187 protein-coding genes, 3 tRNA genes and 4 rRNA genes (2 of these 194 only partly in view) are annotated in these 230,686 nt (G+C 61.2%); 86 read left to right on the top strand and 108 right to left on the bottom strand.

From position 1 onward, the window contains the following. Together NE357_RS01225 and NE357_RS01220 are read right to left on the bottom strand one after the other, a co-directional pair. Nucleotides 1–917, bottom strand: the 5' portion of a protein-coding gene (locus NE357_RS01225) for an LLM class flavin-dependent oxidoreductase (RefSeq protein ID WP_169428391.1). Its footprint begins 403 nt before the window's first position; only the first 917 of its 1,320 coding nucleotides appear in the window; its start codon is at nucleotides 915–917; the stop codon falls past the left edge of the window. Between the two features lies 1 nt (nucleotide 918). Next, nucleotides 919–3,144 carry a TonB-dependent receptor gene (locus tag NE357_RS01220; protein ID WP_169428390.1) on the bottom strand — a complete coding sequence of 742 codons (2,226 nt, stop codon included), beginning with the start codon at nucleotides 3,142–3,144 and terminating at the stop codon, nucleotides 919–921. A 206-nt stretch (nucleotides 3,145–3,350) separates the two neighbouring features. On the opposite strand from NE357_RS01220, the gene NE357_RS01215 reads away from it, so the two are divergent. Together NE357_RS01215 and NE357_RS01210 are read left to right on the top strand one after the other, a co-directional pair. Next, a complete protein-coding gene (locus NE357_RS01215; RefSeq protein WP_169428389.1) occupies nucleotides 3,351–4,388 on the top strand; it encodes a LacI family DNA-binding transcriptional regulator in 1,038 nt (345 codons plus the stop codon). A gap of 64 nt (nucleotides 4,389–4,452) precedes the next feature. Next, nucleotides 4,453–4,713: a hypothetical protein gene (locus tag NE357_RS01210; RefSeq protein ID WP_169428388.1), complete on the top strand. Its 261-nt coding sequence runs from the start codon at nucleotides 4,453–4,455 to the stop codon at nucleotides 4,711–4,713. 24 nt (nucleotides 4,714–4,737) lie between these two features. Here NE357_RS01210 and betT read toward each other — a convergent pair whose 3' ends face one another. Continuing rightward, nucleotides 4,738–6,699 carry a choline transporter BetT gene (gene betT / locus NE357_RS01205; RefSeq protein ID WP_169432581.1) on the bottom strand — a complete coding sequence of 654 codons (1,962 nt, stop codon included), beginning with the start codon at nucleotides 6,697–6,699 and terminating at the stop codon, nucleotides 4,738–4,740. Nucleotides 6,700–6,987: 288 nt separating this feature from the next. Next, a complete protein-coding gene (epsC, locus tag NE357_RS01200; protein WP_169428387.1) occupies nucleotides 6,988–7,914 on the bottom strand; it encodes a serine O-acetyltransferase EpsC in 927 nt (308 codons plus the stop codon). 191 nt (nucleotides 7,915–8,105) lie between these two features. Here epsC and NE357_RS01195 point away from each other — a divergent pair, with 191 nt between their 5' ends. From NE357_RS01195 to NE357_RS01140, 12 genes are all read left to right on the top strand, one after another. Then, the gene (locus NE357_RS01195) at nucleotides 8,106–9,110 is read left to right on the top strand and encodes a D-cysteine desulfhydrase (protein WP_169428386.1); all 1,005 of its coding nucleotides are present in this window, start codon (nucleotides 8,106–8,108) and stop codon (nucleotides 9,108–9,110) included. Between the two features lie 297 nt (nucleotides 9,111–9,407). Beyond that, on the top strand, nucleotides 9,408–10,208 hold the full coding sequence (gene tcyJ / locus NE357_RS01190) for a cystine ABC transporter substrate-binding protein (RefSeq protein ID WP_169428385.1): 801 nt from the start codon (nucleotides 9,408–9,410) through the stop codon (nucleotides 10,206–10,208). Next, nucleotides 10,208–10,873, top strand: a complete 666-nt coding sequence (gene tcyL, locus NE357_RS01185) for a cystine ABC transporter permease (RefSeq protein ID WP_169428384.1) — start codon at nucleotides 10,208–10,210, stop codon at nucleotides 10,871–10,873. Before tcyJ ends, tcyL begins: the two co-directional genes overlap by 1 nt. 4 nt (nucleotides 10,874–10,877) lie before the next feature. After that, nucleotides 10,878–11,627 carry an L-cystine ABC transporter ATP-binding protein TcyN gene (tcyN, locus tag NE357_RS01180; RefSeq protein ID WP_169428383.1) on the top strand — a complete coding sequence of 250 codons (750 nt, stop codon included), beginning with the start codon at nucleotides 10,878–10,880 and terminating at the stop codon, nucleotides 11,625–11,627. Between the two features lie 472 nt (nucleotides 11,628–12,099). Then, nucleotides 12,100–12,864: a hypothetical protein gene (locus NE357_RS01175; protein WP_169428382.1), complete on the top strand. Its 765-nt coding sequence runs from the start codon at nucleotides 12,100–12,102 to the stop codon at nucleotides 12,862–12,864. A 209-nt stretch (nucleotides 12,865–13,073) separates the two neighbouring features. Continuing rightward, on the top strand, nucleotides 13,074–14,315 hold the full coding sequence (locus tag NE357_RS01170) for an SfnB family sulfur acquisition oxidoreductase (RefSeq protein ID WP_169428381.1): 1,242 nt from the start codon (nucleotides 13,074–13,076) through the stop codon (nucleotides 14,313–14,315). A gap of 24 nt (nucleotides 14,316–14,339) precedes the next feature. Next, complete coding sequence (locus NE357_RS01165; protein WP_169428380.1) at nucleotides 14,340–15,533, top strand: SfnB family sulfur acquisition oxidoreductase; 1,194 nt, start codon at nucleotides 14,340–14,342, stop codon at nucleotides 15,531–15,533. Beyond that, on the top strand, nucleotides 15,533–16,897 hold the full coding sequence (locus NE357_RS01160) for an LLM class flavin-dependent oxidoreductase (RefSeq protein ID WP_169428379.1): 1,365 nt from the start codon (nucleotides 15,533–15,535) through the stop codon (nucleotides 16,895–16,897). The genes NE357_RS01165 and NE357_RS01160 overlap by 1 nt, the downstream gene beginning before the upstream one ends. A gap of 13 nt (nucleotides 16,898–16,910) precedes the next feature. Further along, a complete protein-coding gene (locus tag NE357_RS01155) occupies nucleotides 16,911–17,720 on the top strand; it encodes a MetQ/NlpA family ABC transporter substrate-binding protein (protein ID WP_169428378.1) in 810 nt (269 codons plus the stop codon). A gap of 2 nt (nucleotides 17,721–17,722) precedes the next feature. After that, nucleotides 17,723–18,847, top strand: a complete 1,125-nt coding sequence (locus NE357_RS01150) for a methionine ABC transporter ATP-binding protein (protein WP_169428377.1) — start codon at nucleotides 17,723–17,725, stop codon at nucleotides 18,845–18,847. Continuing rightward, nucleotides 18,837–19,481, top strand: a complete 645-nt coding sequence (locus NE357_RS01145) for a methionine ABC transporter permease (RefSeq protein ID WP_065261159.1) — start codon at nucleotides 18,837–18,839, stop codon at nucleotides 19,479–19,481. The genes NE357_RS01150 and NE357_RS01145 overlap by 11 nt, the downstream gene beginning before the upstream one ends. Nucleotides 19,482–19,529: 48 nt before the next feature. Continuing rightward, nucleotides 19,530–20,156 carry a class I SAM-dependent methyltransferase gene (locus tag NE357_RS01140; RefSeq protein ID WP_169428376.1) on the top strand — a complete coding sequence of 209 codons (627 nt, stop codon included), beginning with the start codon at nucleotides 19,530–19,532 and terminating at the stop codon, nucleotides 20,154–20,156. 3 nt (nucleotides 20,157–20,159) lie between these two features. Here the strand turns inward: NE357_RS01140 and NE357_RS01135 are convergent, their stop codons facing one another. The 4 genes from NE357_RS01135 to NE357_RS01120 all read right to left on the bottom strand — a co-directional run bounded on the left by NE357_RS01135 (nucleotide 20,160) and on the right by NE357_RS01120 (nucleotide 27,729). Continuing rightward, entirely contained in the window at nucleotides 20,160–22,412 is a 2,253-nt protein-coding gene (locus NE357_RS01135) for a glycoside hydrolase (RefSeq protein WP_169428375.1), read from the bottom strand. Nucleotides 22,413–22,502: 90 nt separating this feature from the next. Next, a complete protein-coding gene (locus NE357_RS01130; RefSeq protein WP_169428374.1) occupies nucleotides 22,503–25,568 on the bottom strand; it encodes an efflux RND transporter permease subunit in 3,066 nt (1,021 codons plus the stop codon). Then, nucleotides 25,565–26,629, bottom strand: a complete 1,065-nt coding sequence (locus NE357_RS01125) for an efflux RND transporter periplasmic adaptor subunit (protein WP_169428373.1) — start codon at nucleotides 26,627–26,629, stop codon at nucleotides 25,565–25,567. Before NE357_RS01125 ends, NE357_RS01130 begins: the two co-directional genes overlap by 4 nt. Next, nucleotides 26,626–27,729, bottom strand: coding sequence for an efflux RND transporter periplasmic adaptor subunit (locus NE357_RS01120; protein ID WP_169428372.1), 1,104 nt, complete (start codon nucleotides 27,727–27,729; stop codon nucleotides 26,626–26,628). Before NE357_RS01120 ends, NE357_RS01125 begins: the two co-directional genes overlap by 4 nt. A 203-nt stretch (nucleotides 27,730–27,932) precedes the next feature. On the opposite strand from NE357_RS01120, the gene NE357_RS01115 reads away from it, so the two are divergent. Beyond that, nucleotides 27,933–29,093, top strand: coding sequence for an AAA family ATPase (locus NE357_RS01115; protein WP_169428371.1), 1,161 nt, complete (start codon nucleotides 27,933–27,935; stop codon nucleotides 29,091–29,093). 221 nt (nucleotides 29,094–29,314) lie between these two features. Here the strand turns inward: NE357_RS01115 and NE357_RS01110 are convergent, their stop codons facing one another. The 4 genes from NE357_RS01110 to NE357_RS01095 are packed head-to-tail and all read right to left on the bottom strand — an operon-like array spanning nucleotide 29,315 to nucleotide 32,289. After that, entirely contained in the window at nucleotides 29,315–30,193 is an 879-nt protein-coding gene (locus NE357_RS01110; RefSeq protein WP_169428370.1) for a transporter substrate-binding domain-containing protein, read from the bottom strand. After that, on the bottom strand, nucleotides 30,190–30,987 hold the full coding sequence (locus NE357_RS01105) for an amino acid ABC transporter ATP-binding protein (protein ID WP_169428369.1): 798 nt from the start codon (nucleotides 30,985–30,987) through the stop codon (nucleotides 30,190–30,192). Before NE357_RS01105 ends, NE357_RS01110 begins: the two co-directional genes overlap by 4 nt. Next, entirely contained in the window at nucleotides 30,984–31,643 is a 660-nt protein-coding gene (locus tag NE357_RS01100) for an amino acid ABC transporter permease (RefSeq protein ID WP_169428368.1), read from the bottom strand. The genes NE357_RS01105 and NE357_RS01100 overlap by 4 nt, the downstream gene beginning before the upstream one ends. Next, on the bottom strand, nucleotides 31,624–32,289 hold the full coding sequence (locus NE357_RS01095) for an amino acid ABC transporter permease (protein WP_007918712.1): 666 nt from the start codon (nucleotides 32,287–32,289) through the stop codon (nucleotides 31,624–31,626). The genes NE357_RS01100 and NE357_RS01095 overlap by 20 nt, the downstream gene beginning before the upstream one ends. A 652-nt stretch (nucleotides 32,290–32,941) precedes the next feature. Between NE357_RS01095 and NE357_RS01090 the strand changes: the two genes are divergently transcribed. Then, on the top strand, nucleotides 32,942–34,084 hold the full coding sequence (locus NE357_RS01090; RefSeq protein WP_169428712.1) for an IS481 family transposase: 1,143 nt from the start codon (nucleotides 32,942–32,944) through the stop codon (nucleotides 34,082–34,084). A gap of 162 nt (nucleotides 34,085–34,246) precedes the next feature. Here the strand turns inward: NE357_RS01090 and NE357_RS01085 are convergent, their stop codons facing one another. The 8 genes from NE357_RS01085 to NE357_RS01050 form a co-directional block, all read right to left on the bottom strand. After that, nucleotides 34,247–35,044 carry a MetQ/NlpA family ABC transporter substrate-binding protein gene (locus NE357_RS01085; RefSeq protein WP_007952772.1) on the bottom strand — a complete coding sequence of 266 codons (798 nt, stop codon included), beginning with the start codon at nucleotides 35,042–35,044 and terminating at the stop codon, nucleotides 34,247–34,249. A gap of 167 nt (nucleotides 35,045–35,211) precedes the next feature. Further along, nucleotides 35,212–36,144, bottom strand: coding sequence for a sigma 54-interacting transcriptional regulator (locus NE357_RS01080; RefSeq protein ID WP_169428367.1), 933 nt, complete (start codon nucleotides 36,142–36,144; stop codon nucleotides 35,212–35,214). 56 nt (nucleotides 36,145–36,200) lie between these two features. Beyond that, nucleotides 36,201–36,782, bottom strand: a complete 582-nt coding sequence (locus NE357_RS01075) for an alpha/beta hydrolase (protein WP_007952774.1) — start codon at nucleotides 36,780–36,782, stop codon at nucleotides 36,201–36,203. A 168-nt stretch (nucleotides 36,783–36,950) separates the two neighbouring features. Beyond that, nucleotides 36,951–37,352 (bottom strand): ExbD/TolR family protein, encoded by a 402-nt coding sequence (locus NE357_RS01070; RefSeq protein ID WP_003220570.1) that lies wholly within the window; start codon nucleotides 37,350–37,352, stop codon nucleotides 36,951–36,953. 1 nt (nucleotide 37,353) lies between these two features. Next, nucleotides 37,354–38,079 (bottom strand): MotA/TolQ/ExbB proton channel family protein, encoded by a 726-nt coding sequence (locus tag NE357_RS01065; protein ID WP_085608585.1) that lies wholly within the window; start codon nucleotides 38,077–38,079, stop codon nucleotides 37,354–37,356. An 86-nt stretch (nucleotides 38,080–38,165) separates the two neighbouring features. Then, entirely contained in the window at nucleotides 38,166–38,978 is an 813-nt protein-coding gene (locus NE357_RS01060) for an energy transducer TonB (RefSeq protein ID WP_041475106.1), read from the bottom strand. Between the two features lie 388 nt (nucleotides 38,979–39,366). Further along, nucleotides 39,367–39,693, bottom strand: a complete 327-nt coding sequence (locus tag NE357_RS01055) for a hypothetical protein (RefSeq protein ID WP_007952780.1) — start codon at nucleotides 39,691–39,693, stop codon at nucleotides 39,367–39,369. A 295-nt stretch (nucleotides 39,694–39,988) separates the two neighbouring features. Beyond that, complete coding sequence (locus tag NE357_RS01050) at nucleotides 39,989–42,349, bottom strand: TonB-dependent receptor (RefSeq protein ID WP_169428366.1); 2,361 nt, start codon at nucleotides 42,347–42,349, stop codon at nucleotides 39,989–39,991. 165 nt (nucleotides 42,350–42,514) lie between these two features. Here NE357_RS01050 and NE357_RS01045 point away from each other — a divergent pair, with 165 nt between their 5' ends. Further along, on the top strand, nucleotides 42,515–43,459 hold the full coding sequence (locus NE357_RS01045; protein WP_169428365.1) for a LysR family transcriptional regulator: 945 nt from the start codon (nucleotides 42,515–42,517) through the stop codon (nucleotides 43,457–43,459). Between the two features lie 190 nt (nucleotides 43,460–43,649). Continuing rightward, nucleotides 43,650–45,260 (top strand): alkaline phosphatase family protein, encoded by a 1,611-nt coding sequence (locus NE357_RS01040; RefSeq protein WP_169428364.1) that lies wholly within the window; start codon nucleotides 43,650–43,652, stop codon nucleotides 45,258–45,260. A gap of 49 nt (nucleotides 45,261–45,309) precedes the next feature. Here the strand turns inward: NE357_RS01040 and NE357_RS01035 are convergent, their stop codons facing one another. Beyond that, entirely contained in the window at nucleotides 45,310–46,230 is a 921-nt protein-coding gene (locus NE357_RS01035; protein ID WP_169428363.1) for a TauD/TfdA dioxygenase family protein, read from the bottom strand. A 180-nt stretch (nucleotides 46,231–46,410) separates the two neighbouring features. Between NE357_RS01035 and NE357_RS01030 the strand changes: the two genes are divergently transcribed. Next, complete coding sequence (locus NE357_RS01030; RefSeq protein ID WP_169428362.1) at nucleotides 46,411–47,331, top strand: LysR family transcriptional regulator; 921 nt, start codon at nucleotides 46,411–46,413, stop codon at nucleotides 47,329–47,331. A 94-nt stretch (nucleotides 47,332–47,425) separates the two neighbouring features. Here NE357_RS01030 and NE357_RS01025 read toward each other — a convergent pair whose 3' ends face one another. Further along, nucleotides 47,426–48,439 carry an ABC transporter substrate-binding protein gene (locus tag NE357_RS01025; RefSeq protein ID WP_011331920.1) on the bottom strand — a complete coding sequence of 338 codons (1,014 nt, stop codon included), beginning with the start codon at nucleotides 48,437–48,439 and terminating at the stop codon, nucleotides 47,426–47,428. A gap of 304 nt (nucleotides 48,440–48,743) precedes the next feature. Here NE357_RS01025 and NE357_RS01020 point away from each other — a divergent pair, with 304 nt between their 5' ends. The 3 genes from NE357_RS01020 to NE357_RS01010 are packed head-to-tail and all read left to right on the top strand — an operon-like array spanning nucleotide 48,744 to nucleotide 52,779. Continuing rightward, nucleotides 48,744–50,342, top strand: a complete 1,599-nt coding sequence (locus NE357_RS01020) for an ABC transporter permease (protein ID WP_169428361.1) — start codon at nucleotides 48,744–48,746, stop codon at nucleotides 50,340–50,342. Beyond that, nucleotides 50,339–51,154, top strand: a complete 816-nt coding sequence (locus tag NE357_RS01015) for an ABC transporter ATP-binding protein (protein WP_169428360.1) — start codon at nucleotides 50,339–50,341, stop codon at nucleotides 51,152–51,154. Before NE357_RS01020 ends, NE357_RS01015 begins: the two co-directional genes overlap by 4 nt. Before the next feature lie 14 nt (nucleotides 51,155–51,168). Beyond that, nucleotides 51,169–52,779, top strand: coding sequence for an arylsulfatase (locus NE357_RS01010; protein WP_169428359.1), 1,611 nt, complete (start codon nucleotides 51,169–51,171; stop codon nucleotides 52,777–52,779). A 220-nt stretch (nucleotides 52,780–52,999) separates the two neighbouring features. Here NE357_RS01010 and NE357_RS01005 read toward each other — a convergent pair whose 3' ends face one another. After that, on the bottom strand, nucleotides 53,000–54,073 hold the full coding sequence (locus tag NE357_RS01005; protein ID WP_445576626.1) for a fatty acid desaturase: 1,074 nt from the start codon (nucleotides 54,071–54,073) through the stop codon (nucleotides 53,000–53,002). A gap of 100 nt (nucleotides 54,074–54,173) precedes the next feature. Here NE357_RS01005 and NE357_RS01000 point away from each other — a divergent pair, with 100 nt between their 5' ends. Further along, nucleotides 54,174–55,178, top strand: coding sequence for an AraC family transcriptional regulator (locus NE357_RS01000; protein ID WP_169428358.1), 1,005 nt, complete (start codon nucleotides 54,174–54,176; stop codon nucleotides 55,176–55,178). A 131-nt stretch (nucleotides 55,179–55,309) separates the two neighbouring features. Here NE357_RS01000 and NE357_RS00995 read toward each other — a convergent pair whose 3' ends face one another. Then, nucleotides 55,310–56,695 (bottom strand): heavy metal sensor histidine kinase, encoded by a 1,386-nt coding sequence (locus NE357_RS00995; RefSeq protein WP_169428357.1) that lies wholly within the window; start codon nucleotides 56,693–56,695, stop codon nucleotides 55,310–55,312. Continuing rightward, nucleotides 56,685–57,365, bottom strand: coding sequence for a heavy metal response regulator transcription factor (locus tag NE357_RS00990; RefSeq protein WP_039772967.1), 681 nt, complete (start codon nucleotides 57,363–57,365; stop codon nucleotides 56,685–56,687). Before NE357_RS00990 ends, NE357_RS00995 begins: the two co-directional genes overlap by 11 nt. 136 nt (nucleotides 57,366–57,501) lie before the next feature. Here NE357_RS00990 and NE357_RS00985 point away from each other — a divergent pair, with 136 nt between their 5' ends. Both NE357_RS00985 and uraH read left to right on the top strand, forming a co-directional pair. Beyond that, complete coding sequence (locus tag NE357_RS00985) at nucleotides 57,502–57,984, top strand: GlcG/HbpS family heme-binding protein (protein WP_169428356.1); 483 nt, start codon at nucleotides 57,502–57,504, stop codon at nucleotides 57,982–57,984. A 16-nt stretch (nucleotides 57,985–58,000) separates the two neighbouring features. Continuing rightward, the gene (gene uraH, locus NE357_RS00980) at nucleotides 58,001–58,411 is read left to right on the top strand and encodes a hydroxyisourate hydrolase (protein WP_169428355.1); all 411 of its coding nucleotides are present in this window, start codon (nucleotides 58,001–58,003) and stop codon (nucleotides 58,409–58,411) included. A 127-nt stretch (nucleotides 58,412–58,538) separates the two neighbouring features. Here uraH and NE357_RS00975 read toward each other — a convergent pair whose 3' ends face one another. After that, nucleotides 58,539–58,859, bottom strand: a complete 321-nt coding sequence (locus NE357_RS00975; RefSeq protein WP_169428354.1) for a hypothetical protein — start codon at nucleotides 58,857–58,859, stop codon at nucleotides 58,539–58,541. A gap of 70 nt (nucleotides 58,860–58,929) precedes the next feature. Then, nucleotides 58,930–59,613: a Crp/Fnr family transcriptional regulator gene (locus tag NE357_RS00970; protein WP_169428353.1), complete on the bottom strand. Its 684-nt coding sequence runs from the start codon at nucleotides 59,611–59,613 to the stop codon at nucleotides 58,930–58,932. A gap of 85 nt (nucleotides 59,614–59,698) precedes the next feature. Between NE357_RS00970 and NE357_RS00965 the strand changes: the two genes are divergently transcribed. Then, entirely contained in the window at nucleotides 59,699–60,223 is a 525-nt protein-coding gene (locus NE357_RS00965; RefSeq protein ID WP_169428352.1) for an Mpo1 family 2-hydroxy fatty acid dioxygenase, read from the top strand. Between the two features lie 114 nt (nucleotides 60,224–60,337). On the opposite strand, the gene NE357_RS00960 is transcribed toward NE357_RS00965, so the two are convergent. The 6 genes from NE357_RS00960 to dibA all read right to left on the bottom strand — a co-directional run bounded on the left by NE357_RS00960 (nucleotide 60,338) and on the right by dibA (nucleotide 66,637). Next, entirely contained in the window at nucleotides 60,338–61,327 is a 990-nt protein-coding gene (locus NE357_RS00960; RefSeq protein ID WP_169428351.1) for a sulfate/molybdate ABC transporter ATP-binding protein, read from the bottom strand. A 3-nt stretch (nucleotides 61,328–61,330) separates the two neighbouring features. Further along, a complete protein-coding gene (cysW, locus tag NE357_RS00955; RefSeq protein ID WP_064361637.1) occupies nucleotides 61,331–62,203 on the bottom strand; it encodes a sulfate ABC transporter permease subunit CysW in 873 nt (290 codons plus the stop codon). A gap of 13 nt (nucleotides 62,204–62,216) precedes the next feature. Further along, nucleotides 62,217–63,035: a sulfate ABC transporter permease subunit CysT gene (gene cysT / locus NE357_RS00950; protein ID WP_007952818.1), complete on the bottom strand. Its 819-nt coding sequence runs from the start codon at nucleotides 63,033–63,035 to the stop codon at nucleotides 62,217–62,219. 156 nt (nucleotides 63,036–63,191) lie between these two features. After that, the gene (locus tag NE357_RS00945; RefSeq protein ID WP_011331904.1) at nucleotides 63,192–64,205 is read right to left on the bottom strand and encodes a sulfate ABC transporter substrate-binding protein; all 1,014 of its coding nucleotides are present in this window, start codon (nucleotides 64,203–64,205) and stop codon (nucleotides 63,192–63,194) included. A 139-nt stretch (nucleotides 64,206–64,344) separates the two neighbouring features. Beyond that, a complete protein-coding gene (gene oscA / locus NE357_RS00940) occupies nucleotides 64,345–64,527 on the bottom strand; it encodes a sulfur starvation response protein OscA (protein WP_003220508.1) in 183 nt (60 codons plus the stop codon). Between the two features lie 190 nt (nucleotides 64,528–64,717). Continuing rightward, on the bottom strand, nucleotides 64,718–66,637 hold the full coding sequence (dibA, locus tag NE357_RS00935; protein ID WP_169428350.1) for a phosphodiesterase DibA: 1,920 nt from the start codon (nucleotides 66,635–66,637) through the stop codon (nucleotides 64,718–64,720). A gap of 147 nt (nucleotides 66,638–66,784) precedes the next feature. Here dibA and desA point away from each other — a divergent pair, with 147 nt between their 5' ends. Together desA and NE357_RS00925 are read left to right on the top strand one after the other, a co-directional pair. Next, the gene (gene desA / locus NE357_RS00930) at nucleotides 66,785–67,963 is read left to right on the top strand and encodes a delta-9 fatty acid desaturase DesA (RefSeq protein ID WP_169428349.1); all 1,179 of its coding nucleotides are present in this window, start codon (nucleotides 66,785–66,787) and stop codon (nucleotides 67,961–67,963) included. 145 nt (nucleotides 67,964–68,108) lie between these two features. After that, nucleotides 68,109–69,098 (top strand): GGDEF domain-containing protein, encoded by a 990-nt coding sequence (locus NE357_RS00925; protein WP_169428348.1) that lies wholly within the window; start codon nucleotides 68,109–68,111, stop codon nucleotides 69,096–69,098. Between the two features lie 27 nt (nucleotides 69,099–69,125). On the opposite strand, the gene NE357_RS00920 is transcribed toward NE357_RS00925, so the two are convergent. From NE357_RS00920 to gabD, 3 genes are all read right to left on the bottom strand, one after another. After that, the gene (locus NE357_RS00920; protein WP_169428347.1) at nucleotides 69,126–70,337 is read right to left on the bottom strand and encodes a response regulator; all 1,212 of its coding nucleotides are present in this window, start codon (nucleotides 70,335–70,337) and stop codon (nucleotides 69,126–69,128) included. A gap of 140 nt (nucleotides 70,338–70,477) precedes the next feature. Further along, nucleotides 70,478–71,758, bottom strand: a complete 1,281-nt coding sequence (gene gabT, locus NE357_RS00915) for a 4-aminobutyrate--2-oxoglutarate transaminase (protein ID WP_169428346.1) — start codon at nucleotides 71,756–71,758, stop codon at nucleotides 70,478–70,480. Nucleotides 71,759–71,944: 186 nt separating this feature from the next. Then, nucleotides 71,945–73,387 carry an NADP-dependent succinate-semialdehyde dehydrogenase gene (gene gabD, locus NE357_RS00910; protein WP_169428345.1) on the bottom strand — a complete coding sequence of 481 codons (1,443 nt, stop codon included), beginning with the start codon at nucleotides 73,385–73,387 and terminating at the stop codon, nucleotides 71,945–71,947. A gap of 445 nt (nucleotides 73,388–73,832) precedes the next feature. Here gabD and NE357_RS00905 point away from each other — a divergent pair. Further along, nucleotides 73,833–73,909, top strand: a tRNA-Arg gene (locus tag NE357_RS00905). Nucleotides 73,910–73,975: 66 nt separating this feature from the next. Here the strand turns inward: NE357_RS00905 and NE357_RS00900 are convergent. The 5 genes from NE357_RS00900 to NE357_RS00880 all read right to left on the bottom strand — a co-directional run bounded on the left by NE357_RS00900 (nucleotide 73,976) and on the right by NE357_RS00880 (nucleotide 77,838). Next, on the bottom strand, nucleotides 73,976–74,254 hold the full coding sequence (locus tag NE357_RS00900; RefSeq protein WP_249314362.1) for a hypothetical protein: 279 nt from the start codon (nucleotides 74,252–74,254) through the stop codon (nucleotides 73,976–73,978). A 20-nt stretch (nucleotides 74,255–74,274) separates the two neighbouring features. Then, the gene (locus NE357_RS00895) at nucleotides 74,275–74,892 is read right to left on the bottom strand and encodes a hypothetical protein (protein ID WP_169428344.1); all 618 of its coding nucleotides are present in this window, start codon (nucleotides 74,890–74,892) and stop codon (nucleotides 74,275–74,277) included. After that, nucleotides 74,889–75,470, bottom strand: coding sequence for an RNA polymerase sigma factor (locus NE357_RS00890; protein ID WP_243433433.1), 582 nt, complete (start codon nucleotides 75,468–75,470; stop codon nucleotides 74,889–74,891). The genes NE357_RS00895 and NE357_RS00890 overlap by 4 nt, the downstream gene beginning before the upstream one ends. Nucleotides 75,471–75,499: 29 nt before the next feature. Beyond that, nucleotides 75,500–77,191 carry a vWA domain-containing protein gene (locus NE357_RS00885; protein ID WP_169428342.1) on the bottom strand — a complete coding sequence of 564 codons (1,692 nt, stop codon included), beginning with the start codon at nucleotides 77,189–77,191 and terminating at the stop codon, nucleotides 75,500–75,502. A gap of 86 nt (nucleotides 77,192–77,277) precedes the next feature. Beyond that, a complete protein-coding gene (locus tag NE357_RS00880; protein WP_207867071.1) occupies nucleotides 77,278–77,838 on the bottom strand; it encodes a YbhB/YbcL family Raf kinase inhibitor-like protein in 561 nt (186 codons plus the stop codon). Nucleotides 77,839–77,975: 137 nt separating this feature from the next. Between NE357_RS00880 and NE357_RS00875 the strand changes: the two genes are divergently transcribed. Further along, entirely contained in the window at nucleotides 77,976–79,505 is a 1,530-nt protein-coding gene (locus NE357_RS00875; protein WP_169428340.1) for an FAD-dependent oxidoreductase, read from the top strand. Here the strand turns inward: NE357_RS00875 and pgaD are convergent. The 11 genes from pgaD to NE357_RS00820 all read right to left on the bottom strand — a co-directional run bounded on the left by pgaD (nucleotide 79,498) and on the right by NE357_RS00820 (nucleotide 93,589). Beyond that, nucleotides 79,498–80,031 carry a poly-beta-1,6-N-acetyl-D-glucosamine biosynthesis protein PgaD gene (gene pgaD, locus NE357_RS00870; RefSeq protein WP_169428339.1) on the bottom strand — a complete coding sequence of 178 codons (534 nt, stop codon included), beginning with the start codon at nucleotides 80,029–80,031 and terminating at the stop codon, nucleotides 79,498–79,500. The two genes, NE357_RS00875 and pgaD, sit on opposite strands and share 8 nt — an antisense overlap. After that, a complete protein-coding gene (gene pgaC, locus NE357_RS00865; RefSeq protein WP_169428338.1) occupies nucleotides 80,028–81,383 on the bottom strand; it encodes a poly-beta-1,6-N-acetyl-D-glucosamine synthase in 1,356 nt (451 codons plus the stop codon). Before pgaC ends, pgaD begins: the two co-directional genes overlap by 4 nt. A 1-nt stretch (nucleotide 81,384) precedes the next feature. Then, entirely contained in the window at nucleotides 81,385–83,382 is a 1,998-nt protein-coding gene (gene pgaB, locus NE357_RS00860; RefSeq protein WP_169428337.1) for a poly-beta-1,6-N-acetyl-D-glucosamine N-deacetylase PgaB, read from the bottom strand. A 12-nt stretch (nucleotides 83,383–83,394) separates the two neighbouring features. Next, nucleotides 83,395–85,878, bottom strand: a complete 2,484-nt coding sequence (gene pgaA, locus NE357_RS00855; protein ID WP_169428336.1) for a poly-beta-1,6 N-acetyl-D-glucosamine export porin PgaA — start codon at nucleotides 85,876–85,878, stop codon at nucleotides 83,395–83,397. A 255-nt stretch (nucleotides 85,879–86,133) separates the two neighbouring features. Beyond that, on the bottom strand, nucleotides 86,134–87,645 hold the full coding sequence (locus NE357_RS00850; RefSeq protein WP_169428335.1) for a YdgA family protein: 1,512 nt from the start codon (nucleotides 87,643–87,645) through the stop codon (nucleotides 86,134–86,136). 200 nt (nucleotides 87,646–87,845) lie between these two features. Continuing rightward, entirely contained in the window at nucleotides 87,846–88,481 is a 636-nt protein-coding gene (locus tag NE357_RS00845; protein WP_169428334.1) for an NADH:ubiquinone oxidoreductase subunit N, read from the bottom strand. Between the two features lie 93 nt (nucleotides 88,482–88,574). Further along, nucleotides 88,575–90,017, bottom strand: coding sequence for an efflux transporter outer membrane subunit (locus NE357_RS00840; RefSeq protein WP_169428333.1), 1,443 nt, complete (start codon nucleotides 90,015–90,017; stop codon nucleotides 88,575–88,577). After that, on the bottom strand, nucleotides 90,014–90,898 hold the full coding sequence (locus tag NE357_RS00835; RefSeq protein WP_169428332.1) for an efflux RND transporter periplasmic adaptor subunit: 885 nt from the start codon (nucleotides 90,896–90,898) through the stop codon (nucleotides 90,014–90,016). The genes NE357_RS00840 and NE357_RS00835 overlap by 4 nt, the downstream gene beginning before the upstream one ends. Then, on the bottom strand, nucleotides 90,895–91,104 hold the full coding sequence (locus tag NE357_RS00830; protein ID WP_007957657.1) for a DUF1656 domain-containing protein: 210 nt from the start codon (nucleotides 91,102–91,104) through the stop codon (nucleotides 90,895–90,897). The genes NE357_RS00835 and NE357_RS00830 overlap by 4 nt, the downstream gene beginning before the upstream one ends. Beyond that, the gene (locus NE357_RS00825) at nucleotides 91,101–93,164 is read right to left on the bottom strand and encodes an FUSC family protein (protein ID WP_169428331.1); all 2,064 of its coding nucleotides are present in this window, start codon (nucleotides 93,162–93,164) and stop codon (nucleotides 91,101–91,103) included. Before NE357_RS00825 ends, NE357_RS00830 begins: the two co-directional genes overlap by 4 nt. Continuing rightward, on the bottom strand, nucleotides 93,161–93,589 hold the full coding sequence (locus NE357_RS00820) for a MarR family winged helix-turn-helix transcriptional regulator (RefSeq protein ID WP_011331882.1): 429 nt from the start codon (nucleotides 93,587–93,589) through the stop codon (nucleotides 93,161–93,163). Before NE357_RS00820 ends, NE357_RS00825 begins: the two co-directional genes overlap by 4 nt. A 173-nt stretch (nucleotides 93,590–93,762) precedes the next feature. Here NE357_RS00820 and NE357_RS00815 point away from each other — a divergent pair, with 173 nt between their 5' ends. Further along, complete coding sequence (locus NE357_RS00815; protein ID WP_169428330.1) at nucleotides 93,763–93,963, top strand: hypothetical protein; 201 nt, start codon at nucleotides 93,763–93,765, stop codon at nucleotides 93,961–93,963. A 9-nt stretch (nucleotides 93,964–93,972) separates the two neighbouring features. Here NE357_RS00815 and NE357_RS00810 read toward each other — a convergent pair whose 3' ends face one another. Continuing rightward, on the bottom strand, nucleotides 93,973–94,218 hold the full coding sequence (locus tag NE357_RS00810) for a DUF2789 domain-containing protein (RefSeq protein ID WP_169428329.1): 246 nt from the start codon (nucleotides 94,216–94,218) through the stop codon (nucleotides 93,973–93,975). 126 nt (nucleotides 94,219–94,344) lie between these two features. Continuing rightward, the gene (locus NE357_RS00805) at nucleotides 94,345–94,806 is read right to left on the bottom strand and encodes an aminoacyl-tRNA deacylase (RefSeq protein WP_085712631.1); all 462 of its coding nucleotides are present in this window, start codon (nucleotides 94,804–94,806) and stop codon (nucleotides 94,345–94,347) included. Nucleotides 94,807–94,980: 174 nt separating this feature from the next. On the opposite strand from NE357_RS00805, the gene NE357_RS00800 reads away from it, so the two are divergent. Then, nucleotides 94,981–95,529, top strand: coding sequence for an NfeD family protein (locus NE357_RS00800; RefSeq protein WP_169428328.1), 549 nt, complete (start codon nucleotides 94,981–94,983; stop codon nucleotides 95,527–95,529). 2 nt (nucleotides 95,530–95,531) lie between these two features. Continuing rightward, nucleotides 95,532–96,290, top strand: a complete 759-nt coding sequence (locus tag NE357_RS00795; RefSeq protein WP_169428327.1) for a slipin family protein — start codon at nucleotides 95,532–95,534, stop codon at nucleotides 96,288–96,290. Here the strand turns inward: NE357_RS00795 and NE357_RS00790 are convergent. The 6 genes from NE357_RS00790 to NE357_RS00765 all read right to left on the bottom strand — a co-directional run bounded on the left by NE357_RS00790 (nucleotide 96,256) and on the right by NE357_RS00765 (nucleotide 109,499). After that, complete coding sequence (locus NE357_RS00790) at nucleotides 96,256–97,230, bottom strand: sulfotransferase family protein (RefSeq protein WP_169428326.1); 975 nt, start codon at nucleotides 97,228–97,230, stop codon at nucleotides 96,256–96,258. The two genes, NE357_RS00795 and NE357_RS00790, sit on opposite strands and share 35 nt — an antisense overlap. After that, complete coding sequence (locus NE357_RS00785) at nucleotides 97,218–98,003, bottom strand: aspartyl/asparaginyl beta-hydroxylase domain-containing protein (RefSeq protein WP_169428325.1); 786 nt, start codon at nucleotides 98,001–98,003, stop codon at nucleotides 97,218–97,220. Before NE357_RS00785 ends, NE357_RS00790 begins: the two co-directional genes overlap by 13 nt. A 3-nt stretch (nucleotides 98,004–98,006) precedes the next feature. Then, nucleotides 98,007–99,521: a TolC family protein gene (locus tag NE357_RS00780; protein ID WP_169428324.1), complete on the bottom strand. Its 1,515-nt coding sequence runs from the start codon at nucleotides 99,519–99,521 to the stop codon at nucleotides 98,007–98,009. Between the two features lie 48 nt (nucleotides 99,522–99,569). Beyond that, on the bottom strand, nucleotides 99,570–106,865 hold the full coding sequence (locus NE357_RS00775; protein WP_169428323.1) for an Ig-like domain-containing protein: 7,296 nt from the start codon (nucleotides 106,863–106,865) through the stop codon (nucleotides 99,570–99,572). Between the two features lie 53 nt (nucleotides 106,866–106,918). Further along, entirely contained in the window at nucleotides 106,919–107,764 is an 846-nt protein-coding gene (locus tag NE357_RS00770; RefSeq protein WP_169432579.1) for a sulfotransferase family protein, read from the bottom strand. A 139-nt stretch (nucleotides 107,765–107,903) separates the two neighbouring features. After that, nucleotides 107,904–109,499, bottom strand: a complete 1,596-nt coding sequence (locus NE357_RS00765) for a glycosyltransferase family 39 protein (protein WP_169428322.1) — start codon at nucleotides 109,497–109,499, stop codon at nucleotides 107,904–107,906. A 240-nt stretch (nucleotides 109,500–109,739) separates the two neighbouring features. On the opposite strand from NE357_RS00765, the gene NE357_RS00760 reads away from it, so the two are divergent. Together NE357_RS00760 and NE357_RS00755 are read left to right on the top strand one after the other, a co-directional pair. Beyond that, entirely contained in the window at nucleotides 109,740–110,327 is a 588-nt protein-coding gene (locus NE357_RS00760; RefSeq protein ID WP_169428321.1) for a phage tail protein, read from the top strand. Between the two features lie 58 nt (nucleotides 110,328–110,385). Continuing rightward, nucleotides 110,386–110,697, top strand: coding sequence for a DUF6916 family protein (locus NE357_RS00755; RefSeq protein ID WP_169428320.1), 312 nt, complete (start codon nucleotides 110,386–110,388; stop codon nucleotides 110,695–110,697). A 10-nt stretch (nucleotides 110,698–110,707) separates the two neighbouring features. On the opposite strand, the gene NE357_RS00750 is transcribed toward NE357_RS00755, so the two are convergent. From NE357_RS00750 to NE357_RS00680, 15 genes are all read right to left on the bottom strand, one after another. Continuing rightward, the gene (locus tag NE357_RS00750; RefSeq protein WP_169428319.1) at nucleotides 110,708–111,202 is read right to left on the bottom strand and encodes a GNAT family N-acetyltransferase; all 495 of its coding nucleotides are present in this window, start codon (nucleotides 111,200–111,202) and stop codon (nucleotides 110,708–110,710) included. 11 nt (nucleotides 111,203–111,213) lie between these two features. Beyond that, a complete protein-coding gene (locus NE357_RS00745; RefSeq protein WP_169428318.1) occupies nucleotides 111,214–113,310 on the bottom strand; it encodes an HlyD family efflux transporter periplasmic adaptor subunit in 2,097 nt (698 codons plus the stop codon). Next, a complete protein-coding gene (locus NE357_RS00740; protein WP_169428317.1) occupies nucleotides 113,311–114,630 on the bottom strand; it encodes an efflux RND transporter periplasmic adaptor subunit in 1,320 nt (439 codons plus the stop codon). After that, nucleotides 114,627–115,406 carry an efflux RND transporter periplasmic adaptor subunit gene (locus tag NE357_RS00735; RefSeq protein ID WP_169428316.1) on the bottom strand — a complete coding sequence of 260 codons (780 nt, stop codon included), beginning with the start codon at nucleotides 115,404–115,406 and terminating at the stop codon, nucleotides 114,627–114,629. Before NE357_RS00735 ends, NE357_RS00740 begins: the two co-directional genes overlap by 4 nt. A gap of 83 nt (nucleotides 115,407–115,489) precedes the next feature. Next, complete coding sequence (locus tag NE357_RS00730) at nucleotides 115,490–116,941, bottom strand: efflux transporter outer membrane subunit (protein ID WP_169428315.1); 1,452 nt, start codon at nucleotides 116,939–116,941, stop codon at nucleotides 115,490–115,492. Further along, a complete protein-coding gene (locus NE357_RS00725; RefSeq protein WP_169428314.1) occupies nucleotides 116,938–118,008 on the bottom strand; it encodes an HlyD family secretion protein in 1,071 nt (356 codons plus the stop codon). Before NE357_RS00725 ends, NE357_RS00730 begins: the two co-directional genes overlap by 4 nt. 18 nt (nucleotides 118,009–118,026) lie before the next feature. Then, nucleotides 118,027–119,562: an MFS transporter gene (locus NE357_RS00720; protein WP_169428313.1), complete on the bottom strand. Its 1,536-nt coding sequence runs from the start codon at nucleotides 119,560–119,562 to the stop codon at nucleotides 118,027–118,029. Nucleotides 119,563–119,664: 102 nt separating this feature from the next. Then, on the bottom strand, nucleotides 119,665–120,582 hold the full coding sequence (locus NE357_RS00715) for a LysR family transcriptional regulator (RefSeq protein ID WP_127796543.1): 918 nt from the start codon (nucleotides 120,580–120,582) through the stop codon (nucleotides 119,665–119,667). 175 nt (nucleotides 120,583–120,757) lie between these two features. Then, nucleotides 120,758–121,624 carry an ABC transporter permease gene (locus tag NE357_RS00710; RefSeq protein ID WP_169428312.1) on the bottom strand — a complete coding sequence of 289 codons (867 nt, stop codon included), beginning with the start codon at nucleotides 121,622–121,624 and terminating at the stop codon, nucleotides 120,758–120,760. A gap of 20 nt (nucleotides 121,625–121,644) precedes the next feature. Next, entirely contained in the window at nucleotides 121,645–122,505 is an 861-nt protein-coding gene (locus tag NE357_RS00705; RefSeq protein WP_007957720.1) for an ABC transporter ATP-binding protein, read from the bottom strand. Nucleotides 122,506–122,510: 5 nt separating this feature from the next. Continuing rightward, a complete protein-coding gene (locus NE357_RS00700; RefSeq protein ID WP_007957722.1) occupies nucleotides 122,511–123,536 on the bottom strand; it encodes an ABC transporter substrate-binding protein in 1,026 nt (341 codons plus the stop codon). Between the two features lie 18 nt (nucleotides 123,537–123,554). Continuing rightward, complete coding sequence (locus NE357_RS00695) at nucleotides 123,555–124,451, bottom strand: TauD/TfdA dioxygenase family protein (protein WP_085613330.1); 897 nt, start codon at nucleotides 124,449–124,451, stop codon at nucleotides 123,555–123,557. 371 nt (nucleotides 124,452–124,822) lie between these two features. Further along, nucleotides 124,823–126,190: an HlyD family type I secretion periplasmic adaptor subunit gene (locus NE357_RS00690; protein ID WP_169428311.1), complete on the bottom strand. Its 1,368-nt coding sequence runs from the start codon at nucleotides 126,188–126,190 to the stop codon at nucleotides 124,823–124,825. Beyond that, nucleotides 126,180–128,336 carry a type I secretion system permease/ATPase gene (locus NE357_RS00685; RefSeq protein WP_169428310.1) on the bottom strand — a complete coding sequence of 719 codons (2,157 nt, stop codon included), beginning with the start codon at nucleotides 128,334–128,336 and terminating at the stop codon, nucleotides 126,180–126,182. Before NE357_RS00685 ends, NE357_RS00690 begins: the two co-directional genes overlap by 11 nt. Before the next feature lie 34 nt (nucleotides 128,337–128,370). Next, nucleotides 128,371–129,723, bottom strand: a complete 1,353-nt coding sequence (locus NE357_RS00680; RefSeq protein WP_169428309.1) for a TolC family outer membrane protein — start codon at nucleotides 129,721–129,723, stop codon at nucleotides 128,371–128,373. A gap of 360 nt (nucleotides 129,724–130,083) precedes the next feature. On the opposite strand from NE357_RS00680, the gene NE357_RS00675 reads away from it, so the two are divergent. Then, a complete protein-coding gene (locus tag NE357_RS00675) occupies nucleotides 130,084–146,316 on the top strand; it encodes a LapA family giant adhesin (protein WP_169428308.1) in 16,233 nt (5,410 codons plus the stop codon). A 148-nt stretch (nucleotides 146,317–146,464) separates the two neighbouring features. Continuing rightward, nucleotides 146,465–146,803: a tryptophan synthase subunit beta gene (locus NE357_RS00670; protein ID WP_169428307.1), complete on the top strand. Its 339-nt coding sequence runs from the start codon at nucleotides 146,465–146,467 to the stop codon at nucleotides 146,801–146,803. 221 nt (nucleotides 146,804–147,024) lie between these two features. Here the strand turns inward: NE357_RS00670 and lapD are convergent, their stop codons facing one another. Continuing rightward, entirely contained in the window at nucleotides 147,025–148,971 is a 1,947-nt protein-coding gene (gene lapD, locus NE357_RS00665) for a cyclic di-GMP receptor LapD (RefSeq protein ID WP_169428306.1), read from the bottom strand. A gap of 14 nt (nucleotides 148,972–148,985) precedes the next feature. Further along, the gene (gene lapG, locus NE357_RS00660; protein ID WP_119428526.1) at nucleotides 148,986–149,678 is read right to left on the bottom strand and encodes a cysteine protease LapG; all 693 of its coding nucleotides are present in this window, start codon (nucleotides 149,676–149,678) and stop codon (nucleotides 148,986–148,988) included. Between the two features lie 194 nt (nucleotides 149,679–149,872). On the opposite strand from lapG, the gene NE357_RS00655 reads away from it, so the two are divergent. The 5 genes from NE357_RS00655 to NE357_RS00635 all read left to right on the top strand — a co-directional run bounded on the left by NE357_RS00655 (nucleotide 149,873) and on the right by NE357_RS00635 (nucleotide 156,930). Beyond that, the gene (locus tag NE357_RS00655; RefSeq protein ID WP_169428305.1) at nucleotides 149,873–150,583 is read left to right on the top strand and encodes a GntR family transcriptional regulator; all 711 of its coding nucleotides are present in this window, start codon (nucleotides 149,873–149,875) and stop codon (nucleotides 150,581–150,583) included. Nucleotides 150,584–151,336: 753 nt separating this feature from the next. Continuing rightward, nucleotides 151,337–152,110, top strand: coding sequence for a DUF3050 domain-containing protein (locus NE357_RS00650; protein WP_169428304.1), 774 nt, complete (start codon nucleotides 151,337–151,339; stop codon nucleotides 152,108–152,110). Then, entirely contained in the window at nucleotides 152,107–153,036 is a 930-nt protein-coding gene (locus NE357_RS00645; RefSeq protein WP_169428303.1) for a diiron oxygenase, read from the top strand. Before NE357_RS00650 ends, NE357_RS00645 begins: the two co-directional genes overlap by 4 nt. A gap of 13 nt (nucleotides 153,037–153,049) precedes the next feature. Beyond that, nucleotides 153,050–156,439, top strand: coding sequence for an amino acid adenylation domain-containing protein (locus tag NE357_RS00640; protein ID WP_169428302.1), 3,390 nt, complete (start codon nucleotides 153,050–153,052; stop codon nucleotides 156,437–156,439). 23 nt (nucleotides 156,440–156,462) lie between these two features. After that, nucleotides 156,463–156,930, top strand: a complete 468-nt coding sequence (locus tag NE357_RS00635; protein WP_169428301.1) for an SRPBCC family protein — start codon at nucleotides 156,463–156,465, stop codon at nucleotides 156,928–156,930. A 54-nt stretch (nucleotides 156,931–156,984) separates the two neighbouring features. Here the strand turns inward: NE357_RS00635 and NE357_RS00630 are convergent, their stop codons facing one another. Beyond that, nucleotides 156,985–158,865 (bottom strand): methyl-accepting chemotaxis protein, encoded by a 1,881-nt coding sequence (locus NE357_RS00630; protein ID WP_169428300.1) that lies wholly within the window; start codon nucleotides 158,863–158,865, stop codon nucleotides 156,985–156,987. A gap of 311 nt (nucleotides 158,866–159,176) precedes the next feature. Here NE357_RS00630 and NE357_RS00625 point away from each other — a divergent pair, with 311 nt between their 5' ends. The 4 genes from NE357_RS00625 to NE357_RS00610 all read left to right on the top strand — a co-directional run bounded on the left by NE357_RS00625 (nucleotide 159,177) and on the right by NE357_RS00610 (nucleotide 164,522). Beyond that, nucleotides 159,177–159,677: a sigma-70 family RNA polymerase sigma factor gene (locus tag NE357_RS00625; RefSeq protein WP_169428299.1), complete on the top strand. Its 501-nt coding sequence runs from the start codon at nucleotides 159,177–159,179 to the stop codon at nucleotides 159,675–159,677. Beyond that, the gene (locus NE357_RS00620; protein WP_169428298.1) at nucleotides 159,677–160,678 is read left to right on the top strand and encodes a FecR domain-containing protein; all 1,002 of its coding nucleotides are present in this window, start codon (nucleotides 159,677–159,679) and stop codon (nucleotides 160,676–160,678) included. The genes NE357_RS00625 and NE357_RS00620 overlap by 1 nt, the downstream gene beginning before the upstream one ends. Nucleotides 160,679–160,765: 87 nt before the next feature. Continuing rightward, nucleotides 160,766–163,267 carry a TonB-dependent siderophore receptor gene (locus tag NE357_RS00615; protein WP_169428297.1) on the top strand — a complete coding sequence of 834 codons (2,502 nt, stop codon included), beginning with the start codon at nucleotides 160,766–160,768 and terminating at the stop codon, nucleotides 163,265–163,267. A 76-nt stretch (nucleotides 163,268–163,343) separates the two neighbouring features. Further along, complete coding sequence (locus tag NE357_RS00610) at nucleotides 163,344–164,522, top strand: PepSY-associated TM helix domain-containing protein (protein WP_169428296.1); 1,179 nt, start codon at nucleotides 163,344–163,346, stop codon at nucleotides 164,520–164,522. Between the two features lie 73 nt (nucleotides 164,523–164,595). Here the strand turns inward: NE357_RS00610 and rrf (NE357_RS00605) are convergent. From rrf (NE357_RS00605) to NE357_RS00570, 8 genes are all read right to left on the bottom strand, one after another. Next, nucleotides 164,596–164,711, bottom strand: a 5S ribosomal RNA gene (gene rrf, locus NE357_RS00605). A 106-nt stretch (nucleotides 164,712–164,817) separates the two neighbouring features. Then, a 5S ribosomal RNA gene (rrf, locus tag NE357_RS00600) occupies nucleotides 164,818–164,933 on the bottom strand. A gap of 165 nt (nucleotides 164,934–165,098) precedes the next feature. After that, a 23S ribosomal RNA gene (locus NE357_RS00595) occupies nucleotides 165,099–167,990 on the bottom strand. 247 nt (nucleotides 167,991–168,237) lie between these two features. Continuing rightward, nucleotides 168,238–168,313: transfer RNA gene (locus tag NE357_RS00590), tRNA-Ala, on the bottom strand. Nucleotides 168,314–168,343: 30 nt separating this feature from the next. Next, nucleotides 168,344–168,420 (bottom strand) — tRNA-Ile (locus NE357_RS00585). A gap of 81 nt (nucleotides 168,421–168,501) precedes the next feature. Next, nucleotides 168,502–170,038, bottom strand: a 16S ribosomal RNA gene (locus tag NE357_RS00580). Together the 16S, 23S and 5S rRNA genes with 2 tRNA genes alongside form the textbook arrangement of a ribosomal RNA operon. Nucleotides 170,039–170,671: 633 nt before the next feature. Then, the gene (locus tag NE357_RS00575) at nucleotides 170,672–171,892 is read right to left on the bottom strand and encodes a CaiB/BaiF CoA transferase family protein (RefSeq protein ID WP_169428295.1); all 1,221 of its coding nucleotides are present in this window, start codon (nucleotides 171,890–171,892) and stop codon (nucleotides 170,672–170,674) included. 13 nt (nucleotides 171,893–171,905) lie between these two features. Then, nucleotides 171,906–173,087 carry an acyl-CoA dehydrogenase gene (locus NE357_RS00570; RefSeq protein WP_085712999.1) on the bottom strand — a complete coding sequence of 394 codons (1,182 nt, stop codon included), beginning with the start codon at nucleotides 173,085–173,087 and terminating at the stop codon, nucleotides 171,906–171,908. A gap of 158 nt (nucleotides 173,088–173,245) precedes the next feature. On the opposite strand from NE357_RS00570, the gene NE357_RS00565 reads away from it, so the two are divergent. From NE357_RS00565 to NE357_RS00515, 11 genes are all read left to right on the top strand, one after another. Beyond that, the gene (locus NE357_RS00565) at nucleotides 173,246–174,145 is read left to right on the top strand and encodes a LysR family transcriptional regulator (RefSeq protein WP_169428294.1); all 900 of its coding nucleotides are present in this window, start codon (nucleotides 173,246–173,248) and stop codon (nucleotides 174,143–174,145) included. A gap of 434 nt (nucleotides 174,146–174,579) precedes the next feature. Then, nucleotides 174,580–175,701: a Re/Si-specific NAD(P)(+) transhydrogenase subunit alpha gene (locus tag NE357_RS00560; protein ID WP_169428293.1), complete on the top strand. Its 1,122-nt coding sequence runs from the start codon at nucleotides 174,580–174,582 to the stop codon at nucleotides 175,699–175,701. Between the two features lie 15 nt (nucleotides 175,702–175,716). Then, complete coding sequence (locus NE357_RS00555) at nucleotides 175,717–176,037, top strand: NAD(P) transhydrogenase subunit alpha (protein WP_003187417.1); 321 nt, start codon at nucleotides 175,717–175,719, stop codon at nucleotides 176,035–176,037. Beyond that, nucleotides 176,037–177,470, top strand: a complete 1,434-nt coding sequence (locus tag NE357_RS00550) for an NAD(P)(+) transhydrogenase (Re/Si-specific) subunit beta (protein WP_169428292.1) — start codon at nucleotides 176,037–176,039, stop codon at nucleotides 177,468–177,470. Before NE357_RS00555 ends, NE357_RS00550 begins: the two co-directional genes overlap by 1 nt. A 214-nt stretch (nucleotides 177,471–177,684) precedes the next feature. Next, the gene (locus NE357_RS00545; RefSeq protein ID WP_169428291.1) at nucleotides 177,685–179,178 is read left to right on the top strand and encodes an acetyl-CoA hydrolase/transferase family protein; all 1,494 of its coding nucleotides are present in this window, start codon (nucleotides 177,685–177,687) and stop codon (nucleotides 179,176–179,178) included. A gap of 320 nt (nucleotides 179,179–179,498) precedes the next feature. Further along, nucleotides 179,499–179,714, top strand: a complete 216-nt coding sequence (locus NE357_RS00540; RefSeq protein ID WP_003220409.1) for a DUF1127 domain-containing protein — start codon at nucleotides 179,499–179,501, stop codon at nucleotides 179,712–179,714. Between the two features lie 257 nt (nucleotides 179,715–179,971). Further along, nucleotides 179,972–180,181, top strand: coding sequence for a DUF1127 domain-containing protein (locus tag NE357_RS00535; protein ID WP_169428290.1), 210 nt, complete (start codon nucleotides 179,972–179,974; stop codon nucleotides 180,179–180,181). Nucleotides 180,182–180,316: 135 nt separating this feature from the next. After that, nucleotides 180,317–180,634, top strand: a complete 318-nt coding sequence (locus NE357_RS00530; protein WP_169428289.1) for a DUF2388 domain-containing protein — start codon at nucleotides 180,317–180,319, stop codon at nucleotides 180,632–180,634. 107 nt (nucleotides 180,635–180,741) lie between these two features. Then, nucleotides 180,742–181,050, top strand: a complete 309-nt coding sequence (locus NE357_RS00525) for a DUF2388 domain-containing protein (protein ID WP_169428288.1) — start codon at nucleotides 180,742–180,744, stop codon at nucleotides 181,048–181,050. A 28-nt stretch (nucleotides 181,051–181,078) separates the two neighbouring features. Beyond that, nucleotides 181,079–181,399 carry a DUF2388 domain-containing protein gene (locus NE357_RS00520; protein WP_065260625.1) on the top strand — a complete coding sequence of 107 codons (321 nt, stop codon included), beginning with the start codon at nucleotides 181,079–181,081 and terminating at the stop codon, nucleotides 181,397–181,399. After that, the gene (locus NE357_RS00515) at nucleotides 181,396–183,357 is read left to right on the top strand and encodes a DUF7844 domain-containing protein (RefSeq protein WP_169428287.1); all 1,962 of its coding nucleotides are present in this window, start codon (nucleotides 181,396–181,398) and stop codon (nucleotides 183,355–183,357) included. Before NE357_RS00520 ends, NE357_RS00515 begins: the two co-directional genes overlap by 4 nt. Before the next feature lie 68 nt (nucleotides 183,358–183,425). On the opposite strand, the gene NE357_RS00510 is transcribed toward NE357_RS00515, so the two are convergent. The 3 genes from NE357_RS00510 to trpB all read right to left on the bottom strand — a co-directional run bounded on the left by NE357_RS00510 (nucleotide 183,426) and on the right by trpB (nucleotide 185,798). Continuing rightward, nucleotides 183,426–183,629, bottom strand: a complete 204-nt coding sequence (locus NE357_RS00510; RefSeq protein WP_169428286.1) for a hypothetical protein — start codon at nucleotides 183,627–183,629, stop codon at nucleotides 183,426–183,428. A 109-nt stretch (nucleotides 183,630–183,738) separates the two neighbouring features. Continuing rightward, a complete protein-coding gene (trpA, locus tag NE357_RS00505) occupies nucleotides 183,739–184,551 on the bottom strand; it encodes a tryptophan synthase subunit alpha (protein ID WP_007953915.1) in 813 nt (270 codons plus the stop codon). Beyond that, nucleotides 184,551–185,798 (bottom strand): tryptophan synthase subunit beta, encoded by a 1,248-nt coding sequence (gene trpB, locus NE357_RS00500; RefSeq protein WP_064379337.1) that lies wholly within the window; start codon nucleotides 185,796–185,798, stop codon nucleotides 184,551–184,553. The genes trpA and trpB overlap by 1 nt, the downstream gene beginning before the upstream one ends. 112 nt (nucleotides 185,799–185,910) lie before the next feature. Here trpB and NE357_RS00495 point away from each other — a divergent pair, with 112 nt between their 5' ends. Beyond that, nucleotides 185,911–186,828 (top strand): LysR family transcriptional regulator, encoded by a 918-nt coding sequence (locus NE357_RS00495; protein ID WP_169428285.1) that lies wholly within the window; start codon nucleotides 185,911–185,913, stop codon nucleotides 186,826–186,828. On the opposite strand, the gene NE357_RS00490 is transcribed toward NE357_RS00495, so the two are convergent. After that, nucleotides 186,801–187,127, bottom strand: coding sequence for a DUF883 family protein (locus NE357_RS00490; RefSeq protein ID WP_007953918.1), 327 nt, complete (start codon nucleotides 187,125–187,127; stop codon nucleotides 186,801–186,803). The two genes, NE357_RS00495 and NE357_RS00490, sit on opposite strands and share 28 nt — an antisense overlap. 156 nt (nucleotides 187,128–187,283) lie before the next feature. Here NE357_RS00490 and NE357_RS00485 point away from each other — a divergent pair, with 156 nt between their 5' ends. Continuing rightward, nucleotides 187,284–187,499 carry a dodecin gene (locus tag NE357_RS00485; RefSeq protein ID WP_003220389.1) on the top strand — a complete coding sequence of 72 codons (216 nt, stop codon included), beginning with the start codon at nucleotides 187,284–187,286 and terminating at the stop codon, nucleotides 187,497–187,499. A 128-nt stretch (nucleotides 187,500–187,627) separates the two neighbouring features. After that, nucleotides 187,628–187,852 (top strand): DUF1161 domain-containing protein, encoded by a 225-nt coding sequence (locus tag NE357_RS00480; protein WP_169428284.1) that lies wholly within the window; start codon nucleotides 187,628–187,630, stop codon nucleotides 187,850–187,852. A 63-nt stretch (nucleotides 187,853–187,915) separates the two neighbouring features. On the opposite strand, the gene NE357_RS00475 is transcribed toward NE357_RS00480, so the two are convergent. Then, nucleotides 187,916–188,917, bottom strand: a complete 1,002-nt coding sequence (locus tag NE357_RS00475; RefSeq protein ID WP_169428283.1) for an LLM class flavin-dependent oxidoreductase — start codon at nucleotides 188,915–188,917, stop codon at nucleotides 187,916–187,918. 242 nt (nucleotides 188,918–189,159) lie between these two features. On the opposite strand from NE357_RS00475, the gene NE357_RS00470 reads away from it, so the two are divergent. Further along, nucleotides 189,160–189,591, top strand: a complete 432-nt coding sequence (locus tag NE357_RS00470; protein ID WP_007953923.1) for an OsmC family protein — start codon at nucleotides 189,160–189,162, stop codon at nucleotides 189,589–189,591. 103 nt (nucleotides 189,592–189,694) lie between these two features. Next, nucleotides 189,695–189,934 (top strand): DUF1161 domain-containing protein, encoded by a 240-nt coding sequence (locus tag NE357_RS00465; protein WP_074689739.1) that lies wholly within the window; start codon nucleotides 189,695–189,697, stop codon nucleotides 189,932–189,934. A gap of 6 nt (nucleotides 189,935–189,940) precedes the next feature. Here the strand turns inward: NE357_RS00465 and NE357_RS00460 are convergent, their stop codons facing one another. Further along, the gene (locus tag NE357_RS00460; protein ID WP_169428282.1) at nucleotides 189,941–190,360 is read right to left on the bottom strand and encodes a PA0061/PA0062 family lipoprotein; all 420 of its coding nucleotides are present in this window, start codon (nucleotides 190,358–190,360) and stop codon (nucleotides 189,941–189,943) included. Between the two features lie 40 nt (nucleotides 190,361–190,400). Continuing rightward, a complete protein-coding gene (locus NE357_RS00455) occupies nucleotides 190,401–190,823 on the bottom strand; it encodes a PA0061/PA0062 family lipoprotein (protein WP_169428281.1) in 423 nt (140 codons plus the stop codon). A 59-nt stretch (nucleotides 190,824–190,882) separates the two neighbouring features. Between NE357_RS00455 and NE357_RS00450 the strand changes: the two genes are divergently transcribed. Next, nucleotides 190,883–191,968, top strand: coding sequence for an aminopeptidase (locus NE357_RS00450; protein WP_169428280.1), 1,086 nt, complete (start codon nucleotides 190,883–190,885; stop codon nucleotides 191,966–191,968). Between the two features lie 3 nt (nucleotides 191,969–191,971). Here NE357_RS00450 and NE357_RS00445 read toward each other — a convergent pair whose 3' ends face one another. Together NE357_RS00445 and NE357_RS00440 are read right to left on the bottom strand one after the other, a co-directional pair. After that, on the bottom strand, nucleotides 191,972–192,622 hold the full coding sequence (locus NE357_RS00445; RefSeq protein ID WP_169428279.1) for an HAD family hydrolase: 651 nt from the start codon (nucleotides 192,620–192,622) through the stop codon (nucleotides 191,972–191,974). Nucleotides 192,623–192,650: 28 nt separating this feature from the next. Next, on the bottom strand, nucleotides 192,651–193,196 hold the full coding sequence (locus NE357_RS00440; protein WP_169428278.1) for a gamma carbonic anhydrase family protein: 546 nt from the start codon (nucleotides 193,194–193,196) through the stop codon (nucleotides 192,651–192,653). Nucleotides 193,197–193,258: 62 nt separating this feature from the next. On the opposite strand from NE357_RS00440, the gene prlC reads away from it, so the two are divergent. The 3 genes from prlC to NE357_RS00425 all read left to right on the top strand — a co-directional run bounded on the left by prlC (nucleotide 193,259) and on the right by NE357_RS00425 (nucleotide 197,785). Beyond that, entirely contained in the window at nucleotides 193,259–195,337 is a 2,079-nt protein-coding gene (prlC, locus tag NE357_RS00435) for an oligopeptidase A (protein WP_169428277.1), read from the top strand. After that, complete coding sequence (locus NE357_RS00430; RefSeq protein WP_007953955.1) at nucleotides 195,334–195,624, top strand: YheV family putative zinc ribbon protein; 291 nt, start codon at nucleotides 195,334–195,336, stop codon at nucleotides 195,622–195,624. Before prlC ends, NE357_RS00430 begins: the two co-directional genes overlap by 4 nt. A 112-nt stretch (nucleotides 195,625–195,736) precedes the next feature. After that, nucleotides 195,737–197,785 carry a M3 family metallopeptidase gene (locus tag NE357_RS00425; protein ID WP_169428276.1) on the top strand — a complete coding sequence of 683 codons (2,049 nt, stop codon included), beginning with the start codon at nucleotides 195,737–195,739 and terminating at the stop codon, nucleotides 197,783–197,785. Here the strand turns inward: NE357_RS00425 and NE357_RS00420 are convergent. Next, entirely contained in the window at nucleotides 197,772–198,416 is a 645-nt protein-coding gene (locus tag NE357_RS00420; RefSeq protein WP_169428275.1) for a dual specificity protein phosphatase family protein, read from the bottom strand. The genes NE357_RS00425 and NE357_RS00420 overlap by 14 nt on opposite strands. A gap of 297 nt (nucleotides 198,417–198,713) precedes the next feature. Between NE357_RS00420 and NE357_RS00415 the strand changes: the two genes are divergently transcribed. From NE357_RS00415 to NE357_RS00390, 6 genes are all read left to right on the top strand, one after another. After that, a complete protein-coding gene (locus tag NE357_RS00415; protein WP_169428274.1) occupies nucleotides 198,714–199,460 on the top strand; it encodes a gluconate 2-dehydrogenase subunit 3 family protein in 747 nt (248 codons plus the stop codon). 2 nt (nucleotides 199,461–199,462) lie between these two features. Next, entirely contained in the window at nucleotides 199,463–201,247 is a 1,785-nt protein-coding gene (locus NE357_RS00410) for a GMC family oxidoreductase (protein WP_096822445.1), read from the top strand. A 12-nt stretch (nucleotides 201,248–201,259) separates the two neighbouring features. Next, a complete protein-coding gene (locus NE357_RS00405; RefSeq protein WP_169428273.1) occupies nucleotides 201,260–202,561 on the top strand; it encodes a c-type cytochrome in 1,302 nt (433 codons plus the stop codon). Nucleotides 202,562–202,635: 74 nt separating this feature from the next. Further along, nucleotides 202,636–203,694, top strand: coding sequence for a PA0069 family radical SAM protein (locus NE357_RS00400; protein ID WP_169428272.1), 1,059 nt, complete (start codon nucleotides 202,636–202,638; stop codon nucleotides 203,692–203,694). A gap of 238 nt (nucleotides 203,695–203,932) precedes the next feature. Beyond that, on the top strand, nucleotides 203,933–204,664 hold the full coding sequence (locus tag NE357_RS00395; RefSeq protein WP_169428271.1) for a carbonic anhydrase: 732 nt from the start codon (nucleotides 203,933–203,935) through the stop codon (nucleotides 204,662–204,664). A gap of 90 nt (nucleotides 204,665–204,754) precedes the next feature. After that, nucleotides 204,755–206,281 carry a SulP family inorganic anion transporter gene (locus tag NE357_RS00390; RefSeq protein WP_169428270.1) on the top strand — a complete coding sequence of 509 codons (1,527 nt, stop codon included), beginning with the start codon at nucleotides 204,755–204,757 and terminating at the stop codon, nucleotides 206,279–206,281. 137 nt (nucleotides 206,282–206,418) lie between these two features. Here NE357_RS00390 and NE357_RS00385 read toward each other — a convergent pair whose 3' ends face one another. After that, complete coding sequence (locus tag NE357_RS00385; RefSeq protein WP_169428269.1) at nucleotides 206,419–207,051, bottom strand: hypothetical protein; 633 nt, start codon at nucleotides 207,049–207,051, stop codon at nucleotides 206,419–206,421. A gap of 369 nt (nucleotides 207,052–207,420) precedes the next feature. Here NE357_RS00385 and coxB point away from each other — a divergent pair, with 369 nt between their 5' ends. The 4 genes from coxB to NE357_RS00365 all read left to right on the top strand — a co-directional run bounded on the left by coxB (nucleotide 207,421) and on the right by NE357_RS00365 (nucleotide 211,808). After that, a complete protein-coding gene (coxB, locus tag NE357_RS00380; RefSeq protein ID WP_169428268.1) occupies nucleotides 207,421–208,548 on the top strand; it encodes a cytochrome c oxidase subunit II in 1,128 nt (375 codons plus the stop codon). Nucleotides 208,549–208,630: 82 nt separating this feature from the next. Beyond that, on the top strand, nucleotides 208,631–210,217 hold the full coding sequence (ctaD, locus tag NE357_RS00375) for a cytochrome c oxidase subunit I (RefSeq protein WP_169428267.1): 1,587 nt from the start codon (nucleotides 208,631–208,633) through the stop codon (nucleotides 210,215–210,217). Between the two features lie 126 nt (nucleotides 210,218–210,343). Further along, the gene (locus tag NE357_RS00370; protein ID WP_011331799.1) at nucleotides 210,344–210,895 is read left to right on the top strand and encodes a cytochrome c oxidase assembly protein; all 552 of its coding nucleotides are present in this window, start codon (nucleotides 210,344–210,346) and stop codon (nucleotides 210,893–210,895) included. A gap of 25 nt (nucleotides 210,896–210,920) precedes the next feature. Then, complete coding sequence (locus tag NE357_RS00365) at nucleotides 210,921–211,808, top strand: cytochrome c oxidase subunit 3 (RefSeq protein ID WP_169428266.1); 888 nt, start codon at nucleotides 210,921–210,923, stop codon at nucleotides 211,806–211,808. A 9-nt stretch (nucleotides 211,809–211,817) separates the two neighbouring features. Here NE357_RS00365 and NE357_RS00360 read toward each other — a convergent pair whose 3' ends face one another. Next, the gene (locus tag NE357_RS00360; protein WP_065260656.1) at nucleotides 211,818–212,021 is read right to left on the bottom strand and encodes a twin transmembrane helix small protein; all 204 of its coding nucleotides are present in this window, start codon (nucleotides 212,019–212,021) and stop codon (nucleotides 211,818–211,820) included. Nucleotides 212,022–212,093: 72 nt separating this feature from the next. Here NE357_RS00360 and NE357_RS00355 point away from each other — a divergent pair, with 72 nt between their 5' ends. From NE357_RS00355 to NE357_RS00335, 5 genes are read left to right on the top strand one after another with little or no spacing between them, the layout of a single operon-like run. After that, nucleotides 212,094–212,834: an SURF1 family protein gene (locus NE357_RS00355; protein WP_169428265.1), complete on the top strand. Its 741-nt coding sequence runs from the start codon at nucleotides 212,094–212,096 to the stop codon at nucleotides 212,832–212,834. Beyond that, a complete protein-coding gene (locus tag NE357_RS00350) occupies nucleotides 212,800–213,393 on the top strand; it encodes a hypothetical protein (protein WP_169428264.1) in 594 nt (197 codons plus the stop codon). Before NE357_RS00355 ends, NE357_RS00350 begins: the two co-directional genes overlap by 35 nt. A gap of 10 nt (nucleotides 213,394–213,403) precedes the next feature. Next, nucleotides 213,404–214,483 (top strand): COX15/CtaA family protein, encoded by a 1,080-nt coding sequence (locus tag NE357_RS00345; protein ID WP_169428263.1) that lies wholly within the window; start codon nucleotides 213,404–213,406, stop codon nucleotides 214,481–214,483. Continuing rightward, entirely contained in the window at nucleotides 214,471–215,370 is a 900-nt protein-coding gene (gene cyoE, locus NE357_RS00340) for a heme o synthase (RefSeq protein ID WP_169428262.1), read from the top strand. Before NE357_RS00345 ends, cyoE begins: the two co-directional genes overlap by 13 nt. After that, complete coding sequence (locus NE357_RS00335) at nucleotides 215,367–216,002, top strand: SCO family protein (RefSeq protein WP_085647189.1); 636 nt, start codon at nucleotides 215,367–215,369, stop codon at nucleotides 216,000–216,002. Before cyoE ends, NE357_RS00335 begins: the two co-directional genes overlap by 4 nt. Before the next feature lie 173 nt (nucleotides 216,003–216,175). Here the strand turns inward: NE357_RS00335 and NE357_RS00330 are convergent, their stop codons facing one another. The 3 genes from NE357_RS00330 to NE357_RS00320 all read right to left on the bottom strand — a co-directional run bounded on the left by NE357_RS00330 (nucleotide 216,176) and on the right by NE357_RS00320 (nucleotide 218,705). Next, the gene (locus NE357_RS00330) at nucleotides 216,176–216,946 is read right to left on the bottom strand and encodes a MetQ/NlpA family ABC transporter substrate-binding protein (RefSeq protein WP_085713035.1); all 771 of its coding nucleotides are present in this window, start codon (nucleotides 216,944–216,946) and stop codon (nucleotides 216,176–216,178) included. A gap of 77 nt (nucleotides 216,947–217,023) precedes the next feature. Continuing rightward, a complete protein-coding gene (locus NE357_RS00325) occupies nucleotides 217,024–217,698 on the bottom strand; it encodes a methionine ABC transporter permease (protein WP_065260662.1) in 675 nt (224 codons plus the stop codon). Further along, nucleotides 217,698–218,705 (bottom strand): methionine ABC transporter ATP-binding protein, encoded by a 1,008-nt coding sequence (locus NE357_RS00320; protein ID WP_169428261.1) that lies wholly within the window; start codon nucleotides 218,703–218,705, stop codon nucleotides 217,698–217,700. The genes NE357_RS00325 and NE357_RS00320 overlap by 1 nt, the downstream gene beginning before the upstream one ends. 259 nt (nucleotides 218,706–218,964) lie before the next feature. On the opposite strand from NE357_RS00320, the gene katE reads away from it, so the two are divergent. Further along, the gene (katE, locus tag NE357_RS00315; protein ID WP_169428260.1) at nucleotides 218,965–221,106 is read left to right on the top strand and encodes a catalase HPII; all 2,142 of its coding nucleotides are present in this window, start codon (nucleotides 218,965–218,967) and stop codon (nucleotides 221,104–221,106) included. 92 nt (nucleotides 221,107–221,198) lie between these two features. Here the strand turns inward: katE and NE357_RS00310 are convergent, their stop codons facing one another. Genes NE357_RS00310 through zur form a run of 4 tightly spaced genes read right to left on the bottom strand, consistent with a single transcriptional unit; the run spans nucleotide 221,199 to nucleotide 223,998 of the window. Further along, nucleotides 221,199–221,912: a PA5502 family lipoprotein gene (locus NE357_RS00310; RefSeq protein ID WP_169428259.1), complete on the bottom strand. Its 714-nt coding sequence runs from the start codon at nucleotides 221,910–221,912 to the stop codon at nucleotides 221,199–221,201. A 37-nt stretch (nucleotides 221,913–221,949) separates the two neighbouring features. Then, complete coding sequence (znuB, locus tag NE357_RS00305; RefSeq protein WP_065260666.1) at nucleotides 221,950–222,738, bottom strand: zinc ABC transporter permease subunit ZnuB; 789 nt, start codon at nucleotides 222,736–222,738, stop codon at nucleotides 221,950–221,952. Then, complete coding sequence (gene znuC / locus NE357_RS00300; protein ID WP_169428258.1) at nucleotides 222,731–223,516, bottom strand: zinc ABC transporter ATP-binding protein ZnuC; 786 nt, start codon at nucleotides 223,514–223,516, stop codon at nucleotides 222,731–222,733. Before znuC ends, znuB begins: the two co-directional genes overlap by 8 nt. After that, nucleotides 223,516–223,998: a zinc uptake transcriptional repressor Zur gene (gene zur, locus NE357_RS00295; protein ID WP_011331783.1), complete on the bottom strand. Its 483-nt coding sequence runs from the start codon at nucleotides 223,996–223,998 to the stop codon at nucleotides 223,516–223,518. The genes znuC and zur overlap by 1 nt, the downstream gene beginning before the upstream one ends. Before the next feature lie 66 nt (nucleotides 223,999–224,064). On the opposite strand from zur, the gene NE357_RS00290 reads away from it, so the two are divergent. Beyond that, nucleotides 224,065–224,985 carry a zinc ABC transporter substrate-binding protein gene (locus NE357_RS00290; protein WP_169428257.1) on the top strand — a complete coding sequence of 307 codons (921 nt, stop codon included), beginning with the start codon at nucleotides 224,065–224,067 and terminating at the stop codon, nucleotides 224,983–224,985. 41 nt (nucleotides 224,986–225,026) lie between these two features. Here NE357_RS00290 and NE357_RS00285 read toward each other — a convergent pair whose 3' ends face one another. Further along, nucleotides 225,027–225,980 carry a homoserine kinase gene (locus tag NE357_RS00285; RefSeq protein WP_169428256.1) on the bottom strand — a complete coding sequence of 318 codons (954 nt, stop codon included), beginning with the start codon at nucleotides 225,978–225,980 and terminating at the stop codon, nucleotides 225,027–225,029. Nucleotides 225,981–226,040: 60 nt separating this feature from the next. Next, nucleotides 226,041–226,331, bottom strand: a complete 291-nt coding sequence (locus NE357_RS00280) for a DUF2782 domain-containing protein (RefSeq protein WP_065260182.1) — start codon at nucleotides 226,329–226,331, stop codon at nucleotides 226,041–226,043. 74 nt (nucleotides 226,332–226,405) lie between these two features. Between NE357_RS00280 and polA the strand changes: the two genes are divergently transcribed. Continuing rightward, the gene (polA, locus tag NE357_RS00275) at nucleotides 226,406–229,210 is read left to right on the top strand and encodes a DNA polymerase I (protein ID WP_169428255.1); all 2,805 of its coding nucleotides are present in this window, start codon (nucleotides 226,406–226,408) and stop codon (nucleotides 229,208–229,210) included. Between the two features lie 284 nt (nucleotides 229,211–229,494). Here polA and yihA read toward each other — a convergent pair whose 3' ends face one another. Then, nucleotides 229,495–230,139 (bottom strand): ribosome biogenesis GTP-binding protein YihA/YsxC, encoded by a 645-nt coding sequence (yihA, locus tag NE357_RS00270; RefSeq protein ID WP_169428254.1) that lies wholly within the window; start codon nucleotides 230,137–230,139, stop codon nucleotides 229,495–229,497. A gap of 191 nt (nucleotides 230,140–230,330) precedes the next feature. On the opposite strand from yihA, the gene NE357_RS00265 reads away from it, so the two are divergent. Further along, nucleotides 230,331–230,636 (top strand): c-type cytochrome, encoded by a 306-nt coding sequence (locus tag NE357_RS00265; RefSeq protein WP_085713044.1) that lies wholly within the window; start codon nucleotides 230,331–230,333, stop codon nucleotides 230,634–230,636. A gap of 32 nt (nucleotides 230,637–230,668) precedes the next feature. Next, nucleotides 230,669–230,686, top strand: partial view of a c-type cytochrome gene (locus NE357_RS00260; RefSeq protein ID WP_169428253.1) — the 5' portion only. It continues 594 nt past the right edge of the window; only the first 18 of its 612 coding nucleotides appear in the window; its start codon is at nucleotides 230,669–230,671; its stop codon lies off the right edge, out of view.

The raw sequence follows: 230,686 nt of genomic DNA, 5'->3' as shown, positions 1-230,686 counted from the left end.
ATACGCCCAAGCAGGGCGACGCCCACCTCGGGTTCGACCAATTGCTGAAACGTTTCACATTTTTCCTGCGCTTCGGCGTCCGTCTGCCCGACCACGACGAACACGCCGGGCATGATTTTCAGTGAATCGGCGCTGCGTCCGTATTTCGGCAAGCGGCCCTTGAGGTCGGCGTAAAACGCCTGGGCGCTGGCCAGTGAGGTCTGCGCGGTGAATACCACTTCGGCTGTCTGCGCTGCCAGTTCACGTCCGGTTTCCGACGAGCCGGCCTGCACGATCACCGGCTGACCCTGTGGCGAGCGCGCGACATTCAGCGGGCCTTTGACCCGGAAGTGCTCACCGACGTGATCCAGAACGTGCAGTTTTTCCGGGTCGTAATACGCACCGCTGGCCTTGTCGCGAAGGAAGGCATCATCCTGCCAACTGTCCCAAAGCCCGGTGACCACCTGATGAAACTCCCGGGCGCGGCTGTAGCGTTCGGCGTGGCCGATGTGTTCGTCGCGGCCGAAATTCTGCGCTTCGGCGGCGTTGTCCGAGGTCACCAGATTCCACCCCGCTCGCCCGCCCGACAGGTGATCGAGCGAAGCGAACTTGCGCGCCACGTGGTACGGCTCGTTGTAACTGGTGGTAGCGGTGGCGATCAGGCCGATGTGTTCGGTTACCGCGCTCAAGGCCGAGAGCAACGTCAGCGGTTCGAAGTGATCCGAACGGGCCATGCGGCTGGCGATGTCCTGGGTTGGCGCAGCGACGCTATCGGCGACGAACAAGGTGTCGAACTTCGCCGCCTCGGCAATCTGCGCCAGGCGTTTGTAATGGGCGAAATCCAGCCCGGCGTTGGCCGGCACATCCGGATGACGCCACGCGGCGACGTGGTGCCCGGTGGCCATGAGGAACGCGCCGAGTTTCAGCTGTCTGCTCATCTCAGAAGTCCTTGCGCAGTTGCACGCCGAAGTAGCGCTCGTCGTCGCGAGGCACGGCGCGGTAGATGTAGTTGCCACCGCTGGCGAGCAACGGCGAGTAGGACTTGTCGGTAAGGTTTTTGCCGAGCAGCGCCACGCGCCAGCCGTTGTTGTAATCGGCCAGGGCGACGCTGGCGTTCCAGAGGCCGTAGGCGCCCTGCTTGGTGTCGGCGTTCTGGCTGATGTCGTACTGCACTTCGCTCTGCCAGCTGTAGTCGGTGCCGAGTTCGATATCCAGGCCGTTATCCAGCGGGATCGTGTAGTCGGCGCGCACGTAGCTTTTCCAGTCCGGGCTGAACGGCAGCGGCTTGCCGTTGACGTTGCACGACGCCGCCGCACCCGCCGGGCAGGCGAACTGGTCGATGCGGGCGCGGGTGTAGGCCAGTGCGCCGGAAAACTTCAGTTGCTGGGTCGCTTGCAAGGCGTAATCGATTTCCACGCCTTCGGTGCTGACGCTGCCGGCGTTGATCAGGCGCGTTACGACTTGCCCGGCGACGGTGTCGAAAAAGTTCGCTTGGTAGTTGTCGTAGTCGCTGTGGAAAACCGCGAGGTTGGTGGTCAGGCGATTGTTCCAGCTTGAGGCTTTGATCCCCGCCTCCCAGGTGTTGGAGGTTTCCGGTTTCAGCGCTTCGGTGTCGCGTGGCTGCATGTTGAAGAACACGTTGTAGGCCGGGCCTTTGTAGCCGCGCGAGTAGGTCAGATAAGTGGTGACGGCATCGCTCAGGTCGTACTGCAAACCGAGCCGACCGGACCAGCCATCTTCATCCACCGAACCGGAGCTGCGGGTGGCCGGTTGAATACCGCTGACGGTGGTGGCGGAAGTGGAAACGCGACGGTGATCGTATTCCAGATCGTCATGGGTGTAGCGCAGGCCGGCGATGCCACGGAAGTCCGAAGTGAAATTCAACGTGCTCTCACCGAACACCGCGTAGCTGTCGCTGGTGGTGCTGTAATCGGCGACGCCGCGATCAGTTCGTGTGGTGGTGGTCAGCGTGCGTTGATAGGTCTCGTCATCCTTGCCGTGCATGTAGAACAGACCGCCGACGTATTCGAGGAACTCGCCTTTGGGCGAGGCCAGACGCAGCTCCTGCGAGTACTGGTCGAAGGCCAGATCACCCTTGTCCGCCGTGCCGGGGAAAGCGGCCGTCACCGTACCGAGGCGGTCGCCGTCCTGATACTGAGTGTTGTCCCAGCCACGCCACGCGGTGATCGAGGTCAGGGTGTAATCGCCCAGTTGCCAGTCGAGCTGGCCGGACAGGCCCTTGTTGGTGTCCTCGACGTGGGAGCGAGTGTCGGTGTTGATGTCGCGGTTGTGGCGAGTGGCGCTGACCGGGCTTAGCGCATTGGCGAAGGCCGGGGTCAACGATTTGGTGACGACGCCATTGGGGCCGTCATCGTGGGACTGCATGTAGTCGGCGATCAGGGTGAAGGTGACGTCGTCGTTCGGGGTGAATTCCAGTTTGCCGCGCACGCCGCGATGGTTGTAGCCGTTGACCTCCTGGCCGTTGTGCTTGTTGTCGACATTGCCGTCGTAAGTGCCGAAAAGGGTGCTGATCGACCCCTTGAGTGTGTCCGGAATCAGGCTCCCGCCAATGCCGAAACGGGTGCGGCTTTCATTGCCGCTGTAGTACGACTGATCGATGTAGCCGTGGGTCTCGGCGGTCGGCGCCTTGCTGGTGATGTTCAACACGCCGGCCGAGGCGTTCTTGCCGAACAGCGTGCCTTGCGGGCCGCGCAGAATCTCGACGCGTTCCAGGTCCAGCAAATCCAGAGTGGATTGGCCGGGACGCGCATAAACCACGCCATCAATCACCGTGGCCACGGTCGGCTCGACGCCCGGCGAGGTGGAAATCGTCCCTACGCCGCGCACGAACAACGAAGTGTCCTTGTTCGATGCGCCGGTGCGGAAATTCAGCGACGGCACTTGCTGGACGATGCTCGCCACGCTGTTGCGGTTGTCGCGTTCCAGCTGCTCGCCGTCGATCACCGACACCGGCACCGGGACCTTTTGCAGCGACTCTTCGCGGCGGGTGGCGGTGACCGTGACGGACTTGAGTGTCGGCTCCTGATCGGTGCTGTCGGCGGCGAACGCGGCCGGCAGCGGCAGCGCGGCCAGCCCGGTGAGTAGCCAGCCCGCAGCGCGGATCGATTGCGCCAGTTTGTGTGTCGCCCCAGGAATGTTGTGCATGTGTGCCCGCTCGAAAAGTTGCCCTGAACCGCTGCCGTTCTGCGACGACAGCGCCTGTCTCGGTGTCTTGGGCATTCGCTCGAGCGAGTAGCAGACAATGCGCTTTGTTAGCGCTAACATCGCCAGTATTGGCAAGCCGGACATAGACCGTCCAATACTGAAAAATTACTTTTATATGCGTTTTGGTTTTTAAGAAGGATCGAGCCTTGAGCGAAGAAAAGCCCCGCAAGCGCCGTGGCGCCGGTCGCGTGACCCTCAACGCTGTGGCGCGCCAGGCCGGTGTTTCGGCAATCACCGTGTCGCGCTACTTCAACCAGCCGGAACAGGTCTCGCCCGAACGCCGCGAACGGATCGCGGCGGTGGTCGCCGAGCTGGGTTATGTGCCGAATCTGGTGGCCGGCGGCCTCGCCTCGGCACGGGGGAAAATCGTCGGCATGGTGATTCCGAACATCTCCGGGCCGATCTTCGCCAACACCATTCAGGGTTTCAGCGACACCCTCAGCCGTCACGGCTATCAGCTGTTGCTGGCCTCGAGTTACTTCAGCACTGAACAGGAAGAAAACGCCGTGCGGGCGTTCCTCGGCTGGTCGCCGGCGGCGCTGGTGGTCACCAGTCACTTCCACAGTGCGGGCACGGAAAAGATGCTCGCCGAAGCGGATATCCCGGTGATCGAAACCTGGGATTACCAGCCGGATCGCGAGCCGATGCAAATCGGCTTTTCGCACTTCGAGGTGGGGGTCAGCGCCGCTCGTTATTTGCACGGCAAGGGCTATCGGCGGATCGCGTTTGTGCAAAACAGCGCACCCGGCGACTTCAGCGCACTGGAGCGCCGCGACGGTTACGCAGCGACCGTCCGCGAGTTGGGCCTCGAACCGTGGGTATTCGCACCCGACGCCGATCGCGCCCCGTTCGAAGCCGGCAAGCAAGCGATGGAAGCGCTGATGAGCGCCTCACCGCGCCCGGACGCCATCCTCTTCGCCAACGACAACCTCGCCGCCGGCGGCCTGCTCGCCGGACAACGCGCCGGCCTCAAAATCCCCGAAGACTGCGCCGTCCTCGGCTTCGGCGACTACCCGTTCGCCGAGATGCTGCTGCCCAGCCTGAGCACCATCAAACCACCGGCGCTGGAGATCGGCGTACTGGCAGCGACGCGAGTGCTGGAAAGCCTGGGCGTGTTGCCGAGCGATGAGGTGCAGCGGTTGAATCTGCTGCAGTGCACGGTCATAGAGCGGGAAAGTACCTGACAAGTATGGCGTGGGCCGGTTTGGCTATGCTCTAGGTAACACCGCACATTCCACAGGCGCGACCATGCACACCGCAATCATCATCTTCTTCGGCCTGATCCTGCTGGCGCTGATGCTCTATATCGGCGAGCGCATCGGCTTCAGTCGACAGACCATGGCCTACGGTTTCGCAGCGTTGTGGCTGGCGTTGACGGTGATCAATGGCGCGGTCGGCGTGGTGCACGCCGGGCAGCCGCTGGGGGCGGAGATTGCGATTGGCAGTGCCGTGTTTGGCGTGCCGATCGCTGCGATGGTGTTGTTCATGGTGCTGAGCGCCGAGACCTGAAACCGTCCCGGCGCCCTGCTCCGATCAACGCACCAGATGCAGGAACTGCATGTGCCGCTCGTACTGGTCGAGGATGTCGTTGATGATCTGCTCTTTGGTGTAACCGACCAGATCGTAGTCCTGACTGCCCTCGCTCAGATGCACTTCGGCGCGGTAGTAGCGGCGATTATTGAGCTGCTTGGAACCCATGCCGCCACGGGCGAATGACGGCGTGAAGTAGCCGCGCATCTGCACCTGATAGATGAACGGGTGCAGCTCGCCGTGACCGATTTCCAGGCTGACGCTGTCGTGGGCCGGATCGGGTTGCGTCACGACATTCAGCCCCTTTTCGACAAACACCGCCGTCACTTCTTCGATGGCCGGTTTCACCGTGGTGTCCATGAAGCGGTACACCTCGTCCCGCGACGGGAAGTGCACAGCCTGACTCAGGCGCTGTCGCCAACCACCCTTGCCACGCCGGGAGCCGGACACCGGGGCCAGCGAATGCAGTTGCGCGATCTGCTTCTGCGACTCCAGATAGAACGCCTTGTGCAGCCCCCACATCATCAGCAGCAGAATCAGCGAGAACGGCAACGAGGTCAGCACCACCGCCGACTTCAGCGCATCGATGCTGCCGGAGAACAGCAGTGCGCTGGTCACCAGTGCAGTCATCGCACCCCAGAACACCCGCAGCCATTTCGGCCCGTCTTCATCCGGATTGCCGCCCTTGGCCGACAGGGTCGAGAGCACCACGGTGCCGGAGTCGGCGGAGGTGACGAAGAACACGAAGCTGATAAACACCGTCACCGCGATGACGGTCTTGCTCCACGGGTAGGTTTCCAGCAGCAGGTAAAGGGTCATCGACGGATTGTCGAGGGCCGACATGCCCAGTGCCGACATGCCGTGATTGAGCACCTGATCGATGGCGCTGTTGCCGAAGATCGACATCCACGCCAGGGTGAAACCGAGCGGGATCAACAGCACGCCGAAGACGAATTCGCGGATGGTCCGGCCACGGGAAATCCGTGCGATGAACAGGCCCACGAACGGCGACCATGCAATCCACCAGGCCCAGTAGAACACCGTCCAGCCGCCGAGCCAGTCGCTTGGTTTGTCGTAGGCGTAGAGGTCGAAACTCTTCATCGGCAACGCGCCGAGGTAGTCACCGAGGTTCTGGATCAGGGTGTTGAGCAAATGCTGGGTAGGACCGGCGAACAACACGAACAGCAGCAGCGCACAGGCCAGCAGCATGTTGATGTCGGACATGACCCGCACGCCCTTATCTACGCCGGAAACGGCGACGATGATCGCCGCGCCCATCATCAGCGTGATCAGGCCGACCTGAATCCACTGGGTGTGGGCGATGCCGAACAGGTAGTCCAGACCCGAGTTGAGATGAAGCACGCCGAAGCCCATGTCCGCACCGAGGCCGAACACCGTGGCGATGATGCCGAAGCCATCGACCGCGTAGCCGATGGGCCCGTTGATGCGCTTGCCGATCAGCGGATACAGCGCCGAACGCAGGGCCAGCGGCAGGTTGTGCCGATAAGCGAAATACGCCAGTGCCATGCCGACAAAGGCGAACACGCCCCAGCCGTGCAGGCCCCAGTGCAGAAACAGAATCTGCATCGCCTGACGCGCCGCATCCGCCGTGCCGGCCTCGCCTTGCGGCGGCTGGAGCATGTGGGTCAGCGGTTCGGATACACAGAAGAAAAACAGCGTGATGCTGATCCCGGCGGCAAACAGCATGCCGGCCCAGGACAGGTAACTGAATTCGGGTTCGTCGTGGTCGGCACCGAGTTTGATCTTGCCGTAGCCCGATAACGCGGTGACCACCACGAAGACCAGATACAGGGTCATCGCGAGCATGTAGTACCAGCCGACCGTATTGGCCGCCCAGTTTTGCGCTTCAAGAAGCCAGGCACCGGCCTGTTCCGGCACGGCAATGACAACGAGGCCAAAGAGCAGAATCACCGTTGCGGCGAACCAGAACACCGGCGGATTCATGCGTACCAGACCGCTGGCGGGGGTAGACGATGCACTCATGAACGGTGCACCTCAAGGGGTTGGAAAATGGCTGAAATGATCGGACTCAGCAAAGGCAAGCCTCCTGTTGTGAGCGGGCAGCGAGCTACCGGTTTAACTTGAATGAACGTTCAAGTTAAACATGGATAGCACGCTCAGGACTAATCGCAGGGCTCAGCGGTACCTTTCGTACGCTAGCTGAAGAGGGGGTATGACGCTTTAGTGAGAGCGATCGTTCCCGCGTTGCGCAGGAACGATCAGGTGCAAGCGTTACTTCTGCGTCCCGTCATCATGCTGCAGGTTGGCCTGGGTCAGGTTGCACCCCGCCGGCACGCTGCGGGTCAGCCACACATTGCCGCCGATGGTCGAGCCTTTGCCGATGGTGATCCGCCCCAGAATCGTCGCGCCGGCGTAAATCACCACATCGTCCTCGACGATCGGATGGCGTGGGTGACCCTTTTGCAACTGACCGTCCTCGTCCGCCGGGAAGCGTTTGGCGCCGAGGGTCACCGCCTGATAAATCCTGACGCGCTCGCCGATGATCGCGGTCTCGCCGATCACTACTCCGGTCCCGTGGTCGATGAAGAAGCTGCGGCCGATCTGCGCGCCAGGGTGAATATCGATGCCGGTTGCCGAGTGGGCGATTTCCGAACTGATCCGCGCCAGCAGGGGCAGGCCTGCACGATACAAATGGTGCGCCAGGCGATGGTGAATCACCGCCAGAATCCCCGGATAGCACAGCAGCACTTCATCGACGCTGCGCGCCGCCGGATCGCCGTGATACGCGGCCAGCACATCGGTGTCGAGCAGGCTGCGCAGGCCTGGCAGCGCCAGAGCGAAATCCTGAATGATCCTGATGGCCTGTGTCTCGACTTCGCTGTCGTCCCGGGCACTGTGACGGGCGACGTAACGCAGTTCGAGTCGTGCTTGCGCCAGCAATGCATTCAACGCGACATCAAGGGTGTGGCCGACGTAAAAATCCTCGCTCTCTTCACGCAGGTCCACCGGCCCCAGACGCATCGGGAACAACGCGCCGCACAAGGCTTCGAGAATCTGCGCCATCGCATCACGGGACGGCAGCTCGCGTCCGCCCTGCTCGCCGCTGGCGCGGCCATTTTGCGTACGCCATTGATCCCGGGCGGTACGCAGTTGGCTGACGATGGTCTGCAATTGCCAATGGCTGGAACGCTCGCTCACGGTAAAGACTCCTCACGGGCGGCCGGACTGTCTGGCCGCGTCAACGGCCACTACTTTACGGCAACGCATCGGATGCGAATTAAGAACCGATAGTGCTGGCCTAAGCACATTTGGCTATAAGCGAATGACGGTTGCCCCCGGTAAATCGGCGTGCCTATAGTCCTGACATCTCCTTGCATCAGTACGGAACCATGTCCACACAACCGATCAAACAACAGCTGGACCGCTTTAATCGCCTCGACCTGCTCGGCCAACCGACCCCACTGGAAAAGCTCGAGCGCCTGTCCACCTGGCTCGGTCGCGATGTCTACATCAAACGCGATGACCTGACGCCACTGGCCATGGGCGGCAACAAGCTGCGCAAGCTCGAATACCTCGCCGCCGATGCCCTCGCCCAAGGCGCGGACACCCTGATCACCGCCGGCGCACTGCAGTCGAACCACGTTCGCCAGACCGCTGCGCTGGCCGCAAAACTGGGTCTGGGCTGCGTAGCCCTGCTGGAAAACCCGCTGGGCACCGACGACGTCAATTACACCGGCAACGGCAACCGCCTGCTGCTGGATCTGTTCGACACCAAGGTCGAGCTGGTCGACAACCTCGACAACGCCGACGAGCAACTGGCGGCCCTCGCCGTGCGCCTGCGCAGCAACGGCAAGAAGCCGTATCTGGTGCCGATCGGTGGCTCCAACGCCCTCGGCGCGCTGGGTTACGTACGCGCCGGTCTGGAGCTGGCTGAACAGATCAAGGACACCGGCCTGCAATTTTCTGCCGTGGTGCTGGCCTCGGGCAGCGCTGGCACTCACAGCGGCCTGGCCCTGGCCTTGAGCGAAGCGCTGCCGCAACTGCCGGTGATCGGTGTGACGGTTTCGCGCAGCGAAGAAGATCAGCGCCCGAAAGTGCAAGGCCTGGCCGAACGCACCGCCGATCTGCTGGGCGTGGCGCTGCCGGAGAGTTTCAAGGTCGAGTTGTGGGACGAATATTTCGGCCCGCGTTACGGCGAGCCGAATGCCGGGACACTGTCGGCGGTGAAACTGCTGGCCAGCCAGGACGCGGTGCTGCTGGATCCGGTCTACACCGGCAAGGCCATGGCCGGGCTGCTCGACGGCATCGGGCGCGGGCGTTTCGACGACGGCCCGATCATCTTCCTGCACACCGGCGGTGCCCCGGCGTTGTTCGCGTACAAGGACTTTCTGTAGTAGGTCGACGCGCATACTGCAGCGCTCGTTCCCACGCTCTGCGTGGGAATGCAGCCCGGGACGCTCCCACGCAGCGTTTGGGAACGTTCGGAATCTCAAAAACACATATTCAATTTAAGAATAACAAAAAGAAAATTCATTATTTTCCATTCTAAAAAAACCGTCATATAGTCTCGCCGCAGGCGAATTTCGCGAGAGACGCATAAGCTGCTTTAAGGCAGGATAGCGCTGTCGTCCAATTCCCGGATTCGCCAACTTTCCTTAAGCGTCTTCCATAAGAAAACACAGGGGCTTGTCATGATTTTTTCCGCACTACGTCGAAATCTGCTGGTAGGTTCGCTGGGCCTGGCACTGAGCGCCGGCCTGATCAGCAGCGCCGTTGCCGGTGAGCAACTGCAACAGATCAAGGAAAAAGGCGTTATCAACGTCGGCCTGGAAGGCACTTACCCACCGTTCAGCTTCGTCGATGCCGACGGCAAGCTGTCGGGTTTCGAAGTCGAACTGTCCGAAGCCCTGGCCAAGAAGCTGGGCGTCAAGGCCAAGATCCAGCCGACCAAATGGGACGGCATCCTCGCAGCCCTGGAATCCAAGCGTCTGGACGTCGTGGTCAATCAGGTGACCATCTCCGACGAGCGCAAGAAGAAGTATGACTTCTCCGAACCGTACACCGTGTCCGGGATTCAGGCGCTGGTGCTGAAAGACAAGGCAGCCGCGCTGAACATCAAATCCGCGGCCGACCTGTCCGGCAAGAAAGTCGGCGTGGGTCTGGGCACCAACTACGAACAGTGGGTCCGCGCCAACGTGCCGGGTGCCGACGTTCGCACCTACGACGATGATCCGACCAAGTTCGCCGACCTGAACAACGGCCGTACCGACGCAATTCTGATCGACCGTCTCGCTGCGCTGGAATACGCCAAGAAAGCGCCGAAAACCGTGGCTGCCGGTGAAGCCTTCTCGCGTCAGGAAGCCGGTATTGCCCTGCGCAAAGGCGAGCCTGAACTGCTGGCTGCCGTGAACAAGGCCCTCGACGAACTGCGCGCCGACGGCACCCTTGAGAAGCTGTCCACGAAATACTTCAACGCTGACGTCACCCAATAATGGAAGAAGCTTTCCAACTCGCACTGGACTCCGCGCCCTTCCTGTTGAAGGGCGCGTACTACACGGTAATCCTTAGCCTGGGCGGCATGTTCTTCGGCCTGCTGCTGGGCTTTGGCCTGGCGTTGATGCGCCTGTCGCGCTTCAAGTCGGTCAGCTGGCTGGCCCGCATCTACGTGTCGTTCTTTCGCGGCACGCCGTTGCTGGTGCAACTGTTCGTGATCTATTACGGCTTGCCGCAATTGGGCATGGAACTCGACCCGCTGCCGGCGGCGCTGATCGGCTTCTCGCTGAACATGGCCGCCTACGCCTGTGAAATCCTGCGTGCCGCGATCGGTTCGATCGAACGCGGCCAGTGGGAAGCCGCTGCGAGCATCGGCATGACCCGCGCGCAGACCCTGCGCCGGGCCATCCTGCCGCAGGCCATGCGCACGGCGTTGCCGCCGCTGGGCAACAGCTTCATTTCACTGGTCAAGGACACCGCACTGGCCGCCACCATTCAGGTGCCGGAGCTGTTCCGTCAGGCGCAGCTGATTACCGCCCGGACTTTCGAAGTCTTCACCATGTATCTTGCCGCCGCGCTGATCTACTGGATTCTGGCCACGGTGCTGTCGCACTTCCAGAACAAGCTGGAAGCGCGGGTCAATCGGCACGACCAGGAGTCCTGACCCCATGATTGTCGTGGAAAAACTGACGAAGCAGTTCAAGGGTCAAGTCGTGCTCAACGGCATTGATCTGGAAGTGAAAGAAGGCGAGGTCGTGGCAATCATCGGGCCCAGCGGCTCGGGCAAGACCACGTTCCTGCGCTGCCTGAACTTCCTTGAGGAACCCACCAGCGGCCGGATCAAGGTCGGCGAGATCGAGATCGATACCAGCCGCCCGCTGAACCAGCAGCAAAGCTTGGTGCGCAACCTGCGCCAGCATGTGGGTTTTGTGTTCCAGAACTTCAACCTGTTCCCCCACCGCACCGCCCTGGAAAACGTCATCGAAGGCCCGATCGTGGTCAAGAAGACGCCTCGCGACGAAGCCATTGCCCTGGGCAAGAAGCTGCTGGCCAAGGTCGGCCTGGCGGGCAAGGAAGACGCCTACCCACGGCGCCTGTCCGGCGGCCAGCAACAGCGCGTGGCGATTGCCCGGGCGCTGGCGATGGAACCGGAAGTGATCCTGTTCGACGAACCGACTTCGGCCCTCGACCCCGAGTTGGTGGGCGAAGTATTGGCGACCATTCGCGGTCTGGCCGAAGAAAAACGCACCATGGTTATCGTCACCCACGAAATGGCATTTGCCCGTGACGTGGCCAACCGCGTGGTGTTTTTCGATAAAGGCGTGATCGTCGAGCAAGGCGAAGCCAAGGCGTTGTTTGCCAATCCGAAAGAAGAACGCACGCGACAGTTTCTCAGCAAGTTCCGCAACAACGGCTGAGCACTGAAAAGTGCAAACCGCTCACTTCCACGGATGGAAGTGATATTTCGCCAGACATGCAAATCCCCTCAAAACATAAACAACCCCCTCCTGCGACGACAGCAAATATATATGTCCTGCAACAACTTCACCGTGCGTAAAATTCGTCGCTCGTTGATTCCTCGCTTCACAAGAGCACCCGACGAAACACGCTGAAAACCGCCAAAACCTGTAGCCAGGTTCCTTGTCACGCCTAGTCCTATTGCTATAACAACGTAGGACGTTTCTGATTAACTGGTAATTCACGGATTAACTAATCCGCTCGCTTGACACCTCTTCCGGCGAACTCTTATCTAGTCATCAACCGGCAAACGCTAGTTCAACAAGTTCCTTTATAACTTGTACGAGACTCCAAAGTTTTATTGCCGGGTAATACACGCCATTCGTTCTTTCGAAAACGGACTTCGCTGCAAGACTTCAAGGAGAGAAACCGATGACCTGCATTTCAATCATCCCGAAATTGGCACCGCCGGCCCTGGAGCAAACCCATGGCACCGGAATCAACCTCATGGCGGCCGCCAACCTGTCGCTCGAAATCGAACCGTATGACGAGATGGACAGCGGCGACTTGATCGAGCTGTTCTGGGATGGCTGCTACGTCGCTTCCCGCGTGCTGAATGCCGGGGATGTCGGAAGCACAATTTGCCTGCGGGTACCCGAGAGCTTCATTGTCAACGGTTCACCCTGCGTGCATTACCGGGTCATGCAGGTCGGAAGAAACCCGACCTTGTCGCCCAGCGCCCGGTTTGAGGTCAAGCTCGACTGCCCGGGCGGGCAACCTGCGCCGGGATGCGAGGAAGAAAATCAGTATCTGCTGCCGGTCAGCCTTCCAGACGTCATCCGCCGGCGCGGGGTCAACCCGAGTCAGATCAAGCGCGGCGTCCCTCTGACCATCGAGCCTTACCTGAACATGGCCGAAGGCGACGAAATCACTCTGCGCTGGGGTGATGCGCGGATGGATCTGCCCCCTGTCACGCAAGCCGATGTCGGCCAGGGAATCCAGGTCTGGGTGCCGCCGGCAATCATCGTTGAAGCGGGCGAAGACCTGCGACTGGATGTGACTTACTGCGTCATTGATCGAGTGGGCAACAACTCGCGCTGGGCGCCGCCACGCACCCTGAAGATTGGCTGCGTGAATCCTTATCTGAAAGTGCCCTTGAGGCAAATTCCCATGGCCGCGGAGCGCAAAGTCGAGTGAGCTTTCGATCTTCTATGCATATTCCTAAAAGTTAGTTTATTTAAATTTTATACGCGCTTAGGGTATATGAACCGGACCACCGGACATTCTTTCGTTCGCCGCACTTTTGCGGCGTTTTTCATGAGATGTGAGGTAGGTAACATGGTCCGGAACCCAATCACCCCAGTGCGGATCGCCAGGGCATTGCGTGCAGCCAAGGAGTGGCACTGATGTCCAGTCTGGCAGACGCAAACGTCCAGAGTGATCTGGACATCGCCCCGTTGTTGTTGCCCGCACAAGTGCTGCGCAACGACGCTCAAGCCATCCAGGCTGCACATGAACTGGCGCAAGTCGCCCGCGTGCAGGCCGCCAAACGCGACCGTCAGCGCAAGCTGCCGTGGGCAGAAATCGAGCAATTCACCCGCAGCGGCCTGGGCAGTATTGCCATCCCGCGCGAGTACGGCGGGCCGCAGGTTTCCTTCGTCACCCTGGCCGAGGTGTTCGCGATCATTTCCGCGGCCGACCCGGCACTGGGGCAGATCCCGCAGAACCAGTTCGGCATCATCAACCTGATCCTCGGCAGCGCCACAGAAGCGCAGAAACAGCAGCTGTTGCAGAGTGTGCTCGAAGGCTGGCGCATCGGTAACGCCGGGCCGGAACGCGGCACCAAGGACACCCTGGAACTGAAAGCGCGCATCACCGCCGATGGTGATGACTACGTGATCAACGGCCAGAAGTTCTATTCCACCGGCGCACTGTTCGCCCACTGGGTCGCGGTCAAGGCACTCAACGATGACGGCAAGCAAGTGCTGGCCTTCGTCCGCCGTGGCACACCGGGTCTGCGCATCGTCGATGACTGGTCCGGTTTCGGCCAGCGCACCACCGCCAGCGGAACGATCCTGCTGCACAACGTGCGAGTCGACGCTGGCCTTGTGGTGGACAACTGGAAGATCAACGAAAAGCCCAATACCCAAGGCGCGGTGTCGCAGCTGATTCAAGCGGCCATCGACGCCGGCATCGCCCGCGGCGCCATCGATGACGCCATCGAATTCGTCAAGACCCGCGCCCGGCCGTGGATCGATGCCAAGGTCGAACGCGCCAGCGACGATCTCTACGTGATCGCCGACATCGGCAAACTGAAAATCGAACTGCACGCCGCCGAGGCGCTGCTGCGCAAGGCCGGGCAAGTGCTGGATCAGGTGCACGCCGCACCACTCACCGCCGAATCCGCCGCCCGCGCGTCGATTGCCGTCGCCGAAGCCAAGGTGCTGACCACCGAGATCTCGCTGCTGGCCAGCGAAAAGCTTTTCGAACTGGCCGGCAGCCGCGCCACCCTCGCCGAATTCAACCTCGACCGTCACTGGCGCAACGCCCGGGTGCACACCCTGCACGACCCGGTGCGCTGGAAGTACCACGCGGTCGGCGCCTGGCGCCTCAACGGCAAGTTGCCGGCTCGCCATTCCTGGATCTGACGACCAGACATCTGGAGAAAACCTATGACCTTTTCCCATCCCGTCGCGGTCATCACCAGCGACGAGCAAGCCCTGATCGTGGCCAGTGACCTGGCCGAAGACTTCCAGCGCGACAGCAACCTGCGCGACCGCGAACGACGCCTGCCGCTGCCGGAACTCGACGTGTTTTCCCGCTCCGGCCTGTGGGGCATCAGCGTGCCCAAGGAGTACGGCGGCGCCGGCGTGTCCAACGTGACGCTGGCCAAAGTCATCGCCCTGATCGCCCGGGCCGATGGCTCGCTCGGGCAGATTCCACAGAACCATTTCTATGCCCTCGAAGTGCTCCGGGTAAACGGCAGCCACGAGCAGAAACAACGTCTCTACGCTGAAGTCCTCGCTGGTCAGCGCTTCGGCAATGCTCTGGCGGAACTGGGCACCAGGACCGCCCACGACCGTGTCACCAGCCTCAAACGCGACGGCAGCGGCTATCGCATCAACGGCCGCAAGTTCTATGCAACCGGTGCCATTTACGCCCAACGGATTCCAACGTCCGTGGTCGATGAAAACGGCGTGCAGCAACTGGCCTTCGTCCCGCGTGACAGCAAAGGCCTGACCGTGATCGACGACTGGAGCGGCTTCGGTCAGCGCACCACCGGCAGCGGCTCGGTGGTGTTCGAAGACGTGTATGTCGCCGCCGAAGATGTCATCCCGTTCCAGAGTGCTTTCGAACGCCCGACCCCGGTCGGCCCGCTGGCGCAGATCCTCCACGCCGCCATCGACACCGGCATCGCCCGCGCCGCCTTCGAAGATGCGCTGCACTTCGTACGCAGCAAGACCCGTCCATGGATCGATTCGGGGAATGACAAGGCCACCGAAGACCCGCTGACACTCAAAAGCTTCGGCCACCTGAGTATCCGCCTGCACGCCACCGAAGCCCTTCTCGAACGCGCCGGCGAATTCCTCGACGCGGCCCAGGCCGAGACCAACGCCGAGACGGTTGCAGCAGCCTCGATTGCCGTCGCCGAAGCGCGGGCGATCAGCACTGAAATCTCCCTGGCCGCCGGCAGCACGTTGTTCGAACTGGCCGGCAGCCAGGCCACCCTGATCGAGCACGGCCTCGACCGTCACTGGCGCAACGCCCGGGTGCACACCCTGCACGATCCAGTACGCTGGAAGTATCACGCGGTGGGCAATTACTACCTCAACGATGAAAACCCTCCGCTGCGAGGGACCATCTGATGAGCAAGAAAAAGATCCTGCTCAATGCGTTCAACATGAACTGCATCGGCCACATCAACCACGGGTTGTGGACGCATCCCCGCGACACCTCGACCCGATACAAGACCATCGAGTACTGGACCGAACTGGCGCAATTGCTGGAGCGCGGGCTGTTCGATGGGCTGTTCATCGCCGACATCGTCGGCGTGTACGACGTCTACCAGAACTCGGTTGACGTCACGTTGAAAGAGTCGATCCAGCTGCCGGTCAACGATCCGTTGCTGCTGGTATCGGCGATGTCCGCGGTGACCAAAAACCTCGGCTTCGGCCTGACCGCCAACCTCACCTACGAGCCGCCGTATCTGTTCGCCCGACGCATGTCGACCCTCGACCACCTGAGCCGTGGGCGGGTGGGCTGGAACATCGTCACCGGCTATCTGGACAGCGCCGCCAAGGCCATGGGCCTGAGTGAGCAGGTCGAGCATGACCGGCGTTACGACCAGGCCGACGAGTACCTCGAAGTGCTCTACAAACTCTGGGAAGGCAGCTGGGAAAACGGTGCGGTGCTCAACGATCCGCAGCAACGGATCTACGCGCAGCCGGACAAGGTGCACAAGGTCGAGCACAAGGGCGAGTTCTATCAGGTCGAGGGTTATCACCTGTGCGAGCCGTCGCCGCAGCGCACGCCGGTGCTGTTCCAGGCCGGCAGTTCGGATCGGGGTCTGCTGTTCGCCGGACGCCATGCCGAGTGCGTGTTCATCAGTGGCCAGAACAAACCGTCGACCAAAGTGCAGGTGGACAAGGTCCGTGCCAGCGCCGTCGAAGCCGGGCGCAATCCCGAGGACATCAAGGTGTTCATGGGCCTCAACGTGATCGTCGGCGAGACCGAGGAAGCGGCCTGGGCCAAGCACGCCGAATACCTGAGCTACGCCAGCGCCGAAGCGGGCGTGGCGCATTTTTCGGCCTCCACCGGGATCGATTTTTCCCAGTACGAAATCGACGAGCCGATCCAGTACGTGAAGAGCAACGCGATCCAGTCCGCCACCAAGAACTTGCAGAACAACGACTGGACCCGCCGCAAGTTACTCGACCAGCACGCTCTGGGCGGGCGCTACATCACCGTGGTCGGCTCCCCGCAGCAAGTGGCGGATGAGCTGGAATCGTGGATCGCCGAAACCGGTCTCGACGGCTTCAACCTGACCCGCATCGTCACCCCGGAAAGCTATGTGGATTTCATCGATCTGGTGATTCCGGAACTGCAACGGCGCGGCTCGTACAAGACCGCGTACGACACCGGCAGCCTGCGGGAAAAACTGTTTCACGGCGAAGCGCACTTGCCGCAGCAACACACGGGCGCCCACTACCGACACACCTCCTCGCACTGACTGGAAAACCACCATGACCAAGAAGCTCCTGTCCCACCCAGTCAAAGCACTGGCCCTGGCCTTCGGCCTGTTCAGCTCGGCCATTTTCGCCGCCGACGCGCCGTTGAAAATCGGCACCACCGCCGCCTTCGCGATTCCGTTGGAAGCTGCCGTCGAAGAAGCCTCCAAACAAGGCCTGAAAGTCGAACTGGTGGAGTTCACCGACTGGATCGCGCCCAACGTCAGCCTCGCCGCCGGTGACATCGACGTGAACTACTTCCAGCACATCCCGTTCCTGGAAAACGCCAAGGCTGCTTCCGGTTTTGACCTGGTGCCGTTTGCCCCGGGGATCATCAACAACGTCGGCCTGTACTCGAAGAAATACAAAAGCTTCGATGAGTTGCCTGAGGGCGCCAGCGTCGCCATCGCCAACGACCCGATCAACAGCGGACGCGGCCTGCAACTGCTGGCCAAGGCCGGTCTGATCACGTTGAAACCGGGCGTCGGCTACAAGGCCACCGAAGACGATATCGTCGCCAACCCGAAGAAGATCAAGATCCTCCAGGTCGAAGCCGTGCAACTGGTGCGCGCCTACGATGACGCTGATCTGGTCCAGGGCTACCCGGCCTACATCCGATTGGCGAAGACCTTCGACGCAGGTTCCGCGCTGCTGTTCGACGGCCTCGACCACAAGGAATACGTGATCCAGTTCGTGATCCAGCCCAAAAGCAAAACCGATCCGCGCCTGATCAAGTTCGTCGACATCTACCAGCATTCGCCGGCCGTTCGCGCCGCGCTGGACAAGGCCCATGGCAAGCTGTACCAGGCCGGTTGGGAAAGCTGAGGATGACCGCAGCCATTCAACGGCGACTGGATCTTCCAGAGCCACCCGCGCTCGCAGAGCGCACCGAACTGCATCCCGAGCTGAACCGCGCCCATGTGCGTTTCGTCGGGCTCGGCAAAACCTATGACGGCAAGCAAGGCCCGGTCGCAGCCCTGCAAGGCATCGACCTGGCGATCCAGCGCGGTGAAGTGTTCGGCATCATCGGCCGCAGCGGCGCCGGCAAGTCGTCGCTGATCCGCACCATCAACCGCCTCGAACAACCGACCTCGGGTCGGGTGCTGATCGATCAGGTGGACATCGGCGAGTACGACGAGGATCGCCTCGTAGCCCTGCGCCGGCGGATCGGCATGATCTTCCAGCACTTCAATCTGATGTCGGCAAAAACGGTGTGGCAGAACGTCGAGCTGCCGCTGAAAGTCGCCGGTGTCCCGAAGGAGCAACGGGAGAAAAAGGTTCGCGAACTGCTGGAGCTGGTGGGCCTGCAAGCCAAGCACAAGGCCTATCCGGCGCAGCTGTCCGGCGGGCAGAAACAGCGTGTCGGCATCGCCCGCGCGCTGGTGCATGACCCGGACATTCTGCTGTGTGACGAAGCCACTTCGGCGCTGGATCCGGAAACCACCCAGTCGATCCTCGGCCTGCTGCGCGAGATCAACAAACGCCTGGGCCTGACCATCGTGCTGATCACTCACGAGATGGCGGTGATCCGGGAAATCTGCGACCGCGTCGTCGTGCTGGAACATGGCCGCATCGTCGAACAAGGCCCGGTCTGGGAAGTGTTCGGCAACCCGCAACACGAGGTCAGCCAGACCTTGCTCGCGCCGTTGCAACACGCCTTGCCCGAAGAGTTGCAAAGCCGTTTGCAGGCGCAACCGTCGTCGTCCGATGCGGCCGTGGTGCTGCGTTTGCAGTTCACCGGCCGCCAGCAGGATGAACCGGATCTGGCCGCGCTGTTCGCCGCGCTTGGTGGCCGGGTGAAATTGCTCCAGGGCGGTGTGGAACGGATTCAGGGCCACGCGCTAGGGCAACTGTTGCTGGCAGTGGCGGGATCAAAGCTGAACGCCGAGGAATTGCGTCAGCGTGCCGGCCAATGGGCGCAACGCACGGAGGTGCTGGGCTATGTGGTTTGATCGCTTGCTGCAGGGTTTCATCGATACGTTTCTGATGGTCGGCGTGTCGTCGCTGATCGCGTTGCTCGCCGGGATTCCGATGGCGGTGATTCTGGTCACCAGCGACAAGGGCGGGATCTATGAAGCGCCAGTTCTGAACCGCGCTCTGGGTGCATTCGTGAACCTGTTTCGCTCGATTCCGTTCCTGATCCTGATGGTCGCGCTGATCCCGTTCACCCGGCTGATCGTCGGCACCACCTACGGCGTATGGGCCGCCGTTGTGCCGCTGACCATCGCGGCCACGCCGTTTTTTGCGCGGATCGCCGAAGTGAGCCTGCGCGAGGTGGACCACGGTTTGATCGAAGCCGCGCAAGCCATGGGCTGCCGACGCTGGCATATCGTCTGGCACGTGCTGTTGCCCGAAGCGCTGCCGGGCATCGTTGGCGGGTTCACCATTACGCTGGTGACGATGATCAACTCCTCGGCGATGGCTGGAGCGATTGGCGCCGGCGGACTGGGTGACATCGCCTATCGCTATGGTTATCAACGTTTCGACAGTCAGATCATGCTGACCGTGATCGTGCTGCTGGTGGCGCTGGTGGCGGTGATTCAGCTGGGCGGCGATCGTCTGGCGCGTGGGTTGAACAAGCGCTGAACTGCATGGCGTATAGTCGGCAACATCCATTGCCAGCGCAGCCCGACCATGAAACAGACCCCCACCGATCTGGAACAGATCACCTCCACCACCCTCGGCCACTACAACTCAGTGGCCGAGGACTTTCGTGAAGGCACCCGCGATCACGATGTCAGCCAGAACATCGACGCCCTGCTGCGCCACATCCAGGGTGACGCGCCGTTTTCCATCCTCGATTTCGGCTGCGGACCGGGTCGGGATTTGCAGACTTTCACACGGATGGGTCACATAGCCGTCGGCCTCGACGGTGCGGAAAAATTCGCGCAGATGGCTCGGGAGGACAGTGGCTGTGAAGTGTGGTGCCAGGATTTCCTGAAGCTGGATCTGCCGCCAGAACGCTTCGACGGCATCTTCGCCAATGCGGTGCTGTTTCATGTGCCGTTGCAGGAATTGCCACGAGTCTTGAAGCAGTTGCACGGGACATTGAAACCGGGCGGCGTGCTGTTCAGTTCCAACCCGCGCGGGGATAACCGTGAAGGCTGGAACGGGCCGCGTTACGGCTCGTATCACGATCTTGAAGCCTGGCGCGGATTGTTGACCGCTGCCGGGTTCGTCGAGCTGGAGCATTACTACCGGCCGACGGGGCTGCCGCGTGAGCAACAGCCTTGGCTGGCGAGTGTCTGGCGCAAGATCTGAGACTCAGGGCCCTGTCTCAACCTGATACAAGGCAGGTGCACTCTCCGGCGAGCGCACCGTGATGCTCCGCCCGGGAAGGATCTGCCCCTGTACCTCGTGCGCCTGCACATCAAAGTTGGCCAGCAATTGCGTGCCGTCTTCAAAGGCTGTCTGCTGCACCAGCCGATCTTCGCTCATCCATTCGAAACCGGTGAGCGCCTGGGCCGCCAGACGTTCATGCAAAGGCCGGAAGAACGCATCCTGACGGGCAATCTGCGGCAATCGCTGCGCAAGCGTGTCGACACTGAGGTGATACAGCGGCGCAACGTTGTAGAGCAACTGCGCAAGTTCGTTGTCCGCCCGTACATTGGTCAGTTTCAGGCTATCGAACAGCCAATGGTGGGACGTGATCACCGAGCCATGGAACACCGCCTGATACAACGGCAAACGGCTGGCCGGATCAAAGTGAATACGCCGCAACGACTCTTTGATCGGCACAGGTTTGAAGAAAACCTCTGGCTGCTCCGGCGGATACCACTTGCCTGCAAAGTACCTGGATTCGGTTTTCTTGCTCATTTCAACGTCGCCCCAACCGATCACCGGCGTCTGCATGCCATGGGCGAGCAGCACGCCTCGCGCGGTCGTTGCGTTGCCATCCTCCGAGCCGGCGGGCAGCTTCAGCACTTCATTGATCCAGCGTGATGCCCCGATGTTGCCTTCGGCATTCTGTGCCTGGGTCATCGTTGCCCCGGGACGGTAGCTGTCGAACAGCATGCCGGTGGCATAGGCATCGAGAAACCAGCTGTTGAAACCGGCGGCGTCGCGAATGGCCGCGACCCGTTGCTCAAGCAGCTGCCGCACGCAGCGAGGGTCGGTGTAATGCCCCGATTGCTGGAAGCCGCTTTTCAGCGTTCCGTCGCTCTTCACGATTGCACACTCGAGATTTGCCCTGTCCCCCAGATGTGCGGTGGTCCAATCAGGATTCTCACCACGGCTCAGCGCCGTTTCATAGGAATCGTACGGTGCGATCAGATAGCCCGCCGCCACGCCTGCCTTGATCGTCTCGGGGTGCCAGAGTCCGCCCTCCCAGCCCTCACCCAGTCCCAACCACAAACGGGACAGCCCGGCGTTCTGTAATTGCTTGATCGTATCCAGCGAAAACGTGCTGCCCCAGCGCTCGGGTTCGGGGGTCAGCGCCTCACCGAGGTCGGCTGCCACTTGTGCGCGCACGTCGGCGTAACCGTTGACCAGCGCCCGCATGTCCGGCACGGCCCGGGCCTGCCAGGTCTTGCGCGCCAGGGTATTCAGGGCGTGATTGAGACCGCGCAAAAGTACGGTTTTCTGATAACGGTTCAACTCCCCGCCAGTGGCCAGGATCTGCAACGCCTCACGATCCATTCCCGCTTTCAGGCCACTGGCCAGCGAGCCACCACCGCGCAAGATGTCGAGCAGCATGGGCCAACTGCGCACATCTTTGGCCCCCAGCAGGTCGTTGCCCCACAAGTACAGATGACTGGCGCCCGACAGCCGCTTCGCCTCAGGTGTTTTCAGGAATTTGCTGGTCAAGGTTTCATAGCGCCCGTTATCGATCAGCCACTGCCGGTAGCGTTTGGCGCCGGCCAACGGGTCGGCCACCCCCAAGAACAGGGTGAACGTCAATGGCGCCGATGGATCGAGTGAAGTGAAGCGATGCCGGGCCGACAGTGCCAACGCCTTGCCTTGGGCACTGAACAGCAGCCGATTGTTGTAGGGATTGGTCATCAGCCAGTGCAGGCTGAATCCGTCATGTTCAACGCCCCAGAGCGGCAAACTCAGGTCCTGAGTGGTATTGAATTCACCCTGATTCAACAGAAATGCCTGCCACACCGGATCGCCGCGCGGCACGTAGTGCCCCTCGGCCAGAGGCCAAATCAGCCCCTTGCCCATCGCGCGGGCGGGCTGACGCAGAAATTCCAGTTCTGCGGGCTCACGCGCCGTGATCGAGAAGGACAGATCACGCTCATCGAGCGTGGCGCTGAGGGACCAGGCTCCGTCATCCCATTGCCAGTCGAGGCGGTTGTTGCGCTTGCTCAACTGACTGACCTTGTGCGGGGCAATTCCCGTCGACGCCAGCACCGTCTCACGGCCCGCAGGGGTGATATGGACAGCCAGCGTTGCCGGATCGAGCTGAACGCGCCACAGCGAGTTTTCCAATAGCGTGTCGGCCCAGGACAGGGACGACAGGCATAAACCGGCAATCAGCAATAGCGCGCGCAGCCAGCAAGTAACGGTCAGCATCAGACGTCCCTTCTCCCAAAGGAGAAGGGACGTTAACCGAATACGCCGACGCTGTAAGTCAGGCCCTTCGCAAATATGTAACAAGCGCACTCACTGTGTCGATGACGAGGCGTCTTTCTTCGGCTCGCGAATCTTGTACCAGGCCACATACAGCGCCGGCAGGAACAGCAGCGTCAGCAGTGTCGCCACCACAATCCCGCCGATCATCGCGTAGGCCATCGGGCCCCAGAACACTTCCCGGGCGATCGGGATCATGCCCATGCTCGCCGCTGCGGCGGTCAGCAGAATCGGCCGGCGCCGGTGCTCGGTCGCTTCCACCACCGCATCCCAGGGCGAGTAGCCCTTGTGCTCGAACTCTTCGATCTGCGTCACGAGGATCACCGAGTTGCGGATGATGATGCCGATCAGCGCCAGAATCCCCAGGATCGCCACGAAGCCCATCGGCGTACCGGTCGGCACCAGCGCCAGCACCACGCCGATCAGCCCGAGCGGCGCGACACTGGCCACCAGGAACAGCTTCTGCACGCTGTGCAACTGGATCATCAGGAAAGTCGCCATCAGGAACAGCATCAGCGGCAGCACCTTGGCAATCGGCCCCTGGGCCTTGCCGCTCTCTTCGACCGTACCGCCCGTGGCGACCTTGTACCCCACCGGCAGCTTGGCGGCGAAGGCGTCAATGGTCGGTTTGAGGACTTTCACCAGGTCGGTCGGCTGGATTTCATCGCGCACCGAGGCCTTGATGGTGATGGTCGGCAGACGGTCGCGACGCCACACCAGCGGCTGCTCCAGTTCATAGCGCACGGTGGCGAAGGCCAGCAGCGGAATCGACGTACCGTTGGGCGTGACGATCTGCAGGTTCTGCAGGGTTTCCGGTGTGCCGCGCTCGGAATCCACCGCCCGCCCGACCACATTGATCAGGTAGATATCGTCGTCGACCTGAGTCAGCGGCGAGCCACTGACAATGCTGTTCATCAGGTTGGCCACATCTTCCGAGGACAGTCCGAGCTGACGCGCCTTGTCCTGCGCGATGTCGATGCGCAGGACTTTGCCGGGCTCGTTCCAGTCGTAAATGATCTCGCCGATGTGCGGACTCTTGTCCAGTTCAGTGGCGAGGTCGATGGCGTGCTTGCGCACCTGATCGATGTCCTTGCCGCTGACCCGGTACTGAATCGGGCGCCCCACCGGCGGGCCCATTTCCAGAGCCTGCACGTAGCTGCCGATGCCGACGAAGTCCTTGCGCAGACGATCTCGCAGGCGCTGGCTCAAGGCTTCGCGGGCCTTGAAGTCTTTGCTGACGATCACCAGTTGCGCGTAGTACGGGTTCTGCAATTGCTGGTCGAGGGGCAGGTAGAAACGGATCGCACCCTGGCCGATGTAAGTGCTCCAGCGCACGATGTCCGGGTCGCCCTTGAGCGTGGCTTCGAGTTTGTCGACGGCCTTGCGGGTTTCATCGATGGAGGCGTTTTGCGGCAGGTTGAGGTCGACCAGAATTTCCGGACGGTCGGAAGACGGGAAGAACTGGTTCTGCACAAAGCGCATGCAAAACACCGCGAGCACGAAGCACAGCACGGTGATGCCGATGCACCACCAGCGGTTGCGCATCGACCACAACAAACCGTGATTGAACGCTCGCCCGATACGCCCCGGCTCCGCTTCGTGGGGTTTTACGTTGGTGCTGAGGATATGTACGCCGATCACCGGCGCGAAGAACACCGCCACCACCCACGACACAATCATTGCCACCGCGATCACCGCAAACAGCGTGTAGGTGTACTCACCGGCGGAGCTGGCGTTGAGACCGATCGGCACGAAACCGGCCACGGTCACCAGCGTACCGGTGAGCATCGGAAACGCTGTGGAGGTGTAGGCAAACGTCGCGGCCTGCTCCTTGGTCTCGCCCATTTCCAGGCGCGTGACCATCATCTCCACGGTGATCATCGCGTCGTCCACCAGCAGCCCGAGGGCGATGATCAGCGCTCCAAGGGAAATCCGCTGCATGGTGATGCCGCTGTATTCCATGTAGACGAACACCATGGCCAGCACCAACGGAATCGAGCACGCCACCACCAGTCCGGCTCGAACGCCAAGGCTGATGAAACTGACCACCAGCACGATGATCACCGCTTCGAACAACGCGCTGGTGAAGCCGCCGACGGCTTCTTCCACCACCACCGCCTGATCGGAAACGGTGTGCACGCCAACACCCACCGGCAAGTCGGCGGTGAGCTGATCGATGCGCTCGTGCAGCGCCTTGCCGAAGGCCTGGACGTTGCCGCCCTTCTGCATGGCGATCGCCAGACCGATGGCCGGCTTGCCGTCGAAGCGGAATTCCGGGGTTGCCGGATCGACGTAGCCACGGCTGATTTCAGCGATGTCGGCCAGACGATAGAAGCGGTCATTGAGTTTGAGATTGACCTCCGCCAAGTCCTTTTCCGAAGCGAACTGCCCGGAGGTTCTCACCGAAATCCGCTCGGGCCCGGCTTCGATCACACCCGCCGGGGTCACGGCGTTCTGCGATTGCAGGCTCTGCACCACCTGGCGTTGATCGATGCCCAGCGCCGCCAGCTTGCGGGTGGAGAAGTTCAGGTAGATCACTTCGTCCTGCTGGCCGACCATCTCGATCTTGCCCAGCCCCGGCACGTTGCGGATCTCGGCGCGCGCCTGTTCCACGTAGTCGCGCAGTTGCCGCATCGTCAGACCATCGGCCGTGAAGGCATAGACCGAGCCGAACACGTCACCAAACTCATCGTTGAATCCCGGCCCCTGAATCCCCTGGGGAAACTGGCCGCGAATGTCGTCGATCTTCTTGCGCACCTGGTACCAGATTTCCGGAATGTCCTTGGCACTGGTGGTGTCGCGCAGGTACACGTAGACCGTGGACTCACCGGGGCGGGTGTAGCTTTTCACGTAGTCGAGAGAATCGAGCTCCTCGAGTTTTTTCTCGATGCGGTCGGTGACCTGCTTGAGCGTTTCTTCCTGGGTCGCGCCCGGCCATTTGGTCTGGATCACCATGGTCTTGATGGTGAACGACGGGTCTTCCTCGCGCCCCAGATTGAAGTAGGAAAACACCCCCATGAGCAATGCGACGAACATCAGATACCAGACGAAAGACTGATGCTTGAGGGCCCATTCGGAGAGATTGAAAGACCCTTTCATTGACTGTCCTCGTCGAGTTTCACGGCTTGTCCGGATTTGAGGCTGTTGACGCCGGCGCTGACCACACGCTCGCCGGACTTGACTCCGCCGGCCAGCACCACGGTGCTGTCGGTGCGGCTGGTTACGCTGATGTCACGCGGGGCGACGGTTTTACTTTGCGGGTCGATCACCCAAATCCGGGTTTTGCCGTCGACCTCCTGCAAGGCCGTCGCAGGCAATTCGATTCTCGGTTTGATCGCCGAACTGAGGGTCACGCTGATTGCCGTGCCGAGGCGGAATCCGGGTGGCGTGCTGGCCAGGGTTAACCGGGCACGACGGGTGCGCGTGGCGCTTTGCGCCTGGGGTTCGATTTCACGAATGACCGCCGTGGTATTGATGCTCGGATCAAGTTGTGCGGCCACCAGAAACACCACGTCGCTGGGGATCTGATCAACCAGCGTGTCCGGCAGATCGATCACCGCTTCCTTGATATCCGGTTGTGCCAGCGTCACCACCTGCTGGCCGGCCGTCACCACTTGCCCGGCCTCGGCGTTCCACGCCGTGACCACGGCTTTGTGGTCGGAACGCAGCTCGGTATAGCCGAGTTGATCCTTGCTCTGGTTGACTGCCGCCCGCGCCTGGTCGAGGGACGCCTGGGTGGTTTTCAAATCCGTGGTGGCGATGTCCAGTTGCGCCTGGGCGCCGACACCACGATCAAACAGCGCCTGCTGACGCCGGGCGTTGGCCTGGGCGTTGATCAGTTGCGCCTCGACTTTCGCCAGATCACCCTGGGCCGAGCGCAACTGGTTCTGCTGGTCGGACGGATCGAGAGTGGCGAGCAAGGTGCCCTTCTCCACCTCGGCACCCACGTCGACGTTACGGCTGGCAATCCGACCGCCGACGCGGAAACCGGTGTTGCTCTCGTAGCGCGCCTGAATGCTGCCGGCGAAACGACCCAGGGTTTCCTCGTTCAGCGCTTGGACCTTGATCGACAACACCGGCCGCACCGGTTCTGGCGGCGGCTCGCTCTTGGAACAGGCAACCAGCAGCAGCCCGATGGACAACCCCCATAAAGGCTTCATGGCTGTGCTCCCGGTTGCAGTTCCTTGTAGGTGTTCTCGGCGATCTCGACTTTCATCCCCGGATGCAGCAATTGCCCACCGGCAACGATCACTTTTTCGCCGCCCTTGAGGCCTTCGCTGATGATCACGTGCCCGGTCAGGTATCGGCCGACAGTGACGTTGTGCAGTTGCGCTTCACCCTTGTCGTCGACCATCCACACCGCCGGTTCGCTGATGTTTTTAGTCAGCGCCGACCAGGGCAGCTCCACCGCCGATTTGCCGGAGCCTTTGGCGGTGGCACTGACCACCGAGCCAAGCTGCATACCCTGAGGCAGACTGTCGAGAGTGACCTTGACTTGCACCGTGCCGGATTGCGCCGACACCGCCGGGGTGATTTCGCGCACGGTGCCGGTGGTCTTGATGGCCGGGTTGTCGAGCAGGCTGACGACAATCGAACGCTCTGCCGGCCGCTCGGCCAAAAGGGACTCGTACACATTGAATACCGCGTCGCGATCGCCGTCCCGGGCCAGGCTGAATATCGGCGCTGTGGCCTGAACCACCTGACCCACTTCGGCCTGACGCTCGGTGATGACACCCGGCGCGTCGGCGATCAGCGAGGTGTAGCTCAGTTGATCCCTGGCGTTGGCCAGCTGCGCCTGAGCCGCGCTCAAGGCACTCTGGCTGCTGCGCAACGCCGCCTGCGCGGAATCGTATTCGCTCTGGCTGGTGTAGCCCTTGGGCAACAGTTTCTGCTGGCGGACGAACGCGGCAGCGCTCTGTTTGACTCGTGCCTGCTCGGCCAGCACCTGGGCCTGGGCGGAATCGACGTTGGTCTGCAAATCCTTGGGATCGAGCTTGGCCAGTACCTGTCTGGCCGAGACACGGTCACCGACATCGACCATGCGCTGGATGATCTTGCCGCCGACCCGGAACGACAATTCGGTCTGCACCCTGGCCTGAATGTCACCGGTGAGGGTCACCGACGCCGCGTAGTCCGCAGGCTTGACCTCTTGCACAAAGACTCGCGGAAGATACTCCTGGGGAGCCTTTTTTTCGCCGCAAGCGGCGAGCAAAGCGAGGACGCTCAGCAGGACCACTGTTTTCATTCCGGGACTCGCCATGCAGACTCCTTCCTGTGTACGAACGTGCAAGTGACGATACGACTGTGAGCTTAGAACAGGGTTCCGAGTCTGCATGCGCGAATCTTATACTCCCTGTGATCGTTCCCACGCTGTGCGTGGTAACGCCGCCATGGACGCTCCGCGTCTGCCTTTGACGCAGATGCATTCCCACGCACAGCGTGGGAACGATCAACGAGGATTCAATGCTCAAGACCCTCGCGGTGGCCAATTACCGCTCGATCAATAAATTGGTGATTCCGTTGGGTCGGCTGAACCTGATCACCGGCCCCAACGGCAGCGGCAAGTCCAACCTGTACCGGGCGCTGCGGCTGTTGGCGGAAACCGCTCAGGGCGGCGTGGTCAATGCGCTGGCCCGAGAGGGCGGGCTCGACTCGACGTTCTGGGCCGGGCCGGAAACCATCAGCCGGCGCATGCGCAACGGCGAGGTGCCGATCCAGTCCACCGTGCGCCAGAGCGTGAAACGCCTGCGTCTGGGGTTTGCCGGGGAGGACTTCAGCTATTCAATTGCCCTGGGTTTGCCGGAGCCAAGCCGTTCGTTCTTTTCCCTCGACCCGGAAATCAAAAAGGAATGCATCTGGGCCGGGCCGCTCTATCGTCCGGCCAGTCTGCTGGTGGATCGCGACGGGCCGATGATCCGTGCCCGTGAAGGTCGTGGCTGGGATGTTCTGGCGCAATACACGCCGAACTTCGACAGCCTGTTCGATCAGGTCGGCAGCCTGCGCACCTCGCCGGAAGTGTTCCAGATGCGCGAGTTCATCCGCCGCTGGCGCTTCTACGATCACTTTCGCAGCGACGCCGACGCCCCGGTGCGCCAGCCGCAACTGGGCACGCGCACGCCGGTGCTGCATCACGACGGGCGGGATCTGGCGGCCGCGTTGCAGACCATCCGCGAGATCGGCGATCCCGAGGCGTTGCAGGCGGCGATCAGCGATGCCTTTCCCGGCGCACGGCTGAACATCGCGCCACTGGCGGGCGGACGCTTTGCCATCGAGTTCTTTCAGGAAGGCTTGTTGCGGCCGTTGTCGGCGGCGGAACTGTCGGATGGCACGTTGCGTTATCTGCTGCTGGTCGCCGCGCTGCTGACACCACGCCCGCCTTCGCTGATGGTGCTGAACGAACCGGAAACCAGCCTGCATCCGGATCTGTTGCCGGCGCTGGCGCGCTTGATCATCCGGGTCTCGGAGCAGTGTCAGGTGTGGGTGGTGTCCCATGCGCGGCGGTTGATTTCGGCGTTGCAGGAAGACCCGGAATGCAATTGCATCGTGCTGGAAAAAACCCTCGGCCAGACGGGAATCGTCGGGCAGAGGGTTCTGGATGAGCCGGCGTGGAATTGGCCGGATTAGGTGTGCCAGTTGAAGAGCCCCTCACCCTAGCCCTCTCCCAGGGGAGAGGGAACCGATTGGGGGATGCTCAAGAGTTACGCCGACCTGATCTTGCTGTACTGAATCCATAGTCAACTCGGTCGTTCAGGTCGATGCAGGACGCAACACACCTCGGTCGGCTCCCTCTCCCTCCGGGAGAGGGCTGGGGTGAGGGGGAGGGTTCACTGCGGACTATCAGACAATTAACCCTGCCACTTCCCACCTTCGACAATCACACTCTCAGGCTTGGTGTCATCACTCAGCTCTTTACGCACATATTGGTCATACAGTTTCAGCAGATATTTCTCTTCCCCAAGCTTGGCCAGCTCCGTATTCACCCAATCGCGCAATTCGATATTGCCCTTCTTCACCGCCGGTGCAATCGGCGCTTCGGCGCCAAGTTTTTCGTCCAGCACACGGTAGCCCGGGTTCTGCTTGGCCCAACTGAACAGCACCAGGTTGTCCTGGGCGTAGGCATCGCCACGGCCGTTGGCCAGGGCTTGCAGCGACTCGGAGTTTTTCTCGAACTTCAGCAGTTTCCAGTCCGGGTGGTTCTTGGTCAGCCAGATATCGGCCGTGGTGCCAGTGGTGACGATGGTGGTGCGGGTTGCCAGATCATCGAGCTTTTTCACATCACTGCTCTGCGGCACCAGCGCCTGCACCGCAACCTTGAGGTTCGGGTTGGTGAATTCCACCGCTTCCTTGCGCTCCGGGGTCACGGTCATGTTGGCGAGGATCAGGTCCACCTTGTCGCTTTGCAGGAATGGAATGCGGCTAGCCGGTTCCACGGCCACGAACTCGACCTTGTTTTCATCGCCCAGCAGATCCCTGGCGAATTGACGACCGATGTCGGTATCGAAGCCGACATAGCGCCCCGCCTCGTTGACGAAGCCGAACGGCGGTTTGTCGGTGAACACGCCGACGATCAGTTTGTCGCGGGCCTTGATCTTGTCCAGGTAACCCGCTGGCGCGGTGCTTTCGCTGGCGACTTTCGGCATGGCCGGTTCTTCGGTCTTGTTGCAGCCGGCCAGCAGCGCGAGGCTGATCAGCGGTAATGCGAATAGGGCTTTGGCAGTTTTCATGGCAGTTCCAGTTCCTTTGTTTGGGTCGTTTTGGGCGAGGTCGTTGAAGGCAGGGCTTCGACGTAGGAGAACTTCTCCAGGAACTGCTGCGCGCGTGCGGTTTGCGGGTTCGTAAAGAAAAGCTCGGGCGGGTTCTGTTCAAGGATGCGCCCGACGTCCATGAACACGATGCGATCGGCCACCGCGCGGGCGAAGGCCATTTCGTGGGTGACGATCAACAGAGTCATGCCTTCGCGGGCCAGGCCCTGAATCACTTCCAGCACTTCCTTGACCATCTCCGGATCAAGGGCGGCGGTGACTTCGTCGAAGAGCATGACCCGCGGGTTCATGCACAACGAGCGGACGATGGCGATGCGTTGCTGCTGGCCACCGGAGAGCTGTCGCGGGAAGGCGTCGCGCTTGTCCGACAGGCCCACGCGTTCGAGCAATGCTTCGGCTTGTTGTTGTGCTTCGCGGCGTTCGCGTTTCTGCACTTTCAGCGGACCGAGCAGCAAATTGTCGAGCACGCTCATGTGCGGGAACAAGTGATAACTCTGGAACACCATGCCGATCTGCTGACGCACTTCGCGCCAGTCGGTGGACTTGTCCAGCAACTCGCGACCGGCGAATTTCAGGTGGCCGCTGTGGGCGGTTTCCAGGCCATTGAGGCAACGCAGCAGAGTGCTTTTGCCGCATCCGCTGGGGCCGAGAATGACGATCACTTCGCCGGACTTCACTTGCAGGTCGATGCCCTTGAGCACCTGCTGTTCGCCGAAGAATTTGTTGAAGCCCTGAAACTCGATCAATGCGCTCATGCTTGCGTCCAGCGCCGCTCCAGCACGCGCGAGGCGGCCGACAGCGGGTAGCAGATGAAAAAGAAAAACAGGAACAGCGCACCGTAGATCAGCACCGATTCGTAAGTGCGCTCGATGATCTGCTGGCCGACCTTGATTACATCCACCACACCGATCAGCACCGCCAGCGAACTGGTCTTGATGATCCGCGTGTAGACGTTGATGGTCGGCGGCGTCATGCGCTTCAGCGCCTGGGGCAGCAGCACGTAGCCGTAGAGCTGCGCCGCGTTCAGACCGATCGACAACCCCGCCTCACGCTGCCCGCGCGGCAACGAATGCAGCGCACCCCGCGCCACTTCACCGACCTCACTGACGCCCCACAGCGACAGCACCAGCACCGCGCACCAGAAGCTCGGCAGGCTCAGGCCGAAGAAAATCGGAAGGCCGAAAAACAGCAGGTACAACCAGACCAACACCGGAATCGCCCGGAACAGTTCCAGATAAACCCGCAGCACCGCGTTAAGCCACGTCACGTTGAGCGTGCGCAGCACGCCGTAGAGCACGCCGCCGACGGTGCTGATGGCGATACTGAGGAAGGAGATCGAAAGGGTTTGCCCGGCGCCTTTGGCCAGTTGCGGCAAGGACACCCAGAGTAGTTCAAGACCCGAACTGGCCATGCTGGAGCCTCCTTTCCAGACGGCTCAACAGCAGCGACAGCGGCAGGAACAGCAGCACGCAGATCAGCGTCAGCACGGCGAGCATTTCGTAGGTCTTGTAGTAGAGCGCGATGTAGCTCTTGGTGGTGTAGAGAATCTCCGGCACCGCCACGGCCGAGACCACGGTGGTTTCCTTTAGCAGGAAAATGAAATTGGCGAACAGTGACGGCAGGCTGAGGATCCCTGCTTGCGGCAGGATCACGTAGCGCAGTAACTGGCCGTGGGACAGGCCGATAGAGCGGCCCGATTCGAGCTGCGCCTGTGGCACCGCATCGACGCCGGCGCGCAGCACTTCGGTGAGGTAGGCGCCGCCGAGAAACGTCATGGTGATGATCGCGGCGGTGAATCCGGAAACCTTGATCCCCAGCGCCGGCAGCGCGAAGTAGACGAAAAACAGCTGGATCAGCAGCGGCGTGTTGCGCGCCAGCTCCACATAGAGCCCGACCAGTTTTTGCAGGTAAGGCGTGCGAAACACCAGAATCGTCGCATTGAGCAACGCCACCAGCAGCGAGGTGCCGATGGCGATCAAACCGACCTGCAGCGTCACGCCCACGGCTTTGAGAAACGCCGGCAGGGTGCTGAGGATAAATGCGTAATCGAAGGTCATGAAACGTCCTGACGTCGCTCGGTAAGCGACGGTGGTGCAGTCCATGGACAGCGGATAGCCGTCCTGCAAGCACCGACTTTAAAGGTATAAAAATCAGAATTTAAATACCGATAAAGCATATTGATATCACACAAAAAACTATCCTGCGGGTTTGCCGAGACAGAATAAGAAGGCTATTTTTCCTTTCGCTGTAGGAAGGATCTTTTTTTCGTAATAGCCCTCCAAGGACGAACAGCTTTTGGCCAGACTCCCCCGGCTGAACTCATAACAAGGAAGAAAACATGGACGTAAAAGTGCCGCCGCGACCGGACCCGCAGGATTTCGTGAAATGGCTGGTGGCTTTGCGCAGAGCGTTGAAACACACCGCGTAGATCAAACGCGAAAAGCCCCCTCATCGGAACGCCGCCCGCCCACCCCTCTCCCCCTGGGAGAGGGAGCCGACAGAGTTGTCTTTCGACAGACATCGACCTGAAAAACCGAGCCGATTATGGATTCGGTGAAGAATAATCAGGTCGGCGTACCTCTACAGCATCCCCCAATCAGTCCCCTCTCCCCCCGGGAGTGTATGTACCGGAGACATGGTGGACAGGTGTTCGGAGACATGGTGGACACTTTTAAATAGACACATTGCTCATCGCGAAGGAGATGGCCTGTGTCTTGGGAAGAGGTGTCTACCGTGCAGCTACGTACAGAATTCGTGCTTTTGGCTCGGCAAGAAGGGGCCAATGTTCGGCAGCTTTGCCGTCGATTCAACATCAGCCCAAGCACTGCCTACAAATGGCTCAGCAGGTTTGAAAAATCAGGGGCCGAGGGGCTGAACAATCAGTCACGACGACCGAAGACGTCCCCCAAACGTTGTGCTGACGAGGTGGAGAAGCAGATTCTGATCGTGAGTCAGGAGTACGCGGCTTGGGGCGCTCGCAAGCTCAAACGCGTGCTGGAAGACAAAGGTTTAGCGATGCCTTCCGTCAGTACTGTGCATGCAGTTTTACAGCGTCATTCGCGCGTTGATCCAAAGGCTGCTGAGATCAAACCGTTTATCCGGTTCGAGCATGAAGCGCCCAACGATCTCTGGCAGATGGACTTCAAGGGCCATTTCAGCCTGAGTCAGGGGCGTTGCCATCCATTGACGATACTGGACGATCACTCGCGGTTTTCGATGTGTATCGCCGCGTGCGCCAATGAGCAGCGCGACACCGTCCAGGAGCATCTAATCCGGGTCTTTCGGCGTTACGGCTTGCCTTTGCGCATAACGATGGACAACGGTTCGCCCTGGGGTGACCAGACTGGGGTTTATACCGCGCTGGAAGTCTGGCTGATGGGGCAGGGCATCAAGGTAGGTCACTCCCGGCCTTATCATCCGCAGACCCAGGGAAAACTGGAGCGTTTCCACCGCAGCCTGAAGAGTGAAGTGCTGCAAGGTCGGCACTTCACGGACCTCAACAGCGCACAACAGGCATTTGATATCTGGCGTGATGTCTACAACCAGAAACGTCCTCATCAAGCGCTGGATATGCAGGTGCCGGCGACTCGCTACAGCAGCAGCCCTCGGGAGTATCAGGAGCAGCAAATGGCGCCGGAATACGCCGACGGAGATGTGGTCAGAAAGGTCCAGGTGAAGGGCGAGATTTACTGGAGGAACCGTGAATACTCAATCGGAAAAGCATTTCACGGGCTGTCGATAGCGATCAGGGAAACAGCGGAGGATGGCATCCACGATGTCTACTGGAGTAGACATCGTATCGCCCGAATCGACTTGAACTTGCAGATTGTTACGGCAGGTAAGAGGATCTAAAAACCGTCCACCATGTCTCCGAACATGTGTTCACCATGTCTCCGGTACATACAGGGAGAGGGTTAGGGTGAGGGGGCTTTTGAAGCACACACAAAAACGCCGATGACCATCACTGGTCATCGGCGTTTTTTCAACCTTGAAGGGGGTTGCTGTTGCGTCGGATCAGAACGCCGGCAGTACCGCGCCGTTGTACTTCTTCTCGATGAACGCTTTGACTTCAGGGCTGGTCAGGGCCGCGGCCAGTTTCTTGATGGCGTCGCTGTTCTTGTTGTCCTCACGGGCCACCAGGAAGTTCACATAAGGCGAATCCGCGCCTTCGATCACCAGGGCGTCCTTGGTCGGGTTCAACTTGGCTTCCAGCGCGTAGTTGGTGTTGATCATGTCCAGGTCGACTTCTTTCAGAACACGCGGCAGCAGGGCCGATTCCAGTTCCTTGAACTTGAAGTTGTGCGGGTTCTTGGCGATGTCTTTTGGCGTAGCCAGAGCGTTCTTCGGATCTTTCAGCTCGATCAGGCCGGCCTTCTGCAGCAGGATCAGTGCACGACCGCTGTTGCTGCCTTCGTTCGGAATGGCGATGGTAGCGCCGTCCGGCAGTTCAGCCAGGGTTTTGTACTTGCTCGAGTAGCCGCCGAACGGTTCAACGTGAACGCCTTGCACGGTCACCAGGTACTTGGCCTTGTCGTCCTTGTATTTGCCTTGGTTGAAGCTGTTCAGGTACGGCAGGGTCTGGAAGTAGTTGGCGTCCAGACGCTTCTCGCCCACCTGTACGTTCGGTTGTACGTAGTCGGTGAAGACCTTGATTTCCAGATCCACGCCTTCTTTGGCGAGGGTCGGCTTGATCAGCTCGAGGATCTCGGCGTGTGGAACCGGGGTCGCAGCAACCACCAGTTTCTCGCCGGCCTGGGCCAGGGAAGCAGTCAGAGCAGCCGCCAATGCGGTAAACAACAGAACCTTTTTCATGCAGTGTCCTTAGTCGAAAATCACGGTCGTCATCGACGACGGCATTAATACGTGTGCCAGCGATGTGCTACTGCTGGCGTGAAGCGGACAATACCGGGATTTTTTATTCCCGGACAATAACGTTTATTCAGCTTCATATTCCATTTTGTTCATGTTGAACAAAAGGGTTACAACGCCTCGCTCAGGCTCAACAGCAATTCTTTCAATGCCTTACGTTCGTCGGCAGTGCCGTTGAGGCTGATGCTCGCCACCTGACGCTCGATCTGAACCAGCGGCCCAGACACCTCGGGCAGGTTCAGGTGCTCCGGCAGGATTTCGTCGCCGGTGCTCACCAGCAGGGCAAAATGAATGACGTTTTCCAGTTCCCGGGTGTTGCCCGGCCAGCTGTGCTGCTCCAGCACCTGCTGCGCCGCTTCGCTGATCAGCGGCACCGGCAGATCCAGGCGCTGGCTGTAGATACCGAGGAAGTACTCGGCCAAAGACAGAATGTCGCCGACCCGCGCGCGCAGCGCCGGCAGTTCAAGATGCCCTTCGCTGAGATAATGATAGAGACGCTCGTGGAATTTTCCCGCTGCCACTGCTTGCGCCAGATCGATGCTGGTCGCCGCTACCAGGCGCACGTCCACCGGGCTTGGTTGATGCGCACCGACGCGGGTGACTTCGTGGTTTTCCAGGGCGGAAAGCAACTTGACCTGGATCGGCAGCGGCAGATCGCCGATCTCGTCCAGGTACAAGGTGCCGCCGTTGGCCGAGCCAAACCAGCCGGCGCGGCTGCTGGCCGAACCGCTGTAGCTGCCGGCGGCGTAGCCGAACAATTCGGCATCGGCATACGTCGGGCTGATCGCGCCGCAATTGACCGAGACAAACAGCCCGCTGCGATCACTGGCACGGTGGATGTGGCGGGCGAGCAATTCCTTGCCGGTGCCGGTCTCGCCACGAATCAACACCGAGATCGAACGCGGTGCGAGTTGGGCCATTTCCTCGCGCAACTGGCGCGAGCGTGGATCGACGAACACCAGCGCCTTGGCGCGGATGCTCAGGGGACTTTTTTCCGCATCGGGAAAGGTCAGCAATGGCTGGCCGAAGGTTTCAAGACTCATGGCAGACTCCCGCCCCAAATCGCCGGGAGACGGGGGCGTTGAAAAAATAAAAGTGGTCAGGCACGGCGCCGGGCGTGGTGTTCCATGCGGTTTTGCAGGCGATACAGATAAGCGAATCCCTGCTCCCAGCGTTGATGCCCGGACTTCACGTTGATATGGCCGGCGCCCGCGAGAATCCCCGCCTCGGCGCCCCAGTTGCGCGCCAGTTCCAGCGCACGCGGCGCACTGACGGCGGCGTCGTTGTCGGAGCTGACGACCTGGCTCGGGAACGGCAGCAGATCGGTCGGGATCGGTGCGAAATTGCGCAGTGCCGGCACGCAGGCCGGGCGTTCGACATCCGCTGGCGCCACCAGCAGCGCCCCCCGCACTTGACGCAAATGATGCAGCGGCGCGGTGGCCGCCCAGTGCGCCACGGTGATGCAGCCCAGGCTGTGCGCGATGAGAATCACTGGCGAGCTGTCGGCGGCAATCGCCTCGGCCAGCGCCGCGACCCAGTCTTCACGACGCGGCGTCAGCCAGTCGGCCTGCTCCACCCGCGCGCTGTTGGGCAGGCTGTTCTGCCAGTGGGTTTGCCAATGATCTTCTGGCGATCCTTGCCAGCCCGGCACAATCAGATAGCGGATTGATTCGTTGCGCATGGGGGAGCTCTCCTGCGTCGTGTCTGTTCCTGAACGAGTATAGGGACGGGATTTATATTCGTTAAGGAATAAGAAGCTATTTATTAAGACCTGAAATGCATATTAAGCAACAGACAAAAAAGGGGCCGCACCCTGCCAAGGAGACGGCCCCGGAAAAACGTGAAACCCTTATCGTGCAGTGATCACCGACAGCTTGGTGATGCCCGCCCGCTCAATCGAAGCCATGGCTCGCGCCACTTCGCCGTAATTCACCCCGTCGTCGGCCTGCAATTGCACGCGCACTTCCGGGTCCTTGGCCTTGGCCGATTTGAGGTTGAACTCCAGCAGGTCCGGCTGGATTTCGTCCTTGTTGATAAACAGCTTTCCTGCACCGTCGATGCTCACCACCAACGGGTCTTTCTGCTCGACCGGCGCCACCGCTTCGGTCTTCGGCAGGTTGATCGGTATCGCGTTGGTCAAAAGCGGAGCGGTGACGATGAACACCACCAGCAGCACCAGCATCACGTCCACCAGCGGCGTCACGTTGATCTCGCTCAGCACCTCGTCGCTGTCTTGCGTGGAGAAGGCCATATCAGGACGCCTCCTTCACTTTTGTTGCGTTGCCCTGGGCCGCAGCCTTGTGCGCGGTCGGGTGGATCAGCACGCGGAACGCGCTCTTCTGCGCCAGGCTGTAGAAGTCGTGGGCAAAGTCATCCAGGTCCGCCGCCGTCAGTTTCAGGCGACGCAAAAAGTAGTTGTAAACCAGCACCGCCGGCACCGCGACCGCGATCCCCACCCCGGTGGCGACCAGCGCTGCACCGATCGGTCCTGCGACCGTTTCCAGGCTCGCCGAGCCCGCCGCGCTGATGCCTTTCAACGCTTCCATGATTCCCCACACCGTGCCGAACAGACCAATGAACGGCGAGGTGCTGCCAATACTCGCGACCACCGCCAGACCGGTTTCCAGCGAACGGCGCTCGCGGACGATCTGCTGGCGCAAGGCACGTTCGAGGCGATCCTGATGATTGATCGCCTGGCTCAGGTCATTGGCCTGCGGCGCCTCGCCCACCTGAATCGCCGCATAACCGGCCTGTGCCACCCGCGCTGCGGCGCCGGGCTGGGTTTCGCTCAACTCGGCGGCGGAGTCCAGACTCGACGCCGCCCAGAAGCGCTTGTGAAATTTGCGGTCCTGCGCCTTCAACCGGCCGAACTGCAGCGCCTTGAGCAATGCCAGGCCCCAGGTAGCGACAGAGAAGACCACCAGCAGCCAGATCACCGCGCTTTCGATGGATTCCAGTGGAGATGCCAGTAACGTCATGATGTGTTCCCTCGTGTGTGGGAGCCGAGCTTGCTCGCGATGACGGTTACAGACACACCGCGAGAATAAAGCCGGCTGATTACCAATTAATGAATCTTGAAATCGATGGGTACGCTGACCCAGCCGTCCTGGGCGACATCACCCTGCTTGGCCGGCACGAAGCTCCAGCGCTTCACGGCGTCCAGCGCCGCGTCGTCGAGCTGTTGCCGGCCACTGCTTTTCTGAATCTGGATCTCGCCCGGTTTGCCGCTGGCCAGTACGTGCACCCGCAGCAACACCGTGCCTTCCCAACCGCGACGCTGGGCCAGCGACGGATACTCCGGCGCCGGGTTCTTCAGGTACGCGGCGTTGGCCGAGGCCGGGGTCACCGGAGCAGGCGCCGGTGGTGCAGGTGGTGCTGGCGCGGCGACCGGGGCGGCCGGTTGTGGCGGAGCCGGGGGTTGCTCGACGGCTTTTGGCGCTGGTTTCGGAACAGGTTTGGCGACCGGTTTCGGTTTGGGAATCGGCTTCGGTTTCGGTGGTGGCTTGGTTGCCAGTTCGTCTTCCACCGGCGGCGGTGGCTCGACCACCGGTGCCGGTGGCGGCGGTACAACCACAGGCGGCGCCGGGGGGGCCGGACGCGAAAACTCGATGGTCATCGGTGGAATTTCCGGCGGCACGATCGGCAGCGCCGGCGTCGGATGCTGATTGATCCAGTAGATCACCGCGCCATGCACCACCAGCGCCAGAACGCCGAGCAGAATCGTTTCGCGGCGGCTCAGAATGCCCTTGGGCGCGCGCTGCAAACGCAGCTGCCCCAACGGCACACGATGGGGCCGGCCGAGATCGACCAACTCGCCGCTCGGCGCCTGGCGCCACAGCACCTCCTGTGCACTGGCAGCGGTCTGGACATTGCCCATTGATTTACTCCCTGCGGTCTCTTTGCGTTTTGCGTTTTTTCGCGTAGCCGATCCGCCGCTTGTTGAATCCCCCACGGCGTGATCGATGGGTCAATCATTGGGTCGGGAGGCTTATCTCCGAAAGTAATCTTTAATGTTATGAATAGACATTTATGGAATATAAGAAGCGATCATTTCCGCCAAAGCCACGGCCTGCAAGGCTTCCAGCGGCTCGCCGAAATCGACATGCTTTCCTGGCATAAAAAGTATTCATCCAAGGCATCGGTTTATCGAGGACCCGGGATTCGGTGACAACTAATACCAAGGTGATAGTTGACGAACTTTTTTTGTAGACAAACAAAAAGGCCGATGCATGTTTAATGCATCGGCCTTCGATTTGCGGAATTTCTTATTGCTTCACAAACTCCCCGGCCAGACCGACTACATCACCGTCAAAGTTGGTACGAGAACCCACCGCACGAACTTTCGAGTAGTTGTGATCCGGCGAGAACAGCGTCCAGGACTGATAGCCAGTGCCGTCATTCAAAGCCGCGAAAGTAATGATCGTAGGCTGCCCGGTGCTGTTCTGGAAGTGATAGTGACCGTACGCGATGTCGTAGTTCACGCCGTTCTGGCTGAACTTTCCGCTGAAGGTGCCGTTGGAGTCGTTGCCATCGGTGATCGTCAGTTTGGCGCCAGCGTTAGCGTTTACATAGTTGCCATTAATGCTCGACATAACGAGATTCCCTTTATCGTTGGATAAGTGTCTTCCGATGAGAGCAAGTTTCCTCCTGGAAACTCACGAGACTCAGGATGGTTGGACATTGACTTATTGTCCACGGCACTTTTCAACGATATTGCTATATGCACTATTCATGTCGCTCATAAATTATTTCGATTCGGAAGAGTCTTGATAACTAACGATTGGCATTGGTCTGTTGCCTTTTCCAGGTGACGGCCAGGTTCGGCCCCAGGCGCCAGACCACCTTGCAACAGGTTGTCCGGATTGAAGCGCTGGTCGCCGGGATCGATCAGAAGTCGTAGCGACCGGTGACGCCGAGGGTGCGCGGCGTGCCGAGCAGACCTTCATAGCCGCCGTTGCCGCCGGTCCACAGGGTCGTGTAGTAGGTTTTGTCGAAGGCGTTTTTCAGCCACAGCGAGACATCCCACTGTCCCTGATTGAAATCGCCGCGCAGGCCGGTGGAGAGATTGACCACCGCGTAACTCGGGATCTGGCCGTAGTCGGAATCTTCGACCGTGCCCACCGCTTTGGAGCGGAACGCGTAGCTGCCAGTGACGTAGGGTTGCAGTCCGTTGGCCAGATTCCATTCGTATTTGCCGTTGGCGTTGCCGATCCATTTCGAGGCGCCGACCACCTGATGCCCACTGAGGTCGCAAGAGGCCGGAGCCCCCGGCGCCTGACTGACTTCAGGTGGGCACGGCGCGTCCTTGTACGAGAGGTAACTGACGTCGTTGAACGAGCCGTTGAAGTTCAGCGTCAGACCGCGCAGCGGAATCACGGTGCTTTCGAACTCCACCCCGCGTGAGCGCACTGAGCCGGCGTTGGTCAGGTATTGCACACGGTTGACGTCGTCGTAGGCGTTGGTCTGGTAAGCGTTGACCTGAGTCCAGAACACGTTGGCGTTGAGCTGCAAACGCCGATCCCACAGCGTGCTCTTGAAGCCGAGTTCGGCGTTGTTGGCGCGCTCGGTGCCGATCAGCAGGGAGTCGGCGCCAGCGGTCGGTGCCGAGCCGACCACCAGGTTGACCCCACCGGATTTCTCGCCGTGAGACAACGTGGCGTAGCCGAGCAGATCATCGGTGAAGCGATAACTCAGGTTGAGCAATCCGGACGGGCTGGAGCTGTACTGATTCAAATCGCCGGAATCGTAGGCGCCGGTCCGGCCGCGTCGCGCGGTGGCAGCAGCACCAGTCACTGCTGCGCCACCCTGCGGCGCATCACGATTGACCCAGGCGTTCTTCTCTTCATAGGTGCCACGCACCCCGGCGGTGAAATCCAGACGCGGGGTCAGGTGCCAGGTGCCTTGGGCGAACAGCGCGAAACTGTCGGTCTTGATGTGGCCACGGCCGACGCTGTTGACGTTGGCCAGCGCACCCCGTGGCGTGCCGTTCCAGATATCTGCCTGCGGGCCGTAATAGGCGAAGGATTTGTTGTCCAGGTCCGAGCCGAAATAGTAGGCGCCGAGGACGTAATCGAAGAACTCGCCCTTGGGCGAGGCGAGGCGAAATTCCTGGGAATACTGCTTGTCCTCCACCGAGACCCCGGCGTTGTAGCTCGCCGGCACGTTGAGGCCATCGTCGTTGCGCGGGGTGAAATTCCAGTATCGATAGGAACTGACCGAGGTCAGGGTGAAGTCGCTAGGCAGTGTCCAGTTGGCCTCCACCGACGTGCCGCCCTGATGCACGGTGACGTGCTGGTCGCTGTCCAGATTGACCTTGCGGTGCGAGCCGTTGACCAGCGTCGCGCCGGCAGCGGCGGCGCGGGCCGAGTAGAGATTGACGCCATTGATGGTCGGCCCGGTGTTGTACAGCACGCGGGTGCCGGCGCTGGAATCCTCTTCGTTGTAATCACCGATCCAGCGCAGATTGAAGTTTTCGTTGGGCTTGAACAGCAACTGCGCCCGGAAGCCGTCACGGGAACCACCGTTCAAATCGTGGCCGTTGAATTCGTTTTTGATGTCGCCATCGCTACGGGTGCGATAGGCGGAAATTCGCCCGGCCAGTTGATCGTTGAGCGGCCCGGAAAGCGTGCCCTTGGTCTGGAAATAACCGCCCTCGCCGACCGAGGTTTCGATGCTGCGTTCCGGTGTGAAACTCGGCGCGCGGGTGCTGATGTTGATCACCCCGGCGGTGGTGTTCTTGCCAAACAACGTACCTTGCGGCCCGCGCAGGACTTCGAGCTGTTCGATGTCCATCAGGTCGAACACCGCCATCCCCGGACGACCCAGATAAACGTTGTCGATGTAAAGGCCGACGCTGCCTTCCAGGCCGTCGCTGGCCGGGTTGTTGCCCAGACCGCGAATCGACACGCTGGACTGGCGCGCATGCATGTAGGCGACGTTGACGCTGGGCACCAGTTGCTGCAGATCCTGGATTCGATAGACCCGCTGCGTCTCCAGAGTCTGGCCACTGACCACGCTCATGGGCGTCGGCACATCCTGAGAACTTTCTTCGCGGCGGCGGGTGGTGACGGTCACGGTTTCCAGTTGCGAAGTGGCGGTCGCGGTCTTGCCTGCCGGTGCCGGCACAGGGGTATCCGTTTCCGCAGCGTAGCCGTGGGTCCAACTGGCACTCCCCGCCAGCAACAGGGCCAGGGGCAGACGTTTGAGCCGTCGTGGCGGCTGCGGTGAAGCGAGGTTCAACGGACTCATGGGGCTGCTCCTGGTCAAAAAACACGCAGACATCTTCCGCGCTGCATATTCTTTTCAGTTATTCATTTATGTTTTTACAAAGATTTACTGCATAAGAGATTGCCTTTATAAGGAGTCGACCTAATGCATATCCAATGCATTTCCCGGATATTTTTTATGTGAAAAATGCATATCGACTTGCGCCAGCTCCGCCACTTCATCGCCCTTGCCGAACAACGCAGCTTCGTCGCCGGCGCGCAGGCGGTGAACCTGTCGCAGTCGGCATTCAGCCGCAGCATTCAGGCGCTGGAACACAGCGTCGGTTGCCAGTTGGTGGATCGCGGGCGCAAGGAATTGCCGCCGACCAAACAGGGGCAGGTGCTGCTTGAACACGCCCGGCGGCTGGTCAGCGGTGCACAGCAGATGGCCAACGAGATCAGCCAGTTCAACGGGCTGGAGGCGGGAGAATTGCGCTTCGGTTGCGGCCCGGCACCGGCGGCAGGATTGATCCCCCGAGCCATCGGCAGCTTCATCGGCCGTTACCCCAAAGCGCGGGTGCATTACCAGGTCGATGACTGGCAGAGTTTGAGCAAGCGACTGCTGAGTGAAGAGTTCGAATTCTTCGTCGCCGACACCCGGCACTTCGAGGCCGATCCGGATTACCTGACCCATCGTTTGCGCCCGCGCAAATGGCATTTCTGCTGCCGCGCCGGGCATCCGCTGGCCGCATCGGATCGGGTCACCGCCGAGCAATTGATGAGTTATCCACTGGCCGTCAGCATCCGTCCACCGAACCTGCGCAAGGTCATCGTCGACCTCAGCGGCCGCCCGGATTTCGTCCCGAACGTGGAGTGCGAGAACAGCGCCAGCCTGCTCGGCGTGGTGCTGCGCTCGGATGCGATCGGTATCGTCGGTGCCTATTCGGATGCGCTGCATCAGGCTCGTGGTGAGCTGGTGTGCTTGAAGATCGAAGGGTTGGCGGATGATCTCGAGGAGTTGTACACGCGCTACGGAATTGTCAGTCGCGCCGGGTATCGGTTGTCACCGTTGGCCGAAGCGATGATCGAGCAGATCAAGGCGATTGATGCGGTGGATGAGGAAGTGTGTTCACTGGACAATTTTGCCGTCTGACGCACCGCCTTCGCGAGCAAGCCCGCTCCCACATTCGAAACGCGTACTCCTGTGGGAGCGGGCTTGCTCGCGAAGAGGCCTGCGCAGGCGCCGATGCATTTCTTGCATGAAACACATTCCCCGAATGCACTTGCCGAACACCCTCGCAGAAAGCGAAAAACCTCGCCTGTCTTTCTGACTGGTGAACCCCATGTCCAACCCGCAAAACCCTGTGCGCAACGTGCTGTACATCATGTGCGATCAACTGCGCCGCGATTACCTGTCCTGCTACGGCCACCCGCACCTGCACACCCCGAACATCGATCGCCTGGCCGCCGCCGGCGTGCGCTTCAGCCGCGCCTACACCCAGGGCACGATCTGCGGGCCGTCGCGGATGTCGGCCTACACCGGACGCTATGTCAGCAGCCATCAAGTGGCGTGGAACGCCGTGCCGCTACCGCTGGAAGAACTGACCATCGGCGATTACCTGCGCCCCCACGGCATTCGTACTGCGCTGGTCGGCAAGACCCACGCCACGGCTAATGTGGATGCCTTGCAGCGGCTGGCGATCAACCCCGAAAGCGCCCAAGCCGAAGTGCTCAATGAAGTCGGCTTCGAACCGTACTTTCGTCACGACGGCATCTTCCCCGACGACCCGCTGTTCGATGACAAACGCGAATCCGCGCCGTACACCCATTACCTGCGCGAACAGGGTTTCGAAGGGCGTAACCCCTGGCACGACTGGGCCAACGCGGCCGAAGGCGACAACGGCGAAATCCTCAGCGGCTGGAAAATGCGCAATGCCCATTTGCCGGCGCGAATTCCCGAGCAACATTCAGAGACTGTCTACACTACAAATCGAGCCATCGACTTCATCGGTGAGCAAGGTGAAAAACCGTGGTTTTTACACCTGTCCTATATCAAACCCCACTGGCCCTACATCGTACCGGCTCCGTACCACACTTTGTACAGTACGAAATCGATTCTCGAACCGGTACGTAATGCCTCTCCAAGCGACCACCCGGTCTATCAGGCCTTTCGCCAGCATGAGGAATGCCTGAATTTCTCCAAAGATCCGGTACGACTGAACGTGATCCCGACGTACATGGGCCTGGTCAAACAGGTCGATGATCAGTTGGGGCGGCTGTTCGATTTCCTGCAAAGCAACGGACGCTGGGAGGACACGCTGATCGTGTTCACCAGCGATCACGGCGACTTTCTGGGCGATCACTGGCTGGGGGAGAAGGAGTTTTTGCTGGAGCAAGCGGTGGGCGTGCCGTTGATCGTGCGCGACCCGCGTGCGGCGGCGGATGTCACGCGGGGCACAGTCGATGAACGCCTGGCGGAAACCATCGATGGCGTGCCGACCTTTCTCGACGCGCTGGGCGTGGCGGGTGCCGAGCATCGCCTGGAGGGCCGTTCGTTGATTCCGCTGCTGCACGGCGAGAATCCCGACTGGCGTCGCTATGCGATCAGCGAATACGACTACGCCTTCCAGGCCCCGGCGCGGCAGCGACTGGGCCAGCCGATCGACCGCTGCCGCATGACCATGGTGCGCAGCGAGCGCTGGAAATACCTGGCGTACGACGGCTTTCGGCCGCAGCTTTTCGATCTGTTGAATGACCCGCAGGAGCTGCAGGATCTGGGCGCGGATCCGACGTATGCGGCGGTGCGTGAGGAGCATGCGGGGTATCTGTTCGAGTGGGTGCGCGGGCTGAAGCGGCGCACGACGATCAGTCATCAGGAGATTGATTTGCGTGGGCAGCGGTTTCGTTATGGGGAGCCGGAGACCGAGAAGCTCGTTCAGATTGGCGTCTGGTAAAAGGACTGCGGGCAAGCCGGATGGCCGGCTTGCCCGCGATGAGGTCTTATCAGACGCCGACGATTTCAGCGCCTTTGATGGTCTGGCTACGCTGCCCGCTCGCCCCGACCGGCACTTCTCCTTTGAGCGTCACCCGACGCACCACCCGATCCTGAGTGCCGTAATCATCAATCGCATAATGCTGCGTCGAACGGTTATCCCAGATCGCCACGTCACCGGCCTTCCAGCGCCAGCGCACGGTGTTTTCCTGGCGGATGACATGGCTCTGCAGCAGACCAAACAGATGCGCCGAATCGGCCTGGGAATAGCCCTTGATGCGCTTCACGAAGTGCCCCAGCAACAAGCTCTTTTCGCCGCTGATCGGGTGCACACGCACCACCGGATGCTCGGTCTCATAGACGGTCGAGGTGAAGATCTTGCGATAGCGCTCGAGCTTCTCCGCCGACACGTCCGGCTTCGCTCCGGCGTAGTCGTACTCGTTGCTGTGCACGGCCACCAGTTTGTCCGCCAGTTCACGCAGTTCGGTCGGCAGTTCGTTGTACGCGGTCGCGGTGTTCGCCCACAGCGTGTCGCCGCCAAACGCCGGAGCCACCACCGAGCGCAGGATCGAGGCTTTCGGGTAGGCATCGACGAAGGTCACGTCGGTGTGCCAGGAGTTGGCGCGCTGCCCTTCGGCGCCGTCCAGTTCCAGCAGGTAACGGGTGCCCTCGCGGGACGGCACGGTCGGATGCGCCACCGGCTCGCCGAGCAGGTGCGCAAAGGCTTCCTGACGTTGATCGTCGAGCTGGGTCTGCTCGCGGAAGAACACGACCTTGTACTGGATCAGCGCCTGTTGAATGGCTTCAACCGTCGCGGCATCCAGCTCACCGGACAAGTGCACGCCACGGATTTCGGCGCCGATACGGCCGGCCACCGGATGAATGTCCAGCGCGTGGACAGCGGGTTTTACAGCGAGTGCGGCATTGCTCATGGGTAGACCCTCATCGACTGCTTGCGGTTGGACGGCAGCGAAACAACGCTCTATCTATATTCCATTTGAATCTAATAGATATTCACATGCTTCGTTGACGGAATAAGAGCTTGCATTTAAAACCTCAAGCAACCTCGTCGCAAATGCCTTCGAGCTATTTTTAGGATGCCGGAAAAGCATATGGATCTTCGCCAGTTGCGCTACTTCATCGCCCTCAACGAACACCGCAGTTTTGTCCGCGCGGCCGACGCCATGGGCATCACTCAACCGGCGTTCAGCCGCAGCATTCAAGGGCTGGAGCAGGAGTTCGGCTGTGTGCTGGTGGATCGCGGCAACAAGGATCTGCGCCCTACCCCAGAAGGCCAAGTGGTGCTGCAACACGCCTTGACCCTGGTGCAGGGCGCGGCATTGCTCAGCGCCGAAGTGACGCAGATGACCAAGCTCGACGCCGGCGAACTGCACTTCGGTTGCGGCCCGGCGCCGGCGGTGAAACTGGTGCCGGACGCGGTGGCGCAATTCATCAATGCGCACCCGAAAGTACGCACCCGCTTTCAGGTGGATAACTGGGAAAAGCTCAGCCGCGCCCTGAGCCGCGAAGAGATCGAATTCTTCATCGCCGACATCCGTCATTTCGAATCCGACCCGAACTTCCAGACCCAACCGCTGACGCCCAAGCGCGGGGTGTTTTTCTGCCGGCCGGGGCATCCGCTGCTGGCCAAGGAAAGCCTGTCGACCAACGACATGTTCGACTACCCGCTGGCGACCACGCTGATCCCGCCGGGCATTCGCAAACTGCTGGCGAATCTCAGCGGGCGGATCGATTTTTCACCGACCATCGAGACCGAGCATTTTCCGGCGCTGGTGAAAGTGGTGCTGCAATCCAACGCGATCGGCGTCGGCACCGAAGAGGCGTTTGTCGAGGACATTGCCCAAGGCTCGCTGGCGCTGCTGCACTGGCGCAACCTGCCGCAGAACCTGGAGAGCATGAATGCGCGGTGCGGGATTGTGAGCCGCACCGGATTCCGGCTTTCACCGGCGGCGCGGGCGATGATCGAGACGTTGGTGGCGGTGGATAAACAGGAAATCAGCGTCGCGGTTTGAGGTCGTCATCGCCAGCAGGCTGGCTCCCACATGAAATGCATCCAATTGTGGGAGCCAGCCTGCTGGCGATGAGGTCTGCTCTGACGCTAAAAAATCAAAGCTTCGCAGCCGCCAGCTCAGGCGCCACCCACTCGTTCACCTTGAACGGCTTGCGAATCAGCTTCTGCTGCGCCGCCAGATCCACCTTGCCCTGCAGGTTTTCGAGGAACAACGGGTCCAGTGTCGACGGGAATACTTCACTCAGGTTCTGATCCTTCAGATCCTGGGTCAGGATCACCGGCGGATAACTCGCGAGTCCCGAGACCAGTTGCACGTAGGCGTCCTTGTTGCTGTCCTGGGTCAGCCACTCCACGGCCTGCTGCTGAGCCTTGAGCAGCTTCGCCACGGCTTCCGGATGCCCGTCGACAAATTTGCCGGTCCCCACCAGCACCGACTGCACACTGCCAGCGCCGCCGAGATCCTTGGTGTTCAATGGCAACTCGGCCAGGCCTTTGGCCTGCAATGCAGTCAGCCCAGAGCTGCCCCACGACGCATCGATCTGCTTCGCCGCCAGCGCGGCAACCGCTGCGTTGAAATCGAGGTTGATCACTTTCACGTCCTTCTCGCTCAGGCCCACACTGGCCAACGCGGCATCGAACGACAACTGGGTCGCAGTGCCGCGGAAGATCGCCACGCGCTTGCCTTTGAGATCCTGCAGCGTCTTGATCCCCGAACCCGGCACCACGCCCAGGTATTGCTTCACACCCCGGGCGCTGGCGCTGAGCAGGCGCGTATCCAGTCCGTTGGACTTGCCGATGATGGCCGCCAGATCTCCGAGATAGGCCAGGTCCACCTGGCCGTTGGCGAACGCTTCGTTGATCACCGGTCCGGCGCCCTTGAAGAAACTCCACTGAATCTTGATGCCCTGATCGGCGAAGGCCTTTTCGAAGATCTGCTGATCGCGCAGCACGTCCACGATGCCCCCACCGCTGTGCTGGGTGCCGGCGCTCAGATCCGGCACGGCAATCCTGATCTCCTTGAGCTCGTCGGCCTGGGCAGAGAACGCCAGCAGCCCCGCCAGCGCCGGCGCGGCAAACAGACTGATGACACGTTTGAAGGGAAGGTTCATGGGTGCGGCTCCTGATCACGGCGGGCATTGAGGAACCGAAAGTAGGCGCAATCCGTACCAGCACTTAAATACTTAAAACGCACATTTTTATAGCTATTCAAGCTAAGTCAGCAAAATCGGGACATGCAGAGCGGTATGCATGGAGAGCATCGAAAATATTCTTCGAATGCATTGGATGCGTGCAGGGCTGGAGGCCTTAAATGGCGCTGCTTATCTCCAAAATTGTTATTTTTCAATTCGCTTATAACAATTAGTTTTCAGCTAATTCCGCTAACACGATCCAACCCGACAACGGAGGTCACCCATGGCCCGTGAATCCCTGCTCAGCCTGCCACTGGCCGCACCGCCGTTGAAAAGCCGGCGCACCTGGCCACGCCTGAGCCACCGCGTCTTACCCTGGATATTACCGCTCGGACTGTTCGCCCTGTGGTGGCTGGCGGCGCGCAATCAATGGATGAGCGAACAGATCCTGCCGGCGCCGTCACTGGTGTGGAGCAGCGCGATCGAGCTGTCCCAGGGCGAGTTGTGGAGTCATTTGTGGATCAGCCTGCAACGGTTGTTCTGGGGCCTGCTCGCGGGCGTTTCCGCCGGCGCAGTACTCGGCGCGGCGCTGGGCTTCAGCCGTCGCCTCGAACGCCTGATCTTCCCGACCTTCACCGGCCTGGCCCAGGTGCCGACGCTGGCGTGGATTCCGCTGTTCATGGTGTTTTTCGGCATCGGCGAAACGCTGAAACTGGTGGTGCTGGTCAAGGCCATCGTGGTGCCGGTGACCCTGCACACGCTGGTCGGCGTGCGCGATGCGCAACCCAAATTACGTGAAGCCGCCGCTGTTTTACGTTTGCCGCCACGTCTGTTGATCCGCCGACTGGTGCTGCCCGCCGCCCTCCCGGCGTTCATGGCCGGCGTGCGCCTGGCGCTGGCCGCTGGCTGGACTTCATTGCTCGCGGTGGAACTGCTGGCCTCCAGCGAAGGCATCGGTTACCTGATGGTCTGGGCGCGTCAGTTGTTCATGCTCGACATCGTCTTTGTGTGCATCGTGGTGATCGGCCTGATCGGGGTGGCGATGGATCGCGGCATCGGCCTGCTGGACAGAAAACTGGTGCACTGGCCGCACCCGGCCACGGCGGAAATTCGTCGCGGCCCACGCTACGAAGGCTGGCAACGCGTGCAGCCGTGGCTGCTGCCGCTGGCGCTGTTTGCGTTGTGGCAACTGGCGGTCGATCAACAATGGATCGATGCCAACATTCTGGTCAGCCCGTGGGTGGTGCTTGAGGCAACGAAAAACGGATTGCTCGACGGCACGCTGATCTCGGGCATGGCCCTGAGCCTGGGCCGCACACTCGGCGGCTTGTTGATTGGCGGCGGCCTCGGCCTCGTGCTGGGCTTGTTGCTGGGTCTGTCGCGTACCAGCGAACGGGTGCTCGGCCCGACCCTCGCCGCCCTTCGCCAGATCGCGATTTTCGCCTGGGTGCCGTTGCTCACCGCCTGGTTCGGTCTGGGCGAATTGGCGAAGTGGGTGTTCGTCGCCCTCGCCGCTTTCTTTCCGTTGTTTGTCGCGACTCAACGCAGCGTCGCCAACCTCTCGCCACAGCTCAACGAAGCCGCGCAGGTGCTGCGCCTGAGCCTCGCCCAACGCCTGCGTCGACTGGTATTGCCGGGCGCCGCGCCGGGGATTTTCGCCGGCCTGCGCCTGAGCCTGATCTACGCCTGGCTGGGCACCATCGGCGCCGAATATTTCATGCCGTCCAACGGCGGCATCGGCAGCCAGATGATCGGCGCCCAACAACTGCTGCGCATGGACCTGATCATGGCCGGGATGCTGCTGGTCGGCCTCACCGGCGCCCTGCTCAACCTCATTGGCCAACGCCTGGAAATCCGCGCCACCCGCTGGAGACACGCATGAACGCACCGATTGTCAGCTTCAACCATGTAGGCAAATCTTTCGACGTCGACGGTTTCGAACTGGAGGCGATTCGCGAATTCAACCTCGACATTGCCGAGGGCGAATTCGTCGCCATCGTCGGTTCCAGCGGCTGCGGCAAATCCACTTTGCTGCGCTTGTTGGTGGGCCTCGACACGCAGTTTCGCGGGCAGATCACAGTCGATGGCAAAGCCGTCAACGGCGTCGGTGGCGAGCGCGGCATCGTGTTTCAGGAGCACCGTCTATTCCCGTGGCTGACGGTGGCCGACAACATCGGCCTGGGCTTGGTGAACGAGCCGCTGGCTGCCTCCGAAAAGCAGCAACGCGTCAACGATTTCATCGAACTGGTAGGCCTGCGCGACTTCACCCGCGCCTACCCGCACCAACTCTCCGGCGGCATGGCTCAGCGCGTGGCGATTGCTCGCGGCCTGGTGGCGAGCCCACGGATCCTGTTGCTCGACGAACCTTTCGGCGCCCTCGACGCGCTGACCCGCCAGCAGATGCAGGACGAGCTGCTGGCGATTCGCGAGCGGGCAAAGATCACCACGATTCTGGTCACCCACGATGTCGAGGAAGCGATTTTCCTCGCCGACCGCGTGGTGGTCATGGAGCCGCGCCCGGGCCGGATCAAACAGGTGGTGGACATCGCCCTGCCCCATCCGCGCCAGCGCAGCAGTTTCGACTTCCACCAGTTGCGCGAAGAACTGCTGCACGAACTGACCAGTGACGACCATTACCAACCGAGCGCACCGGTGCAGATCCGCGATCTGCCGCTGTCGTTCATTGCCTGCTGAACAGGAGCCTGTCGATGCCGCAACGTCCCAACTTTCTGGTGATTCTGGCCGATGATCTCGGCTTCTCCGACATCGGAGCCTTCGGCGGCGAAATCGCCACGCCGAACCTCGATGCGCTGGCCAACAATGGCTTGCGCCTGACCGATTTTCACACCGCACCGACCTGCTCGCCGACCCGCTCGATGCTGCTCACCGGCACCGATCACCACATCGCCGGCATCGGCACCATGGCCGAAGCCCTGACCCCGGAACTGATCGGCAAGCCGGGCTACGAGGGTTACCTCAATGACCGTGTCGTCGCGCTGCCGGAGTTGCTGCGTGAGGCCGGTTATCAGACTTTGATGAGCGGCAAATGGCACCTGGGGCTGACCGCCGAACTGGCGCCCCACGCCCGCGGTTTCGAGCGTTCGTTCTCGCTGCTGCCCGGCGCGGCCAACCACTACGGCTTCGAACCGACCTACGACGAACACACGCCCGGCCTGCTGAAATCCACCCCGGCGCTGTACATCGAAGACGACACCTTCATCGACGAATTGCCGAAGGATTTCTATTCCTCCGACGCCTTCGGCGACAAGCTGTTGCAGTACCTCAAGGAGCGTGACCAGAGCCGGCCATTCTTCGCCTACCTGCCGTTTTCCGCGCCGCACTGGCCGCTGCAGGCGCCCGCCGACATCGTCGAAAAATATCGCGGCCGCTACGACGCGGGGCCGGAAGTGCTGCGCCTCGAGCGTCTGGAAAAACTCAAATCGCTTGGGCTGATCGAGCCGGATGTCGAACCGCATCCGCTGATCCAGCTGACCGCGCAATGGGACGCGCTGAGCGATGAACAAAAACGCATTTCCGCCCGGGCGATGGAAGTCTACGCAGCGATGGTCGAGCGCATGGACTGGAACATCGGCCGCGTCGTCGATTATCTGCGTCAACAAGGTCAGCTCGACAACACCTTCATCCTGTTCATGTCCGACAACGGTGCCGAAGGCGCGCTGCTGGAAGCCTTCCCGAAATTCGGTCCGCAGCTGATGACGTATCTGAGCCAGCATTTCGACAACAGCCTCGACAACATCGGCCGCGCCAATTCCTACGTCTGGTACGGACCGAACTGGGCGCAGGTGGCAACCGCACCGTCACGCCTGTTCAAGGCCTTCACCACCGAGGGCGGGATTCGCGTTCCGGCGCTGCTGCACTATCCGCAGCTGCCGTTAAAGGGGCAGATCAGCCATGGTTTCGGCACGGTGATGGACATCACGCCGACCATTCTCGATCTGGCCGGCGTGCGCCATCCCGGCAAGCAGTGGCACGGTAAAACGGTGGCGCCTTTGCGCGGTAAATCGTGGCTGGGGTTCTTGTCCGGCGAGACGGCGCAGGTGCATGACGAACACACCGTCACCGGGTGGGAACTGTTCGGGCGCCGGGCGATTCGGCAGGGACAGTGGAAAGCGGTGTGGATCCCCGGCCCGGTGGGGCCGGCGACCTGGCAGTTGTACGATCTGAGCAGTGATCCGGGGGAGATTCATGACCTGGCGTCGAGCCAGCCGCAGAGGCTGGAAGCGCTGATCGAGCATTGGCAGCGGTATGTGGAGGAGACCGGGGTGATTTTGAGTGAGTCGCCGTTTCAGCCGGATTGAGATTTCGATCAAGAGCTGCCCTCACCCCAGCCCTCTCCCGGAGGGAGAGGGAGCTGACCGAGGTGTTCCGCGTTATACATCGACCTGAAATACCGAGTCGATTATGGATTCAGCACATCAGGATCACGTCGGCGTTCTTCTCCAATATCCCCCAATCAGTCCCCTCTCCCCCCGGGAGAGGGTTAGGGTGAGGGCTGGTTCTCAAGCCGAACATACAAAGTCAATTCACCTCAATTGCCTTCCCCGCCAACCCTTCATTTTCCTTGCGAACAAACCGGTTCGCCCGCCCGAACGTCCCGAAATCGTTAAACCGAACCCCCATCTCCCGCATCACCTTATGCGCCACCGGCACCGTCAGCTGGCGAATGTAGAACGGCTCCTTCACCACAAAATGATGAATCCCGTGACTGCTGCCGAAGTTGAAGCAGAACGCCTGCAACGGCCACAGCCACCACGGGTTCAACACTTGGCACTGCTGCAGCACATTGCCCGGCTCCACATCCCCGTAGTAATGCATGTTCGAACTGATGAAGTGCAGGCAGAAGGTGCGCAACACGTTCGGGCCGATGATCACCACAGCCGCGATGTCGATCACTTGCATCACCGACAACGTGGTCGCCGACCATTCGATCGGCGAGCCCATCAAGTAAGCGATGCCATTGGCCGCGTGGAAGCCGAGAAACACATACCACGCCCCCCAATGCACCAGCGCCAGCGGCGCGTAGACTTTCAGCGTGCGTTTGATGATGCTGTACTTGTGCGCCCAGGTCTTGGCCCGGAGCATGCGGATAAGCGCCGACATCACGTTGTCGCCAACCATCAGCAACCGCGCAAAACCCCAGGGTTCGCCATTGGTGATCGCCCGCTCTTCCATGTCGGTTTCGGTGCCGGACACCTTGTGATGATTGAGGTGCAAATGACGGCGGATCCAAGGGTTGATCGTGCTCGGCCGCGCCAGCCACACCAGGCCCATCATCAGGTTGTGCGGCACGCGCTGTTTGCGGAAATACATGCTGTGGATCAGGTCGTGTTCGAGTTCGTGGGTCAGCGAAGCGAAAAAGGCGTTCAATAGCAAGCACACCCACCACGCCAATTGCCCGGTGATATAGAGCGCCGCCGATCCGATCATCCCGGCCAGGGCGAAGGCCAGAATTCCCGCACCAAGGGCATCCTGATGCTTGAGAATCGGGTAGCGCTCGCGCAGCTCGACGCCTTTGGCCAGCACCACTTCGCGAATATGCGCTGATCGCTGGGCAGCATTGTGTCGCTGGGGACTTGCAGAAGTACGGTCCATGCTTCCATCCTCTGATTATTGATGTTCGTATCCTGCCCCGCGCGGACTCCAAACGCGGTAGCCGAGAACGCCAACCTGTTGACCGGAAGCGCCAATCAGCATGAAGGAACCGACTTCTCTCGCCAGCTGGACCCGCGCCCTGCGCAAGCAACTCGACGCGCTGGGGCTGGACAGCACTGCCCTGTGCCAGCAGGCCGGGCTCGATCCGCAATTGATGGACGACCCGAACGCCCGCTATCCGTTGTCCGCGACCACACGCCTGTGGGAAATCGCAGTGCAGGTCAGCGGTGATCCGGCGATCGGTTTGCGGGTGTCGCGGTTTGTCAGCCCCACGACCTTTCATGCGCTGGGCTATGCGTTGGTGGCCAGCGGCAGCCTGCGGGAAGTGTTCGAGCGGATCGTGCGTTATCACCAGGTGGTCAGCGACGCGCTGGAACTGGAGCTGACCCGCACCGAAGACCGCTATCGGTTTCGCCTGAAGATCCCGGTCGACAACCCGGCGCCTGCCTTCGAAGCCATCGACGCCTTCGCCGCGATCTACGTGCGTACCTGCCGCAATCGTCTGGGCCGCGACTACGCGCCACTGGCGGTGTACCTGCGCCGCCCGGAACCCACCGATGCACATCAATGGCACAAAGTGTTCCGCTCGCCGGTGCATTTTTCAGCCGAAGAAGACTGCATCGAGTTCGCCCTCGCCGACTTCGACAGCCACCTCGACGACGCCAACCCGGAACTGGCCGAGCACAACGAAGCGGTGCTCAAACGCACCCTCGCCCAGCTCCAGCCCCTGACCTGGGAGCGCAAGGTGCGCGACGCCATCGAAGAACAACTGCCCGAAGGCGAACCCAGCGCCGAACGCATCGCCCAGGCTCTGCACTTGAGCCTGCGCAGTCTGCAACGGCACCTGGCGGACGAGGGTTGCCGCTTCGACACCCTGCTGAATGAAAGCCGCGAAAACCTCGCGCTGCTGCACCTGCGCGATCCGCAATGCTCGCTGAGCGAAGTCAGTTATTTACTGGGATTTGCCGATACCAGCAGCTTCAGCCGGGCGTTCAAGCGCTGGACGGGGATGACACCGGGGCAGTTTCGGGATCAGTTGCGCTGACGGGGCTGGAATTTGTTCTGAATCGACCAGCCTCTTCGCGGGCAAGCCCGCTCCCACAAGGATTGGGGCGTACAAAAATCCGCGTCACACCTCGACCATTGTGGGAGCGGGCTTGCCCGCGAAAGCGCCCGTCAGACCAACATAAACCCCAGTTCAAACACGGTGCCATTTGCATCACTGCTGACCCGCACCCGCCCCCCATGCAACTGCATGATCGACTGCACGATCGCCAATCCCAATCCGCCGGAATCTCCCGGTTCGGCGCGGGACGGGTCGACGCGGTAGAAGCGGTCGAACAGTTTGCCCAGATGCTCCTGCGCGATGACCGGGCCCAGGTTATGGACCTGCAGCCAGCACACGCCTGGTTCATCGCGCCGGCGCAAGCTGATGACAGATCCGGCATCGGCATGGCGCACGGCGTTGGCCAACAGGTTGCCCAAGGCGCGTTGCAGCAGTTGTTGATCCGCCAGCAGTTCACCGCTGAACGTGTTTTCGAGGCGGATTTCCCGGTCATCGGCCAGGGCTTCGAAGTAGTCGCACAACTCTTCGCCGATATCGTGCAGCTTGAGCGGGCGCAGATCGAGCGCCCGTTCGGCCTGCTCTGCGCGGGCGAGAAACATCAGGTTTTCGGCCATACGCTTGAGCCGTTCGAACTCTTCCATGTTCGACGCCAGTACATCCTGATACTCGGTGCTGGTGCGCGGGTGATTCAGTGCCTGGCCGTTGCTCGCCAGCAAGGTGTGCAGGGGCGTGCGGATTTCATGGGCGAGGTCGGCGGAAAACTGTGAGAGACGCTGAAAACCGTCGTCGAGCCGCCCGAGCATGCCGTTCAACGCTTGTACCGGCTCCAGCAATTCGGTTGGCGTGCCGGTGGTGGGAACCCGTTGGTCGAGGCTGCGCAGGTCGATGCCACGCAGCGCCTCACTCAGCTTGCGCAGAGGCCGCAAACCGCGGCGCAACAGTACCAGGCCAAGGGTGAAGGCGAGCACGGCACCCAGTCCGACGGCCAGATACAAACGCAGGCGATAGCTGCCGAGCATCTGCTCGCGCTCGCTCAAGACCTTGCCGGCGATCACGGTCAGCGATTCGCCGTTCGGGCCTTGGGCCTGACCTGACAACAGGGCCAGTTCGACACCGTCCGACGCTTGCCAGACCAGCACATCGCTGCGTTGCGGCGGTTGATCCCGGGGGATGGCCGGCACCGACGGCAGTGCGCGTTGGCGAGGGTTGATCGTGATCACATTCGAGCCGTCAGCGCGTTGCACCAGCAGCAGACTGTCGAGGTTGCCGAGCATGTTCTGGTACAGCCGTGGCCGCGCCTGCAAGGCGTCGAGGCTGTCGCTGTCGGCGAGCAATGCGCGTACTTGCTCCAGACGACCGAGCAACGCCATGTCGTCGCGCCAGGCGAGTTCCGAGGCCAGCGAGCGATACAGGAACACGCCGATCGCGCCGAGTACCAGCGCACAAACGGCGGCGAACGCCAGGGCAAGGCGCCAGGCGATCGACCTAGCGCGCATCGTCGGGCGCTTCGAGTTGATAGCCGACCCCGCGCACGGTGTGGATCAGTTTGGGCATGTACGGATCATCGACTTTCGAACGCAGCCGGCGCACCGCGACTTCGACCATGTTGGTGTCGCTGTCGAAATTCAGGTTCCACACCTGCGAAGCGATCAGCGTGCGCGACAGCACTTCACCCTGACGGCTGGCGAGCAAATGCAGCAGGGCGAACTCCTTGTTGGTCAGGGCGATGCGCTGACCGCCACGGCTGACCCGACGGCGCAGCACGTCGATTTCCAGATCGGCGATGCTGTACGACTCGGCTTCGCGCATCGGCCCACGCCGTAGCAACGTCCGTACCCGTGCGAGCAATTCGGCGAAGGCGAATGGCTTGAGCAAATAGTCATCGGCCCCCAGCTCGAGGCCGCGCACGCGGTCCTCGATGGCGTCCTTCGCCGTCAGGAACAGCACCGGCGTGGCGCCACGCTGGCGGATCAGCTGGAGCAATTGCCAGCCGTTGAGGCCCGGCAGCATCACGTCGAGGATGATCAGGTCATACTCCTGCTGCTCAATAAAGTAGCGACCGTCGAGGCCATTCAGCGCCACGTCCACGGCAAAACCCGACTCTCCCAGCCCTTTGGCGATGAAGTTCGCGGTTTTGGCTTCATCTTCTACGACCAGCAAACGCATGGCACACCTCGATTGATCAGAAGCACAGGCTAGGCCCCTTCGGCGACATTGCCCATTACAAACATGTAATCCGACTGACGAGGTTACGACGGGGACCGGCGGATAAGGTGGCGGCCTTCGCTTTTGGAGCCTGCCCATGACCGCTAAATACTTGATCGCCAGCCTGGCAATCAGCCTCGGCGCCACCGCATTCGCCGCACCTGAGCTGCCCCGTCATGCCGACCTCGATCTGAAAACCGCACGGCGGCTGGCCGATGCAACGCTGGAAAACTGCACTGGCACGGTGTCGGTGCTCGACCGTGGCGGCAACCTGCTGGTGACTTTGCGCGGCGACGGTATCGGCCCGCACAACACCGCCGCCAGCCAACGCAAGGCCTACACCGCGCTATCGACGAAAACCCCGACCCGGGTGTTCGCCGAGCGCGCCCGCAGCAATCCGGAAACCGCCAACCTCAATACCCTCGATGAATTGCTGTTGCTCGGTGGTGGCATTCCGTTGTTCGCCGGAAAAGAACTGGTCGGCGCCATGGGCGTGGCCGGCTCCGGCGGCGGTGAGCAGGACGAAGCCTGCGCAATCAAGGCTGCCAACATCGTCGGCCTGTCCATCAACCGTACTTGAACCCAGGAGCATCACCATGACCCCACTGCGCATCACTTTTGCCGCGCTCGGCCTGAGCGCTTTTTCGAGCCTGGCGCTGGCTGCCGGCAACCCGCTGAGCGTGCACGTACTCAATCTGGAAAACGGCCTGCCTTCGCCGGGCATCAACGTGACGCTGGAGCGTCATGTCGGTCAGGACTGGCAGCCGCTGGCGCAGGGCACCACCAATGAACAGGGACGGATCGCCGAACTGTTCCCGGCGAACAAACCGTTCGAGGCGGGTGAATACCGGGTGGTGTTCAAGACCGGCGAGTACTTCGAGAAGACGAAGCACGAGACGTTTTTTCCGGAGATTCCGGTGATTTTCAAAGTGAAGCAGACGGATCAGCACTATCACATTCCGCTGCTGCTGAGCCCGTATGGCTTCTCGACCTATCGCGGTTCGTAGCTCAGACAGATTCGGCAAGAAAAGCCCTGCTCCATCGACGGCAATATTGGATGATCAGGGTCTTTTCTTCTTCGCAAACTCTCCTACCGCCGCTGTGTCGGAAATCAGCTTGCGGACCAGATGTTCATTAATTGACCTTGAACTTGAAAAACGGGCTCCATTCAGACCTTTCACGATTATCCATCTGTACCGCGAAAGCCTGATATTCAGCTTTGGGCAGTGTCGCTTTGACAGACCAAGTACCATCCGGGCCGACTAGAGCTGAAGCAAACGGATCACCATCAATCGGAACTTCCATGATCCATACCCGCCACCCAGCCAGACCAGTACCAGAGAATTCAACCGGGTTGTTGACGTCACCCTGGGGTTTGACAACGACTGGTGCGGGGACGCTTTTATTGACAGGGAGGTCAGAGTAATCAGCGGTGCCGGCAGCTTTACTGTTCATCGGGTCCAACTCCTTTTGTGGTCATATTCGACCCACCTCTTGTACACCGCCCGATATGCGTCCGCTACTGTCAGATCTGACAGGTGGCGCGCAGTTTTTCCATGTCCAGAATCTCGATTTCCCCATAACCGAGACCAATGATTCCCTGATCTTTCAGGTCCTTGAGGATCTGGTTGGTGGTCTGCCGCGACAGCGACAGCATCGATGCCAACTGTTCCTGGGGCAGTTGCAGCACACAGCGTGGCGGGTCGAGTTCGCCGTAGCCTTCGGCAATCATCAGCAGTCGGTGAGCCAGGCGCGCCGGGGCCGGCAACAGGCTCAGCTGTTCAAGATTGATGAAGGTCAGGCGCAGCTTGTGGCTCATCAACAGCGCGAGATGCCGCCAGTAGACGGGTTGCTCGTCGAGCAATTTCAGCAGCGTAGCCTGGGGAATGTTCAGCAGCGTACAAGGCCCGACCGCACAGGCATCGTGGGTGCGGGGCTGGCCGTCGAACAGGCAGATTTCGCCGAACCAGTGGGGCGCCTCCACCAGGCTCAGCAGCGCCTCCTTGCCCTGCTCGCTGACTGCGCCGATGCGTACCGCGCCGTCGAGCACCGCGTACAGCCCGCACGGCGCATCACCGCGCTGGAACAGCCGCTGCCCCGCCGCCAGCCGCCGCTCCCGGGCCGCCGCCAGCAGACTATCCTGAAAGGACAGCGGCAGATGACTGAACCATTGCCCGGTCAACAGGCGCTCGCGCCAGACCTTATCCATGCGTTCTCCTAAAGATTGTCGCCTGCCTGACAGAGCGAGCCGTGAACCCGGGGCATGATTCGATCACCCTACAGGAGGAACAACAATGAAAAGCCTCGTCGATCATTTGAGTCAATACGCCGCTTACCACCGTGACCCGCGCAACATCGCCAGCCACTTTATCGGGATTCCGCTGATTGTGGTGGCGGTGGCCGTGCTGTTGTCGCGGCCGGAATGGTCGGTGGGCAACTTGTGGATTTCCCCGGCGGTGATCGTGGCCCTTGCTTCGGCATGGTTTTACCTGCGCCTGGAGCTGAAGCTCGGGATTTTGATGACCGTGCTGATGGGGCTGTCGGTCTGGGCCGGGCATGTCCTGGCGCAGCAGAGCACCCTGGTCTGGCTGAGCGCAGGTCTTGCGATGTTTGTGATCGGCTGGGTGATCCAGTTTGTCGGGCACCACTATGAAGGGCGCAAACCGGCGTTTGTCGATGACGTGAGCGGGTTGATTGTCGGGCCGCTTTTTGTGGTGGCCGAACTGGCGTTCATGCTCGGGATGCGCCATGAGCTGAAAGAGCAGATCGAGGCGCGGGCGGGCGTGGTGCGGGTCAATCCGAATCGCGCGGCTGTCTAGACCGCCATCGCTGGCAAGCCAGCTCCCACAAGGGTCCGGTCGTTCACAAATGTTGTGTTCGCCGTAAAACATGTGGGAGCTGCGGTGCGACGACTCGACTTGCCCGCGATGCTTTTAAAGGTTGGCGACTTTCTGCCAGACCTTCGGTTTAAAGAACAACGTTTCACCCTTGGCCAACCCGGTCAGGCTGTCGTGATCTTTCACCACTTCCGCTTCGATCAGATCGGTTTGACCTTCAACCTTCAACGTCACCCGCGTGGTCGCGCCCAGCGGCCGGATATCGCGGACTTCAGCGGCGTGGTGATCCTCCAGTTCATGCCGCGACAGCGACACTTCGTGCGGGCGGAACAGCACGTGGTTGTCATCCCCCAGATGCAGACGGTTCGAATCGCCGAGGAAGTGATAGACGAAATCGCTGGCCGGGTTTTCGTAGACGTCGCCCGGTGAGCCGATCTGTTCGATCACACCCTTGTTCATCACCACGATGCGGTCGGCCACTTCCATCGCTTCCTCCTGATCGTGGGTCACAAACACCGACGTCAGGTTAATGTCTTCGTGCAGGCGCGCCAGCCAGCGGCGCAGCTCTTTACGCACCTTGGCGTCGAGGGCGCCGAACGGCTCGTCGAGCAGCAGCACTTTCGGCTCCACCGCCAGGGCGCGGGCCAGGGCGATACGTTGGCGCTGGCCGCCGGACAATTGCTCCGGATAACGATCCGACAGCCAGTCCAGTTGCACCATGTTCAGCAACTCGTGAACCTTGGTCGCGATCTGGCTTTCGCTCGGGCGCTGGTTTTTCGGCTTCATGCGCAGGCCGAATGCGACGTTGTCGAACACCGTCATGTGGCGGAACAGGGCGTAGTGCTGGAACACGAAACCGACGTTGCGATCACGCACGTCGTGACCGGACACGTCTTCGCCGTGGAACACGATGTTGCCGTTATCCGGGGTTTCCAGACCGGCAATAATGCGCAGCAAGGTGGTCTTGCCGCAGCCGGACGGGCCGAGCAACGCCACCAGTTCACCGCTCTGGATGTCCAGGCTGATGTTGTCCAGCGCCTTGAACGCATTGAAATTCTTGCTGACGTTACGCACTTCGATCGACATGAATTATTCCTCCGCGGCGCTGGCGCGCAGGCGGTTGATACGGTTTTCGCTCCACTGCTTGAGCAGCAGGATGAAGAGCGCCAGGATCAGCAACAGGCTCGCCACGGCGAACGCGGCCACGTGGTTGTATTCGTTGTAGAGGATCTCGACGTGCAGCGGCAAGGTGTTGGTCACCCCGCGAATGTGCCCGGAAACCACCGACACCGCACCGAATTCACCCATGGCCCGCGCGGTACACAGCACCACACCATAGATCAGGCCCCATTTGATGTTGGGGACGGTCACGTGCCAGAACATCTGCCAGCCATTGGCGCCGAGCAGACGCGCGGCTTCTTCTTCCTGAGTGCCTTGTTCCTGCATCAGCGGGATCAGCTCACGGGCCACGAACGGCACGGTGACGAAGATCGTCGCCAGCACGATGCCCGGCAGGGCGAAGACGATCTGGATGTCGTGATCCTGCAGCCACGGCCCGAACAGGCCCTGAGCGCCGAACATCAACACGTAGACCAGACCGGCGATCACCGGCGACACCGAGAACGGCAGGTCGATCAGCGTCACCAGCATACTCTTGCCACGGAACGAGTATTTGCTCACGCACCACGCCGCACTGACACCGAACACCAGGTTCAGCGGCACCGAAATCAGCACGGCGATTACGGTGAGTTTCAGGGCCGACAGGGCATCCGGCTCAAAGATCGCCGTGAAGAAGGCACCGAGGCCGTTCTTCAAACCCTGGGACACCACGATGAACAGCGGCAGCAGCAGAAACAGGAAGAAAATCAGCCAGCCGAGGCCGATCAGAATCCGCCGCGAAGTGGCACTGCCACGCCGGGCAGCGTTGGCCGAGGAAGCGGCCGCAATAGACGATTGGGACATGGTTCGCGCCTCCTTATGGGGTTTCGATGCGCCGCTGCAGCAAGTTGATCAGCAGCAACAGGACGAAGGAAACCACCAGCATCAACACGCCGATGGAGGTAGCGCCGGTGTAATCGTACTGGTCGAGCTTGACCATGATCAGCAACGGCAGGATCTCGGTTTTCATCGGCATGTTACCGGCGATGAAAATCACCGAACCGTACTCGCCGACGCCCCGGGCGAACGCCAGGGCGAAACCGGTCAGCCAGGCCGGCAACAGCGCCGGCAGCAGGATGTGGCGGAACACCTGCAACGGTTTGGCCCCCAGGCACGCCGCCGCTTCTTCGACTTCACGCGGGATGTCGGCCAGCACCGGCTGCACCGTGCGCACCACGAACGGCAGCGTCACGAAGGTCAGCGCCAGGGTGATTCCGAGTGGGGTGTAGGCGATTTTGAAACCGAGGTCGGCGGCGAACTGCCCGACCAGCCCGGTCGGCGTGTACAGCGCTGTCAGCGCAATACCGGCCACCGCGGTCGGCAGGGCGAACGGCAGATCGATCATCGCGTCGATCACCTTGCGCCCCGGGAACGTGTAACGCACCAGCACCCAGGCCAGCAACGTGCCGATGATGCCGTTGATGATCGCGGCGCACAGTGCAGTGCCGAAACTCAGCTTCAGTGCAGCGAGAACGCGGGGCGCGGAGATGATCGTCCAGAACTGATCCCAGGTGAGTTGGGCGGCGTGGACGAACATCGCCGCCAGCGGGATTAGCACAATCAGGCTGAGGTACACCAAGGTGTAGCCCAGCGTCAGCCCGAAGCCGGGTATGACGGGGGAGATACGACGCGACATAAAAGTCCTTGGTTAAAAACGCATCAATGTGGGAGCAGGCTTGCTCGCGAATGGGCCCTATCATTCAACATTTACGTCGTCTGACACACCGTCTTCGCGAGCAAGCCCGCTCCCACATGGTTTCGTGCCTGAGCATCAGGCTCGTTTCATTTGAGATTACTGCGCCTGATAGATCTGGTCGAACACGCCTCCGTCGTTGAAGAATTTCGGCTGCGCGGTTTTCCAGCCGCCGAAGTCCTTGTCGATGGTCACCAGCTCCAGTTTAGGGAACTGCTGGGCGTACTTGGCCGCCACGTCCTTGTCTCGCGGGCGGTAGAAGTTCTTCGCCGCGATTTCCTGGCCGGCCGGGCTGTACAGGTGCTTGAGGTAGGCTTCGGCGATCTGCTCGTTGCCCTTCTTCTCGGCGTTCTTGTCGACCACGGCCACCGGTGGTTCGGCGAGGATCGACAGCGACGGCACGACGATATCGAACTTGTCCTTGCCACCGTCTTCTTTCAGCGCCAGGAAGGCTTCGTTTTCCCAGGCCAGCAACACGTCACCCTGACCGTTGTTGACGAAAGTGATGGTCGAGCCACGGGCGCCGGTGTCCAGAACAGGAACGTGCTTGAACAGGGTCTGTACGTATTCCTTGGCTTTGGCTTCGTTGCCGCCGTTGGCTTTCAGGCCGTAGGCCCACGCGGCGAGGAAGTTCCAGCGCGCACCGCCGGAGGTTTTCGGGTTCGGGGTGATCACCGAGACGTCGTTCTTGATCAGATCGCCCCAGTCCTTGATGCCTTTCGGGTTGCCCTTGCGCACCAGGAACACGATAGTCGAAGTGTACGGGGTGCTGGCGTCCGGCAGACGCTTCTGCCAGTCAGCCGGCAGGGTCTTGCCGAGCTTGGCGATTTCGTCAATGTCGCCGGCCAGCGCCAGGGTCACGACATCGGCGCGCAGACCATCGATCACCGCACGGCCCTGCTTGCCCGAACCGCCGTGGGATTGCTGGATTTTCACGGTGTCGCCGGCGTGCTCCGACTGCCAGTACTTCACGAATTCGGCGTTGTAATCCTGATACAGCTCGCGAGTCGGGTCGTACGACACGTTGAGCAGTTCATAATCCTTGGCAACCGCGGAACCGGCAAACACGGCACTGGCCAGGGCGGCCAAAGCGTAACGGCGAATCGACGACATGGTGAAAGCTCCTGGAATTCTGGGTGGTGGCTTTTTCTTATGGATTGCGAAAATCGGGTTGCCAGTAAAGATCACCGCCTGCGCCCACTCTTGCATTGATCCCCGGCAAGAGCGGGCGCAGGCTGGAATCTTTTTGGATTCAGCTCGGTTTGTTGCCCGGTTGCTGCAGACGGAATTTCTCTTTGCGTTCGATCTGGACCACTTGCGCGTTGTGCACAGTAATTTCCACCGCACCGAAACGCAGGTCGCGCAAGGCGCTCTGGATTTCACGCAGAATGGTGGTTTCGTCCTGACCGTCAACGCTACGCAGGGATGCGCTCATGGTGCTGCTCCTTTGTATGGGATATGCCTGGCAGTGGGCGGCACTGCGTTCGGCGTGGGAGCAATATAAGAGAGGCGCGGATATTCTTAAAAAGACTATTTAAGAATGTTTATATAACTGGAAAACATTATGTGATGCAGCAAGGGTTTGCGGCGGATTTACCCTTTCGCAAGTCCGCCGGTCCCGCCGCTCAACCGATTGCCGGGGCTCTGCTCCAGTCAATCAACGTCTCGGGCACAGGCCGCCCGAACCAGTAGCCCTGCCCCAGATCGCAAGCCTGCTCAAGCAGGAACGCCGCCTGCTCGGCCTGCTCGATGCCCTCGGCATGCACCTGCATGCCCATGCTGCGGGCCAGGGCGATGATCACCCGGACAATCGCTGCATCGTCTTCGTCCCAAGGGAGGCCGGCGACGAATCCCTGGTCGATCTTGAGCTTCTGCACCGGCAGGCGCTTGAGCCGCAACAGCGACGAGTAACCGGTGCCAAAATCATCGATGGCCAGACGAATCCCCAGCTCGCGCAGACGATGCATCTGTTCCAGCGCCACTTCCGGATCGTCCATCACCGCGCTTTCGGTGACTTCCAGTTCCAGATAGGCCGGATCCAGACCGGTGTCGTGCAGCACCTGCGCCACCTGCTCATACAACTCACGGCGGGCAAACAGTCGTGACGAAACATTCACCGCAACAAACGACAGCACCACACCGGCCTGCTGCCATTGGCACATCTGCCGGCAGGCCTGCTGCATGACCCAGGCGTCGATTTCCGAGATCAGCCCGGTGCGCTCGGCAATCGGGATGAACTCCGCCGGCGACACCAGGCCCCGCTGCGGATGCTCCCAGCGCACCAGCGCCTCGACGCCGATCAGGCGACTGGTTTTCAGGTCGTGCACCGGTTGGTAGTAGACCCGCAGCTCCTGCTGCTCCAGCGCGCGGCGCAATTCGAAGGCGATTTCGACCCGCTGCTGGGCGTGGGCCGTGAGTTCTTCGGTGTACAGCGCGTAGCCATTGCGACCACTGCTCTTGGCCTTGAACAGCGCCGCATCGGCGTTGCGCAGCAGTTGTTCGGCGCTCAAGGCATCGCTGGGGAAGAGACTGATGCCGAGGCTGGCGTTGATGAACAATTCGTGGCTGTCGAGGCAGAACGGCTCCTTGAGTGCATCGAGAATACGTTGGGCCAGCGCCGCCGCCTGCGCCGGCTGTGGACAACTTTCCATCAACACCGCGAACTCGTCGCCACCCAGGCGCGCCAGCGTGATGCCCGGTCCGAACAACGCCTGCAAACGCACAGCAACCGCCTTGAGCAAACGGTCGCCGATGTTGTGGCCGAGGCTGTCGTTGATCAGCTTGAAGTGATCGAGGTCGATCATCAGCAGCGCGCAGCCGCGCTTGTGGGTCTGCGCCGAAGCCAGTGCCTGCTCGGCGCGGTCGCTGAACAGCAGGCGGTTTGGCAAGTCGGTCAACGGATCATGGTGGGCCAGATGCTTGAGTTCGTGCTCGGAGTCCTTGATCGCGCTGATGTCGGAAAATACCGCGACGTAATGACTGAGGCGACCGTCATCGTCGCGTATCACCCGGATGGTTTGCCACTGTGGATAAATTTCTCCGCTCTTGCGCCGGTTCCAGATCTCGCCGCTCCATTCATCCTGCGCCTGCAACGTGGCGAACATCGCCTGATAGAAGCCTGGTGGATGGTGGCCGGACTTGAACAGGCTGGGCTGCCGACCGAGCACTTCGTCGTGCTGATAACCGGTGATCTCCATGAACGCGCGATTGACGTGCACGATCAGCCCTTGTCGGTCCGTGACCAGCACGCCTTCACGTGTGCAATCGAACACCGCGGCGGCCTGGCGCAGACGTTCGCGATCGGCCTGACGCTCGCGCAACCGGGCACCGATGCCCAGGCATTCGAACAGACGCGCCCGGGCGAGGAAGATCAGCCCGGCACTGAGCGCCGCAAAGACGTAACCGTTGATCAGTTGCCAACGCAACGGGTCAGCGGAGCTATCGAAGAAACTGTTCAATAAATAGCCAGTACCTTGCAGCCAGACAACGGCAAGAACCAGGTAAAGCAGCGCTGCACGCAAGGCATCGCGGTATGTGGCAGACATTCGGCCGTCCATGTCCCTACAAAAAATGCCGGGATTATAGGTCAAGAAACATCCAGCCATCTCTTATCTGAAAGGGCGACTGGTTTTATCTGTGTGCTTGGTGATAATGCAACGGCTGTTTTTTCTCTATCGAGGGCCCTATAGCCTATGTGGTACGAAGGTTTTCTTGGCTTGTCGGCCTGGTCGCTGGTCGCCGTGACCCTGCTGATGACCCACGTGACGATTGTTGCCGTCACGGTCTACTTGCACCGCTACTCGGCTCATCGCTCTCTGGAGCTGAATGCCGGGCTGAAGCATTTCTTCCGATTCTGGCTGTGGCTGACCACGGCGCAGAACACCCGCGAGTGGACGGCCATCCACCGCAAGCACCACGCCAAATGCGAAACCGAAGATGACCCGCACAGTCCGGTCGTCAAAGGCCTGTCCACGGTACTGCGCAAAGGGGCCGAGCTGTACCGCGAAGAAGCGCAGAACCCCGAGACCCTGCGCATCTATGGGAAGAACTGCCCGGAAGACTGGATCGAGCGCAACCTCTACAGCCGCTATCGCCTGCTTGGCATCGCAATCATGGCGGTCATCGACCTGCTGCTGTTCGGCACCATCGGCATCACCATCTGGGCGATCCAGATGATGTGGATCCCGGTCTGGGCCGCCGGCGTGGTCAACGGTCTCGGTCACGCCGTCGGCTACCGCAACTTCGAATGCCGCGATGCCGCGACCAATCTGGTGCCGTGGGGCATCCTGATCGGCGGCGAGGAGCTGCACAACAACCACCACACCTACCCCAACTCGGCCAAGCTGTCGGTCAAGAAGTGGGAGTTCGACCTCGGCTGGGCCTGGATCAAGGTCTTCTGCTTCCTGCGTCTGGCCAAGGTGCAGCGGGTCGCACCGATCGCCCACCGCGTCGAAGGCAAGGGCAGCCTGGACATGGACACCGCCATGGCGATCCTCAACAACCGTTTCCAGATCATGGCCCAGTACCGCAAGCTGGTGATCGGGCCGCTGGTCAAGCAGGAGCTGGCCAAGGTCGATCATTCGGTACGCCACCAGTTCCATCGCGCCAAGCGTCTGCTCTCCCGTGAAACCAGCCTGCTCGAGGATCGCCATCACGCGCGCATCCAGAACATGCTCGAACACAGCCAGGCGCTGAAGGTCATTTACGAAAAACGCCTGGCCCTGCAGCAGATCTGGGTCAAGACCAGCGCAAATGGCCACGACATGCTCGCGGCCATCAAGGAATGGGTCCACGAGGCCGAGGTCAGTGGCATCCAGTCCCTGCGTGAATTCGCCGATCAGTTGAAAACCTACTCGCTTCGCCCTGCCTGATGCCGTTGATCGGTGCGCCCGGCTCCCGGGCGCACCCTTCGGAACTTCACCCGCGATCCCCTATCTCAAAGACACTTCGCCACCCCCGGCGGGCTGTCCCGTGGCCGTTGTCGACTTCCCGGCACGCCCTTTGAGATCCGTGTCGATGGTCAACAACAATCAAAAAGACTCATCCCTTCCCCAGTGGCCAGAGGCCGCACAGACCCTGATGGCATTGATGCACGCTCAGGGCGAAGTGGCGCGCCTGAGCGAACGCGAACAGCTGTTCAGCTCGCTGCTGGTCAGTGTCAACGCCGTGCTTTGGGCCTTCAATTGGGAAACCCGTCAGGTGCTGTACGTCAGCCCCGCCTATGAGCGGATTTTCGGCCGCTCCGCAGCCCTGCTGCTCGCCGACTACAACCAGTGGCGCGACAGCATCTACCCCGATGACCTCGAATATGCTGAACGCAGCCTCGCCGAAGTGCTGCACAAAGGCGCCGTGGAAGACCGCGAATATCGGATCATCGACGCCGACGGTCAGGTGCGCTGGATCAGCGACAAGTGCTTCATCAACCGCCAGGAAGAACCAGGACAACCGGTGATCATCGTCGGCATCGCCGAAGACATCACCGACAAGAAACAGATGGAAACCGAGCTGCAACGGCTGGCCACTACCGACGTGCTGACCCAGAGCAGCAATCGTCGACACTTCTTCGAATGCGCCCACCGGGAATTTGAACAAGCGCGTCTGCAAGGCGCGCAAATGGCGTTCCTGCTGCTGGACATCGATGACTTCAAAGTGATCAACGACACTTACGGCCACCCGGAAGGTGACAACGTGCTGCAACGGATCGCCGAATGCGGGCGAGCATCCTTGCGTCGGGGGGACCTGTTCGGACGGATTGGCGGTGAGGAGTTTGCTGCGGTTTTCCCGGGCTGTGCGCCGGACATGGCGATGCAGGTGGCCGAACGGCTGCAACGGGAAATTCAGCGGCTGAGCTTCAATCACGGTGAACAGACGTTCGGCATTACCATCAGCCAGGGCCTGACCAGTCTCACCCCGGATGACGAAAGCCTCGACACCCTGTTCGCCCGCGCAGACACGGCGATGTACGAGGCCAAACGGCAGGGCAAGAACCGGATCATTTGCGCCTGACTCCAGACCGGATGCGCAATCAAGCCGCTATTTGCGCATCCGCATCAGCTCCGGCAAGCCGATCTTGAGCAACCGCGCCGTACGGCTCTTCGCCAGTTCCTCGACGCCCTCGTGCTCGGTCAGCCGGGCCATCTGCGCCGCCATGTTCATTACCAGCGCCTCGCGGGAATACACCCCGCCACCGAGCTGGTAGGCCGAGGCAATCAGCTCACGCAGCTCCAGCGGCAGGCGCCAGCGGGTGCGTAGCGCCGAGCCATACGCCGCACCGAACTCCGCCAGCGCATCGCCGACCTCCTCCAGCTCATCCAGCTCGCCGCCGGCCTGCTTCCACTCCTGCAGACAACGCAGCAGCGCCAGATCGCCGAGACGATGGAGCATCCCGGCGCAGTAGCAGCGCTCCTGATCCAGATCGAGCAGACGCGCCAGCGTGCGAGCGTACTCGGCGGTGTGCAGCGACAGGCCCCAATAACGCTCGGCGTAATCGGCGAGGCACGGGTCGCTGAGTCGGGCGCTGCGCTTGAGTGCAAGGCCAAGGATCAAGTTCATGCTTTGCCCGGTACCCAGACGATGCAACGCCTGCGCCAGGGTTTGCACCGGCGCGCCATGGTGCTGGGCAGCGCTGTTGGCGGCGGCGATCAACACAGCGGTGATTTGCGGATCGGTGCGAATTTCCTCCTCCAGCAGCTTCAGATCCAGCCCGTTGGGGTTGAGGCTGCGCTTGACCGCCACTTGCACGTCGGTCATCAACGGCGCGCCGTCGGCCTGCTCGCGGCGACGTTCGAGGAATACCGAGAGGGTCATGCCCGGCGCCAGCGCCGGCACTTCGCAGAACACTTCTTCGCCGGCGTTCAGCAGCAGTCCCTGTAAACGCTCGGTCAGACTTTCCATGTTAAGGGGTTTGGCCAGGTAGGCGGTCGGCGCCAGCGGCAAGGCTTCGCGCACGCTGGCGCTGTCGTTGCGACTGCTCATCAGAATGAACGGCAGCGGCGGATTGCGTTTGCGCTGGCGAACGCTGCGCAACACGCTCAAGCCATCGACGCCGGGCAACTCCCAATCGACGATCGCCAGGTCATAGGGCACTTCGCTGAGCAGCGTCATTGCCTCCTTGCCATCGGCGCACAGGTCCAGCCGCGCATCGCAGCGCACATTCAGCAACACTTGTTTGAGCAGGTCACGAGACCAGGGGTCGGCCTCGGCAATCAGCACTCGGGGTACAGCGGGTAAATCGACGGCCGTCATGCGCGCCCTCCCTTGCAATGCTTGAACCTTAGCCAATGCTGACGTTTCGGTACAACCTGAAAACCGCACAAGTGTTTCCCGGGCATGAAAAAACCCGCCGAAGCGGGTTTTTTGTCGATCCGATTACACGGTGCTACGGCTTACAGCTCCGAGAAGCACTCTTCGATGATCGCCAGACCTTTGTCCAGTTGCTCGTCCGGCGCCGTCAGCGGAACCAGAACGCGCAGAACGTTGCCGTAGGTGCCGCAGGACAGCAGGATCAGACCCTTGTCACGCGCCTTGGCCACCACCGATGCCACTGCCGCAGCGTTCGGCTTGTGGCTGTCGCCGTTTTCGAACAGCTCGACCGCGATCATCGCGCCCAGGGCACGCACTTCACCGATCACTGCCGGGTATTTGGCCTGGATGGCCTTCAGGCCGGTGACCAGACGCTCGCCGACAGCCTTGCAGCGGTCCAGCAGTTTTTCTTCTTCGAACACTTCCATCACGGCCAGGGCCGCGGCGCAAGCAATCGGGCTACCGGCATAGGTACCGCCCAGGCCACCCGGGGCGATGGCATCCATGTATTCGGCCTTGCCGCAGACACCGGCCAGCGGGAAGCCGCCAGCGATGGATTTGGCGAAGGTGGTCAGGTCGGCGGCAACGCCCATCTGTTCCATGGCAAAGAAGGTGCCGGTACGGCCAGCGCCGGTCTGCACTTCGTCAGCGATCAGCAGGATGCCGTGCTGGTCGCACAGGGCGCGCAGACGCTTCATGAATTCTTTCGGCGCAACGTAGAAACCACCTTCACCCTGTACAGGCTCGATGATGATCGCGGCGATGTCTTTCGGCTCGGCGTCGTTCTTGAAGATGCGCTCGATGGAAGCGATCGAGTCGTCGATGCTCACGCCGTGCAGTTCGTTCGGGTACAGCGCGCGGAAGATGCCGCCTGGCATCAAGCCCATGCCGGCCGAGTAAGGCACGACTTTACCGGTCAGGCCCAGGGTCATCATGGTGCGACCGTGATAAGCGCCGGTGAAGGCGATCACGCCAGCGCGGCCAGTGGCTGCACGAGCAATTTTCACGGCGTTTTCAACGGCTTCGGAACCGGTGGTCACCAGCAGGGTTTTCTTGGCGAAGTCGCCCGGTACGCGAGCGTTGATTTTCTCGCACAGCTCAACGTACGGCTCATAAGCCAGAACCTGGAAGCAGGTGTGAGTCAGTTTGTTCAACTGTTCGGTCACGGCGGCGATGACTTTCGGGTGCACGTGGCCGGTGTTCAGTACAGCGATACCGCCAGCGAAGTCGATGAACTCGCGACCTTCAACGTCGGTCACGGTCGCGTTCTTCGCGGACTCGGCGAAAATCGGGTGAATCTGGCCAACACCACGTGGAACAGCTGCGGTACGACGGGCCATCAGTTCAGCGTTAGTCTTGCTCATTACAGTCCTCATTCGCCGCTCATCGGGCGGCGTGGTTCAAGGATAAAGCGGGAGGAATCGGCGGTGGCAGCATGCGATGATCGACTGCCACGGCGTTCCCGGCCGCAGAGAAAATTCCGGTTTGAAACGACGCAAAGGGACAGCGCTCTCGTGCCCTTTGCGTTTACAGCGATCTTCTACCGAGGCTTAGATGCCCAGGCAGAGGTATTTGATTTCCAGGTAATCTTCGATGCCGTACTTGGAGCCTTCACGGCCCAGGCCCGAGGCCTTGATCCCGCCGAACGGTGCGACTTCGTTGGAGATCAGCCCGGTGTTGACGCCGACCATGCCGTATTCCAGCGCTTCAGCCACACGGAACACACGGCCCAGGTCGCGAGCGTAGAAGTAGGAAGCCAGGCCGAATTCGGTGTCGTTCGACATCGCGATCACTTCGGCCTCGTCTTTGAAGCGGAACAGCGGCGCCAGCGGACCGAAGGTTTCTTCCTTGGCCACAGCCGCGTCTTTCGGCACGTTGGTCAGGATGGTCGGCTCGAAGAAGTTGCCTTCCATCGGCTTGCCGCCGGCCAGCACGGTGGCACCTTTGGCCACGGCGTCAGCGATATGCTCTTGCACCTTGGCCACAGCTTTCTCGTCGATCAGCGGACCCGTGGTGGTGCCCTCTTCCAGACCGTTGCCGATCTTCAGTTTGGCGACGGCCGCTTTCAGCTTCTCGGCGAACGCGTCGTAGACCGAATCCTGAATGTACAGACGGTTGGCGCAGACGCAGGTCTGGCCGTTGTTGCGGTACTTGGAAATGATCGCGCCTTCGACGGCCTTATCCAGGTCCGCATCGTCGAACACGATGAATGGCGCGTTGCCGCCCAGTTCCAGGGAAACTTTCTTGATGTCCTTGGCGCATTCCGACATCAGCTGACGGCCGATTTCGGTCGAACCGGTGAAGGACAGTTTGCGCACGATCGGGTTGCTGGTCAGTTCGCTGCCGATGTCGCCGGCGCTGCCGGACACCACGCTGAACACACCTTTGGGGATGCCGGCGCGCTGGGCCAGTTCGGCCAGGGCGAAAGCGGAGAACGGGGTTTGCGAAGCCGGCTTGAGCACCATGGTGCAACCGGCGGCCAGGGCCGGACCCGCTTTACGGGTGATCATCGCCGCCGGGAAGTTCCACGGGGTGATGGCGGCGGTCACGCCGATCGGTTGCTTGATCACGATCAGGCGCTTGTCAGGCTGGTGGCCGGGAATCACGTCGCCGTAAATGCGTTTGGCTTCTTCGGCGAACCACTCGATGAACGAAGCGGCGTAAACGATTTCGCCCTTGGCTTCGGCCAGTGGTTTGCCTTGCTCGAGGGTCATCAGGCGAGCGAGGTCGTCCTGGTGCTCGATCATCAGCTCGAACCAGCGACGCAGTTTGCCTGCACGCTCCTTGGCGGTCAGTGCGCGCCAGGCCGGCAGCGCTTTGTCAGCGGCTTCAATCGCGCGGCGGGTTTCGGCAGCGCCCATCTTCGGCACGGTGCCCAGAATCTCGCCGGTGGCCGGGTTGTTGACCTTGATCGTCTGACCGCTGTCCGCGTCGACCCAAGCGCCATCGATAAAGGCTTGCTGGCGGAACAACTGGGTGTCTTTAAGCTGCATGTCGGCTTTCCTTAACAGCACCGCGGCCAGCGCGGAGCAAAATTATGATTGTAGAAAGGCGCCTCGCAAGGCTGCCGTCAGGGAAATCATTCACCGGGCTCAAGCACCTGAATAGTGCACGGTTGCAAACACGTGCGGCTCGGCACCCGATCAAAGAGCGTTTGAAATCTCAAACGGATCCTAGGATCAAAGGGGTTAAAGGACAATAGTTCGTTCGAAAAAAAGAACAAAAACGCCGTAATTGCTGAACATTTCGGATCAACGTACAAACAGCCCCGATCGCAGGGAAACCATAGAACAGCCTCTCCAAAGCGCCAAGCGAGCCTTTTGCAGGACGTTACAGCTTTATGGAATGCAGGGTTTTCCAACCGACACTTGCACTGACAAACCACGCCAAAACCCGGCATGGACGCCCCGAGCCGACCTAGGTATGATGTCGCCCGCTGCACCAGTAGCTCAGCTGGATAGAGTACTGCCCTCCGAAGGCAGGGGTCGTGGGTTCGAATCCCGCCTGGTGCGCCATGAACAGAAACGAAAAAGCCTCAGGCCGAAAGGTCTGAGGCTTTTTTGTGGATGCTGGTTGGCGAATCACTCCGTCGTCCAGTCAAACTCGTCGTATTCTTCATCGTCTTCATCGTCTTCTTCGTCCTCGATCCACTCATCATCAAGAACGTCCTCCTGCAGATCCTCTTCTGCCTGCTTCGCCAGAAGAAACTCCTTACGACTCTCGGTCACGGCTCGCCGCAGTTCCTCACCCTTCACCGGGCAGTTGAGCATTTGGGCGATGCGGTCGATTTTTTGGGCCACGGCATCCTCCAGCGCATCGGCAATGCCCCGATAGTGCGCGTTTTTGCGGGGCAATGCCAAATGGCTGGGTCATCAATCGGTCACTTCTGGCGAATTTGTTCGAGTCGGATGTCGAGGTTCACGTCCGGGTAGCGTTTGTGCAGGTTATTGAACAGGGCGTCGGCCGCTTGCGATTGACCGGATTCGCGCAGACGCAGGACTTCGCGCAGTTGCTCGTCAAGGCCATTGGCCGGGGCGGCAGCGCGTTTGCTGGCTTTGGCTTCGTCTGCCCTGTCGGCGCTGATCGACTCACTTTGCATCGGCGCGGCCATTTCCGTCATCGGAGCAGGTTCAGGTGCAGGTGCGGACAGCGCGCCCGTTGGGGCTGACAATGTCCGGGACTCGATAGCCTCCTTGCGGGCCAGCGGTGCGGCTGGTTTGGCAGCAGGGGCGAAATCGTAATGGGCCACAGGTTCCGGGGCACGCTGTACCAGCGACAGCACCAGCGCGATGCCCACCAGACTGGCGAAGGCCACCTGGTAACGCGGTGTCTGGCAGGCCTTGAGCCAGCGCTGCCACGGGCTGGATTTCGCTGCAGAGGCCTGGCGATGGGCGGCGCCAAGAATCAGCGCGTCGAGATTTCCCGGCGGCTCGCCGTTCTGTTGCTCGCGGTAATGCTTGAGCAGTTGCTCTTCGGGTGTCTGGCGGGCGTCCGTCATGTCAGTACCTCCTCGGCCAGCAGCCGACGCAGTTTTTGCTGGGCGTAGCGCAAGCGGCTCTTGACGGTTTCCAGCGGTGTTTCGGTGAGGCTGGCGATTTGTGCCAGATCGAGGTCGCCGTGGGCGCGCAGCAGGAACACTTCGCGCTGGTCGGCAGGCAGGGTTTGCAGGGCGCTGTCCAGGCGCTGATTGTCGCGGCTGAGGCTGAGCAGTTGTTCGGGGTCGCTCGCCTCATCGCTGACCGCATGAGTCTGCTCGTCGTAGCTGTCATGCAACGGCTGATGGGCGCCGTGCTTGCGCCAGTGGTCGATCAGGCGATTGCGGGCAATCTGGAACAACCAGGTACGAAAAGTCGCCCGGCCTTGTGGCTGACTGCTGCTGCGGATCAGGCTCAGCCAGGTTTCCTGATACACCTCTTCGGCCAGCTCCGGCTTGCCGCTCAACCCGAGCAGAAACCGGTACAGGCCCTGGCGATGACGGGCATACAGGATTTCGAACGCCTTGCCCTCGCCCTCGCGATATCGGGCCAGCAGCGATTCGTCGCTGCTGGCCTCAAGGCTGTCTGCGCTGGCAAACAGCTGGCTGATGAACCCCTTCAGGCGACTCACTATTCAATCCGTCGCTCGGTCGGCAACGCATTGAATGCGGTCGAAGTCCGCAGACTTTGCGCCAGTTCCACCAGTTGCACGAATTCGTTGCGCAGGCCGAAACGGTCATCGCCACGGGCACCTCGGGCCAGGGCTTCGGTGTCCTTCAAGCTGAAATCGCCGGTGTAGCGACCGTCCTTGAATTGCTGGGAGAACGCCGCGACGGCGGCAGCAAAACGCAGGTCTTCGCAGGCGGGCGCAACCTGACTGGCAATCGGCCGCTCGATCAGCAGACTTTTCCCACCTTCCGGCTTTTGGTATCGCACACGCAACATCGCCAATTCTCCGTTCTTCCCGGAAACAGCCGGCTCCGACTTACCGTAGCGCAGCGGCTCCAGCCAGCCCTCCTCGCCTGCGGGGACAATTTCATACAGCGCCGTCACCGTGTGCCCTGCACCGATTTCACCGGCATCGACCTTGTCATTGCTGAAATCCTCACGCTTGAGCGCGCGATTTTCGTAGCCAAGCAGCCGGTATTCGCTGACCTGCGCCGGGTTGAATTCCACCTGCAATTTGACGTTTTTCGCCACCACGGCAAGGGTCGAACCCAACTGATCCACCAACACCTTGCGCGCCTCGCGCAGGTTGTCGATGTAGGCGTAGTTGCCATCACCGGCATCCGCCAGTTGCTCCATCAAGTGTTCATTGTAGTTATCCACACCGAAACCCAGGGTGGTCAGGGAAATACCGGTCTTGCGTTTATCCACAGCCATCTGCTTGAGACTGTCGAAGTCGCTGACACCGACGTTGAAGTCGCCGTCGGTGGCCAGCAGGATGCGGTTGATACCTTTGGGGATGAACGCCTGTTGCGCCATCTGGTAGGCCAGTTCGATGCCGGAAGCACCTGCGGTCGAACCTCCTGCGGTCAACTGCTCGATGGCGGTGCGAATTTTCGCCTTTTCCCGCCCGGAAGTCGGCTCCAGCACCACCCGCGATTCACCGGCATAGACCACCAGCGACACGCGATCCTGCTCGCGCAATTGATCGACCAGCAGTTTCAAAGTGCTTTTGACCAGCGGCAGCCCTTCACGGCGATCCATCGAACCGGACACGTCCACCAGAAACACCAGGTTGGCCGGCGCCAGCTCCACCACCGAGCGGTCAGATGCCTTGATGCCGATGCGCAGCAAACGGGTGTGCGGATTCCACGGGGTGGCCGCCAGTTCCGTGGTCACGCCAAAAGGCGAGCCGTCGGCGGGCAGCGCGTAGTCGTAGGGAAAATAATTGACCATCTCCTCCAGCCGCACCGCGCCCTCCGGCGGCAGGCGTCCCTGATTGAGCAGACGGCGAACGTTGGCGTAGGCGCCGGTATCCACATCGGCACTGAAGGTCGAGACGGGTGTTTCGGCAACGCTGTGGATCGGGTTATCAGCCAGGTGGGCATACTGTTCGTGCTGCTCGGCGCGATAGCCTTGTGGATAACTTTCCCCGGCCGGCATCGGAGCAAAACTGGCCATCGGCGCCGCAAGCACGCTGCGTTTGGCCATCGCGCGATCGGCCACGACCGCTTCGTGCTGTACCGCAGGGCTGGATTCGGGCTGTGCCGGTGGCGGTACGGCGACCGATTCCGGACCGGAGGAAACACCGCAACCGGCGACGGCCAACAGCACACCGGCAGCCAAGGGTCGCAGAAGCGTCGAAGGAAGGAACATGGGGGCTGACCTCGAGGAAGAATTGATCATTCAACCTCTGAGACGGGCAGCCCTTTCAGTTCGGGTTAAACGCCGCCGAATATTTTTCAGCGGTGATAACGCCGTACCGCACTGCTGTTGCGCAGCACATGGCCTTTGATCTTTTCCAGCAACTGGGCGCGGGTCAGACCGGCCGGCAAGGCGTCGGGGGCAAGGTCCAGGGCGTAGATCTGGATGATGTAGTGGTGGGCACTGTCGCCGGTCGGCGGGCAGGGGCCGACATAGGTGGTCGTGCCTTTGCTGTTGGTACCGCCCAGCCCTTCGAAGGTCGGCCTGGTGCCGCTGCCGGCCGGGATCTGCCGGGTTGTGGCCTTGATGCCGTAGTGAACCCAGTGATCGACGCCCATGCCTTTCTGGCCGTCCGGATCGTGCATCACGATGGCATAGCTCTGGGTCGCGGCGGGGCCGGCGTTCCAGCTCAGCGCCGGGGACAGGTTCTTGCCGCCGCAACCGGCGGCATCGCTGGCCGCCGCTGCGGTGAACAGACGATTGTCCGAAACACCGGGAATGCTGAGAGTGAAGCGCTCCTGGGCCTGCGCCGGGAACTGCACGCAAAGGGCGACGGCAACGGCCGCCAGCCAAGGGTTGAGAGAGGTCAATCGGGTCATCCGGGAGCACCTTGTGCAGTTGGGCCTTCGTCGGCCTGCAAACTATAGCCGTACCGTTCGTGCCGTGGCAGTGGGAAATGGATGAACCTCGCGATCCGGGCCAAACTCGTATGAGAAACACCCCATGGAGCACGACCATGTCCCTGCACCGTGTCGCCCGTTTCGCCGATGTTGCGCAAGACCGTGGCCTTGAAGTACAGATCGGCGACTGCAAGATTGTCCTGCTGAGCGTCGCCGGCCAGTTGCGCGCCTTTCAGGGCGAATGCCCACATGCCGGGGCGCCGCTGGCGGAAGGCGCCTTGTGTCATGGGCGACTGATCTGTCCCTGGCACAAGGCTGCCTTTCGCGCAGAGGACGGCGCCCTGTGCGAGCCACCGGCCCTGGACAGCCTCAAGCGGTATCCGTTGGAACTGCGTGGTGATGAAGTCTGGGTTGATGATCAACCACTGCCGGATGCCCATGTCCCCGGGCTGGACGATCAGCGAAGCTTTGTCATTGTCGGTTCCGGCGCTGCAGGAACGGCGTGCGCCGTCGCTCTGCGGGAGAAAGGCTTTGGCGGACAGATCGTGATGATCGACCGCGAACCGGACGCCGGCTACGACCGCACGGTATTGAGCAAATTTGTCCTGTCGGGAGAGACACCGCCACAGCAAATCCCGCCCTTGCGCGATGATGACTTCTACCGCGAACAACACGTCAATCGCGTGTCTGGCACAGTCATCGCGCTCGATGCCCAGACCTGCACCCTGCATCTTGCCGATGGCCGGACGCTGAACTACAGCGCCGCCGTACTCGCTACCGGAGCGACGCCCAATGCTCTGGAGCTGCCCGGTGCCGACCTGCCGCAGGTGTTTGTCCTGCGTTCCAGGGCCCACGCCGAACAGATCATGAAAATTGCACGGCCGGGACAGCGTGCCGTCATCATCGGTGACAGTTTCATCGCCCTCGAATGTGCTTCGGCGCTGCGCCAGCACGGTCTCGACGTCACGGTGCTGGCGCGCCACGCCATTCCCTTCGTGGCACAGTTCGGTGAAGCCGTGGGCAAGGCAATCCGCGCCCTCCACGAAGAGAACGGGGTGAAATTCATCGTCGATCACCCAGCCAGGGAGATCACCGGTGACGGCAAGGTCGAGGCGGTGCTACTCGATAATGGCCTGCGTCTTTCGGCGGATCTGGTGCTGGCGGGAATTGGTGTGCGCCCGGCAACCGAGGCGTTCGCATCATTGCCACTGGAGAATGACCAATCGATTCGAGTCGATGCCGGTATGGGCGTCACCGACAACCTGTGGGCCATCGGCGATATCGCCACGTTCCCGTTGAACGGCCAGCCGCGGCGCATCGAGCACTGGCGCCTGGCCCAGCAACACGCGCGGATCGCCGCCGCCAACATGCTCGGCGCCGACGAGCATTACCTCGACGTGCCGTATTTCTGGACCTGGCACTTTGGCCGCAACTACGACTATCTCGGCCAAGCCGGGCAGTGGGACGCCATCGAATTCATGGGCGACCCCGAACAGCCGCCCTTCATCGGACTCTTCGGCGCCAACGGCCTGGTGGTGGCTGCGGTGGCGTGCGAGCAGGAGCGCGCAATGGCGTTGCTGGCCGAACGCATGAAACAGCCGCTGCCCATGGAAGAGGCATGGCGGCTGATTCGCGCGGTCAGTTGAGCCGGTTCGATGGCTCGCGGTTATCGTCGTCCTCGGCGTGCAGAAAGATCACCCGTGGGTGCTCCAGTGGAGCCAGCGGTGGCGGCAGTTCGGCTGGCTCCACCGGCCACAGGTGCGGCACCACGTGGCTGACGTCACCGTCCTGATTGTTGTGGATGGTGATGACGCCAGGGCTGCGCAGCTTCTGCAGGCGGTCATCGCACAGCTTGAAGCTTTTGCTCAGACCGTCATCGTCGACCACCGGGGCAGCCAGCCGGCGCTGGGCGAAACTGCGGCTTTTGCGTTGTTGATAGCGGGCCCAGGAAATCAGGATGATGGCGTTGACCAGCGCCACCCATAGATAGATCTGCAAGGTGCCAAGGGCTTCGAACGCCGAATGATCGATGCGCGGGCCACCGGCATGGGTTTCGATCAGCGGCCACAGCCCGCGCACCAGCAGATACAGCAGGCCGACCCAGGCCAGCACGGTGAGGATCACATCGATCACCACCAGAAATGGCCGCTGGCGGGTCCGGATGATTTTCATTTGATGATCTCCTCTTCGTCGTCGCCCGCCGGTTTGATGCCCCGGTCCGGGCTGACCCAGCGCGCACGCTTCTGATGCTGGCCGAACAGCACCTTCGGAAAGCTGACCAGCGTGGTCAGCAGACTGATGAACCAGAACACCAACGGATACCAGACCACCCAGAACATGGTTCTGCCCAGACCCGGCTCGTAGCGTCGGTCGATCACGATACTGACCGCGAACTGCACCAGGCAGACGAAGGCCAGCAACAGCCCGGTAAATGCCGGTGGCATCAGGTGGTCCACCGCAATCGCTTCGGGCATGACCACGAACTTGCCGACGCCCCAGAAGATGACCGACAACAGGAAGGTGAATGCCCAACCGGTCGACAGGCAGTATTCGAACAGCAGTGGCCACAGGTAACGGTGACGGTACTGCCAGATCCCGCGAATATTCTTGAACAGCACCTCGGCGCCGCCCTGGGCCCAGCGCAGGCGCTGCTTCCACAGACCGCGCAGGGTTTCCGGCATCAGGATCCAGCACAGGGCGCGGGGCTCGTAGAAGATGCTCCAGTGGTCCAGTTGCAGCTTCCAGCTGATGTCGATGTCTTCGGTGATCATGTCCGGGCTCCAGTAGCCGACCCGGTTCAGCGCCGTACGGCGGAACGCGACGATCACACCCGACACGGTGAAGATCCGCCCGAACACCCGCTGGGTGCGTTTGATCAGCCCGATGATCGACGAAAACTCGCCCACCTGAACCCGCCCGACCAGGGTCGAACGGGTGCGGATCCGCGGGTTGCCGGTCACCGCGCCCAGTCGTGCGTTGTCGAGCATCGGTGCCACGAGATAAGCGGCAGTGTTCGGCGCCAGCAACGCATCACCGTCGATGCACACCAGATATTCGCTGCGCGCCGCGATGGCGCCCATGCGCAGTGCCACGGCCTTGCCCTGGTTTTCCGCCAGGTGCAGCACGCGCAGCCGTGGATCTTCCTTGGCCAGCGCATCCAGCACTTGCGCGGTGTTGTCCTTGGAACCGTCGTTGATCGCGATGACTTCGATGTTCGGGTAATGCTGCGCCAGCGCCGCGTGAATGGTGTCGGCCGCGTTGTCGCCCTCGTTGTAGCAAGGGATCAGGATCGAAATCAGCGGTTCGCCTTCCAGCGGTGGCGGCAGGGTGTCGTCTTTCCAAGGCCAGTGCCGTTCCCAGTGCAGCCAGAAGTACAGGCCACCGGAAATCCACAACCCGGACATGAACAGCGGGTAGAAGAACACGAAGTCCATCAGGAATTGCCCGGTGACCAGGAAGATCAGCCCCAGCGGTACGCCGAGGACAATCGCCAGAACCAGCAGGGCCAGCAGTCTATCCAGCATGTCATGGGTTCCATTTGTTGGAGAGCGCAGGCCGCACGGTTTTCAGGTCCGGCAGGTTCTCGAGGAAGTTGTCCGGGTAGTAACCGAAACTGGTGGCGCCCTGACGCTTGAGGCGGCCCATCCAGTCGGCCAGTTGCGCACCGTCGATGTCGGCCTGATCCTTCTTCGTCCAGTCCCGTGCCTGCAATTCGAACACCGTGCGATCCAGCGCACCGGGGCGTTGTTTGATTTTCGCCACCAGTTCTTCCAGCCACGGGCCGGATTGCGCAGGGGTCTGCTTTTCCATGAGTGGCATGGCCATCGGCGCCGTCCAGTCGTAGCTCACAAGGAAGTCGTCGAGGTTCTGCGCGAACCACGCTTCGCTCCCGGGATTGAGAATCGGCTCGGCGAAGATGTTGCGCGCGGTGAGCACCTGCGGGCCACGGATCGCCCGCACCTTGGCGGTCAGTTCATTGGTGAAGTCGATCAGGTAGCGGCTCTTGAATCGCGTCCAGCGCTGCATAGCTGCCGGATCATCACGCAGGGCGGCAATCGAGCCCGGCAGACCGTGGGCGGCATAAGCCTTCAAGGCCTCGGGACTGGCGTCCTCGAAGTCCGACAGCACGGCGTCATCGTGGTAGAGAATGCCGTCCACCGAGGTCAGGCGCGCCACGTCTTCGTAGATCTCACCAATGATCCGCCGCACCTCGGGGTCGAACGGTGACAGCCGCTTGTACTGATCCGGATCGACAGCGGTAGTGCCGGTCTTCGGATCCCAGCGCGTGACCCGCGGCAATGTCGAATCCAGCGCAAAACTCAGCACCGGCATCCAGGCGAACACCTTCACGTGGGCCCGGGTACGCAGCTGCCAGGCGACGCGGTCGAAGAGGTCGGCGCGCATCGGCAGATGACGGTTGGGGAAGTACAGCGAATGCACCAGACCATCACCCTGCGGATCGGCGAAGGCTTGCAGGAACACCGTGTTGGCGCCCATGTCGGACATGCGCTGGATCAGCTTGCCGAGATTGACCTCCTGCTGCGCCGGATCCGGGTCATAGACGTTGTCCAGATCCACGTGCACCACGCGCATGGCGAAATCCGACTGCACGGCCACGATGCTGTTGGCGAAATGCTCGCCATCCGGGTCCGAGGCCACGAGAAAACGTGGGCTGCTCATCAGGTTGTCGAGGGCATCGAGACCGTCGTCGAGGGTCAGGGCCATTTCGTAGCCCTGCTCGCTGACAACGGTCAGCGAAGTACCGTCCGCCGTCCCGTAGGGCCAGACCCAGATTCGTGGTTTTTTACCGGTGGCCTTGCGGATTTTCTCTGAGATGGTGGCCACGTCAGTGCGAATCCGTGCCTGGAATTGCGCTTCGGATTCGTAGCGCCTGGTCACCGGATCGTAGCGACGGGTTGCGGCGGCCGGCTGCATGTTGCCTTGCGGGTTGGCGAGGATGCCTTTGTGGCTGGCATCGGTGTGGGCGGCGATTTCCACCAGGCCCGATTGCGAAATTTCTCGCACCTGATCCCAGGTCAGAAAGTCGGAACGCGGGCGCATGGCGCCGGCAAAATCCACCGGTTGATTCAGCGGTGTATCGATCCAGACCCCGACCGGCGCCAGCAGCGCATGCCAGTTGTAGGCGCGCAGCACCGGCATCACACGGGTGTAGAAACTCGCGTAGCCGTCGTCGAAGCTGAGCAGGATCGCTTTGGGCGGCAGTTCCGGCCCGCCCTTGCGCGCGGCCATGATCTGATCGACCGTCACCGGCTTGTAGTTGTTTTCCCGCAGCCAGGCCAGCTGCTCGATCATGCGCTCGGTGCGCACGGCCACTACGGCCTGATCGGGATCACGGTCTTCGACGTCGTGGTAGGCAATGCCCAGCACGTGGTTTTTCGGCCAGGGCTTTTCATTGGCCGCCAGCGGACGCTCGGACGGCGGCGCGAAGGCCGGGGCTTGCTGGGCGCAGGCGCTGACCAGCAGCACTCCCAGCAGAAGGATGAAACGCGAAATCAAAGGCATCTTCAAACTCTTCTAGAAGCGGAAAGTGAGGTCGACGAGCAGACGCAGATCGGTTTCCCGGTCACCGTCGTAGGGCCGGTTGATCACACTGAACAAACCGCCCACCTCGAATACGTCGTTCCAGGCATAACGCTGGCCGTAGCCGAGCATCGCCATGCCGCCGGTGCCGTGATCACGCTGGCTGTACGTACCCGCACCGGCCTGGAATTGCTGGCTCCAGGAGGTTTCGTAGCGGTGGTAGAGCACGTGGTTGACGTTGACCGTCGGCATCACGCTGAAGTCCGCCTTCGGGTTGAAGTACGGCACGTCTTCGGATTTGGAGTTATGACTGGTGCTGACTTCCAGACCGGCGTCGACCTGCACGTGGGTGGTGCTGTAGACGCCTTCGCGGCCGGTCAGCAAGGCTTCGACACGGTTGTTGCCGTCGCTGAAATGCGACGGGCTGACCGACAGTTTCCACTCGCGGCTTTCATTCGCGCGCCAGCGGATGAAACCGCTGCCGCCGTTGGCCTTGATGTCGCTGTTGAGCGCCCGCAACGGGGTCTCCGCCGACAGGTATTCAAGGCTGCCGCCGTACTGCCAGTTGTCATTGATGTCCCGGGCAATCGCCAGGCGGGCGCCCTGCTTGTCGCCGTAACCGTAGGAATGGTTGGAGACTTCAGCTTCAAGGGTCATGTCGCGGGTGCGCCGCTCCAGACCGACACGCTGGAAGCGGTGGTTGCCGGTGCCTTCGGCGAAGTCACCGGTGGCATAACCGACCCCGGCGAACACGCGCCAGTCCTCATCGATCGGCGGACTGTAGAGCGTGCTCTGGATACCGAAGTCCCGGCTGCCGCTGACCGCGCCGGCATTGCCACCGCTGCCGCCATTGGCCTTGCCGCCGTAGGCTTCAACGCGTAATTCGGACATGTCATGCACTTCACGCTCGCGGGCCGCTCGCTGCACCTGGCGGTTGTCCGGGAAGCGCTCCACGACGTCGTCGGTCAGCGCATCCATCTGCCGCCATTCCTGAAGCGTCATGGCGGTTCGGGCCTGAGCCACCTCCAGTCCCATGTCCCGGGGCACCATGCTCTCGACTTCCTTGAGCTGGCTCTCGGCGCGGCGCGGCCATTGTCGCGCCAGGTAAAGATCGGCCTGGGACAGGCGCAGGCCGACGTTGCCCGGCGCCTGATCGACCAGCGTCTGCAAGCGATCCTCGCCATGGGGCAGGTCCGCGCCGTAGGTGCCGGCAGCCTGAGCCGAGAGCAGTTGCGCGTCCATCCAGTCGTCGCTGGGGTTACCGATCGGCAAGCCCTTGAGTTCGACGCGCGGTTTCTCGTTTTTGGCCAGATCTTCGGCGACCTTGCGCGCCTCCTCGACACGGTCGCTTTCCAGCAACGAGTAATACAGCGCGGTGGTGTCTTCGAGGCGATCGCCGGCATCGGCGTCCGGCGCCGAGAGCACCTGACGATACAGGTCAGTGGAGACCTCGGGCTGACGCTGATCCAGATACGAAGCAGCCACCCAGCGCAGGGCGTAGGTCGGAATCTTCACGCCTTCGCCTTGCAGTTTCTGGTATTCGGCAATGACGTCGGCCGTACGCGCACGGGCCTTGAGCGCGCCCATGCGGTCGATGCGCCAGCGGGTCACGTCGTCGTGGGCGCCGGCATCCGGGGTCCAGGTGGCGAGCAGCTTGTCGTAGTCGGCCAGTGCGCGGTCGGCGATCACGTAGCGTTCTTTTTCGCTGCGGGTGGCGAATTCGGCGAGGCGCACCCGCTCGGCAGCCAGATCGCCTTCGAGACGACGCAGAGTCACCGGATCGATCAGCCCCGGCCGCTGATTGGCCAGGCGCAGCGCCGGCTCGGGCATACGGGCCTTTTGCAGAGCGACCACGTATTCACGGGCGACTTCCGGTTTGCTGCCGGCGCGAGCGAAGGCCTGATCGTATTCGAACAACGCATCATATTGCTTGCCAGCACGGGTCAGGGCATAGCCCAGTGCGAGACGGCGGGAAGGATCATCGGGTTTGGCGGCAACCAATGCCTTGGCACGGGTCACGGCCTCATCGGGTTTGCCAGAGTCTGCCTGGGTCAGCGCGAGACCGAGTTGCAGGTCGGCGTTGTTCGGTTCCTGCGCCAGGGCCTTGTTGTAGACCTCGATGGCCTGATCCCAGCGCTTGAGATTGCGATAGGCGCGAGCGGTGGCGGTCAGGGCCTGGGTCGGCAATGCGCGGTCGCGCCCCTGGGTCTCGTAAACTTGCACCACTTCGGCATCAAGCCCGGCCCAACTGGCGATTTGCAGGTGATCGCTGATCTGTCCCGGAGTGGCCTGGGCCGGCGGCACCTGACGCAAAGCGGTCAGCGCGGGCGTGTAATGCCCTGCCCGGGCATCAAGCACCATTTGATCGTAGGCCGTATCGGCCAACGCGAGCACCGGCCAGAGCAACTGAGTGCAAAGCGCGACTCGAAACAAAGGGCGTAAACCACGATGTATTACAGGAACATCAATACGCGGCATTCGTCAGCATCCTTACATGGCCAGCCGGGTAGCAATGCTCCCCCTTGCCCAATTCGTAACGGAGACCAAGTCGATTTACCTGGCCAAGCTATCCAAGCAGTCTTGCACGCAAGCGTAGATCAATATTCAGAACACAATATTTGTTCAGATTCGTGACCGAAAACGCTGGCTCACGCCGCTCACGCCGATTCCAGACAGCAAAACGCCCGGCGTTTGCGGGGAGCAAAGGCCGGGCGTTGAGGTGTAGCGAGGGGGTTACTGTTCCTGGCTGACGTTGACACCAGCGAATTTGCTCATCAGGAAACCGACGAACTGCTCGACGGTCATCTTCTGGCCGTTGAACTCCACCTGATTGGCGGCGTAATGCAGCTTGGTGACAACGTTGGTGCCATCCAGGGTCGCCAACTGCGAACCGACGGCCATGCCGGCGAACATGTCGGCTCCGGCGCTGGCCTGGTCGACGATGGCTTTGGCATCGGTCTGACCATCGAGTTGCGCCTGCACGCTGAGCAGATCGACCAGCATCGGCTTGGACACCAGCACGTTGACGTCAAGCAGGGCGATCAGTTGCTTGCCCAGTTGATCCGGCGGCAGGTCCATCGACTGTGGCTTGGTCAGGTCGAGCACCAGATTGGCACGGCTTTCACCGTTGGCGGTTTTCAGCGACAGGTCTTCCAGCGCCAGTTGCGGCCCGGCCGCCAGCAGTTTTTGCAGGTCAGCCTTGACCTGAGTGGACTCGGCTTCGGTCAGGTTCAGCTCCGGTGCCGGCAGACCGGCGGCGGAGGCTTCGGCAGCGGCTTTTTCGTATGGCTGCAGCTTGGTCTGGTAGATCTGCATCAGCGACAGAGCCGACGGGATGTCGAGGTTTTTAAGGCTCATGGCCAGATTGGCCGAACCGATTTTCTTGTCGTTGAGGGTCACTTCACCGATTTTGTAGTCGGCACGGCCGGAAGCGTTCGTGCCGTTTTCTTCGGTGAGGTTCTTCATCTCGAAGTTCTTCACGCCCAGCACGGACTGCTTGGCGCCGAAGGTAGTCTTGCTGCTGGTCAGTTCCAGGGTGTTTTCGCCGGTGTAGTAGCCATAGCTGCTCTTGGCGAGGTTGCTGGCCAGGGTCAGGCCATTGAGTTCGATCTGCACCGGCGCCTGGTCTTCAGCCACGGTGGTCAGGTGCAGGCTGTCCATGTAGCCGTTGGCCTTGACCTTCTGTGCCTGGGCACTGGCGGAAATGTCCATGTTCAGGCCGGAAAACTTCAGGCTCGACTTGTCGTCCAGCGCGGTTTCCAGCGGCAGCAGTTCGATATTGCCAGTGGTGGACTGGTCATAGCCGATGTTGACCACACCTTTGAGTGGCGCAGCGCCCTTGGTGGCGGCGAACCATTTCTCGGTGATCGGGGTCTTTTCCAGCTCATAGTGACTGGTGGCCATGACCGGCAGCCATTTCAGCGAGACCAGACGCGAGAACGGCAGCGGGCCGTGCTCGATATGGTCGACGAACAGCAGCTCGACCGGCGCTTCGCCGAACATCTCGCCTTCACCCTTGAGGCGATAGTGCGCGGTGCTGCTGAAGGTGTTGCGTTCCAGCGACACCAGTTCCAGCGACGCACTGCCGTTGGAGCCGGCCATGGCGGTCTGCAACTCGCTGTTGGCATTGGCGACGGCATTGTTCAGTACGCCTTCGATTTTGGTGCCGGTGTACCAGGCCCCGCCGACGCTAATGGCGCCGATCGCAACAACAATTCCGAGAAGCACGCCTGCTGATTTATTCATGAATGACCTGATCGATTTCCGTGGCTGAAGGTGTGGTCGTCTTCCGTGAACCCGTGACCGGGCCGTGGCGCGACTCCGCTGAATTTAGCGGTGGAGATTAGCACTGGCAGCGCGGGGCGGCCCAATGTTTAAAGGTTAAAGAGTGTCCACGGGACATGGACAAACAAAAAGATCGCCGGGTTCGGCGATCTTTTGGGAGGTCAGGAATACTGCAGCTCGATCTCATCGAGCTGATGATCGAAGCTTTTCAGGCGTGCGGTCCAGGTGTACACCAGCACCTCGAAATCCCGGTCGATCACCGCCCCGCCCGGCCCGTCGCCGCGTGGGTCGCAGAAATCCAGCTGATAGCGCTCGCGGGCCATGGCGGTCGCGACATCGGACAATTCACGGGCATTGTTCAACCAGTGCCAGCCGTCATCGGCGACTTGTTTGTCCAGAGCCAGGCATTGTTTTTTCAGGGCTTCGAGGCTTTTTTCCAGCGGAGTGCCGGTGAGTTCGCCCATGACCTCGGCGAAAGTGCGTCCCGGTTGCCAGTAGCTGCCCCAAAAGTAGCGGTCGAACACGGTTTCGACTTTGCGCAGTGCGACTTTGGTGTCCCAGATCAGCAGCAGCGTCTTGCTTTGCTGAAGCTGGCGTTTCTTGAGCCGCTGCACCTGGACCGATGCCCAGGCCACCACCACGATCGCCATCACCGCGATCAGCGCGGTCGCGCTGTCGAGGAAGACCATCGCCTTGTCGATCTGATGAGCCAGCATGATGCCGTAGAAATAGGTGGCCGACAGCAGCACCAGTGCGACCAGGGCGCACCAGAAGCCGAGAGCGTAAGGGTTTTTCATTATTGGTTTCCCCTAGACCTGCGCTAGCAATGTGCACTGAAAAGGCGCCTGGTTCGGGGCGCCCTTTCAATACTTCAAAGCATAGCAACGGCCTCAGGGTTTGCTGGCGCTCGAGGCTTGCGTTCGTCCGCTTTCCCAGCCACCGCCGAGGGCGAGGAACAAATCGATCTGGCTCATGGCAACCTGAGTGTTGGCGGCGGCCAGTTGCGCAGTGACGTCGGTGTAGGTGCGAGTGGCTTGCAGGTCGGCGAGGAACGACTCGCGGCCCGCCTGGAAGAAGCGGTGAGTCTGGTCAGCCGCCAGCTTCGCCGACTGCTCGGCATCGGCCAGGGCGTCGCGGCGTTGCAGCAGCGCGGTGTATTGAGCCAGACCGGTCTGGGTTTCGCGGATGGCGTTGAGCACCACCCCGTCGAAATGCGCCAAGGCGCCCTGGGTCGAAGCTTCGGCCTCGCGGATACGCGCCCGGGCGCCGTTGGTCGGCACCTTCCAGCTCAGCGACGGGCCAAAGCCCCAGCGGTTGGTCGAGGGGTCACCAAGGTCGGAAACAATGCCGACGGTGCCGATGGTCGCGCCGATGCTGATGTCCGGGTACAGCTCGCCGGTGGCAATGCCGATCCCGGCGGTCGCAGCTGCCAAACGACGTTCGGCCTGGCGGATATCCGGCCGTCGTTTGAGCAGCGCGACGCCATCACCGACCGGCACCAGTTGGGCGATTTTCGGCAATTCAGCACAGGTCGCCGTGCCGGCCGGCAATTGATCGACCGGTTTGGCCAGCAGCATCGACAGACGGAACAACCCGGCCTGACGCGCCGCTTCATAGCGCGGCAGGTCGGCGCGCAGGGACTTGAATTGAGTCTGCGAGCGGGTGACCTGGGTTTCGTCCCCGCGTCCGGCATCACGCAGGCGCTGAATCAGCGTGGTGCTCTGGGATTGCAGGTCGAGGGAATGCTGGGCGATTTCCCGTTCTTCGTTGGCTGCGCAGACCTGGGTGTAGGCCCGAACCACGTCTGCCACCAAGGTGATGCGTGCGGTGTCGGCAGCGGCCTGGGTCGCGTCGGCGTTGGCTTTCGCCGCTTCGATCCCGCGCTGCAGGACGCCCCACAGGTCGAACTGGTAAGACGCGCTGATGCCGATGTCGGCGACGTTGGCCACCGGGACTTTCTCCGGCAGCAGAAATGCCTGACCGGATTCCTGCAAGCGCTGGGCACCCATTTTCACGCCACCGCTCCAGCCGCCGGCCGCCTCGGCTTCATCGACCTGGGCACGGGCCCGCGACAAGTTCGCCGCCGCCACCCGCAGATCGGTGTTGGAGGCCATGGCCTGCTGCACCAGTTGATCCAGACGCGGATCGCGATACAACCGCCACCAGTCCGCCGGCACGGGAGTGGAGACCACAGGTTTGCCGGCCACCGCCAGATCGCCCTGGAAATCCTTGCGCTGAATCGCCGCATCACTCGGCAGGTGATAGTCCGGCCCGACCATGGAACAGGCCGACAACATCACGCCCAGACCGGCGATCATCAGGGCCCTGCTCATTTCGCGGGCTCCTGCTGATCGTCGATGATCGAGACCGTGGCGGTACGCCCGGCAATCATGCGGAAGTCTTCCGGCACATCGTCGAAGGCGATGCGCACCGGAATCCGCTGCGCCAGACGCACCCAGCTGAAGGCCGGGTTGACGTTGGGCAACAGGTTGCTGCCGCTCGAACGGTCACGGTCTTCGATACCGGCGACGATGCTTTCGACATGCCCGCGCAAGCGGGCGCGGTCGCCGATCACGCGGATATCCACCGACTGACCGATGTGGATGCCGTCGAGTTTGGTCTCTTCGAAATAGCCGTCGATGTGGAACGAATTGCTGTCCACCACCGACAACACCGGACGCCCGGCGGTGACGAATTCCTGCGAGCGCGGCGCACGGTCGTTGACGTAGCCGTCCACCGGGCTGCGGATCACCGAGCGATCGAGGTTGAGCTGGGCGCTGTCCACCGTCACCAGCGCTTCGGCCAGTGCCGATTGCGCGCGGGCCACTTTCGACAGGCTTTCTTCCAGCTGTTCGGCCGGCACCAGATTGCCCAATCCACGGTTACGCTTGGCTTCACGCTGGGCCTGGGCGAGGGTTTCTTCACGGTCGGCAACGGCTGCCTTGGCTTGGCGCAATGCCAGTTTGAAACGGTCCTGGTCGATGCTGAACAGCACCTGGCCGCGTTTCACCAACTGGTTGTCCTTCACTTCGACCTGCTGGATCAGCCCGGACACGTCCGGGGCGATCTGCACGATGTCGGCGCGAATGTGGCCGTCGCGGGTCCAGGGCGCGAACATGTAATACATCACCATGCGCCAGACCACGACGACGGCGAAAGTCACGATCAGCAGCGTCAGGACGACGCGACCGAGGGTCAGAAACGGTTTTTTCATGTCATCAGGTATCGACTGAGTGAATCCACGCCGTACAGCATCACGGCGTAGAGAGCCACGTTGAACAATGCCCGGTGCCAGACCAGACGGTAGAAATGCAGGCGTGTGAGCACGCCGTGTACCAACACAAACAACACATAAGTGATGCCCATCAACACCAGCAGGGTCGGCAGGAAAATGCCGCTGATGTCCAGATCACCGATCATAGGGGCGCTCCTTCGGGCAGCGGTTCTTCGGGCTCGGCACTGGAGACGAATTCCACGCCGGGCAACAGCGCCAGGCGCAAACCGCTCAAGGCGTGCAACAGGTTGAGTCGGGTTTCTTCCTCGCAGTGGCCATTGAGCGCACGGCGGGTGCGATCCATGGTCATCAACAAGGCGCTTGGCGCCGGCAAGCGTTCACCGGCCTTGAGGCAGGCACGGAAATACTCGCCGACCTCGGACACCACTTGCTTGAGTAACGCGTTCGGCGCGCCCGTCACTCGCGGCGTATAGGCGAGCAGATCGAGCAGGTTCAGCCCCACGCGCACTTCGCGCATGGCGATGCCAGTGTCCTGGCCGGTCAGCGCCAGACGCGGCAGGTGCTGCATCAGGCGGTCGAGCAGTTGCACACCCAGATGCCGGTGTTCGGCGAGGGTGGCCGGTTCGGTCATGCTGACGATGTCTTTCCAGCTGAAACGGGTCAGGCGCTTGGCCGCCAGCTCGGCGCCGAACGGCCGGGCGATCAGGGTCCAGATAAACGCGAACAACAGCCCCATCGGGCCCGCCAGGTTGGAATTGGCGAATGCAAAGAAATCCGCGTCGTAAGCACCCGAAATGCTGATGAACGACGAGGTGTTGACCAGCGTCAGCAGCATGCCGAGGAAAAACCGTGGCTGGACCGTCAGGGTGCCGACACAGATGAACGGCACCGCAAATGCCAGCACCAGCATCGGAAAGTCATGCAAGTTCGGCAGCACCAGAAACAGGTACAGGCTGGCAAACAGCACTGACATCCCGGTCCAGAAAAAGAACCGGTAGATCTGTGGCGCCGGGTCGTCCATCGAGGCGAAGAAACTGCACGACACCGCCGCCAGAATCACCGCGCTGCCGCCGTCGGTCCACCCCAGCAGGATCCACAGTACCGAGGCGACGATGATCGCCAGAATGGTCGAGGCCACCGAATACAGCATCAGCCCACGGTCGAGGAATGGCGTCAGGCGGCCGAGGCGCCAGTGACGATAGACCGCGCGCCAGCTGTCCTGCCGTTCGCACAGGATCGCGCCCTGCAGACTGCGACAGTCCTGCCACAGATCGATGAATTCGCCGAGACGGTACAGCGCGTTGGAAAACAGCAACTGTTTGCGATCTTCGAGGGCTTCGGCGCTCGGTTGCAACGCTTCGAGCTGTTCCCGCAGGGTTTGCCAGCGCTCGAGGTCGGCGTCTTTGTGGCCTAGCCATTCGCGGGTGGCGGTGAGCAGCGGCGCGAATTTTTCCACCAGTTCCGGCGTGCGTCGTTCGAGGGCGTAAAGCGAATCTTCCAGGGCATCGATCACCGGCAGCAGGTGGATCATCCGCCCGCGCAGTTCCTTGGTGTTGCGCACCGTCTGCGGCCGCGCACCTTCGTGCGGCAACTGGCCGATCATCAACTCCAGGCTGTTGAAACTGCCGACCATGGCCATGCGCAGGGCGGTGACTTCTTCGGGATTTACGTCGCGGCTGAGGAATTTCAGGCTGTAGGTCGTGGCGTCGGCGAACCATTTGCCCACGGCGTCGTTGAACACCGGTGCCAGGCGTCGTGGCCAGAACATCGCACCGACCACCGCCGCCACGGCGATACCGAGAAAGATCTCTTCAGTTCGCGATTCGGCCACGTCCCACACCGCCAGCGGGTTATCCACCACCGGCAGGGCGATCAACGGCAAGGTGTAGCCGGCCAGCATCAGCGCGTAATTGTTGGCGGTCCGCAGATGCAGGGACAGAAACAGCAGAATCCCGGTCCATAACGCAATGACCACCACCAGCACATAAGGGCTCTGAACGAACATCGGCACGAACAGCACCGCCGCCGCTGCACCGAGAAACGTGCCGATGGCGCGATACAGCGCCTTGGAACTGGTCGGACCGAGGAACGGGCTGGAAACGATGTACACCGTGGCCATCGCCCAGTACGGACGCGGCATCTGCATGAGCAGGGCGATGTACAGCGCGATCATCGAGGCCGCGAACGTGCGGATCCCGTAGAACCAGTCCCGCGCTGGGGGCATGCCGGAAAAGAACCCGTTCACGGATTGATCACCGTTGGCGGAGTGGCCGCCTCAAAAGCTCTCAGTACCCGAAGCGTAGCCTCCAGATCGCGCTGGTCGATGCCTTCGAGCACTTCATGACGCAGGCGCACCAGTTGCGCCTCCACCGCTTGCACCAGCTCACGGCCGGTGTCGGTCAGGCTCAGGCATTTGGCGCGACGGTCCTGCGCATCTTCGGTGCGGCAGACAAAACCGGCGTGACACAACTGATCGAGCAGACGCACCAGCGACGGCGACTCCATCCCCGCCGCCTGCGCCACCTGTACCTGCCGCACACCCTCGCCCAGCCGCCCGATCATCAACAACGGGACGGCGCAGGCTTCGGAAATTCCATAGTTGACCAGCGTGGTCTGGCAGATCTTCCGCCAATGCCTGGCGGCCACCACCATGGCACTGCTGATGTTCATCTGGAGAGCGTCGAGGTTATTCGGCACGAGGGAATGCACACACTGTTAGTTTGCTAACTATCAATATGGCATTTGAGGGGAAATTCAGTCAAGTTTTGAAACAAATTGCTTTCAGCACAAGAAATGTTCCTCGCTGAAACTGCGCCGACACCGACATCCGAGAGCACTGAACCATGACGACGCAATTCACGCCCGAGAACCCGAATTCCGGACAACATCCGATTGAACGTCTGCCCGACACATCTGCGTACGCGGCATTTTTAGAGCAAAAAGTAAGAATCGCTCGTGAATCAATGGCCTGCGGAATCGGTTTATCCAATCTTGAAGTTGAAGCGACGTTCTCTTCCTTGAGAGCTATGACTGCCAAGGACTAGGTCTTGTCTTTATCCCGCCCGCCCTTTCCTCAACATCACATCCAGCTGATCCACCACCTCCGCCCAATCCGCATCATCGAGAATCTCGTCGCGCAGGAAATCCGCCTGGCTCTTGCTCCAGAAGAACGCATCGCACAGGTGCAGTTCGGGTTTGAGCGGGGAGTGGGCGGCGATGAACTGATCGATGCTGACCGGGTCGTTGTCCAGGCCCAGTTGTTTGAACAGGGACGGGAGGCTGTGCGTCGGGTTTTCCATTGTTCTGGTCCTTTGAAGATTCAGTGGATGCAAGAATTTCGCGAGCAGGCTCGCTCCCACAGGCTCAGCGCAGGACCTGTGGGAGCGAGCCTGCTCGCGATTAGCGTCGTCAAAAACGCCGCAAACCTACTGACTCAACTCCCGCACCTGCGCATGCGGCACCATTTTCAGAAACTCGGGCATGCTCATGTGCAGCAGATTGTTGTGGTTGCCGGCCTCCAGGTAGATGTCTTTCTGCCGGGTCACGAGCGGGTCGATGACCATGTCCAGGCCATAGGAATCGCCCAGTGGCGGCACCGCACCGCGTTCGCAGTCATCGAACAGGTGAGCGAGCGTGCTTTCGCGGGTGATCTGCCACTCGCCGCTGGTGCGCACCTTGCTCAGGTCCAGATGGCGGCTGGCTGGCAGCACGGCCATCAGGTAATGCCCGTGGTGATCGTCGAGGATCACCGATTTGGCCACCCGCTCCGCCGGGATCCCCGAAACCCGCGCCGTTTCCAGGCTGCTGCTCGAGTGCGGATGGGAAACGACGTCGTATTGGCATTGCGCCCGGGTCAGGCTGCTTTGCACTTTTCTTGCCATACGCATGATGCACCTCGTTGCCCGCCGACGCTGCGCGGCGAGCGATGATGAACGTTGTTCCTGTTCTGGAAAGTCTAGTCCGGCAAGCCGCGAACGAAGGTAAATCCGCCCACTGGCGAGGCCGCGCAATGATCAAAATTCATCCAGCCGCAGGCTCTACTAGACTGATAAGAGAACCCCATGACTCTCCCGGAGGGTCGCGTGAACACCCGATGCTGTGCGTTCGCCCTGATGCTGCTGAGCGGATCGGCCCTGGCGGCGGACACCTCACTTGCGGCCGAAAGCCCGATCGGCCTGTGGCTGATCACCCTGGGCATCACCTTGCTGATCGCCGAAGGCCTGCTGCCCAATTACGGCGTGATCGGCCTTGCCGGGATTGTCATGTTCGTGATCGGCGCGCTGATTCTGAGCAATGCCGAACTGCCGGTGCCAATGATGATCGGCCTCGGACTGGTCAGCGCACTGCTGCTGATCGCGTTGCTGGTTCGTGCCCTGAAGACCCGGCCGCGACACCCGGTCAGCGGCGACGCCGGCCTGGTCGGCAGCGTGACGGCCGTGACCATGGTGGAGTCGCGCGACACCCGCAACGGCTGGGTGCAATTGCAAGGAGAACGCTGGCAAGTGTCGAGTGCCACGCCGCTGCACGCCGGGCAACCGGTGCGGGTAGTCGGGCGCAAGGGCTTGTTGCTGCAAGTGGCCGCGACTGACGCGGCACCGCTCGGAGAGTGATCATGGGTCTGCAAATCGGTTTTGTCGCGCTGCTGCTGTTGCTCATTGCCCTGGCGGGCTCGACGTTCCGCATCCTGCGTGAATACGAACGCGGCGTGGTGTTCCAGCTCGGGCGCTTCTGGCAGGTCAAGGGGCCGGGGTTGATCCTGTTGATTCCGGTGGTGCAGCAAATGGTCCGGGTGGATCTGCGCACCATCGTCCTCGACGTGCCGCCCCAAGACGTGATCACCCGCGACAACGTCTCGGTCAAGGTCAACGCGGTGCTGTACTTCCGCGTGCTCGACCCGCAGAAAGCGATCATCCAGGTCGAAGACTTCCTGACCGCCACCAGTCAACTGGCCCAGACCACCCTGCGCGCGGTACTCGGCAAACATGAACTGGACGAACTGCTGGCCGAGCGCGAACAGTTGAACATCGACATCCAGCAAGTGCTCGATGCCCAGACCGACGCCTGGGGCATCAAGGTGGCCAATGTCGAGATCAAGCATGTCGACCTCAACGAATCGATGGTGCGCGCCATCGCCAGACAGGCTGAAGCGGAACGGGAACGGCGCGCCAAGGTGATCCACGCCGAAGGCGAACTGCAGGCCTCGGAAAAACTCATGCAGGCCGCCGAAATGCTCGGCCGCCAGCCCGGCGCCATGCAATTGCGCTACATGCAGACCCTGAGTTCGATTGCCGGTGACAAGAGCTCGACCATCGTCTTTCCGTTGCCGATCGAGTTGCTCAAGGGAATGGCGGATCTGTCGGCAAAATCGTGAGCCTGCGCAAGCGCTCCAGTGCGTCATAGGGCGCCCGCGCACAACGTTCCACTTGCGTGCGCAACAGAGTGGAAGCCTCAAGGCGTTTGCTTTCGCCATCGGCGACAAACGCCTGTGACGGCTGTTTCGCATGCTGCGCAGAAGCCGTCAGCGCCTGCTCACACTGCTCGGCATTGAGTTGAAAGAACCTCGCCAACCGTCCTGTCATCGCCTCAGGCAACTCGTTGTAATTCACCGCCAGCCCGTCGAAATCAGCGCAGTGCAAACACGCCGCGTCCAGCAGCCGTCCCAGTCGCCGGGCGATAAAATCCTCGCTTCCTTTGAATGGCAGGTCGTCGTCCAGCACGCACGCGCCGAGCAGGTCGGGCACCATGTGCATGCCTGGGCGACGCAGATGTGAAACGGCGATCTCCAGCGGATCGCGGTAGACAAACAGCCACGGCGTGTCGGGAAAACAGTCGTGCAATAACGGCCATTCGCCGATGTTCCAGGCATCGAGCTTGATCACCAGTCTCTGCTCCATCCCGCGCCGGCGCTGACCGTAGGCCGAGAGCAACCCGGCGATGGCCGCACGACGTTCAGCGGCCGGCAGATCGCTGCGCAGCAAGGCATCCAGGGGGGGCGCCTCGGAAATCACGATGTGATCGGCGAGCTGCGCCACCATCTGACTGATCAGCGTCGAACCACAGCGCGAAGCGTGCAGGATGAAAGCGCTCGGTGACAGGCCCGGGCTGAGTGCTTGCCAATCGGCAAGCGCCGACAAGGACGTCTGCCGGCGAAACGCCTGATTGAACGGCAACTGCAGCGCCTGCTCCACCGCCTCGCGAAAAAACGGCTGGTGCAGCGGCGTGTCACCGAACCAGCACCAGTCGACCAGCCATTGCCCGCCCTCTTTCCAGATGCGAATCGGCAGCCAGCCGTCGAAATTCAGGCTCGCCATTGTTCGTTCCACGAGCGGCGCCCGTTGCGCATCGCCGCCTGCAGTTCTTCCCGGGAGAATGACAAGCCGCGCTCGGCGGCCAACGCCAGGGTTCGGCTGATGAACGCTTCGGGATCACGTAGCGCCTGCAAGGTCGCCGACAACGACCGATCCACGGCCAGCAGACGCTGAAATCGCTGCAGCGCCGAGTCTTCGGCATCCGGCCGCGGTGTGCTTGGCAAACCGTCGGTCATCATCTGCTCCAGCCAGGCGCCGGGTCGGCAATCGAGGACCAGATGAATGCGTGCCGTACTGTCCCGATTGTCAACCCGGTGCGGTCGCGCAAGATCGAGAAACCAGCACTCGCCTTCCATCATCGGCATGCGCAGGCCATCGAGCCAGAAGTCCACCGCAGGCGGACTGAGCAGCGGAATGTGCAGTCGCATATCGGCGTTCTCACCCTCAAGATCGTAATCGCGATGCTCATGGATCTGCCCACCCGGCCCCAATCGCAGCAGCCGGGCACTGACGATCTCCAACGGCAGGTCGCGCAACGCCTGTTGCCAGCGGCGGTCATTCAACCAGGGGCGGCGCGGCACCGGTTCGGCGGTACCGGGTGACAACTCGGTCAAGGCATCGGCAGCGCAAATCAGCGCCACACCGCTCCAGTCACCGCTGAAATACGCGGTGTTGAAATGGCCGTGCCAGTCTGTGTCCTCGATCGCCGCCAAGGCCTGCAACAGCAACGGCAAATCCACAGAGACCGGCAGGCGCGAGTACGCTGGCCGACTCATCACTCACTTGGCAGCGGCACGGGCCGCCGGCACCGAAATATCCCCCGACGCCCACGCCGCTTCGCGGTTGGCCAGCGCCGTGGCGATCGACTGCACTTCAGTCGACTGCACCTGATCCGGCAACGGATCGAGGCCGGCACTGGCGAAGATCTGGCCATAGGCATTGCGCAGGTCGGCGTAGGACAGGTCACGGCGCAAGTCCGCTTGCAGGTTGTTCAGTTCGCCCTGGATCAAATCCAGCTCGCCGATGCCTGCCGCCTGATGACGGTTGCGCAACTGACCGACAATTTGCCCGTCGATGTCCGACAGTTGCTGGTTGGTCTTGAACTGGCGCAGCGCTTCCTGATAGTTGGCGTTGGCCACGTACAATTGCGCCAGCACTGCAATCGACATCGCCTGACGCCGTGCGGTGGCGACTTCTTCACCGGCCTTGGCCACATCGATGGCCGCCGGAGCGGAGATCACGTTGAACAGGTTCCAGGTCACTTTCACGCCATAGTCGGCCCAGCGGTCGTTCACCAGGAACGAGTTGCTGTCGTAGTGCCCGCCGGCGGAGAACTCCAGGCCCGGGAGCATGCGCAGCATGGCTTTGCGGGTTTCGGCAGCGCTGATCCGGGTCTGGTAATCCTGCTCGCGCAGTTCCGGGCGACTGGTCAGGGCTTCCTGTTCCAGTTTGGCGATATCGACCTTGAGTTCCGGGATCTGATAACCGTCGTCGGTGGCCAGCGTCAGGTTGGTGCCCATCGGCAGGTTGATCAGGGTCGCCAGTTCGGTTTTCGCCAGCGACAACGCGCGGCGCTGCTCTTCCAGCTGCCGGGTGGCTTCGATCAGTGAACGCTGGTATCCGAGGGACTGCACCGGATCGCCGATGCGCTGCTCGCTCATGCTTTCACTGTTGCGTCGGGCAGCGTCGACCCGTGCCATCAGGCTGTCGATCTGCTTGAGCAGACGCTCGGCTGCCATTGCCCGCCAATAGGCTGAACGCACGTCCTGGACGATGGTGTTGATCACCTTGCGACGACGCTCCTGGACGATCAAGCGCTGGTCGCCCTGTTGCTTGGCGTTGATGTAGCTGACGCCGAAGTCGAGAACGTTCCAGACCATGGTCAGGTCGGCGACGTTGCGGTCGCGGTCCTGGGAGGTCGACGGTTCCAGAGACTGAGTGCCGGTGCGCACACTCTGGCTGCTGGAGGCGCTGACGTTGTTGCGTCCGACGTAACCGGCGTCCAGCGCCATGCGCGGCAGCATGTCAAAACTGGCGAGATCGAGCTGCCGCTTGGCCAGCGCTTCCTCCATGATCTTCAAGCGACCTTCGAGGTTGTATTTCACCGCGCGGGCCATGGCCTGGTGCAGGGTCAACGGACCGCGCAACGGTTCCTGGCCCTTGTACATGGTTTGCAGGTCGGCTCGGGCCCGTTGCTCACTGACACTGCGTTCGATCGGTTCACTGGTGACTGCACATCCGCTGATCGCCAGCGCCAGCAGGCTGGCGCCGAACAACTTCTGACTTTTCTTCATCCCTGGATCGCCCCTAGGTCCCACATATTGTTGGATTGTTCTGGTTTGTCAGGCCGGTATTTCGCTGATGCCGACCTGTTGCAGCGCCGCGGCCAGGTTATCCACCCGGTGCTGCTCGCTGTCCTTGATCTGTTGCAGTTGCTGGCCCAGGGTCGGCGCGCCGAACACACCGCGCAGGCCTTGGGTAATGTCGCCGCCCTTGATCGAGTGACTGTCGAAGGCGTTCAGTGAATCCCGCTCTGTCTCGCTGTTCTGGTTGAACAGGCTGGAAAGGGTGCTGATACCGAACACGCCCCCATCTCCCCCGCCAAAGCCGAGGAAGCCGTGGCCCGAACCGTCGCCGCCGCTGTCACTGCTGGTGAACACCTGGGCAATGAAACTCGGGCTCAAGGCACCGTGGTTGATGAAGATGTCGCCCAATGGACGGATACCGTTGCCGATGACCCGCTGCTCGAACAGCGGCGGGAAGGTCAGCGGTGAACCGAGATTCCCGACAGGCGTCGTGAAGACCACCGGTTGCAGCGGTACGTTGGGCGGTGGCGGTGCCACGACCGGATCGCTGCTGCGAAACTGCGGATCCGGCGTCACCACCAGAGGAGACGTCGGTGGCACGGCCGGCACCGTGTTGATCACATAGTTGCCGGACTGACTGATCCCGCTGCCGCTGTTGCCCGACAGATCGCTGACCCCGGCACGGTTGACGCTGATCGCATTGCTGGCGCTGCTGACGTTGGCGTTTGGCGTCAGGGTCGCGGTCCAGGTCTTGCCGCCGTCGTTGCTGCTGAGGTTGGACAAGGTACCGTTGGCCACGCTGAGGTCCGACAGATCGAAACCGGTCACCGCTTCATTGAAGGTAATGAACACCTGCGACGTCTGGCCGACGCCCAGGTTCGGATTGGCAACCACTACCGTAGCGGTCGGCCGTTCACTGTCGAGGGTGTAGTTGTTCGACACCGCCACCGTGCTGCCGGCGTTGCCCGCCTGGTCGGTGACGTTGCTGGTGTCCAGGGCAATGAAGTTGCTCGGGTCGGTGACATTCGCGGTCGGCGTGAAGGTCGCGGTCCAGGTCTTGCCGCCGTCGCTGCTGGTCAGGTTGCTCAGGTCACCGTTGGTCACACTCAGGTCGGACAGGTCGAAATTGCTCACCGCCTCGCTGAACGTGAAGGTCACCGTGGTGGTCTGGCCGATGCCCAGATGCGGATTGGCGACCACAATGCTCACCGTCGGCCGGGTCGCATCGAGGAGGTAGTTGTTGGAGATGGCAATGCTCGCCCCGGCATTGCCGGCCAGATCCTGGACGCCGGCAGTGTCGATCAGAATCAGGTTGGTCGGGTCGTTGACGTTGGCTGTCGGCGTGAAAGTCGCCGTCCAGGTCACGCCACCGTCGCTGCTGGTCAGGTTCGAGAGCGAACCGTTGGCGACGCTGATGTCCGACAGGTCGAACCCGCTCACCGCTTCGCTGAAGGTGATGGTCACCGTGGTGGTTTCACCGATGCCCAGGCGGTTGTCGGCAACCACGATGGTGGCGGTCGGCAGCGCGGTGTCGATGGCGAAGTTGTTGGAATCGGTGGTGCCGACGCCACTGTTGCCCGACAGGTTGGCCACCCCGGCGTTGTTCAGGGTGATCAGGTTGCTGCTGTCGGTAATGTTGTTGGTCGGCGTGAACGTCGCGGTCCAGGTGATGCCACCGTCGCTGCTGCTGACGTTGCTCAGCGTGCCGTTGGCGATGGTCAGGTCGCTGTTGTCGAAACCGCTGACCGCTTCGTTGAAAGTGATGGTCACCAGCGAGGTTTCTCCGGCCTTGAGCGCAGTGTCGGCAATGACAATGGTCGCGGTCGGCACTTCGGTCTGCACCTGGTAATTGGCCGAGCTGGTGGTACCGCTGCCGGTGTTGCCGGCCAGGTCGGTGATGCCGGTGTTGTTCAGGACGATCAGATTGGTCAGGTCGGTAACGCCGATGTTCGGCGTGAAGGTGGCCGTCCAGGTGATGCCGCCGTCGCTCGACGAAACGTTGCTCAGGGTGCCGTTGGCCACGCTCAGGTCCGAGTTGTCGAAACCGGTCACCGCCTCGCTGAAAGTGATGGTCACCTGGGCGGTTTCGCCAGGGCGCAGATCACTGTCACTCATGACAATGGTCGCCGTCGGACGCTGACTGTCGACGGCATAGTTGTTGGAATCGGTGGTGCCGCTGCCGGCATTGCCCGCGAGGTCGGCGATGCCGGTGTTGTCCAGGGTGATCACGTTGGTGGTGTCGGTAATCCCTGCCGCCGGGGTGAAGGTCGCGGTCCAGGTAATGCCGCCGTCGCTGCTGCTCACGGCGCTCAGCGTGCCGTTGGCGATGATCAGGTCGGCGTTGGTGAAACCGGTTACCGCTTCGCTGAACGTGATGGTCACCAGACTGGTCTGGCCGACGCCAAGCGCGGTGTCGGCGACCACGATGGTGGCAGTCGGACGCTGAGTGTCGACCGAATAGTTGTTCGAATCGGTGGTGCCGCTGCCGGCGTTGCCGGACAGATTCTGCACGCCGGAGTTGTCCAGCGTGATCAGGTTGGTGGCGTCGGTGACGTTGCTGGTCGGGGTGAAGGTCGCCGTCCAGGTAATGCCGCCGTCGCTGCTGCTGACTGCCGACAACGTACCGTTGGCGATGGTCAGATCGGCGTTGGTGAAACCGGTCACCGCTTCACTGAAGGTGATGGTCACCAGCGAGGTTTCGCCGATTTTCAGGCTGGAGTCGGACACGATGATGGTCGCGGTCGGCAGCACGGTGTCGATGGTGTAGTTGGGCGAACTGGTGGTGCCGCTGCCGGTATTGCCGGCGAGGTCGGCGATGCCGGTGTTGTTCAGGACAATCAGGTTGGTGGCGTCGTTGACGCCCACGTTCGGCGTGAACGTCGCCGTCCAGGTGATGCCGCCGTCGCTGGACGTGACGTTGCTCAAGGTGCCGTTGGCGACGCTCAGGTCGGAATTGTCAAAACCGGTCACCGCTTCGCTGAAAGTAATGGTGACCAGCGAGGTTTCTCCGGCACTCAGGCTGCTGTCGGAGAGCACGATGGTGGCGGTCGGGCGCTGGCTGTCGACGGCATAGTTGTTGGAATCGGTGGTGCCACTGCCGGCGTTGCCCGCGAGGTCGGCGATGCCGGTGTTGTCCAGGGTGATCACGTTGGTGGTGTCGGTAATCCCTGCCGCCGGGGTGAAGGTCGCGGTCCAGGTAATGCCGCCGTCGCTGCTGCTCACGGCGCTCAACGTGCCGTTGGCGATGATCAGGTCGGCATTGGTGAAACCGGTCACCGCTTCGCTGAACGTGATGGTCACCAGACTGGTCTGGCCGACGCCCAGCGCGGTGTCGGCGACCACGATGGTGGCAGTCGGACGCTGAGTGTCGACCGAATAGTTGTTCGAATCGGTGGTGCCGCTGCCGGCGTTGCCGGACAGGTTCTGCACACCACTGTTGTCGAGGGTGATCAGGTTGGTGGCGTCGGTGACGTTGCTGGTCGGGGTGAAGGTCGCCGTCCAGGTAATGCCGCCGTCGCTGCTGCTGACTGCCGACAACGTGCCGTTGGCGATGGTCAGGTCGGCGTTGGTGAAACCGGTCACCGCTTCACTGAAGGTGATGGTCACCAGCGAGGTTTCGCCGATTTTCAGGCTGGAGTCGGACACGATGATGGTCGCGGTCGGCGCCACGGTGTCGATGGTGTAGTTGGGCGAACTGGTGGTGCCGCTGCCGGTATTGCCGGCGAGGTCGGCGATGCCGGTGTTGTTCAGGACAATCAGGTTGGTGGCGTCGTTGACGCCCACGTTCGGCGTGAACGTCGCCGTCCAGGTGATGCCGCCGTCGCCGCTGCTCACCGCCGTCAGGGTGCCGTTGGCAACCACGATGTCGGCATTGCTGAAACCGGTCACCGCTTCACTGAAGGTGAAGGTCACCAGCGTCGTTTCACCGGCCGTGAGGGTGCTGTCGGCAACCACAATGGTCGCGGTCGGACGCTGGGTGTCGATGGCATAGTTACCGGAGTCGACAGTTCCGCTGCCGGCGTTGCCGGCCTGGTCAGAGACGCCGGTCTGGTCCAGGGTGATGACGTTGGTGGCATCGGTGATGTTGCTGGTCGGCGTGAAAGTCGCCGTCCAGGTGACACCGCCGTCGCTGCTGCTCACCGCACTCAACGTGCCGTTGGCAATGGTCAGGTCGGCGTTGGTGAAACCGGTCACCGCTTCGCTGAAGGTGATGGTCACAACCGAGGTTTCGCCGATTTTCAACGCGTTATCGGACAAGGCGATGGTCGCGGTCGGGCGCACGGTATCGATGGCGTAATTGTTCGAATCGGTCGTGCCGCTGCCGGCGTTGCCGTTCAGGTCAGCGATGCCGGTGTTGTTCAGGGTAATCAGGTTGGTCGCGTCGGTGATGCTGGCGGTCGGCGTGAAGGTTGCCGTCCAGGTGATACCGCCGTCGCTGCTGCTGACCGCCGTCAAGGTGCCGTTGGCAATGGTCAGGTCGGCGTTGGTGAAACCGGTCACCGCTTCGCTGAAGGTGATGGTCACCAGCGAGGTTTCGCCGATTTTCAGGTTGTTGTCGGCCACCACGATGGTCGCTGTCGGCCGCGCGGTGTCGATCGCATAGTTGTTGGAGTTGGTGGTGCCGCTGCCGGCGTTGCCGGCCAGATCGACGACCCCGGTGTTGTCCAGGGTGACCAGGTTGGTGGTGTCGGTGATGTTGGTGGTTGGCGTGAGCGTGGCGGTCCAGGTGACGCCGCCGTCGCTGCTGCTCAGGCCGGTCAGGGTGCCGTTGGCCACCGTCAGGTCGGCCGTGGTGAAGCCACTGACCGCTTCGCTGAAGGTAATGGTCACCAGCGAGGTTTCTCCCGCCGCCAGGTTGGTGTCGGCCACAACAATGGTCGCGGTCGGCCGCACCGTATCGATCACATAATTGACCGAATCGGTGGTGCCGGTGCCGGCGTTACCGGCCAGGTCGGCAATACCGGTGTTGTCCAGAGAGATAAGGTTAGTCGTGTCGGTGATGCTGGCGCTCGGGGTGAACGTCCCGGTCCAGGTAATACCGCCGTCACTGCTGCTCACCGCGCTCAGGGTGCCGTTGGCAATGGTCAGGTCGGCGTTGGTGAAGCCGGTCACCGCTTCACTGAAGGTAAAAGTCACCAGCGAGGTATCGCCGATTTTCAATGCCGTATCCGACATCACGATGGTCACGGTCGGGCGCGCCGTATCGATCGCGTAGTTGACGGAGTTGGTCGTACCGACACCCGCCACACCGTCGCTGATCGCGTTCACCCCGGTGTTGTCGAGGGTGATCAGGTTGGTGGCGTCGGTGATGTTGTTGGTCGGGGTGAACGTCGCGGTCCAGGTCAGGCCGCCGTCGCTGCTGCTGACCGCTGTCAGCGTGCCGTTGGCGATGGTCAGGTCGGCGTTGGTGAAACCGGTCACCGCCCGGCTGAAGGTGATGGTCACCAGCGAGGTTTCGCCGATTTTCAGGGCGGTGTCGGACATCACGATGGTGGCGGTCGGTGGTTCCACATAAGCGGTGTTGAGTGTGCCGCCGTTGTTGTAGATCGCCGCGAAGGCCAAGGGTACAGAGCCCGTTACGCCGCCGCCCAGTTCTGCGCCACCGGAGCCGCTGCCCGCCGCGTTGCCAGTGATGGAGCTGAAGTTGGAGGCCGTGATCAGTACCGTGCCGCCCTGGTTCCAGATTGCGCCGACACCCCGTCCGCCGTCGCCGCCGTTCAGGTTGTTGCTGCCCTGGCCGCTGCCGCCACCGCCACCGCCGCCCGCACCGATGTTGTTGCTGATGACCGAGGTGCCGACGATTTTCAGGGTCCCGGTGGAGGCGTTATAAATACCGCCGGCCGCATTGCCGCCGACGCCGCCGACCTTGTCCCAACCGGCGCCGCCACCGCCGCCGCCAATGGAAATCGTGCCGTTGTTGGCGGTGCCGCCATTGCCGCCGTTGCTGTAATAGGACACGCCGACACCACCGGCGCCGCCGATGGTGGAGCCGCCACGACCGCCCATGTGGGTCGCATCGTAGCCACCGCCGTAGCCGCCGACACCGCCGCTGCCGGCCTGGCCACCCAGCGTACCGGTGCCCGGCCCGGCCGTGCCGCCATGACCGCCGCCCTGACCACCGAGGCCACCGCCGCCGCCACCGGCACCGCCGTAGAACGCACCGGTCACACCCCCGCCACCGCCACCACCGGCCGCCGCGTTACCGGTCACCGAAACGTTGTTCAGGGTCAGGATGCCGGCGTTGAAAATCCCGCCGCCCATGGCCCCGGTCGCGCCATAGCCGCCATTGCCGCCGTTGCCCGAGACCAGGCCCCGGGTGATCACCAGACCATCGAGGGTCACGGTGCTGCCGGAGGTGATTTCCACCACCCGGGTCTTGTACTGGCCATCGAGGGTGACGTCGGCGACGCCATCGTTGTTCAGGTCGCCATCGACCGTGATGCTCTTGTTGATCAGCAATTCCGAGGTGAGCTGTACCGTCATGCCGGTGCTGAAGGTCACGATGTCGCCGTTCTGCGCCGACGCCAGCGCTGCCCGCAGCGAGCCGACCCCGGTGTTCGCGTTGTTGGTGGCAGTCCAGGTGGCGAGGCCCCACTGGTACTCGCTCATCGACAAGGTCGACAGCACGTTGGCGCTCTCGATCTTGCCGGTGGCGATCTCCAGATCCCAGTCACCGCCCACACCGGTGCGGTTGTTCGACGCCGCCACGTCACGACCGGTCAATTGCGCCAGCGAGTCGACAAAGCTCAGGCCACGGTCACCCTCGGCGGTGTAGCAGCCGTAAATGAGGATGTCGCCACCAACGTTCATGTCCTTGCCGATTTCCGCCAGCACCGCGCTGCGCTGCGCGACGTTGTCCGCCGACAGGTAGCTGTTGCCCAGCCACAGGTCACCGGCGTTGCCGTGGGCAATGATTTGCACCGAGCTGACGCCCGAATGCTGGTCGAGATAGTCGGCGATCTGCTGCAAGCCGTCCTTGCTCGCGTCGAGCTTGACCACTTGCGTCCCCGGGGCGACGCCTTTGAGCAGGCTGTCGGCATCCTTGACCCGGCCATCGACGAACACCACGCTTTGCCCAGGTACCGCCACCGGGCTGACCGCAGGTGTGGCATCGGCCTGGCCGTGGGTGTCCTTGCTGACCGACGGATGATCGGCCGTGGGTGTCTTGGCCGCATCGGCAGCGGGATGGCTGTCGGCCTGGGCGGCTGTGTCAGCGACAGTGGCCGCCACGGCGCCGTCGAACAGCAGGCGCGGTTCCAGCGACATGATCAGCGGCGCCGCCAGCGTCCGTTGGCTTTCGGTTAACCGCGACTTTTGCTTGCTCCACCACATGTTGCTCACCCGGACTCGAACAGTTGTAAACGCATCAATGAAAAACGCCGCGATCAACTGATCGCGGCGTCGGACTTCATACGAATCACATTGGCAGCGCTGGCTGAGCCATCGAGCCAGAAGGACAAATCGGCGTATTGCTTGAACAGGTCCGGCGGCAGAATCGTGCGCCGCGACTGCAGGGCGACCTTGGGTTTGACCTTGTGCAGGCCGGCCACGCCCAGGGCCTGGTCGAACTCCGGCGCGTCATAGGCCAGGTGGTCGAAATCGTGCTCGAACCAGGGTTCGCCAATGAAGTCGTAGACCAGCCGCAGCACCCGCTCGGGGGCCTGGGTCAGCAGGTCGTAATCAACGATCAGCAGCGAATCGGCGTGCTCGCCGTAATAGGCTTCCTTGAGCGCCGCCCAGGCGAATCCCACCAGGCGGTTGCGCTGGGCCAGGGTTTCGCAGCGGCTGTAGACCGTGTTGCGCTCGACGGCATCGCCGAACAGCTTGGTGTTTTCATAGGGGTCGGCGCGGTACAGCCGCTCCAGACTGTCCATCACCCAGGCGACGTTGCGCACGCAGGCGATGACCTTGGCTTTGGGGAACAGATCGTTGATCGCCGGCAGGCGCGAACTCCACTGCCGGTTGGTGTCGAACACCACCGGTTTGTCGGCCTTGTCGGCGTAGTAGGAATCGAACAGCCCGCGCAGCAGGCGACGGCGCATGTCGGTGTCGATCACCGCACCGAATTCGCTGCCGGCGCTGCATTGTTCAAGGACACCGGAGAACAGCGCGCCGACCGGACTGGTCATGCCGGCATGAAAGCGCGGGTTCTGCAAAAGAATCGCAGACAGGAGAGTCGAACCTGAGCGCGGCAAGCCGGAGATAAAGTGGAACTGCTGCAATCCCTTCACCATTACTTTGTAAGTCCTTTTATCCGACGAGCGTAGTCCAACAATAACCTTTCGACTAGTAGTGTTTTGATATCAACATAGAGCAAAACGGACTTGTAATGTCATTTCTTATCGCGAACAGTCAGGTGAAGCGTTTAAGTCACTCTCCGTTGGTACGATCGTCCTTTTCCATAACGAAAAGTCGCGCTTTCGCCCCGCCAGCACTGGACTGATCACGCAACTGCCAGCTCTTGGGCAGAGGCAGGAACGGGTCCGCCACTTCCGGGTCCAGGTCACCGATCAACCAGACCCGGGAGCTGTTTTTCGGCAGATCGGCGAGACGATCCAGATAAACCTCATCGGGCACCAGTGTGCCGAAACCGTAATGGTTCGGACGCGTCGAGCGCCCGTCGGCGGCGGGCGGTGTGTACAGCCTTACCTGAGCATCGGTGCGGTTGTAGTAGACGTAACTCAGGTACCAGAGCATGTCGCTGGTAACGATCCGGTCACCACTGACGAAGTGATGGTTGATGTGATCGACCATGACATTGAGCTGGTCATCGGGATCGACCGTGGCGTTGGTGTTCACCCCGACCATTTCGATCCCGACAAACGACACCAGTACCACCGCCGCCAGCACTCGAGCGCGGCTGTACAAACGGTCGATGGCCAGCGCCACCAGCATCGGCAGCCCCAGTGCGTAGGCCGTCAGATAGCGCTCGATGAACACCGGGCTGATGAACGACACCGCGAACACCAGAAACAACGGCACACCGGTGTAGAGCGCCAGCAGCACGCTGCCATGGTTCACGCTGCGGTCACGGGCCACGGCCACGCCCGCCAGCGCCAGCATGGCCAGCGGCATGCCGCCGAACAGCAACACCGGAAGATGATCGCCTTCGTTCTGGATCAGCCACAGCCAGATCATCGACGGCAGTGAGGACAGGGTCACCGGATCTTCCCAGCCCACATCGCCACCGACCTTGAGTTCTTCCATGTGCTGCGTCAGATCGAGCAGGTTCGGCAGCCACGGCAGGTAGAGTGCGACGATCGCCAGATTGGCCAGCCACCAGTCCTTGCGCTGGATGTGCCGCAGGCGATAACCCGGCAACAGGCGGATCAGCCCCAGGTACAGCCAATGGCTCAGTGCCGCCAGCACGGCGAAATAATGGGTGTACAACGCGGCGCTCATCAGCAGCGCGTAGATCACCAGATACCGTCGGCGCTGCGGGCGTCTGACCCAGCAGATCAATGCCAGGGTGGTGCCGAGCAGCAACAGGCCGAGCAGCGAGTACATGCGCACTTCCTGGCTGTAGCGCACCGCCGTCGGCAGCAGCGCCAGCAGTACCCCGGCGATGATGGCGGCACGACGGGTCGCCAGACGATCGACCAGACACATGCCCAGACCGACTGTGGCGATGCCGGCCAGGGCACTGAGGCTGCGGATCGACAGAATCCCTTCGCCAAACAGACTGACCCAGCCGTGCAGCAGCATGAAGTACAACGGCGGATGCACATCGAACGCCGCATGTTCCCAGATACCGCCCAGCGTATAGCGCGCCAGCAGCAGGCTGGAGCCTTCGTCGCCCCAGATCGCGGCGGCGGTCAGGTCATAAAAACGCACGACTGTCGCCAACAGCAAAATCGGTATCAGCCACTGCTGGCGAACCCAGCGCAGCAGACGCCGGACACCGGCATTTGGTGCGGCAAACGGGTCCTGGGTATCCCCCAGCGGAGTCTCGCGACGCGCTTCCATCAAGCTTCCCTTAGATTTTTCGAGTACAGAACAGCCTCAATCATTGCGCTCACTGTAGGCCAGCGGCGAAGTCGACGCGCGGCCGCGACGACGTCCGGCAAGTCCGTCGATCCGGGTCTACGCTACGGCTTGGCGTGACCTGCCTGCGCAAACGGAAGGCGCCAGCAAAGCCTTTCCACCTGCCCGACAACACAGGCTAACGCGCGGCGCGCCAACCACATAACAGAAGGATGAGGAACCATGGAAGTCTTTATGGGTACGATTCAACCGTTCGCCTTCAACTTCGCCCCCAATGGCTGGGCCCTGTGTAATGGACAGACCCTTTCCATTGCGCAATACAACGCGTTGTTCGCGTTGCTGGGCACCTACTACGGCGGCAACGGCACGACCAACTTTCAGTTGCCCAACCTGCAAGGTCGCGTGCCAATCGCCCAAGGCAACGGTCTGGGCCTGACGCCGCGCATCATCGGCCAGGTGGCTGGCACGGAAAGCGTCACCGCCACCATTGCCAACATGCCCAACCACACCCACGCGATGACGGGTCTGAGCGCCAACACGGCCTTGTCGCTAGCGGTCCCCGCCAGCAATCCGGCGACTGTACCGACTGCCACCAATTCCTACCTCGGTGCCTCCGGCGGCGGCCCCGGCTCGGCGAACATCTATTCCGACGCTCAGGGCGCCACGCCAGTGCCACTCAAAGGTGTGACCACCACCGTCACCGGGGACATTTCCTCCACCGGCGGCAGCCAGCCGCTGGGCATCATGAACCCCTTCCTGGTCCTCAACTTCAGCGTTGCCCTGAACGGTCTCTTTCCGTCGCGCAACTGAGCAATCGTCCGGGGGCCCCGAGCCCCCGGACGTTTCGTTTTTTCTCTGGAGTCAAACCATGCTGCAATCGGTTCAGATCGAACACCTCCAGCCGTTGCTGGGGCAACAACGCACACTGCACCTGCCGGATGGCACGGCGCTGCCAATTCAACTCGCCCACCTTGAAGCAGCCCCGTCGGCGAAAATGCGCCACAGCGAACGCATGCCCTTCTGCCTCGAATTCAACAGCCTGGAGCCGACCGAGTTTGTCGACGGCCTGTGCGCACTGGAGCTGCCGGCGTTCGGCCGGGTGGAAGATATTTTCGTGTCACGAGTGCCGGCGATGGGGCGGGATCCACAGTTGGGCTACTTCTGTATTTCCTTCAATTGATTTTCAAGGCTCACTGCGGATACCACACCAGCCGCTCCGCCGCCGGATTGCGCTCTTCCACCGCAAACCCCAGCGCCAGGTATTGCTGGCGCGCATGGGGATTGTTGGCCCAGACCACCGTCGCCACCGGGCAACGCACTTGCTGCGCGGCCTTCTGCACACCTTGCAGCACCGCACGACCGTAACCCTTGCCCCGGGCCTGAGGGATGAAGGCGATGTACAACACGCGGATTTCGTTGGGGCCGAAATCCGTGCTCAGTGCACCGATGGCCGTGCCGAGTTTTTCCACGACGTAGTGCATGGCATTGGGATGGTTCTCGCCCACGCCCTGTTCCTGCACCTGAAATTGCTGCGCGACCACTTGCTGCACCACGTCCTGCTCGCCGTCGATCCATTGCAGATCCGGGCGAGCGGATTGATAGAGACTTTGCAGAAAAGGCCCGTCGGTGGCCCGCGAGGGTCGCACCACCAGGCCGTCTGCCGACACTGCTGCGTTGTCCGCCATATTCACGCTCCCTAGAAACCGCTTTCCCTGACCCCCAGCGCCGCCAGCCGACGCCAGGCTACGCCGAGCACCGATTCGCCGCTGCCCTGCAACACCACCACGCCGCGCAACGGCTGTACCGGCGCAGGTGGCTGATCCAGCGTAGTCAATCGCGCGCCGTATTGCGCCTGCACCGGTTCCGCCCGTTGCTGTTGATCGCGGCGTACGGCAATCGGCCCGTGATGGTCGGACGTCAGCGCTTCCTGATCGACATAGGCCACGCCATTGGTATCGATTTCATCGAGCTTCACGGTAATCGCCGGGTGCATCGGGTCATCGGCGATAAACCGCCCGGTGGCCCCCGGTTTGACCCGCCACAACTCGGCCTCGGCCACATAACCACGCAGGCGCGAACCGTCCTCGACCACTCGCGCCAGTGCATCCTTGCTCGACAGCCAGCGGCCCGGTGTCAGGTTCGGTAGCAAATCACGCACGGTGCCGGCATGGGGCGCACGCAGCAGCAGGCGTTCGCGGCGAGCGCTCAAGCCACGGTATTGCGCCACGGCTTCGGCGAGGCGTTGCCCGACGATGCCGGCGTCGGCAGCCGTTTCGCTGCGACCGGCCTGACGGCGCATCAGCAACTGCTGAATCTGGATTTCCCGGCGGACGATGGCCTGTCGCGAGTCGAGATCCGGCGACTCCAGTTCGATCAGCACGTCGCCCTGAGCGACCTTCTGGCCGTCCGCAACCTTCACCGTTTTGACCCGCGCCGCCACCGGCGCATGCAGCGCACTGGCTCGACCGCCCTCGAGCATCGTCGGCAGTTCGACCGCGCTGCGCCACGGCACGATCAGCACCAGCAACAAGCCCAGCACTGCCAGGCTGCTGAGCAGCACCCGCGGGCCGTGAGCCTGTTCGCGGCGACTCCACCACTGGCGCCACTCACTCATGATCGGCAAAAAGATGAACCACACCAGTTCCACCAGCATCAGGAAGATCCCCAACACCTTGAAGAACAGGTGATAGACCGCCAGCGCGATCCCGAAAAACAACGCCGCACGCCATAACCACGAACCGTACCCCCAGATCAGCAAACGCCGCTGCATCGCCGGCGACCAAGGCTCCGGCGCCGGTGCGCCATAGCCGAACAAGAACTCACGCAGGCGCCAGCGGCAGAAGGCAAAGGCCCGGCCCTGAAGGTTGTCGACCTCCCACAAATCGCTGAGCAGAAAGTAGCCATCGAAACGCATGAACGGATTGAGATTGACCACCAGCGTGGTGATCCAGGTCGCACTGGCAAGCATGAACGCCGCCGTGCGCGCCGGGCCGTCCGGCAGCAATGACCAGACCAGCAACGCGATGCAGGCCAGCAGCAATTCCGCCAGCACCCCGCCGGCACCGATCAGCAGCCGCGCACGTCGGTCATTGACCCGCCAGGCATCGCTGACATCGGTGTAGAACATCGGCAGCAAGACCATGAACGCCACGCCCATGCTCTGCACCCGACACCCGGCGCGCTTGGCCATGAACGCGTGGCCGAATTCATGACAGAGTTTGGCGAAAAACAGCGAGATGCCGAACGCGATCGCGCCGCCGAGGCTGAACAGGTGCGGAAAGGTGCCGACAAATCGCTGCCAGTCCCGCGAGACCAGAAACACCCCGAGCCCAAGGGTCGCCGGAAAGCCGTAGCGCAAAATCCTTGGCCCGAATCGCTGCAGCCACGGCCACGCCCGATTGAGAAACGCGTCCGGGCGCCACAGTGGAATGCGGAAAAACAGGTATTGATGCAGCAGGATTTTCCACAGGCTCTGGCGTTGCGCGAGGGCCTTGAGCTGGTAACTGGCGCGTTGCTGATCGTCGAGGGCGCTGATCAGGTCATGCCCGCGCAGAAACGTCAGCAGTTGCTCCAGCTCGACGCCGTCCAGCGGCAAGCCTGGTTCACGGTTGGCGGCGCGCAGCACCTGCTCGGGATCACCGAGTGACCAGTGGCGTAACAGGCGCATTGCCGCCGTGCCGAGTTTGAAATAGCGCCCGCGCACCGGGTCGGCCAGGGTCCAGCGCGGCGAGCCGTCCAGCGCCGGCGCCGCGGGCGACAGTTGCAGGTCGGCACGCAGGCTCGGCAGGTTCATTTACAGGCCCACGCTCTGACGCAAACCGGCCAGTGGGCGGCGCAGCAGATACAGCGCCAGCGGCGCGCGATCACCGAAGATCTTCGCCGTGCCGCGCAGGCCGATACGCGGCGGTGCGTCGGTAAAATTCGCATCCAGCCGATAGGCCAGTTGGCCACCAGCGGTGGGCTGGGCTTCATAGGCCGAACGCTCGAGTCGGGCGACGTGGCGTTGCAAGGGATCGCTGTCGAGGAACAACGCAATATCGGCGCCCGGCTCCAGCGAAATCGCATCGCCTACTGCCAGTTCGATGCGCAGTTCGGCCTGGCTCGGGTCGGCGATTTCCATCAGTCGCTCGCCGGTCTGCACCGGTTTTCCGGTCCAGCGCTCGGCGTCGGCGAATACCGCAATGCCGTCGCGCTCGGCGCGCACTTCGCTGCGGTTGAGCAGTTCCCGGGCGTAGTCCCGTTCGGCGCGTTTCTGCTCGACCCGGGCGGCCAGCAGATCCACCCGTGAGCTGGACTCGGCGTCGGCGAATGCACGTTGGGAATTGGCTTTGAGTTCGGCTTCGGCCACACCGAGCGCACGCTCGGCGACATCGGCCTGGGCCTTGAGCGTAGTGCTTTCGAAGCGCAGCAGCAGATCACCGGTTTTCACGTTCTGATTGGGTTTGACCAGAAACTCGGCAATCACCCCGTCCAGCGGCGCCGCCACCACTCGCCCACCCAAGGGCACCACTTCGGCCGGGGCCAGCACCGACTGGCGCACCGGGATCAACAAGCCAAGCAACAACACCGCGACCAGTGCCACCTGACGTTTACGCGTCCAGCGCAGCCGCCACGGCTTGCGCGGTTGCAACGCCAGCCAGGCGTGACTGTAGGTGTCGCCCAGTTGCGACAGCAGCACTTGTTCGGAAGGGTTCCACGGCAGATCACGGGCCAGCCACAAACCGCCGAACACCTGACCCTCGCGGTCGATCAGCGGCAGCCAGAACACCTGCAGCGCCGATAGGCTGCGCCAGTCGCTCTGGATTGACTCGCTGACCATCTCGGGCGTGATCACCCGCGCCTGTTTCAGCACATCCTGCTTGAACAACTGCGCCACCGCCTGCTCGACGAACGCCACGAACGGCGCATTCGGCTCCACCGCGCTGACACCCGTCACCGCCTGCACCTTGCCGGCGATCAGCAGGGCCGCATGGCGATAACCGAACAGCGGCTGCCCGTCATTGACCAGGCTGTAGGCCAGTTGCGACGCATCGCGGGCGGCGCGGGTCTGCCGTTCGAGATCGAGAAACCGCGCGAACACCTGTTCGGCACCGCCGCTCACCGGGGCGTTCACTTAAGCTCCGGGAAACGCGCAGTGCCGCTCATGCCGGCGAGCAGGCCTTTGGCTTCAGGAAGTGTGGCGACCAGCAACAGGGTCTGACTGCCTTCATCGATCCGTGCGCCAAGGCGTTTTACCGTCGCACCGATCGGCTGGCCGGTTTCATCGGGAACGAAACTGAAGGTCTGACCGGGCTTGAGCTTCGCCATCCAGCGCGAGGGCACCAGCAAATGGATTTCCAGGGTGCGGTTGTCCACCACATCAAGCAATGGCGCCCCGGCCGGCACGCTTTCGTAGCGTTGCACCTTGCGCTCGACCACTTGCCCGTCGAACGGCGCCACCACGCTGCAGCGTTTGACCTGAACTTGATAAACCTGAGATTGCGCCTGAGTCTCGCTGACCTTGGCCTCGGCCCGGGCCACTTCAAAACGCCCGACGGAATTGAGCGCCGCCAGTTGCCGGTTGTGCGCCAGCTCTTCACCGGCGCCACGGCTGGCGGCTTGCGCGGCATTCAACTGGGCCTGATAGGCCGAACAGTCGAACTTCGCCAGGGTATCGCCCTTCTTGAACGACTCGCCCTCGCTGAACGGCAACTCGACAATCCGTCCCGACAACTCGCTGGCCAGCGTCGCCTGATCCCGCGCCCGCAACACACCGCGCGCTTCACTGCTGGCCGACGCATTCGCCGCCCCGCCGTTATCCAGCAGCGGATCGTCTGGCGCGGGCGTTTGAGCCTGAACTGCACACGTTACAAAGGTCAATCCGACAACCCAACCACGAAAACGCCGCATAACCGTTACTCCCTGACGGATGCTCGGAGTCTACGACAGCGGCGATTAGCGTCAAGCGAAAGGCCATCATTCGGGTGGGAGAATCAACGCTGCGCCATCTCCCCCACCGGATACACCGACTCCCATCCCCCGCCCAACGCCCGGTACAACCCGACCATCGCCAGTGAAACGCCGGTGGAGCTTTCCACCCATTGCTCCTGGGTGGCGAGCAGTGCGCCTTGCACGGTGAGGACGTTGACGAAGTCGACCACGCCTTCGACGTATTGCTGTTGCGCGGTGCGCAGGGCGATCTGGTTCTGGCGCACGGCTTCGGCGAGGCTGTCACGGCGGCGCTGGCTGGCGTTGTAGGCGGTCAGCTGGTCGTCGATTTCGTGCCAGGCACGCAGGACGGTCTGTTGATAACCGATCGCCGCTTCCTGCTGCTGGGCTTCGCGCAGTTGCAGCATGCCGCGCAAGCGGCCACCGTCGAACAGCGGCAGGCTGAATTGCGGGCCGATGCCGAAGGCCCGTGAGCCCCAGGAACCGAAATCACTGAGCTGCATGGCTTGCGAACCGAGATTGCCGGACAGGGTGATGCGCGGATAGAAATCGCCCTTGGCCACGCCAATGTTGGCGGTGGCGGCATGCAGACGGGCTTCGGCCTGGCGGATGTCCGGGCGGCGTTCGGCCAGTTGCGACGGCAGACCGATGGCGACGGTCAGCGGCGACTGCGGCACCGGCGCATCTGTGGATAACGCTTTGGTCAGAGCCTGCGGAGGCTCGCCCATCAACAGGCTGATGGCATTGATCAGTTGCGCCTGACGTTGCTCCAGCGCCGGCAGCCGCGATTCGATGGCCGCCACTTGCGCGGCCGCTTCGGCGACGTCGAGGTCGGTGGCCACGCCGTCGTTCAACCGCAGTTGCGAGAGCTTCAGGCTGTGCCGCGCCACGTCGAGGTTCTGCTCGGTGACGGCGCGGGTGTTCTGCACGCCGCGCAACTGAATGTAGTTCTGCGCGGTGTCCGCGAGTACCGCCAGCAGCACGCCGCGACGGTCGTTTTCCGCGACTTCGAGGTTGGCATCGGCGGCTTCGGTCTCCCGGCGCACACGGCCCCAGAAGTCCAGTTCCCAAGAGGCGGAGAAACCGGCGTCCCACAGGTTGAAGGCGGAATCGCCGTTGTGCCCGGACGGGTCGCTCAGGCCTTCGCCGCTGTTGCGTTTGCGGGCGTAGCTGCCGGTGGCGGCGGTCGTTGGATAACGGTCGGCGGTGATTACCTGACGAGCGGCGCGACTTTGTTGCAGGCGGCTGCTGGCCAGTTGCAGGTCAAGGTTGCTGCGCAAGGCGCGCTGGGTCAGGGCCGAGAGCTGCGCGTCGTTGAAGACTTCCCACCAGCGCTCGTTCAAGGGTTCGCTGACGGCCTGGCTGACGGCGGTTTTTGACGGTTTGGCCCACTCGGCAATCCGGGTGGCTTCGGGTTTCTGGAAGTCCGGGCCGACGGTGCACGCCGCCAACGCCGACAGACTCAGGACCACTGTCATGGACTGAACGCGCTTCATCGCTGCGTCACCTCACGCACCGACGTCGCCGAGCTTTGGGTATCAATGCTCGCCTCCACCGACATGCCCACGCGCAGGCGCTCGGCCGATGGCTGGCCCGGATCCAGCAAAACTTTCACCGGAATCCGCTGCACGACTTTGGTGAAGTTGCCGGTGGCGTTGTCCGGTTTGACCGCCGCGAAAGTCACGCCGGTGGCCGGGGCGATGCTCTCGACGCGGCCGGTGAGGGCTTCGCCGCCGAGGCTGTCGACCCGCACGACAACGTCCTGCCCCGGCTGCACGTCGGTGAGCTGGGTTTCCTGGAAGTTGGCGACCACATAGGCCTGCTTCAGCGGCACCACCGCCAGCAGTTTGCTGCCCGGCGTCACATAGGCGCCGACCCGCACGGCGCGCTCGCCGATCATGCCGTCCTGGGGCGCGGTGATGCGTGTGTAGGACAGCTCGAAACTGGCGATTTCCAGCGCAGCCTGAGCGTGCTTCAAACGGCCTTCGGCGGCATCGCGCTGCGCCGTGAGGATTTCCACCTGCTTGCGTTCCGCTGCCAGTTTCGCGGTGGCCGTGTCCAGCCGCGCAGAGGCCTGATCGATCCGGGTGCGCGCCTGTTGCGCGTTCTGCACGGTGCCGGCGCCAACGCCCGCGAGATGGTTGTAGCGGTTCAATTCCTGCTGGGCGAAAGCCATTTCAGCCTTGGCCGAAACCACCGACGCCTGCGCCTGTGCGATCACCGAGGTCTGGCGCTCCAGCGTGGCTTTGGCGTTCTGCAATTGAGCGCGGGCCACCAGGGTTTGCGCGTCGGCGGCCTCGGCGGCGGCGCGCAGGTCGCGGTCATCGATCAGCGCCAGCAACTGCCCGGCCTTGACCTGCTGGTTGTCCTCCACCAGCACCTCTTTGATGAACCCGGCCACACGCGGCACCACCAGGGTGAAGTCGGCAGAGACGAAGGCGTCGTTGGTGTTCTGCTGAGTGCGCTTGCCGAACAGGCCGGGCATCGCCAGATACACCAGCACGCCGACCGCCAGCGCAGCGGCCACAGCCACCGCGAGTTTTTGCTTTGCTTGAGTCGTCATAAGAACCTTCTATTTCAATCAGGTCGGCGCACGCGGCGGAAAGATCCGCGTCGGCAGCCAGAAAATCAGCAGGATCAGCGCCACTGCGACGCCGGCCATGCACAGGTAAAGATCCGAAGAAGTCAGCACCACCGCCTGTTCATGCAGGCGATGGGCGAGGCCGGGGTCGTTGCTCGCGGCCAGCGGCGAGTTGCCGAGGCGATCGACCAGCATCGTCGAGTGAAAATGCAGGCGCGAAGTGGTCAGCGCTTCGATCACGCCGGTGGCGACCACCGCCGCCAGGCCTTTCACGGTGTTGAACCACGCCGAGGCGAACGGCCCGTCCTGCGGCTGGATGCTGCCGGTCGACAGCATCAGCAACGGCAGCACCGCCATCGGCTGGCCGAAAATCTGCAGCCATTGCAGGACGTAGAAATCGTCGCGAATCCACTCAGAGGTCAGCTGCGAGCCGCCCAGGCACGACAGCGTCAACATGCTCAAACCGATCCCGAGCACCCAGCGGCAATCGACCCAGCGCAGGTTGCACAGCGCTGCCACCAGCGGCAGCGCGATCAACTGCGGCAACGCCGCGATCAGCATGATCGGCGCAGTCTGTACCGGCCGGTAACCCTGCACCTGAGCCAGATAACTCGATGGAATCAGCACCACTGCCTGCAGCACCACCAGCACCCCGGCCAAGGTCATCAGCGCGAACGACAGGTTGCGAATGCCGAGCATCTGCAACTTGAAAAACGGAATCGGCTGCGACCACTCATTGATCAGAAACGCCACCAGCAACAACGAACCGGCGCCGAGCAAAGCGCAGATCAGGTTCGACTCGAACCAGTCCAGGCGATTGCCCTGCAACAGGCCGATCACCAGCATGCAGATCGCCGGAAAGCCCAGCAGCAAACCTTTCCAGTTGAACGACTTGAGGCGCTCCAGGCGCAGCGGATCCTGTGGAATGCCCCAGGCAACCATCGCCATGGCAATCAGGCACGGCACGATGATTTGCCAGAACGTCCACTGCCAGCCGACGTATTCGGTCCACAACCCCGCCAGCGGCGTGCCGAGACCGGGGCCGAACGTCGCGGTCAGGGCGTAACCGGCGAGGCCGTAAAGCTTGATGTTGGCCGGCAGGAATCGCAGCGCAACGGTCATCAGCATCGGCGGCAGCGCGCCGCCGGCCAGGCCTTGCAGGATGCGCATCAGCAGCAGGCTTTCGTAGTTCGGGGCGAACGGGCAGAGCACCCCGAGCAACGTGAACACGCCGATGGCGCACAGGGTGAAGCGACGCAGGGAAAAGGTCACCGAGCACCACGGCGCAAACGCCATGGCCGCCACCGAGGTCGCGGTGTAACTCGCGACCAGCCAGGTGCCTTCGTCGTAGCCGATGCTCAGGGCGCCGCGAATGTCGGCCAGGGCGACCTTGGTCACCATCTCGTTGAGACCCGACACCAGCACCGCCAGCAGCACGCCGACCAGACCGATGATGATCCGCGCCCCGAACACCGGTGGCGCGGCGGCCATCGGAGCGGCAGCGGCGATCGGCGCCGTGACCGTCAGGGATGTCATGCAAGCAAACTCCGGAGGGAAAAATACCGGAGCATCTTAGTAAGGCTTACGGCTGACGAAAATTGACTTGTCGGCAGCTTATAGTTGCACCAGACGCAATCGTCAGGGCTGCGCCGCCAGCCAGGTTTCGTCGCAGCAGGTCTTGAGGGTTTCACGCAGCCAGCGGTGGGCCGGATCCTTGTCGAAACGCGGGTGCCAGGCCTGGGTCAGCATCAGGGTCGGCAACGGAATCGGCAGGTCGAACGAACGCAGTTTCAAGCCCAGCCGCCGCACGCTGAGCAGCGCTTCCTTGGGCACCGGCAGGATAAGATCGGAGTCCGGCAGGGCGAACATCGCCGCATGAAAACTCGGCGCGATCACCGCGACTCGCCGCTCCAGCCCCAGGGCATTCAAAGCGGTGTCGATGGGTCCACGGGCGATGCCCCGGCGGGACATGCTGATGTGGGAAAACCCGGCGTAACGTTCGGCGGTGATCTCGCCATCCAGCAGCGGATGGTCCTCGCGCACCAGACCGACGAAATGGGTGGAAAACAGGTTCTGTACTTTGACTTCCGGGGTCACCGGTCGTGTGTTGCTGACACTCAGGTCGATGCGCCCTTCGCGCAGCGCTTCATCGTCGCCATCCCCTTCGGGAACGAAACGCAACTCACAGTGCGGCGCCAGTTGATCGAGGGTGTCGAACAGCTTGCCGCCGTACACGCCAACGAAAAAATCGTTGGCGCGAATGCTGAAGCGCCGGCGCAACGTGCCCAATTCCACGGCATCGGCCGAGCGAAACAGCAGCGCCGCCTGCTCGACCACATCCCGAACCTGCTCGCGCAGCTCCAGCGCCTTGGGCGTCGGCACCAAACCGCGGCCGGCACGCACCAGGATCGGATCGCCAATGGCTTCGCGGATCCGCGTCAGCGTGCGGCTCATGGCCGCCGAACTGAGGTTCATCCGCCGCGCGGCGCCGACCACGCTGCCCTCGTCGAGCAAGGCGTCGAGGGCGACCAACAGGTTCATGTCCGGGAGTTGCATGCTGAGCACTCGTGACTGATCAGGATTGATCTGGGTGCAATGCTAGCAAACATACTTGAAGTCGGTGGCGCATGAACCGACGTCTTCGCGAGCAAGCCCGCTCCCACAGGGGAAATGCATTTCAAATGTGGGAGCGGGCTTGCTCGTGAAAGGGCCAGCCGCTTCCGCACACATCTCAGCGCTGCATTCCCCAGCGCTTCACCGTCACCCGCTCCAGTGTGTCGAACACCAGGTTCTCCACCAGCAAACCGATGAGGATCACCACTGCCAGACCGGCAAACACCTTGTCGGTGTACAGCTCGTTGCGGTTCTGAAAGATGTACCAGCCCAGACCACCCTTGCCGCTGGTGGCGCCGAACACCAGTTCGGCGGCGATCAGGGTACGCCAGGCGAAGGCCCAGCCGATTTTCAGCCCGGCCAGAATCGACGGCAGCGCTGCCGGAATCAGGATGAACAGCACGAAGCGCATGCCCTTCAGACCGTAATTACGCCCGGCCATGCGCAGGGTTTCCGAGACACCGAGAAACCCGGCATACGTGTTCAGCGCCAGCGCCCACAGCACCGAATGCACCAGCACGAAAATCAGGCTGTTCTGACCCAGCCCGAACCACAACAAGGCGAGCGGCAGCAGCGCAATCGCCGGCAGCGGGTTGAACATCGAGGTCAGGGTGCTCAGCAAGTCGCGACCAACCTGAGTCGAGACCGCCAGCGTGGTCAGGGCGAAGGCCAGGACGATGCCGATCAGGTAACCCTTGAGCAGCACCACCAGCGAGATCCAGACCTTGCCCAGCAGTTCGCCGCTGAGCAGGCCGTCATACAGCGCATGACTGGTCTGCAAAAAGCTCGGCAGCAGCAGATCGTTGTTCTGCACCCGGGCCACCACCTCCCAGAGCACGGCGAGCAAAACCAGGATCACGCTTTTGCGCAACCAGCCCTGCTGCCACAGGCGCTGACCCAGCGGCAGTTCGCGCTCCACCGGAACGCTGGTCAGCGGTTGCAGATCGTTTTCGAAAGCTTGACGTACGGATGATGAATGGCTCATCGGGCAATCCTCCAGGCGGCTCAATAAGCGATGCGGATATCAGTGAAATCCAGTTCGCGCTCGGTTTCCGGCGACTGCCCTTCATCGAACAGCAAACGGTGAATGCGTCGCGCCGATTCCTGAAACGCCACGCCACCGAGGCTGTGCAGATCGTATTGATGGCTGTGCACTTCCGCCCTCACCCGGCCCGGGTGCGGCGACAACAGCAGGATGCGATTGCCCACCACCAGCGCTTCTTCAATCGAGTGCGTCACGAACAACAAAGTGAAACGCACTTCCTCCCAGAGCAGCAGCAATTCCTCCTGCATCTTGCGCCGGGTCAGGGCGTCCAGCGCGGCAAACGGTTCGTCCATCAGCAGGATTTTCGGCTGCATCGCCAGCGCCCGGGCAATCGCCACCCGCGCCTTCATGCCGCCGGACAGGGTGTGCGGATAGGCATCGGCGAACGCCGCCAGACCGACCTTTTCCAGATAGTGCAGCGCACGCTCTTCGGCTTCCTTTTTCTTCAACGTGCGTGAAGCCAACAGCGGAAACATCACGTTCTGTTTGACGGTTTTCCACGGTGGCAGTTGATCGAACTCTTGAAACACCACAATCCGGTCCGGCCCCGGCGCGTCGACCCGCTGGCCCTGCAGACGGATCTCGCCCTCGCACGGCGCTATGAACCCGGCGACGGCTTTGAGCAAGGTGGATTTACCGCAGCCGGACGGGCCGAGCAGCACGAAGCGATCCTGTTGATCGACTTCGAAACTGACCTGGTGGGTGGCCCGCACGACGCGCTGCGGCGTACGGTATTCGAGGCTGACCTGATCGACCGCCAGCAGCGCTTGCGCGGTGGCGATCGGGTTGCTGGCCGCGTGGCCTTGCAAAGGGGCGTTCATGTCGATCAGCTCCCTTGCAGCGGTTTGGCGTCCTGGAAGAAGTAGTCCTTCCACGATTCGGGTTTGTTCTTGATCGCGCCGACGCGGTAGAGGAATTCGGCGAGCGGGTAGGTGTTTTTCGGCGTGACGCTGAATTCGAACTGCGGGTTGTCGATGATTTTCAGCAACGCGGCGCGGTCGATCTTGGCCTTGGTCACGCGGATGTAAGTGTCCGCCGCCGCGCCCTTATCGTTCTGCGCAAATTGCGCGGCTTCGGTCAGGGCTTCGACGAACGCCTTGTAAGTCTTCGGGTTCTCATTGCGGAATTTCTCGGTGGCGAACAACACGGTCGGCGAGTTCGGGCCGAGCACGTCATAGGAGTTGAGCACCACGTGCACGTTCGGATTTTCCAGCGCCTGATCCTGGAACGGCGGGTTGGAGAAATGCCCGGTCAGCTCGGTGCCGCCGGCAATCAGCGCAGCAGTGGCGTCCGGGTGCGGGACGGCGATGGTGTATTTGTCGAGGCGATTGAATTCCTTGTCGCCCCACTGCTTGGCCGCCGCGTATTGCAGGAAACGCGACTGCACCGAAACGCCCACCGCCGGCACCGCGATGCGGTCCTTCTCGGTGAAATCGGCGATGGTTTTGACCTTGGGATTGTTGCTGACGAGGTAGTACGGGAAGTTGCCCAGCGAGGCTACGGCTTTGACGTTCTGCTTGCCGTGGGTGCGATCCCAGATCGTCAGCAGCGGCCCGACGCCGGCGCCGGCAATGTCGATGGAACCGGAGAGCAGCGCATCGTTGACGGCTGCGCCACCGGACAGCTGGGTCCAGTCGACCTTGATGTCGAGCCCTTCCTGCTTGCCGTACTTCTCGATCAGTCCCTGATCACGCACCACGTTGAGCAATAAATAGACAATGCCGAACTGTTCGGCGATGCGGATTTCACCTTCGGCGTGGGCCACGGTCGGCGCCACCAGGCTGCCGGCGATCAGGCTGAAACCGAGGCCGATGGCCGCCGCCAGCGGTGCGAATGGAAGACGTTTGGACATGATCGGATCTCCGGCAAATCAGAAAGGCGCGTCGCCCTGGATGGTGGTGCGATACAGCTTGCGGCGCAGGTGCGCAGGGCAACCGGCGGCAAGGTGGATCAGCGAGCGGTTGTCCCAGAACACCAGATCGTGGGGCTGCCATTGATGGCGATAGATGTTCTGCGGCAGCACGCTGTGGGCGTAGAGCTCGTCGAGCAGTTGCTTGCTCTCGTCTTCCGGCAGGCCGACGATGCGGGTGGTGAAGCCCTCGCTGACGAACAACGCCTTGCGACCGTTTTCCGGGTGGGTGCGGACCACTGGGTGCACGACCTCGGCGACCTGGGCCAGTTGCTCCGGGGTCAGGGTCGGGCGCCAGTTGCCTTCGAATTTGGTTTCGCTGTAACGCGCCGTGTAGGAATGCGCAGCCGAGCGGCCTTCGACGGCTTTGCGCAGCGCGTCGGGCAGGCTGTCCCAGGCTTTGTGCATGTCGGCGAACAGGGTGTCGCCGCCTTCGGATGGCAGCTCCTGGGCATGCAGCATCGAGCCGAGGCTCGGCAGCTCCTTATAGGAAAGGTCCGAGTGCCAGAATTTGCCGGCATCACCGAGGCCGATGTTCTGGCCGTTCTCGACGATGTTGGAGACGATGAGAATTTCCGGGTGATTGGCCAGCAGGAACTGCTTGAGCACATGGATCTGCAACACGCCGAAACGACGGCTGAAGTCGATCTGTTGTTGCGGGGTGATGCGCTGGTCGCGAAACACCACGACGTGATGATCGAGGTGCGCACGGTGAATGCGGGCGAAGTCCTCATCGTTGACCGGACGGGTCAGATCGAGGCCGATGATTTCGGCGCCGACGGCACCGCTGAACGGGCGGATCTCGAAGGTTTGCGGCGCGACAGTCGCGGCGCTTGGGGTAGCAGTAGCTGCGGACATCAATCAATCTCCCACGCACGGCGCGCTCAAGGGCGCGCGCGTCGATCAGAAACTCACGCTGGATTGCGTGTGGGTTCGTGTCGTGCGGCGCGCCGATTGGTCGGCAGGTACGCAGGAGGCTGACTTTATAGCTATAAGAATTGGAAATTAAATACCGTTAACGAATAACGATATGGCGATTGCTTCGGAATGGACTGGATGGTGAGTGACCATTTGTGTCACTTCTGGACGGAATTTGTTGTTTTGACTGACGCCTTCGCGGGCAAGCCCGCTCCCACAGAGTTCTTTGGTGAGCACACAATCGTGTTCTAACCGAGATTCCTAGTGGGAGCGGGCTCGCTCGCGAAGAGGCCTGAAAGGCCAATAAAGATCTAGCGCTCGTGCAACGCCTCGGCCCGCGCGCGGATGATCGGCTTGAGCAGATAGCTCAACACGGTCTTCTTGCCGGTGATGATGTCCACCGACGCCACCATCCCCGGGATGATCAGCAACGGCTTCTCGTCGGTGCCCAGATGGCTGCGCTCGGTGCGCAGCTTGATGACGTAATAGGTGGTTTTCTTGTCTTCGTCGGTGATGGTGTCGGCGCCGATCTGCTCAAGCTTCGCCTTCAAACCGCCGTAGATGGTGTAGTCATACGCGGTGAATTTCACCGTGGCTTCCTGGCCCGGATGCAGGAACGCGATGTCCTGCGGGCGGATCTTCGCTTCGACCAGCAGCGTGTCGTCCAACGGCACGATTTCCAACAGGTCGCTGCCCGGCTGGATCACGCCGCCGATGGTGTTGACCAGCATCTTGTTGACGATGCCCCGCACCGGCGAGGTGACGAGCGTACGGCTGACCCGGTCTTCGAGCGCCTTGCCGGTGGCCTGGGCCTTGTTCAGATCGGTGCGCGCCTCGTTGAGCTGGGTCAGGGCTTCGCTGCGGAATTTGCCGCGCGTTTCGTCGATCTTGCGCTGCACTTCCTTGATCGCCGATTCGGCACGCGGGATCGCCAGAGTGGTGGCGTCGAGCTGACCACGGGTTTCCACTTCGGCACGCTTGAGTCGCAGCACTTCCACCGGCGACACCGCGCCCTGGGCCACCAGCGGCTCGGACATGTTGATTTCCTGGCGTTGCAGGCCGAGTTGCTGGCGGTACTGCGCCTGCTTCGAGGTGAACTCGCGCAGCTCTTGCTGACGCTGGATCAACTGTTCCTGCAAGCCACCGACCTCATCGTGCAGTTGCTGGCGACGGCTGATGTACAACGATTCTTCGCTCTTTGCCTGACCCGGCACGGCTTTGAGCACATCCTCGGGGAAATTCAGCGGCCGGTCATCGACCTCGGCGCTCAGGCGCTCGACCCGCAGCAGCATCGACAGGCGATCAGCCTCGGTTTCACCGACGTTGGAGGCAAAACGCGTGTCATCCAGCCGCACCAGCGGCGCGCCGGCCTCGACGATCTGGCCTTCCTTGACGAACAGCTCGGAGACGATCCCGCCCTCGAGGTTCTGGATTTTCTGGACCTTCGACGACGGAATCGCCTTGCCGTCGCCCTTGGTCACTTCGTCGATGACGGCGAAATTGGCCCACAGCATCAGGAACACGAAGAAACCGATGATCGCCCAGATCGTGAGCCGCACCACGCGCGGCGCATCCTCGATCAAGGCCTTGTTGACCTCTGGCAGCGGCTGGCCTTGCAGCGATGCCGAGCCCTTGAAGTAGCGGCGGATCGAATCCTTGAAACCCGACTTAAGCAACACTGATCTGCCCCTTCTTCAACGCTTCCATCACGGCGGCTTTCGGGCCATCGGCGAGAATCTGTCCACGGTCGACCACCAGCAGGCGGTCGACCAGCGACAGCAGTGATGCCCGGTGCGTCACCAGCACCACGGTCTTGTTTTCCACCACCGCCGCGAGGCGCTGCTTGAGGCGCTCTTCGCCGGTGTTGTCCATGGCGCTGGTCGGTTCGTCGAGCAGCAGGATCGGCGGGTTGAGCAACAGCGCCCGGGCCAGGGCGACGTTCTGGCGCTGGCCGCCGGACAGGTTCTGCCCGCGCTCACCGACTTGCAGTTCATAACCCTGTGGGTGCAGGCGGGCGAATTCATGGACGCCAGCCAGTTCGGCGGCTTGCAGCACAAGCTCATCCTCGACGTAACGGGCACCGGAAATCAGGTTGTCGCGCAGAGTGCCGGCCAGCAGCTGGATGTCCTGCGGCACGTAGCCGATGTTGTAGCGCAGCTCGCTGACGTCGATCTGGCGAATGTCGACGCCGTCCACCAGCAACGCGCCGTCGTCCGGCTGATACAGGCCGACCAGCAATTTCGCCAGCGAACTCTTGCCCGAGCCGCTGCGGCCGATGATGCCGATTTTCTCGCCGGGACGGATCACCAGGTTGATGTTCTTCAGCGCCGGGTTCTGTTGATCCGGGTAGGTGAAGTTGAGCTGACGGCATTCGATCGCACCTTGCAGCACCTTGCGGCTCAGCGGGCGCTCTTCGAAATTGCGCTCTTGCGGCAGCTCCATCATCTGGTCGACCGAGGTCATGGTCACCCGCGCCTGCTGGTAACGGGTCAGCAGACCGGACAGCGACGCCAGCGGGCTGAGGGCGCGGCCACTGAGCATGTAGCAGGCGATCAGGCCGCCCATGCTCAGGTTGCCGGCGATGATCTGGTACACGCCGAAGACGATCATGATCACCCCGGCCAGCTGCTGGATCAGCAGGGTGATGTTCATCGCCAGACCGGAGAGCATTTTCACCCGCAGCTCGAGGCGGCTGAGGGTGCCGATGGTCTGTTCCCACTGGTACTGGCGCTCGCTTTCGGCGTTGTTGACCTTCACCGCGTCGAGGCCGGCGAGGGTTTCGATCAGGCTCGACTGACGCTCGGCACCCAGCGCCATGGTGCGTTCCATGGTGGCCACCAGCGGCTTCTGCAAGGCGTAGCCGATCAACAGTGCAATCGGGAAGGCCAGCACTGGAATCCACACCAGATGCCCGCCGAGAATGGCGATGACGATGAAAATCAGGATAGTGAACGGCAGGTCGATCAGGCTGGTCAGGGTCAGCGAGGCGAGGAAGTCGCGCAGGCTCTGGAACTCATGAATGTTCTGGGCAAAGCTGCCGACCCGCGCCGGCCGGTATTTCATGGCCATGCCGACGATGCGTTCGAACAGCGTGGCGGAAATGATCAGGTCGGTTTTCTTGCCGGCCAGATCCAGGCACAGGCTGCGCAGGCTCTTGAGGATCAGGTCGAACAGATAGGCGCCGGTGATGCCCAGCGCGAGCACCCACAGGGTCGCTTCGGCCTGGTTCGGCACCACGCGGTCGTAGACGTTCATCACGAACAGCGGCGCAGCCATGGCGATGATGTTGATCAGGAAACTGGCGGCGATGGCGTCGGCGTACAGCCAGCGCGAACGCTTGAGGGTGTCGCGGAACCACGAGCGTGCACGCGGGATCAGCGTGCCGTGGTTGACGTCGAATTTGTGCTGGGGTTGGGCGAAGAACACTTTGCCGAGGTAGTCGTCGGCCAGCAGCTCACGGTTGACGAGGGACTCGCCGCCATCGGTTTCGCTGAGCAACACCCGGGCATCGTTCTCCCCCTGCCAGCCGAGCAGAACGGCACTGCGGCCATCCTTGAGCAACAATAACGCCGGCATCGCGATGGCCGGAATTTCTTCCAGCTTGCGTTGCAGCACCCGCCCCTGCAGCCCGGCGCGCGCCGCCGCACGGGGCAGCAGCTCGACACTCAGGCGTTGCTTGGGCAGCGGCAGACCGGTGGTCAGCATCGCCGCGCTGGCGGGTTTCTGGTGCAGCATGCAAAGAGCGAGCAGACCATCCAGTAACGGATCGTCGTGCATCGCGCGTGGATCATGACTGAGATGAACTCGACTGACTTCTGATTCCACGCTCGACACTCTTTAACAGTTGAAAAGGGACAACTCAATTCATATCGGGCAGTTGAACCTTGGGCTTCACGTCGTTCTGCACAACGGATGCCAATGGTGCGACCACTCCCTGGCTCTTGAGCAATTCGCCCATGGTCGCCTTGATTCGGTATTGAGTAAATAACTGAATGTTCTTGATCTCGGCCAGACGACGCGAAGCGGTAAACAGTTCGTTTTCACTGTCGAGCAAATCCAGCAGGGTTCGTTCGCCCAGACTGAACTGACGCTGGTACGCGGTACGCACCGAGGTGCTGTGATCGACGTACTGCTGGGCGATCGGCACTTGGGCATTGGCGTTATTCAGGGCGTTCCAGGCCAGGCCCAGTTCCTCGTTCAACTGACGCAGGGCGTTGTTGCGGATGTCCAGCGCCTGGTTCGACAGATAGGACTTGGATTCCAGGTCAGCCTTGTTGCTGCCGCCGGAGTACAGGTTGAAGCGCATGCGCAGCATCGCCTGCCATTCATTGTTGTGACCGTTCTGGCCATCGAGGTCGTTGTCGGCGGTGCGGCCCAGCTCGGCGTCGAAACGCGGGTAGAAGGTCGACTTGGCGGTTTCGTACTGCTTTTCGGCCGCGGCGATGTCGGACTCGGCCGAACGCAGGATCGGGCTGTTTTCCAGCATCTGCGTGCGGGCTTCATTCAGGTTGGCCGGCATCATCGCCATGAACGGCGCAGGACGCTCCAGTTGATCGGGCATCTGGCCGACGGCGCTGAGGAAGTTGGTTTCCGAGTCGGCGAGGTTGGTCTGCTCGGTGATCAGGTTGTTGCGGGCCTGGGCCATCCGCGCTTCGGCCTGGTCGAGGTCAGCACCGCTGCCGACGCCGCGCTGGGTGCGCAACTGGATCTGATCGTAGATGCGCTGGTGGCTCTTGAGGTTTTCCTCGGCCAGACGCACGAATTCGCGGCGGGTCAGTACATCCAGATAAACCTGGGCCACGGTCAGCGCAGTGCGCTCGGAGGTCCCGAGCAAGGCATAGGCGCGGGAGTTGACGGTGGCTTGTTGACGCCCTACCTCGCTGGACGTCGCGAAACCGTCAAAAACCATTTGCGAGAGACGTAAACTTGACTCGCTGCGGTTCAGGGTTTCCCAGTGATTACCGCCGCCGTTGGCGCGGGTGGTGACGCTGTCGGTGCCTTCACGGCCATAACCGCCGAGCAGGTCGACCTTGGGCAGGTATCCACCTTTGGCAGCCTTTAACTGATAATCCGCAGCCAAACGACTATTGACCCCCGCCTGGATTTCCGGATGGACATCCAGTGCCTGTTGCATGGCTTCGGGCAGGGTTTGTGCTTGTGCAAAAGACGCGGCGAGAGCGAAAGGCAATGCCTTGAACAGGTGCGAACGCATGGTAAGGATTTCCCAGAACTTCTTGTCGTGAATCACAGCAATTAAGGGTGCTGCGTCGGATGATGGCAACCGGAATGACCGTATGTCGGAAAGTTTAAAACCGGAACTGGATCACATGCTCAAGGGCAAGTCGCCGCGTAAATATCAATGTGACATTAGTGGGGCGATTGTTTAGGATGGCATCCATAAGGTCAATAGTTTGGCATAAAGTTAATAGCGAAAGATTCCAGCCAAAATATTGACGCAGATCAGCGTCAAACTTGTTCCACCCTTTTTAAAAAGTACGTCCAGACTGAATCGGCGCAGAAAAGCCATCAGGTCTATGGAAGTCAACTGAACGTGACACCCGGAGAGTCTTCAATGAGCAGTGTTGTTGCCATCGTCAAAAGCATTGTCGGTCAGGTTTTCGTGGTGTCCCCAGAGGGCGTCCGTCGCGTACTCGTTGAAGGCGACCGTTTGTTCGCCGGCGATCAGGTCGATACCGGCGTATCTGGCGCGGTGTCTCTGGAGCTGGCTGACGGCCGTACCATCGATCTGGGTCGTGACACCCAATGGAGCGCCGATACTCCGGACTCCACCACCGACCTGGCCGAAGCCACTGCGCAAGCCGCACCATCCGTTGAAGAGCTGCAGCAGGCCATTGCCGCCGGCGTCGACCCGACCACCGCTCTTGACGCCACCGCTGCCGGCCCGAGCGCCGCAGGCACTGGTGGTGCTGCCGGTGGCGGCCACAGTTTCGTGATGCTCGACGCAACCGCTGGCCGTGTCGACCCGACCATCGGCTTCCCGACCGCAGGCATCAACTCGGCCGGTCAGGCCGCCCAGAACATCACGGGTGGCCAGACCACCGATACCACCCCCAACGCCTTGCGCGACTCGACCCTGAGCCTCAGCGCCACACCGACCATCACCGAAGCCGGCGGCGTGCTGGTGTACACGGCGACCCTGACCCAGGCGCCGCTGACCGACCTGAGCATCACCCTGTCCAACGGTTCGGTGATCGTGATTCCGGCAGGCTCCACCACGGGCACCGTCAACGTGCCGCTGGCCCCGAACGATACGGTCTACAACGACCCGACCCAGATCAACGTGACCGTTACCGGCACCACCGGCGGCAACGGCATTACCGTCACCGTGCCGACCACACCGGCCGTGACCCAGGTCACCGACACCATCGACACCACCACCGTCACGCTGACGGCGGGCAACAGCGTCACCGAAGGTGGCCAGATCACCTACACCGCGACCCTGACCAACCCGGCGCAGACGCCGGTCACCGTCACCCTGTCCAACGGCTCGACCATCACCATCGGCGCCGGCCAGACCACCGGCACCGTCAACGTGCCGACTGCGCCCAACGACGTGTACAACAATGGCAGCACTGTCACCACGACCATCACCGGTGCAACGGGCGGGAACTTCGAGAATCTGGTACCGAACCCGACGCCGGCCGTTACCACCATTGTCGATTCGAAAGACACCACCGGCCTGACCCTGACGGCCACTGGCACCGTGGTCGAAGGCGGCCAGATCACTTACACCGCGACGTTGACCAATCCGGCGCAGACACCGGTCACCGTCACGTTGTCGAACGGTTCGACCATCACCATCGAAGCCGGCAAGACCACCGGCAGCGTCAACGTGCCAACCGCGCCGAATGACGTCTACAACAACGGCGGCACCGTCAGCACCACCATTACCGGTGCTACCGGCGGCAATTTCGAAAATCTGGTGCCGAACACCACGCCGGCGACCACCACGGTCACCGACTCCATCGACACCACCAATCTGTCGTTGAGCGCCACCGGCTCAGTGGCCGAAGGTGGCTCGATCGTTTACACCGCTACATTGACCAACCCGGCCGGCACGCCAGTGACCGTGACGTTGAGCAACGGCTCCGTCATCACCATTGAAGCAGGCAAAACCACCGGCACTGTGACCGTTCCGGCGCCAGCCGATGACGTTTACAAGGATGCGGGCAAAGTCGAAGTCAGCATTGCCGGCACCACCGGCGGCAACTTCGAGAACCTGGTACCAAGTACCGTTCCGGCCGTGACCCAGATCACCGATACCATCGACACCACGACGGTCAAACTGACCGCGACCGAAACCGCAGCCGAAGGCGGCACCGTTATCTATACCGCGACGGTGGGCGCGCCAGTGACCGGCTCGCCGGTGACCGTGACCCTGGCCAACGGTCAGTCGATCACCATCGAAGTGGGCAAGACCACTGGCACCGTCACCACCACCGCGCCGAACGACGCGGTGACCGGCAATCCGCCGCTGACCAACTCGATCACCGGTGTGACTGGCGGCAACTACGAAAACCTCGTCGCCGATAAAACCCCGGTTTCGACCACGATCACCGATACCGTCGACACCACCAACCTGTCGCTGAGCGCGACTGGTTCTGTGGCCGAAGGCGGCTCGATTGTTTACACCGCCACCCTGACCAATCCGGCCGGCACCCCTGTGACCGTGACCTTGAGCAACGGCGCGGTGATCATCATCGAAGCCGGCAAAACCACCGGTACCGTGACCGTTCCGGCCCCTGCCGATGACGTCTACAAGGACGCGGGCAAGGTCGAAGTCACGATCAAGGACGCGTCCGGCGGCAACTTCGAGAACCTCGTTCCGAGTACTGTCCCGGCGGTTACCGAAGTGACCGATACCGTCGACACTTCAACCGTGAAACTGACCGCTGACACCTCGGTCGCTGAAGGCGGCACCGTCACTTACACCGCCACTGTTGGCGCACCGGTGACCGGCTCCCCGGTCACCGTGACCCTGGCCAACGGTCAGACCATCACCATCGAAGTGGGTAAAACCACCGGCAGCGTGACCACCACCGCACCGAACGATGTACTCAACGGCCACGCGCCGCTGACCAACTCGATCACTGACGTAAGCGGCGGCAATTACGAGAACCTCGTGGCCGACAAGACGCCGGTCAGCACCACCGTGACCGACACCGTCGACACCACCAATCTGACCCTGAGCGCCACTGGTTCCGTGGCCGAAGGCGGTTCGATCGTTTACACCGCGACCCTGACCAACCCGGCCGGTACGCCGGTGACCGTGACCTTGAGCAATGGCTCGGTCATCACCATCGAGGCTGGCAAAACCACTGGTACCGTGACTGTTCCGGCTCCGGCTGATGACGTCTACAAGGATGCCGGCAAGGTTGAAGTCACGATCAAGGACGCGTCCGGCGGCAACTTCGAGAACCTGGTGCCAAGCACTGTTCCAGCGGTTACCGAAGTCACCGATACCATCGACACCACCACGGTGAAGCTCACCGCGACCGAGTCGGCAGCAGAAGGTGGCACTGTCACTTATACCGCTACCGTTGGCGCGCCAGTGACCGGCTCGCCGGTGACCGTGACCCTGGCCAATGGTCAGTCGATCACCATCGAAGTGGGCAAGACCACTGGCACCGTGACCACCACCGCACCGAACGATGCGTTGAACGGCCATGCACCGCTGAGCAACTCGATTACCGACGTAAGCGGCGGCAACTACGAGAACCTCGTAGCGGACAAGACTCCGGCTTCGACCACGGTCACCGACACCATCGACACCACCAACCTGTCGCTGACTGCGACCGGCACCGTGGCCGAAGGCGGTTCGATCTTCTACACCGCCACTCTGACCAACCCGGCCGGCACGCCAGTGACCGTGACCTTGAGCAATGGCTCGGTCATCACCATCGAGGCCGGTAAAACCACTGGTACCGTGACCGTTCCAGCTCCTGCCGATGACGTCTACAAGGACGCCGGCAAGGTCGAAGTGACCATCAAGGATGCGTCCGGTGGCAACTTCGAGAACCTTGTTCCAAGCACCGTCCCTGCCGTGACGGAAGTCACCGATACCATCGACACCTCGACCGTCAAATTGACGGCTGACACCTCGGTGGCCGAGGGCGGCACTGTCACCTACACCGCGACTGTGAGTGCGCCTGTGACCGGTTCGCCAGTGACTGTCACTTTGGCCAACGGTCAGCAAATCACCATCGAAGTCGGCAAAACCACCGGTACCGTGACCACCACCGCACCGAACGATGCGTTGAACGGCCATGCACCGCTGAGCAACTCGATTACCGACGTAAGCGGCGGCAACTACGAGAATCTGGTCGCCGACAAGACCCCGGTTTCGACCACGGTCACCGACACCGTCGACACCACCAACCTGTCGCTGACTGCGACCGGCACCGTGGCCGAAGGCGGTTCGATCGTCTACACCGCGACCCTGACCAACCCGGCCGGCACGCCAGTGACCGTGACCTTGAGCAATGGCTCGGTCATCACCATCGAGGCCGGCAAGACCACCGGTACCGTGACCGTTCCAGCTCCTGCCGATGACGTCTACAAGGACGCCGGCAAGGTCGAAGTGACCATCAAGGATGCGTCCGGTGGCAACTTCGAGAACCTTGTTCCAAGCACCGTCCCTGCCGTGACGGAAGTCACCGATACCATCGACACCTCGACCGTCAAATTGACGGCTGACACCTCGGTGGCCGAGGGCGGCACTGTCACCTACACCGCCACGGTCGGCGCGCCAGTAACCGGTTCTCCGGTCACCGTGACCCTGGCCAATGGTCAGCAGATCACCATCGAAGTCGGCAAAACCACCGGCACCGTCACCACCACGGCGCCGAACGATGCACTCAACGGTCACGAGCCGCTGACCAACTCGATCACCGGTGTGACCGGTGGCAACTACGAAAATCTGGTTGCTGACAAGACACCGGTCAGCACCACCGTAACCGACACCGTCGACACCACCAACCTGTCGCTGAGCGCCACTGGCACCGTGGCCGAGGGCGGTTCGATTGTTTACACCGCCACGCTGACCAACCCTGCGGGCACGCCGGTGACCGTGACCTTGAGCAATGGCTCGGTCATCACCATTGAAGCCGGCAAGACCACCGGCACCGTGACTGTTCCTGCGCCAGCCGATGACGTTTATAAAGACGCCGGCAAAGTCGAAGTCACCATCAAGGACGCGTCTGGCGGCAACTTCGAAAACCTGGTACCAAGTACTGTTCCAGCGGTTACCGAAGTCACCGATACCATCGACACCACCACGGTCAAACTGACTGCGACCGAGTCGGCGGCAGAAGGTGGCACCGTCACCTACACCGCCACTGTCGGCGCGCCAGTAACCGGTTCTCCGGTCACCGTGACCCTGTCCAACGGCCAGCAAATCACCATCGAAGTCGGCAAAACCACCGGCACCGTCACCACCACGGCGCCGAACGACGCGCTGAACGGTCACGAGCCGCTGACCAACTCGATCACCGGTGTGAGCGGTGGCAACTACGAGAATCTGGTTGCTGACAAGACCCCGGTCAGCACCACGGTGACCGACACCGTCGACACCACCAACCTGACCCTGAGCGCCACTGGCACCGTGGCCGAAGGTGGTTCGATCATTTACACCGCGACCCTGACCAATGCGGCTGGCTCGCCAGTGACCGTGACCTTGTCGAACGGCGCGGTCATCACCATCGAAGCGGGCAAGACCACTGGCACCGTGACTGTCCCGGCGCCAGCCGATGACGTCTATAAGGATGCCGGCAAGGTCGAAGCAACCATTTCGACGGCAACCGGCGGCAACTTCGAGAACCTGGTGCCGAGCACCGTGCCGGCCGTGACCCAGGTCACCGACACCATCGACACCACCACGGTCAAACTGACCGCGACCGAATCGGCGGCAGAAGGCGGCACCGTTACTTACACTGCGACGGTGGGCGCACCTGTGACCGGTTCGCCAGTCACCGTGACCCTGTCCAACGGCCAGCAAATCACCATCGAAGTCGGCAAGACCACCGGCACCGTGACCACCACTGCGCCGAACGACGCGCTGAACGGTCACGCGCCACTGACCAACGCGATTACCGACGTGAGCGGTGGCAACTACGAGAATCTGGTCGCCGACAAGACGCCAGTGTCGACCACTGTCACCGACACCGTTGACACCACCAACCTGTCGCTGACCGCGACCGGTACCGTGGCCGAGGGTGGTTCGATCCTCTACACCGCGACCCTGACCAATCCGGCCGGTACGCCGGTGACCGTGACCTTGTCGAACGGTGCCGTGATCACCATCGAAGCGGGCAAAACCACCGGCACCGTGAGCGTTCCTGCGCCAGCCGATGACGTCTACAAAGACGCCGGCAAGGTTGAAGTCACCATCAAGGACGCGTCCGGCGGCAACTTCGAGAACCTGGTACCAAGCACCGTTCCAGCGGTTACCGAAGTCACCGATACCATCGACACCACCACGGTCAAACTGACCGCGACCGAGTCCGCCGCTGAAGGTGGCACCGTCACCTACACCGCCACTGTCGGCGCACCGGTGACCGGTTCGCCTGTGACCGTGACCCTGGCCAACGGTCAGTCGATCACCATCGAAGTCGGCAAAACCACCGGCACCGTAACCACTACCGCGCCGAACGACGCACTCAACGGCCACGAACCGTTGACCAACTCGATCACTGACGTGAGCGGCGGCAACTACGAAAATCTGGTGGCCGACAAGACACCGGTCAGCACCACCGTCACCGACACCGTCGACACCACCAACCTGACGCTGAGCGCGACGCCGGAAGTCAACGAAGGTGGCCAGATCACCTACACCGCGACCCTGACCAACGCCGCTGGCACCCCGGTGACCGTGACGCTGAGCAACGGCGCGGTGATCACCATCGAGGCTGGCAAAACCACCGGCACCGTGACCGTCGATGCACCGAAGGACGACGTCTACAAGGACGCCGGCACCGTGGAAACGACCATCAAGGGCGCCACCGGCGGCAACTTCGAAAACCTGGTCACCAGCACCAGCCCGGCAGTCACCACCGTCCACGACACCATCGACACGTCCACCGTGTCCCTGAGCGCTACCGCCAACGTCGCCGAAGGCGAAACCGTGGTCTACACCGCCACCGTGACCGCGCCAGTGACCGGCTCGCCGGTCGTGGTGACCCTGTCCAACGGCCAGACCATCACCATCGCCGTGGGCGAGACCACCGGCACCGTGAACTTCGTCGCGCCGAACAGCCCGCTGGCTGGCGGCAGCTCGCTGAGCGTCACCATCGACAAAGCCACTGGTGGCAACTACGAAAACCTGGCCGTCGACAGCAAACCGGCCAACACTTCGGTTTCGGACACTGTCGACACCACCAACCTGAACCTGACCGCCACCGACTCGGTGGCCGAAGGGGGTTCGATCGTCTACACCGCCACCCTGACCAATGCGGCTGGCTCGCCAGTGACCGTGACCTTGTCGAACGGCGCGGTCATCACCATCGAAGCCGGCAAGACCACTGGCACCGTGACTGTCCCCGCGCCAGCCGATGACGTCTACAAGGATGCCGGCAAAGTCGAGGCGACCATTTCGACCGTCACCGGTGGCGGTTTCGAGAACCTGGTGCCGAGTACCGTTCCGGCCGTGACCAACGTCACCGACACCATCGACACCACCACGGTCAAACTCACCGCCACCGAGTCGGCGGCTGAAGGCGGCACGGTCACTTACACCGCGACTGTGGGTGCGCCTGTGACTGGCTCGCCTGTGACCGTGACCCTGGCCAATGGTCAGCAGATCACCATCGAAGTGGGCAAGACCACCGGCACCGTGACCACCACCGCACCGAACGATGCGTTGAATGGCCATGCACCGCTGACCAACGCTATTACCGACGTGAGCGGTGGCAACTACGAAAATCTGGTGGCCGACAAGACGCCGGTTTCGACCACGGTCACCGACACCGTCGATACCACCAACCTGACCCTGAGCGCCACTGGTTCCGTGGCCGAGGGCGGTTCGATCGTCTACACCGCGACCCTGACCAACCCGGCGGGTACTCCGGTGACCGTGACCCTGTCGAACGGCGCTGTCATCACCATCGAAGCCGGTAAAACCACTGGCACCGTGAGCGTTCCGGCTCCGGCTGATGACGTCTACAAAGATGCGGGTAAAGTCGAAGCAACCATTTCGACGGCCACCGGCGGTAACTTCGAGAACCTGGTGCCAAGCACCGTTCCGGCCGTAACCCAGGTCACCGACACCATCGACACGACGACCGTGAAGCTCACCGCTTCCGAAACGGCGGCAGAAGGCGGCACCGTTACTTACACCGCCACTGTTGGCGCACCAGTGACGGGTTCTCCGGTCACCGTGACCCTGGCCAACGGTCAGCAAATCACCATCGAAGTCGGCAAGACCACCGGCACTGTCACCACGACCGCACCGAACGATGCGTTGAACGGTCATGCACCTCTGACCAATGCGATCACCGACGTAACGGGCGGCAACTACGAAAACCTCGTCGCTGACAAAACCCCGGTCAACACCACCGTCACCGACACCGTCGACACCACCAACCTGTCGCTGACTGCGACCGGCACCGTGGCCGAAGGCGGCTCGATCGTTTATACCGCGACATTGACCAACCCGGCCGGCACTCCGCTGACCGTGACGTTGAGCAACGGCGCCGTCATCACCATTGAAGCGGGTAAAACCACCGGCACCGTAACCGTTCCGGCCCCGGCCGATGACGTCTACAAGGATGCCGGCAAAGTCGAAGTCACCATCAAGGATGCAACCGGCGGCAACTTCGAGAACCTGGTTCCGAGCACCGTTCCGGCTGTCACCGAAGTCACCGACACCATCGACACGACGACCGTGAAGCTCACCGCTTCCGAAACGGCGGCAGAAGGCGGCACCGTTACTTACACCGCCACCGTTGGCGCACCAGTGACGGGTTCTCCGGTCACCGTGAGCCTGGCCAACGGTCAGCAAATCACCATCGAAGTCGGCAAGACCACCGGTACCGTGACCACCACCGCACCGAACGATGCGTTGAACGGTCATGCACCTCTGACCAATGCGATCACCGACGTAACGGGCGGCAACTACGAAAACCTCGTAGCTGACAAAACCCCGGTCAACACCACCGTCACCGACACCGTCGACACCACCAACCTGTCGCTGACCGCGACCGGCACCGTGGCCGAAGGCGGCTCGATCGTTTATACCGCGACATTGACCAACCCGGCCGGCACTCCGCTGACCGTGACGTTGAGCAACGGCGCCGTCATCACCATCGAAGCGGGTAAAACCACCGGCACCGTAACCGTTCCGGCCCCGGCCGATGACGTCTACAAGGATGCCGGCAAAGTCGAAGTCACCATCAAGGATGCAACCGGTGGCAACTTCGAGAACCTGGTTCCGAGCACCGTTCCGGCTGTCACCGAAGTCACCGACACCATCGACACGACGACCGTGAAGCTCACCGCTTCCGAAACGGCGGCAGAAGGCGGCACCGTTACTTACACCGCCACTGTTGGCGCACCAGTGACGGGTTCTCCGGTCACCGTGACCCTGTCCAATGGTCAGTCGATCACCATCGAAGTCGGCAAGACCACCGGCACCGTCACCACCACTGCGCCGAACGACGCGCTGAACGGTCATGCACCTCTGACCAATGCGATCACCGACGTAACGGGCGGCAACTACGAAAACCTTGTAGCTGACAAAACCCCGGTCAACACCACCGTCACCGACACCGTCGACACCACCAACCTGACACTCAGCGCTACCAATTCGGTCGCCGAGGGCGGTTCGATCCTCTACACCGCCACACTGACCAACGCTGCCGGCACTCCGGTGACCGTAACGTTGAGCAATGGCGCCGTGATCACCATCGAGGCGGGTAAAACCACCGGCACCGTGACCGTTCCAGCCCCGGCAGATGACGTCTACAAGGACGCCGGCACTGTCCAGGCAACGATCACCAACGCCACCGGTGGCAACTTCGAAAACCTGGTGACCAGCACCACGCCAGCGGTGACCAGCGTCACTGATACCATCGACACCACCACGGTCAAACTGACCGCGACCGAAACCGCGGCTGAAGGTGGCACCGTCACCTACACCGCGACCGTGGGTGCCCCAGTGACCGGCTCGCCGGTTGTGGTAACCCTGGCCAATGGTCAGAACATCACTATTGAAGTCGGTAAAACCACCGGCACCGTGACCACCACGGCGCCTAACGATGTGCTGACCGGTCATGCGCCACTGACCAACGCCATCACCAACGTTTCCGGTGGCAACTACGAAAATCTGGTCGCCGACAAAACCCCGGTCAGCACCACCGTGACCGACACCATCGACACCACCAACCTGTCGCTGACCGCGACCGGCACCGTGGCCGAAGGTGGTTCGATCGTCTACACCGCAACGTTGACCAACGCGGCGGGCACTCCGGTGACCGTAACCTTGAGCAATGGCGCCGTGATCACCATCGACGCCGGCAAAACCACCGGCACTGTGACAGTTCCTGCACCGGCCGATGACGTCTACAAGGACGCCGGCACCGTACAGGCAACGATCACCAACGCCACCGGTGGCAACTTCGAAAATCTGGTGACCAGCAACACGCCAGCGGTGACCAGCGTTACCGACACCATCGACACCACCACGGTCAAACTGACCGCGACCGAAACCGCGGCTGAAGGTGGCACCGTCACCTACACCGCGACCGTGGGTGCCCCAGTGACCGGCTCGCCGGTTGTGGTAACCCTGGCCAATGGTCAGAACATCACTATTGAAGTCGGTAAAACCACCGGCACCGTGACCACAACGGCGCCTAACGATGTGCTGAATGGTCATGCGCCACTGACCAACGCCATCACCAACGTTTCCGGTGGCAACTACGAAAATCTGGTCGCCGACAAAACCCCGGTCAGCACCACCGTGACCGACACTGTCGACACCACCAACCTGTCCCTGAGTGCTACCAATTCGGTTGCCGAAGGTGGTTCGATCATCTACACCGCCACACTGACCAACGCGGCGGGCACTCCGGTGACCGTAACCTTGAGCAATGGCGCCGTGATCACCATCGACGCCGGCAAAACCACCGGCACCGTGACGGTTCCGGCACCGGCCGATGACGTCTACAAGGATGCCGGCACCGTACAGGCAACGATCACCAACGCCACCGGCGGCAACTTCGAAAACCTGGTGACCAGCACCACGCCAGCGGTGACCAGCGTCACTGATACCATCGACACCACCACGGTCAAACTGACCGCGACCGAAACCGCGGCTGAAGGTGGCACCGTCACCTACACCGCGACCGTGGGTGCCCCAGTGACCGGCTCGCCGGTTGTGGTAACCCTGGCCAATGGTCAGAACATCACTATTGAAGTCGGTAAAACCACCGGTACCGTGACCACCACGGCGCCTAACGATGTGCTGAATGGTCATGCGCCACTGACCAACGCCATCACCAACGTTTCCGGTGGCAACTACGAAAATCTGGTGGCCGACAAGACACCGGTCAGCACCACCGTGACCGACACTGTCGACACCACCAACCTGTCCCTGAGTGCTACCAATTCGGTTGCCGAAGGTGGTTCGATCATCTACACCGCCACACTGACCAACGCGGCGGGCACTCCGGTGACCGTAACGTTGAGCAATGGCGCCGTGATCACCGTCGAGGCGGGTAAAACCACCGGCACCGTGACCGTTCCAGCCCCGGCAGATGACGTCTACAAGGACGCCGGCACTGTCCAGGCAACGATCACCAACGCCACCGGCGGCAACTTCGAAAACCTGGTGACCAGCAACACGCCAGCGGTGACAAGCGTTACCGACACCATCGACACCACCACCGTGAAGCTGACTGCCACCACGACGGTGGCCGAGGGCGGCAACGTCGTCTACACCGCGACTGTCGGCGCTCCAGTGACGGGTTCGCCAGTGACCGTGAGCCTGTCCAACGGCCAGACCATCACCATCGACATCGGCAAGACCACCGGCACCGTGACCACCACCGCGCCGAACGATGCGCTCAACGGACACACGCCGTTGACCAACGCCATCACCAACGTCAGCGGCGGCAACTACGAAAACCTCGTAGCCGACAAGACGCCAGTGTCGACCACTGTCACCGACACCATCGACAACACCAACCTGTCGCTGACTGCGACCGGCACCGTGGCCGAGGGTGGTTCGATCGTCTACACCGCAACGTTGACCAACGCGGCGGGCACTCCGGTGACCGTAACGTTGAGCAATGGCGCCGTGATCACCATCGAGGCGGGTAAAACCACCGGCACCGTGACCGTTCCAGCCCCGGCAGATGACGTCTACAAGGACGCCGGCACTGTCCAGGCAACGATCACCAACGCCACCGGCGGCAACTTCGAAAACCTGGTGACCAGCAACACGCCAGCGGTGACAAGCGTTACCGACACCATCGACACCACCACCGTGAAGCTGACTGCCACCACGACGGCGGCCGAGGGCGGCAACGTCGTCTACACCGCGACTGTCGGCGCTCCAGTGACCGGTTCGCCAGTGACCGTAACCCTGTCCAACGGTCAGTCGATCACCATCGACATCGGCAAGACCACCGGCACTGTCACCACGACCGCGCCTAACGACGTCCTGAATGGTCATGCACCGCTGACCAACTCGATCACCAATGTGAGTGGCGGCAACTACGAAAACCTCGTGGCCGACAAGACGCCGGTCAGCACCACCGTGACCGACACCATTGACACCACCAACCTGTCGCTGACCGCGACCGGCACCGTGGCCGAGGGTGGCTCGATCACCTACACCGCAACCCTGACCAACGCGGCCGGCACTCCGGTGACCGTGACGCTGAGCAACGGTTCGGTGATCACCATCGATGCGGGTAAAACCACCGGCACCGTGACCGTTCCGGCACCGGCTGACGACGTCTACAAAGACGCCGGCACCGTGCAGGCAACCATCACCAACGCCACCGGCGGCAACTTCGAAAACCTGGTGACCAGCAACACGCCAGCGGTGACCAGCGTCACTGACACCATCGACACCACCACCGTCAGCATCACCGGCAGCACCTCGGTGACCGAAGGCCAGACCGCCAGCTACACCGTCAGCCTGACCCACCCGGCGCAAACCGACGTGACCCTGAAAATCGTCTACAGCGGCACCGCCGCCGACGGTTCGGACTTCACCGGCGTGTACACCGTGAAGATCCCGGCGGGCGCCAGCAGTGCGCAGTTCAACGTCGCGACCATCGACGACAAGATCACCGAAGGCACCGAGAACTTCGTGGTCAAGATCGACTCGGCCACCGGCGGCAACTTCGAGAACCTGGCGGTCAGCAGCACCAACGGCAGCGTCAGCACCTCGATCATCGACAACGATGCACCACCGGTCATCGACCTCGACGCCAACAACTCCAGCGGCGCCACCGGGGCCGACTACAAGGTGACCTTCACCGAGAACACCCCGGGCGCAGGTGTGTCGATTGCCGACACCGACATCAACATCACCGACCCGGACAGCACCATGCTGACCGGCGCCACCATCGTGCTGACCAACCGTCAGGACGGCGATGCGCTGAACCTGGGCAACAGCGTCAACGGCATCACCATCAACGCCAACAGCACCAATGGCACGATCACGCTGACACTCTCGGGCAACGCAACGCTCGCCGACTACATGCAGGCGATCAAGAACATCACCTTCACCAACAGCAGTGAAGACCCGAGCACCGTGCCGCGCATCATTACCGTGACGGTGACCGATGGCGGCAACTACTCCAACGTGGCCACCACCACGGTCAACGTGGTCGCCGTCAACGACGCGCCGGTTGCCGCGCCGGCCAACGTCACTGGCACCGAAGACACGCCGCTGATCCTCGGCTGGTCGACCTTCGGCGTGACCGACGTCGACAGCCCGGCCTCAAGCCTGGGCGTGAAAATCACCCAACTGCCGGGCGAAGGCAAACTGCAGTACCTGGACGGTTCGACCTGGAAAGACGTCGCCACCAACCAGACCTTCAGCAAGGCCGACATCGACGCCGGCAAGCTGCGCTTCATGCCGGATGCCAACGAATCGGGTGTGAACGGTTACGGCGGCACCGGTCTGGGCAACAACCAGGCTGACTACGCACAGATCAAGTTCCAGCCAACCGACGGTCAACTGCTGGGTAACACCGGCACGATCAAAATCGACATCACGCCGGTGGCGGATGCGCCGACCCTGTCGGTGGCCGACAACAGCGTGAAGTCCACCGGCTTGATCAAGGAAGTCTGGACCGGCCTGTCGGGCCTGGGCACCGACGGCAGCGGCGCGAACTCGACCACCCTGAAAAACGTGATCGACGGCGCCGGTACCGCGAACTCCAAAGGCAACGTGACCAACGTGCAGTCCGACGGCAACGTCGCGGCGGGCACCGCGTCGAAGACCTCCGGCCTGATCTACCTCGAAGCCGGCAAGACCTACACCTTTACCGGCACCGGCGATGACAGCCTGCTGGTGAACATCGGAGGCAAGAACGTGGCCTCCACGACGTGGGGCGCGGGCGGCAACCTCAACGGTTCGTTCACCCCGACCACCAGCGGCTACTACACCCTGGAGATCTACCACCACAACCAGAACGGCCTGGGCAGCTACGACGTCAACCTGTCGGTCAACGGCGGTACGGCGATCGACCTGAGCAGTACCGGCGTGCCGATCTACACCGGCGTACAGGACCTGGTGAACTCCGGTGTAACCGTCTCCGATCTGCACGGCACCAACGGCGAAGGCTATTACGACGGCTACAAGCTCAACACCGGCGCCGAAGGCACCACCGTGAAACTGTCGTCGATCAGCACTGCGCTGACCGACACCGACGGCTCGGAAACCCTGAGCATCAAGATCAGCGGCGCACCGGTCGGTTCGGTCCTCAGCGACGGCGCCGGCCACAGCTTCACCGTGACCGCCACCAGCGGCGATGCCAACGTCACCGGCTGGAACCTCGGCAGCCTGACCGTGACCCCGCCGGCCTACTACAACGGCCAGTTCAACCTGACCGTGACCTCGACCTCCACCGAGGCTCTGGGCGGCTCGGCCAGCACCACCGCGACCATTCCGGTCTCCGTGGTGCCGGCGGTCTACAACTCGATTGTCGCCACCTCGGCCGACGACACCGTCACCGGCACCGACGGCAACGACATCATCGTCGCCGACATCGGCGGCCTGACCGTTGTGCCGGGCACCAACTACAACATCGCGTTCATGGTCGACAGCTCGGGCAGCATGAGCACCTCGTCGATCAACGCCGCCAAGGACTCGCTGACGTCGGTGTTCAACACCCTCAAGCAGAGCATGGGCAACAACTCGGGCACGGTGAACATCTTCCTGGTGGACTTCGATACCCAGGTCAACAAGTCGGTGTCGGTGAACCTCAACGATCCGAACGCGCTGACCAAGCTCAAAGCGGTGCTGGACTCGATGACCTCCGGCGGGGGCACCAACTACGAAGACGTGTTCAAGACCACGGCCAACTTCTTCCAGAGCGCTGATGCAGTGGCCAACACCGGGGCGAAGAACCTCACCTACTTCATCACCGACGGCCAGCCGACCTACTACCAGAGCGGCGAACAGACCAACCCGACGCTGTACGGCAACGTGAAGTTCGACGACGTGGTGAAGACCAGCAACTACAAACTGGGCGACAGCTTCAGCACCTACATCGACAGCACGCACTACCTGACTATCAGCACGGCGGGGGCCGTGGTCCTGCAGACGTACAAGAACGGCTACTGGAACTGGAACAACGTGGGCAACATCCACGCCCAAGGCGACGGCACCTACGAGCTGTCGAACCTGGCGGGTTCCGGCAGCAGCACCAGCTCGGCCACGACTGACAATGCCAACAGCGCCTTTGCGCTGTTGGGCAACCTGTCCAATGTGGAAGCCATCGGGATCAACAGCGGTGTCAGCCTCAACGACCTGAAACCGTACGACACCGATCACAACCCGCAGACCAACATTGATCCGAAGGACCTGGCCAACTCGATCATCGGCCACACCGAAGCGACGATGCCGGGCAACGACACGGTCAACGGCGGCGACGGCAATGACATCCTGTTCGGCGATCTGGTGAGCTTCAACGGCATTGCCGGCGAGGGTTACCAGGCGATGCAGGCGTTCGTCGCGCAGCAGACCGGCGTCGATGTCAGCAAAGTCACCACCAGCAACGTGCACCAGTACATCACCGAGCACTATCAGGCGTTCGATGTGTCCGGTACCCACGACGGCAACGACACGCTGCTGGGCGGCGCAGGCAATGACATCCTGTTCGGCGGTGGCGGCAATGACGTGCTCGATGGTGGCAAGGGCAATGACATCCTGCTCGGCGGCACCGGCAACGACACGCTGATCGGCGGCCCGGGCAACGACATCCTGATCGGCGGTTCCGGTGCCGACACCTTCGTCTGGAAAGCAGGCGATACCGGCAACGATGTGATCAAGGACTTCAACGCCAGCGAAGGTGACCGCATCGACCTGCGCGACCTGCTGCAGGGCGAGTCCGGCAGCACCATCGACAACTTCCTGAAGATCACCACGGTCGACGGCGTGTCGTCGCTGCAAGTCAGTTCGGCGGGCAAGTTCAACTCCGCCGACGCGGCTGCCGCGACACCGGACGTGACGATCAAACTGGAAGGCAACAACTGGTCCACTGCCAACATTCACAACCTGATTGCCGGCAGCGATCCGACCATCAAGGTCGACCACAACAACAGCTGACGCGTGAACAAAACGGCCGCCCCCATGGGGCGGCCGTCACGTTTGCGTCTTTCTTCCCGGTGACGATTTCGTCCCCGCACCGCATACTCCCCTGCAGTTGGCTATGCTGCTGACAGCATGACGCTGGTCCATTTCCGAGGGATGCTCAATGTTTTACGTGCAACGCGATGCACAGGGTCAGTTGGTTCGCGTGGAAGCTGCGGCCTGGGCCGAGGCCACGGAAACGCTGCCCGCCGACCACCATGAAATCCAGGCCTGGTTCGCCAATGCGGCGGTGGAAAACAGCCTCAAACAGCTCAAACAGAGCGACCTGGAGATGATTCGGGTACTCGACGACCTGATTCAGGTCCTGACCCAGAAAGGCGTGATTCGCGTCACCGACCTGCCAGCGGCGGCCCAGGCCAAATTGATGGACCGTACCCAAGCCCGGGAAGCACTGGGCGGGTTGAGTCAGTTGATCGATGAGGATGAGGGCGGGTTGATCTGATTTGCCTGTAAGTACAGATCAAAAGCCAGCCCTCTCCCCAGCCCTCTCCCGGAGGGAGAGGGAGCAGACCGTGGGATATTGGGGTAGTACGCCGACGTGAAAGAGCTTCGCTGAATCCATAATCGACTCGATTTTTCAGGTCGATGTATAGCGCCAGACACCTCGGTCGGTCCCCTCTCCCTCCGGGAGAGGGCTAGGGTGAGGGCAGCGATCTCAATGACTCATCGCCAAGGCGCTGGCTCACCGAACAACTGCCCCTGAACCCCATACAACCCCATCTCGCGAATCACCGACAACTCCCCTTCCGTTTCGACCCGCTCGGCAATCAGCGGCAGATCGATACTGTGCGCCGCACGCTGGATAGCCTCGATGAACAGGCGCTTGTCGCTCTCCTGATCGATCGCGCGGATGTAGCTGCCATCGATCTTCAGGTACGCCAGCCCCAGCCGCGCCAGGTTGCCGATCATGCTGAAACGGCCGCCGAACCGTTGCAGGCTCAGGGAGAAACCGAGTTCGCGCAGGCGCCGGGTCAACTGCTCCAGCACCGCCTGCTCCGGCAGTTGCTCCTCGCCGATTTCCAGGGTCAGGCGCGGCCCCAGATTGGAGTGCGAGCGCAGAATCTCGAAGACTTTGTTCAGCGCCTGTGGATCGGCCAGGGTCGCCGAGGACAGATTCAGCGCCAGGGATTCTGCATGGTCGGCCATTTGCTCCAGCACTCGCTCGAGCATCAACCGGTCCAGTCGCGCGGTCCAGCCAAAGCGCTCCAGCCACGGCAGGAAACGCCCGGCGGGAATGGTCTGGCCCTGTTCGTCGAGCAGCCGCGACAGCACTTTGTAATGCAGCACCAGCTGTGTGTCCTGCGCCGCCACCACCGGTTGGAAGAACAGCTCGAAACGCCGCTGATTCAGCGCCTGATCGAGCAAGCGATGCCAGGCGTGGTGATCGTCACCGACCTCCGCCACCAGGCTCTGGTCGAGGCACGCCCAGTTCTGCTCGCCCTGACCTTCGGCCTGGGCCAGTGCCTGATCGCCGAGGCTGAGCACCGCTTGCGGCGAATCACCGTGAGCGAACGGCGCCAGACCGATAGAAGCCACGGCGGCCACGTCGGTGGCGCCTGTCGCATGCAGGCTGCTCAACGCACTGTCGAGACTCTGCGCCAGTTGCAGCGCTTCTTCGCGGGTCAGCCCCGGCGCCAGCACGGCGAATTCACCGCCGCGAATCCGGGTAACAAGGTTCTGGGTTTCCGGGTATCTGGCGCACTCGCGGGACAGTTGCTCGCCAACCGCTTTCAACAACTCATCGGTGCGCTGACCGCCGAGGCGCTGGTTGAGCCCGGCCAGATCCTTGACCCGCAACAGCAGCAGATAACCGGAACTGGCCTGCTCCGGGTTGCTCACCCGCGCATTCAGCTGCATCTCGAAATAACGCCGGTTGGCCAGCCCCGTGAGGTTGTCCTGATAGGACTCGGTGCGCAGTTTTTCGCTGCGCTCGGCCTGCTCCTGAAACAGCGCCTTGAGCTTCTCGACCATCTGGTTCATCGCCAGCACCACGCGGCGCAATTCCGGCGTGCGCGGCAGGTCCGGCAGGCTGAGAAATTCGCGGCGGGCGATGGCGTGGGATTGCTTGACCATGTAATCCAGCGGCTTCAATTGCCGACGCAGCAACAACGCGCCCAGCACCGCACTCACCGCGCCGCAGACCAGCAACCAGCCCAGGCTGCCGAGTGCGCTCTGCCAGAGTTTGGCCAGGGCGAACATCGGATGGCTGACCACTTCGACCCGCGCCGCCTGCTCCCAGCCACGGCTGACCAGAGCATCGCCACCGGCCGGCTCCAGGCCGATCAGTCTGACGAACCAGTCCGGCACGTTGGTGACGGCCGGAATGCCGCTGCGCTCGACAATGGTCTGATCGGTCTTCAGGTCGACCACACGGATGCTCGAATAATAACCGCTGTCAAAGATCGAACTGACCAGCAGCTCGACCATCGCCGGGTCGTCGATATTCGGTGTCAGCGACAGCGCCAGCGCTGTGGCGGCGTCCTGGGCGTGGGAGCGCAACTGGTTGACGTACTGGGTGCGCGAGCTCTCCAGGCTGACCATGAAGCTGCCGGTGAAGGCAACCACGAGGAACAGACAGATAGCGATCAACAGCTGTTTGAACAAGGACATCTGAGCGCGTGCTCCTAGTTAGTCGTCTCGACCGGGAATCCTTCGGCCTGCATTTTTTTCAACACATCCTGCCAGCGTGACAGGCGTTTGGTGTCGCCGACCTTTTTGTTGCCCTTGGCCCCCGGCAGGTACAGACCTTCGGCATTGAAAGAGTAGACCGGCAGCAAATCGGTTCGCTCGGAAGCCGGTTTGATCGGGTCGATCAGACTGTCGAGCACCAGTGGCATGGCGTCGGGACTGGAATAGTAGGTCAACACCATATGCGCGCGGTTCTGGCGCAAGGCCTTGACGTAGGTGATGCGCAACTTGTCACTGGCCACGCCGAGGTGGCGCAGGCTGAAATACTTGGCGATCGCGTAGTCTTCGCAGTCACCGGCGCCTTTCCACAAGGCTTCGATGGGCGTCTCCCAATAATCGACCTGGCCCCACAGGTCGATGTCCTCGACATAGCGCATCTGTTTGTTGAAAAACAGGTTCACCACTTTGAGCTTTTCCATCTCGCTGACCTGCTTCTGGGTGGCCAGCAGATTCTGCCAGGCGTCGATCCGTTGTTGCCCGGCGCCCAGCGGTCCGTACAATGCCGTGGCCTTGCGGCTGATCGCGGAAAAATCCCAATCGGCATGCAGACCGCCCAGCATGACGCCGGCCAGCAGCAGCGCGCAGGCAAGCCAGCGCGCAATCCGTGGGATCGCGAAACGTACCGCCAATGCAAGGCATCCAGAGCAGGAGGAAAGGCGTTTGATGGTGAAGGTTAGCCGAGCAAAAAACAATGGCACCCTGAGATCATCGCTGGCGCGCTAAACTTCAGATGTGACAGGGTTCTTCTACACGGTTTGACAACCTGTAGAGCAATCACTAGTGTCCTTTGGATCCAAATTCCGCAGTCAAAGGGTGTGCAGTTGTGACCCAGAAGCCCAAGCCACTCCACAGCATCAAAGTCGACGGGCCGATTCCCGCGCATATGGCGCGCTCGGTCATCGAGGAAACACTGCGCGCCGCGATTCTCGACGGGCGCCTGCCGTGCGGCACCGCCGTGCGCCAGCAGGATCTGGCGGACCTGTTCGGCGTCAGCCGCATGCCAGTACGCGAAGCGTTGCGTCAGCTCGAAGCCCAAGGCCTGTTGAACGTGGTTGCACACAAAGGCGCCGTGGTAGCGCCGCTGATCCAGGGCGACGCGACCGAAACCTATGAGCTGCGCATCCTGCTGGAGTCCGAAGCACTGCGCCAGTCGATCCCGCTGCTGACCCCGGCCGATCACGAGCGCGCGGCCGGCTACATCGAAGAGCTGGAAATCGAACACGACTACACCGAAATCGGCCGGCTCAACCGTCTGTTTCACATGGCGCTCTACAGCAAGGCGCCCAATGGCCGGCTGTTGCGGCTGGTGGAAGACGGCCTGAATGAAGAAGAACGCTTCCTGCGTTTCAACCTTGAGGCCATGGGCCTGGGCAAGATCTCCCAGGACGATCACCGTGCTCTGCTGCAAGCCGTGAAGCAACGGGACACCCCGCTCGCGGTGGCATTGCTGGAGCAGCACCTCAACCGTGGTGTCGAGGTCATCACCCGTTACCTTGCCAGCCCCGCCGCTCAAAATCGCAAGACCGCCCGCTGAACGCCCCTTCCGGGTGAGCGCCTGCTCACCCGGCGAATAACCCGCTTACAAATCCCCACGCCGGTCACGCTCAATTGCCGTGGCACTTCGGCGCCTTCGCTCTAACCTCCCCCCTGCTTTGGACAGCCCGGAAATTGCACCGCAAGGAAGTCATTTTCGACGATAGCCGCGGCGCCGATTTACGCGCACCCTTGGATCGCCAACCCAATATAGAACGGGGACGCGCCGCCCCGGCAGCAGTCCCCGCACCAGGAACCTACGGAAGGAGCCTTGTCACGGGAACAGGAAGAAACGGCGCCGTTACAGCCCGACTTCATCCCCTCATATTCATTCAACTACTCAATTGGAAAGTTGCTTCGAGTGAGGCATTCACTCTTGTCGTTCAATTTTGGCCATTAAACGCCGAAAGGAGCAACTACGCCCAAATAAAACTTAACTCATAAGTTTTATCAGACCCACTCATACTTGAAAAACAGCCAACTAAAAATAATTAAAAATAAACTTGTTAAGTTGTTTTGCGATGTATTAGTTTTTCTTCGCCGAGTTTGGATCCGAAATGACAAACCCGGCCCAACCCTGCAGTACGGCCTCGATCGCGACGGTTTCACCGTCCGCTGCTGTCTCGGGCCCTTCAGACATTGCCTGTTTTCATCGAAACCGAATGAGGCTGTCGTTCGCCTGGAGAAACTTGTTCAACGTTATTAGCGATTGATTGAGCAGTCCCTATTCCCTATTAGCCAGAGTCTCGCAACCATGCCAACCAAAGAGCAACTTACACTAAAGAAAGCCGAACTCAGCGTTCATCCGATCTTCTCCGAAATCGATTCTTTGGCGACATTGCGCCGGTTCATGGAGTCCCATGTATTTGCTGTCTGGGACTTCATGTCACTGACCAAACGCCTGCAGCAGGAACTGACTTGCACTCGTCTGCCGTGGTTGCCGCCGCGCGATCCGCATGCAGCCAGACTGATCAACGAAATCGTGCTCGGGGAAGAATCGGACGATCGGCTGTCACACGGGCATTACAGTCACTTCGAACTGTACCTTGATGCGATGCGCGAAGTCGGCGCGGACACGACAGCGGTGGAGCGCTTCGTGATGCTGCAGCAGGAAGGCGTGAGTTACGACGTCGCCCTGCAAAGCGTCGAGGTCGATCCGGCCGCTGCGCAGTTCGTGCGTGACACGCTGCAAACCGCACTGCATGCGCCGGGGCACAGCGTGGCCGCCGCCTTCCTGCACGGTCGCGAGAGCGTGATCCCAACCATGTTCCAGCGCATGCTCGATGCCTGGGGCATTGGCGTCGAACAGGCGCCGACCTTCCGTTACTACCTGGCGCGACACATCGAGGTCGACTCCGAAGACCACGGCCCGGCCGCCGAGCAACTGCTGGACCGTCTGGTCGATGGCGATCCACAGCGCGAAGCCGAGGTTTACGCCAGCGCCATCGCCGCCGTGGAAAGCCGCATCGCCCTGTGGGACGGCCTGCGCCTGAGCATGCGTGAACCGCTGGCGGAGGTGGCCCAATGAACGCCGCCGACTACCAGTCTTTCGCCGATGCCTGGGAAAGCCGCGCGACCATTCGCACCCGGCCGCGTCGTGTGCTGGAGGACGACGCGCGGCTGATCTATCCGCTCAGCCGCCAGCCGTTGGTGCTCAGCGAAACCTTCCTGCGCGAATGCCCGGAACAGCGTGATTTCGCCCTGGTGCAGACGCTGTACAAATTCATCAACGACGTGGTGATTTTCGAAACCGAGATCGTCGACAAGACCGCCCGCAGCATCGCCAAGAACCGCTTCGCCTTGGCGTTCCCGTTCGCCTGTCGTTACGACGCCATGACCGTCGTCGTGGATGAGGATTACCACGCGCTGGTGGCGATGGATTTCATGCAGCAGACCGTGGCCCTGACCGGTATCGAGCCCATCGAGTTGCCGGATGAAATCGAACTGAGCCGGGCAATTCCGGCCGCCGTCGAACTGGCCCCGGAACACCTGCGCAGCGCCGTGGAGCTGATCTGCGTGGCCATCGCCGAGAACACTGTGACTGGCGATGTCGCGGCGTTCGCCCGGGACGACACGGTCAAGCCGTCGATCAAGGGCCTGATGGCTGACCATCTGCTGGACGAGGGTCGGCACTCGAGTTTCTGGGCGCGGATGGTGCGCATCTACTGGCACACCGCGAGCGATACGGATCGTGAATGTATTGCGCAGATCCTGCCGGTGTTCATCGGCCACTACCTGACCAATGACATCCAGAAATCTTTCGACCTGCGCCTGATCGATGCCTTGCCGGTCAACGATGCCACCCGCCGCGCCCTGAAAGACGAGATGGCCGGGCTGGCCTTCCCGATCAATCGCCACCACCCGCTGGTGGGCAACATCGTGCGTTTTTTCCACAACAGCTCACTGCTCGACACACCGTGCGTACGGCACGCCCTGCGCGACTACCTGGTTTGACAAGGAGGCTGACATGAGACGTCTCGACATTTTGCTGAAGGGCCGCAGCCAGGCCTTGACCGACCTGGCGCAGGAGCTCGAACAACACGGTCATTCATTGCTGACGGCGTTTGCTCCGTCGGTGGATCTGGTGATCGATGACGGCAGTCTTGCGCCGCAGGATTACGGCACGACACCGCACCTGAACTTGCGCTTGGGCATCGGTGCAACGGGCATCGGCGGACTGCCGGTTCTCGATCTGCTATGCCTCTGCAACACGACACTGCTGAGCCGCGTGCCCATCGCCGACGAACCGTCCGGTAACGGTCAGGCCCTGCGCCAGCGAACACTGGCGCAGGTGGTGGACGAAGTGGCGCTGCTGGTCAGTCGCTTCTCCCGCGATGCCGAGTATTTCCAGCAGGCGACGACGGCCCGTGCGCCGGACTTCGAGCAGGTGGAAAACCTGCTGTTTCTCGACAGCCTGGCGTATGTGCATCGCTTCAATGCCACGGCCAACCCGGCCTTGTTGCAACAGGCGCAGATCCCGGTGATCGAGCGGTTGCAACAGAGCCTGATCGAGCATGCGAAGCGCCCGGCGCTGCACCTCGCCGAGCAGTCGATCAGCTACCGCCAGTTGCATGATCACAGCCGGGCGATCCAGCAACGTTTGCTGGCCATGCTGGAGACACAGCCGCAACCGTGGGTGGTAGGGATTTGCCTGCCGAAATGCGATGCGCTGTTTGCTTCGATTCTGGCGATTCTTGGCAGCGGCGCGGTGTATCTGCCACTGGAACCCAGCCATCCGCTTCAACGCCAGCAGTACATCCTGGAAAACGCCGGGGCGGTGCTGTTGCTGCACGATGGCGAACACCCGCTGAGCGGTTCGATGCCAGGGCTGGATGTCTGTCGCATCGACCGCACTGACGTCGATCTGTCGCAACCGTTGATGCGTCGTCGGCCCGAGCTCGATGCTCCGTGCATGGCGCTCTACACCTCTGGCACCACCGGGCATCCGAAGGGTGTACTGCTGACTCAGGCGAACCTCGCGCACTTCACCGCGTGGTACGCCGACTATGTGCAGTTGCGGGCAGAGAGTCGGGTACTGCAGTTCTCGTCGCTGAGCTTTGACTCGTCGCTGATCGACATCTTCCCGACCCTGCTCGAAGGCGCGGAACTGGTGGTGCCCGACGACAACCAGCGCCGTGATCCGCTGCAACTGGTGGCGCTGATCCGCCGTCGGCAACTGACCCACGCGTTCCTGCCGCCGGCGCTGCTGAGCATCCTGCCGCTGGAGCAACTGCAAAGCGTCGGGCAGATCATGACCGGCGGTGATGTCTGCGAGCCGTTCGTGATCGAGCAACTGACGCGCCAGGGCAAGTTGCACAACCTCTACGGTCCCACCGAAGCCACGGTGTTGATCACCGCACGACAGCTGCAACCGGGCGACAGCAATCGCACCCTCGGCGGGCCGATTGCCAACAGTCAGGTGCTGATCCTCGATGACGATCTGCAACCGGTGCCGGAGCAAACGGTGGGCGAATTGTTCATCGTCGGCCCGGGCGTGTGCCTGGGTTACCTGAACAATCCCCAGCAGACGGCGGAGCGCTATCTGCATCTGGAGCTGCCGGACGGTCAGCGTCTGCGCGCCTACCGCAGCGGCGACATGGCCAAGTGGGGCGAAGACGGCATCGAGCTGTGCGGACGCCGCGACAATCAGGTGAAGATCCGCGGCTTCCGGGTCGAGCCGGAAGAGATCGAGCGTTGCCTGCGCGAGAGCCAGTTGTATCGGCAGATCGCCGTGGTGATCGACAGTCAAAGGCGGATTCTGGCGTTCTTCGCGCAGCCGCAATCGGATGCCGCCCGCGATGCGCTGAAGGCACATGCCCAGCAGTTTTTGCCCGACTACATGCAACCGGTGGCGTGGACGGAGCTGCCGAACATGCCGTTCGCCGCCAACGGCAAAGTCGACCGAAAAGCCTTGCTGGAACTGCCGGTAAGCGTGCAGGACAGCGGCCCGAAATGCCTGCCGGCCAACGCCGACGAAGCGCTGCTGCTGGAGATCTGGGGCGAGTTGCTGGAGTTGCCGACCAGCGACATTTCCACCGACGAAAGCTTCTTCAATCTCGGCGGTCACTCGATTCTGCTGTCGCGCATGCTCCTGCGTCTGCGGGAGGAATTCGGTCGCAGCATTTCGATCAACCGCTTCATCGAACTGCCAACCATCGCCAAGCTCGCCACGCTGGTGCGCGGCACCGACGACAGCGCGGTACTCAGCGCACAGGCAATGGCCGACGCCGAGCGAGCGCTGGATATCGAGCCGTTGCCGATCAGCCGCATGGGCGATGTGCACAAGGTGATTGTCACCGGCGCCAACAGTTTTGTCGGCGTGCACATCGTCGAGGCGTTGCTGGGTTGGGGCGCCAGCGAGGTGGCGTGCCTGGTGCGCGATGGCGGCGGACAAACCGCGGCGCAGCGCTTTGCCCATTCGTTGCGAGAGAACCGGCTGGAGCATCTGGACCTGAGTCGGGTGCGGGTCTATTCGGCGGACATCACCCAGCCGCAACTGGGTCTGGCCAATGACGACTTCGTGCGACTGGATCGCGAGTTCGGCGCGTTGGTGCACAACGCCGCCAACGTCAATCACGTCCTCGATTACGAGTCGTTGGCGGCGGACAACGTCGAGCCGATTTTCGAACTCCTGCGCCTGTGCGAAGGGCGCAGCAAGAAGGTGTTCAACTTCGTCTCGACGCTGTCGGCCTCCAGCACCGTCGACGACGCGGGCCGGGTGCTGGAGCTGCCCGCCGCACCGACGCCGCCGATCTACATCCGCAACGGCTACAACCTGTCGAAATGGGTCGGCGAACGCCTCCTCGAACGGGCCCGGGAGCGCGGGGTGCGGGTCAATCTGTACCGGCCCGGCAACATCAGTTTCAACAGCCTCAGCGGCGTCTGCCAGCCGCACAAGAACCGTTTGATGCTGATGCTCAAGGGCTCGATCCAACTCGGCCAGGTCCCGGCCTTCGCGCTGAACTTCGACCTGATGCCGGTGGACTTTCTCGCCCGTTTCATCGCCTTCCACGCCAGCCGTTATTCGCCCGAACGGGCGGTGTTCAACCTGCACAACCCGGAGCCTCTGAGCTGGGATGCCTACGTCGCGTCATTCCGCGAAACCGGCAGCGAGTTTTCACTGGTCAGCGTCGCCGACTGGCAACAGCAACTGGGCCGGGTCGACGCCGACAACGCGCTGTTCGGCGTGCTCGGTTTCTACCTCAACGGCTTCGAGGAAGACATCGGCGACATCTCCCTGATCGGCCACGCCAACGCCCAGGCCGGCGTGCAGCAGATGGGCGCGCACTACCCGGAAAAATCCCCGGCGCTGCTGCGTCGCGGCTGCGACTACCTGAAAGAAATCAACTTCATCTGACTCATCAACCAAGGAGCAACACCATGAGCAATCTTCAACCCGACACCCTGATCAAAAACCCTCACGGCTGCCACGTCGTGTCTTCGGTGGAAGTGCCGGTGGACGCCAGACAAGTGTGGGCGGTGGTCGGCCAATTCGACGGTTTCGACCGTTTCATCCCGGCCCTGTCGCACATCGAAATGACCGGCGAAGGCGTGTCTTCGCTGCGCAAGAAGTTCTTCAAGGATGGCAACGTGGTGGTCGAGCAACTCAACTCCCGGGACGACCAGGCGCTGAGCATGACCTGGACCACGATCTACAACACGCTGGGCGTGGCCAACCTGTGGGCGGCGATGAATGTGGAATCGCTGGGCGCGGGCAAGTCGCGGGCGACCTGGACGATCATTGCCGAACCCGCCTCCGGCGGCCCCGAGGCGCTGCCGGGGTTCAAGGATTTCGTGCAGGGGTTTGCCGATGATGCGATGGGCAATGTGCTGAAGCTGTTTGTGTAAGGCATGAAAAAGCCCGCTGCGGATCGCTCCGCAGCGGGCTTTGACCGCGAGCGATCAGATCTTGAAGCTGTCGACCAGCTGTTTCAAACGGTTGGCCTGTTGCGACAACGCATCGCAATCCTTCAACGTTTCATTGAGGTTGGCCACGCTCTGCTGGTTCAGCAGGTTGATCTGGTTGACGTCGACATTGAGGGTTTCCACCACCGCAGTCTGCTCCTCGGTAGCGGCGGCCACCGACTGGTTCATGCCGTCGATTTCGCCGATGCGCTGGGTCACGCTGACCAGACGCAGACCGGCCTGGTTCGCCACTTCAACGCTCTCTTCGCTGGACGCCTGACTGGCGTTCATGGTGGCCACCGCTTCGCGGGAGCCGACCTGCAGCGAGGTGATCATCTTGTGGATTTCTTCCGCCGATTCCTGGGTGCGGTGAGCGAGGTTGCGCACCTCGTCCGCCACCACCGCGAAACCGCGTCCGGCCTCACCGGCACGAGCCGCTTCGATGGCCGCGTTGAGCGCCAGCAGGTTGGTCTGCTGAGAGATGCCTTTGATCACGTCGAGAATGTGGCCGATGTTGTCGGTGCTCGCATTCAGGGTTTCGATCTGGGTGCACGACAGGCTGATCTTCTGCGACAGCTCGGTCATGGCCTGAATCGTCTGCTCGACCACCTGACGACCGTCATCGGCCTGCTCGCTGGCGCCGCTGGCGTGTTGCGAAGCATCGGCGGCGTTGCGGGCGATTTCCTGGGTGGCGGCACCCAACTGATTGATCGCGGCGGCCACGCTGTTGGTGCGTGCGCTTTGCTCGTCGGAACCGATGATCGAGGCGTTGGACGATGCCATCACCCGTTGCGACAGGTCGTGTACGTGGCGAGTCGCAGAAGACACTTCGGAAATCGACGCGTGAATCCGCTCCACGAACTGGTTGAACGAACTGCCCAGCTCACCGAACTCGTCTTTGCTTTCCACTACCAGACGGCGAGTCAGGTCACCTTCACCCTGAGCGATGTCCTGCATCGCACGGCCCATGGTGATCAGCGGACGCATCAGCACGGTGATCAACAGGCTCAGGAACACCGCAATCGCGCCCACTGCGACGAACATCGCGATCAGAGCCGAAGTACGGAACTGGCTGAGTGCGGCGTAGGCCTTGTCGCGATCGATCGACAGACCGATGTACCACTGGGCATTCGGCAGACCGGCGACCGGGGTGAACGACAGGATGCGTTCCTGGCCGTTGAGCACCACGTTCTGGTTGCCCTTCTCGATGCGCACACCGGCGTTCGGGTAAATGTCCTTGAGGTTCTTCATCACCTGATCTTTGTCCGGGCTGACGATCACCTGACCGTCACCGCTGACCAGGAACGCGTGGCCCAGGCCACCGAAGTCCACCGAGTTGATGATCTTCACCAGGGTTTCCAGACTCAGGTCACCGCCCACCACACCGAGCAGCTCGCCATTCTTTTTCACCGGCATGGCGATGGTCACCACCAGACCGCCAACGGCGGCCATGTACGGCGGGGTCAGCATGGTCTGGTCAGCAGCCACGGCCTGTTTGTACCAGGGACGCTGACGCGGGTCGTAGCCATCCGGCATCTTCGCGTCAGGGCGCTGGGTGAATACACCGTTGGCCTGGCCGACGTAGGTGAACTGGAAATTCGAGGTGAAGGCCGGTTGATCGACCAGCCCCGGGAAATCGGCGTTCTTGCCCTGGTGAGCAACGTTCTGCGCGAGGTTTTCCAGGACCAGAATCCGCCCGCTCATCCAGTTCTGCACACTGCTGGCGGTCAGGTCGCCGGCCTGCTGGACGGAGGACTGCAGGTTCTGACGAATGGTGTTTCGCTGCAGATAGTCGTTGTACAAAGTGAACAGCGCGAACGCCAGGACCACGACGCCCGAGGCGGCCAACAGGATTTTATGGCTGAACTTGAGATTCATTTCATGGGACTTCTTATGCCAAAAGTGGGGATGCGTTCCGGATGCAACATTCCATGTACAGCGCAGGCAGCGTTCTGACGGCTGCTCTACTTTGGTGCACGCATGTCTCCCCAGTCTGTCGGCACGATTCGGAGAAAACTTAACGCTTTGTAGGAAATGGACGGCATTTCTGCCAGATTCCCGCCGGGCGGTGTGCCAGTGCGTTCGCCTGTCATTTTTTAATGGCTGTTTTGCAGCGCCGGTTGCAAATTCTCCACCCCTTGATGACAATGCGACTAATTATCATTTGTGACGTTCAGGCTGTCGCGTTCATGTCATCACCTGAGTTGGCAGTACAGGCGCTTTACAGTCGTCATCACGGCTGGCTCAACGGCTGGTTGCGTGCGAGGCTGGGCAATGCCGCCGATGCGGCGGATCTGGCCCAGGACACCTTCGTGCGCCTGCTGCAGCGCACCGAACGTCTCGAACTCAAGGCGCCCCGTGCGTTTTTGCGCACCATCGCTCGCGGTTTGGTCATCGACCATTGGCGACGCGAAGAAATCGAACGCGCCTACCTGGAAACCATCGCCCACTTGCCCGAAGCCGAGAGACCCAGTGCCGAAGCCCGCGCACTGGTGATCGAACTGCTGGAAAGCATTGCCCGCATGCTTGAAGGACTTAAACCGAAAGTGCGTCAGGCGTTTCTGCTGGCGCAGTGCGAAGGTTTGACCCACAAGCAGATTGCCGAGCAGATGGGCCTGTCCTTGCGCTCGGTGGAACGCTACGTCGCCGATGCGCTGTATCACTGCTACGTACTGCGGTACGAAAACTGATGCCGGTGGATAACCTCTCGCTTGGCCGACGCGCCGAGCCGCCGCAGCAGGTCGTACGACAGGCCATTCACTGGCTCCTGCGTCTGCGCAACAACCATGGCAATCCGCGCCTGAATCGCCAGTGCGAACAATGGCGCGCCGAGCACCATGATCACGAACTGGCCTGGCAACGGGTGCAGTCTCTGCAAGCCGAACTGACCCACAATCTGAGCGCCGTGCCCGGTGCGCAGGTGGCGTTCAATACGCTGGAAAACAGTGCACAGGGTCTGGGCCGACGTCAGGCATTGAAGCTGTTGTCCGGCGCGCTGCTGATGGGTTCGGCGGGATGGCTGGCCAAGGACACGTCCGTCTGGCAACAGTGGAGCGCCGACTACACCACCGCCACCGGCGAACGCCGTGGTTTCCAGTTGCCGGACGGCACACGGATCGAACTCAACACCGCCAGCAGCGTGGATCTCGATTACACCGCGCAGCAACGGCTGATCAAATTGACCCGTGGCGAAATCATCGTCACCTGCGGCGGCGCCGATGAAGGTGCAACGTTTGACCGACCGCTGCAGGTGCAGAGCCGTCATGGCAGCTACGAGCCGTTCAAGGCACGATTCCTTCTGCGCCAGGAAGATGGATGCACGCGCCTGAGCGTCACCAGTGGCCGGGTCGCGATTCAATCCGCAGGCAACTCGACCGAGGCAATCGCCGGTCAGAGCTATCTGATCGATCACCATCGAGTTCGACCGGCGCCACCGTTGGACATGGACGCTGGCGCCTGGGTCGACGGACTGATCGTGACGCGCAACATGCGGCTGGGCGACTTCATCGGCGAAGTCGGCCGGTATCGTCAGGGTTTTCTGAGCTGTGCGTCGGACATTGCGGATTTGCGCCTGTCCGGCGTGTTCCGTCTTGAGGACACCGACAAGCTGCTGGCGATCCTGCCGCAGACCCTGCCGGTGCAATTGCGCTATCGCACCCGTTGGTGGGTGACGCTGGAGTCTGTGGCCTGAAATTATTTTGGCGGGTTTTCGTGGCAAGTCCGGCTTAGTCAGTAAGCACTTCAACTCAGCCTTCGCGACTGCCTACGGAAACCTACAATGACTGCGCGCGTTACCTGTAAGAACCCTCTGAATTTCACTGTCGAATCGGGCCTGCTGCACCGCGCTGTTCGGGCCGCGTTGTTATCCACGGCACTGGGCGTTGGACTGCTGCCGAACCTGAGCGTCGCGGCGAGCGCCAGTGAGGTCGGCAGCCACCGCTACAACATCGCCGCCGGACCACTGGGCGATGCGCTCAACCAGTTCGCGCGTCAGGCGGGCATCACGTTGTCGATGACGCCACAGCAGACCCAGGGCCGGCAGTCACCGGGTGTGCAGGGCGAGTATTCGACCGATCAGGCCCTGAGCCACTTGCTCGGCGGCTCGGGCCTGGAGGCGGTCAGCCAGGACGGCAGTAGCTATGTGTTGCGCTCCGTTGCAGAAACCGAAGCGCTGGCCCTGCCGACCACCGACATCAAAGGCTTCGCCCTCGGCAACGCGCTGGGCAGCATGGATGGCTATAATGCGACGCACAGCCAGATCGCCACCAAAACCAGTACCGCGCTGCTGGAAACCTCGCAAAGCGTGTCCGTGGTCACCCGCGAGCAAATGGATGACCAGGGCTCGCAAACCGTATCCCAGGCCATGCGTTACACCTCCGGCGTGCTGACCAACCCTTACGGTGCCACGCACCGCTACGACTACGTGGCGATGCGCGGTTTCAACGACGGTTCGGTGGACAACATCTACCTCGACGGCCTCAAGTCCATGGGTGACAGCGGCACCTACAGCACCATGCAGGTCGATCCGTATTTCCTCGAGCGCGTGGATATTCTCAAAGGCCCGTCTTCTGTGTTGTACGGTCGTAGCTCGCCGGGCGGGCTGGTGGCGCTGACCAGCAAGAAGCCGCTGTACGAGGCCTATCACCAGGTTCAAGCCACCGTTGGCACTCAAGGCCAGCGCGGCGTCGGTTTTGACTTCAGTGGCCCGGTCGATGACGACAAGCGTATCGCCTATCGTCTGACCGGTTTGACGGATCAGTCCGACACGCAATTCGACCACAACAAGGAAAAGCGCTTCGCCCTCGCGCCAACGGTCAGCATCGATTTCAGCGAGGACACATCGCTGACGCTGCAAGCGTATCTGCAACATGACCCGGATGGCGGCTACCACGGCGGCGTGCCGGCCGACGGCACGATTCATCAGCGCAACGGCAACCGCATCTCACCGCACTTCTTCGAAGGCGAGCCGGGCATCGATGGTTACTCCCGTGATCAGCAGTCGTTCGGTTACCAGTTCGAACATCGATTCAACGATGTCTTCACCGCGCGGCAGAACTTCCGCTACCTCGACTCCAAAGTGAACATGGATCAGGTGTACGCCTATGGCTGGACGTCGCCGACCGGCAACGAACTGAATCGCTACTACACCGCAGGTGACGAGCGTCTGCACGCGTTCATCGTCGACAACATGCTTCAGGCCGAATTCTTCACCGGCGCGACCAGGCACACGGTGCTGATGGGGGCGGATTATCAGCGGCGCAAAACCGTGGTCGACTGGACCAGTGGCGGCCTGGCGCCGATCAATGCGTTCAACCCGGTGTATGGCAATTCCGCTATCACGCCTTACGGCGAGACGAGCTACCTGCGGCGCCTGGAGCAGACCGGCGTTTACCTGCAAGACTTGATCGAGATGGACAAGTGGCGCTTCTCGCTGGGACTGCGCCAGGATTGGGTAGAAACCTCCGACGAAAACCGTATTGCCGAAGCGGGCCGTCCGGTCGGCACCGAGATCAATGATCGACGCACCAAGCTCACAGGCCGTGCCGGCGCGCTGTATCTGTTCGATAACGGCCTCGCGCCGTACGTCAGCTATTCCGAGTCGTTCAACCCGAACTCCTACGCGGACAGTGCCGGCAATCCTCTTGCACCGACCGATGGAACGCAGTGGGAAATGGGCCTGAAGTATCAGCCACCGGGGACGGACGATCTGTTCACCGCTTCCTTGTTCGGCATCGACCAGAAGAACCTGGCAACCAAACTGCCGCAGGAAAACTTCTATCGCGCTGTAGGCGCTGTCCGCTCTCAGGGTCTGGAACTGGAAGCGCACATGCAGTTGACCGATAACCTGAAAGTCCTCGGCAGCTACACCTTCACTGACATCGAGTACTCGAAGTCGATGACCAGCACCTTGAGCACCCCGACAAACGTGATCGAGAACAAAGGCAACTCGCCAACCCAGGCGCCGCGGCACATGGCCTCGCTGTGGGCGGACTACAAGTTCGACAGTGCGGCGCTTGATGGGCTGCGATTGGGCGGTGGTGTGCGTTATGTCGGCTACAGCTGGGCGGATGCAGAGAACACCATGAAGGTGCCGTCCTACACATTGTTCGACGCATCGATTGGCTATGACCTCGGCAAGGTCGGTTTGAAGGGTATCGACGTACGCCTGAATGCGAACAATCTGACCAATGAATCCTATGTAGCCTCCTGCGCCAGTCTCGACTTCTGCTACATGGGCGAAGAGCGCAATGTCGCCGCTACGGTCAGTTACCAGTTCTAAGCCTTTGTCTTGTGCATAAAAAAGCCAGCTCCTGATTTCAGGGGCTGGCTTTGTCGCATCTGTGGGGGAAATTTTCATGCGTTCGTTTCTGGTTTTATTGCACCGGTATATCGGGTTGGCCACGGCGGTTTTTCTGCTGCTGGCGGGGATTACCGGGAGCATTCTGGCGTTCAATCATGAGCTGGATGAGTGGTTGAACCCGGAGTTCTACGCGGCATCGGCCGAGGGAGAGCGCCTACCGCCAGGCGAACTGGTGGATGCGGTGCAATCGTTACATCCGAAGTTGCAGGTCTGGTACATGGAGTATCCGAACGAGGCAGGCCACACGGCATTGCTGGCGGCGGTTCCGCGCAACGATCCGGCGACGGGCGAACCGTTCGAAGAACGCAATCAGGTGTTCTACCTCGACCCGGTCAGTGGCGAGCAGAAAGGCCAGCGTTACTGGGGTGAGTGCTGTTTCCAGCGTGAGAACTTCGTTCCTTTCATTCTCGAGTTCCACTACAACCTGACACTGCCCGGTAACTGGGGTTTGCTGTTGATGGGGTTGGTGGCCATCGCCTGGTTGATCGATTGCTTCATCGCTCTCTGGCTGACTTTGCCTCGAGGTAAACCGTTCTGGAAGAAGTGGCCTGACGCCTGGAAGATCAAGGGCAGGCATGCCTATCGACTCAACTTTGATCTGCACAGGGCCGGGGGCTTGTGGCTGTGGTTGTTATTGCTGCCGATAGCCGTCAGTAGCGTGGCGATGAACCTCCCGAGCCAGGTCTTCAAACCGGTGGTGTCGTTGTTCTCTTCGATTGAACCGAGCGTGTATGAGGCTCGAGGGCGAATGCCTGCCGAAAAGTTGGGGATTACTCGATTGAGTTATCAACAGGCATATGAAAGGGCACTGCAGGAAGGGAAAAGGTTGGGGCTGACAGCGGCAATCGGCGAGTTGTATTACAGCTTTGAGTACAACTTCTACGGCGCGGGGTTCGGACAGCATGACACTGAGGCCCACGGCAAATCCTGGTTGTTCTTCCACGGTACGGACGGGCGATTATTGGGGCAGGAGATTGCAGGAGAAGGGACGTTGGGAGAGCGGTTTTATCGGTTGCAGTTGCCGATACATGGGGGACGGATCATAGGCTTCACCGGGCAAGTGATGATCGCGGTATTGGGCGTTCTGATTGCAGGATTGTCGGGGACCGGCGTCTACATCTGGTGGCGCAAGTGGCAGGCTCGTCGGAGCAGCAAGGCACGCAGAGCGGTCTGAAGATCGGACTTTCGTGGGCACTGAAACGACAAAACCCCTGTCTGCGTTAGCAGACAGGGGTTTCGGAATTCAATCTTGACGATGACCTACTCTCACATGGGGAAACCCCACACTACCATCGGCGATGCATCGTTTCACTTCTGAGTTCGGGATGGGATCAGGTGGTTCCAACGCTCTATGGTCGTCAAGAAATTCTGTGACCAGCCCGTTACCACAGTAACGTTCCGGCAAAAAACGGTGACTTCTACTAAAACAAAACCCCAACTGCTTTCGCAATTGGGGTTTCGGAATTTAATCTTGACGATGACCTACTCTCACATGGGGAAACCCCACACTACCATCGGCGATGCATCGTTTCACTTCTGAGTTCGGGATGGGATCAGGTGGTTCCAACGCTCTATGGTCGTCAAGAAATTCGGGTACTGACTCGTGACCTGACGGCCTCGCTTCAGCAAATTGGGTATGGGATAGTTTTCGGTGCTTTGTGAGCGTCGAACTTTCGGTTCATTGCGTCTTCACACACCGCAATCTGGTTGCTCTGGTTTAGAGAGCCGACGCAAATTGCTTGGGTGTTATATGGTCAAGCCTCACGGGCAATTAGTATTGGTTAGCTCAACGCCTCACAGCGCTTACACACCCAACCTATCAACGTCGTAGTCTTCGACGGCCCTTCAGGGAACTCAAGGTTCCAGTGAGATCTCATCTTGAGGCAAGTTTCCCGCTTAGATGCTTTCAGCGGTTATCTTTTCCGAACATAGCTACCCGGCAATGCCACTGGCGTGACAACCGGAACACCAGAGGTTCGTCCACTCCGGTCCTCTCGTACTAGGAGCAGCCCCTCTCAAATCTCAAACGTCCACGGCAGATAGGGACCGAACTGTCTCACGACGTTCTAAACCCAGCTCGCGTACCACTTTAAATGGCGAACAGCCATACCCTTGGGACCGGCTTCAGCCCCAGGATGTGATGAGCCGACATCGAGGTGCCAAACACCGCCGTCGATATGAACTCTTGGGCGGTATCAGCCTGTTATCCCCGGAGTACCTTTTATCCGTTGAGCGATGGCCCTTCCATACAGAACCACCGGATCACTAAGACCTACTTTCGTACCTGCTCGACGTGTCTGTCTCGCAGTCAAGCGCGCTTTTGCCTTTATACTCTACGACCGATTTCCGACCGGTCTGAGCGCACCTTCGTACTCCTCCGTTACTCTTTAGGAGGAGACCGCCCCAGTCAAACTACCCACCATACACTGTCCTCGATCCGGATAACGGACCTGAGTTAGAACCTCAAAGTTGCCAGGGTGGTATTTCAAGGATGGCTCCACGCGAACTGGCGTCCACGCTTCAAAGCCTCCCACCTATCCTACACAAGCAAATTCAAAGTCCAGTGCAAAGCTATAGTAAAGGTTCACGGGGTCTTTCCGTCTAGCCGCGGATACACTGCATCTTCACAGCGATTTCAATTTCACTGAGTCTCGGGTGGAGACAGCGCCGCCATCGTTACGCCATTCGTGCAGGTCGGAACTTACCCGACAAGGAATTTCGCTACCTTAGGACCGTTATAGTTACGGCCGCCGTTTACCGGGGCTTCGATCAAGAGCTTCGCGTTAGCTAACCCCATCAATTAACCTTCCGGCACCGGGCAGGCGTCACACCCTATACGTCCACTTTCGTGTTTGCAGAGTGCTGTGTTTTTAATAAACAGTCGCAGCGGCCTGGTATCTTCGACCGGCATGAGCTTACGGAGCAAGTCCTTCACCCTCACCGGCGCACCTTCTCCCGAAGTTACGGTGCCATTTTGCCTAGTTCCTTCACCCGAGTTCTCTCAAGCGCCTTGGTATTCTCTACCCAACCACCTGTGTCGGTTTGGGGTACGGTTCCTGGTTATCTGAAGCTTAGAAGCTTTTCTTGGAAGCATGGCATCAACCACTTCGTGTTCTAAAAGAACACTCGTCATCAGCTCTCGGCCTTAAGATCCCGGATTTACCTAAGATCTCAGCCTACCACCTTAAACTTGGACAACCAACGCCAAGCTGGCCTAGCCTTCTCCGTCCCTCCATCGCAATAACCAGAAGTACAGGAATATTAACCTGTTTTCCATCGACTACGCTTTTCAGCCTCGCCTTAGGGACCGACTAACCCTGCGTCGATTAACGTTGCGCAGGAAACCTTGGTCTTTCGGCGTGGGTGTTTTTCACACCCATTGTCGTTACTCATGTCAGCATTCGCACTTCTGATACCTCCAGCAAGCTTCTCAACTCACCTTCACAGGCTTACAGAACGCTCCTCTACCGCATCACTTACGTGATACCCGTAGCTTCGGTGTATGGTTTGAGCCCCGTTACATCTTCCGCGCAGGCCGACTCGACTAGTGAGCTATTACGCTTTCTTTAAAGGGTGGCTGCTTCTAAGCCAACCTCCTAGCTGTCTAAGCCTTCCCACATCGTTTCCCACTTAACCATAACTTTGGGACCTTAGCTGACGGTCTGGGTTGTTTCCCTTTTCACGACGGACGTTAGCACCCGCCGTGTGTCTCCCATGCTCGGCACTTGTAGGTATTCGGAGTTTGCATCGGTTTGGTAAGTCGGGATGACCCCCTAGCCGAAACAGTGCTCTACCCCCTACAGTGATACATGAGGCGCTACCTAAATAGCTTTCGAGGAGAACCAGCTATCTCCGAGCTTGATTAGCCTTTCACTCCGATCCACAGGTCATCCGCTAACTTTTCAACGGTAGTCGGTTCGGTCCTCCAGTCAGTGTTACCTAACCTTCAACCTGCCCATGGATAGATCGCCCGGTTTCGGGTCTATTCCCAGCGACTAGACGCCCTATTAAGACTCGCTTTCGCTACGCCTCCCCTATTCGGTTAAGCTCGCCACTGAAAATAAGTCGCTGACCCATTATACAAAAGGTACGCAGTCACAGAACAAAGTCTGCTCCCACTGCTTGTACGCATACGGTTTCAGGATCTATTTCACTCCCCTCTCCGGGGTTCTTTTCGCCTTTCCCTCACGGTACTAGTTCACTATCGGTCAGTCAGTAGTATTTAGCCTTGGAGGATGGTCCCCCCATATTCAGACAAAGTTTCTCGTGCTCCGTCCTACTCGATTTCATGACTAAGAGACTTTCGCGTACAGGGCTATCACCCACTATGGCCGCACTTTCCAGAGCGTTCCGCTAATCTCAAAGCCACTTAAGGGCTAGTCCCCGTTCGCTCGCCACTACTAAGGGAATCTCGGTTGATTTCTTTTCCTCAGGGTACTTAGATGTTTCAGTTCCCCTGGTTCGCCTCTTGCACCTATGTATTCAGTACAAGATAACCATCTTGTGATGGCTGGGTTCCCCCATTCAGACATCTCCGGATCAAAGTCTGTTTGCCGACTCCCCGAAGCTTTTCGCAGGCTACCACGTCTTTCATCGCCTCTGACTGCCAAGGCATCCACCGTATGCGCTTCTTCACTTGACCATATAACCCCAAGCAACCTGGTTATACTGTGAAGACGACATTCGCCGAAAATTCGAATTTCTCAATTAAGAGAACTCACAAATTTTACCTTAGCCTGATCCGTTACCAGTGAAAGTAACGTTCAGTCTATCTTTCTATCACATACCCAAATTTTTAAAGAACGATCCAGTCAAAGACTAGAAATCAACATTCATCATCACACCGATGGAATGCTCATTTCTAAGCTTTCAAACTTCAGAAGCAGTAGTGGTGGAGCCAAGCGGGATCGAACCGCTGACCTCCTGCGTGCAAGGCAGGCGCTCTCCCAGCTGAGCTATGGCCCCGTATTTCTACAGGCGTTTCCCACACAAAATTGGTGGGTCTGGGCAGATTCGAACTGCCGACCTCACCCTTATCAGGGGTGCGCTCTAACCAACTGAGCTACAGACCCAATTTCGGGCTGCTTCTATCGTCTTCTTCAATGAATCAAGCAATTCGTGTGGGAACTTATGGAGCAGCTGATGTCGTCGATTAAGGAGGTGATCCAGCCGCAGGTTCCCCTACGGCTACCTTGTTACGACTTCACCCCAGTCATGAATCACACCGTGGTAACCGTCCTCCCGAAGGTTAGACTAGCTACTTCTGGTGCAACCCACTCCCATGGTGTGACGGGCGGTGTGTACAAGGCCCGGGAACGTATTCACCGCGACATTCTGATTCGCGATTACTAGCGATTCCGACTTCACGCAGTCGAGTTGCAGACTGCGATCCGGACTACGATCGGTTTTATGGGATTAGCTCCACCTCGCGGCTTGGCAACCCTTTGTACCGACCATTGTAGCACGTGTGTAGCCCAGGCCGTAAGGGCCATGATGACTTGACGTCATCCCCACCTTCCTCCGGTTTGTCACCGGCAGTCTCCTTAGAGTGCCCACCATTACGTGCTGGTAACTAAGGACAAGGGTTGCGCTCGTTACGGGACTTAACCCAACATCTCACGACACGAGCTGACGACAGCCATGCAGCACCTGTCTCAATGTTCCCGAAGGCACCAATCCATCTCTGGAAAGTTCATTGGATGTCAAGGCCTGGTAAGGTTCTTCGCGTTGCTTCGAATTAAACCACATGCTCCACCGCTTGTGCGGGCCCCCGTCAATTCATTTGAGTTTTAACCTTGCGGCCGTACTCCCCAGGCGGTCAACTTAATGCGTTAGCTGCGCCACTAAGAGCTCAAGGCTCCCAACGGCTAGTTGACATCGTTTACGGCGTGGACTACCAGGGTATCTAATCCTGTTTGCTCCCCACGCTTTCGCACCTCAGTGTCAGTATCAGTCCAGGTGGTCGCCTTCGCCACTGGTGTTCCTTCCTATATCTACGCATTTCACCGCTACACAGGAAATTCCACCACCCTCTACCATACTCTAGCTCGCCAGTTTTGGATGCAGTTCCCAGGTTGAGCCCGGGGATTTCACATCCAACTTAACGAACCACCTACGCGCGCTTTACGCCCAGTAATTCCGATTAACGCTTGCACCCTCTGTATTACCGCGGCTGCTGGCACAGAGTTAGCCGGTGCTTATTCTGTCGGTAACGTCAAAATTGCAGAGTATTAATCTACAACCCTTCCTCCCAACTTAAAGTGCTTTACAATCCGAAGACCTTCTTCACACACGCGGCATGGCTGGATCAGGCTTTCGCCCATTGTCCAATATTCCCCACTGCTGCCTCCCGTAGGAGTCTGGACCGTGTCTCAGTTCCAGTGTGACTGATCATCCTCTCAGACCAGTTACGGATCGTCGCCTTGGTGAGCCATTACCTCACCAACTAGCTAATCCGACCTAGGCTCATCTGATAGCGCAAGGCCCGAAGGTCCCCTGCTTTCTCCCGTAGGACGTATGCGGTATTAGCGTTCCTTTCGAAACGTTGTCCCCCACTACCAGGCAGATTCCTAGGCATTACTCACCCGTCCGCCGCTGAATCCGGGAGCAAGCTCCCTTCATCCGCTCGACTTGCATGTGTTAGGCCTGCCGCCAGCGTTCAATCTGAGCCATGATCAAACTCTTCAGTTCAAACATCTTTGGGTTTTTAAGAAACCCTAAACTTGGCTCAGCAATCGTTGGTTACATCTTTGATTTCTCGCGGAGTAACTTGTGATGCTGATAATCTTGTTGACTATCAGTCTGACTCCACAAGCACCCACACGAATTGCTTGATTCAGTTGTTAAAGAGCGGTTGGTTAAGAGCTTTCGTCTCAACCGAGGCGCGCATTCTACAGCAGCCTCATTTGCTGTCAAGTGATTATTTTCAGAAGTTTTCGAAGATTTCTTCAACAACTTCAACCACTTGCGCTTCCGATCTCTCGTCAGCGGGAGGCGAATTCTACAGCGTTACACGCTGCTGTCAACACCTCTTTTTCTCCGCTTTCGACCGAGAAGATCGAAACGTTGAAAGCGCCAGAAAAACCGGCAGTTTCAACTCCCTCCAGGCTTCGATGATCTGAAGCAAACCGCTATCGAAAACCGTGTAACTCATTGAATCTCAAGGAGTTTTCCGTTTCGACTGCGCCGGAAGTGGGGCGAATTATAGACCTCCAGAATCTGCCGTCAACACTTAATTTCGTTTTTCTTTCAATAACTTGCGGACAGACCGTAAAACACCCCACGCCCTCTATATAGAAGTCCCCTTCTATATAGAGGAAGTCATCAAAGCACTCCATCCTGCTTCATTGCCGCCACCGCTCCGGCTTCCAGACCCAGCACTCGCTGCAAAACCTCCAGCGTATGCTCACCTAATAGAGGAGGAGCACGTCGATACTCAACTGGAGTCCGCGACAAGCGAATCGGACTCGCCACCTGCGGCACCATCCCTGCCAGAGCATGAGGCAGCTCGATCGCCAACCCACGGGACTTAACCTGCGGATCCTCGAACACCTGTGACAGATCATTGATCGGCCCACACGGCACACCCGCCTGCTCCAGTTGAGACACCCACTCGGCGGTCGATTTGAAGACTGTTGCCTGACGGATCAGCGGAATCAGCACCGCCCGGTTCGCCACTCGTAGCTTATTAGTAGCAAAGCGCGGATCGTCCGCCCACTGCGGCTGCCCGGCTACCTCGGCAAACTTGCGGAACTGCCCGTCATTACCCACCGTGAGAATGAAGTCACCATCAGCAGTAGGAAAGTCCTGGTACGGCACGATATTCGGATGCGCATTCCCCAGCCGCTTTGGCGCATTGCCCGTCGTCAGATAATTCATCGCCTGGTTAGCCAGACAAGCCACCTGAACATCCAGCAGCGCCATATCGATATGCTGACCACCGCCGTCATGATCGCGGTGAGCCAGCGCGGCCAGAATCGCCACGGTCGAATACAACCCCGTCAGAATATCCGTGAGCGCCACACCCACCTTCACCGGACCGGCGCCTTCATCACCTTCAGGACGCCCGGTGAGGCTCATCAGCCCACCCAGTCCCTGAATCATGAAGTCATAACCCGCACGCTTGGCATACGGTCCGGTCTGACCGAAACCAGTAATCGAGCAATAGATCAGATCCGGATTGACCGCCTTCAGCGACTCGTAATCCAGGCCATAAGCGGCCAGACCACCCACCTTGAAGTTTTCGATGAGGATATCGGACTTGGCGGCCAACTCCCGTACCAGCTTCTGACCTTCGGGACGCGTGAAGTCGATCGTCACCGATTGCTTGTTGCGATTGGCCGACAGGTAATAAGCCGCCTCGCTGGTGTTCTCGCCGTAAGCGTCTTTCAGGAAGGGCGGCCCCCAGGCGCGGGTATCGTCACCATTACCCGGGCGCTCGACCTTGATCACTTCCGCCCCAAGGTCGGCAAGAATCTGCCCGGCCCATGGGCCGGCCAGCACTCGCGATAAATCCAGTACCCGCAGATGCGACAGCGCGCCCATGGTCGCTCTCCTGTTAATAGAACGCCTGCAGGCCGGTCTGCGCACGACCGAGGATCAGCGCGTGAACGTCGTGAGTACCTTCGTAGGTATTGACCACTTCCAGGTTGACCAGATGACGGGCCACCCCGAACTCATCGGAGATCCCGTTACCGCCCAACATGTCACGCGCCATGCGAGCGATATCCAGCGACTTGCCGCAAGAGTTGCGCTTCATGATCGAAGTGATTTCAACCGCTGCGGTGCCTTCATCCTTCATGCGACCCAGACGCAAGCAGCCTTGCAGTGCAAGGGTGATTTCGGTCTGCATGTCCGCAAGCTTCTTCTGGATCAACTGAGTGGCGGCCAACGGACGACCGAACTGTTGACGATCCAGGGTGTACTGGCGAGCGGTGTGCCAGCAGAATTCCGCCGCACCCAGCGCACCCCAGGAGATGCCATAACGTGCAGAGTTGAGGCAGGTGAACGGACCTTTCAAACCACGCACGTCCGGGAAGATGTTCTCTTCCGGCACAAAGACATTGTCCATGACGATTTCGCCGGTGATCGAGGCTCGCAGACCGACCTTTCCGTGAATCGCCGGAGCGCTCAGGCCCTTCCAGCCTTTCTCCAGAACGAAACCACGGATGTCGCCAGCGTCGTCCTTGGCCCAAACCACAAACACATCGGCGATCGGACTGTTCGTGATCCACATCTTGGCGCCGGTCAGGCTGTAGCCACCTTCGACTTTGCGCGCACGAGTAATCATCGCACCCGGATCGGAACCGTGGTTCGGCTCGGTCAGACCGAAGCAGCCGATCCACTCGCCGGAAGCCAGTTTCGGCAAGTACTTCTGTTTCTGCGCTTCAGTACCGAATTCGTTGATCGGCACCATCACCAGCGAAGACTGCACACTCATCATCGAACGGTAGCCAGAGTCGACACGCTCGACTTCACGAGCAATCAGGCCGTAGCTGACGTAGTTGAGGCCGCTGCCACCGTACTGTTCGGGGATCGTCGCACCCAACAGGCCGACCTCACCCATTTCACGGAAGATCGCCGGATCAGTCTTCTCATGGCGGAAGGCTTCGAGAACACGTGGCGCGAGGCTCTGCTGGGCGAATTGCTCGGCAGTGTCGCGGATCATGCGTTCTTCTTCAGTCAGCTGTTGATCCAGCAGCAGTGGATCGATCCAGTTGAAGCTAGCTTTACCGCCCATGAGTGAGTCCTCGCAAATCGGGTGAATTAACGTGGCATTGATCCTAGGCCCGCTTCGCCATCCCGGCAAACGAGGATTTCGCATCCTGTTGTGCTAATTTCTCACTCCGAAACGTCGCGAAATGCCAATTAAGCGATGTATTAGTGAGGTTGACGTACATGCGCCGCAAGATACCCAGCACCACCGCCCTGATCAGTTTCGAAGCCGCCGCCCGTCACGAGAGCTTTACCAAGGCCGCCGAAGAACTTTCCCTCACTCAAGGCGCCATTTGCCGACAGATTGCCAGCCTGGAGGATTTCCTCAGCGTCGAACTCTTCCGACGCTCGCGTCGCGGAGTGAAGCTGACGGAGGCGGGTCTTTCCTACAGCCGTCGGGTTGCCACTCAACTCGACGCCGTGGAGCGCGACACCCTGTCGGTGATGGGTCAGCAAGGCACCAACGTGATCGAGCTCGCCGTGGTCCCCACCTTCGGTACGCAATGGCTGCTGCCAAGACTGAAGGACTTCCAGCTCAAGCACCCGGAAGTGACGGTCAACCTGACCAACCGCACCCGCCCGTTCCTGTTTGCCGACACTGACTTCGATGCCGCCATTTATTTTGGCGATGCCGATTGGTCGGGCACCGAATCCCACAGGCTGATGGGCGAGAATCCGATGCCGGTATGCAGCCCTGCCCTGCTCGGCAACCGGAAGCTTCTGACACCGGAGGATATCGCCGATCTGCCGCTGCTCCAGCAAACCACCCGCCCCTACGCCTGGCGACAGTGGTTCAACTCGCAACACCTGAACATCCCCCGCGACATGACAGGTCCGCGCTACGAGCTATTCTCCATGCTGGCCCAGGCCGCCATGCACGACATGGGCATCGCGCTGATCCCACCGTTCCTCATTCAACGCGAACTGGCCGAGAAACGGCTGGTCATTGCCAACCCGAACGCGCTCTCCAGCATCAAGGCGTATTACCTGATGATTCCGGAGCGAAAGGTCGAATCAGCGTCACTCAAGGCATTTCGCGACTGGCTGGTGAATCAGGCATATAGCTACAACCTAGAAGGTTAAAGGGCTCCAGCAATTACTAACCCCGTAGTCAGGAAAATCAAAGCCCTACAGATATAACTATTTGTCGCAAATCGACAGACTGTATCCGAAAGTCGTACAGACGTCCCACAAGCGCCTGCCGACGTGGCTTTGAGCCCTCATTCGCGACGCATTGCGACCTATTCACGTCACCGATGAGAAAATTCTTCAAATTCATCCAGACTCCTTGAAAGGCACGGCCTGCAAGGGATTCAACTGGCCATCTGCGACATTCGGTCACGGGATGACTTGTAGTTAATTTTCCGTCACCCGTCATAATCCCTTGAAGGGCATAAACTTCGCCTGCAAAATGCCGCGCCCCGCCCTGATTTGGCGGGATCGTGCTGATCGGCCGCCCCAGTCGCACCATCCGTAGTGCATGGGTTTACTCAATAAGATCACGCAGGAGATTTGACGTGCACATTGGTGTTCCTCTCGAAACCCAGACCGGTGAAACACGGGTTGCTGCAACCCCGGAAACCATTAAAAAGCTGATCAGCCAAGGTCATAAGGTCACTGTGCAAACCGGCGCCGGCGTTAAAGCCAGCGTTGTCGACAGTGCCTATGAAGCGGCAGGCGCGACCATTGGCAGTGCCAATGACGCGTTTGGCGCCGAGCTGATTCTCAAAGTGGTCGCGCCAAGCGATACCGAACTGACGCTGATCAAGCGTGGAACGGTGCTGGTGGGCATGCTCAACCCGTTCAACAACGACACCATCGCGAAAATGGCCGAGTGCGGGATTACCGCGTTCGCCCTGGAAGCGGCACCACGTACCTCCCGGGCCCAGAGCCTCGACGTGCTGTCGTCCCAGGCGAACATTGCCGGCTATAAGGCCGTGCTGCTGGCCGCTCATTACTATCCGCGCTTCATGCCGATGCTGATGACCGCTGCGGGCACCGTGAAAGCGGCGCGCGTGCTGATTCTGGGGGCCGGCGTGGCCGGGTTGCAGGCGATTGCCACGGCGAAACGTCTGGGTGCCGTCATCGAAGCGTCCGACGTACGTCCGGCCGTGAAGGAACAGATCGAATCCCTCGGCGCCAAGTTCGTCGACGTGCCTTACGAGACCGATGAAGAACGCGAATGCGCGGTCGGCGTCGGCGGTTATGCGCGCCCGATGCCGGCCAGCTGGATGCAGCGCCAGGCCCAGGCCGTGCACGAGCGCGCCAAGCAGGCTGACATCGTCATCACCACCGCACTGATTCCGGGCCGCAAGGCGCCGACGCTGCTAAGCGCAGACACCGTGGCACAGATGAAACCCGGCTCGGTGGTCATCGACCTCGCCGCCGCCCAGGGTGGCAACTGCCCGCTGACCGTGGCCGATCAGGTCGTGATCGAGAACGGCGTGACCATCGTCGGCCCGACCAATCTGGCCGGTGAAGTCGCCGCAGACGCCTCGGCGCTGTACGCACGCAACCTGCTGGACTTCCTGAAGCTGGTCTTCACCAAAGAAGGCCAGTTCGAAGTGAACCTCGAAGACGACATCGTCGCCGCGTGCCTGATGTGCCGCGACGGCCAAGTCATCCGCAAAAACGCCTAAGCAGGGATTCAGACGATGGAAGAGCTTATCTCCCCCGGTATCTACAACCTGATCATCTTCGTGCTGGCGATTTATGTCGGCTATCACGTGGTCTGGAACGTTACCCCCGCACTCCACACGCCTTTGATGGCGGTGACCAACGCCATTTCGGCGATCGTGATCGTCGGCGCCATGCTCGCTGCCGCCCTGACCGTCACCCCGCTGGGCAAGACCATGGGCACCCTTGCCGTGGCACTGGCAGCGGTCAACGTGTTTGGTGGCTTCCTGGTCACCCGCCGCATGCTTGAGATGTTCAAGAAGAAAGCCCCGAAAGTAAAAGAAGAGGCGCCTAAGTAATGAGCATGAACCTCGTCACGACGCTCTACCTGATCGCGTCGATCTGCTTCATCCAGGCCCTCAAGGGTCTGTCGCACCCGACCACATCGCGGCGCGGCAACCTGTTCGGCATGCTCGGCATGGCGCTGGCAATCATCACCACGGTCGGCCTCATCTATAAGCTGGGCGCTGAGCTGGCAACTGCCGGCATCGGTTACGTGATCGTCGGCCTGCTGATCGGCGGCACCGCCGGTTCGATCATGGCCAAACGCGTTGAAATGACCAAGATGCCGGAACTGGTCGCGTTCATGCACAGCATGATCGGTCTGGCAGCGGTGTTCATCGCCATTGCTGCAGTGGTTGAGCCGCAGTCGCTGGGCATCGTCAAGCAACTGGGCGACTCGATTCCGGCAGGTAACCGTCTGGAGCTGTTCCTCGGTGCCGCCATCGGCGCGATCACCTTCTCCGGTTCGGTAATCGCCTTCGGCAAGCTGTCGGGCAAGTACAAGTTCCGCCTGTTCCAGGGGGCACCGGTACAGTTCAGCGGTCAGCACAAGCTGAATGCGGTACTGGGTCTGGCGACGCTGATCCTTGGCCTCACCTTCATGCTGACCGGCAACCTTGCCGCATTCGCACTGATGCTGGCCCTGGCGTTCGTCATGGGCGTGCTGATCATCATCCCGATCGGCGGCGCCGACATGCCGGTGGTGGTGTCGATGCTCAACAGCTATTCCGGTTGGGCGGCGGCGGGTATCGGCTTCTCGCTGAACAACTCGATGCTGATCATTGCAGGTTCCCTGGTGGGTTCGAGCGGCGCGATCCTCTCGTACATTATGTGCAAGGCGATGAACCGTTCCTTCTTTAATGTACTGCTCGGCGGTTTCGGCAATACAGCAGACGCCGGTCCTGCCGGGGAGAAGGAAGCCCGTCCGGTGAAATCCGGTTCGGCTGACGACGCGACTTTCCTGCTGACCAACGCCGACACCGTGATCATCGTGCCGGGCTACGGTCTGGCGGTGGCTCGCGCGCAACACGCACTGAAAGAGCTGACCGAGAAGCTGACCCACCACGGCGTGACCGTGAAGTACGCGATTCACCCGGTGGCCGGTCGGATGCCTGGCCACATGAACGTACTGCTGGCCGAAGCCGAAGTGCCTTACGACCAGGTGTTCGAGATGGAAGACATCAACTCCGAGTTCGGCCAGGCCGACGTGGTGCTGGTGCTCGGCGCCAACGACGTGGTCAACCCGGCCGCCAAGAACGATCCGAAATCGCCGATTGCCGGCATGCCGATCCTCGAAGCGTTCAAGGCCAAGACCATCATCGTCAACAAGCGCTCGATGGCCAGCGGCTATGCCGGTCTGGACAACGAACTGTTCTACCTGGACAAGACCATGATGGTGTTCGGCGACGCGAAAAAAGTCATCGAAGACATGGTCAAAGCGGTCGAGTAACCCTCGCCGGCAACACCGAACGCCCCGACTTGTCGGGGCGTTTTTGTTTGCGCAAACCGTCGGACAATTTGCCGCGTTGTTGCAGATCCGGTAACGGTGTTTTACTTGAAACCCGCTGAATAGACGCCTCGTTTGCGACCTTGGTAGCGGGACAGGCGCTCGCGAAATTCACTAGACTGCGCATCCTGCTACTCGCTGCCCGAGAAAATAATCCATGTACCGTGACCGTATTCGCCTGCCTTCGTTGTTGGATAAAGTGATGAGCGCCGCCGACGCCGCTGCGCTGATTGAGGACGGCATGACCGTCGGCATGAGCGGCTTCACCCGCGCCGGCGAAGCCAAGGCCGTTCCCCATGCATTGGCCGAGCGAGCCAAGGTCACGCCGCTGAAGATCAGCCTGATGACCGGTGCCAGCCTGGGCAACGATCTCGACAAGCAACTGACCGAGGCCGGCGTGCTGTCGCGGCGCATGCCGTTCCAGGTCGACAGCACCCTGCGCAAGGCAATCAACGCCGGCGAAGTGATGTTTATCGACCAGCACCTGTCGGAAACCGTCGAGCAACTGCGCAACCAGCAACTGAAGCTGCCGGACATCGCCGTGATCGAAGCCGTGGCCATCACCGAACAGGGCCACATCGTGCCGACCACTTCGGTGGGCAACTCGGCGAGCTTCGCGATCTTCGCCAAACACGTAATCGTCGAGATCAACCTGGCGCACAACGCGAACCTCGAAGGTCTGCATGACATCTACATCCCGACCTACCGCCCGACCCGCACGCCGATCCCACTGGTAAAAGTCGACGACCGCATCGGCAGCACCGCGATCCCGATCCCGCCAGAGAAGATCGTCGCGGTCGTCATCACCCAGCAGCCGGATTCGCCGTCTACCGTGTCGTCGCCGGATGTCGACACCAAGGCCATCGCCGATCACTTGATCACCTTCCTCAAGCAGGAAGTCGATGCCGGACGCATGACCAACAAGCTCGGCCCGTTGCAGGCCGGGATCGGTAACATCGCCAATGCGGTAATGTGCGGACTGATCGACTCGCCGTTCGAAGACCTGACCATGTACTCCGAAGTGCTACAGGACTCGACCTTCGACCTGATCGATGCGGGCAAGCTGAGTTTCGCCTCGGGCAGCTCGATCACCCTGTCGGAACGGCGTAACAGCGACGTGTTCGGCAACCTGGAGAAGTACAAGGACAAGCTGGTACTGCGTCCACAGGAAATCTCCAACCATCCGGAGGTGGTGCGGCGCCTGGGCATCATCGGTATCAACACGGCGCTCGAATTCGACATCTATGGCAACGTCAACTCCACCCACGTCTGCGGCACGCGGATGATGAACGGCATCGGCGGCTCCGGCGACTTCGCGCGCAACGCACACCTGGCGGTGTTCGTGACCAAGTCGATTGCCAAGGGCGGCGCGATTTCCAGCGTGGTGCCAATGGTCAGCCACGTCGACCATACCGAGCATGACGTCGACATCCTGGTGACCGAGGTAGGCCTGGCCGACCTGCGCGGCCTGGCGCCACGGGAACGCGCCCGGGTCATCATCGATAACTGTGTGCACCCGGATTACCGCCAGGCGCTGAACGACTATTTCGATAAAGCCTGTGCCATCGGCGGCCACACCCCGCACATCCTGCGCGATGCACTGAGCTGGCACATCAATCTGGAAGAAACCGGACGCATGCTGGCTGTGTAATCCGCACAGATTTCCCGCTGGCACAAACACAGTTTTGCCAGCGGGATTTTAAAATCTTCGATCTCATCAAAAACTGTACTTCTGTACCGGTCTTTTCCTACGGCTTTTGCCTGCTCAAGCCTTCCTATTGGGTAAAAATGCACCAAAAATGCGCAGACAGGTACAGTTTGCGCAATTTTGACCCGTACACCCCCTATAAACAGTTAACTGGTCACTCACAATACAAGTGAACTGTATCTAGAGAGTCTGGCCAAACGAGAGGATCATGGGCACCAGTTAAACCACTACCTGATCCCGCCACAAGCGGAAGGATGTCAACCATGGAACGTACACTCAGTTCCGAACTGTTCTTCGAAGACAAAGCTGCAAAAACCCAGGCTTCCCTGCCTCTGCGCGTTATCGCCAACCTGATGTTGTGGCAGCGCCGCATCTCCAGCCGCCACCAACTGGCTCGTCTGGATTCGCGTCTGCTGGCTGACGCCGGTATCAGCGAAGCACAACGCTACGAAGAGCTGAGCAAGCCGTTCTGGCGCTAAGTAGCGTCGCTGGCTCTGGTCGCTAGACCCACCGCCAGCAACCCGAATTGAACACACAAGACCCGTCGCGGGAAACCGCGACGGGTCTTGTCGTTTTAGGCCAGGAAAACATCCGGTACAGGAGCGTGTACCGCAGACAGGTACAGTTTTAATATAACCATAACTGAACCAGTACAATTTTGCCGCGGTGTATCTGCCGTGCTCACCGCATTCGGCTCAACATGACCTTCCGCCTTAACTGGAATAAGGAAGACGTCATGAATCACATACAGGATGTTTCAGCAGTTTCGGCCGATCGTTCTCTTCGTTTCGGTCGCCTACGGCGGCTATTCAGAGGTTTCCGGCAGGGTCTGGAGCGCGCCAGGACACGGCGTCTGCTGGCTCAACTCGATGGACGGGAGCTCGCCGATCTCGGCCTGAGCCACACGGATCGACTCAACGAACTGGAAAAACCTTTCTGGCGCTAGCATTTTGCCCTCTGTGCGAAACCTCCCACACAGGCCTAATATCCGGGCAGAACGTGGCGAATGCCGTGCGACTGGCGTCTGACTTCCCAGACACCAAGCCACCTCTCAATACGAAACTTCCAGAGGAGTTACACCATGTCCCGTCTTCGCCTGCTCAGTGCTGCCGCCCTGCTGGCCGTGGCAGCCAATGCCAGCGCCTCCAGCTTCATCGTGACCACCGACGCCGTTGTTGGCGCCCTGAAGTCCTCTTCGGACGCGACTTCCGACGTCAGCTCTTCGCTGCGTGACAACAAAGTCGTGATCGCTGCCCGTGACGACGCTGCCAGCTTCGTTGCCAGCGAAGGCCAGATCCGCGGCGTGAAACTGGAGAGCGCCCTGGACCTTATCCGCCATCAGGCTCCGCAACTGAATGCGACCGATGCACAACTGGCGCAAGCCATCCTGGCGATCTGATCCGACGTTGCGTGAAGGGACACGTCCGTCGTGTCCCGATGTTTCGCCGCTGGCTCTGGCCCGGGCATTGCGCTAGCCTTGGGGCTCACTAACAGCACCCGAGACTCATGCGTTTTCTTTCAAATCTGCTCATCCCGTCCGTTCTGTTCACGTCCTGCTGGGCGACGTCAGTCGATGCCTTTGACGTCTCGACGCAAAACACCGTTGTCAGCGGTTACGCCACCAGCATGGTGTCTTCCGCGCCTTTCGACCGTAAACTGTTGCTCGCCGCCCACGACGATGCCGCGGCATTCGTTGCCAGTGACGGCCAGTTGCGAGGCGCCCAGCTGGAATCCGCGTTGCATTACCTGCGTAAATCCCGGCCAAAACTTCATGTAAGCGACCTTGAACTGGCACAGGCAATTCTCGTCCAATAGTTATTCTTGCCCCCTCCGGAGTCGTTCCATGCGTAGCCCGCTGATTGCTGCCGCCCTTGGCCTGCTGTTGTTGGCCGATATGGCCCAGGCGCACACCCTGGTAGCCACCAGTAACATCATCGTTCGTGCCTCCCAGCGCACCATCGATTTCACCTCCGACACCACCACATCGATCCGCGATTCGAAAATCATCCGCGAAGCCCACGACGACGCCGCCAGCTTCGTCGCCAGCAACGGTGATATCCGTGGTGCGCATCTGGAAGCCGCCCTCAACACCTTGCGCACCCGCGTGCCGGAAGCCCGCGACGCCAGTGATCAGGTACTCGCCGAAGCCATCCTCGCATTGTGAAGTCACTCAGCGCCTGGCTGCTGGCCGGGGCGCTGCTGCTGATCGGCAGTAACGCTCACGCCAGCCTGCAACTGCGGCTCAAGACCGACGGTCTGAGCCCTGCCCAACAACAGGCCAGTCAGGCCCTGCTCGATGAAGCGATGCGCAAGCTGCCGCCCAGCTTCATCGAGCGCCTGGATCGACGCATCGATGTCGGCTGGACCGACGACATGCCCGCCAACGCCTATGGCCAGGCAACGCTGGTCTCCGAACTGGACCTGAACCGCAAACTGCTCGCCAGTCTCACCGACGGCAGCGCGGCCAAACAAAAGACCAGTCGGCCCCACGGCACTGTGCGTCAGGAATTGCTGGCCACGGTACTGCATGAAATCACCCACATTTATGATCGCGCACGCCTGTGGCCGGCCGCCGAACGCACGCTGATCCAGCGCTGCACGCGCCGCAACAACAGCGCCGGGCTGATCGGCCTGCCGGATGAATGCCGTGGCCAGAATGACCGGCGCTTCACCCTCAGCGATGACCCGCGCCTGCTCGACCTCGCCGGCTGGCAGCAATACGTCGGCCGCCGTGGCGAGCGTGAACAGCACAACCGGCAAATCGCCCGCAGCCCGGATCTGTACGAAATCTCCAATCCGAAGGAGTTCGTCGCGGTCAACATGGAGTACTTCCTCCTCGACCCGAGCTACGCCTGCCGCCGCCCGGCGCTGTATCGCTATTACAAGGAACACTTCGGCTGGGCGCCGCCGGAAAAGGACACCTGCGCCAAATCCTTCGCCTTCCTCAACGCCGGCAACGACTTTGCCAAGCAGCCACTGGGGCAGGTCGATCCGGAGCGGGTCTACGCCATCGACTACCTGCTGGCCGAAGCGAATCAGAACTGGGTCAGCCGCTGGGGGCACAGCATGCTGCGCCTGGTGATCTGCGCCCCGGGTCGGCCTCGCGGGCCGGATTGCCGACTGGACCTGGATCAGCACCTGGTGCTGTCCTACCGCGCATTCGTCGGCGATGTGCAGCTGTCGAGTTGGGATGGACTGGTCGGCAAATACCCGTCGCGTCTGTTTGTCCTGCCACTGGCGCAAGTGATCGACGAATACACCAAGACCGAATTGCGCAGCCTCGCCTCCGTGCCGCTGAACCTGTCCCGCAGCGAGATCGAAGACGTGGTCGAACACGCCGCCGAAATGCACTGGAGCTACGACGGCAACTACTTCTTCCTGTCCAACAACTGCGCGGTGGAAAGCCTGAAGCTGCTGCGTAGCGGCAGCAACAATTCGCAACTGGTCGGCCTCGACAGCATCATGCCCAATGGCCTGCTGGAAGTGCTCAAGGGCCGGGGCCTGGCGGATACCAGCGTGCTGGACAACGCGAAAGAGGCCTTGCGCCTGGGTTACCGCTTCGACTCGTTTCGCGATCGTTATCAGGCGATGTTCGAGGTGCTGAAGAAGCAATTGCCGATCAAGCAGACCAGCGTCGAGGAATGGCTGTCGCTGTCTGCCGAGGAGCGACGGCCCTGGTTCGAACGCGCCGACCTGCGCACCAGCGCTGCATTGCTGCTGTTGGAACAGGCGAGTTTCCGTCGTCAGTTGTTGCTGGCCCAGGATGAGGTCAAGCAGCGCTACCTCGGCGCCCGGGAGCTGGAAAACGGCGGCATGGACAAGGCCAACGCCACGTTGCAGCAGATCCTCGCCAACAGCGGCTTCCTCAGTCGCCCGGCAGAATTGCTCGATTCTCGTGGTTACGGCCTGCCGCAACCCAGCGAATTCAGTCGACTGGAAGCCGAAAGCAGCCAGCGTCAGAAACAGCTGCTGGTGCTCAGCGGTGATCTGGACAAGGAGGTACGCGCGCTGCTGGAACCGAAGCGAGCGGCGGAGATTGCCGCCAACGAAGCCAACGTGAAGCAGATCGGCGAGCATTTGCGCAAACTGCACAAAGCCTCGGGCGGCCTGGAACTGCCCTGAAAACAACGGCGCTGAAAAAAGAAGACCGCAGCCTGTGAAAGGCTGCGGTCTTTTTTATTGCCTGCCAATCAATACAGAACGCCGTCCAGAACTTCGTAGACGATCCCGGTACCGACTGCGATCAACACGATATCGCCACCGCGATCGTCGAAATGACCCTGTTGCAGGCCGCCGTGGTCGTGATCATCGCGTGGATCGGCGCTGGCCAGCAGCGGCGTCGCGCTGATCATCAGCACGCCCAGACCGGCAATCAGACGTTTCGGCATTTTCACGGGGTTTCCTCACCGCACCAACAGCAAAAAGGGATTCAGAACGTGGTTCTGAACCCCTCGTTAGTCTGTGCCTCGAGGTGCTAATTCCTCTCTATCAGGAACGTTACCTTCAGCTGACGCGAGCCTTACGCACGCCTTCGGACAGCGCCGAACACAGGCTCAGCACGCCGTCGATGGCCTGATCCGGCGTGGTCGCATTGGCAATGTGATCGATCAGCGCCGACCCTACCACCACGCCATCGGCCAGACGCGCGATGGACGCAGCCTGCTCCGGCGTACGGATACCGAAACCGATGCTGATCGGCAGGTCGGTGTGACGACGCAGACGCGCCACCGCTTCCTCGACGTGCTCCAGCGTCGCCGCACCAGCACCGGTCACACCGGCAACCGAAACGTAGTAGACGAAGCCGGAGCTGCCGTTCAACACTTTCGGCAGACGTGCGTCATCGGTGGTTGGTGTGGTCAGGCGGATGAAGTCGATGCCTGCAGCCTGGGCCGGGTCGCACAGCTCCGAGTTGTGCTCCGGTGGCATGTCGACCACGATCAGGCCGTCAACGCCGGCCTCTTTGGCTTCGGCGATGAAGCGCTCGACGCCGAACTTGTGGATCGGGTTGAAGTAACCCATCAGCACCAGCGGTGTGTCGCTGTTGTCCTTGCGGAACTCGCGGACCATTTGCAGGGTTTTGATCAGGTTCTGCTTGGCGCCCAGGGCACGGATGTTCGCCAGCTGAATCGCCGGGCCGTCGGCCATCGGGTCGGTGAACGGCATGCCCAGCTCGATCACATCGGCACCGGCTTTCGGCAGGCCTTTGAGGATGGCCAGCGAAGTGTCGTAGTCCGGGTCACCAGCGGTGACGAAGGTCACCAGGGCGGCGCGGTTCTGTTCCTTGAGTTCGGCAAAGCGGGTTTGCAGGCGGCTCATCAGTGTTTCTCCTGCTTCGATTGCTCTTGTTGAGAGTGTTCCATGTGGTGCATGACGGTCTGCATGTCTTTGTCGCCGCGGCCGGACAGGTTGACCACCATCAGGTGATCCTTCGGCAGCTTCGGTGCGCGTTTGAATACTTCGGCCAGGGCATGGGCGCTTTCCAGTGCCGGGATGATGCCTTCGAGGCGGCAGCACTGGTGGAACGCAGCGAGGGCTTCGTCGTCAGTCACCGAGGTGTACTGGACGCGGCCGATGTCATGCAACCAGGCGTGCTCCGGGCCGATGCCCGGGTAGTCGAGGCCGGCGGAAATCGAGTGGGCGTCGATGATCTGGCCATCGTCGTCCTGCAGCAGGAAAGTGCGGTTGCCGTGCAACACACCCGGTACGCCGCCGTTGAGGCTGGCCGCGTGTTTGCCGGTTTCGATGCCGTAACCGGCGGCTTCGACACCGATGATCTCGACGCTCTTGTCATCAAGGAACGGGTGGAACAGGCCCATGGCGTTGGAACCGCCGCCGATGCACGCCACCAGGCTGTCCGGCAGACGACCTTCCTGGGCTTGCAGTTGATCGCGGGTTTCCTTGCCGATCACCGCCTGGAAGTCGCGAACCATGGCTGGATAAGGGTGCGGTCCGGCCACAGTGCCGATCAGGTAGAAGGTGCTGTCGACGTTGGTCACCCAGTCACGCAGTGCTTCGTTCATCGCGTCTTTCAGGGTGCCGGTGCCGGCGACCACCGGGATCACTTCGGCGCCCAGCAGCTTCATGCGGAACACGTTGGCCTGCTGACGTTCGATGTCAGTGGTGCCCATGTAGATCACGCAATCCAGACCGAAACGCGCGGCCACGGTGGCGGTGGCCACGCCGTGCATGCCGGCGCCGGTCTCGGCGATGATGCGTTTCTTGCCCATGCGTCGCGCCAGCAGGATCTGGCCGATGCAGTTGTTGATCTTGTGCGCGCCGGTGTGGTTCAGCTCTTCGCGCTTGAGGTAGATCTTGGCGCCACCGCAGAACTCGGTCAGGCGCTCGGCGAAATACAGCGGGCTCGGACGTCCGACGTAGTCGCGCTGGAAGTAGGCCAATTCTTCTTTGAACGCCGGATCTTCCTTGGCCGCTTCGTATTCGCGGGCCAGGTCGAGGATCAACGGCATCAGGGTTTCGGCGACGTAACGGCCGCCGAACGAGCCAAACAGGCCGTTGGCGTCAGGGCCGTTACGCAGATCGGAGGTGTTCGAAGTCTGGGTCATGGTTCGCTCCAGCGGATTTCACGAGAAGACAATGGCGTTCACTCTACCCCTGACCTTCCAGGCTGAAAACCGATAAGATCGCCACAACCTGTCAGGAAAACTCACAGATATCATGAGCCATGACCTTCCCCCGCTGAACGCCCTGCGCGCCTTCGAAGCCACCGCCCGGCTGAACAGCGTCAGCCAGGCTGCCGAACAGCTGCACGTAACGCACGGTGCGGTCAGTCGCCAGCTCAAGGCGCTTGAAGAGCACCTGGGCGTCAGCCTGTTCGTCAAGGATGGTCGCGGCTTGAAACTCACAGATGCCGGCATCCGTCTGCGCGACGCCAGCGGCGAGGCGTTCGACCGCTTGCGCAGCGTCTGCGCCGAACTGACCCAAAGCACCGCCGACGCGCCGTTCGTGCTTGGTTGCTCCGGCAGTCTGCTGGCGCGCTGGTTCATCCCTCGGCTGGGACGACTGAATGCCGATCTGCCGGACTTGCGTCTGCACCTGTCGGCCGGAGAAGGCGATCTCGATCCACGACGCCCGGGGCTGGATGCATTGCTGCTGTTCGCCGAGCCGCCATGGCCGGCAGACATGCAAGTCTATGAGCTGGCCAGCGAGCGCATCGGCCCGGTCATGAGCCCGCTGTTCAGCGGCTACCAGCGCCTGCAATCGGCACCGCCCATCGCCCTGCTCGACGAACCCTTGCTGCACACGACTTCACGCCCGCAAGCCTGGCCGAGCTGGGCGCAGCAAAGCGGCCTCGACGCCAAGGCGTTGAAGCTGGGGCAAGGTTTCGAGCATTTGTATTACTTGCTGGAAGCGGCCGTCGCAGGGTTGGGCGTGGCGATCGCGCCGGAACCGCTGGTGACCGAAGACTTGAAGGCCGGTCGCCTGGTCGCGCCGTGGGGTTTCAGTGAAACCCCGGCGCAACTGGCGTTGTGGCTACCCAAGCGCGCCGCAGACGGGCGCGCCCGGCAATTGGCGCAGTGGCTCAGGAACGAGCTGCGCCAGGCGGATCACTCGCCGCGCTTGAACAGCAAGTAAGCGGCCAGCAGACCCAGCGCACCGACCGCCACACCGGCGGTCGTCCACGGATGTTCCTGCGCGTAATCACGGGTGGCGATCCCGGTCTCGCGGGTTTTGACTTTGACTTCTTCGTAGGCATCGCTGAGCAGACTGCGCGAGTGTTTCAGCGCGCTTTCAGCATTGCCCTTGAGCGCCTTGAGGGTCTTGCGCGACTCGTCAGAAGCGTCGTCCTTCAGGCTCTCCAACGACTTGAGCAGACTCTCGATCTCCGCTTCCATGCTTTGCAACGAGGCTTTGCGTAACGAGGTGTTGGCCATGGTGGCTCTCCTGCATTGGTGATGAGTGGCGTGTGTTGTTTGGGACTTCACGGGTTCTGGAAAGTGCAGAAAATCTGAACTCCGGTTTCTCCCGGCGACCGAAATCAACAGCGCAAATCGCTGCTAGGCTCAATTCCACACGTCAAGGAGATCGCCATGAGTGACCATCACACCTACAAGAAAGTCGAGCTGGTCGGTTCGTCCACCAGCAGCATCGAAGACGCCATCAACAACGCGCTGGCCGAGGCCAACAAGAGCATCAAGCATCTGGAATGGTTTGAAGTAGTCGATACCCGCGGCCACATCAAGGACGGCAAGGCTGCCCACTTTCAAGTGACTCTGAAAGTCGGGTTCAGGATTGCCAGCAGCTGAATTTGGACTACGCTTCTGAACTTGCGCGCTGGCCGAATGCCATAGGAATGGCAAAGCGCTACAGGGTGAGCGCATCGGGTAAACGACCTGATGCCCGCCTCTTTTAATCCGACCAGGGAGTGCGACCGATGAAGAAGTTCATATTGGCAGTAGGTTTGTTGAGCCTTGCGGGTGGTGCGTTTGCTGCCGGCAAGCCCTGTGAAGAACTGAAGGCTGAAATTGCGGCCAAGCTGGATGCCAAGGGCGTTTCCGGGTATTCGCTGGAGATTGTCGACAAGGGTGCGGCCAGTGGCGGCAAAGTCGTCGGCACCTGCGAAGGCGGCGCCAAAGAGATCGTTTACACCCGCGGCTGATCACGCCGGAAAAACAGAAGCCGACGCAATGCGTCGGCTTTTTTTGTGCCTGGATGTCAGACCTCAGCCCTTCATCACCTGCGCCAGCAGCTCGTAGGAATGCAGGCGATCGGCGTGTTCGTACAGATCGCAGGTGAAGATCAGTTCGTCAGCCTGGGTCTGTTCCACCAGTACTTCGAGTTTCGCGCGGATTTTCTGCGGACTGCCGACCATCGCCAGACCGAGGAAATCACCCACCGCCTCACGCTCGTGTGGCAGCCACAGGCCGTCCATGGTTTTCACCGGCGGACGCTGCACCAGACTTTGCCCACGCATCAGCGCGAGAATCCGCTGGTACACCGAGGTTGCCAGGTAATCGGCCTGCTCGTCGGTGTCGGCGGCCACCAGCGGCACGCCGAGCATCACGTACGGCTTGTCGAGCACCGCCGATGGCTTGAAGTGATTGCGGTAGACGCGAATCGCCTCGTGCATGAAGCGCGGTGCAAAATGTGAGGCAAAGGCGTAGGGCAAACCGCGCTCGCCGGCCAGTTGCGCACTGAACAGGCTGGACCCGAGCAGCCAGATCGGCACGTTGGTGCCGGTGCCCGGCATCGCGATCACTCGTTGATCCGGCGTACGCGGGCCGAGGAACCGCGCCAGTTCGGCCACATCTTCCGGGAAGTCGTCGGCACTGCCGGAGCGCTCTCGGCGCAGGGCGCGGGCGGTCATCTGATCGGAACCCGGCGCACGGCCCAGGCCGAGGTCGATCCGCCCCGGATACAGGCTTTCAAGGGTGCCGAACTGCTCGGCGATCACCAGCGGCGCGTGGTTGGGCAGCATCACGCCACCGGAGCCGACGCGGATGGTCGACGTGCCGCCGGCCAGATAGCCCAGCAAAACCGTGGTGGCGGAACTGGCGATGCCGTCCATGTTGTGGTGCTCGGCGACCCAGAACCGGGTGTAGCCGAATTTTTCGACATGCTGCGCGAGGTCCAGCGAGTTGCGCAGCGACTGCGCCGGGCTGCCGTTTTCGCGCACCGGCACCAGATCGAGGGTTGAAAACTTTACGTCGGACAGTTGCTTCATAAACCTGCATCTCCGATTGAGGGCGCAGGTGTGTTCTTGGCGAACGCAAACCTGCCCAATTCATAAGCGTGTCATGTGCAATAAGGGCATATACCCGAGTTTCAATAGCCGACCCGAAATTTCCTACTAAAAAAGTCAACGATTCAGATGAGCTGAACTTTGTTCCGGCGTCTATCCTCAGAAGCCTTGCAGGCAAAAACCACGACGGCGCGGCGTTCGCGCCCGAATTGAAGGAGGCACACATGGCTATCGTGAAGAAGGCATCCGCGCATTGGGAAGGTGACCTGAAAACCGGCATCGGCTCGATCTCCACTGAAACCGGCGTCCTGCGGGAAGCGCCGTACGGCTTCAAGGCCCGCTTCGAGGGCGGCAAGGGCACCAACCCGGAAGAACTGATCGGCGCCGCCCACGCCGGCTGTTTCTCCATGGCATTCTCGATGATCCTCGGCGACGCCGGGCTGAAGGCCGACAGCATCGATACCCAGGCTGAAGTCACCCTTGATCAGGTTGACGGCGGTTTCGCGATCACTGCGGTGAAGCTGATTCTCAAGGCGAAGATTCCGGGCGCGACTCAGGCGCAGTTCGAAGAGCTGAGCAACAAGGCCAAGGAAGGTTGCCCGGTGTCCAAGGTGCTGAATGCGAAAATCAGTCTCGACGCGTCGCTGGTTGGCTGACGGGATTGAGCCTAATCAGAACCCGCCAGGCAAAAATGTGGTCGAATAAATGACAGCAGCTTTCGCGCATCTTCGTGCGCGCTGCTTCGATGGAGCTTCAACCATGAAACGTTTTGCCTTGGCGGTTATCTGTGGCGTGCTGGCAACGTCGGCCTTCGCAGCGCCCAAAGACTGCGAAGAACTCAAGCAAGAGATCGAAATCAAGATTCAGGCGAATGCCGTGCCCTCCTACACCCTGGAGATAGTGTCCAAAGAGGAGGCTGAAAAACACGACGTCGCCATGATCGTCGGCACCTGCGACAACGGCACCAAAGCCATCATCTATCAGAAGAACGACCGCTGATTCACGCTAGATGGCGCAATAGGTGTCGCGATCCTCGGCGACGATTTCCCGCTTGGCGTTATACAGCCGGGCACTGGGAGTAAACATCAGGGAGCGACCCTCCAACACGTAACGCTGACCCGCTTCGAAATGGTCGAAGCGGATGGTCAGGTAACACAGACGCTCCACGGGGTCGTTCAACAGACCGCCGCCTCCACCAGGCGCCTCGAAATCGAAACGCACCAGCAACTCATGGCTGCCGGGCGTTACCTGGAAAAAACGCCCGTCATTCAAGCTCTGCTTGTCGAGACGCTCGGCCATCAGCAGTTTCCCGCCGGGGGTCGGCGTGGAGAACTCGACCCAGGCCATGCTCGGGTCGACCGGGGGCATCGGCGTCTGACAACCGGCGAGCACACCGGCAACCAGCAACAGCATTGACTTGCGCATGATGAATGTCCGTGAACTCGGACATCCAGCATAACGCCGATCAGGCGCGCTGACAGCCTGCCGGTTTGCCTTGGCCGACTACATTTTTCTGTTGGTCATAGAGCTTGGCCCACGGCCGGAAACCGATGTAGCCAGCCTGGAGCTGATAGCGCTGGCCGGCGTTGAAGTCCGTGAATTTCAGGCTCAACTGACAATCGCGCCACAGCGGCTCGGCATCCGGGCCGATGTTGGTCGCCTCCACTGGAAACTGGTAGCGCACCTTCAGTTCATGACTGCCGGGCTGAACTTCAAAGTAACGTTTGTCGACGGCGGCCTTCCTGTCGACTTCCAGCGCTTGCAGCGCCGTGTCCTGTTGCCGGGCGTCCAGATCGATCCAGGCTTGCGAGGGGTCAGGGGTGGGCATTCCGAATCCGGCACAACCGGCCAGCGTCAGCAGGCCTCCCGTCAGTATCAAGATGCGCATGGCGAAGCTCCAATGGGCGGGATAGTCTTGCGATCAGACTTTCCAGGGATGTTCTTATTGTGGTCAGGCCGTTTCCAAGCCTTGGGTTACTTGATCGCGTTTTGCGGGTTTTGTTTCCGGGTGTGTTGTTTTTGTTGCTCAACGGTTGTTCCAGCGTTGGCTATTACAGCCAGCTGGCCAGCGGTCAACTGCAATTGCTGCGGGCGCGAGAGCCGGTGGCCAAGGTGATCGCCGACCCGAGCCGGGACGCCACACTGCGCGCCCACCTGACCCAGTCGCAGAAGGCCCGGGATTTCGCCAGCCAGCACCTGCACCTGCCCGACAACCAGAGCTATCGCCTGTACGCCGACATCCACCGGCCGTATGTGGTGTGGAATGTCTTCGCCACCCCGGAGTTTTCCCTGAGCCCACAGAACCACTGCTTCCCGATTGCCGGCTGCGTGGCCTATCGCGGCTACTACAGCCAGAGCGCGGCGCGGGGCGAAGCGGCGATTCAGCGCCTGCAAGGCATGGACGTGTCGATTGGCGGTGTCGAAGCCTATTCGACCCTGGGCTGGTTCAATGACCCGATCCTCAATTCGATGATGGGCTGGGGCGATGAACGGTTGGCCACGCTGATCTTCCATGAGCTGGGCCATCAACGTTTCTATGTGAAGGACGACACCGAGTTCAACGAGTCCTACGCCACGTTTGTCGAGCAGGAAGGCACCCGGCAGTGGCGGGCGTTTCGTGGCTTGCCGCCAGAAAATGACGCTCAACTCAAACGTCGTGACCAGTTCATTCAACTGATCCTCGATACCCGTGCCCGACTGGAGAAGCTGTACGCCCAACCGATTTCCGTCGAGCAGATGCGCGAACGCAAGACTGCCGAGTTCGAACGGTTTCGCCGGGACTATCGGGTGATGCGCGACAGCCAGTGGGCCGGGGACAAACGCTATGACGCCTGGGTCAAAGCACCGCTGAACAATGCGCGGCTGTTGCCGTTCGGGCTGTATGACCAGTGGGTGCCGGCGTTTGCGGCGTTGTTCAGACAGGTGAAGGGAGATTGGCCGCAGTTTTATGCGCGGGTCGAACAGCTGGGTAAATTGCCGGCGGACAAACGCAAGGCAGCGCTGCGTGAGCTGGCTGCCCCTCGCCCGGATTGACGATCAGCGCTGCAAAAACGCCTGATGCAGCTCGGCCAGCGTCTCGAAGTGATACGTCGGCGCTTCCGCGCTGAGCTCTTCACGGCTGCCAAAACCGTAACCCACGGCCGCCGCGTCCAGACCATTGCTGCGTGCGCCGATCAAATCGTGTTTGCGATCACCGATCATCAGCGTATTGGCCGGATCCAGCCCTTCCTCGGCGATCAAGTGAGCAATCAGTTCGACCTTGTTGGTGCGGGTGCCGTCCAATTCGCTGCCGTAGATCACCTTGAAATGTCGGGCGAAATCGAAGTGCCGGGCGATTTCCCGAGCAAATACCCAAGGTTTCGAAGTCGCGATGTACAACTGCCGCCCCTGGCCGCTCAAGGTTTCCAGCAACGGCGTGACGCCTTCGAACACCCGGTTCTCGTAAAGGCCGGTGACCTTGAAGCGCTCGCGATAGAAATTCACCGCCTCCCACGCCTTCGCTTCATCAAAACCATAGAACTGCATGAACGCCTGCAACAGCGGCGGGCCGATGAAGTGTTCCAGTCTGGTCAGGTCCGGCTCATCGATGCCGAGTTTGGCCAGCGCGAACTGGATGGAACGGGTGATGCCCTCACGCGGATCGGTGAGGGTGCCGTCGAGGTCGAACAGTACGGTCTGGTAATGCATGAAAAATCCCGGGCAATAGAGAGAAAAGTCAGAGCTGGTCGTAGCCTTCGGCCAGATGCAAGTCCTTGAGCTTCACGTAGTTCGCCGCGCTGTAGGTGAAAAAGGCGTTTTCCTTGTCGGTCAGCGGGCGAACCTGTTTCACCGGGCTGCCCACGTACAGGAAACCGCGTTCCAGGCGCTTGCCCGGTGGCACCAGACTGCCGGCACCGATGATCACGTCGTCCTCGACCACCGCGCCGTCCATGACGATGCTGCCCATGCCGATCAGTACGCGACTGCCGACGGTGCAGCCATGCAGCATGACCTTGTGGGCGATGGTCACGTCATCGCCGATCAGCAGCGGGAAGCCGTCCGGGTTGAACGGGCCGGCGTGGGTGATGTGCAACACGCAGCCATCCTGCACGCTGGTGCGGGCACCGATGCGGATGCGGTGCATGTCGCCACGGATCACGGTCAGCGGCCATACGGAGCTGTCTTCACCGATTTCGACGTCGCCGATCACCACCGCCGAGCCGTCGACAAAAGCGCCTTGGCCCAAGCGTGGGGTGTGATTCTGGTACTTGCGAAGGGACACGATTAGTTCTCTCTCTGTCGCCGATAGCTGCGGTGGGGGTCGATTGTAATTAAGATGGGCGCATGTTTCTTCCAGCCAAGGTGCCAACCGTGAGCGTGAACAACCCTCTTCTGCAGTCCTACGACCTGCCGCCGTTCTCCGCGATCCGTGCCGAACACGTGCAGCCGGCCATCGAAACCATCCTGGCCGACAACCGCGCCGCCATCGCCGACATCCTCAAGACCCAGGGCCAGAACCCGACGTGGGCCGGGCTGGTGCTGGCGATGGACGAACTCAATGATCGCCTGGGCGCTGCCTGGAGTCCGGTCAGCCACCTCAATGCCGTGTGCAACAGCGCCGAACTGCGTGAAGCCTACGAGTCGTGCCTGCCGGCATTGAGCGCCTACTCCACCGAGATGGGTCAGAACCGCGAGCTGTTCCAGGCCTATGAAGCCCTGGCCAACAGCACGGAAGCCGCCGGTTTCGACGTGGCGCAGAAAACCATTCTGGAACACGCGTTGCGCGATTTCCGCCTCTCGGGCATCGACCTGCCGGAAGCCGAGCAGAAGCGCTACGCCGAAGTGCAGAGCAAGCTGTCCGAGCTGGGCAGCCGCTTCTCCAACCAGTTGCTCGACGCCACCCAGGCCTGGACCAAGCACCTGACCGACGAAGCCGCCCTTGCCGGCCTGACTGATTCGGCCAAGGCACAAATGGCTGCTGCCGCACAGGCCAAAGGCCTCGACGGCTGGCTGATCACCCTGGAGTTCCCGAGCTACTACGCGGTGATGACCTACGCCCAGGACCGTGCGCTGCGCGAAGAAGTCTACGCCGCCTACTGCACCCGTGCGTCGGATCAAGGCCCGAATGCCGGCCAGAACGACAACGGCCCGGTGATGGACGAAATCCTCGACCTGCGTCAGGAGCTGGCCAAACTGCTCGGTTTCTCCAGCTTCTCCGAACTGAGCCTGGCGACCAAAATGGCCGAGTCCAGCGATCAGGTGCTGAGCTTCCTGCGTGACCTGGCCAAGCGCAGCAAACCGTTTGCCGCCCAGGATCTGCAACAGCTCAAGGCTTACGCCGCCGAGCAGGGCTGCGCCGATCTGCAAAGCTGGGACAGCGGTTTCTACGGTGAAAAACTCCGTGAACAACGCTACAGCGTCGCCCAGGAAACCCTGCGCGCTTACTTCCCGATCGACAAAGTGCTGGGCGGGCTGTTCGCTATCGTTCAGCGCCTGTACGGCATCGAAATCGCTGAACTGAAAGGCTTCGACACCTGGCACCCGGACGTGCGCCTGTTCGAGATCAAGGAAAACGGTCAGCACGTCGGCCGCTTCTTCTTCGACCTCTACGCCCGCGCCAACAAGCGTGGCGGTGCCTGGATGGACGGCGCCCGAGACCGTCGCCGCACCGTCGACGGCGTGCTGCAAAGTCCGGTAGCCAACCTTGTGTGCAACTTCACCCCGGCCGACAGCGGCAAGCCTGCGCTGCTGACCCACGATGAAGTGACCACCCTGTTCCACGAGTTCGGCCACGGCCTGCACCACCTGCTGACCCGCGTCGAGCATGCCGGCGTATCGGGCATCAACGGCGTGGCGTGGGACGCAGTCGAGCTGCCGAGCCAGTTCATGGAAAACTGGTGCTGGGAGCCGGAAGGCCTGGCGCTGATTTCCGGTCATTACGAAACCGGCGAGCCACTGCCGCAGGACCTGCTGGAAAAAATGCTCGCAGCGAAGAACTTCCAGTCCGGCCTGATGATGGTGCGTCAGCTGGAATTCTCGCTGTTCGACTTCGAACTGCACGCCACCCACGGCGACGGCCGCAGCGTCGCGCAGGTGCTTGAAGGCGTGCGTGACGAGGTGTCGGTGATGCGTCCTCCGGCCTACAACCGCTTCCCGAACAGCTTTGCGCACATCTTCGCCGGCGGTTACGCGGCGGGTTACTACAGCTACAAGTGGGCGGAAGTGCTGTCGGCAGATGCCTTCTCCAAATTCGAAGAAGACGGTGTGCTCAATGCTGACACCGGTCGCGCCTTCCGCGAAGCGATCCTCGCCCGTGGCGGCTCGCAGGAGCCGATGGTGCTGTTCGTCGACTTCCGTGGCCGTGAGCCGTCGATTGACGCACTCTTGCGCCACAGCGGCCTGAGTGAGGACGCGGCAGCATGAGTGAGGCACCCGTGAAGACCAAAAAACGCTTTATCGCCGGGGCGGTCTGCCCGGCGTGCAGCGAGCCGGACAAACTGATGATGTGGAGCGAGGACGATGTCCCGCACCGCGAATGCGTGGCGTGCGGCTACAGCGATACGCTGAATGCCCAAGGGCTGTCGGTGCCGAAAGAGCTGGGCACGCGGGTCAACACCAGCGCGCTCAAGCCTGCTCCGGACAAAACGGTTCAGGCGGTGCAGTTCTTCCCGAACCCGAAGCTGAAGAAAAAACCTGACGAGCAACACTGATCCGGCACCACCTTCCACCGAGCTGCGGTGGAAGGTGGTATTGGCTTAACACCTGTCCCCTGCACTTGCTTCGTAGGCTGGCCGTTTCCGCCATGCCTCGAAGGAAGTTGCCATGCCCGACTCCAACCCCCTCCTGCAACACTGGATCCTGCCGCCCTGGCCGGCGATTCGCGCTGAACATCTGCTGCCGGCGATCAACACCCTCATCGACGACCAGCGACGAATCATTACGCAAGTGCTCGACACTCAGTTGGAAAATCCCGGATGGGACGATCTGGTACTGAGCATCGACGAAGCCGATGCCCGCATCGGTGAATTCCGGTCGATTCTCGAAACACTGTCCACGGTCAGATCCGACGATGCCGACTGGCTCGTGGAAAGCGCCAAGGCTCATCTCGCGATCAACCACTATCGCTCTGAAAAAGCCCGAAATCGCCCGTTGTTCGAGGCTTACCAGCGTTTGGCGCAGAGCTCGGTCGCGGCCGGTTTCGATGAGTCACGCAAGACCGTGCTGGCGCGGGTACTGCGCAAATTCAGACAGTCCGGCATCGAGCTTCCCACTGCGCAGCAGCGGGAACTGGCCCGGTTGAAGCTTGAGATTGGCGGTCTGGAATTCAGTTTTCTGACCCACCTCGAACGCTGGACCGAGACCTGGAGCAAACGTGTCGACGACCCGACGTTGCTTGCAGGCCTGTCTCCGGCGATGAAGGAACGCCTGGCACTCAACGCCCGCCAGGCCGGCCATGACGGCTGGCTGATTCGCCTGGACCAGAACACCTGTCAGCACATCCTCAAATACGCCGAGAATCGTGCCCTGCGCGAGGAATGCTGTGTTGCCTACGCGACCCGCGCCTCCGATCAGGGGCCACTGGCCGGACGCTTCGACAACGGTCCGGTGCTGACAAAGCTACTTGCCTTGCGCCAACAGAAAGCTCGCTTGCTTGGCCACGAAAACGCCGCGCAACTGAGTCTGGCAAAGAGCATGGCCGGAACGACGACCTGGGTCAGGGATTTTCTCCAGTGCCAGGTTGCGCAATTGATCCCCATCCTGGAGCAGGACGCAAAACAACTGGCCGCCTTCGCCCGCCAATGCGGAATCGACCGTATCCAGCCATGGGACGAAGACTTCCTCGCCGAGCAATGGCGTCAGCAACAGTTTCCCGGAGCGCTGGATAACCTGCGTGATTACTTCGCGTTCGATGGCACCCTGCTCCGACTCTGCCTGTTCTGCGAGCGCATGTTCGGGATCCGTATCGTCGAACAGATCGGCGCAAACCACTGGCATGACGATGTGCGACTGCTGGAAATCCGCGAGCATGAACAGGTCATCGGCTACATCTACCTCGACCCGTTTCATCGCGATAACGCTGCGGATTACGCTGGCACCTTCACGCTACGCAACCGTCGGATCAACGTCGAAGGCCGGCCGGCGCTCCCCATTGCCGTGCTCTACAGCAATTTCACACCGGCCACCGACGGCCATCCATGCCGACTGGAGCTCAATGAGCTACGAGTACTTTTTCATGAGTTCGGCCACTGCCTTCAACACGTATTGACGCGCTCGCCCCATCACACGCTGTCCGGCATTTTGCAACTGGGCCATGAGGCGGCGGAGTTTTCCGGACAGCTGTTCGAACAGTGGTGCCAGTCGCGGGAGTTCGTGCTGTGGCTCGGTGCGCATTTCCAGACTGGCGAGCGCTTGAGCGCTGCACGGGTCGACGCGGCACTCTCGGCCAGTCAGGCCCACTCCAGTCGGCAACAGGCTTTGCTACTGATGGGAGCGATCATCGACTTCGAGCTGCACGCCACTCTCGGCGACGGTCGCTCTGTCGAAGAGGTTTGCGCCGACGTGCAGCGCACGATGGGTCTGCAACTGCCCGACAGTCACCGGTTCGCCAATGGTTTCGATTACATGGTGACCCAGTACGACGCTTCGGTTTACGCCTATGTCTGGTCAGGGGTGCTGGCTCAGGAAGCGTTCAAACGCTTCAGTCTTGACTGGGTGTTCAGGGCGCAGACCGGCCGGGCGTTCCGGGAAACGTTCTTTGCGCCCGGAGCCGGGCGCCCGTTGCTGGAAGCGGTGGAGGCGTTCATTGGCCGGCCGGTCGCTGAAGAGCTTTGCCCCGGCCGCCCCATCAACCGGCGGGTTATTTCAGATTGACGGTCTGGAACCAGCTCTTCATCGAGCAGGTAGCGAACGCACTGGTGCTGCAATCGCCATTGGCCAGCGCGGTGCGCAGCTTGTCGACATCAGCCTGCATCACGTAGCGCACCCCGTCCTTGAAGTGACCGCTTTCACCGAAACCGCCCTGGGTCATTTCGTTCAGGGCGTCTTCCTTGCTCCAGCCCTGCACCACGATGCGGTACATCGCCGCCATCAGGCCGGTACGGTCGGAGCCGTGCTTGCAATGCATCAACACCGGACCGTTGGCTTCGGCGGTCTGAATGGCGCGCAAGGCCTTGAGGACATCGCTGTCATCGACGTGATTGGTGCGATACGGCAGTTGCACCTGATTGATGCCAGGGGCATTCAGCCAGCTCGAGTCCGCCTCCGGCAGGAAGTTGATGACCGTGGCCACTTTCAGTTTTTGCAGCAACGGCACGGCACCGGCGTCAGGCAGCGCACTGCGATAGAGCGTGGGCGACATCTGGAAGAAGTTGTATTTCACTTCGACCGGTTGCGCCCATTCCGGAGGGCGGGAAACCGGCGCATCTGCGGCATGGGCCGGGATCGAGCCGAGCAGGGCAAACAGCGAGAAACAGATCGCGGAGGAAAAACGCTTCAAGGACATGCTGTGCGGTAACCGTGTGGGATTCGTCAGTAGGGCCGCAGCTTGCGGGTTGTCCAGTCAAATCCCTGTGAGGCGATTGTCAAAGAAACGTGAAGCCAGGCACTTCCTTCGTCGATAATTCGGGCTTTTTTCGGCCGAATCGATTCATCCGATTGGTTAGCCTGCTACCATTTGTCACATCATGTTGCAGGCGCGTCCCCCTTTTCCGGGTCATTTCCAGCCACGTCGCAACCAACCACTTCAAAGCCGTCCTCAGAAACGGCTGATAACCATCAATGCCTGATGAGGTGCATCCCCATGTCTGATCAAGATCGAGACAACCCGCGGCGTGAGTTTTTGCGCAAATCCCTGACCCTGATCCCGGTGGTCACCCTCGCCGGCACCGGCCTGGGCAGCAGCGTGCTGCAAGCCGCCCCGCAAAGCGCACCGGCTGCGGCGCCGGCAAAACCGGGCGTCACTGACGCGGGCGTCTATCAGCCGAGTTACTTCACCGCCGAAGAGTGGGCGTTCATCAATGCCGCCGTCGCGCAATTGATCCCCAACGATGCCCAGGGCCCCGGTGCTCTCGAGGCTGGCGTGCCGGAATACATCGACCGTCAGATGAACACGCCGTACGCCGCCGGTGCCCTTTGGTACATGCAGGGCCCGTTCAACGCCGACGCCGCGCCGGAGATGGGCTGGCAGAGCAAACTGGTGCCGAAAGAGATCTATCGCCTCGGCATCGCCGCCACGGATCAGTGGGCAAAATCCCTCAACGGTAAAACATTTGCCGAGCAAGACAGCGCTACCCGAGACGATCTGCTCAAGCAGCTTGAAGCCGGAAAACCGCAATTCGACAGCGTTCCGGCGAAGATTTTCTTCAATCTGCTGCTGCAAAACACCAAGGAAGGGTTCTTCTGCGATCCGATCCATGGCGGCAATAAAGGCATGGTCGGCTGGACCATGATCGGCTTTCCCGGCGCCCGCGCCGATTTCATGGATTGGGTGGAACGCAACGAGCAATACCCCTTCCCGGCAGTTTCGATTCGCGGCGAGAGGGCGTGAGCATGGCAACGGTAATGAAGAAGGTCGACGCAGTGATCGTCGGTTTCGGCTGGACAGGCGCGATCATGGCCAAGGAGCTGACCGAGGCAGGCCTCAACGTGCTGGCGCTGGAGCGCGGGCCGATGCAGGACACCTACCCTGACGGCAACTATCCCCAGGTGATCGACGAACTCACCTACAGCGTGCGGAAAAAACTCTTCCAGGACATCTCCAAGGAAACCGTCACCATCCGCCACAGCGTCAACGACATCGCTCTGCCGAATCGCCAGTTGGGCGCGTTCCTGCCGGGCAATGGCGTGGGCGGTGCCGGCCTGCACTGGTCGGGGGTGCACTTTCGTGTCGACCCGATCGAACTGCGTATGCGCAGCCACTACGAAGAGCGCTACGGCAAAAGCTTTATCCCCAAGGACATGACTATTCAGGACTTCGGCGTCAGTTATGAAGAGCTGGAACCGTTCTTCGATTTCGCCGAAAAAGTCTTCGGCACCTCCGGCCAGGCCTGGACCGTGAAAGGCCAACTGGTCGGTCAGGGCAAGGGCGGCAACCCGTACGCCCCGGATCGCTCGAACCCGTTCCCGCTGGAAGCGCAGAAGAACACGGTTTCCGCACAGCTGTTCGGCAAAGCGGCCACAGAAGTCGGTTACAAACCCTACAACCTGCCTTCCGCGAATACTTCGGGGCCGTACACCAACCCTTACGGCGCACAGATGGGCCCGTGCAACTTCTGCGGTTTTTGCAGCGGTTACGTTTGCTACATGTATTCCAAGGCCTCGCCGAACGTGAACATTCTGCCAGCGCTGAAACCGCTGCCGAATTTCGAACTGCGGCCCAACGCCCACGTGTTGCGGGTCAACCTCGACAGCACGAAAACCAAAGCCACCGGCGTTACCTACATCGACGGCCAGGGCCGCGAGATCGAGCAACCGGCGGATCTGGTGATCCTCGGCGCATTCCAGTTACACAACGTGCGCCTGATGCTGCTCTCCGGCATCGGCAAGCCGTACGACCCGGTCAGCGGCGAAGGTGTGGTCGGGCGTAACTTCGCCTACCAGAACATGGCGACCATCAAGGCGTTCTTCGACAAGGACACCCACACCAACAACTTCATCGGCGCCGGCGGCAACGGCGTGGCGCTGGACGACTTCAACGCCGACAACTTCGACCACGGCCCCCACGGCTTCGTCGGTGGCTCGCCGATGTGGGTCAACCAGGCTGGCAGCCGTCCGATTGCCGGCACCTCCAACCCGCCGGGCACGCCGGCCTGGGGCAGCGACTGGAAACGCGCCACCGCCGATTACTACACCCACCAGGTGTCGATGGACGCTCACGGTGCGCATCAGTCCTACCGGGGCAACTACCTCGATCTGGACCCGGTGTACCGCGATGCCTACGGCCTGCCGCTGCTGCGGATGACCTTCGACTGGCAGGAAAACGACATCAAGATGAACCGCTTCATGGTCGAGAAAATGGGCAAGGTCGCACAAGCCATGGGCCCGAAAGCCATTGCCGTGCTTGGCAAGAAAGTCGGCGAACACTTCAACACCGCGTCCTACCAGACCACCCACCTCAACGGTGGCGCGATCATGGGGACCGATCCGAAGACCAGCGCGCTGAACCGCTACCTGCAGAGCTGGGATGTGCACAACGTGTTCGTCCCGGGCGCCTCGGCGTTCCCACAGGGCCTGGGCTACAACCCGACCGGGCTGGTTGCCGCGCTGACCTACTGGTCGGCGAAAGCGATCCGCGAGCAATACCTGAAAAACCCCGGCCCGCTGGTTCAGGCTTAAGGAGCGATGACCATGAAGACTCTCGTTATCGCGACCCTGGCGCTGCTCGGCAGTGCTTCCCTTTATGGCGCCGAAGTTGATCAATCCTTGATCACACAAGGCGAATACCTCGCCCGTGCCGGTGACTGCGTGGCCTGCCACACCGCCAAGGACGGCAAGCCGTTCGCCGGCGGCCTGCCGATGGAAACCCCGATCGGCACGATCTACTCGACCAACATTACTCCGGATAAAACCGGCGTCGGTGACTATAGCTTCGAGGACTTCGACCAGGCCGTGCGTCATGGCGTGGCCAAAAACGGCAGCACCTTGTACCCGGCGATGCCGTACCCGTCCTACGCCCGTGTCAGCGAAACCGACATGCAGGCGCTCTACGCCTACTTCATGCACGGCGTGAAACCGGTGGCACAGGAAAACAAGGCCAGCGACATCACGTGGCCGTTGAGCATGCGCTGGCCGCTGATGGGCTGGCGCTGGCTGTTCGCGCCGAAGGTCGAGGACTACAAACCCGCGTCGGACGATGCCGTCGTCAGCCGTGGGGCCTATCTGGTGGAAGGCCTCGGACATTGCGGCGCCTGCCATACGCCCCGGGCCCTGACCATGCAGGAAAAATCCCTGAGCGCGGCCGAAGGCAGCAGCTTTCTGTCAGGCAGTGCGCCGCTGGAAGGCTGGATCGCCAAGAGCCTGCGCGGCGACCACAAGGACGGCCTCGGCAGCTGGAGCGAAGAGCAACTGGTGCAGTTCCTCAAGACCGGCCGTAGCGACCGCAGCGCGGTATTCGGCGGCATGAGCGACGTGGTCACCCACAGCATGCAGTACATGACCGACGCCGACCTGACCGCAATCGCCCGTTACCTGAAATCGCTGCCGGCCAACGATCCTGCCGACCAGCCGCATCAATACGATGAGAAAGCTGCCAAAGCCTTGTGGAACGGTGATGACAGTCAGCGCGGCGCGTCGGTGTACATCGACAACTGCGCGGCGTGCCACCGTACCGACGGCCATGGCTACACCCGGGTGTTCCCGGCGCTGGCGGGCAACCCGGTGTTGCAATCGGATGACCCGACCTCGCTGATTCACATCGTGCTCAAGGGCGGCACATTGCCTGCGACGCACACCGCGCCGTCGACCTTCACCATGCCTGGCTTCGCCTGGCGTCTGTCGGATCAGGAAGTGGCGGATGTGGTGAGCTTTATTCGTGGCAGTTGGGGCAACAAGGGCGCGCCAGTCAAGGCCGCTGACGTCGCCGAATTGCGCAAGGACGATATGAAGCAAACCTCGAACGATGACCTCGGCCAGGTGACACAGCACAACTGACTGTTCGCCCAACGGCACTAGTCAGATCGACAGCGCCTCGATACTGTACATACAAACAGTATCGAGGCGCTGCCATGTCTACCCCTCTTCCCCCGCGCGGTCGCGGCACCGCCACCAACCCGCACAACCGCTTCGCACCGAGTCGTTCGGTGGCCGAGGACGACGGCTGGTATCAGGAAGTGCCACTGACCCAGGGCACCGAAGTCAGCTTCGAGACGGCAAAGACCATCATCACCCGCAACACCTCGCCGGACTTGCCCTTCGACCGTTCGATCAATCCCTATCGCGGTTGCGAGCATGGCTGCATCTATTGCTACGCACGGCCGAGCCACGCCTATTGGGACATGTCGCCGGGGCTGGATTTCGAAACGAAGCTGATCGCCAAGACCAATGCCGCCCAAGTACTGGAGGAACAGCTTGGCAAGAAAGGCTATCAGTGCGCACCGATCAATCTGGGTTCCAACACCGACCCGTATCAACCGATCGAACGCGAACACAAAATCACCCGCCAGACCCTCGAAGTGCTGCTGCGCTATCGACACCCGGTGACCATCGTCACCAAGGGCTCGCTGATCCTGCGCGACCTCGATCTGCTCACCGAGCTGGCGCAGCAACGGCTGGTGGCGGTGATGATCAGCCTCACCACCCTGGACGATGAACTCAAACGCATCCTCGAACCCCGCGCCGCCGCGCCCAAGGCCCGGTTGCGGGCGATCCGGGTGATGCGCGAGGCGGGAATTCCGGTCGGTGTGCTGTGCTCGCCGATGATTCCGATGATCAACGACAGCGAAATCGAGAACCTGCTGACCGAAGCCCACGCTGCCGGTGCCCAGAGCGCCGCCTACATGATGCTGCGCCTGCCGCTGGAAGTGGCGCCGCTGTTCGAGGAATGGCTTGAGGCACACTACCCGCAGCGGGCCGCCCATGTGTTGAGCCTGATCCGCCAGAGCCGTGGCGGCGAACTGTACGACAGCCGTTTTGGCGCACGCATGCGCGGTGAAGGGCCATTCGCCGACCTGCTCGCCCAGCGCTTCGCCAAGGCCCTCAAACGCCTGGGGCTCAATCACCGCGAAGGTTTCAATCTCGATTGCACGGCCTTCTGTCCGCCGGGTCGTCAGATGGCGCTGATTTAGGAACAATTGGCCTGCGGTTGAGTGGAAGGAAATACTGGCCCGGTTCACGCCAGTCATCTTTTTTGTGACCTGGAACACACGTTCTAGAGCGCTTGATTCAGTTTGAGTTAAGTTTCGGCGGTTACCTTGTTCATCGAGTGACTGATGGGTCAGGACGGCCCGGATGTTTTAAACAGCCACTGGCTTCATACCGGAATACACGGGAATGACTCCCCGAATCCGCCAAAGAGGATGAATCATGAGTGACAAGGATAAACAGCCGTTGGCTGCGTCGGCGCAAGCCGTCCCCGGGGCGGATTCCGCCGATGCAGCACTGCGACATATCGTTGACGGCTTTTTGCATTTTCATCATGAGGTCTTCCCGCAGCAGGAAGAACTCTTCAAGAAACTCGCCACGGCCCAGTCGCCACGGGCGATGTTCATCACTTGCGCCGACTCGCGCATCGTGCCCGAACTGATCACCCAGAGCTCCCCCGGCGATCTGTTCGTGACCCGTAACGTCGGCAATGTCGTGCCGCCCTACGGCCAGATGAACGGTGGCGTATCCACCGCCATCGAATACGCGGTACTGGCCCTTGGCGTGCAGCACATCATCATTTGCGGTCACTCCGATTGCGGCGCCATGCGCGCGGTACTCAATCCGCACAGCCTGGAAAAAATGCCGACGGTCAAAGCCTGGCTGCGCCACGCCGAAGTCGCGAAAACCATGGTGCATGACAACTGCAACTGCACCGACGAAAAAGAAAGCATGCCGATCCTCACCGAGGAGAACGTCATCGCCCAACTGCAGCACTTGCGTACCCATCCTTCGGTAGCCTCGCGCATGGCGAACGGTCATCTGTTCATCCATGGCTGGGTCTACAACATCGAAACCAGCGAAATCAAAGCTTACGACGCGGATCAGGGACGCTTCCTGCCGCTGGACGGCAGCCATCCGATTCCGGTGGCGACGCCCAAAGCGCGCTTCTGAATCCTCCTAAACATCCGTGTGGTCTGACGCCGGTCGCAGTTCAAGCGACCCGGCTTCGCCACGCCTGAAGAAAACTTCGGGAGAGTCATCATGCGTGCGGCTCAATTGAAAGCTGTGTTGCCACGGGAGCTGCTCGCTTCGGTGGTTGTGTTTCTGGTCGCCCTGCCGCTGTGCATGGGCATTGCCATTGCTTCGGGGCTGCCACCGGCCAAAGGTCTGATCACCGGGATCATCGGCGGTCTGGTGGTGGGCTGGCTGGCGGGTTCGCCGTTACAGGTCAGCGGGCCGGCAGCGGGTCTGGCGGTGCTGGTATTCGAGCTGGTGCGTCAGCACGGTATCGAGATGCTCGGGCCGATCCTGCTGCTCGCCGGTTTCCTGCAACTGGTGGCCGGGCGTCTTAAGCTCGGCTGCTGGTTTCGGGTCACGGCGCCAGCGGTGGTGTACGGCATGCTTGCCGGTATTGGTGTGTTGATCGTGCTCTCACAGGTGCATGTGATGCTCGATGCGTCACCGAAACCTTCAGGTCTCGACAACCTCACGGCATTCCCCGGCGCGGTGGCGCAGGCCTTGCCGTCCGTTGGCTGGCAGGCCGGGCTGCTCGGGCTGTCGACCATCGCGGTGATGTGGCTGTGGGAGAAATTCCGCCCCCATTCGCTGCGTTTCATTCCGGGCGCGCTGCTCGGTGTCGGGCTGGCGACAGGTGCCAGCCTTTTGCTGGCGCTGCAAGTGAAGCGGGTTGAAGTGCCGGCGAATCTGGCCGAAGCCATCGACTGGCTGAAACCGGCGGATCTGCTGAGCCTGGCCGACCCGACGCTGCTGATTGCCGCGTTCGCCGTGGCCTTCATCGCCAGCGCCGAAACCCTGCTGTCCGCCGCCGCAGTGGATCGCATGCACAGCGGCCCGCGTTCGGACTTCGACCGCGAACTGTCGGCGCAAGGCGTCGGCAACATGCTTTGCGGTCTGGTCGGCGCACTGCCGATGACCGGGGTCATCGTACGCAGTTCGGCCAACGTCCAGGCCGGCGCCACCACGCGCTACTCGACGATTTTCCATGGCCTGTGGCTGCTGGCGTTCGTGCTGTTGCTGTCGAGCGTGCTGCAGAGCATTCCGGTGGCGAGTCTGGCGGGCGTTCTGGTCTACACCGGTTTCAAACTGGTGGATCTGAAGGCGTTCCGTGGTCTGGGGCGTTATGGCCGGATGCCGATGTTCACCTACGCCGCCACGGCGCTGGCGATCATCTTCACCGACCTGTTGACCGGCGTGCTGATCGGTTTCGGCCTGACCCTGGTGAAGCTGGCGTTCAAGGCCTCGCGCCTGAAAATCAGCCTGATCGATCTGCCGCAGGACGGGGAAATGGAGTTGCGTCTGGTGGGCGCGGCAACGTTCCTCAAAGTGCCGGCATTGACTCAGGTGCTGGGCAGCATTCCGCCGGGCACGACGGTGCATGTGCCGCTCAATAACCTGAGCTACATCGACCATTCGTGTCTGGAACTGCTCGAAGAGTGGGGCCGGGCCAATGGGGCCAAGGGTTCGAAGCTGTTGATCGAGTCGCGTGGGTTGAAGCGCAGACTGGAAGGACGGGTGCGGACCAATACCGGGATTGGTGCGGCGGGTTAAATAATCGACCCCAAAACACAAATTCTGTGGGAGCGAGCCTGCTCGCGAAAACGTTACATCAGCCAACAGAGATGTTGAATGATCGACCGCATTCGCGAGCAGGCTCGCTCCCACATTGGATTGATGACACAAGGAAATCAGGCAGCAGGCTGATCCAGCTCCAGACCCACGCCCAGACGGCGACTCATGCACGGCCAGCGTTTCCACGCCGCACCGGTGTCCGGGCTGCTGAGTTTCTCGCGGTAGGCTTCCACCGACTCCAGCGCAAAGCTGTCGTCGTCGAGCATGCTGTCCACCGCGTGATGCACCACTTCATCGAGTTGGTTGGCAAATTCCTCACCGAGCAACTGGTGAGCAATCAGATTGGCGACCGTCATGTCCAGGGGGATCAGTGGCTGGCCGAAATGCTTGATGTACAGGTCGTTGACCTCTTCGACAAAACGGTGCGCCAGATAGGCTTCGTCCAGCAGACTGTCCAGGCCGACCGGCGGCTGGAGAAAGTACTGTTCGGCGATTTTCAGCACCGGTGTGATCTGTGACTCGATTCCCGCTTCCCTGGCGACTTCATTGGCTGCATCCAGCAGATCTGGCACTTCATCGATGTAGGCGGCGACAAAACGCGTCAGCACGCCGTTGGCGTCGGTTTCCGGCAACCGAATGGCCGGGTGCAGGTGTTGCAGTTGGCTTTCGAGCTGACGGGTCAGCTTTCCGGTTTCGATCTCGTGTTGTCGGGCTATGTGGATCTGCTCGCGCAATGCGGCGGTGTTCATGAAAACTCCAGGAAACAAGGCAATGAAATAGGGAAGACATAACTTAGCTGGCTTACGAAAAATGCTAAGACGCATTTGTCATAATTATTTCATCCTTGATGCACCGGCGTTATATCGGTTTGCCACCACTCGTCTGCATCCTTCTCCATTCGTGCCCTGGAACGCAAGTGCCAGCTGTTTCATTCGATTTACGTCCGCACATTGCATTTTTCAGCCGCTGTCTATACTCGCCATTGAATGGAGTTAGCTGATGACGCCCGACTGCCCACGCAGCAAGGCCCGGCGATTCAAGTTCGTAGTCTGATGCAGCCGCTCCCTTGCCTCTGGTGAAAGCCGGCGGGATAACAAGAACGATAAGGGGAACCCGCAATGATGCGACATCCACACGTCTGGATGGGCCTCCTGTTGTGGTCGATTTTCAGCCCGGTGCAAGCTGCCTGGACTGTGAATATGGCGCCTGGAGCGACCGAAATCAGTCACGCAGTATTCGACCTGCACATGACCATTTTCTGGATCTGTGTGGTGATCGGGATCATCGTCTTCGGCGCCATGTTCTGGTCGATGATGGTGCACCGTCGTTCTACCGGGCAGGTCGCCGCAAAATTCCACGAAAGCACCACCGTCGAAATTCTCTGGACCGTCGTCCCGCTGCTGATTCTGGTGGCGATGGCCGTTCCGGCGACCGCGACCCTGATCAAGATGTACGACACCAGTGAGCCGGATATCGATATCCAGATCACCGGCTATCAGTGGAAGTGGCACTACAAATACCTGGGCCAGGATGTCGAGTTCTTCAGCAACCTGGCCACCCCCGCCGAGCAGATCCACAACAAGGAAGCCAAGGGCGAGCATTATCTGCTCGAGGTCGACAAGCCATTGGTGCTGCCGATCGGCGCCAAAGTGCGCTTCCTCGTCACGTCTGCCGACGTGATCCACTCCTGGTGGGTGCCCGCTTTTGCGGTCAAGCGCGATGCGATCCCGGGGTTCGTCAACGAAGCCTGGACCCGCATCGACAAGCCCGGCCTCTACCGTGGCCAGTGCGCCGAGCTGTGCGGCAAGGATCACGGCTTCATGCCGATCGTGGTCGACGTCAAGGAGAAGGCCGACTACGAAAAATGGCTGGCCGACCGCAAGGCCGAGGCTGCGCAGCTCAAAGAGCTGACCAGCAAGGAATGGACCCTCGACGAGCTCAAGGAACGTGGCGACAAGATCTACCACACCACCTGCGTCGCCTGTCACCAGGCTGAAGGCCAGGGCCTGCCGCCAATGTTCCCGGCACTCAAGGGCTCGAAAATCGCCACCGGCCCGAAAGAGGCGCACCTGAGTCTGGTGTTCCACGGCAAGCCGGGCACCGCCATGGCGGCGTTTGGCAAACAACTCTCGGAAGTCGATATCGCAGCGGTCGTGACCTACGAACGTAACGCCTGGGGCAACAACAAGGGCGACATGGTCACGCCAAAAGAAGTGCTGGAGCTGAAACAGGCGGAAAGCAAATGAGCCGGTCTATTGCGTACTTCGTGAACCGGTCGGGGCAAGGCGCCCCGGCCTGCCCAGTCCACTCACTTGAAGGAGACCGGCCATGAGCGCTGTTATCGATGACCACGGTCATGCCGACCACGCCCACGGCCCCGCCAAAGGCCTGATGCGCTGGGTGCTGACCACCAACCACAAGGACATCGGCACGCTGTACCTGTGGTTTGCGTTCTGCATGTTCCTGCTCGGCGGCTCGTTCGCCATGGTGATCCGTGCCGAGCTGTTCCAGCCCGGATTGCAGATCGTCGAGCCTGCGTTCTTCAACCAGATGACCACCATGCACGGCCTGGTAATGGTGTTCGGCGCGGTGATGCCGGCGTTCGTCGGCCTCGCCAACTGGATGATCCCGTTGATGGTCGGCGCGCCGGACATGGCCCTGCCACGGATGAACAACTTCAGCTTCTGGCTGCTGCCGGCGGCGTTCCTGCTGCTGGTCTCGACCCTGTTCACCCCCGGTGGCGGGCCGAACTTCGGCTGGACCTTCTACGCGCCGCTGTCCACCACCTATGCCCCGGAAAGCGTGACGTTCTTCATCTTCGCCATCCACCTGATGGGGATCAGTTCGATCATGGGCGCGATCAACGTGATCGCCACCATCCTCAACCTGCGCGCCCCCGGCATGACCCTGATGAAAATGCCGCTGTTCGTCTGGACCTGGCTGATCACCGCGTTCCTGCTGATCGCGGTGATGCCGGTGCTGGCCGGGTGCGTAACGATGATGCTGATGGACATCCACTTCGGCACCAGCTTCTTCAGTGCCGCCGGTGGCGGTGACCCGGTGCTGTTCCAGCACGTGTTCTGGTTCTTCGGCCACCCCGAGGTGTACATCATGATCCTGCCGGCTTTCGGCGCCGTCAGCCAGATCATCCCGACCTTCTCGCGCAAGCCGCTGTTCGGCTACACCTCGATGGTCTACGCGACGGCGAGCATCGCGTTCCTGTCCTTCATCGTCTGGGCGCACCACATGTTCGTGGTCGGCATCCCGCTGGTTGGCGAGCTGTTCTTCATGTACGCGACCATGCTGATCGCCGTGCCCACCGGGGTGAAAGTGTTCAACTGGGCCAGCACCATGTGGCAGGGCTCGATCACCTTCGAAACGCCGATGCTGTTTGCCGTGGCGTTTGTGATCCTGTTCTCCATCGGCGGTTTCTCCGGGCTGATGCTGGCCATCGCCCCGGCGGATTTCCAGTACCAGGACACCTACTTCGTGGTCGCGCATTTCCACTACGTGCTGGTGCCCGGGGCGATCTTCGGGATATTCGCGTCGGCCTATTACTGGCTACCGAAATGGACCGGCCACATGTACGACGAAACCCTGGGCAAGCTGCACTTCTGGCTGTCCTTCGTCGGCATGAACCTGACCTTCTTCCCGATGCACTTCGTGGGACTGGCGGGGATGCCACGACGGATTCCGGACTACAACCTGCAGTTCGCCGACTTCAACATGGTCTCGTCGATCGGCGCGTTCATGTTCGGTGCCACGCAGATCTTCTTCCTGTTCATCGTGATCAAGACCATCCGTGGCGGCGAGCCGGCTCCGGCCAAACCGTGGGATGGCGCCGAAGGTCTGGAGTGGAGCGTGCCGTCGCCGGCGCCGTATCACACCTTCACCACGCCACCGGAAGTGAAATGAAAATCCAACCCTATGTGGGAGCGAGCCTGCTCGCGATGAACGATGACGCGGTCTGTCTGCTAGACCGTAGCGCCTGCATCGCGAGCAGGCTCGCTCCCACAAGGGCTCTCGGTAGAGACATTAATCATGGCTGACTCGATTTCGATGAAGAAGCTGGTCACCCGATTGCTCGGTGTGGTGGTGGCGATGTTCGTCTTCGGTTTTGCCCTGGTGCCGATCTACGACGTGATGTGCAAGGCGTTCGGCATCAACGGCAAGACCGCCGGGCAGTACGAGGGCGAGCAGACCGTCGATGCCTCGCGGCAGGTGCGGGTGCAATTTCTGTCGACCAACACCGCCGACATGCCGTGGGACTTCTATCCCAAGCATGACGAACTGACGGCCAACCCCGGCGCGGTGAACGAGATGATCTTCATCGCCCGCAATCCCACCGACAAACCGATGAGCGCGCAAGCAGTGCCAAGCATCGCGCCGAGCAATGCGGCGGCGTATTTCCACAAGACCGAATGCTTTTGCTTTACCCAGCAGGTGCTGCAGCCCGGTCAGCAGATCGAGATGCCGGTGCGTTTCATCGTTGACCGCGACATGCCCAAGGACGTGAAGCACCTGACGCTGTCCTACACGCTGTTCGATATCACCGCCCGACATCCTCCGGTGGCTGCAAACACTGGCGGTTAAGCGTGCCCGATAAGGAGAACAATAAATGGCAACTCATGAGCACTACTACGTCCCGGCCCAGAGCAAATGGCCGATCATCGCGACCTTCGGTATGGTCATCACGGTCTACGGCCTGGCCACCTGGTTCAACGACCTGAAGGCAGCGCGCCCTGAATCCCACGGCCCGCTGATCTTTTTCGTTGGTGGCCTGTTGCTGGCGTACATGCTGTTCGGCTGGTTCGGCACGGTGATCAAGGAAAGCCGCGCGGGGTTGTACAGCCCGCAGCTGGACCGCTCGTTCCGCTGGGGCATGAGCTGGTTCATTTTCTCCGAGGTGATGTTCTTCATCGCCTTTTTCGGCGCACTGTTCTATGTGCGGCACATCTCCGGCCCGGCGCTGGGCGGCGAAGGCACCAAAGGCATCGCCCACATGCTCTGGCCGAACTTCCAGTTCACTTGGCCGCTGTTGCACACACCGGATCCGAAACTGTTCCCGCCGCCCAAGGAAGTCATCAGCCCCTGGGGCCTGCCGCTGGTCAACACCATCCTGCTGGTGAGCTCCAGCGTGACCATCACCATCGCTCACCACGCCCTGAAGAAAGGCCATCGCGGTGCGCTGAAACTGTGGCTGGCGATCACCGTGCTGCTGGGTTGCGGCTTCCTCGCCTTGCAGGCCGAGGAGTATATGCATGCCTATCACGAACTGGGCCTGACCCTCGGTTCGGGGATCTACGGCGCGACGTTCTTCATGCTCACCGGGTTCCACGGCGCCCACGTGACCATCGGCACGATCATCCTGTTCGTGATGCTGATGCGCATCATGAAGGGCCACTTCGACAACGAGCACCAGTTCGGCTTCGAAGCTGCGAGCTGGTACTGGCACTTCGTCGATGTGGTGTGGATCGGCTTGTTCATCTTCGTTTACGTGCTCTGAAGGACAGAGCTACCAGGGCGCATGCGACACCAGTTGGCCGCTGTAGAAACCCCAGGCAATCAAGCCGACGGTGCAAGCGGCCAATGCCACCCGAACACTCAAGGCGATGACCAGGCGATTTGAACTGCTGTCGTCCTTGACCAGGAAAAACAGGCCGCTGAACAGGCTGATCACCGTGGCAATCAGCATCAGGACGATCGCTGCTTTGAGCATGGGAAGAACTCCGGGGGAACAAGCGATGCAGTTGAGTATAGCGATCGCGTTCACTGATTTTCTGGCGCGACCATGAAGCGCTTCCGGCCGGGCGTCGTGCCGACGCTGGTGGTCGCCTTGCTGCTGCCGCTGCTGATTTCGCTGGGCTTCTGGCAACTGGGCCGGGGCGCGGAGAAAACCGCCCTGCTCGCCAGTTACGCCGAACGCCGCGCCGCCGAGCCGATGGCCAGCACCGAACTGCTGCACAGCGCCGATCCGGCCTTTCGCCGGGTGCATCTGCACGGTCAGTTCGATGCGGCGCACAGCCTGCTGCTGGACAACCGGCAGCGGGACGGCAAGGTCGGCGTCGAATTGCTGCAACCGTTTCAGGATCAGCGCAGCGGCCAATGGCTGCTGGTCAATCGCGGCTGGCTGCCCTGGTCGGACCGGCGCATTACCCCGCAATTCAAGACACCGGCCGATGCCGTGAATGTCGATGCCTGGGTGTACGTCGCCCCCGGCGCGACCTTCCAGCTGCACGCCGACCCGGTCAGCAGCACCTGGCCGCAAACCGTCACCGCCGTCGAACCGGCCAAATTGTGGAAAACCCTCGAGCGCGACGGCTTCGCCTATGAATTGCGCGCAGAACCGGGTCCCGCCAGCTATCAGGCCGACTGGCCCGTAGTTGCCATGGGCCCGGAAAAACACCTCGGTTACGCCGTGCAGTGGTTCGCCATGGCCACCGCCCTGTTCGGTCTCTACATCTACCTCGGATTGCACAACGCGAAGGAGAAACACCATGGGAGCGGCCATGAATCCACCCAGCATGTCTGAAGCCAAAGCCCCGGCCGGTCGCCGCCGCGGACGCATTCAACTGCTGCTGATCGTGCTGGGCGTCGTCGGCCCGATGATCCTCGCCACCGGCATGTACAAGCTGCAGTTCTGGGTGCCGGACGGTCGCAGCTATCACGGCGAACTGATCGGCAACGGCCAGAGCCGTGCCGACCTCGGCGTGACGGCTGACGAAGAACGCTGGCAGATGTTGGTGACCGCGCCGAAAGACTGTGCGGTGGATTGCCAGCAACTGGTGTACCTGGCGCGGCAGATCCAGATCGGCCTCGGCCGCGATGCCGGACGCGCCAGCCACGCCCTCGCCGCCGCACAGCCGTTGAGCGCCGACTACGAAGCCAAGCTGACCCGTGAATATCCGCAACTGCAACGTTACCCGCTGGATTCCGCCGCGTTCAGCAAGGCGACCGGCGACAAGGCCACGCCGCAACTGTGGATCATCGATCCCCACGGCAACCTCGTGCTGCGCTACGACCCGAGCGTCAAGGGCAAGGATCTGCTCAACGACCTGCGCCACCTGCTGAAACTGTCGAACATCGGATAAGGGCATCGTCATGGCCAAACCTGGATTTCGCCTCGCGCTGTTTGCCACCCTGCTGGCACTGATCGTGGTGCTGCTCGGCGCCTACACCCGCCTGACCCACGCCGGCCTCGGCTGCCCGGACTGGCCGGGCTGCTACGGGTTTATCAGCGTGCCGAAAAGCGAAGCCCAACTGGCCCATGCCGAACTGCATTACCCCGACTCGCCAGTGGAAGCGCACAAAGGCTGGAACGAGATGATCCACCGCTACTTCGCCGGCACCCTGGGCCTGCTGATTTCGATTCTGGCCGGGCGGGCGTGGGTCAATCGGCGGCATCCGGGGCAACCGCTGAAACTGCCGCTGTTTCTGCTGGCGGTGGTGTTCGCTCAGGCGGCGTTCGGCATGTGGACGGTGACGCTCAAGCTCTGGCCGCAAGTGGTGACCGGGCATTTGCTCGGTGGTTTCGCGACCTTGAGTCTGCTGTTTCTGCTGACGTTGAGATTGTCCGGCGTGCTGCCGGCGCTGACCGTGCCCAAGCGTCTGCAATATTGGGCGACTGCCGGCCTGTTGCTGGTGATCGGTCAGATTGCGCTGGGTGGCTGGGTCAGTTCCAACTATGCGGCGGTGGCCTGCATCGACTTCCCGACCTGCCACGGTCAATGGTTGCCGCCGGCGGATTTCGCCAATGGCTTTCACCTGACCCAACATATCGGCCCCAATTACCTCGGCGGACAACTCGACAGCGATGCGCGCACGGCGATTCACCTGACCCACCGCATCGGCGCGTTGCTGGTGACGGTCGCCCTGCTCGGTCTGGCCTGGCAACTGAAAGTGGTGGGCATGACCCGACTGGCCGGGCTGGTGCTGATCGCCCTCGCCGCGCAGATCACCCTCGGCATCAGCAACGTGCTGTTTCATCTGCCGCTGCCGGTGGCCGTGGCGCACAACGCCGGTGGCGCGGCGCTGCTGCTGACCATGGTGCTGGTCAACTATCACGCGCGAACCAGTCTGGTTCGGGTCAAGCAGCCGATGCTTGTGCGCTGGCGTCTGAGCCCGCGTAAACAGTCGGCCGCGCCCATCACGATAAAAGGAGAGACGCCATGGCGGTTCTGATCGGCGAACGTCACGGACAGGCGATCTGGCGTGATTACCTGGAGCTGACCAAACCGAAAGTCGTGGTGCTGATGCTCATCACCTCGCTGGTCGGCATGTTCCTCGCGACCCGCGCCGGGGTGCCGTGGACGGTGCTGGTGTTCGGCAACCTGGGGATCGCGCTGTGTGCCGGCGGCGCGGCGGCGGTCAATCACGTGGTGGACCGGCGCATCGACGCGGTCATGGCTCGTACCCACAAACGGCCGCTGGCCGAGGGTCGGGTCTCGCCTGCCGCTGCACTGACGTTTGCACTGGTGCTGGCGCTGCTCGGCCAGGCGTTGTTGCTGACCTTCACCAATCCGCTGACCGCGTGGCTGACCCTGGCCTCGCTGCTCGGCTACGCGGTGATCTACACCGGTTTCCTCAAACGCGCTACGCCGCAGAACATCGTCATCGGCGGCCTCGCCGGCGCCGCCCCGCCGCTGCTCGGCTGGACCGCTGCCACCGGTCACGTCAGCGCCGAACCGTTGCTGCTGGTGCTGATCATTTTCGCCTGGACCCCGCCGCACTTCTGGGCGCTGGCGATCCATCGCAAGGAGGAATACGCCAAGGCCGACATTCCGATGCTGCCGGTCACCCACGGCGAGCACTACACCAAGGTGCACATTCTGCTGTACACCTTCGCCCTGCTGGCGGTCAGCCTGCTGCCGTATGTGATCCACATGAGCGGCCTGCTGTACCTGATCTGCGCGCTCGGGCTGGGCGCAAGGTTTCTGCAATGGGCCGTGGTGCTGTACCGTGGCACCCGGCCGCACGCGGCGATCAACACCTTCAAGTACTCTATCTGGTACTTGTTTCTGCTGTTCATCGCCCTGCTCGTAGACCACTACTTACTGTTGAACCTATGACTCGAACCCAGAAAACCGTCTTCATCCTCGTCGCCGTGATCGCGCTGATCCTCGGCCTGACCGTCAACAAAGTGCTGAGCGGCAAGGGCCAGGGCGACCCGACCGCACTGATCGACGCCGGCATCATCCTGCTGCCGCAGAGTCGCAACCTGCCGGACGTGACGATGACCAATCAGGACGGCCAACCGGTTACGATCAACGAGCTCAAGGGCAAGTGGAGCCTGCTGTTCTTCGGCTACACCTTCTGCCCGGACATCTGCCCGACCACCCTCGCCCAACTGCGCCAGATCAAGAGCGAGCTGCCGAAGGATGCTGTGGACAAGTTGCAGATCGTGCTGGTCAGCGTCGACCCGAACCGCGACAACCCTGCGCAGTTGAAGCAGTACCTGGGCTACTTCGATCCACAGTTCATCGGCCTGACGCCGAAATCGATCGAGGAGCTGCAGAAGGTGGCGAACGCAGTGAGCATTCCGTTCATTCCGGCGGACACCAGCAAGCCGAATTACACGGTGGATCACAGTGGGAACCTGGCGGTGATCGGGCCTGATGGTACGCAGCGTGGGTTTATTCGGGCGCCGTTGAATAATGCCAAGCTGGTGGCGCAGTTGCCGGTGATGCTGAACCGCAAGTAAGAACAGCACTGTTCCAATGTGGGAGCGGGCTTGCTCGCGAATGCGGTGTGTCAGTCGACCTATGTTTATCTGACCCACCGCTTTCGCGGGCAAGCCCGCTCCCACAGGGGATGTGTTTTGGGGACAAAAAAGGGGACGCCAGTGGCGTCCCCTTTTTCGTTGCGGCGTCCGAATCAGAACGCCGGCAATACCGCGCCTTTGTACTTCTCGGTAATGAATTTCTTCACTTCCGGGCTGTGCAGGGCGGCGGCCAGTTTCTGCATGGCGTCGCTGTCCTTGTTGTCCGCGCGGGACACCAGGATGTTCACGTACGGCGAGTCGTTGCCTTCGATAACCAGCGCGTCCTTGGACGGATCCAGCTTGGCTTCCAGCGCGTAGTTGGTGTTGATCAGTGCCAGGTCGACCTGGGTCAGCACACGCGGGATGGTCGCGGCTTCCAGTTCACGGATCTTCAGGTCTTTCGGGTTTTCAGCGATGTCCTTGACGGTCGACAGGATGTTTTTCGAGTCTTTCAGTTTGATCACGCCCGCCTTGTCCAGCAGCAACAGCGCACGGCCGCCGTTGGTGGCGTCGTTCGGGATCACCACGTTGGCACCGCCTGGCAGGTCTTCGATTTTCTTGATCTTGCTCGAGTAGGCGCCCAGCGGCTCCAGGTGTACGCCGGTCACGGCAACCAGGCTGGTGCCCTTGGCCTTGTTGAACTCATCGAGGTACGGCTGGTGCTGGAAGAAGTTGGCATCCAGACGCTTTTCAGCCACCTGCACGTTCGGCTGGATGTAATCGGTGAAGACCTTGACCTTCAGATCCACGCCCTCTTTGGCCAGTGCCGGCTTCACGAATTCGAGGATTTCCGCGTGCGGCACCGGGGTGGCGGCAACGGTCAGGGTTTCAGCGTGAGCCGAAAAAGCGGCTACGGCAGCGAAAGCAGCGATCAGTTTTTTCATTCAGCTAACTCCTTTTGAGATGCCCGTGTGGCACCTGCCAGCGAATGGCCGGCTCATTTTTTGATTACCAAACCGGGTTATTTGCGCGAGAAATGTACGACCAGTCGGTCGCCGACCATTTGCAGCACCTGCACCAGAATCAGCAGCAACACCACGGTCACGATCATCACGTCAGTCTGGAAACGCTGATAGCCGAAACGGATCGCCAGGTCACCCAGGCCACCGGCGCCGACCACACCGGCCATCGCCGTGTAGGAAACCAGTGTAATCGCCGTCACCGTAATCGCTGCGAAGATGCCCGGACGGGCCTCCGGCAGCAAGGCGTTCATGATGATCTGGCGAGTGGTCGCGCCCATCGACTGGGTCGCTTCGATGATGCCGCGATCGACTTCACGCAGAGCGGTTTCCACCAGCCGCGCGAAGAACGGCGTTGCACCCACCACTAGCGGCGGAATCGCACCGGCCACGCCCAGCGAGGTGCCGGTGATCAGCACGGTGAACGGGATCATCACGATCAACAGAATAATGAACGGCAGCGAACGCAGGATGTTCACCACCAGCGACAGCAGCGCGTACACGCCTTTGGCTTCGAGCAACTGACGCGGGCTGCAGAGGAACAGCAGCACGCCCAGCGGCAGGCCGAGCAACACAGTGAACAGCAGCGAACCGCCGAGCATCATCATGGTGTCGCCGGTGGCCAGCCAGATTTCGTACCAGTCGATATTGGTGAAGAAACTCATCAGGTCTGCCATTAGCGCAACACCTCCATGTGAACGTCAGCGGCGGTGAAACGGGCGAACGCCGCGTCCATGTCGCCACCGGTGACGGCGAGGGTCAATTGCCCGTAAGGAATGTCTTTGATGCGGTCGATACGACCGGCCAGGATGCTGTAGTCCACGCCGGTTTCCCGGGCGACGGTACCCAGCAACGGCGCGTAGGTCGCTTCGCCCTGGAAGGTCAGACGCACGATGCGGCCCGGCACGTGAGCGAAGTCATCGCGCTGCTCGCTCTCGTCGATCTGCTCGTCTTCCTGAACGAAACGCTTGGTGGTCGGGTGCTTCGGATGCAGGAACACCTCGGCCACCGAACCTTGTTCGACGATCACGCCGGCGTCCATCACCGCCACCTGATCGCAGACACGGCGAATCACGTCCATCTCGTGAGTGATCAGGACGATGGTCAGTTTCAGCTCGCGGTTGATCTCGGCCAACAGTTGCAGGACCGACGCCGTGGTCTGCGGGTCGAGAGCGCTGGTGGCCTCATCGCACAGCAGGATTTTCGGCTTGGTCGCCAGGGCGCGGGCGATGCCGACGCGCTGCTTCTGGCCGCCGGACAGCTGTGCCGGATACTTTTTGGCGTGATCGGACAGACCGACCCGCGCCAGCAACTCGGCCACACGCTGGTCGATCTCGGCGCGGGACAGTTCACCGGCCAGGGTCAGCGGCAGCGCGACGTTGTCGGCCACGGTCTTGGACGCCAGCAGGTTGAAGTGCTGGAAGATCATCCCGACCTGCTGGCGGAAACGGCGCAGGCCGTTGGCGTCCAGTGCGGTGACTTCTTCACCGTCGACAATGATCTTGCCGCCACTGGAATCTTCCAGGCGATTGATCAGACGCAGCAGGGTACTTTTCCCCGCGCCGGAATGGCCAATCAGGCCGAACACCTGACCGTTCTCGATGGAGAAGCTGGTCGGGTGCAGCGCAGTGATGTCCTTACCGGCGACGCGGTAAGTCTTATGGACGTTTTGAAACTCGATCACGTAGCGAACCTTGTGGGGCGCGTTGGAAAAGGATCAGCGGTTAGCCGGGCGCGCATTTTAGCCTGTCCGTATAGAGGTTCTTAGCATTTATTTCGCAATTAACCTTCGATTTGGCAATAACAGGACTAAAGGTCATAAAAAAGGAACGCCCAAAACCCTCGTCAGTCACTAGATAAGCGACTTGAAAACCCTGGGTGCCGTGCCCGGGAAACACTCAAGCGTCCCGGAGAAATTCGGGACAGACAGGAGTTCACGACTGATGAGTACGAAAAAACCTGCCACAGACAAAAGCCAGATGGCCGGCACCGACACCCCGGATCGCGCCAACACCAACGCCAAACTCGACAGCCTGGAAAAATTCCGTTCCGACGCCACCGGCCAGGCCCTGCGCACCAATCAGGGCGTGAAGGTCGCGGACAACCAGAACACGCTCAAGGCCGGGCCTCGCGGACCGTCGCTGCTGGAAGACTTCATCATGCGTGAGAAAATCACGCACTTTGACCATGAGCGGATTCCCGAACGCATCGTCCATGCCCGCGGCACTGGCGCCCATGGGTTCTTTCAGAGCTACGAGAACCATTCGGCGCTGACCAAGGCCGGTTTCCTGCAGGATCCGGGGAAGAAAACCCCGGTGTTCGTACGTTTTTCCACAGTGCAGGGGCCTCGTGGCTCCGGCGACACCGTACGTGACGTACGCGGTTTTGCCGTGAAGTTCTTCACCGACGAAGGCAACTTCGATCTGGTCGGCAACAACATGCCGGTGTTCTTCATTCAGGACGCGATCAAGTTTCCCGACTTCGTTCACGCCGTAAAACCCGAACCGCACAACGAAATACCTACGGGCGGCTCAGCTCACGACACCTTCTGGGACTTCGTGTCGCTGGTGCCGGAATCGGCGCACATGGTCATCTGGGCCATGTCCGACCGGGCCATTCCGAAAAGCCTGCGCAGCATGCAGGGCTTTGGCGTGCACACCTTCCGGCTGATCAACGCCGAGGGCAAATCGCGCTTCGTCAAATTCCACTGGCGCCCTACCGCCGGGACCTGTTCGCTGGTGTGGGACGAGGCGCAAAAACTTGCGGGCAAAGACACCGACTACCATCGGCGCGATCTGTGGGAAGCCATCGAAATGGGTGACTACCCGGAATGGGAACTTGGCGTACAGGTCATCGAGGAGGAAAACGAGCACGACTTCGATTTCGACATTCTCGACCCGACCAAACTGATCCCCGAGGAAATCGTGCCTATCACGCCGCTGGGCAAGATGACCCTCAACCGCAACCCGGACAACTTCTTCGCCGAGACCGAGCAGGTCGCGTTCTGCCCCGGCCATATCGTACCGGGCATCGACTTCTCCAATGACCCGCTGCTGCAAGGCCGGCTGTTTTCCTACACCGACACGCAGATCAGCCGACTCGGCGGGCCGAACTTTCATGAGTTGCCGATCAATCGCCCGGTGGCACCGTTCCACAACGGCCAGCGCGATGCCCAGCACCGCACGGTGATCGACAAGGGCCGGGCCTCTTATGAACCCAACTCCATTGATGGCGGCTGGCCGAAAGAAACTCCGCCGGCTGCACAGGACGGCGGGTTCGAGAGCTACCCGGAACGCATCGACGCCAACAAGATCCGCCAGCGCAGCGAGTCGTTCAGCGATCACTTCTCCCAGGCGCGGCTGTTCTTCAAGAGCATGAGCAAGCACGAGCAGGAACACATCATCTCGGCCTACAGCTTCGAGCTGGGCAAGGTTGAGCGGGAACACATTCGTGTGCGGGAGGTGAACGAGATTCTGGCCAATATCGATCTGGAACTGGCCAAGCGTGTGGCTGCGAATCTTGGTCTTCCGGCGCCAGCCAAAGGCACGGTCGAGGTGCGCAAAACATCTTTGGATCACTCACCGTCCCTGAGCCAGGCCAACCTCTTGCCGGAGAATATCAAGACGCGAAAAGTGGCGATTCTGGCGGCAAACGGCGTCGATGGTGCCGCAATTGATGCAATGAAGAAGGCTCTGGCGGCAGAAGGTGCACACGCCAAGCTGCTCGGCCCGACTTCGGCGCCGGTGAAGACGGCCGATGGCAAAAGCCTGGCGGTGGATGCGTCGATGGAGGGTTTGCCATCGGTAGCGTTCGACGCGGTGTTCGTGCCGGGTGGCGCGGCGTCGGTCAAGGCATTGAGCGGTGACGGCGTGGCGTTGCATTACCTGCTGGAGGCGTACAAACACCTGAAGGCGATTGCGCTGCATGGCGAGGCCAAACAGTTGCTGGACGTGCTGAAGCTGGAGGCGGATGCGGGGTTGCTAGAAGGCAAGGATGTTGGCGCGCTGACCAAGCCATTCTTTGCTGCGATCGGGCAGCATCGGGTTTGGGATCGTGAGGCGAAGGCCAAGGCGATTCCGGCTTGATAGTTTTGTAATGTCTGAAATAGTCATCGCGAGCAGGCTCGCTCCCACAGGAATCACGTTGTACCTGTGGGAGCGAGCCTGCTCGCGATTTCTTATGGCTTGCGAGGACTCAAGACCACTTGAGCGGGAATGCTGCGCAGGATCTGTTTTTCGATCTTCAGATCGAAATCCGGATCGAGCTTCTTCACGCGCTTGGTGATCAACGTCGCCAGCCACGGGTAATCATTGGTGCGCGGGGCCTGAATGCTCACCGCACAGTCGTAATTCACCACATCGGCGGCGATCGCATCGAGTTGACGGCGAAGTTTGCGGCTATCGTTGATATTCAGCGCAACCGTGGTGCTCTCGGCGGTCGGATCGATCACCTTGGCCTTCGGCTTGGCTTCGGCGGCCTGGAGCGCTGCCTCGGCTTTCTCCAGCTCAGCCTTGCGCGCCTGGGTGATGGCGCCATTGACGCCGCCGGTCAGCGCCGGGGCCTTGGGCATCAGCGCGCGGGCGCGGGCCAAAGCGGTTGCGGCAGCATTCACATCGCCCTTCTGCAGGACAATCTGGCTGCGGCGCAGATAGGCTTCGGCCAACTGACGCTGGTATTGCTCAAGGGACTGATCGTTGGGTGTTTCGGCCTGCAAGGCTGCCAACTGGTCCTCGGCAGTGGCCAGTTCGCTGCTGGCCAGGCTTTGCTCCAGCTGTGCGATGGCCGTGGCCCGCGCATCGGGGGCTTCGGCCACCGGCGGCGTGCTTTGGCAGGCGCCCAGCAGCACTGAAAATGCGACAAGGAGCAGATAACGGGAGGCGAACGGCTTCATTCCTGCGACTCTCTATTTGCGCAAAAAACGAGCAAGTCTACACCCCTCGACGGGGCAGAACAAAACTCAGCAGAAACAGTGCGGCCGCCGTCACAACGATTGACGGGCCGGCCGGGGTGTCCTTGAACCAGGACAGCGCCAGCCCGCCACACACGGCAAGCATGCCCAGCAGGCTCGCGCCCAGCGCCATCTGCTCCGGCGAACGGGCGTGACGTTGTGCCGCAGCCGCCGGGATGATCAACAGCGACGTAATCAGCAACACACCGACGATTTTCATCGCCACGGCGATCACCACCGCAATCAACAGCATCAGCGCCATGCGCAGACCGGCCACCGGCAGGCCTTCGACCCGGGCCAGTTCTTCGTGCACAGTGATCGCCAACAACGGGCGCCACAGCGTCACCAGCAACACCAGCACCGCCGCGCTGCCGCCGAGGATCCACGCCAGATCGGTCGGGCTGATCGCCAGCAGGTCGCCGAACAGATAGGCCATCAGGTCGATCCGCACTTCATGCATGAAGCTTAGTACCACCAGGCCGAGAGAGAGCGTGCTCGGTGCAAGAATGCCCAACAGCGTGTCGGAGGCCAGCGGCTGGCGCTGTTGCAGAGTCACCAGCAGCACCGCCAGCAACAGGCAGCCCACGGTGACCGCCACGGTCGGGCTGACATCCAGCAGAAAGCCCAGCGCCACACCCAACAGCGCGGCGTGGGACAGGGTGTCACCGAAATAGGCCATGCGCCGCCAGACCACGAACGAGCCAAGCGGCCCCGCGACCACCGCCAGCGCCAGACCTGCAAGCAGGGCGTAAAACAGAAAATCAGCCATGCTTGCAGCTATCTCCGTGAACGTGAGGTTGGCCCGTCAAAGGCCCTTTGACCACTGAACCGTGCAGGTCGTGGGCGTGGTCGTGATGGTGGTGATAGACCGCCAGGCTCGGTGCGTGATTGCCGAACAGCTCGACGAAAGCGGGGTCGCCACTGACCTGCTCGGGATGCCCGGAGCAGCAGACGTGACGGTTGAGGCACACCACCTGATCTGTGGTGCTCATCACCAGATGCAAATCGTGCGACACCATCAACACCCCGCAACCGTGGCGGTCGCGCAGACGAGTGATCAGGCTGTACAGCTCGGCCTGGCCGGCCACATCGACGCCCTGCACCGGCTCGTCGAGCACCAACAGTTCCGGCTCGCGAAGCAGTGCCCGAGCCAGCAGCACGCGCTGCATTTCACCGCCCGACACGCTTTGCACCGGGCTGTCGATGACGTGTTCAGCACCGACTTCCTTGAGCGCCGCCAGCGCACGCGGGCGATCGACGCCCGGCACCAGACGCAGGAAACGCAGCACTGAAAGCGGCAAGGTCGGATCGACATGAAGCTTTTGCGGCATGTAACCGACGCGCAATTTCGGCTTGCGCCAGACGCTGCCGCTGTCGGGTTTCAGCAACCCGAGCACGGCGCGCACCAGCGTGGTCTTGCCGGCACCGTTGGGGCCGATCAGGGTGACGATCTGCCCCGGCTCGACGCTCAGGTGAATGTTGTCCAGCACGTTCTGCCCGGCAAACCGGACAGCCACCTGCTCCAGACGGATCAACGCATCGCTCATCAAGCCCCCCGGCAACCGGAGCAGAGGCCGACCACTTCGACGGTCTGGGCTTCGACGATGAAGCCGACGTCCTTGGCGCTGTGGACAATCGCGTCGCTGATGGTTTTTTGTTCAAGTTCGATAGCGGCGTGGCACTCGCGGCAGATCAGGAACTGGCCCTGGTGCGAATGTTTCGGGTGTACACAGCCGACGAAAGCGTTCAGCGAAGAGATGCGGTGCACCAGGCCGTTTTCCAGCAGGAAATCCAGCGCCCGGTACACGGTCGGCGGCGCGGCGCGGCGGCCGTCCTGCTCGCTGAGCACCGCCAGAATGTCGTAGGCACCCAGCGGCTTGTGGCTCTGCCAGACCAGCTCAAGCACCCGCCGACGCAATGCGGTCAGGCGCAGGCCTTTCTGTGCACACAAGGCATCGGCCTCGGACAGGGCGCTGTGGACGCAATGGGAGTGGTCGTGGGGACGGCTGGCAATCGGGGTAATAGGCATGAGCGGCGACGAGTTTGGTTAGAGACGTTATTATGTTACCCGTTCTCGCCTCCATGAGTGGTCATCGTGTCCCGACTTTTTTCTGTTTTTGTGGCATTTGTCGCCAGTTTTCTGCTGATCGGTTCGGCTCAGGCCGAAGTCAGAGTCCTCACCAGCATCAAGCCACTGCAACTGATTGCCGCTGCGGTGCAGGACGGCGTGGCGATTCCGGAAGTGCTGCTGCCGCCGGGGGCCTCGCCGCATAACTATGCGTTGCGCCCGTCCGATGTGCGCAAGGTGCAATCGGTGGACCTGCTGTACTGGATCGGCCCGGACATGGAAGGTTTCCTGCCTCGCGTGCTGAACGGTCGTACGTTGCCGAGCATCGCCGTGCAGGACCTGCCGGGCATGAAGCTGCGCCGCTTCGCCGAAGACAGCCACTCCCACGCCGAAGACGCCGACGAACATGATCACGATCACCGCCCAGGTACTCTCGATGCGCATTTGTGGCTATCGCCAGTGAACGCGCGGGTGATTGCCGACAAAATGGCTGCTGACCTGAGCGCCGCCGACCCGGCCAACGCCGAGCGCTATCAGCACAACGCCAAAGCGTTCGACGAGCGTCTGGATGCACTGGATCAGCGTTTGAAGAAACGTCTGGCCGGTATTGAAGGCAAACCCTACTTCGTCTTCCACGAAGCCTTCGACTACTTCGAAGATGCCTACGGCTTGAAACACACCGGCGTGTTCAGCGTCGCGGCGGAAGTGCAACCGGGCGCCCAGCATGTCGCGGCAATGCGAGCGCGATTACAGGAAGTCGGCAAGACCTGCGTGTTCAGTGAGCCACCGCTGCGCCCACGCCTGGCCGAAACCCTGGTGGCGGGCCTGCCGGTGAAACTGGCGGAACTGGATGCGCTGGGCGGTTACACACCAGCGACGGCTCAGGGTTACGAGCAAGTGCTGGAGAAGCTGGGGAATGATCTGGCGGGTTGTCTCGAATCGCTCTGATACAAAAAAACCGCAGCCTGCGCAGGCTGCGGTTTTTTCTTTTACAGGGCGAAAGGTAGCGGTGTGCTGACCTGCTGACGCTGCGCCAGCCGCTGCTCGAACTCTTTCGGATCGTGAATCAGCACGTCCTGCCCGGCGAACGATTCCGCCGCGATCAATCGCGACAGCCAGAACCGCACGCACGCCACTCGCAGCATGGTCGGCCACAGCTCGGCTTCGGCTGCCGTGAACGGACGCAGTGCCGCGTAGGCACCGAGCAAGGCCCGAGCACGCGGGCCGTCGATCAGTCCGTCATCGTCCGAACACCAGTCGTTCAAGGCAATCGCCACGTCATAAAGCATCGGCCCGGAGCAGGCGTTGTAGAAGTCGATCAGCCCGGTCAGGTGCGTGCCTTCGAACATCGCATTGTCGCGGAACAGGTCAGCGTGGATGTTTGCCCGGGGCAGCGCGAGAATTTTCTCTTTCTGTTGGGTGATTTCGTCCAGCGCGCTTTGCAGCAGCGCGCGCGGTTCATCGCTCAGGTGCGAGAGAAACTGCGTGCCCTCTTCCAGCATCCAGTCCAGGCCACGATCGGTCTTGCGCTTGATCATCTGGTCACCCTGGGTCGCCAGGTGCAGATGGGCCTGCAAGTCACCGACCTGCGCGCAATGCTGGGCGTTGGCCTGCTTGATGTGTTTGCCCGCCAGGCGCGGTTGCAGCAGTGCCGGCTTGCCTTTCAGCTCGCGCAGGGCCACGCCGTCGGTGGTGCGTAGCGCGTAGGGCACCGGCAGATCGGCTTGGTGCAGGACGTCGAGCAGGTCGATGAAGAACGGCATTTCCTGCACCGGGCCACGTTCGACCAGGGTCAGGACGAACTCGCCCTTTTCCATGCTGATGAAGAAGTTGGTGTTTTCGCTGCCGGCGGCGATCCCCTGGAAATCGAGCAGACGGCCGAGCCCGTATGGGGCGAGAAAGGTTTCCAGCTCAGGCCGAGCCAGGGGGGTGAAGACAGACATGGTTAAAAACTGCTCAGTTCTGGCGCCGCCATCAAGCCGGCGCCGGTTGAAATTAAGAAACTACTTCCACTCGAAAATCTTCCACGCGGGGATCAGCATATCCGGCTGGTCCGAGCGGATGAAGTTTGCATCAGTACCGTCCGCACGCACCAGAAAATAGGGCGGGAAACCCTTCTGGGTCACCTTGATCGCGTACAGGAAACCGTTCTGCCGGTACTCCTGGATGGTCTTGTCACCCTCGGTGCGGATGGTGACTTCCGGCTCCGCTGACGGCGCATCATCCGCCGCGATCGCAGGCAACGGTGAGACAGCAATCAAACTGACCAGCAGCAAGCGATTTAACGTACGCATGATAACCTTGTCCCTTTGTCGTCAACGGTCCCGCTATTCTAGCGCCGGACCCGCCGAAAAGGTTGATCCTGCTCATGAGCCAAGCCCCCCTCGTCCTGGTGGACGGTTCGTCTTACCTGTACCGCGCCTTTCACGCGCTGCCACCGCTGACCACGTCCAAAGGCCTGCCGACCGGTGCGGTCAAGGGCGTGCTGAACATGCTCAAGAGCCTGCGCAAACAATATCCGGACAGCCCGTTCGCCGTGGTATTCGACGCCAAGGGCGGGACATTTCGCGATGAGATGTACGCCGAATACAAGGCCAACCGCCCGAGCATGCCCGACGACATGCGCCTGCAGATCGAGCCGCTGCACCAGAGCGTCAAAGCTCTGGGCTTCCCGCTGCTGTGCGTCGAAGGCGTCGAGGCCGATGACGTGATCGGCACGCTGGCCCGCAGCAGCGCCGCTGCCGATCGCCCGGTGATCATCTCCACCGGCGACAAGGACATGGCGCAACTGGTCGATGGCCACATTACCTTGGTCAACACCATGTCCGGTAGTTCGATGGACGTGGAGGGCGTGAAGGAGAAATTCGGCGTCGCTCCGGAGCAGATCATCGATTATCTGGCCCTGATGGGCGATTCTTCCGACAACATCCCTGGCGTTCCGGGCATCGGCCCGAAAACCGCGTCCGGCCTGCTGGTGGGCGTCAACGGCGGCCTGACCGAGCTGTATGCGCAACTCGACATTGTGCCGACCCTGCCGATTCGCGGCGCCAAGACCCTGCCGGCCAAGCTCGAAGAGCACAAGGACATGGCATTCCTCTCCTATCAACTGGCGACCATCAAGGTCGACGTGCCGCTGGACATCGGCCTCGACGACCTGCAAATGGGCCCGGAAGATCCGGCCAAGCTGCTTGAGCTTTACACCCTGCTGGAGTTCAAGAGCTGGATCAACGATCTGGAGCGCGACGCCAAGCGTCTGGAGCTGAGCAGCGCTGTCGCGCCTGAGCCGGCCGGCGATCTGTTCAGCGCGCCTGCGCAAGAAGCGCCTGCCGCTCCGGCTGAAGCCGCGTACGAGACCATCCTCGATCAGGCGCGCTTCGACGTCTGGCTGGAAAAACTGAAGAACGCCAAGCTGTTTGCCTTCGACACCGAAACCACCGGCATCGACGCGCAACAGGCGCAACTGGTCGGTCTGTCCTTCGCGGTACAGGCCAACGAAGCGGCGTACATCCCACTGACCCACTCCTACATCGGCGTGCCGGAGCAGCTGGATCGCGACACCGTGTTGCGCGCTCTGAAGCCAATTCTGGAAGACCCGAACAAGCTCAAGGTCGGCCAGCACGCCAAGTTCGACATGAACATCCTGGCCAATTGCGCCATCGGCGGTGATCTGAATGAAGGCATCACCGTACGCGGAATTGCCTTCGACACGATGCTTGAGTCCTATGTGCTCAACTCCACCGCCACCCGTCACGACATGGACAGCCTGGCGCAGAAGTACTTGGATCACACCACCGTGAGCTTCCAGGACATCGCCGGCAAAGGCGCCAAGCAGCTGACCTTCGACCAGATCGCCCTGGAACAGGCCGGGCCGTATGCCGCCGAAGATGCCGACGTGACCCTGCGCCTGCACCAGACCCTGTTCGAAAAGCTCAGCGCCATCCCGAGCCTGGCCAGCGTGCTGACCGACATCGAGATCCCGCTGGTGCCGGTGCTCGCTCGCATCGAGCGCCAGGGCGCGTTCGTCGACGCTGAACTGCTCGGCATCCAGAGCATTGAGCTGGGCAACAAGATGGTCGCGCTGGAACGTGAAGCCTTCGAGATCGCCGGTGAAGAATTCAACCTCGGCTCGCCAAAGCAACTGGGCGTGATCCTCTACGAGAAACTCGGCCTGCCGGTGCTGAAGAAGACCGCCAAGGGCCAGCCTTCCACCGCCGAAGAAGTGCTGGCGAAACTGGCCGAGGACGATCACCGCTTGCCGAAAGTGCTGATGGAACACCGTTCCATGAGCAAGCTGAAAAGCACCTACACCGATCGCCTGCCGGAGCAAATCAACCCGCGTACCGGGCGCATCCACACTTCGTACCATCAGGCCGTCGCGTCGACCGGTCGCCTGTCGTCGAGCGATCCGAACCTGCAGAACATTCCGGTGCGCACCGCTGAAGGCCGACGCATCCGCCAGGCGTTCATCGCACCGAAAGGCTACAAGCTGCTGGCGGCGGACTACTCGCAGATCGAACTGCGGATCATGGCCCATCTGTCCCGCGACGAAGGCTTGATGAACGCCTTCCGCAACAATCTGGACGTGCACACCGCCACCGCCGCCGAAGTGTTCAAGGTCGAGCTGAACGAAGTGTCCTCCGACCAGCGCCGTGGCGCCAAGGCGATCAACTTCGGCCTGATCTACGGCATGGGCGCGCAGAAGCTCGGCAAGGACATCGGCGTCGACACCAAGACCGCCAAGGCCTACATCGACACCTACTTCGCGCGCTACCCGGGCGTTCGTGAATACATGGATCGCACCCGCGCCCAGGCAGCCGATCAAGGCTACGTGGAAACAATCTTCGGCCGCCGTCTGTACCTGCCGGACATCAACTCCAACAAGCCGCAGGAACGCGCTGCCGCTGAACGCACGGCGATCAACGCGCCGATGCAGGGCACCGCAGCGGACATCATCAAAAAAGCCATGGTGGCGGTGGATAACTGGCTGACTGCGTCGGGGCTGGACGCCAAAGTCATTCTGCAGGTGCACGACGAACTGGTGCTGGAGGTTCGCGAGGATCTGGTCGATCAGGTTCGCGACGAAATTCGCGTGCACATGAGCGAAGCGGCGAAACTGGACGTGCCATTGCTGGTGGAAGTCGGGGTTGGCAACAACTGGGACGAGGCGCACTGAGGCCTCTGGGACCGGATTTTGCCGCGACATGACGTCGCGGCAAACGCATCGGAAGGGGTTTAGTTCTGATCGCTCTTGGGCTTATTCCAAAGTTTTTTGAAAAGAATCTGAACTAATCTTGCGACAGGCCACTCAGAGATACTGAATGGCTGGTGAAGCCCTTCGATGCTCCTATGTTGTGTTAAGTGTTGGCAGATATCTGAACCCCGCCCTAGCGGTTCGGAACTTGAACCCCGGAACTTCTCCCTCCCCATATGAAGTCCGGGGCTTTTTTTGCCTGCGATTTACTCGGCAGGCAACTCAGAGCCCTTATCCGCCAGTTCCATCCAGCCTGCCAGCTTGGTGTAAGCCTCTTCCAGGCCCATGCGTTTTGGTGCGGAGAACAGTTGGATTGTCACCAGGTCGCCCCACCCCTTACGGATTTCCGACTGCACCTTGAGCAGCGTGTTCTTGGCTGCGCCGTAGGTCAGCTTGTCAGCCTTGGTCAGCAGAATGTGCATCGGCATACCGGCCGCAACCGCCCAATCGAGCATCAGCAGGTCGAAGTCGGTCATTGGATGACGGATGTCCATCATCAGAATCAGCCCCTTCAAACTCTCGCGGCCACCGAGGTAAGCCTCGAGGTGACGCTGCCAGTGTTGCTTGAGCGGGATCGGTACTTTTGCATAACCATAGCCCGGCAGGTCGACCAGACGCCGTTCATCGTCTAGCTTGAAGAAGTTCAATAGCTGTGTGCGACCCGGGGTTTTCGAGGTGCGCGCCAGGCTGGCGTGAGTCAAAGTGTTCAGCGCGCTGGATTTACCGGCGTTGGAACGACCGGCGAACGCCACTTCGAAGCCTTCGTCGTCGGGGCACTGATCGACTTTGGCGGCACTGAGCATGAACGTGGACTGTTGGCACAGGCCGAGGATGGGATTCTTGAGTTGCATGGGATTTCCGATGTGGGCGGCGCCGGGATTGGGCGCGGAACGCGGTGTCGCTTCCGTTTCAGTGACGCCAGTATATAATGCCGCAGATTTTGTGTGTGCTTTGTCCCAGCGAAGGATGAAGTTCACGAGAGCGACAGACTTGGATTGCGCAACAGAACGCAGATCGCTCTCAACCCTGAAAAGGTCGTTTTATGACGAAATGGCTGCTGGCTGCCGGAGTTCTGATGCCGCTTTACAGCGCACAGGCTACACAGGATCCGGAAGCCGTGTACAACCGTGTTTGTGGTGCCTGTCATTCCGGCCAACTACCCATGGCGCCCAGAAGAGGCGATCAGGAAGCTTGGACGCCGAGGTTGGCGAAAGGTATGGAGACGCTGGTGCAACACGTGACCCAGGGTTTCAAGGCGATGCCGCCGCGTGGTTTGTGCATGGACTGCAGTGCCGAGGATTACCAGGCCATCATCCTCTGGATGAGCGGAAGTAAACCCGGTCCATAACTCTTAACCCTTAGCCGTAGTTGGATTAGCTGATGAACAAACTGATCGTG

The organism is Pseudomonas sp. G7(2022) (assembly GCF_052660475.1).
Note: the sequence above shows the minus strand (reverse complement) of the source record. Positions and strands in the feature narration are given on the sequence as shown.

What these genes read in the sequence shown, in the direction of transcription:
- NE357_RS01105 (WP_169428369.1), bottom strand. Translation starts at nt 30,987, where the DNA reads ATGAGCGCATTGATCGAGTTTCAGGGCTTCAACAAATTCTTCGGCGAA.
- NE357_RS00555 (WP_003187417.1), top strand. Translation starts at nt 175,717, where the DNA reads ATGGAAGAGCTTATCTCCCCCGGTATCTACAACCTGATCATCTTCGTG.
- NE357_RS01075 (WP_007952774.1), bottom strand. Translation starts at nt 36,782, where the DNA reads ATGCGCAACGAATCAATCCGCTATCTGATTGTGCCGGGCTGGCAAGGA.
- desA (WP_169428349.1), top strand. Translation starts at nt 66,785, where the DNA reads ATGTGGTACGAAGGTTTTCTTGGCTTGTCGGCCTGGTCGCTGGTCGCC.
- NE357_RS00350 (WP_169428264.1), top strand. Translation starts at nt 212,800, where the DNA reads ATGGGAGCGGCCATGAATCCACCCAGCATGTCTGAAGCCAAAGCCCCG.
- NE357_RS00370 (WP_011331799.1), top strand. Translation starts at nt 210,344, where the DNA reads ATGGCTGACTCGATTTCGATGAAGAAGCTGGTCACCCGATTGCTCGGT.
- NE357_RS00615 (WP_169428297.1), top strand. Translation starts at nt 160,766, where the DNA reads ATGACTGCGCGCGTTACCTGTAAGAACCCTCTGAATTTCACTGTCGAA.
- NE357_RS01175 (WP_169428382.1), top strand. Translation starts at nt 12,100, where the DNA reads ATGACCTGCATTTCAATCATCCCGAAATTGGCACCGCCGGCCCTGGAG.
- NE357_RS01210 (WP_169428388.1), top strand. Translation starts at nt 4,453, where the DNA reads ATGCACACCGCAATCATCATCTTCTTCGGCCTGATCCTGCTGGCGCTG.
- NE357_RS00780 (WP_169428324.1), bottom strand. Translation starts at nt 99,521, where the DNA reads ATGAAGAAAAGTCAGAAGTTGTTCGGCGCCAGCCTGCTGGCGCTGGCG.
- NE357_RS00880 (WP_207867071.1), bottom strand. Translation starts at nt 77,838, where the DNA reads ATGACCCGATTGACCTCTCTCAACCCTTGGCTGGCGGCCGTTGCCGTC.
- NE357_RS00755 (WP_169428320.1), top strand. Translation starts at nt 110,386, where the DNA reads ATGCTGCAATCGGTTCAGATCGAACACCTCCAGCCGTTGCTGGGGCAA.
- NE357_RS00710 (WP_169428312.1), bottom strand. Translation starts at nt 121,624, where the DNA reads ATGAGCCATTCATCATCCGTACGTCAAGCTTTCGAAAACGATCTGCAA.
- NE357_RS00460 (WP_169428282.1), bottom strand. Translation starts at nt 190,360, where the DNA reads ATGCGCAAGTCAATGCTGTTGCTGGTTGCCGGTGTGCTCGCCGGTTGT.
- cysW (WP_064361637.1), bottom strand. Translation starts at nt 62,203, where the DNA reads ATGTCCCAATCGTCTATTGCGGCCGCTTCCTCGGCCAACGCTGCCCGG.
- NE357_RS01125 (WP_169428373.1), bottom strand. Translation starts at nt 26,629, where the DNA reads ATGAAGCCTTTATGGGGGTTGTCCATCGGGCTGCTGCTGGTTGCCTGT.
- NE357_RS01020 (WP_169428361.1), top strand. Translation starts at nt 48,744, where the DNA reads ATGGCCCGTGAATCCCTGCTCAGCCTGCCACTGGCCGCACCGCCGTTG.
- NE357_RS00945 (WP_011331904.1), bottom strand. Translation starts at nt 64,205, where the DNA reads ATGTCGTCGATTCGCCGTTACGCTTTGGCCGCCCTGGCCAGTGCCGTG.
- dibA (WP_169428350.1), bottom strand. Translation starts at nt 66,637, where the DNA reads ATGTCTGCCACATACCGCGATGCCTTGCGTGCAGCGCTGCTTTACCTG.
- NE357_RS00850 (WP_169428335.1), bottom strand. Translation starts at nt 87,645, where the DNA reads ATGAATAAATCAGCAGGCGTGCTTCTCGGAATTGTTGTTGCGATCGGC.
- NE357_RS00525 (WP_169428288.1), top strand. Translation starts at nt 180,742, where the DNA reads ATGCGTTTTCTTTCAAATCTGCTCATCCCGTCCGTTCTGTTCACGTCC.
- NE357_RS00360 (WP_065260656.1), bottom strand. Translation starts at nt 212,021, where the DNA reads ATGCTCAAAGCAGCGATCGTCCTGATGCTGATTGCCACGGTGATCAGC.
- NE357_RS01010 (WP_169428359.1), top strand. Translation starts at nt 51,169, where the DNA reads ATGCCGCAACGTCCCAACTTTCTGGTGATTCTGGCCGATGATCTCGGC.
- NE357_RS00385 (WP_169428269.1), bottom strand. Translation starts at nt 207,051, where the DNA reads ATGAACACCGCCGCATTGCGCGAGCAGATCCACATAGCCCGACAACAC.
- NE357_RS01045 (WP_169428365.1), top strand. Translation starts at nt 42,515, where the DNA reads ATGCATATCGACTTGCGCCAGCTCCGCCACTTCATCGCCCTTGCCGAA.
- NE357_RS00785 (WP_169428325.1), bottom strand. Translation starts at nt 98,003, where the DNA reads ATGAGTCGGCCAGCGTACTCGCGCCTGCCGGTCTCTGTGGATTTGCCG.
- NE357_RS01110 (WP_169428370.1), bottom strand. Translation starts at nt 30,193, where the DNA reads ATGAAAACTGCCAAAGCCCTATTCGCATTACCGCTGATCAGCCTCGCG.
- NE357_RS00565 (WP_169428294.1), top strand. Translation starts at nt 173,246, where the DNA reads ATGCGCCGCAAGATACCCAGCACCACCGCCCTGATCAGTTTCGAAGCC.
- NE357_RS00480 (WP_169428284.1), top strand. Translation starts at nt 187,628, where the DNA reads ATGAAGAAGTTCATATTGGCAGTAGGTTTGTTGAGCCTTGCGGGTGGT.
- katE (WP_169428260.1), top strand. Translation starts at nt 218,965, where the DNA reads ATGAGTACGAAAAAACCTGCCACAGACAAAAGCCAGATGGCCGGCACC.
- NE357_RS00795 (WP_169428327.1), top strand. Translation starts at nt 95,532, where the DNA reads ATGGGTCTGCAAATCGGTTTTGTCGCGCTGCTGCTGTTGCTCATTGCC.
- tcyJ (WP_169428385.1), top strand. Translation starts at nt 9,408, where the DNA reads ATGATTTTTTCCGCACTACGTCGAAATCTGCTGGTAGGTTCGCTGGGC.
- NE357_RS00520 (WP_065260625.1), top strand. Translation starts at nt 181,079, where the DNA reads ATGCGTAGCCCGCTGATTGCTGCCGCCCTTGGCCTGCTGTTGTTGGCC.
- NE357_RS00805 (WP_085712631.1), bottom strand. Translation starts at nt 94,806, where the DNA reads ATGCGTATGGCAAGAAAAGTGCAAAGCAGCCTGACCCGGGCGCAATGC.
- NE357_RS00815 (WP_169428330.1), top strand. Translation starts at nt 93,763, where the DNA reads ATGACGACGCAATTCACGCCCGAGAACCCGAATTCCGGACAACATCCG.
- NE357_RS01135 (WP_169428375.1), bottom strand. Translation starts at nt 22,412, where the DNA reads ATGCTGACCGTTACTTGCTGGCTGCGCGCGCTATTGCTGATTGCCGGT.
- NE357_RS00995 (WP_169428357.1), bottom strand. Translation starts at nt 56,695, where the DNA reads ATGCGCGCTAGGTCGATCGCCTGGCGCCTTGCCCTGGCGTTCGCCGCC.
- NE357_RS00885 (WP_169428342.1), bottom strand. Translation starts at nt 77,191, where the DNA reads ATGTTCCTTCCTTCGACGCTTCTGCGACCCTTGGCTGCCGGTGTGCTG.
- NE357_RS01150 (WP_169428377.1), top strand. Translation starts at nt 17,723, where the DNA reads ATGACCGCAGCCATTCAACGGCGACTGGATCTTCCAGAGCCACCCGCG.
- NE357_RS00670 (WP_169428307.1), top strand. Translation starts at nt 146,465, where the DNA reads ATGTTTTACGTGCAACGCGATGCACAGGGTCAGTTGGTTCGCGTGGAA.
- NE357_RS00485 (WP_003220389.1), top strand. Translation starts at nt 187,284, where the DNA reads ATGAGTGACCATCACACCTACAAGAAAGTCGAGCTGGTCGGTTCGTCC.
- NE357_RS00630 (WP_169428300.1), bottom strand. Translation starts at nt 158,865, where the DNA reads ATGAATCTCAAGTTCAGCCATAAAATCCTGTTGGCCGCCTCGGGCGTC.
- NE357_RS00570 (WP_085712999.1), bottom strand. Translation starts at nt 173,087, where the DNA reads ATGGGCGGTAAAGCTAGCTTCAACTGGATCGATCCACTGCTGCTGGAT.
- NE357_RS00395 (WP_169428271.1), top strand. Translation starts at nt 203,933, where the DNA reads ATGAGTGACAAGGATAAACAGCCGTTGGCTGCGTCGGCGCAAGCCGTC.
- NE357_RS00970 (WP_169428353.1), bottom strand. Translation starts at nt 59,613, where the DNA reads ATGGATAAGGTCTGGCGCGAGCGCCTGTTGACCGGGCAATGGTTCAGT.
- NE357_RS01065 (WP_085608585.1), bottom strand. Translation starts at nt 38,079, where the DNA reads ATGACGTTACTGGCATCTCCACTGGAATCCATCGAAAGCGCGGTGATC.
- NE357_RS00800 (WP_169428328.1), top strand. Translation starts at nt 94,981, where the DNA reads ATGACTCTCCCGGAGGGTCGCGTGAACACCCGATGCTGTGCGTTCGCC.
- NE357_RS00325 (WP_065260662.1), bottom strand. Translation starts at nt 217,698, where the DNA reads ATGGCAGACCTGATGAGTTTCTTCACCAATATCGACTGGTACGAAATC.
- NE357_RS01095 (WP_007918712.1), bottom strand. Translation starts at nt 32,289, where the DNA reads ATGACCTTCGATTACGCATTTATCCTCAGCACCCTGCCGGCGTTTCTC.
- NE357_RS00725 (WP_169428314.1), bottom strand. Translation starts at nt 118,008, where the DNA reads ATGACGACTCAAGCAAAGCAAAAACTCGCGGTGGCTGTGGCCGCTGCG.
- NE357_RS00695 (WP_085613330.1), bottom strand. Translation starts at nt 124,451, where the DNA reads ATGTCCGCAGCTACTGCTACCCCAAGCGCCGCGACTGTCGCGCCGCAA.
- NE357_RS00430 (WP_007953955.1), top strand. Translation starts at nt 195,334, where the DNA reads ATGAGTGAGGCACCCGTGAAGACCAAAAAACGCTTTATCGCCGGGGCG.
- NE357_RS01040 (WP_169428364.1), top strand. Translation starts at nt 43,650, where the DNA reads ATGTCCAACCCGCAAAACCCTGTGCGCAACGTGCTGTACATCATGTGC.
- NE357_RS01025 (WP_011331920.1), bottom strand. Translation starts at nt 48,439, where the DNA reads ATGAACCTTCCCTTCAAACGTGTCATCAGTCTGTTTGCCGCGCCGGCG.
- NE357_RS00735 (WP_169428316.1), bottom strand. Translation starts at nt 115,406, where the DNA reads ATGCGGCGTTTTCGTGGTTGGGTTGTCGGATTGACCTTTGTAACGTGT.
- NE357_RS01220 (WP_169428390.1), bottom strand. Translation starts at nt 3,144, where the DNA reads ATGCACAACATTCCTGGGGCGACACACAAACTGGCGCAATCGATCCGC.
- NE357_RS00705 (WP_007957720.1), bottom strand. Translation starts at nt 122,505, where the DNA reads ATGAACGCCCCTTTGCAAGGCCACGCGGCCAGCAACCCGATCGCCACC.
- NE357_RS00530 (WP_169428289.1), top strand. Translation starts at nt 180,317, where the DNA reads ATGTCCCGTCTTCGCCTGCTCAGTGCTGCCGCCCTGCTGGCCGTGGCA.
- NE357_RS01140 (WP_169428376.1), top strand. Translation starts at nt 19,530, where the DNA reads ATGAAACAGACCCCCACCGATCTGGAACAGATCACCTCCACCACCCTC.
- lapD (WP_169428306.1), bottom strand. Translation starts at nt 148,971, where the DNA reads ATGTCCTTGTTCAAACAGCTGTTGATCGCTATCTGTCTGTTCCTCGTG.
- NE357_RS01015 (WP_169428360.1), top strand. Translation starts at nt 50,339, where the DNA reads ATGAACGCACCGATTGTCAGCTTCAACCATGTAGGCAAATCTTTCGAC.
- NE357_RS00960 (WP_169428351.1), bottom strand. Translation starts at nt 61,327, where the DNA reads ATGTCGATCGAAGTGCGTAACGTCAGCAAGAATTTCAATGCGTTCAAG.
- NE357_RS01115 (WP_169428371.1), top strand. Translation starts at nt 27,933, where the DNA reads ATGCTCAAGACCCTCGCGGTGGCCAATTACCGCTCGATCAATAAATTG.
- NE357_RS00645 (WP_169428303.1), top strand. Translation starts at nt 152,107, where the DNA reads ATGAACGCCGCCGACTACCAGTCTTTCGCCGATGCCTGGGAAAGCCGC.
- NE357_RS00335 (WP_085647189.1), top strand. Translation starts at nt 215,367, where the DNA reads ATGACTCGAACCCAGAAAACCGTCTTCATCCTCGTCGCCGTGATCGCG.
- NE357_RS00745 (WP_169428318.1), bottom strand. Translation starts at nt 113,310, where the DNA reads ATGAACCTGCCGAGCCTGCGTGCCGACCTGCAACTGTCGCCCGCGGCG.
- NE357_RS00830 (WP_007957657.1), bottom strand. Translation starts at nt 91,104, where the DNA reads ATGATCGGTGATCTGGACATCAGCGGCATTTTCCTGCCGACCCTGCTG.
- NE357_RS01050 (WP_169428366.1), bottom strand. Translation starts at nt 42,349, where the DNA reads ATGAGTCCGTTGAACCTCGCTTCACCGCAGCCGCCACGACGGCTCAAA.
- NE357_RS00410 (WP_096822445.1), top strand. Translation starts at nt 199,463, where the DNA reads ATGGCAACGGTAATGAAGAAGGTCGACGCAGTGATCGTCGGTTTCGGC.
- NE357_RS00640 (WP_169428302.1), top strand. Translation starts at nt 153,050, where the DNA reads ATGAGACGTCTCGACATTTTGCTGAAGGGCCGCAGCCAGGCCTTGACC.
- NE357_RS00495 (WP_169428285.1), top strand. Translation starts at nt 185,911, where the DNA reads ATGAGCCATGACCTTCCCCCGCTGAACGCCCTGCGCGCCTTCGAAGCC.
- NE357_RS00845 (WP_169428334.1), bottom strand. Translation starts at nt 88,481, where the DNA reads ATGAAAAACCCTTACGCTCTCGGCTTCTGGTGCGCCCTGGTCGCACTG.
- NE357_RS00470 (WP_007953923.1), top strand. Translation starts at nt 189,160, where the DNA reads ATGGCTATCGTGAAGAAGGCATCCGCGCATTGGGAAGGTGACCTGAAA.
- tcyN (WP_169428383.1), top strand. Translation starts at nt 10,878, where the DNA reads ATGATTGTCGTGGAAAAACTGACGAAGCAGTTCAAGGGTCAAGTCGTG.
- NE357_RS00975 (WP_169428354.1), bottom strand. Translation starts at nt 58,859, where the DNA reads ATGAACAGTAAAGCTGCCGGCACCGCTGATTACTCTGACCTCCCTGTC.
- NE357_RS00820 (WP_011331882.1), bottom strand. Translation starts at nt 93,589, where the DNA reads ATGAACATCAGCAGTGCCATGGTGGTGGCCGCCAGGCATTGGCGGAAG.
- NE357_RS00840 (WP_169428333.1), bottom strand. Translation starts at nt 90,017, where the DNA reads ATGAGCAGGGCCCTGATGATCGCCGGTCTGGGCGTGATGTTGTCGGCC.
- NE357_RS00265 (WP_085713044.1), top strand. Translation starts at nt 230,331, where the DNA reads ATGACGAAATGGCTGCTGGCTGCCGGAGTTCTGATGCCGCTTTACAGC.
- NE357_RS00465 (WP_074689739.1), top strand. Translation starts at nt 189,695, where the DNA reads ATGAAACGTTTTGCCTTGGCGGTTATCTGTGGCGTGCTGGCAACGTCG.
- NE357_RS00425 (WP_169428276.1), top strand. Translation starts at nt 195,737, where the DNA reads ATGCCCGACTCCAACCCCCTCCTGCAACACTGGATCCTGCCGCCCTGG.
- gabD (WP_169428345.1), bottom strand. Translation starts at nt 73,387, where the DNA reads ATGCAGCTTAAAGACACCCAGTTGTTCCGCCAGCAAGCCTTTATCGAT.
- NE357_RS00920 (WP_169428347.1), bottom strand. Translation starts at nt 70,337, where the DNA reads ATGACGGCCGTCGATTTACCCGCTGTACCCCGAGTGCTGATTGCCGAG.
- NE357_RS00730 (WP_169428315.1), bottom strand. Translation starts at nt 116,941, where the DNA reads ATGAAGCGCGTTCAGTCCATGACAGTGGTCCTGAGTCTGTCGGCGTTG.
- betT (WP_169432581.1), bottom strand. Translation starts at nt 6,699, where the DNA reads ATGAATCCGCCGGTGTTCTGGTTCGCCGCAACGGTGATTCTGCTCTTT.
- NE357_RS00775 (WP_169428323.1), bottom strand. Translation starts at nt 106,865, where the DNA reads ATGTGGTGGAGCAAGCAAAAGTCGCGGTTAACCGAAAGCCAACGGACG.
- NE357_RS01145 (WP_065261159.1), top strand. Translation starts at nt 18,837, where the DNA reads ATGTGGTTTGATCGCTTGCTGCAGGGTTTCATCGATACGTTTCTGATG.
- NE357_RS00620 (WP_169428298.1), top strand. Translation starts at nt 159,677, where the DNA reads ATGCCGGTGGATAACCTCTCGCTTGGCCGACGCGCCGAGCCGCCGCAG.
- NE357_RS00895 (WP_169428344.1), bottom strand. Translation starts at nt 74,892, where the DNA reads ATGACGGACGCCCGCCAGACACCCGAAGAGCAACTGCTCAAGCATTAC.
- NE357_RS00310 (WP_169428259.1), bottom strand. Translation starts at nt 221,912, where the DNA reads ATGAAGCCGTTCGCCTCCCGTTATCTGCTCCTTGTCGCATTTTCAGTG.
- pgaA (WP_169428336.1), bottom strand. Translation starts at nt 85,878, where the DNA reads ATGCCGCGTATTGATGTTCCTGTAATACATCGTGGTTTACGCCCTTTG.
- NE357_RS00680 (WP_169428309.1), bottom strand. Translation starts at nt 129,723, where the DNA reads ATGCGTTCGCACCTGTTCAAGGCATTGCCTTTCGCTCTCGCCGCGTCT.
- NE357_RS00405 (WP_169428273.1), top strand. Translation starts at nt 201,260, where the DNA reads ATGAAGACTCTCGTTATCGCGACCCTGGCGCTGCTCGGCAGTGCTTCC.
- uraH (WP_169428355.1), top strand. Translation starts at nt 58,001, where the DNA reads ATGACCCCACTGCGCATCACTTTTGCCGCGCTCGGCCTGAGCGCTTTT.
- oscA (WP_003220508.1), bottom strand. Translation starts at nt 64,527, where the DNA reads ATGAGCGCATCCCTGCGTAGCGTTGACGGTCAGGACGAAACCACCATT.
- cysT (WP_007952818.1), bottom strand. Translation starts at nt 63,035, where the DNA reads ATGTCGCGTCGTATCTCCCCCGTCATACCCGGCTTCGGGCTGACGCTG.
- pgaB (WP_169428337.1), bottom strand. Translation starts at nt 83,382, where the DNA reads ATGCCTTTGATTTCGCGTTTCATCCTTCTGCTGGGAGTGCTGCTGGTC.
- NE357_RS00575 (WP_169428295.1), bottom strand. Translation starts at nt 171,892, where the DNA reads ATGGGCGCGCTGTCGCATCTGCGGGTACTGGATTTATCGCGAGTGCTG.
- NE357_RS00790 (WP_169428326.1), bottom strand. Translation starts at nt 97,230, where the DNA reads ATGGCGAGCCTGAATTTCGACGGCTGGCTGCCGATTCGCATCTGGAAA.
- pgaC (WP_169428338.1), bottom strand. Translation starts at nt 81,383, where the DNA reads ATGCTGGATAGACTGCTGGCCCTGCTGGTTCTGGCGATTGTCCTCGGC.
- NE357_RS01085 (WP_007952772.1), bottom strand. Translation starts at nt 35,044, where the DNA reads ATGAAAAAGGTTCTGTTGTTTACCGCATTGGCGGCTGCTCTGACTGCT.
- NE357_RS00535 (WP_169428290.1), top strand. Translation starts at nt 179,972, where the DNA reads ATGAATCACATACAGGATGTTTCAGCAGTTTCGGCCGATCGTTCTCTT.
- NE357_RS00280 (WP_065260182.1), bottom strand. Translation starts at nt 226,331, where the DNA reads ATGCGTACGTTAAATCGCTTGCTGCTGGTCAGTTTGATTGCTGTCTCA.
- coxB (WP_169428268.1), top strand. Translation starts at nt 207,421, where the DNA reads ATGATGCGACATCCACACGTCTGGATGGGCCTCCTGTTGTGGTCGATT.
- NE357_RS00355 (WP_169428265.1), top strand. Translation starts at nt 212,094, where the DNA reads ATGAAGCGCTTCCGGCCGGGCGTCGTGCCGACGCTGGTGGTCGCCTTG.
- NE357_RS00990 (WP_039772967.1), bottom strand. Translation starts at nt 57,365, where the DNA reads ATGCGTTTGCTGGTCGTAGAAGATGAAGCCAAAACCGCGAACTTCATC.
- NE357_RS01100 (WP_169428368.1), bottom strand. Translation starts at nt 31,643, where the DNA reads ATGGCCAGTTCGGGTCTTGAACTACTCTGGGTGTCCTTGCCGCAACTG.
- NE357_RS01005 (WP_445576626.1), bottom strand. Translation starts at nt 54,073, where the DNA reads ATGGACCGTACTTCTGCAAGTCCCCAGCGACACAATGCTGCCCAGCGA.
- znuB (WP_065260666.1), bottom strand. Translation starts at nt 222,738, where the DNA reads ATGGCTGATTTTCTGTTTTACGCCCTGCTTGCAGGTCTGGCGCTGGCG.
- NE357_RS00810 (WP_169428329.1), bottom strand. Translation starts at nt 94,218, where the DNA reads ATGGAAAACCCGACGCACAGCCTCCCGTCCCTGTTCAAACAACTGGGC.
- NE357_RS01170 (WP_169428381.1), top strand. Translation starts at nt 13,074, where the DNA reads ATGTCCAGTCTGGCAGACGCAAACGTCCAGAGTGATCTGGACATCGCC.
- cyoE (WP_169428262.1), top strand. Translation starts at nt 214,471, where the DNA reads ATGGCGGTTCTGATCGGCGAACGTCACGGACAGGCGATCTGGCGTGAT.
- NE357_RS00700 (WP_007957722.1), bottom strand. Translation starts at nt 123,536, where the DNA reads ATGTCCAAACGTCTTCCATTCGCACCGCTGGCGGCGGCCATCGGCCTC.
- NE357_RS00715 (WP_127796543.1), bottom strand. Translation starts at nt 120,582, where the DNA reads ATGCAACTCCCGGACATGAACCTGTTGGTCGCCCTCGACGCCTTGCTC.
- ctaD (WP_169428267.1), top strand. Translation starts at nt 208,631, where the DNA reads ATGAGCGCTGTTATCGATGACCACGGTCATGCCGACCACGCCCACGGC.
- NE357_RS01155 (WP_169428378.1), top strand. Translation starts at nt 16,911, where the DNA reads ATGACCAAGAAGCTCCTGTCCCACCCAGTCAAAGCACTGGCCCTGGCC.
- NE357_RS00345 (WP_169428263.1), top strand. Translation starts at nt 213,404, where the DNA reads ATGGCCAAACCTGGATTTCGCCTCGCGCTGTTTGCCACCCTGCTGGCA.
- NE357_RS00675 (WP_169428308.1), top strand. Translation starts at nt 130,084, where the DNA reads ATGAGCAGTGTTGTTGCCATCGTCAAAAGCATTGTCGGTCAGGTTTTC.
- NE357_RS01035 (WP_169428363.1), bottom strand. Translation starts at nt 46,230, where the DNA reads ATGAGCAATGCCGCACTCGCTGTAAAACCCGCTGTCCACGCGCTGGAC.
- NE357_RS00455 (WP_169428281.1), bottom strand. Translation starts at nt 190,823, where the DNA reads ATGCGCATCTTGATACTGACGGGAGGCCTGCTGACGCTGGCCGGTTGT.
- NE357_RS00415 (WP_169428274.1), top strand. Translation starts at nt 198,714, where the DNA reads ATGTCTGATCAAGATCGAGACAACCCGCGGCGTGAGTTTTTGCGCAAA.
- NE357_RS00765 (WP_169428322.1), bottom strand. Translation starts at nt 109,499, where the DNA reads ATGGAAGCGCGTCGCGAGACTCCGCTGGGGGATACCCAGGACCCGTTT.
- NE357_RS00625 (WP_169428299.1), top strand. Translation starts at nt 159,177, where the DNA reads ATGTCATCACCTGAGTTGGCAGTACAGGCGCTTTACAGTCGTCATCAC.
- NE357_RS00365 (WP_169428266.1), top strand. Translation starts at nt 210,921, where the DNA reads ATGGCAACTCATGAGCACTACTACGTCCCGGCCCAGAGCAAATGGCCG.
- NE357_RS00835 (WP_169428332.1), bottom strand. Translation starts at nt 90,898, where the DNA reads ATGAAAAAACCGTTTCTGACCCTCGGTCGCGTCGTCCTGACGCTGCTG.
- NE357_RS00750 (WP_169428319.1), bottom strand. Translation starts at nt 111,202, where the DNA reads ATGGCGGACAACGCAGCAGTGTCGGCAGACGGCCTGGTGGTGCGACCC.
- NE357_RS00550 (WP_169428292.1), top strand. Translation starts at nt 176,037, where the DNA reads ATGAGCATGAACCTCGTCACGACGCTCTACCTGATCGCGTCGATCTGC.
- NE357_RS00610 (WP_169428296.1), top strand. Translation starts at nt 163,344, where the DNA reads ATGCGTTCGTTTCTGGTTTTATTGCACCGGTATATCGGGTTGGCCACG.
- NE357_RS00285 (WP_169428256.1), bottom strand. Translation starts at nt 225,980, where the DNA reads ATGTCTGTCTTCACCCCCCTGGCTCGGCCTGAGCTGGAAACCTTTCTC.
- NE357_RS01130 (WP_169428374.1), bottom strand. Translation starts at nt 25,568, where the DNA reads ATGAAAGGGTCTTTCAATCTCTCCGAATGGGCCCTCAAGCATCAGTCT.
- pgaD (WP_169428339.1), bottom strand. Translation starts at nt 80,031, where the DNA reads ATGAAAATCATCCGGACCCGCCAGCGGCCATTTCTGGTGGTGATCGAT.
- NE357_RS00400 (WP_169428272.1), top strand. Translation starts at nt 202,636, where the DNA reads ATGTCTACCCCTCTTCCCCCGCGCGGTCGCGGCACCGCCACCAACCCG.
- NE357_RS00475 (WP_169428283.1), bottom strand. Translation starts at nt 188,917, where the DNA reads ATGAAGCAACTGTCCGACGTAAAGTTTTCAACCCTCGATCTGGTGCCG.
- NE357_RS01000 (WP_169428358.1), top strand. Translation starts at nt 54,174, where the DNA reads ATGAAGGAACCGACTTCTCTCGCCAGCTGGACCCGCGCCCTGCGCAAG.
- NE357_RS00760 (WP_169428321.1), top strand. Translation starts at nt 109,740, where the DNA reads ATGGAAGTCTTTATGGGTACGATTCAACCGTTCGCCTTCAACTTCGCC.
- NE357_RS01195 (WP_169428386.1), top strand. Translation starts at nt 8,106, where the DNA reads ATGTCCACACAACCGATCAAACAACAGCTGGACCGCTTTAATCGCCTC.
- polA (WP_169428255.1), top strand. Translation starts at nt 226,406, where the DNA reads ATGAGCCAAGCCCCCCTCGTCCTGGTGGACGGTTCGTCTTACCTGTAC.
- trpA (WP_007953915.1), bottom strand. Translation starts at nt 184,551, where the DNA reads ATGAGCCGCCTGCAAACCCGCTTTGCCGAACTCAAGGAACAGAACCGC.
- NE357_RS01060 (WP_041475106.1), bottom strand. Translation starts at nt 38,978, where the DNA reads ATGGGCAATGTCCAGACCGCTGCCAGTGCACAGGAGGTGCTGTGGCGC.
- NE357_RS00545 (WP_169428291.1), top strand. Translation starts at nt 177,685, where the DNA reads ATGTACCGTGACCGTATTCGCCTGCCTTCGTTGTTGGATAAAGTGATG.
- NE357_RS00490 (WP_007953918.1), bottom strand. Translation starts at nt 187,127, where the DNA reads ATGGCCAACACCTCGTTACGCAAAGCCTCGTTGCAAAGCATGGAAGCG.
- znuC (WP_169428258.1), bottom strand. Translation starts at nt 223,516, where the DNA reads ATGAGCGATGCGTTGATCCGTCTGGAGCAGGTGGCTGTCCGGTTTGCC.
- NE357_RS01080 (WP_169428367.1), bottom strand. Translation starts at nt 36,144, where the DNA reads ATGAGTCTTGAAACCTTCGGCCAGCCATTGCTGACCTTTCCCGATGCG.
- NE357_RS00650 (WP_169428304.1), top strand. Translation starts at nt 151,337, where the DNA reads ATGCCAACCAAAGAGCAACTTACACTAAAGAAAGCCGAACTCAGCGTT.
- NE357_RS00925 (WP_169428348.1), top strand. Translation starts at nt 68,109, where the DNA reads ATGGTCAACAACAATCAAAAAGACTCATCCCTTCCCCAGTGGCCAGAG.
- tcyL (WP_169428384.1), top strand. Translation starts at nt 10,208, where the DNA reads ATGGAAGAAGCTTTCCAACTCGCACTGGACTCCGCGCCCTTCCTGTTG.
- trpB (WP_064379337.1), bottom strand. Translation starts at nt 185,798, where the DNA reads ATGACCCAGACTTCGAACACCTCCGATCTGCGTAACGGCCCTGACGCC.
- NE357_RS01070 (WP_003220570.1), bottom strand. Translation starts at nt 37,352, where the DNA reads ATGGCCTTCTCCACGCAAGACAGCGACGAGGTGCTGAGCGAGATCAAC.
- NE357_RS00330 (WP_085713035.1), bottom strand. Translation starts at nt 216,946, where the DNA reads ATGAAAAAACTGATCGCTGCTTTCGCTGCCGTAGCCGCTTTTTCGGCT.
- NE357_RS00965 (WP_169428352.1), top strand. Translation starts at nt 59,699, where the DNA reads ATGAAAAGCCTCGTCGATCATTTGAGTCAATACGCCGCTTACCACCGT.
- NE357_RS01160 (WP_169428379.1), top strand. Translation starts at nt 15,533, where the DNA reads ATGAGCAAGAAAAAGATCCTGCTCAATGCGTTCAACATGAACTGCATC.
- yihA (WP_169428254.1), bottom strand. Translation starts at nt 230,139, where the DNA reads ATGCAACTCAAGAATCCCATCCTCGGCCTGTGCCAACAGTCCACGTTC.
- NE357_RS01055 (WP_007952780.1), bottom strand. Translation starts at nt 39,693, where the DNA reads ATGTCGAGCATTAATGGCAACTATGTAAACGCTAACGCTGGCGCCAAA.
- NE357_RS00445 (WP_169428279.1), bottom strand. Translation starts at nt 192,622, where the DNA reads ATGCATTACCAGACCGTACTGTTCGACCTCGACGGCACCCTCACCGAT.
- NE357_RS00540 (WP_003220409.1), top strand. Translation starts at nt 179,499, where the DNA reads ATGGAACGTACACTCAGTTCCGAACTGTTCTTCGAAGACAAAGCTGCA.
- NE357_RS00420 (WP_169428275.1), bottom strand. Translation starts at nt 198,416, where the DNA reads ATGTCCTTGAAGCGTTTTTCCTCCGCGATCTGTTTCTCGCTGTTTGCC.
- NE357_RS01165 (WP_169428380.1), top strand. Translation starts at nt 14,340, where the DNA reads ATGACCTTTTCCCATCCCGTCGCGGTCATCACCAGCGACGAGCAAGCC.
- zur (WP_011331783.1), bottom strand. Translation starts at nt 223,998, where the DNA reads ATGCCTATTACCCCGATTGCCAGCCGTCCCCACGACCACTCCCATTGC.
- NE357_RS00985 (WP_169428356.1), top strand. Translation starts at nt 57,502, where the DNA reads ATGACCGCTAAATACTTGATCGCCAGCCTGGCAATCAGCCTCGGCGCC.
- NE357_RS01120 (WP_169428372.1), bottom strand. Translation starts at nt 27,729, where the DNA reads ATGGCGAGTCCCGGAATGAAAACAGTGGTCCTGCTGAGCGTCCTCGCT.
- NE357_RS00720 (WP_169428313.1), bottom strand. Translation starts at nt 119,562, where the DNA reads ATGACATCCCTGACGGTCACGGCGCCGATCGCCGCTGCCGCTCCGATG.
- prlC (WP_169428277.1), top strand. Translation starts at nt 193,259, where the DNA reads ATGTTTCTTCCAGCCAAGGTGCCAACCGTGAGCGTGAACAACCCTCTT.
- NE357_RS01030 (WP_169428362.1), top strand. Translation starts at nt 46,411, where the DNA reads ATGGATCTTCGCCAGTTGCGCTACTTCATCGCCCTCAACGAACACCGC.
- NE357_RS00875 (WP_169428340.1), top strand. Translation starts at nt 77,976, where the DNA reads ATGTCCCTGCACCGTGTCGCCCGTTTCGCCGATGTTGCGCAAGACCGT.
- gabT (WP_169428346.1), bottom strand. Translation starts at nt 71,758, where the DNA reads ATGAGCAAGACTAACGCTGAACTGATGGCCCGTCGTACCGCAGCTGTT.
- NE357_RS00390 (WP_169428270.1), top strand. Translation starts at nt 204,755, where the DNA reads ATGCGTGCGGCTCAATTGAAAGCTGTGTTGCCACGGGAGCTGCTCGCT.
- NE357_RS00635 (WP_169428301.1), top strand. Translation starts at nt 156,463, where the DNA reads ATGAGCAATCTTCAACCCGACACCCTGATCAAAAACCCTCACGGCTGC.